Raw genomic sequence first — 230,686 nt, 5'->3', positions numbered from 1 at the left:
TAAGCTTCGTGGCTAAAAGTAAGGAAACCATCTTCCCTCCATCCAACGGCCAAATGGGAAGAAGATTAAACAGCAGCACCATCATATTCAACTGAAAATAGAGCGAAAATGAGTCGGGGCTGATCACGCCGGTCTCCATAAGCCCCCAACCTAAGGCTATGAGCCATATGTGCTGCAAGGGACCCGCAGCCACCACCCAGAATTCCTCCCGCAAAGATCGGTTTCCATGCTCATCCATCTCCGCAACCCCACCAAAAGGCAATAGGGCAATTTTCTTTACTCTCCAGGAAAATGAATGGGCCATCAGTCCATGTCCCAATTCATGGATCGTAATGATGAAGAGAAGCAGAATCAGTTCAAAAAAATGAGCCGTCATAATGGCAATGGCTATGACGAGCCAAAGCAAAGGGTGCACATGAAATTTTTTCAAAAGTGAAATGAAATTAGTCAAATGACATCACCTGTATCGGGTCGATAAACGTATCACCCATTTTAATCGCGAAATAGAACTCTCCTGTCACATCGTTCTGACTGCTGGTGGAAACCTTGCCTACAAGAGCTCCCTTCTCGATCGATTCATACTGTTTCACATCAATCGATTCGAGGTGACCATACCAGGATTCTGATTTGTCTGCATGTTGAATAACGACTGTGTTCCCCAGCTCTTCTTTCTTACCTGCAAATATAATCAAGCCTCCCTTCATCGCTGCTACATCTTCCCCCAAGCCCGTTTCAAGCATGATGCCTTGTCCATTGGTTTTAAAATTTTCAACGACCTTCCCTGACGCTGGTACGGCATATTCCGCACTTTGCTCAGTAGAGGGTTCTTTCTTGGTATTACTTGTCGGTAATAACGCTAATGGTTTTCCAAACTGGTCCTCATACCACGTCGAAATGGCGGCAAACTGGAATTCTGTATCCATGGTTTTCGTGACAACGGATTTCGCCTCATTGAAAACAGGTGAAGAACTCTTAAACATAATCGCCGTCACTAATACCATGATTCCCGCTCCAAGTATCTTAAGCATAAAGGTTTCCTTTTTGAATAATGGATGCACTCCCTCAGGTGGCGGTCCACCTTCAAAGCTTGTCTGTCGTTCCAATCCATAGCGCTCCTCGTCCGATGGGAGAAAGTATGAAGAGTTCTCGCCTGAATTCGTTTTCTTTCGTTTCGCTATCCGCTTACGTATTTCATCCGCACGATTCCCCATGTACACCATTCCTTTTTATAAGGTATTGTTTCATAAACGTCTGATTCAATTCTAGGTGCATCACCCCGTTCAAGAGTGATTCTATACTAAATGATTCTGGTCATGATGAGGGACAAGGGGTGTTAGATCCATATTAAAAAGAGATCCATTCGATTACATATGATTTGCTACAATGTATGACTTGTCCTGAAAGAATATTCATGGGGAAAATAAAAAAGTCCCGGCAAAACGCTCGATGCGCTTTACCGGGACTGAATGAATCTTATGCTTTTACACCAAATAATTTTTTAATTCTTGAAAAGACTCCTGCCCGTTCTTCTTCCAGAGACTGTAACGGAACCGATTCACCCAAGATTCGTCTGGCAATATTCCGATAGGAAATGGAGGCTTTGCTTGTTGAATCAAGAGCGATGGGCTCACCTTTATTGGAAGATTTGATCACATTATCGTCGTCGGCTACAATCCCAAGAAGATCAATGGAAAGATGGGCTGTGATTTCATCTACATCCAACATTTCACCGTTTTTCATCATATGATTGCGTATGCGGTTAATGACGAGTTTCGGCGGTTCAATATTCTCTTTCTCCAGTAAACCGATGATTCGATCGGCATCCCGTACAGCTGAAATTTCAGGTGTCGTGACGACAATCGCACGATCGGCACCCGCCACAGCATTCTTATACCCCTGCTCGATCCCCGCAGGACAATCAATAATGATATAATCATAGTCTTGCTTTAAATCTACTACTAGCTTCTTCATTTGCTCAGGGTTAACAGCGGATTTATCACTTGTTTGTGCAGCTGGCAGTAAAAATAGTTTATCCTCGAAACGCTTATCTTTCACCAGAGCTTGGTGTACTTTACAGCGGCCCTCTACAACGTCTACTAAGTCATAAATGATCCTGTTTTCGAGTCCCATCACCACATCCAGGTTTCTGAGGCCGATATCTGTATCAATTAAACAAACCTTTTTGCCTTGTAGAGCTAATGCTGTACCAACATTGGCAGAAGTAGTCGTCTTTCCCACTCCACCTTTACCTGAAGTAACAACTATGGCTTCACCCACATTAGCTTCCTCCTTTAAAACTAGTAATATTTGGTCTAAGATGCTTTAAAACTTGTAATCGATCCACAACAATTTGCCCCTGATCATCGACATAAGCACATTCCATTTCGTGGTCATCGTCTTCTTCCACCCGATCAGGTGCCCGGTTCAGGGAATCCCCTATCCGGAGCTGGGATGGAACCATTTTTGATGCAACGATGACTGCCTCCATATTTCCGTTGTGGCCGGCATGGGCAATTCCTTTCAACGAACCCAATATGTAAATATTCCCTCCAGCCAGCACCTTCCCGCCGGGATTGACATCGCCGACAATAAGGATGTCTCCTGATACTTCCACGACTTGTCCCGACCGGATCACGCCGGTTAGAGTTTCTATATTTCGTTCATCTATGAGTTTCTCTGCTTCATTCTTTGTAATCACATTACTCCATACTTCATTCACTACTAAATTACGTTTTTGTCTTACGATTTCTTTCAACTCTTCCACTTGATCATCCGTCAGGTAGCGATTCCCTGTCTGGATATTGACCGTGAGCAGGGGAGTACCTTCTGTTTCCCGGTAATGGGCAGACAGCTTATCGTCCAATTCCTTCTTTAACTCATGAAAGGAGCATTGATCATTGAGATGAAGAGTCAGTCCTTCTTTTGTTCCTTTTATCATCACATTTGGCTTTTTATTCATGGCGCAATTTTTCACCTCAGTCGTCTATTAAATTCGACATAAGCAGTGCCATTTCCTCTTTTTATGAAAAAATTACTATTAGAATTTAATCATCCAGCCACTCTTTCCGTTTTCGGAGAAGATAGTTCCTGAGTGGAAATGCCACAACTAAATAAAACAATATATTAAGGACCAATGTCGGCCACAAACGCCAGTCCACGAACTGCATAAACGTCAAATCAGTCCGTTGAATAATTAAATTGATTTGATACACCAAAAACTCCAATACGGAAAGGTTCACAAGTGAAATAATTCCCAATACCAAAAGGTTATTATGTAAAATTCTCATCATCTGGTGAGATAAAAATATGACAAATGGGAAGAGCACTAAGTAAATGCCATTGATTTCTGTGTAATAAATATCAAATAGAAAGCCAAAGATGAAACCATAAAGCAATGCAGTTCGGTACTGATAAAATGCACAAATAAAGAACAGCACAATAATCAGAAAATGTGGAACAATGATTTTCTGATCAAACCACTCTTCATTTGGAAAAAGATGGACAAATAAACTTTCACTGTAAAAGAAAAGCAGGGTCATAAACGGAAGGAGGAGCCTACTGATCATTGCCATCCTCCTCAGCATCCGCTTCCTGTTCCGTCACACCCTGGATGTCACGGTCGATGACCATGACGTGCTCCAAGTGATAAAAATCAGCAGCAGGCTTTACATATGCCGTTTGAGTCAACCCGTATTGATCCGGTTTTACTTCTTTCACTTCCCCGATGACCAGCCCCTTAGGGAATACTCCTCCCAATCCCGATGTCATCACTTTAGAGCCTTTGTCAACTTTCATATCGTTGGAGATCCGCTTAACCAAAATTTCTTTTTTATCACTGTCGTACCCTTCAATCCACCCGTTGATGTCTTGTTCTTTCCCTTGTATCACACTGGAAATCCGGTTTTTTGTATTATTGGTCGAAATTAATTCGACAGTAGACGAAAATTCATTTACGCTTTTTATCTTTCCGATCAATCCAGCCGATGAAATGACGGCCATGTCTGATTTAATCCCGTTCACTTCTCCCTTATCAATCGTCAGGAGCTCTTGCCAGCGATCAGGATTCCTTGCAATGACGGTAGCTTGAATCGTGTTATAGGCACGAAGATCTTCCTTCTTTTCAAGGACCGCCCTTAATTCATTATTATCTTGTTTCAGGTCTTTCACCTTTGTTTCAAGTTTCACTAATTCATCTAAGCGTGTTTTCAATTTTTCATTTTCTGTGTATGTATTTTGAAGATCTTGAACGTTTTCAACAACTCCCGCTACATAGTTAACAGGTTTTGAAACCAATGACTGTCCGAATCCTACCATATCTTTTACAAACTGCTCAGGCCAGCTGATGCTATCTCGCTCCCGCAAAGAAAATCCGATTAATCCAACAAGGACTATGACACTGACGAGCAGAATGATCAAACGTTTATTCAGGAAGAATTGTGGCATGATGTACACCTCAACCTTTTCTCATTCTAGTAAATACTATATCAAAAATCGCTTATTTTTGATATCATTCGTCAAAATATTCATGGTTGTTCGAAAAAAGATGGGGCCGACCTTAAGGCTATCCAAGCATCCTAAGGAACCGTCCCCCATTTCATTATTTATTATTATTTCCCTCGATTTTTAAATAGGTGGATGTGGTCAAGTGCTTTCCCCGTACCGATTGCCACACAATCCAAAGGCTCCTCTGCAATGAGGACCGGCATTTTCGTCTCATCGCTGATGACTTTGTCAAGATTACGAAGAAGCGCCCCGCCACCTGTCAGGACAATTCCTCTGTCCATGATGTCAGCCGCGAGTTCTGGCGGTGTTTTCTCTAAAGTACTCTTAACGGCATCGACAATTGTGTATACGGTATCATGAAGAGCAGATGCAATTTCAATTGCCGTTACTTCGATCGTTTTCGGTAAACCAGTCAAAAGGTCACGTCCGCGAATCTCCATTGCTTCAATTCCTTCAGAATCACCGGCAGAACCCACTTCCATTTTGATCGTCTCCGCTGTACGGTCCCCGATCATCAGGTTATACGTTTTGCGGATGTAGTTGATGATGGCATCATCCATCTCATCCCCGGCTACACGGATCGACTGACTTGTCACGATTCCTCCTAAAGAGATGATTGCTACTTCCGTCGTTCCTCCACCGATATCTACGACCATACTTCCTGTCGGTTCCCATACTGGCAGGTTTGCACCAATCGCAGCGGCAAATGGTTCTTCGATCGTGTAAGCATCTCTTGCTCCCGCCTGTCTTGTTGCATCGATGACCGCTCTTTCTTCAACACCGGTAATACCTGAAGGTACACAGACCATGACGTAAGGTTTTCTTGAAAAAGCTCCTTTATTCCGTGTCGCTTGTCTTATGTAATACTTCATCATCGTGGCTGTTGTTTCGTAGTCAGCGATTACCCCATCTTTCATCGGGCGAAGAGCCACGACATTTCCCGGTGTTCTACCGATCATGTTCTTAGCATCATTTCCGACTGCAACGATATGCTTGTTATCTGTTTGAAGTGCTACAACAGAAGGTTCGCGAACGACAATCCCTTTGCCTTTCAAGTACACCAATGTGTTAGCTGTTCCTAAATCAATCCCTAAATCTTTCGTTCCAAACATGAATGGTATCTCCCTTTCTGATACAAATTGGCTGGTTTTTAACGTTTTATATGTGTTTTCACAGGAGAGTTGTCCAATCACTCTCTATCCTCGTAATTTTTGTCACAATAATTGTTCGTTCATGCATAACGAAAAGACTCATTCCCTAAAGAATGACTCTCTCTTTTCAAAGACTGCGTTATATTGAATCACCATATTGTTCATAAAAATCATAAGCTTAATTATATCGCAACCAGGAAAAAAATCATAGTGTCATAAATACCCTTTTTCCTTTAAACTGATAAACTTCTTCTCCCCTATTATAAGATGATCGAGTATATCAATACCAATGATTCGACCACATTCCACTAATCTTTTTGTCACTTCAATATCTTCTCTGCTTGGAGTCGGATCTCCCGATGGATGGTTATGGATACAAATGATCGATGCGGCGGATCGTCGGAAGGCTTCCTTGAAGACCTCCCGGGGGTGCACGATGGAAGCATTCAGACTTCCAATAAAGATGGTTTGCTTGTGGAGAACTTGATTCTTTGTATTGAGGTATAAGCATATGTACCTTACATAAATACAGATTTTTATTCTAGGTTAAATTTCATCGTACAGAATTACTTCATGCCGGATGCCACGATCTTTTAACCACGTAGATAGCTTCTTTTTACGATCCTTGGTGTGGGTAAAAAAATAGAGAATAGGCGCACCGTTGAAATTTTTACGTATAAGTGGAAGAACCTCCGCATAATTGCTCACCTTCTTTCGATTATCTGCCATGTTCAGCTTGTTATCAATCTCTATTAAATAAGCATAGCCGTTACGCGTGAAATAAGCGTCTGTGACAAGCTTTCTTTTGTTTGAAGGCTTTATCCCTTGGATAATAATATCTGTCCGTGAGAGTGGTTCTGTAACCGTTTCAAAGGTGTGTTCGATATCCCAATCATGAGGGCAACCGAAGTGGATATAGATGTCGTTCCTTAATAGGTAATGTTCTGTGTTAAGTGACATTGTAACGCTGTGTTCAGAATCGATAAGCTTCCGAGCCTTCTCGTTTAGATAGATAACCTTTTCTTTGTTCCAGTATTTTTGATGGGTGTATTCACTCAAGCCATTCACGATTTTACAGGCATTACGGTAGCTGCCTAACTTATGAATGTGTTGTAGATGCTTTATCTTCACTATCCCCAATCGGTCGATGGTCATTAACAGACTTTCTAGTCTTTCTTGTCTCATGTTCTCCCTCCATCATGTCGTAAATGATTTTATCGTCAATGTATGGTACCTGGACCGTGCGTTTCTTCTCAACCATGTATATGGCCCTTCCCGGTATAGAAGGTAAATCTTCAGCCCCAACTTCATCCAATAACACTTGGCTTGCAATACGTGACGCACATATAAAGGACATACGGGCTACAATGTTCATTTTCACTTGCATAGGGACCGCCTCTTTTGTTGGATACTGTGTCGCATAAATTAATCGCATACCCACCGCCCCACCAATACGAGCGATTTCACTCAGGGAAGCCTGACAAAACTCTGCGTACTTTTTCCCCTTCTTATCCTTCACGATATTAGGGGACAATTCAGCCCCTTCATCAACTATGATGAATGTTCGCTTCTTGATAGGAGTGTCCAGTATGTTCGTATACCCTTTGTCTCTGAACATTAATTCTCTGCGCTTTAACTCATCTGTCACGTTTATAAGAGTTTCAGCTGCTTCATATACATCACAGGCAACCTCTTTAACCTGTGGGAATGCTTTATACTTATAGAACTCTAACCCTGCCTTTAAATCGAGTATATAAAACTCTACATCGTCACCCATGTTCATCATGAGAGTGTGAAAAGTTTCTTTCATGAACACTGTTTTACCGAATCTAGTCACACCTCCTACAAGTATGTGTGGGTAGTGTTCAAAATTGTGGTAAAGGATCCCTTGATGATTCTTCCCTATAGGGACCTCCCATGTTCCTTTTTGGATCAACGACTTATCATAGCTCCATTTTTTCGGTAGCTTCCCTTTGAACACTCTCAATTTCATCACCCCTTCATATTCGTACTCCACTTCCCTGTTAAGGGCTTCTTTTAATGCCGGCAGTATAGTGTCGAAAACTTCGCTAGGCATCCCCTTTGGTAGCGTGTAGATGTATGTGGTGTGTGTCCCTCTGTCGTGAGTAGATTCCAGTTTAGGGTAGATAAGGTTATCACCTTTTTTGAAGCATATCTTACGGTTGATAAGCACCTGTTGAATGGTCCGTTTATCGTTACGTTTACGGGGGATGAGGGCGGCACCTAATATAACGGCTGGGATGGTTAGTAATTCGATCATTAGTAATGAATACCTTTCCACCCTATCACTACATCACCTTTCAATCCCTTCGTTTTACAAATGTATTTAGGGTTTTCCATCCAATGTGAACTAATATAATACAACCCAAGTTCTTCATCTTCATCAATCTCCTTCATGAACCCCTCTAGGCCTTTTTCAAGTGCTGACTTTCTCGCAGTACCCCATTCCATCTTTTTATCTAATCCATCATCACGATATTTCGATAACATAAAATCCCTCCTTTTTTTACGATGAGAAGCATCGGAAAAAGATATATGATAATATATCAAGTTGTTTTCATTGTCTACGACCGTACAAGCCCTAATATAGGCTATAGCAAGTAGAGAACACTACAATGAATAGAACACTACAAGAACAATTTACTGACCAGTGCCATGAGTTTGAGAAACGCACCGGCTTCGATAACTTTGACTACGATCACCAGTAAGTCCTCATTAATGGATACTCCACTCTTTTCCAGGGCTGTAACAACTAATAAACCCCCTCCAAATATGCTTGTTGCGACTATCCCGAATGTAAAAGGTTCGATTGGGACCATCTCCTTTCTGACTTTGTATACTTCAATGTATGCAGTTAGGAACTATGAATGTATGTCCAATTGAAATTTAATGACAATAAAGGGATTTATTTTTCAACGTGGAATAAGACAAGTGAGGTGATAGTATGATATGTAAGTTAGAGGAATACATAAAGGAAAGTGGATTAAGAAAGGATTTTATTGCGAATAAGTTAGGTGTGAGTGTTAGAATGCTTCGAAAATATGAAAAAGGAGAAAGTATGCCTCCATTAGAAAAAGCCTTTATCCTAGCCGACTTATTAGGCGTGAAAGTAGATGATCTTTACAGGAGGGATAAAGGGTGAACTTTGAAATGGAATTACATATAAGAATCGAGGACACTGGTATACTTAGATTTAATCGATTCAGATGCAGCAGAAATAAATTACCTGAACTTGCTTCTAAGTGGAAATACCAGGTGTGGAGGGAACATGGCTGCCGTGACATGTTAGTAGAAAAGATAATAGTTAATGATGAAGAGGATATAAAGGAAGAGGTGGAAACCTTTGAAAATGACCTAGGAAGAAGTGATCTCCCGTTTTAAAGAAATGGAGTTAGATCCGGATAAAGTTTATGATGCCATATGTACGATTGATGATATGGACAAAATATAAAAGAAGAAAATAAAAAATCCCCTCTCAAGTGAGAAGGGATTATCTTGTGGGCCTTTGTAGTTTGTGGTGTCACTTCAGCTTAACATTTACTACTTTGTATTCTTAAAATGGAATAAATTTTCATTGACTTAAAAGTATCCAATTCCTATAATTAACATATAATATTATGTAAGAGCAGGGAGGCAATTGGCAATCACTCTGGTGGTTAGGCATTGCCTCCTTTGTATTTTAGTATATCGTATAGCAATAGTAGCCTTCTTAATTCTGTTATCATTTTAATTTCCCCAACTTCCTTCAATTCTTCTAACTCTTTAATTAAAAATACCCTTACTTCTTCTAAGTTTAACCTCTTTAAATTAAAGGACAACGTCTCATATATTTTTGACTTTTTTGTATTTTTCAACCCTACAATCTCTTCAACAGAATTAGTGTTTTGCTTTATCACCGATGAACTAACTATAGTATCAAAATGCTCATTGAAGTTTGATACCCTTTTTATTTTTTGAATTAGCTTATCTTTTTCTGTAGGATGCAATCCACTTTTTTGTATTAATTCCCGATCTAAAATCTTATGAATTGGGAAACGTGCTGTTCCGTTTTGGTTTACCGCAAACCTCATTCTAATCTCGTTGCTAATTTCATCTTTGTCAGTTATATAATCGAGCGTATAATTAATAATGTCAGGAATCTGGAAAATGTATTTTGCATCGCCTAATGCAACAGTAATATTTTTAGTTTTAAGATTTTCTTCCAAATTATCAAGTTCATCAGGTGATAGCAAAACAGAATTTAATGCTCCTTTTTTTCCTCTGTCGATAATAAGTTCTTTAATAACATGTTGGTACTTCCTAACCTCCGATGGTGCTATTCCTTGATTAATTGAACTAATTGTTTTATAAATTTTTTCATAATTGTCAGTTTTGATTACCTTTAATTTGCAACCCAAATCTTTGTCATTTATTACTTCCTCAATAAATTCTTGTTCACCTTGTTTCCATTCAACCAAAACCAGTCTATCTTCTAAGATTTGAATCTCCTCCTCAGATAATGACTGAGTGAAGTCCTTTATGATTGCTCTCACATTTATATCTGTCAATGAGTAACCTAAAAAGATAATTGGAGAATGCATCATCATTGAAATTATTTTTGCACTAATTAAGACTGAGTTCTTCTCAAACCTATCATAATCTGATTCTGAGATAATTATTTCATTAGGAGTATCAATACAGCCATGAAGCTTGTAAAGTTCTGCAAACCCGAAGGTCTCTTTAAAGAAACCATTTTGGCCAATATATTTTGTGATTTTATAAGTGCTATCATTATTGTAGGAGTCTTCAATAAATTTGTCATAGTTAGTGGTTAGCATTATTTGAGTTTTTAAAAGCATTCTTTTAAAAGCTTGGTACTCATGATCCATTTCATCCTTGAATTTATAAGCTTTAAATCGTTCCGACAGAGCTTTTTTAAAGGGAGATACCTTCATTTTAAATGCATCTTTTGGAGTGAAGTTAGGGATGTGAACTTGTCCTGCGTTAAATGTAGCATTGTATTTTCTTTCAATTAGAGATCCCATAGATATATTCGAAAAGTGCTCTAGTTCTTTTTCAGAAAGTGAAGGTTTTGTTTTCCTCAATTGATCTATCAAATTATTAAACTCACCGTAAAAATTACTTAACCCCATCCCCGTCCAATATTCCTCCAATAAACTGGTCCAGTCAGGGAAGTTTTCTAGATATCTTTTTGAAATACCTGCACCAATAAAAACAACTGGGAATTCATTATTTTCTATCAATCTATCCAAAATTGTCCCCAAATTCTCACCATCCATTTTTTTTGTGATACTACCTTGGTATACTTCATTATATACAAATTACCATAAAAAAGAAAAATCCCCTCTCGATTGAGAAGGGCTTTTGACATGGGAAGGAAATTATTCTAGCTGAGTATTAGTATTATCCAATCCGTATTCCATTATTCTACTCGGATATATTTTTCATTGGCTGTTACATAAAACGTTTTGCCCTTTGAGTTCTTCACTTCAAACTGATAAGCATCGTCTACTTTCAATTTTCTTACGATTGTTGGAAATCCATAACCTTGAGTGAGATAGTCAACCACATATTCATCATTCCAAGATGGCTTAGAGTAAAATCTCAGTTTGGCCACTTTACATTCTGCCCTTTTCCCTACATGGGATAATGATCCGCATAATGTTAGTTTATCCCCAGGATGAATCACATCAGACTTTAATCCGTTCAATGATTTTAACTCACTCACTGAAAGATGATTGTCCTTAGCAATCTCCCAAAGTGTATCTCCAGACTTTACTGTATGAACGCTTGAGGAAGAAGAAGAAGAAAGATCCTTCAACAGATAATCCAATGGATCCACAGCCTGACTCTTATCAATATTCCATCTTCCTTTGTGCATCTCAAAGTGAAGATGTTGGCCAAAGGAATACCCTGTGTTCCCCATGATTCCGAGAGGTTGACCTTGTGTAACATATTCACCTTCTTTTACCTTCCTGGACCCGGTTTTCATGTGGGCATAAAGAGTTTCCCAAGTCTGCCCGTTTATCTCGTGCAAAACACGTACACACTCTCCGTAGGATGACGATAAATAAGACTTTGATACTTTGCCACTAGCAGAAGCAACTACCTCATTTACACCAATCTGAGCAATATCAATGCCATTATGCATTCTGGCCACACCATTCAGAAAGTCTTTACCGAAACGAGAAGTGATTCTACCTTTTGCTGGATAGATGAAATCCATTATAAATCCCTCTTTTCTTGAGCATATTTAATACCTGCGACGGTCCCGACACCCAACATGGCATACTTGATTCCTTCTAACATCACATCAAAGTCAAAGTCTCTATACTCGAAAAAGGCGAATCCCAGTCCTAAAAAAAGCCCCACAACAGGGATTAAGCTGTTAGGGACCTTTCCAGATTCACGAATCACATAAAGAATAAACGCAAGTGCGACATAGGCTCCAAAGTCTAAAGATAATAGTTGTTCCAAATTACATTCCTCCTATTTCTGAATAAAACCATAAAAAATAGCAATTGCTCCTCCAATGACACCAGAGCTAATTGCCGTTATGATTGCGCCAGTTATTTTCCTTTTAATCCAAGTTGTATTTTCATCAATTTTGTTAAGTGTCTTGTTGAGTGTGGTGATCTGTTCCTCATGTCGTGTGGTCGTGCTTTTCAGGTCACTGACTTCTTTTTCGAGGATTTTAATGTCACTCTTCATTTCCACAATATCTTTCTCATAATGATTCATATCATGTTGTACCTCCACCGTATTTGACATGGCCATTACCCCCTTCTCTATTTTTCATGAGTGGGATCACCTCCTTTAAAAGGGAAAATAAAAAAGAGCCGGTTTTGGCTCTTTAGTAACTACATACTTGGTTGCTTACCAGTGAAAATGTAAGTTGTGTATCTATTTTGCTCAATCACAAAAGCTATTCCTAAGGGGATCACTACTCCAACTATTGTGAAAATTATATAATTATTAATTTCTAATATCGAAGCACATATTGGAATGTGTAAAAACATAATGTACATTGATTTTTTCCCTATATAAGAGAACAAATTGTTCAGTTTCGATTTTAATATAAGTGAACTCAATGCTAATGTAAAAATGGTAAACAGAAGTGGGATAAAAGTATCCAAAATCAAAGCTTTATAATATGAATATTTCATATCGAGGTGATAATTTATATCGAATATTCCATTAGCAAGAATAAAACCGATACAGAGAATGAATGTAAACATTGCTATTTTATAATCTATTTTACTTACAAAGTTCTTAATTAAAAAACCAATATAGTAATACCATACCGCCATTAATACAACATCTAAATCCCAAGGTAAAACCAAAGTCTTAGAAGTATTAAAATAATTATTTAAATCTGGAATTAAATAAATTGAAATTAAGTGAGCTGCCCCATAACAAATAAACATTATGACCCAAATTTGTTTTTCAAAAACCTTGTATAAGCTATCAAACATCACTTTAGTCATGAAAAAAACAGGGATATACCAAAACACTCCACCTATTACTTTGCCATTATAAAGATGCCGCTCTAATAACATTGTTACATCGTTTATCCCCTCAAAATTTGGATTCGTAATACATCGTATGAAGACATTTAATATGATGTAAACCAAAAAGGGGATAAATAAGGATGTAAACAACTTGATTAATTTCAAAGTTTTTTCTTTATACAATAAACCGCTTATTATAAAGAATGCAGGCATGTGGAACCAATAAATAATATCCGTAAATTCAAATGTAGAGTGACCAAGTACTACCAAGATAATTAGTAACCCTTTTGCAATATCTAAACTTTCTAATCTTTTATTAATCATGTAAATCCCCCTCCAAATAGTAATTATACGACATTAAGAGGTGGAATTCCGTTCCTTTACCAAATTTGTCCTCCTTGAAGTTTTTGCTCCGGGAAGGTTGCAGAAAATGTAACATTACCATTTTTGTATATTGTGGCTGCTTGAGCAGTTAATCCGTAAGTAGAATCACCAACGGCTGTATTTGTATCATCCACTCTAACTTGACTACCATTCATAGCTTGAAGACACCTGTGTTGATTGTTGAAATAATTTGATTGTATGCTACCTACCGAACCATCAAATAAAATATCTGGTTTACCAGTACCATTGTTTTTCGCCCAGGAATCAAACCGAGAACTGCCTACCGATCCATACGCGCATCGGCTAAATAAAATGTGCGCCCTTGCATTGAATGTATCTCCCGCAAAAGAATCAAAATTTTGAACAACACAGTAACCAGCACAGTCATAGAAAGAAATAGAAACAACAGAGAAGCCTGTGGCTTGAGATGGATCTGGATTAGCTTCAGGACAAGTTATAAAGATACCCGCTCCGTTAATTGATTGTATAACCACTTCTTCATTATAATCGCCAGGCTTACACTTTATATAATGATCCTTGTTAATGATTTTCGGAATCATATCTACAGCTTTTTGGATAGTTTTAAAGGGGTTTGATTCAGACCCATCACCAATTGCATCATTACCTAAATTCACATCGACATAAATATTTTTAGTTTCCGTTCTCAGTCCATTAATAACATTAATTCTAGAAGTTGCATTTTCTAATTGCTCACCAACCGGATTACCGTGTTCATCATATACATTATTGGCTTTTGTAATAGGATATAAATTGTCCCACTCAGTTCCATTTCTCTTTTTCATTTGTATATTTCTATTAGTCATGTGATTACCTCCTTATAAAACTTGAAACCAAAGTTCGGCATTAGTTGGTTCATTTGTTGAAACTGGGATTCCTGTAGTACTCTCGGATATTTTATTGTCTACTTCTTGTTTTGTGTAAACACCTGATGCTAATTTGTTTTTTAATGAGGTTGAAAAATCTTCTGTTGATAGCTGTTTCCCCAAGACCTTGTCCACTTTATTAGATAAGCTATTTGTTATATTTGTAGCAAAATCCGGATCGTTATTCAATGCAATTGATAATTCTTGCAATGTGTCAAGTGCAGCAGGTGCTGCACCAACTACTTTTTTAATTTCAGCATTTACTTCATCAAGGTTTAATTTACTTGCAAGTGATATTATTATTTCAGCCATTGTAGATTCTACTGTAGTACCATCATCCATCATTGTTATTTTTGCTTTTGTTTTTGGAAATAAACTATCCCAATCTGTGCCATTATGTTGTTTTATTTGTATGCTTTTTTCTGCCATTCTTTAGCACACTCCATTCTATAAATCTAAATTGACTGATCATTTTTTTCCTCGTACCACATATCGGCACTTAATGGTTCATACTCAGATACTACTATCTGTTCTGAGTCAAGCCTATCCTTTAAAGTGGCATATGAAATGCCTACAGCATCCACCCGAGCCTGAGCTGCTTCAACAGATGAATCACCTTCAACAGTTAATACGTTTACTTGTGCTTGGATATTATCTGATAGTTTTTTTGCATTGTCAGCAGTGTTTCCAGTGACTTCTATTGATTGAGCAATGGATTCTCTTACTTCTCTACCGTACACTGCACTCCGAATTTTACTTGCGAGTTCTTGTATAACTTGTGGAATTGCCACGAAATATCACTCCCTTTATAAAAGTTCAAATTTCCAAGAATTAATTCGTTCAGTTAGAACGCCAACTGTATTTTCCAAATCTAAAACTTTTTTTGTGGATTTATTTACATCAGATTGATATTCATTCAACGTTTTAAACTTATCCCCAATAGTTAAATTAGTGTCTTGAGGACTATTAATTTCAAGTGTTTTCCCAATTACCCTTAATCTCTCATTTATACACATGACAGGATTGATAAGGGGGAAAGTATCCCCCCTCTCAAATGACTCAAAAGCCAATCCAATTAACGATAAATCAATTGCGTTTATTTGGTACTGTACATGAGCTGTTTTTTGTTTGTTGATCCACTCAAGTCCTTTAGTTTTCAAGTTTTCACTTATTGTTACATCATCCCAGATTACCGAACCACCTTGTATACCAAACTCTTTTATTAACGCTTCGTCATCAAGATATGGTAAACCGTTATTTACTTCTTCGATTGTTACTCTTGCTTGTGAAGCATCAGTCGAGTTTTCATTTTCACTTTTTATACGAGCTCCAAGTGGGGTCAGTCTGGTTACTATTTCAGTTGTATCAACGTCCTTGGACATACTTACTAAATTCTTCTCCATTCTTATTTCTGTGTTTTTATCTTCTCCGATAGAAATTAGGTAATCCAAAAAGCGAACTCCATTTACTTTACGTATTTGAAGTTCTCCGCCTAGTTTATCTAGTAACTTTTCTTCAATTATGTCTAGAGTCCCCTGTTCAGCAGATAAATACAGGTATATATAATTTGTTGAATTTGTTACATTCATTTCACCTAAATGAAAATGCTTATAATCTTCAACTTGTGAGTTATGGTATTCTAATACTGTTTGCAACAGCTCTTTTGGTGTTCCCCTGAACTCCAAATGTCTTTGTTGAGAATCATGCAAATATCCTAATTCACCTTCACATTCAAAATAAGAATTGATCAAACCACTGCTGTCCATATTATCACTCGGTCCTAATACACGCCCCTCAAACTCATATTTCCCAGTTTTCATGTTTAATACATTTATCAAGGTTTTTAAGGGTTTAATTTTACCGTAACCAGGATTGTTCATATAAAAAGAGAAATTAAATGAATCAACTTTATTAATCTCTGTTCTTATAGATCCAGATGCTAATTTTAAATTATTTACATTTGGATTGTGTATAACTGTTTCGGTTCCATCATTCTTTATGCTGACTTTGTACATTAAATCAACTCCTTATAAAAATGGAATGATATTGTACCGTTCCCATTGATAATAAGAGAATTCTTACCTGAATAGAGTACGAAATCATTGCTGTCTAATTCCCCAGTTGGAATGTTATAAATTACATCATTCATAACGATGCTCATTGGAGCTGTAGATTTAATCTTTGGAGACACATTTGGTGTGCCATTATTTAATAAATCAACCGTTACTGATCCATTAACAATAAATTCAATTGGCTGCAGTACATCTAATTCAAAGTTAATTTCCTCCCATAGATCATGCCCTTCTTCCAACTCAGCAATCATAAATGGATAGGCTTTAAAAGTTACTGTTAATGTTCCTGTTTCCCAATCTTCTTCAAAAGAAGCTTCACTTTCGACTTCAACCAAAAAATAATAACCTGGGATTGCATCATCATACAACTTTTGTTTTCCTTTGCTATTCATCAACCAATTAATAATCACTGTCTTTTGTATGTTCATTGTCTCTTTTGTGTAGTAATTCCTATTAAATACATTAAAAGAATATTTCAGGGTCCTGGGTCCAAAAGCCTGGGAACCGTACAATTCACTAAAATCATATTCAGCATTTGAAAATGGTACTTTTACTAATATTTTTTCCTTAGATGGAAAACCAATTTCTCTTTCTGGTGGCATAGTGATACCAAAATGTTTGTAAGAATGTTTTCCGTTGAATGTAACCCCGTACATTATGCCAACCCCCTTTGGATACGCCTTATCCTATGCCCACCTTCTGTATCGATATAATCACCTGTTATACGTGCGAAAGTCTTCCCATCTATTTGTAGAATGATCGGTCTGTTATCTCTAACCTGCGACATGGTAGTGGCAATACCTCGACCAATATCTCCAAGTGTCTTCTCGTTGAGAGGAAGAGCAGCTTCAGGTCCCGCTTCTCCGCCTCCTTGTAGCTTTCCTCCATTCTGGCCGAAAATGGTCGGTTGTGTGAAAATCGCTCCCTTTGCATTCCACTTAATAGTTGGCACTCTTGGTGGAGTTAGGCTGAAGCTTCCTGTAATCTTTGGTTTTGGCAATCTAGGTAATTTGATTTCAGGTATACTCAGTTTCATTCCTGAAAAGAAACCAGTTATTATATCCACTATTCCACTAATCTTAACTTTCGCGGATTCAATGGGTGAAACTATTTTATCTTTTGCACTTTGCATAATGGAACCGGCTTTATTTTTCAAATCGTTAAACTTATTTACAGCCCCATCTTTTAATTCATTCGCTTTATTTACAAATCCCGTTTTTATCTCATTGGCTTTATTAAATACATCATTTTTAAATCCGGTAATTACGTTACCTGCTTGTGTTTTTAGCCCCACAAATTTTTTAATTCCACCAACAACTAATTCGCTGAATTTATTTATTGCACCTTGCTTCATGTCATTTATCCAACTGACAAATTTCACTGCGAGCTCGGGGACTTTTTTATATAACCAGGAAATAAATTGATCCCACTTATCTCCAAGCCATTCTGTAATAGCTCCCCAGTTTTTAATGACTAATATAATTCCTGCAATGGCAGCAGCAACGGCTAATATAATCGCAATGATAGGTAACCATGCGATGTTTAAGGCTGCCCCCGCTGCAGCTAAACCTAGTACTATTGGGATCGCGATAGCAGCTATGGCAATAACAGCTCCAAAAATGACAATGAAGGTTTGAATTGATCCCGGTAATTTCGTGAACCATTCACCCATCTTTGCCAATCCGTCAATAACTGGGGATAACGCATCTATTAAATTCTGTCCAATCGGAACAAGAGAAGATTCTAGTTCTCTTAATGAAGATTCCCATTCTTCACCTGGGCTCTTTTGTGCCATTTCATCTGCTTTTCCTGTTACATCTTCAAAAGCATCACCTACTGAGAGAACTGACACCGTTCCTCGGACACCAAGATCCTCGAATTGAGTACCTAAATTTGTTAAGGCGGCTTGCTGATCGGTAGTGTCCATCTTCTGAATATCGGCCTTTATACTCTCCATTACTTGAGCCATAGTTGCTTCGCCGTTCTGCCATTTTTCGAATAAATCACCTGTTCCTGATGAAAAGTTTTCAAGTTGGTTTTCAAATGATCCGTCACCAAATCTAATTTGCATTTCCTTAATCGCATCAGCTGCTTTGTCTGCGTTTAGTGCGCCACCGTCTAACCCATTTTTCATGACTGTAAGCATCTCACCTGCACTAAATTGAGCATCAGCGAATAATGGGGCATATTCATTAATGGTATCTGTAAAGTCACCAGACTTATTTATTCCATCTTGATACCCTGCAGAAATCAGATCCATAGCTTCTTGGCCAGATAACCCAAATTCAGACATTAATTTTTGTGCAGCGATAACATTTTCCTGTACATCAGTCCCAGTTCGTTTTGCGAGGGTTGTAATTTGATTTGTTAAGTTTTCTAAATCGGATTCATTTAAATCTTTGAAGTTCTGCTTGATTATTATGACCGCTTTCGTTGCTTCCTCGACACTGCCAACCACACCATTTTTGAAGACGTCAGTAACTACATTGTTTAATTCTTCTGCCTCTGATGTAGTTACACCTAGATTTGCTTGTAAATTCGTCTGTGACTCTCCAACTTGCAATGCTGATTCCATGCCAGCCTGCCCAATTTCAATTAGCTTGTCAGATACACCTTGTAATAGCTCTGTCGCCTCAATGATGTTATTCAGGTCCATCTTCTTACCCAACGATTCTAAACCATCACCTGCATCATCACTGCTATTCTCGACATTATCTAATGAACCGCTAAACTTATTCATGGTTATTCGGGCATTATTCAATTTTGTTTCCATTTTGATTACTTCGATTGAATTTTCACCGTAAATCTTTTTTGTAGCATCGAGCTGCTTCTCTAAGTTCTCTATGGTTCTTTCAGTAAGATCCGTTTGTTCATTTAATTGTCTTTGAGCTAATTCAAGCTTTTCTGATTCAGTTGCATTATCACCTAACTCTGCAGACTGTAATTTAAATGCGCTTGTTAATTTCTTCTGTTCCGCTTCAAGGATCCCGCTCTCTTTCTTAAGGTCTCCAAGAGTGTCTTGGGCATCCCGGGCTTCCTGGGCTTGTTCAGTTAATCCGCCATTTACTCGATCCATTGCTTTTTGAAGTGATGATTCCGCACGCTCTGCGTCAAGTAACTTACTGTACATTCGTGTGAGCTGCCCGGTGGTGGTTTTGGTATCCTTACTCATCGCTTCATATTGAGCACGAAGCATTTTTGTTCGCTTTTGACCTGCTTCCATCTGGATCTCAAGCTTCTTCTTTTCAGCTCTAAGTTTGTCAGTTACTTTTGCATCATTACCCATAGCTGCAATATGGTTTTTGTATTCTTTTGCAGCAGTATTCATGACTGTATTAATATCCTTGAGTGTCTCAGCGTATTGGACCTGACCGTCCATCTTAAAATTCAAGACGACGTTTTTTGCTTTATCTGCCATTATCTCACCTCACCTATATAAAGGGTGTCTGGTCTAATGAATAAACCTGTCTTGAGCCCTCTGGTACCAATGTATCTGGATTGTGATATTCCACATGCTTGATGTATTGCTTAAGCAAATGATTAGGGGTTATATCAAAAAAATCATTCATGCTCAAACCAAGTAATGTATTCCCGACATAAAAATAAAAGTCCCAATCTAATTCAGACTGGGACTTACCTTGGTTTTGACTAATTATGTTCTTTTTTTTTCTGTCTTTATTCTATCCATATCTGACTTCTGGAAATTTTGATTGTTAAAGAGATCCAGGGCCACCTGAAAGATACCTGATAGATCATTTAAGGGGATGGCATTTTCAATTTCACTTATCGTGCAATCTGTTCCTCCACTACGAACCATTGCATAAATTAACGCATTCATAAGTCTTATTTCGTTCTTGCCTAGCGTGATTTGTCCTTTACTAAGCATTTGGTTCATATCCTTTTCGAAAGCTCCATATGACTTACCATAGGCTTCTTCAACGTATGGAAAAGATTTAAACGTAAAGATTACCGGAATATCAACCCCTTGTATCTGGATTGTATTCCGATTTATATTTATGTTGACTAAATCACTTAATCTTGCCATCTATGTTCCTCCTAAACTATTAAGGTGTTGTCGGGAATAATGTTTCTATTTGAGATTCGTCCGCTACTACTTGGGCCATGAATTCTTCAGCCGTTATCCCTGTTGCGCTGTCACGTACTTCTGAGAAATCTACTTCCGTTGCATTATTAAAAAGTAACGGTGTGGCACTCATAGTTAGTGATTGATCCTTCACTTCCGATTCTTCAGTAACAGTTGTATATGTTTCATCAGACGGTGTTTTCTGTACTCTCGGGTACCAACGAGCAATTTTAGAGCCGTCACTCAACGGAGCAATAAAGCCTAAAGCAAACATAGGGTATTCTTTAACATCCGCTTTATTAAATACAATCCCTTTATTTGCAGTGACTCCGTTAATTTTATCTTTAACCTCTTGGGGCAATGCAACGTGAGTTAAAGATAGAGTGAAATTTGAATTCTTAGAAGCATTTACGAACATTTTATTTGAAGCCCATTTCACCACATTAGAGAGGTTTCCAGCTATTCCTATCTCAACAATATTATCCATTCTATAGATTTGAGTATCGTAAGTAGGAATGGCATCACGTGTATCTTTACCCCCGGTCATAAAGGTAATAAATAAGGACTCAATACCAACCGGGTACAATAATTCTTGTGCTTTTGTCATTACATTCATCCTTCCATTTTATCTAGTATCTTGCCTACCATAATGTCCGCGATCTTTTCACCGTCAGCATCAAATGTGTTCTGAACAAAGTGGCGTCCTTTAATTTTCCCACGACCATTTGCTTTTTTATGGCCATGTTCTACTAAGTGCCAATAGTAAGCCCAATCTTCAAATTCCACACTTACATGATCGTCATGAACTACCACTTTTAGAGCATCACGTAAATGCTTTCCACTTTGACTGGACTTAGGAATCTTCGGTTTTAATTTCTTCACAAAGTATTCAGCTGCTTCTTCCAAGACATCAAGCTCCACTCTTTTATTCACCTTGATTAATGTATTAATTTCTTTAAGTGCATCAGCAAATCCATTGTTATCAGCAGCCATTAATTAACGCACCTCACCATCGTGATAAACTGCGTTACGGTGGCATCGTTCTCGTCATAAGGAAACCCTTCAAATTGGCTGTAAGAAACTCCATAGGAATTAAACACATCTTTTAAAGGTTCATAGTCTGTTTCTGTCCCAGTTGTGACCACTGCTATTTGATAAAGGGGCATGGACTTAAGAACTTTTGACGAAGCGCGTTTATGTGTTTCATTTACATACTCATATTCGATATAGGGATAGCTTGCCGATGTCGGAGCACTGTCACGGTATACAGGGATCCCGGACTCTTTCATGATTGTCCTTAACTGCTGGAAGTTAATCTGCATAAGATAAACTCAACTCCATTATGCGTTCATCTTCACGCACATAAATTCTTTCGATATCGTAGATCCGGTCATTGATTTTTACCCGGTACTCTTTTTGATTGTTCTCAACTTCCCGGTCAAGACGAGTCTCGATTTTCTTCATGATCTCCTGAGCATCTTTGAATGTGAATTTATCCGATGCCGTTACTCCTATATTGTTGTATTTTAAGTCCCGCTCTTTCGGATATCCCATCACGACACGATCGGTTTCAGGGTCCAAAGTTTCACCAAGTTTCAGTAACTCTGCATTCCACTTTAATTTATTAAGTTGTCGTTTCGACATCTGAGTAACCCTCCTGAACAAAGAAAGGAGTCATGGCATTTAATGCTTCACCCAGTTCTTTTTCAGCCACACGATATTCATAAAAGATGCCAGCGCACATGATCACTAAATAATCAACTTCTTTACCAGTGGCATTTTGAACATATTTTTTTCCCTGGGTAATATAAAAAGGGAGCATGGTGTCATCCATGCCCTCTTCCCAGTGAATATGACTTTTTAACTTTAGAAGGTATTCTTCTTCAGTCATAAATCATTCCTCCTATTAAACAGGCTCTACAGTTCCTACTTCATAACGATATACAGCCGGCTCGAATGGAGAGTATACCAGTTGACCATCTAGGATGTTATAAATTTGGAATCCCACCTTATTAGTACCAGAGAATTTCTCAACAAGCTTCTGCAGCTCCATTGCACCGATGACATCTTGAATGTGGAAAGCTTTGAAGTCACCGAAATAGAAAACTGGTTTAGTAGGATCCGCTCCATCGGCTGCATCCGTGAAATCAATCTTGTGGCCAAGTAATTTGTACCCTACACCGTCAGCCGCTTGGTGAAGTAATGGACGGCCAGTTGTGTCTGTCATGTCTTCAAGGATAGTTAGGGCTGCACGATTGACAATCCACATAGATTTCTTAAGCACTTCAGTGACCGGCTGACCTTTAAGCTTAACCAGTTGGGAGTATAGCTTCTGAGAGTACCCAGCTGCAGCGATATCAACTGGAGTAGATTCATAGTACGCAACTGCTTTCTTAGCCAAGGCACCTGGGTTTTCGTTGCCCACATCGTCACCTTTGAACATGTAGCTTGTTTCTTTGCGAACATAAGCTTTCTTCAATTCTTCAATAACAATCTGCTCAATCGGAGCACCAGACATCTTAAGCAACTTTTTCGTAACAGTTGCCAATGCATCGAACTCAGCTGGATCGAGTAGAATTTCATCGAATTCGATATCTGTTTCTGGAATATCAGTGGTACGCTCAGTCTTATTAACATTGGCATCCGCTTTCTTAACTAGGACAGGGTACTTTACATCACCTTTTGTTTTGTGACGAGATCCATATTTACGCAGCAAGTTCTCTTCTTGAGCATAAGTAATGATTTCAGAAGCAATGACTTCAGGGATTGTAACTGAACCGTTACCGACTTCCACACCAAGTGAACGAGCTTCAGACTCAGTGATCTTACCAACAACAAAGTTAGCGAATGCAGAACGGAGCTCTTTTTCTTTGGTTTTTGTGGACTTATGGCCACGAGTTGAAAGGCTTGCACCGATCTTCTTCATGATCCCGTCACGTTGTTCCGTAGGAATCCCGGAACGTTGCTCTTCTTCACCTTCACCTTGACCGCGTTCTTCATCATCTTCACCAGAGTCAGTGGCACCTTCGTCTCCTGAGCCTTCTCCCTCTCCGTCAGTACCATCACGATCTTCACCGTCACCTGTTCCAGAATCTTCTCCATCTCCACCATCCATGTTTGCTAAAGCATCAGCAATTGCTTGAGCTTCATCAGCAAGCTCTTGTACCTCTGTCTGAACAGTTTCAAGATCTTCAGCACGTACTTCATTCTTTTCAAGACGGCCACGCAGTTCAGTTAAACGTGCCTTATTACGTTTTTGCATTGCAAGCAATTGTTTTTTATTCATTCTCCAAAACTCCCTTTATTTGATTTAAGATTTTAATTCTTTTCTCTACCTGTTCATCTATTTCTTTACTTCTTAAAGACACCTCAGTGTCCTCGTATGCGGGTATTGACACCACCGATATCTCATAAAGTTCAATCTCATTCAAGGTCCGAACGGCCGGCTCCACAGCATAGTCCCAAGTGTCGTTGGTTGCAAAGAAACCAAATGAGCACTGGTTAATGTCACCGCGCCTTAATGATTCGGCCAGGTCCCGGGCAAGCGAGGTGTTCGGCAACTCAACTTCAAACTTAAGACCCCGGTTGTCTTCCTCTACCTTCAAGGTCCCGTTTCTAGTCCGGCCAAGCACATGATCCCAGTTATGATTGAATAAGGCCCGTATATCTCCATTCTCAGAAATGGTCCGAGCAAAGGCGCCAGGAGCAATCACTTCTTCAAAAAAGTCTCCAATCGATGTCTTCGAATTAAATACGGCAGCATACCCACTAATGACCACAGGTTCATTACCGGTGCCGTCCCGGGTCTGAAGGTTGGTGATGTCAACTATCCGCGTTTCCTTCTTCTTTGTCACTTTCATCACCTCCCTTCAAAGAATCATCAGTGGCTTTCTTCTCACCGATCTTAGTTAAGTCATTTGATATATAGATAGCCTGAGTCACTGGAGTATTTTGTTTAGGAAATCCAAGCATGTCAGCAACGTTATCCGGTGATGTGATTCCTGTCCTCACGATGTTATAACCGATATTTGTCTTGGTGCTATAAGTCACAAAGTCGAGGATATTCACCTTGAACTTGATTCTCATTCCTGAATCTCGGCCAAAAAAAAGAAGACTCATATGGTCCTCGAAGTTCTTCATTATCGGCTTAGCCGCTTTATTATGCAGGTACATCATAGCCTTTTCTAAATCAGATTTAATCAATTCCTGGTATGTCTCCACATTGATATTTAAGAACTTGCCTAAATCCTTTTTGTAAACATTCAGAAAGGCAAGGATCTTCTCATCCTCGATGGGGCTTTTGAGTGAATCGATGGTGTACCCTTTACCCATAGGAATGAGTTTTACTGATCGTGAATCATCAATTGACTCTAACTGGTCCAGGATAGCTTTGATCAGCTTCGACTGTGCTCCATTCTGGGGGTTGATATGTGCATCTAGTTTAAGAAGAAATGCAAGTAAGCCACCCTTCTTGTACTTATCAGTGAGCACCTTCTCAGCATTCATGACACCTTCCAAAGTATTGCGGCCAAGTTCCAGCAACCCAATACCTTTCAAATGGTTTGTTCCAATATTCTTGATGTGTCTGATCATAAATGGCGGGATGGTCTCTCCTCCAATTTTAAAATGCTCTATCAACCTATCATCGAGCTCAGTATAAACGTTCGTTGCAAGGTGCATCCTATCTCCATCAAGGACAGGGAACACTTCTCCCTGGATTAAGTAAGTGTTAACCATTAGCTTAATAAATTCGGAACCGGTTAAATAGTTGTTCGGGTTCTTCAATATTTTAAATACTGAATGATTCTTGATTTCATTTCCATCCTCATCTTCAACTATGATATCCGCCAACATTAATTGATTGCTGATATCTTGAAGAAGCTCATACACATCACTTGATTCGAGGATATTGTCATCATTTGCGTACCTTCCTCCATACCGGATGCCATTAGAGTAAATGTCATCTAATATGCCGCGCTTTTCTAATTGATTATAAAGATAATTCGAGAATCGATCTCTTAATCCCAATTTCTCACCGCCTTTTAATATACATAATTTTACTGAAATCTCATTTCTTTCTGTTAAAATAAAAGAAGGAGGTGAAAATCATGTCAAATGATGTTACATTAGATACTTTTCCTAGCAGTAGAACTGAGGCTTTAACAATGTTATATCTTCAGAATAAAAACCTACAAGGTATATCACCATCAGAATTAACTGAGTTATACTTTGATGCTTATGCTGAAATTAAACAAGCCACCATAGAAGCCAGAAAACAGAGAAGATAAAGTCTTAGAACCTATCTATTTATTTAGATAGGTTCTTCTTATCTATAAATCTCACTAATCAAGTCATCCATTCCATCTTGATCAATGTCATCCATGAGCATCATCGTCTCTTTATGAGCAACTAAAAAAGCCACGAATCCATCAATTTTCTTTTTGGACTGTCGCTTTGAGGGACCCTTCATTCCATTTATGTTTGTCACTACTACCAGATTAAGAGCACAGTAGATAAACAATGGATTGTCGGTCATTATTCTCTTTTCATAAATCAATCTTTCAGCATCATCTATCATGGCATTCATGACATTTGGATATTGATTGACCACAATACATTCAAGTCCCAAGTTCTCGCACTTCTCAATAAGTTTCTGAGACATGGCCGGGTCATAATTCAACTGCTGTATATCGTACAGATCCATGCATTCCGAGATATAATCCATCACTTGGTCCTGATCTATCATCTTCCCATCACAGAATTGAACAAACCCTCGCTCCACCAAGTCGGTATATGGTACATTGTCTTCCTTCTCCCTAGATTCGATGTCTGCATTAGGGATGAAGTACATTTGTTTGACCTTAAGGATGGATCGTCCTTCCTCATCATGTGTAGGGAAATTTAGATTCACGCAGGTTAAGTCAGTGGTCTTTGATAAGTCCAGTCCGAGATAACACGTTTCCCCCTGCAGGTCCCCGAGGTCATCCACAAGGATATGTTCTACCTGGTCCTGCTCGAAGAAATTGTCTGCACCATTGACGAAAACATTTAAGTGTTTTGAAAGGAACTCCGCTTTTTTGTGAGCTGATCGGTTAGCCGTGATAAATTCCGTTTCCAGTGCGCTCATTGTTACTGAGACACCGATATTAGGGTTGACCATTGCCCATACTTTCCGGTTTGTCCAGTCATATCCCTTATTTGGCTCATAGATCATGACAAAGTTTGAATCGTTATCATCATTCTTCAGGACTTCCTTAGCTTCACGATAGACACGCATACCCACACTAGAGGAACCCTTACCTGCTGTACTGATATTGAACATGATTGGCTCATCTCGGGCAACCTGAGCAGACTTGAAGTTATCGTATTGTTCCATGTTCTCCTGCTTATGCAGCTCATCATTCAGTACAAAGTGTGGGTTTGAACCCTCAATGGAGTCAATATTTTTACTCATCACGATGAACTGGTTAGAGTACGCCAAGTCATTATGAATGTAGTCGTAGGTAACAGAGGAAACGGTACCTTTTGGGCCCTTGTATATGTGGGAAGCATTCATCAATGCATCGTGATTCAAGATTGTAGCAGCAAATGGCTTTGCAGCATATTGAGCCTGGTTAAAATCACTTGCACAACAGTAGCAATCAGCACTAAGAACACCTTCACCGAACATCGAATAGCCCAGGGCACCCACCGCAATCAACGTTTTACCGTTTTTCTTTGGCACCTGGATATAACATTCCCGGGTCACCCGGACTACTTTCCCTTTTTCGTTTTTATGGACCCACCCATATATCCATGAGTAAGCGAATTTTTCCCATTCCTCCAAGATGAATGGCTGGCCGGCTAGATCACCCTTTGTATGACGGACGAACGTTTCAACCCAGTCCATCATTTCATTAGCACGATCCACATCAAACCAAAGGTCTTTCCGCTTCTTCCACCGGAAATAACGGTCCACCATCTGCTTGATTGTGTCTGGATATTTCTTAGGGCTCTTTCTTACTTTCCTTGCAAATATTTCTGCATAATTTATCCCGCGTTCAATCATTTTGAATTCCGCCACTTTTTCCTATGAGCCGACAGTTCATCCTCCACTGGCTCCGGCTTTTTCATTTCTTCATCTTTTCTGACTGATGATCCACCGGTTACAATCTTACCTGGCTTCGACTTGTTGGTTAGCCCAAGTAAATCCAGTGCTTTCGTCTTCTTGTCGGCCCATGTTTCGACCTGCTGCGCGAGAGGATGTTTGGAGTTATTGGTGGCCCCGGCTTTGTTGGTGTGACGTTGAGTGGCCGGGAATCCCTTCTCCTTCCACTGGATGTACATGGTCATATACACCTCAAAGATATCCAAGTAAGATTCAATCAATGGATCGAGTGTAAGGGTGTAAATTTCAGCGTCTCTCATGATCTTCAGAATCCTTTGTTTCTCCGACTCCGTTTTTTCAGCAACCATTTTTTCACGCTGTTTTCTTGTAGACATTTTACACCCCCCCTTTATATTTTCAAAATATTGTCTAGCGATAGAAAAGACTCCCTTGCTACCTATCTTCCCTAAAGGCGAAAAATCGAGATTGGGTAGGGGGGGTTATCCAAAATAACTCGGAAATATTTTTCCTTTGTCATCCTTGTTCTCTTCATCCGTGTGACACTTCGGACATAATAATTTTAGATTGTTTTCATCAAGCTTTAATGTTGGATCATCTTTGATTGGTATCTCATGATGCACATGTGCCTGCCTGCCGAAGATGAACCGTCCACACTTCTGACAACAGCCTCGCTCTCTTTGATAAACGAGTGACCTCATGTTTTTCCAAGGCTTCGAATTATAGAACTGCTTGTTGTCATGGTGGTAGATGTCCTTCTTCTTACGCTTCCTCAGGACCGATTTCCTTGACCTTTTGTGGTCCTCACAGTAATAACCGCGGTCTATTTTATTTCCGCAGCCATTGAAGTCACAGTACTTCATTACTCATCATCTGCAGTTAATAATTCGAGGATGTGAGCACGAATGGTCTCCTCTTTCTTCATGTTGCCTGGTACTTCGATGTCATTCTGCTTGGCAAAACCTTTGAGCTGATCAGCATTCATTGAATCCAGGTCAATCTCAGTTTCATTATCTTCCTGCTTTGCTTCTTTATCAGGAAGCATACTCTTAGGCTCCTTTGTCACCTCAAAGCCCCGCTCCTTGCCTGCAGGTACAAAACGAATCTTCTTTTCTTTAGTGTCCCAATACTCAGTGCCCTGTGCCGTCTTTCTAATTTCAACATTCATTTCGTTCAACTCCTTTAAAATAATAAAAAGCACCTCATAATTTACGAGATGCTTTAAAGCCTACCTAATTCTTTTTTTCTTTCGATGGAATCCATCTTCTTAATGATTTCATTTGCAGAGAAAGCTGTAAGAAAGTTATCCCCTTTTGATAATATGATCAAGTGTTTCTTTAGAAATTCCCAGTCGGATAGTCCAGCTTCGTTCTTTAATACTTCCCCTTCACAGTCATCACAAAGTTGTAAGTCCCAGTCTTCCATGACTCCTATATCGGATTCTCCAAATTCAATATTACAGTTTAAACAGTTCAATAAACCACCTCCTTGCATAGTACTTTCTACACAAGGAAGTTAATTCCTTTATTGATTATAAAAAGCACCATCGAAAGGATGCTTTTTATATCAATTTTTAACTTTTCAATTGTTTAAGTATCCGTACCATCACTTAGTATTATGGTCGATTAGCTTCTTTAAGAAGTTCCTTAAAATACATATCAATATTTTTACTGGAATACCATCTACTCATTGTTATCAACACAAGTAAAATGGATGTCACACCAAGATAAATCCAAGACCATATTGACCACCAATCTCTAACCAAGCCCTTTAATAATATTATTCCTAGAATTACAAGTGTAGCAATAAATAGGCTAACCATTAAACCGCCAAGCTCGTGTTTTCGGGAAAGTAAGTATCTATATCTTTCCTGTTTCATTTTAGAGATTTCTATCTTTTCTGATGTAGTGGCATTATAAAAATGTTTATCGAGTTGTATCTCTTTTTTAAAATAATCATACCAACCATCTTGTCTTTTAATTTCAGATGAAAACTTAAATAATCTAACAACCCAAAATAGTGAGTGATGTATTTGATTTAACATATATCCGAGAGGAACTCCCAATACTGTTAAGAAAGCACCCAATGCTAGAGCGTTAACGGCCTTCAAGATTTCTAAAACATCTTCACGAAATTGAAAGAATGTAAATGGACCAAGTATCATAATTAAGATCCATCCAGGAATACCCCATCTTACTAAGTACTTTGTATCAAAATTCATGTATACATCCCCTTCCTCATACAATTATGAGTCAATAGGAGTATATACACCACATCCAATCATTCGTCAATTTACGACATAATCCCTTTACCTCCTCCTGATCGCCCCTCCCTTCCTCCGGTACGTATCCCTATTCATCCCCATTATGTCTTTCCAATCCACAAGCTCATAATGTTCTTTTTTAGTCACAGGATCCTTACTCCTTTTAACTTTTAATTCTTTCAGCTGCTTTTCACTAAGATGATCGATTACCCTCATGACAATCACCCTCAAATTCTTCTCAGATTGGCTCAGTTTCGATTTTGCAGACCATTCAAATGTCTTAGCACCAAAAAGACTCCCTTCAATTGAAAGGAGCCCTCTTGATATATTTCGTTAATACCATATTAGCACTTCAAAAAAGTAATGCTCTGCCGGTATTCTGCCAAAATTCTGCATTTTAAAAAGGTAATGAACCCATGAATTTAATTTCGTTATAATAATAATTCTCAAAGAATGATTTCAATTCTTTATCACCAATTTCACGCTCTGTTCTTAAATCCAGGAATAGATTCTCACCACTGGTGTCAAATGATGGCTTATTAATTACCTTAATTTCAACAAACGATTTTTTCAGTAGCTTAATTAATTCCGACACGTCAAAATCGTCTTCTAAAATACTAAAGTGCAATGTTTGTGTTGTTCTAAGTTTCTTATTATCTCTTTCTCCAACCTTTCTAAAGGCATTCGATTGAATAGCTGATATTACCTTCTCTTCAAGCATTTCAAATCTATGTAAAATATATTTATCAGGCTCTTTAACATGAACATCTTTTAATACTGAATTACTCTCTATAACTCTATATATTGGATTGTCAACTTCTTTTTCTTCCATCGCCTGTGCTACTGTTGTTAGAATATTGTTTCTAAGCTCAATAACACCACTCATATCATTAACATAAAAAATTGTTCGTTCCTCTGTTATATCAAAAGGAAGTTTAGTTCCCTCTTCACAAATCTGGACTATAGGCTTTCTAACTGCATGTCTTATAGCTAACTCATACATTACATTTGGATTAAGACCAGAAAGGTTTGCGATAACTAAATCATCATTTAAGATCCTGGATATAACTTGTTTATTAATAGATCCAGTATTGTACATCCTATGTGCCACATCAACCTTAAATCCTATTTCTTCAAGAACAGGAATAATTACCGAGTCTATAACTCCATCGGCCGCCCTTCTAGTGTCTGTATTATTACCACCAATTGGAGTCACCACAAAACAACTTTTCTTTTCTTCTTTTTCTATAGTCATATAAAACACTCCCAAAAGTTACTAATTACATTTTAAGATTAACCAGGGAGTTTTTCCACAGAAAAAAATGCAGAACACTCAAATTGAATGCTCTGCATTTCCTTTTTTATAGATTTCTATTTTTAAAATAAATGCCAATTTGTAAAAAATCCTTGCCTTCAATCTATAATACCTTCTTTCACTCATCCCAATTTCATTATAGATTTCATAATCAAATACCTCTTCATCTTCCAAGTATCGTTTATAGATTATTTCCCTCTCCAACTTACTCAGTCGGTTGACACCTCTAAGGACCCAATCAATATGTCCATTCCTTGCATAGTCCAATTCAATACGATCTATTGCAACCTGTTCTGTAGATGAATGAAATTCATTCGAAAATGAAGGAGGAATGAGTGAATAAGTGGCCGTGACTTTCGGTAGCTTGTCTTCTGGAACCATAAGCAAGTAAAAGCGATATTTTTCTAAAGCGGACTCTACAGCAGCCTTTGTTTTTTCTTTGTCTATCTCAGGAAGCATAAAGGTTAATTGTTTAGCCAACATTGACCCCTCCCGTTATGGTAAAATATTCTTAGCCGAAATATTTTATAGATCGGGAGAAGTCTCGGTCTATTTTTTATTGTTTTCTTCAACTTTAGCAATCAACCACTCTATTTCTTCTACAGTAATACGGCCGTTTTTAACGCGATCCTTTATTGATTCTAATGTTATTTGATACTCTTCCATGTCCTCACTCCTTTAATAACTTGTCCGAAAACTATTAAAACATATCTAGAAATTAATTTCCTCCACTCACGTATAATGTATTACTGCTCTATTTTGATACAATCACTTTCTTTAACTCTGATAACTTTCGTTTCGTCAATTCCGCATTGAATTACATTTAGAACTTTCTCCATGCTTGCATGATTTATTGGCTCACTATCCCATTTTAATGGGGTATCAATCCAGGTATTTGACTTCAAAGCTCCAACCACTTTGTGTATAAAAAATTCATTCGGTGAATGATAACGGTGCATTTCAATTTTTACATAGTCACCAAAATCAATCCCATTAGTTCTTCCCCATCCTGAAAATTCACTCATTTTCTTCTCCACCTTTCTTAATTGAACAACACGAGTCTGTACTTCAAAACTTTTTACCATACCTTCGTTCATATTCTTCAAGGGCTCCTGGAACCCCAAGGATGCAATCCCTGAGAAGTTCCAGAAGCTTTGTTTCTATATATTGATTAATGGAGTTCTTTTTCCTCGGATGGATCTTCTTCCTTCTCTTCTTTATCAACATCATCGATACTCAACTGATCCTTTGGGACATCTACATTGCCATTCCCGTCCACTTGGTATTCAGTACCTTCAGGGCCCTCATAAAACTCCTCTATGGTCATCTGAGACGGCTGAATAGATAAGTTTACATTACGACCAGCATATTTATATAGCTCCTGGGCTTTCTTCTCTGAATCTCCTTTTATCGCAAACTTCATAGTTGTCTTTTTGGAGTCTCGTTGAATGTTCATGAACTCGGCCGATGTTTCCCCAGCTGCACATCCCTCAATTTCAAACAAGATGATGCTTCCTGCTAGTGCATATAATCCGGTAGTAGCAGTGTCACCGTCTTCCTGCCCCTTGATTTCAAATTTGAGAATCTCTTTCTTATCGTCCTTCTGCTGCATTTTGAAGAATACGTTTAATTGAGTTTTGCTCATTTTATTAGCTCCCTTATTGTTTATTTAATGTGAAGGTCATTAAGCATCCTAATCCATAACCATGCTCTTTAATTCCACTCGATTGAACCCAACCGCGATTCTTATGACTCTCAATAACTTTAGTTATAGTAGCTTCCGTCATTCCAAAAACTATTTTCTTAAGTGGTTTGTACTGCTTACTCATGCTTTCCTTTTCACATCTGCTTTGGCTTGTATGATTGCCTCAATAACCTGAGCTTTATTGATGGAAAGCCTTGACTCTCCCGTTTCCTCTATCACGAATAAGTCGAAAGCTATTTGAGCCAGGATGAACGCGTCAACCACGTTATCGCTTTTGTGTTGATACCCGTAATCATTCAATACGGCCTGCATAACGGCTTTCTTTTTCTGGGGACCGGTAAGTCTCTTCTTACTACCTTTCTCTCCGGTCCATCCAGTAACGGAAACAAATTTTTTCACTGCATTTGGTGCTACTTCGTGATAGTGCAGTTTTCTTTTGAATAGCTCATTCCGGATTCCGTGATGCAGGCCACCCGCAAACATTGCCTTTTGGGTACTAAACGGGAAACCTTCGATACAGATGAAGTCCCCCGGCTGTACATGGGCAATGATCTCGTTGATCAGTGTAATCATCCTTTTAGGATCCTGACTCCCCACTCCACTCAATTCCTTTTCCCTGACGACCATTCCACGATCATCCAGGGCAACAAATCCCGTTTTAGTCGATGGATCTATACCTACAAACCTCATATCGCTCTCCTCCTTGCTTTTTCATTTTCATAGACTTGCTCCAACTCTGTGAGAGTCAACTCATACAACTGGCTGCCATCCGGTGTTTTGAAATAGCCCATCTTAAGCAGCTCACTTTTATAAAAATCCATTTTTGCTTCAACGCCTTTTCTTAGCTGTCCGAATGGAATCTTTGTAATCATGAATGTTCCTCCTTTACATAAAGTTCATTTCTTCTTGCTTAACGAGATTGATGAACTTGCCATATTCTTTTATGAATCCGAGTTTAACCGTCCCGGTAGGTCCATTCCGATGTTTGCTGACAATTAGTTCGGTGATGCCCTTTAATTCTGAATCCTTATAGTAATATTCATCCCGATAAAGAAATCCGATGATGTCTGCATCTTGCTCTATTTGCCCTGATTCACGTAAATCGGACATCATCGGACGTTTATCCTGCCTTTGCTCTACGCCCCGGGAGAGCTGGGAAAGAGCAACCACATTTACGTCTAATTCCCTGGCCATCGCCTTTAAGGTCCTGCTTATGTCACTAATCTCTTGAAGACGATTCCCTTTGTATTTGGCATTCCCCACAATCAGCTGAAGGTAGTCCACCATTACGAGAAGCTTTTTACCTGGATTCTCCCGTTTGACTTTTCTAACTTTCGACCAAATATAATTCACGGTGACGCTTGGCTTATCGAAGATATGTAAATCTAGGTTGTTTAAGATTCCAAGTGAGTGGGAAAGCTTTTTCCAATCATGATCAGTAAAGTCTTCACTTGCATTCCTCATCTTCTGAGAGTCGATGTTCCCTGAGATTGATACCAATCGCTTAAGCAATTGTTTCTTTGGCATTTCCAAGGAGAAGATGCAAGGTATATCACCATTTTCAGCTGCATTGTATGCAATGTTTAGTGCAAAAGCTGTTTTACCCATGGAAGGCCGGGCACCGATGATGATGAGATCGCTCTCCTGCAGACCCCCAGTCATCTTGTTTAATTCATGGAAGCCAGTGGTAACACCGGTCATTTCGTCGACTTGAGTGCTAAGTTGATCGTATAGATTAAAAAGCTCCTCACTGATGCTTCCATCATCATCCGCAGTCTCTTCCTCTTCCATTTTCATAAGCTCATCGATTACATTTTGAATTGCCTCGTGAGAATCTTCTTCGAGTAATTGTTTTTTAAAATCATTGGCCAATTGAAGTGATTTTCTTTTTCGCCAGTTTTCAAGAACAAGAGCTTCATAGAATTTGAAGTTTCGAGTGGTTGGTACAGACTCGGCCACTCTCAACATGTAGGAAACTCCGCCTACTTTATCGATGTCACTTTCCACTAAATCAGCGATAGTGGTTAGATCGATCGGGACACTCTTTTCATCTAACTTTTTCATAGCCCAGAAGATTCTCTTGTTTTCTATGATGTGAAAGTGTTCCGGCTGAAGGATGCAATCTTTGATGAGATCCCCTTCCAGGAGGATGGCACCGATCACAGACTGTTCAGCCTCCACATTTACGATTTGAGGTTCATCAACTAGTAGCTCTGTCATCTGGGTTCTCCTTCTCATCTGGGATGTTTAAGATTCTTCTGATCTCAGCAAGATGCTTTTCCCTTACTTCAGGACTGGCTGCATTCTGTCGGTTCCGGGCTCTTTCCCTGAGCATTTCCTGAGTTTCTTCGGCCGTGGGTACTGCAGGTCCTGACGGAATTTCTGCCTCGGAATAATGAACTAACTCAGACAATGAAGGCACAAACTTTGATTCGAGTGAAAGCTTTTCTGCATTTTGAAGAATAACTTCTGGATCCTTGTCCTTTAATAGCCGATGCCAGGTATTTAACTTGGTTTGGTCAAAGTGAAAATTGTTATAAACTTCTTTAAACAGGCTCATCACTTCGAATACTTGTTCTTTATTCACTTAAATCGAAATCCTCCTTACTTGGTCTTTTTTTCGTACCTTTATGACCATTGTTCTTAAATGATTTTTCAAACTTCCTGGCATCATCTATGGTTTGAACTCCTGCCTCAACCCACTTTTTCAAGATGCCTTCTGTATAATCAAAGCCTTTCTTTTCTTTCTTAGCTGATAATTTCATGGCTGCTATAACCAAATCAGAGTCAAGATCTTCAATCCAGTGGTGTATCTGTTCATACACATAAGGAGATGAGGTTACTCCGATTTGTAGGTTCTGATGATAGAAATCAATCACATCTTCTTGACTACTACCACTACTACTAGAATTCTTTAAATTCTTTAAGTTCTTGTTTGTGTTATTTTGTTGTTCTTTTGATGTTATTTTGTTGTTATTTTGTTGTTCCTCATCATTATCATGAGATTGATAATTCCCCCATTTACCAACGGTTACAACAGAAAATTTGTTGTTACTATTAAGTGAGATCGAGTCTAACTTTTCGAGTAGCTTCATGTACTTCCAAACTGTAGATTCTTTCATATTCAATTCTGATGCTGATTTACTTCTCCCAAAGACGAATTGACCTGGTTTTAAATCGATGAATGTCATCCCTACCAATTGTTTATATTCGGTGTGAGATGCCTTCATAAGGCAATACATGAATACCTTTAACAACTTCTCGTTCTGGAAGATATCGCTCTGCAATAATTTACGATGTACCTTTATCCATCCACCTAATGAAATGGCATCTCACCCCTTCTCTCTATATTTCCGTACGCTGACAAATTGCAAAACCATCTTTAACCGAAACCACTCTGTAATGAGGATAGTGCTTCATGTAGTCCTTAATGAATTGCTTGGCCTCTTCCTTACTGGTTGCCTTCTCCCATATCCATTTAGGGAGAAGGACTCTGTATTGATCGTTCATTGGTTATCAGTCCAGTTGACCTTCTTGGAAGTCGAATTCCATTTCAAGGGCTTCTTCCTTCTTTGCTTCCCTAATTTTCATGTCCACCAATTTTGACAATCCGGTTACTTGGCCAAGATTCAGATCCCCAGGTTTCTTGTTGAAGTTTGATTTAACCAGGTCAGTCACAACTTTTTTAGTAAGGGAAGACGATTTCACCTTTGCATCGATCTCATCCCATGATTTTTGGATATCTGCAGTTTCATCCACCACTTCACCTTCTTGGTCGAGGTCTTCCGGAGTGATATCCTTTCGTTCCCTAGGCTGGTAAGAGTCAACGTTATCTTCCTGGGCACCTGTGGCATCATCCACATCAATACCGAACTGAAGCTTCAATGCACGTTTCAGAGCGTGCTTCTTAAACATGTCGTTGTAGTATGTCTTCCATTGGGATCCTGACTTTGTTCGTAGGTGCTCAACCTCGTCAGCCTCAATGACCACAACCTTGTCTGGATATCCTTCACGCTTGGCAATTGCATATGCTGCGGCCACCTTGCCCCGAGGGATTTTTATCGTGTGCTTTTCAATCTTCAATTCTTGTGATTCAGGATCCACACCTATTTCAAAATCATCATTTTCGTGAACCAGTTGAACCGTGACACCTTTATAATCTTCACGCTGCTGTGCCAGATACTGAATGCCTTCTACAGATACCTGGATGCTCATCTGATTTCCGTACTTGATAAAGTAAATGTGATTCTTAAATGGATTCAAGTTGTTCTGCTTACAGATTTGAATGAACAGGGCCAGCTCCTCGTTAGTGGCTCCCTTGGCGATCGAGTTAACAACGACCTCTAATTCTTTTTGAGTGAACACATTCTCAAATTCTTGTGTGTTAATAGCGGATAATTGGTTTTTACTCATTTCGCTTCCTCCTTCATTTGTTTGACCAAGCAACTGAGTTTAAAAAACAAATCTTTTCCCCGGTGCCATACCTGGTCCCCTTTGTAAATTGGCTGCTCACAGTTTGAATTGGTGCAGATATTAATTGGCTTCACGCCTGGTTCCTCCTAAACTGTCTTTATATTAAAATCTTCATCTTTTACTCTAGCGACAATTAATTGGCCTGCAGGTGCAGTAAAGTTCAAAATTGATTCCGCATTGTCCACGAAAGTTGGAGTAATAACCTCAGACTGCTTACTCAAGACTTCAATCAACTCCAAGCCTGCTTTAATCCTCTCTGCTGTGGAAAGCTTGCTGTAAGGCTTACCGTCCATCTCAATCTCAAAGGTGGCTTTTTCCTCACCATTCTTAAGAGTTTCAAAGAGTCTGACTGAAATTGTCGTGAACAAATCATCCACCTTACTGACCATCAGTTCAGATCGCTTAGACTTAAACTCTTTAATGGCATCAATAATTGCCTTTGAAGTGACCAATTCTTTACGGATCTCTTCTTTTTTCTCTTTGGCTGCACCGATGTCAGCTGCCAAGCTACCTACTTGCTCTGCCTGCTTCACTGCCATTTGAAGTTCCATAAGCTTGCCTTCAATCTCATAGAGCTCTTCACGATTGATATCTTCCGCCTCTGGCATTTCAGAAAGTGATTTCTTCAGTTCATTTACCTTCTGGACCAGAATCTTCCCGGTGGTCACCTCTTTATTGAACCTCGCCTGCCGATTTTCTTTAACTTTCAAAACAGCTTCTTCGGTCAGTGGCTGATGACATGTGCTGCATAACTCTTGGACTTCTTCATCCTTGATGGCTTGGACAATTTGTTTCTGGCGAGTGATCTGATCCGTCAAGTTATCAATCTGGCCTTCCATTCCATTCCTGGTTGTTTTGGCTCTTTGTCGAATTTCGTTTTCTTCATCAATGGCAACCCTTTGCTTATGCAAAGATTCGATTTCCTTCTGAGCAGCGTTAACATCGAATGAATTATCTTTATCCTTGCTTGCTTGTTCCTCGAGGGTAATGACACGTTCTGATGCTCTTTCATACGCAGTCTTTGCGCTCTTTGCTTTTTCACGGTGCATATCTTCAAGGTCATCAAGTTTAAATTCCTTCAAAGGTGACTCAAGACGGTCACGGTCCACTTTTGATAACTCGGCAAGAACTTCTTTATTCAATGGCTCTCTTACGTATTGAAGCAACTGGCCTCTTTGATCAAACTTATGTTGAGTGAAAAAATAATTTGGATTTAACTGTGAAAGAAATAAATTTTTATCAAGCTGACTTTCTAAGTATTCATTGAACTCTGTTGCCTTCTTTGGTACTTCATTAAGAAAATACTTGGCGGTTTTCTTTTGTTTACGTCCGAATAAGACATCCTTGCCTGCGATATTTACCAGAAGCTCTACCTGGGTTTCTGTTTCTTCCTCCGAATCGATTGACCGGGGATCTAACTTACTTCCCAAAATATCTGTTCCAAAAAGTACCCAGGATATTGCATCACCGATTGAAGACTTACCTACTCCGTTGCGGCCTTTGATATTAGTTACATCACCGAAATTAATGTCTAACTGTTTATGATTCTTGAAGTTTTTAAGTGCTAATGTTTTAAAAGCTATTTGCATTTTTCACCCTCCATTTGATTTTGGTTGGTGATTCGAGTACAATAATTTCAACCTGTATTGAATCACCTTTTTGAAAGATCCGTGTTGGCGCACGGGTCTTTTTTAGTTTTCATATGGTCCTTCAGGTGCTTTAACAATCACCACTCCTTTGGGAAATCCATTCCATAAAAAGAACTGATATTGTTCCCAAGAAATTTCTACTAGCTCTCCTCGATCGTCCAGGTACCCTTTCAGTTTTTTCACCCCTTTCAAGCGAACACTTAAACTATGCTGAGTGACTAACCCCCATCTTCACGGCTATCGAATTCTTGGCTTTAATTTCAACAGCCAACAAGAAAGTTGGGTTGTCCCTCATTTCCTTACACAAATTTCTAACTTCCCCAGCTTTCATTAAGCGACTTGCAGATAATGTGAAGTTTTTCATGTCATCCATCTCCTTTTAAAAAGTTGTAACTATATGAAACTTTGAAACTAAGTATTCCTAAAACAAATCATCAAATTTCGCATGGGTGGTAAAAAGAAGTGAGCTCTTTTAGAAGCTCGATATCACGCACTTAATTCTTCTTCCCTTTTCCTCTGCTCCTCCTCAATGATTCGAGGAACAGAGGTCTTCATAAAAAACTCAAGCATTTTCATTTTGATCTCTTCACTTGGTTGTTCTACTGGAGTCTTCATTAGCGACCCCTCCCTTATGCGGTACTCATATTCCGAAAAAACTCGGACACATTACCAAAAAAAATATTGTCTACCGGAATACCATATACACCTTCAATTTGAATAAAGAACGTTCTTGGTACGTTAGTGGAGTCCCTCTCATACTTCCAAAGAGTATCTTTGTTGATCCCGAACTTCTCTGCAGCTTCCACTAGATTTAAATTGGAGTTGACCCTTGCTGCTTTCAAGGTAATCTTTAACAAGTAATTCACCTCCTTATTTGTAATGTATTAACAGGATATCCGATTATTCTCGGACTGTCAACCGAGTTTTTCCGGAAATAAAAAACATTTATCTTATTTATTTCGATTTTTTTCGGATATTTTCTTTACTTTCCGTGTTTTTTCGGATAAAATGAGGATACTATATTAAGGAGGTAACTAAGATGATTGATCGTGACATGCCTTTGAAAAAGAAAATATCTGAGAATATAAAAAAATTTATGAAAGAGCAGGGGTTAACTCAAATTAGACTTAGTGAAAGGTCAGGAATTTCGAAAAGCACGTTGTCCGATTATATTAATTGCCGCACGCTTATTAATCCTGGAAATGTTGAAAAGTTATCTAATGCATTAAACGTAAAGAAATCTGATATAGATCCAAGCTTTGGAAGTTCAATGACTATGGAAGATCCGGGGGAATATAAAGTGAAGAGTCAGCAATTCAAACAACTTCCTATTGTTGGTGCTATCAGCTGTGGGAATGGAGTAATTGCTTATGAAGAAATTGAGGGTTACGAAGACACACCTAAGTCTTGGTTGAATGGTGGAGAATATTTTTATTTAAAAGCAAAAGGAGATAGCATGGTTAATGCACGTATACAAGACGGGGATCTTCTTTTAATCAGAGTTCAAAACGAAGTAGAAAATGGAGAAATTGCAGCTGTCTATATAGATGGTGAAGCTGTTTTAAAAAGGGTTCATATTTCTGATGGATCTCTTGTACTCCAAAGTGAAAATTCAAAATACCCACCAATTATCGTTGGTAAGAATAGTAACGTTAAAATCTTAGGTAAACTTAAACGAACAGTAATTACGTTTTAATAACTAAAGGAGAAATATGATGAAAAGTTCTAATGAGGAAATACTTAATTATGTTGGTATTTACATAAGAGTTTCAACCGAAGAACAAGCAAGAGAAGGGTTTTCAATTTCAGCACAGCGTGAAAAATTAAAAGCTTTCTGCCATATACAGGACTGGGACTCATTTAAGTTTTATGTGGATGAGGGTATATCAGGTAAAGACACTCAAAGACCTCAGCTCCAACTTATGCTTGATCATATTAAACAAGGTCATATAAATACTGTATTGGTTTATAGACTTGATCGATTAACAAGATCTGTACTCGATTTATATAAGCTATTAGACATTTTTGAAAAAAACAATTGTAATTTCAAGTCTGTAACAGAAGTTTACGATACAACTACTGCAATGGGGAGAATGTTTATCACCCTTGTCGCTGCTATGGCTCAATGGGAAAGAGAGAATCTTGGTGAACGTGTTCGAATGGGACAGATTGAAAAAGCCCGCCAAGGTAAGTATAGTGCCAAGGCTCCATTTGGATTTGATAAAGATCAGAATGATGTCTTAGTAGTTAACAAGAGCGAAAAAGAAATAATCATTGATATGATAAAGAAGCTCGAACAAGGATATTCTCTTAGACAATTAGCATTATATATGGACAATACTGGAGCTAAACCAGTAAGAGGTTATCAATGGCATATAACTTCTGTTAAAGGAATTTTGACTAATCCTGCTTTGTATGGGGCGACAAAATGGAAAGAGGAAATAATTAAAAATACACATGAGCCAATAATTTCAGAGAAAAAGTATGAACAGGTAAAAGAGTTATTGAAAGAGCGACAACTGAAAAAGAAACGAAAGGTAAACTCATTCTTCATTTACCAAATGAAATTAATATGCCCTAAATGCGGAAATCATCTAACGAGTGAAAGGTCAGTGTACAAAAGAAAGAAGGATGGAGGACTAACTGAAAATAATCATTATAGATGCCAAGCATGTGCTCTTAACAAAAGAAAGTCAATTGGCGTTAGTGAGTTGAAAATAGATAAAGCATTTGTAGATTACATGAAGAAAATATCCTTTGATAGCACTCCTGAACATGAGGAAAAAAGCAATACTGAAAAAGAATTGTACCTCAAACAACTATCTACAATTAAAAAGCAACGTGAAAAGTACCAGAAAGCCTGGGGAAAAGATTTGATGACCGATGAGGAATTTGAGGAAAGAATGAGAGAAACAAAAGAAACTTTAAGCACAATTGAGGAAGTACTTGAACAACTCGAGCCTGAACCGATAAAAGTAGATCAAGAACACATAAACCAAATTGTAACTAACTTCAATCGTAACTGGTCAAAACTTACCCCGCGTGAAAAACACCAATTCTTAAACACCTTCATTAAAAGTATCCATTTTGTAAAACATGAAAAAAACGTTGAAGTAACAGGGGTTTCTTATTATTAAAATTGACTGTATTTATGTAAAGTACATACATACAAAATGCTCCTGGGCCAAAAATCTCATGTCGTTCATGACATAATTGGCTCCGTCTTCGGGGGAACGGATGCTATATCTGTCATCAAAAGCCAAGTTGCTGATTCTTCGACCGAATTCGACGGCAGCCATGATTTGAACCGCTTTTGCAAGGCCGATTCCCTTCGTTTTCGTAATTTCTTCCAGGGAAGCATCTTTTAATAGATTCAATCCATCAAAGTGATTGAGCAGCCGATTGGACAATTGCAGAACAGACTCGGATTTTGTTCCGGTCCGGAGTAAGATAGCCAGAAGCTCCTGATTGGATAGGCTTGCTGCTCCGCTTTGAATCAGTCTTTCCCGTGGTCTTTCATCCTGAGGGAAATCCCGGATCATAAGCCTGTTTTCTTCCTGTTGAGGTATTGTTTTAACCATTGGTTCCTCCTTTTGGTACGTTAAAGGAGTCATTCTGGTTGAAGATAGCCCATTTCAAGTAAAACACGATTCACTCGTGAGATGGGTAAACCAACGACGGAGAAATAATCGCCTTTAATTTCTTTGACAAATTTCGCTCCGATTCCTTGAATACCATATGAACCGGCTTTATCAAAAGGCTCTTCAGATGCAATGTAATCGTCGATCTCTTTAGAAGTCAACTCCCAAAACGTTACATCCGTTTTTTCATAAAAGAGATTCTCTACGTCACCATGCAAAATGGCAACCCCCGTGTAAACAGAATGAGTAGAACCGGAAAGCATTGTCAGCATTTCCTTCGCTACCGCTTTGGATTCAGGTTTACCAAGAATCTGGTCATCCTTTGCTACGACGGTGTCTGAACCGATTACATAGTGGCTGGGGTATTGATTCGAGATTTCTTTCGCTTTTTTGCCGGCAAGATACATCACGACTTCATGGGGCATTAAATCAGATGAAAAAGTTTCTTCTACAGTAGAGCTGATAACGGAAAAAGAAAGTTGAATTTGTTTCAGAAGTTCTTTTCGACGAGGAGATTGTGAAGCGAGTATGAGATTGGACAAACCATACCAATCCTTTCAGAGTAGAAATTGGGAGATACATGACTATACTACCAAAATCCGCCTCTTTAAACAAGCAAAAATAGAGCCTGCATCCTCGAAGTCAGAAAGCTTAAAACTGACAAAATGAGAGAGGCTCTATTTTCGATGAAAGATTATTTCCTAGAAAATAGTCTAATTCAGTCGAAATTATAATCCACTGTAAATTTGCAGGTAGGATAATAGCTCTTCCTGAACTTTTTGGGCATCCTCCGGGGATTTCATCCCTGCCGCAAGATTCCCTGCATTGACTAAGGACTCTTTCATGGAGGCAATGGACTCTTGCCCTACCTTGATTCCTTCCAGTTCCTTCACTCCGGATTGAATGGTTTGAATTGTCGATTCGTCAGGCGTTCCACCGACCATTCCACCGCTGCTCTCCTCCGCTAAAGTGTTGTAGAGCCCATTTCCCTTTTCCAAAAAGGATTTCTCTTCCTTTGAAGCATTTATTCCTTTAGCTCCAAATACAAAATCTTTCGCAAAGACATCTACCCCTTGTTCTTTCAATTCTGCCCCGAGTGATTTGGCTGATTCAAGATCTCCCGAAACACCTAATATAAGATAGAATTGTCCATCCTTTTCCACACTTGCGCTGCTTACCCCTTTTCCTGCTAAGCTTTCCTTCATGTCATTTAGCAATTCCTCAGTAGAATATACCCCGCCTTGTACAATCGAGGTTGTGAAATCCTGTAATTCAACAGCCGATACGGACTGCTTTCCTTCCGTATTTCCTTCTTTTCCTTCTGCTGTCGTATCTTGCAAAGTTGCCGCCGGAGCAGAAGGGCCATCTGTTGTCGTAATGACTTTAAGCGTGCCAAATCCCAGCACCGCCCCAACCACAACCGCACCAATTATCGACATTAGAAGATTAACGGAGTCCTGAAATGGATTTTTGAAAGACTTACGCTTCTTTTTGTTCCCTGACACATAATTGATTTTTTTGTATTCCTTTGGAGGCTCGGCTTCCTCATCGTCGGGAAGGATCCAATCGAACCCATTGTCTTCCGCCTCTTCCCCGGCAGCTGCTTCAGACTCCCCCAGCTTCCAATCATAAACAAGAAGGTCTTCATTAAAATTTGTTTTTTCACCATTAATTTTAATAGATATCTTTTTATCTTTGTCTCTTTTATTATTCATCATCGCCACCCTCCTTCATCTATTTTTTTCCATGCTATCACATCCAACAAAAAAAAGAACAAGACTTTTGTCGTCTTGTCCTAATAGGTTTTCGTCAAATTTTTTAGTTTTCATGCAGAGCATCGTCTTTCGTTTGATCAGTCTCTGTTGCAGCGGGATCCGTATATTGAATAAAAGGATTCTTCTTCAGTGAAGGAGGTGGGCTATCAATGGATGGTATACTATCCTGCAAATCCGTCAGTTCCGGTAAATAAAAGGCTGATGCCACCAGCTGATAGGTTATGGCTAGAGGCACCTCCCCAGTAACGGCCGGACTCATTTCTTTCCTTCCTTCAAACACAAGTTGATTCACTTCCACAATTCGTTCCAGGTTTTCCAAGGTACTAATGAATTTCTCCATGGAAAAATAGTTATCTGATTCTACCGTCATGGTAATCTGCAATCTCTTAACAGAAGAAGTGTCGTTCTCTATCACTTGCTCTTTGGAGGTTTCATCTTGATTTTCCAAAGTGGTGTCTTCATTTGAAAATATGAAGTCTTCCTTCGTAAAACTCATTGATTGTATACTACTCTGAGATAGCACCTCTGCTTTTTCAAATTGAAGGAGAAGCTGCTCCGTAAGCGGATCCACAGGGATTTGCTCTTGCATGCTTGTGGTATCTCTGTATGAATGGTTTGCGATCTCCGATGTCTTTGTTTCAATCGCTGCCAAGAGCTTTTGTTCCGTTTGGAGTTCTTCTTGCTTCAGGTTCAGCCTCTCTTGTTGAGGAGAAAATATAAAGAAATAGAAGATTAGCAGAGTGAACAGGCACCCGATTGCCATTCCTATTAATAGCACTTTTTCATTTTTGTTCTTGGATAAAATCAATCTTCAACCTCCTCTTCTGGAGAGGCATCTTCTGTCTCATTTGAATCTTGAAGTTTATCTGCATTAAGTGTAAGGGAGTAATCAACAAGATATCTCGGAACCACTTCACTTTCATCTGCTTCTGCTTCTTCACCAGCACCTGTCGTAATTTCAAGAATTTCCGCTTCTTTAATCCAGTCTACTTCTTTTAAATGATACAAATAATAAGCTGCTTCCCGGGATGAATCGAATTGTACAGAGGTACTGACCCTTTGCCTATCAGTATATTCAAAGGTTTGAATGAATCCACGGGGAGGAAGTAACGAGATCAGCTTGTTAAGGACCGGAACTGTCTCGATCGGATAGTTATTCATCCACTCAACCGTTTCTTCAAGTTTTTTCGCTCCTCCAGTGGATTCAGAATCAAGTAGTTTCATTTGCTGAACCTCAATCAGCTGTTTGGTTTGAGCGATATTTCCCAGAGTTCTTTCAGTTTCCGTTTGAATGCTTCGAAGAGAGAAAAAGAAGATTAGACAACCGACAATAAATAATATAAGGATGATAGTCACACCATATAAAAAGACGGAACTCTTCTTTTCTTTTTCCGGCAATAAGTTTATATCAATGAGATTCAATATATTGCACCTCTTTTAACGCCAGACCCAGGGCAATGGCATACTGATTGGAAACTCTCTCGTCGTCCGTCGTATGGATACCACTTAAATTCTGAAATCCTACGGGGATGATAAGCCGTTCCTTTAGATACACTTCTATCTCACGTATATTCGGATGATCTCCGCTAATAAGTGCCTTTTCGACTGAGAACTCTCCTTTATGCAGTGAATACTGATAAAAATTCATCACTTTTTCTATTTCACTGAACGCATCTTCTACATTTCTCCAAGCAAGATGATCTTCTACTAATACGTTCTTATTTTCCTGTTCTACAACAATCGGTCTTGTAAAGATTGGCTTATGTTCACGAAATATAGAAATGGTTAATAATCTCTCATCAAAATGTAGAAACATTGTATGTTGTTGTGGTGAAACGATTCCCTGCTCTACTGACAATCTGTAAAGGGCTAGAGGAGAAATGTCTGCAACAACAGGCTTTAATTTTGCTACTTCCAGCACATCTTTGTAGCTATCGACCACTTCCTGGTGAGATGCGATTAATAGAACATCCCTCTCTTGCGCCACTTCATCCAATAGGGCATAGTCAAATACAGGATCTTCAAAAGGTAAATGGATGCTGGTGCCAATTTCTAAAAATAAGTAACCTTCTATTTCATCCTGTTTAAGATCAAGGGGAATCTTCACTGTTCTTAAAACAACAAACGGATCTGGAACGACAAATCGTACCGATCTTCCTCTAATCTCCCACTCCTCTACACATTCTTCCAATATAATAGATAGAGTTTGTTCATCAAGGATCCTGCCCCCTTTGATTATGCCGTCTGGAAGGCTGCGTTCCCCTAAGGCCTGAACGAGTGGAGGGGAAGTTTGCTTCAACTCTAGAAAGCGGATGGAATTGTCTGTGAAAACGATATTGGATGTTTTTTTGCTGCTAGAGAGAAACGATAAAAAACCCATAAAATGAACCCCTTCATTACATTAATAGAAAAACGATAAATAAGCAGATAGAATGGAATCGTAATACAAATAAGCGAGGATGGTCCCTAAAGCGATAAACGGCCCAAACGGAATCGGTTTCCCTTTCTCAATGACTTTTAATGCAAGTGCAATCAAACCAAAGATTGCTCCAAAGAATGTGGCGAGCATAAAGGAAAGAATCATTACCTTCAAACCTACAACGAAGCCAATGACCCCATATAGCTTGATGTCCCCTCCTCCCATGCCACCTTGACTGACAATGGCGATAAGAAGAAGGAGTCCAAACCCTACTGCAGCTCCGACAAGACTATCCCACCACGGAGTTAATGGAATAAACAGACGTTCCAACAAAAAGATCCCTGCAAAAAATAGTAGGACTTTATCCGGAATGACCATATACTTCAAGTCAGAAACGGTAATAATGATGAACAAAGAAATGAGTGTCCATGCGATAAGCAGCTCCCAATTGAATCCAAACTCAAGATATGCCAGTACAAATAGACTAGCATTCAAAGCCTCCATAAACGGATATAAAGGAGAAATGCGCCCATGACACTGACGGCATTTCCCCTTTTGAATGAGATAAGAAAAGACAGGAAGCAGCTCGATCGCAGTCAATTGATGACTACAATAAGGACAGCTTGACCTTGGCTTTATAATGGATTTCTTTAACGGCACCCTTAGGCCTACTACGTTGTAGAAAGAGCCTAGAAGGAGTGCGTACATAGTAATGATCAAACAAATCATTTTATTTTGCTGCTTCTATCAATTCTGCTTCGGTTACAGCAGTTTCATCTGTATAAGTAGATTTCACGATAACTGCAGAATCATGACCTGTCAATGTATAACTTCCATCACTATAACTAACTGAGTAGCTTTCATCTTCAACATTATCTAAGAATTCAGCTAAACCACTATTGTCCCAGGTAGTAACGGAAGAATCTGACGCATTTGCAAGTTTTGCTGCACCAATTATTTGAAGAGCTTCAGCGACTTGTGCATCTTCTTTACTATTATCGATTATATTCCCAATACTCGGAACCGCAATCGCCGCAATAATCCCCAAAATCACAATGACAGCAAGAAGTTCAACCAACGTCAAACCTCTATCATTCTTCAACATCTTTTTCATTTTCTTTAACATTTTCCTATTTCCTCCTCATAACCACATATAGTACTTTAGTACTCTTTTAATCTACCTATATTATACAACACAGAAAATAAAATATAAGTCTAAATGTGTAAAATATTATCAAAATTGCTAGAAATTTTGAACATTGTTAAATATTTCAAACATCGGAATCATGATTGCTGTGATGATAGTCCCGACAAGTCCTGCTAAAAGGACGATCATCAAAGGTTCGATGAGGGCCTTTAATTGATCTGTGGAGTTTTCCACTTCTTTTTCATAGAAATCTGCGACCTTTGAAAGCATGGCATCTAAGGACCCTGTTTCTTCTCCTATCGAAATCATTTGCGAAACTAAGGGTGGAAAGGCCCAGTGTTTTTTCATGGGTTCTGTTAGTGTTCCGCCTTTTTCCAATGACTCTCTGGACTCTCTGAGAACACCTGCCATGACTTCATTTTCTACTACCCGTTCCACTATAGCCAAGGACTGTAGAATGGGTACAGAGCTTGAGAAAAGGGAGCTCAGTGTTCTGGTCATTCTAGCCAAAACCGCTTTTTGGATCAGTTTTCCAAAGATAGGAATCCTTAAAATGAAGGAATCCAAATAGTATTTTGATTCTTTTCTTTGCCTCACCATGGCGATCCCTGTGATGAAAAGAATTACAACCAATAAAATGACATACCAGAATCGTTGGACTACTTCGCTTGCCCCTAGGACGAATCGCGTTATTAACGGTAATTCTCCCCCGAAATCATCGAACATATCCACGAATGTTGGAACAACTGCAGCAAGCAGGAAAATGACGACACCGATGGCGATGACACCGACGACGGCTGGATAGGAAAGAGCGGCGATCACTTTTTGACGTGTTCCGTGCTGCTTTTCATAGTGATCTCCAAGCCTTTCGAGAGTTTCATCAAGACTTCCCGTGGCTTCGCCGGCTTTCAGCATATTGATGAATAGAGGCTCGAACACTTTTTTATGTTTGCCGAATGCATCTGAAAGAGGATGTCCCTCTTTCAATTCTATTTCTACGTCTATGAGTATTTTCGTTAAGGCTTTACTATCTGTTTGACTGCTTAGAATGCGGGTCGCATCCACGACTGTGACTCCCGCTTTCAATAGAGTGGAGAATTGCCTAAGAAATATCACCATATGTTGAAGCTTAACAGGGTTCCCTAAAGTAATTTCTTTCGTTAAAAGAGTCTCTGGAATTTCCTCCACTGAAATAATGCGTATGCCTTGATTCTTCAGACGGAGCATTGCCTCTTTTTTTGTAGTAGCCGTGATCTTTCCTTTTTTCTTACCTTTTTTGTCTCGCCCTTCGTACTTAAATCTGCTCATCTCTAACTATTCTCCTGAAGAAATGGAGACGCCACTTCTTTCGAAATCATACCAGCGTTAAGGAATCTGTTTACATTCGATTCAAAAAGCTCCATTCCAATAGCTTTAGAGGTTTGCATGACGGTTGGGATTTGATGAATCTTTTCAGAACGAATCAGATTGGCTACAGCTGAGTTATTCAGAAGAATTTCTGAAACAGCGATTCTCCCTTTTTTGTCAACCGTGGGCAGGAGGCGCTGAGCAATGACTCCCTGCAGAACAGATGCCAGCTGAACCCGGACTTGTGATTGCTGTTCCGCTGGGAAAACATCTATAATCCGTTCAATTGTAGACACGGCACTGGACGTATGCAGCGTTCCCAGCACTAAATGACCCGTTTCAGCTGCTGTAATAGCCGTTTGAATGGTTTCCAGATCCCGCATCTCTCCAACCAGGATGACATCGGGGTCTTGTCTAAGTGCGCTCCGTAATCCGTATGCAAAGGACTTTGTATCAAACCCGACCTCTCGCTGATCGATAATCGAAGAACCGTGCTTATGTAGGTACTCGATCGGATCCTCTAATGTAATGATATGTTTCCTCATGGTCTGGTTCATATAGTGAATCATTGAAGCAAGCGTCGTCGACTTCCCGCTTCCGGTCGGACCGGTCACCAGCACCAATCCTTGATGTTTTTCTGCTATTTTCATTAAAACGGGAGGAAGCTTCAGTTCTTCAAGGGTCGGGATGTTTCTTGGGACGACACGCAAAGCTATTGAAATACAGGATCGTTGAAAATAGACGTTCACCCTGAAGCGTGAAACGCCAGGTAGAGCATACGAAAAGTCCATTTCGCCCCGTTCCTTGAATTCCGTCCATAGGTGCACGGGAACAATGGCTCTTGCCATTTGCTCTGTATCTTCAGGTTTAAGTACTTCCTGCCCGTACCTCTTTAAATCTCCATGAATGCGAAATACCGGTGCTGATCCTATCGTTAAGTGAATATCCGAAGCTTTTAATTCAATGGCTGCCCTTAATAGCTGATTGATCCGTTCTTTCAATTCATACACCTTCTTTACTCTATTGCTACTCTCAGAATTTCTTCTGTCGTCGTCATACCTTGCTTAACCTTGAACAATCCATCATCAAGCAGGAAAATGGTTTTGTTTTTGATTGCAACTTCTCTTAGTGAGGAGAGCGTTTCATTGTTCATAATGATTTTCTTCATTTCATCGTTTACCATCAGAACTTCATGAATGGCCATTCTTCCTTTATAGCCTGTCATATTACATGAAGCACACCCACTGCCCCTGATGATTTTGTCAATCGACATTCCTCTTCGGTTAAAGATATCCTTTTCCCGTAAGGTAGGAAAATCTTCCCTTGCACAATCCCTACAGACTTTCCGAACGAGTCTTTGGGCCACAATCCCGCTTACAGACGTCGCAACTAAAAATGGCTCCACTCCCATATCGATCAGACGGGTTACCGTACTTAACGAATCATTTGTGTGGATGGTACTGAGGACAAGGTGTCCAGTCAAGGAAGCACGGATCGCTACCTCCGCCGTTTCTCTATCCCTGATCTCCCCCACCATGATGATATTCGGATCTTGTCTTAAGATGGACCGGAGACCTGTGGCGAAAGTAAGCCCTACATTGGAGTTGACCTGAATTTGGTTGACCCCTTCCAATTGATACTCTACAGGGTCTTCGACGGTTATAATATTGACCTCTTCAGTATTCAGCTTGTTCAAGGCTGCATAAAGAGTGGAAGATTTTCCTGAACCGGTAGGGCCAGTAATAAGGACAATTCCTGTTGGCCGATCAATCAAATCCTGAAATCGTTTGAGATTTAAGCTGTTAAATCCAAGGTGTCCCAAGTCATTTAATGACGAACTTAGATCCAGTATACGCAGAACGATCTTTTCTCCATATACCGTCGGAAGAGTCGATACCCGTAAGTCAATGGGACGAAAATCGATATTCGTTTTGATCCTTCCATCCTGAGGAACTCTGTGCTCAGTAATATCCAATTGAGACATAATTTTGATCCGTGCCGTCAACATACTTTGCATGTGCTTAGGAAGGGTTCTATCCGTTCTTAGAATACCGTCCACCCGGTAGCGAATATGCACTTTCGTTTCATGTGGATCGATATGAATATCGCTTGCTTTTTGAGTCATTGCATTAGATAACAATTGATTCACGAGTTTCGCGATTGGAGAATCCTGATCTGTTAATGTTTCATCTTCTAACGGGGGGCGGTCATTCCCCATCCCCTTCAACTCTTCAAAGCTTTCATCCATCTCGTAGTATTTATTGATGGAGCGAAGGATATCATCTTTTGTGGCGATAGCCGTATCAATGAAAAACCCCGTGGACAATCGTAAATCCTCAATGGCATAAAAATCCATGGGATCTGCCATGGCGACGAAAAGCTTATCTCCTTCTTTTTTTAAAGGGATCATCAAATTCCGTTTTGCTGATTCTTTTGGAATCAGATGGAACAACTTAGGGTCGAACGGATAACGAAATAAACTGACATGTGGAATACCCAGCTGAAACTCCAGCACCTCAATTAACTGTTGCTCTGTTATGTACCCTTTTTGTAAGATAGCGTCTCCTAGTTTTTGATCTTTTCCCTTTTCTTTAAGAGCGGTTTGAAGCTTTCCTTCTGTCAATAATCCTGATTCAACCAATAAGTCGCCTAAACGTTTCCTCTCTCGGGACATGCTATTCCACCTAACTGTCAGTTTCTTATTTCATATTACCTAATGGAGAATCCTCTTCAGAAGGAGAGGATTCATCATTCGAATTCTTATTTGCTGAAGGATCGTCATCTCCTATTGGATCAGATGTACCATTGTTATCTGAATGACTATCATTCCCTTGAGGTTCAGGACTCTCCCGACTGTTCACTTCTTCATTAAGAGAGTCAGTCCTATTTGTCCCTGGAGAAGAAACCGGTTGTTGAGTCACATAATCTTGCATACTATGTATTTCTTCTTTGAAAATTGGAAGATAAAAGTCTTCTGATACTTTTTCTTCCTTGAGAAGTTCTCCGTTCTTTGTCTCAAAGCTTCTCCACACTTCAATCTTCATGCCATTCCTGCCTGCTTCCGTCACCTTTACTTCACCGCTATTTAAGTAAGGGCTATACTGTTTAATAACTTTCGGTTTAAAGGTTTCTTCATTTCGTCTCTCAACAATAATCTCATATGGAATTTCCACACCAGAGAGGGTAAGGAACAGAGAATCCCCCTGCCTATGAAAGCTGACAATATAGGAAGCATCATTGGGATTCATGAAACTAAAATCCTGACCTTGCTCATGATTTACGATAGCTTCAAATCCTAACTCGATATTGTCTGGGAGTTCCCTCCCCCGATGTCTTTCGATTACTTCAAAATTGGTTCGCAGCACCAACTCATATATGCTTGATGCAATTGTACTTAAATCCTGTTGGGAAGCTCCAGAGAAACCTTTATTTTCAATGAATTCTAATAAAGAAAACGGGGAAGTCCCCCCTATTTCGATTTCTGGAAAAGTATCAACAAAGCTTTGAATTCCAGGAGTCATGGTTACACCTTCCATGTTGATTTCTGAAATGGTTTCAACAGAGTTTGATTGAATGAAAAAATCATTAACTATCACTATTTCTTCAGTCATAACCAACTTTTCTGCATGGTGGGCAATTTCCTGTCTCAATGAATCTAAATCAATCAAGCTTACATCCACTTCTTTCGAAGCCAGAAAAGAGTCAAGTCCCTGTATGCTCACCAACAACGGAGAGGGATTTCCTTGAATTGTACTATTGATGGAAGAGTGAATGTCGATATCAACCAAGCTCGGGTCCATAGGTATCTGATTTTCCATGTAGGAAAGGACTAAAGACTGATTTTCTTTCCATCCCTCTACTTTCACCTTCAGCTTGTCTTCTGCTTCTTGATAAGAAAGATGGGAAACATCTATATTTCCGATTTTGGTCCCTTCTGAAAATGACTGAGTGGATGATATAAAATGGTCATATGCAAAAGCTCCAATATGTGCAAAACCAAACATATAAATACTGCATAACACAAAGAAGACAGATAACTTCGTAAATGGTAACGTTTTGCTCATCATAGATGCCCCTTTTTTGGCTTGATTCCTTAGTTCTTTGTTTCGAAGAATAAGCGATTGTATTCTTCCTCTTCTTCTGATGTTAAAGTCGAAGAAAGACCCCCTCTTCCTTTCATCAAATCCTCCTCTTTTGAAAGAGGATCCCACTCTTCTATTTGTTTCTCAAGGTCATCCCATTCTTCTGGAGGAAAGGATTCTACTTTTTCCATTTCTTTACAATCCTTCTCATCTTTAAATTCTTCAAGAACGTTTTCTGATGAATCCGGTTGAAAGAATGATTCTTCTATGTAATCGTTTCTATGAACGTCTTCTCTCACTTCTGAAGGAACATCCGTTTCGGGTTCATGCCTATCATTCATTTCTTGTTGACTTCTCACGCTGTTCTCTGTTGCGGAACGATTCTCGGGTATTTTCGAGGTATGTAGAATTAATGGTTTTAACCTCGTCTCAAGGAAGTAGGTACTTAGAAGTAGTAATAATATGAAAATAATCATTACCTGATAAAGAGAAATAACTAGGCTTGCCAGCATACACAAAATGGTAAGGAGTAGGGCTGAAGAAGAAACAAGGACTTTATGCTTAAATGCCAGTTTCATAGGAACAAGAGTAAGTACGGGTAACAATAACAGATAGGCTATGATAGCAAATACTACATCATGCAATCTCCTTCCTCCTTTTATGATTAATTCCGATGAAATTTAACAAAATTCGACTACTACTATTTTAGTATATACAGTGGCAAATGAGAAGCTACTATCTGTTATTAATTAGCAAAAAATAGAATAATAGTCATAGATTCATTCCATCAACAAAAAAACACCTCCACACGCAGGAAGGTGTTTCCCGAACTCATTTCACATACTGCGCCACCCGATTCCGCCCGGCCTGCTTCGCCCCCGTATAAAGCGCCCGGTCCGCATGGCGGATGAGTGCCAGGGTATCTTCAGCATCTTCAGGTGCGGTTGAGACCCCGATGCTTGCAGTGATCCGGACCATCATCTGTTTGTTGGATTCATCCAGACTATCATGGATGGTGAAGGGTTTGTTGGCTATCGCACCCCTGACATGCTCTGCCAGGCTGAGCGCTTCATCCCGTTTCGAATCCGGAAGAAGGATGACAAATTCCTCCCCTCCATACCTTGCAACGGTTCCCCTGGTATCAATAAGGGTACGAAGGCGGTCTGCAAGTTCAATCAGGATTTCGTTACCGCTCTGATGACCATAGTTATCGTTAATGACCTTAAAATGATCAAGGTCGAGCATGATAAGGGATAGACTCTCCCTTTTCCCAACATCGAGATGACTGAATTCCAGTGACAGGAGATCTTCAAAGTAGCGGTAATTATATAGTCCTGTCAGGGCACATCGCTCACTGTTTTTCTTCGTTCGTTCATGATGCCTTGCATTTTCGATCGCCACTCCGAAATAGGAGCATAAAATATCGACGATCATCAATTGATATTTTTCATAGGCTTTCTTTTTGGAAGAAGCCAATAGAAGGATCCCTCGTACCTTTTGACTTCTTACAATGGGTACGCACAGAACGCTTTCCACTCCATCAGGCATGTACCCTTCAGCGATCCCGGTCCATTCAGATCGTGAAGTATAGAGGACGGACTTCCCTGTTTCCCACACTACACCGCTGATCCCCTGGCTTTTCTTTAATGGACGCAGGTTATTAGACTTCATTTCTCCATTTTCAACCCGTCTTAACAGGACAAGTTCTTCTTCCTTACAATCAAGGATATAGGCATACTCAACCGGCAGGGTCTCAATGATTTTCTCGATGAATATATCAAGCACTTCATTTACTTTAAGGCTTTCCGTTAACTGGTGACCGATTTCACCCGCTTTTTGAAGGTATTCATTGATCTTTTCAGATGAGTTATACATCTTTAAAATGATCGATAAACTCACAAAAGGGATACCAATCAATAAAGAAGCGAAGGCTCCCAGCTCAAACGTTAAATAATAGAGTGATAAAGAAAGAGGGAACATGATCATGTTTGCCGTAAAATCCCATACAAAATCCTTGCTGTAAAAGCGGACATCACTATTTACCAGATAGTGTTGATAGAGCAGAAGCAATATCTGGTTAACCATGATCGAGACTATTTGATAACTCAGGATAGGAAAGATTAATTGACTGATATCTCTTAATCCGACTTCTCCTCCGAATAGAAAATATACCAGACCACTGACTAATGAAACGATAAAGAACATGACTGAATTCAAGGGGATTCTATGCCAATCATTTTTGGTCAATTGAAGCCGGATGAGTAATGGAATAATAGAGAACTGCATGAGGATGATTTCAACAAATAAACCATACTTTATAAACCCTACAAGAGTCACCCACTGGATGAAGAAGATGGTCGCACCATTTATCACAATGGGCATAAGCGGGATAAAAGTAGCGAAAGCCACCAATGTTAATAGCTCTAACTCATTTCCTGCAATATTCTCAGGAGGATAGTATTGATAGGCAATGTACAAACCAGCGGGTACAACGGCCAGCCAGGCCAGCAATATGTACAGCTTCTTTTTTACGGATAACGTCATATCTATCCCCCATAGGTCCACAATCAGTTTAATATAGTTTGATCATACTATACTAGTTAAATAGTCACAAGTTTAAGAATATTTTATCAAAGCAGTCCAATAAAGTCACTTGTTATTTTCCAATTGGTCCACTAGATATGGTTTTACCTCGGATAAAAAGTATAGTGAACCTGTTATTAACAGGACATCTTTTTCTTTCATGCCTTGTATTTTTTCAGTAAGGTAGTCTCTCCATTGGTGAACTTTCCTCTTATTTGGATGGGAAGATAATTCATAAAGATCTTCAACTGACGCGACTCGTGGAAAGTCAAAGGTCGTAAATCCAATTGCCTCCACAGCTTCTTCCAATTGAGTGACCATCGGTTTCAATTCTTTGTCGTGGAGTGCCGAAAAAAGAACGGTTACTCTGTTATTGATAAATCGATCCTTTATGGTTTTCACCAAGGCTTGTACCCCTTCAGGATTATGGGCACCGTCAATATAAATCCCGGGATTGTATGATAGAGCTTCCATTCTGCCTGGCCATGATGCCTTTTTTAGTCCCACTTTGATATGGGTACTTGCTATTTTATGCTTTTCACTAAGGAGCTCTATCACTTTAATTGCAATCGCTGCATTATTGATTTGATGGGCACCTAACATGGAAAGTTCATACGTTTCATTTTGGACAGGAGATGTGTAATGGAATCTCTCACCTCTTTCAAGTAAGGCTTTCCGTTCCACAGAAAAATCTTCTCCAAGTTCAAACAGGTCACTATTCATTTCCAACGCTCTCTTACTTATCACTTCAGCCGCTTCTTTCTGGTGAACCCCTGAAATGACAGGAACAGAACGTTTGATGATCCCAGCTTTCTCAAAGGCTATGTCTTCTAATCTGCTTCCCAGAAATTGCATATGATCCAGACCGATACTCGTTATGACTGAAACCATAGGTGTAATGACATTCGTCGAATCAAGCCTTCCTCCAAGCCCAACCTCATAAAGGACGAGATCGACCGGTTGCATTTTGGCAAAATAATAAAAGCTCATAGCTGTTATGACTTCAAATTCAGAAGGGGTTCCCCAATCAGAATGCTCCATGCTTTCGGCAATGGGCTTTATCTTTTCCACAAGAAGAGTTAAATCTTCATCAGTAACAGGCTCTCCATTTATGCTGATCCTCTCATTGAACCGTTCAAAATATGGTGAAGTAAAGGTGCCTACTGAATACCCTGATTCCTGTAATATATTTCGCAAATAGGTTACAGTGGATCCCTTTCCGTTTGTTCCCCCGATATGAACGGTTTTGATATTTTCATGAGGATTCCCAAGTTTCTCTAACAAGAACTGCATTCTCTCTAGACCCGGCTTGATTCCAAGTCTGAGTCTTGAGTGTATCCATCCAACGGCCTTCTCATAGGTTAACAATTTCAGTCACTCCCCTTAAGGTTTCATTAGAAAGAGGGCTCAGGTCAGGGCAGATTGCTGGAGAGAAAAACCTTCATGCATCCCCTCACCCCTAACAATCAGACCCGAATCTAAAGCCCTCTTCTTATTCTCTGTTCAAAAGATTATAGTGATTTAAGCTCTTCGATTCTTGCTTTAACAGTCGCTTGTTTCTCTAAATAATCTTTTTCTTTTGCTTTTTCCTCATCTACTACATTTTGAGGCGCCTTGCTCACAAATTTTTCGTTGTTTAATTTTCCTTGAACGCGGGAAACTTCTTTCGTCCATTTCTCCAGTTCTTTTTGAAGACGGGCAATTTCTTCTTCGATGTTGATTAACCCTTCTAATGGAAGGAATAAGTCTACACCAGTTACAACCGCCGTCATCGCTTTATCCGGTGTATCTAAATCTGTACCCATTTCCAGCTTCTCTGGATTACAGAATTTTTCAATATACGCTTTGTTCTTCTCGATGATCGTTAGCGTGTGTGCATCTTTTGCTTTCAGCATCAAGTTGATCTGCTTGCTCATCGGAGTGTTCACCTCTGCACGTACATTACGTACAGCACGAATGATGTCAACGAGCAGCTTCATCTCTTCTGCTGCCGCTTGGTCTGTAAGTTCATCTTGAACCGTCGGCCATGCAGCTACAGTAATGGATTCGCCTTGATGCGGCAAGTTCTGCCATATTTCCTCGGTAATAAATGGCATGAATGGGTGTAAAAGTCTCATTGTGTTGTCGAGTACATGGGCCAGAATCGAACGGGTTGTTTTCTTAGCCGCTTCATTTTCTCCATATAAAGGAAGTTTCGCCATTTCAATATACCAATCACAGAAATCATCCCAGATGAAGTTGTAAAGAACGCGTCCCACTTCACCAAATTCATAACGATCGGCTAATCGTGTCACAGTTTCGATTGTTTCATTTAAACGTGTAAGAATCCATTTATCCGCAACTGATTTTTCACCGGAAAGATCAATTTCGTCATACGTCATTCCGTCCATGTTCATAAGAGCGAAGCGTGATGCATTCCAGATCTTATTCGCAAAGTTCCAAACAGATTCTACTTTCTCAAAGGAGAAACGTAAATCCTGCCCTGGTGAGCTGCCTGTAGATAGGAAGTAGCGAAGTGAATCGGCACCGTACTTTTCGATGACATCCATCGGATCTACACCATTCCCTAATGACTTACTCATCTTGCGTCCATCTGCATCCCGAACCAGTCCGTGTATCAGTACGTCTTTAAATGGACGTTCTCCTGTGAACTCCAGTCCTTGGAAGATCATGCGCGATACCCAGAAACCGATAATATCGTAGCCGGTCACTAGTGTATTCGTTGGATAATAGCGTTTAAAGTCTTCTGCATCCAGATCAGGCCAGCCCATCGTTGAAAACGGCCATAGAGCTGAACTGAACCATGTATCCAGGACATCCTCTTCCTGAGTCCAGTTATCAATGTCTTCCGGTGCTTCGTTGTTTACATAGATTTCACCTGTTTCTTTATGGTACCAGGCCGGGATGCGATGTCCCCACCAAAGCTGACGGGAAATACACCAGTCACGCGTATTTTCCATCCAGCGCAGGTAAGACGTTTCAAAGCGATCAGGTACAAAGTTGACCTTGTTCTCATCCTGCTGAAGTTTCACCGCTTCTTCTGCCAGAGGATCCATCTTAACGAACCACTGAGTCGAAAGGTAAGGCTCAACCACCGCTCCACTTCTTTCTGAGTGACCGACTGAATGCATATGCTCTTCAATCTTGAATAGAACTCCTGCTTCTTGCAGGTCCTTTACAATTTCTTTGCGGCACTTAAAACGATCCATGCCTTGGTATTTATCCGCCTTGTCATTCATCGTTCCGTCTTCGTTCATGACAAGAACACGCTCTAAATTGTGACGGTTTCCGATTTCGAAATCATTCGGGTCATGGGCAGGTGTAATTTTCACTGCACCGGAACCAAATTCCATATCAACGTAATCATCCCCGACAATCGGAATTTCACGTCCAACGATAGGAAGGGTAACGGTTTTGCCGATTAGATGCTTGTAGCGATCATCTTCCGGGTGAACCGCAACGGCCGTATCTCCAAGCATCGTTTCTGGACGGGTTGTGGCAATTTCAATGTGACCACTTCCATCTGCCAACGGATATTTCATATGATAGAATGCACCTTGTACATCCTGGTGAATGACCTCTATGTCTGAAAGGGCCGTTTTTGTTGCCGGATCCCAGTTGATGATGTATTCACCACGGTAGATTAAGCCTTTGTTATAAAGGTCGACAAATACCTTTTGTACTGCTTCCGACAAGCCCTCGTCCAACGTGAAACGCTCACGGCTATAATCCAGGCCTAATCCAACCTTAGACCATTGCTGACGGATATGCTCAGCATATTCTTCTTTCCATTTCCATGTTTCTTCTACGAAATTTTCACGACCTAAGTCATAACGTGAAATGCCTTGATTGCGAAGTTTTTCATCCACTTTCGCCTGTGTCGCAATCCCGGCATGGTCCATACCCGGCAGCCATAATACATCATATCCCTGCATGCGCTTCATTCTAGTCAGGATATCTTGCAGGGTTGTGTCCCAAGCATGACCAAGATGAAGTTTTCCTGTTACGTTCGGAGGAGGAATGACAATTGTGTACGGCTCCTTCTCCTTATCGTTTTTGGCTTCGAAATATTTACCTTCCAGCCACCATTTGTATCTGCCCTGCTCAATGGCATTTGGATCATATTTTGTCGGCATAGATAATTGCTGATCTTGAGTTTCCATTTGTTTTCCTCCTATATTTGTGCGAATTACTACACTTTTCTAATAAAAATAAAAAAATCCCCCGTCCTATGAAAAGGACGAAGGATTCCATTCGCGGTACCACCTTTTTTCTCAGGAGAAATAAGCCTCCTGAACTCTCGACGATCATAACGGCTTTTAACCGGCTTCTACTACTGAAATTCATAGAAACAGCTCTTCAGGCGACCTTCCATTGTCTTAACGTAGAAAATCTCTCAGCTAACGATTTTCCTCTCTGAAAGTAAGGATCAATGTACTCTTCCTGTTCATTGCTTTTCAGGTATTATTTATTTACTCATTATAGTATAGGAAAAGATAAACTTTCGTCAATCATTATCGCCAATTTTTCATAAAAATATTCATTTCGCCTACTCAGGCACCATTCTTTTTCTCAATTCATAGAATAAAGTAGTGAATATACCCAGGAAAGTGAGTGGACGAATATGAAGAAAATCAATCAATACACCATGCAGAAATGGATGGGGAACGCCCGGTTAATATGTAAGCAATTCATCATACCCTTTACGATCTTTCAAGGGGTCCGGACCATTTTGCTTCCCACCACTTTTGATGTCCTTCTTTTAACTCTTTTTATCGGTATAGGCCTTGCCATTTATTTCGATTGGATTTAATGGACTGACGAAATGTGGACTTCGCCAGTCCTTTTTTTATTCTGCCTCGGCCGCCTGCTCCTGCTTCTTTTTTTCCATTTCATCTAAACGCATGACCACGTATTCCGTGTTTTTCAGAAGCCAGTAATGACGTTGCAGCTTCTTAAGAGATTTCCGTTCATTCCGCTTATCCTTCGCTGTATGAAAATACTTTTCCACCACAGCGATGACAGAGCTTGGATAAGCTAAATAACTCATGAACAAGAGCCGCTCTTCATTACGCACGGTAAAATGCTGAAAATACGTGGTGAGCCACTCGATACATTCCTCATAATACTTTGGATAGGTTTTCAATGTTCTGGACAAAAACGGCAACAGGTCATGGAATGGTGAGGCCATCTTTGAGTTCTCAAAGTTATGAAAATAACCCAAGCCTCTTTCGTCGAATAAAAAATGCTCCGTCGATACCTTTCCATGTGTAATGACGGTCCTGACCTTCTCAAGCTCCTTCGTTTCCTCATACCATTCATCCAGCATTTTCCTTGAAAATTTCAGTGCTTGGGAAGCGTCTTTATAGTACATACAAAAATGGAATTGAAAAGGAGACATATACGTAGTCCTTTCACATGTTTCCACATACTCATCAAGAAACTGCTGTTCTTTATCCCACCTGGAAGTCAGCTGCTCGTAATGAGATTCTCTCTCTTCCTTATCAATCTTTACTTCCTGGGAGGAAAGAGTATGAAGTCTCGCCAATTCCCTGAACATTTTCTGATGCTTTTCAAATTGATCTTCTCTTTCCAGGTTCATGAGCCAGGGCATCACATAGTATAACTGCCCATCATTCCACACCGCATAGCGCCCATCCAATGTCGGATAGATCGGAACAATCCGGTTATATCCCCTCTGAAACAACATTTGTACATTCCTGACAAAGTCAACTCCAGTTTGGGCAGGTAGCTGCTTCACTGCAAGCGTCCCTTTATTGGAGAATACTTTGGAAATCTTCCCGAAATTCTCAACAAAATGGGGTTCGACACCATAAGGTTGTAAGACAGGCTTTAATCCCTCCAGCGTTTGTACCATACCTCTCACCTTCTAAGATTACTTTTCTAAAAAAAACGGACTAACTCCAATGAATTTGGTGTCAGCCCCGTAGTTCCTCCTATATTGCAATTGCGCTCTTCTCAGATGGGAGCGACTTTGCTATATTCCTTTAACCCTTGAAGACATATTCGCTTTTCGGGATATATAGAACCTGCCCTACATATACGTCTTGATTGGCTTCAAGTTGATTGACCCTCAATAGCTGAGGAATGGTTAGATCATACTTTTCTGCGATATAATCCAGGGTCTCCCCCTCTTGAACAATGCATACCCTTAATGTTGCACCCTTTTCCTCCTCTTTTCTCGCAAAGAAATCGGTAAGGGAAATGGTCTCATATTTCTTTTTACCTTTATTCTTTTTCTTTTCATCCTTCTCTTCTCCGCTATCTTCCATCTCTGCTTCTACTGCGGATGATGAAGAGGACTCTTCTTCTTCCTCCTGCTGCTTGTATTTAGGAGGTGGTGTATAGGCAGCCTTTGGTTCAGCCGGCTGTTCTTCAGATGACTCGCTCAGTTCATGTTGTGGCATTTCAAACACGTTTTCTTTTCGGAAATAATTTTCCTCATGGGTATGAGCAGGCTGAGCATCGTATTGGATTTGTACGGGTATCTCATCGTCCTCTTCAGCTGGCGGAGTCCGTCCTTCCAGATTAAACGGCTGGTACTCGTCGTCTTCAGAATCCTCTTCAGAATCGCCTTCAGAATCCTTTTCAGAATCCAGGTCTCCAGCATTCACCGTTAATTCTTCGACGTCGTAGTTCTCATACTCGTATACTTCTTCTCTTTCTTCTTGCACTTCTTCTGTTTCTACTTCTTCCTCCGCTGTATCCTCTTCAGCTTCGGCAACTGCACTCGAACGGTAAAGCGGCTCGTAATCTTCCTCTCTGCTAAATTCAGCCTCAAGGGGAGTATGCGCCTGCTGTTCTCCATAAATCCCTGTAATCGTTAAATCGGCATTCAATTTTAGACAGGCATTCTCGGGAACCATGTAGTCGAATGACTCAACGAACACATCGATATCGCCCAAGTTGGCAATTCTATTTTTTGGAATCGTCACATCGACCGGGAAACGGTGGACAAATTCATACTCACCTTTTTCCCTCTTTTCTACTATTTGAACAAACTTACCACCCGCTTCAAACTCTTCCTCTTCTTCCTCCCTCGGTGAGGTTGGTAAATATTCACCGGAAAGATCAAGGCTTCCCCTGATGAGTACGTACTGCTCTTGCTCTTGTATCGTTATATGAGGATCTAAGGAGATAGATAGTAATTCTTCAACTTCCTGTCCTTTTTTAAACCAAATTGATTCTTCCAAGGAAAATCGCAAACACGATTGTTGTTCTTGTGACAAAAGAAATTCCTCCTTTCAGGTTCCAAACAAAGAAATAGTAAACAATGCCATTATCACTTTATGAACCGAAAAGGGGGATTATGATAGGAAAACGAAAAGTGTGGTGATTTTGATTTAGAAACCGGGGTGTGTACCGGATTGATGTTGGTCGTTTGGATATATCAATCGTTATCTTGATTTATCGACATTGAAATGGATTTATCAACCGTCCTTTCATTATATCGACCGATCTACAATATTCGACACATTCCTCCCAGCCCCGCACCCCATAAAAAATAGCCGATCCCTCAAAGGATCGGCTACCTCATTACTTCTTACTAATCTTCTCAAACGCTTTTTCCGCTGCTTCAAGGGTTTTTTCAATATCTTCATCTGTGTGAGCTGTCGATAAGAATAGTCCTTCGAATTGGGAAGGTGGTAAGAATACACCTTCATTGGCCATTTCACGGTAGTAATCGGCAAACATCTCTAGATCTGATGATTTCGCACCTTCGTAGTTGGTTACTTCTTCATTCGTGAAGAAGATCCCGATCATGGAGCCTGCACGATTGATTCTGTGAGGGATGTTATGCTTTTCTGCTGCTTTCTTTAAGCCTTCTTCCAACAGGTCTGCTTTGCGTGCGAACTCTGTGTATGTTTCAGGAGTCAGCTGGCTCAGGGTTTCGTATCCTGCCGTCATGGCCAATGGATTCCCTGAAAGGGTTCCGGCTTGATAAATCGGACCGCTTGGAGCGATTCTTTCCATGATTTCAGCTTTACCGCCGTATGCACCTACAGGCAGACCTCCACCAATGACTTTTCCTAAACAAGTTAAGTCCGGAGTTACATTGTAATAGCCTTGGGCACATCCGTATCCAACACGGAATCCAGTCATGACTTCATCAAATATCAGCAGAGAACCATGATTATCCGTTATTTCACGAAGGCCTTCCAGGAAGCCCGGCTGAGGTGGAACGACACCCATATTACCTGCAACAGGTTCTACGATCACACCAGCGATGTCGTCGCCAAATTGTTCAAAGGCATAACGTATGCTTTCCAAGTCATTATAAGGCACCGTAATCGTATTCTTTGCTACGCCTTCAGGTACACCAGGGCTGTCGGGCAATCCGAGAGTTGCAACACCTGATCCTGCCTTGATTAATAATGAATCTCCATGACCGTGGTAGCAGCCTTCGAACTTGAGGATTTTATTGCGTCCAGTGTATCCACGCGCAAGACGCAGGGCACTCATCGTCGCCTCCGTACCAGAAGACACCATACGGACCACTTCGATACTCGGAACTCTTTCAATGACTAATTCGGCAAGTTTGTTTTCAATCTCTGTCGGGGCACCAAAGCTTGTCCCGTTTTCCGCTACTTTTTTAATGGACTCCACCACGCGGTCATTGCTGTGGCCAAGAATGAGTGGTCCCCAGGATAGAACATAGTCAATATATTCATTTCCATCGATATCGTAAATTTTAGCTCCTTTTCCTCTTTCCATGAAAATAGGATCCATCTTTACGGACTTGAATGCCCGTACAGGACTGTTTACTCCGCCAGGCATCAGTTTTACTGCTTCTTTAAACGCTTGCTTCGATTTCTCATATGAACGCATTCCGGTTTCCTCCTTTAGTGATCTTTTCGTCATCCTTACAGGAACTTTCCACCATTTAGGATAACCAATTCGCTACATCTTTTGCGAAATACGTAATAATAAGGTCTGCACCCGCACGTTTCATGCTTGTCAGTTTTTCCATTACGATTTCCTGTTCGTTTACCCAGCCGTTTTGAGCCGCTGCTTTCACCATGCTGTACTCTCCACTTACGTTATAAGCGACAACTGGGGCATTAAAACGGTCTTTCACTTCCCGCATGATATCTAAATAGGAAAGGGCAGGTTTGACAATTAAGAAGTCTGCGCCTTCTTCTATATCCGACTGTGCTTCTCTTAACGCTTCGAGGCGATTGGCAGGATCCATCTGATACGTTCTGCGATCTCCGAATTGCGGAGTAGAGTGTGCTGCATCACGGAATGGACCATAGAAGCTTGAGGAGTACTTAACGGCATATGACATGATCGGCACATCATGATAGCCGGCTTCATCCAAACCGTGGCGGATCGCTGCAACGAACCCATCCATCATATTCGAAGGGGCAATGATATCAGCTCCCGCTTCAGCTTGGCTGACCGCCGTTTTTGCTAATAGATCAAGCGTTTGGTCATTCAGTACTTTTCCATCTTTTACGATTCCACAATGCCCGTGGCTCGTATATTGACATAGACAAGTATCGGCAATGATGACAAGCTCAGGATAATGTTCCTTCACAAATCGGGTTGCTCTTTGGACGATTCCGTGGTCATGATAAGCTTGTGTTCCTGCCTCATCTTTTTCAGCTGGAACTCCAAATAAAATGATGGATTTAATCCCTAAGGAAACCACTTCATCCATTTCTGCTTTTAAGTTATCCAGGGAAATGTGAAAAACCCCTGGCATGGAAGGAACGACATTCTTAATATTTTCCCCTTCCACTACAAACAGTGGATAAATTAAATCTTCTTTTCTCAGATGAGTTTCTCTTACTAACGCACGCATATGATCTGATGTACGCAGGCGACGATGACGGTTAAAATGCAGATCTTTCATGTGTAAACCTCCTAAGTAAATAAAGTTTTATTTTGATGATCTATTTATGATAAATTTTTCCATTTCGTTTACCATTTCATTTACAGTATAAATGCTGGGACAGATTTTTACATGTAATCCGTACTTTTCAGCCGTATTTTTTGTAATGGGACCAATGCATGCAATGGGTATATCCCGGATTTTATCATGAAGGCTGTACTGATCGACCACCTTCATAAAATGATGAACCGTTGATGAGCTGGTAAACGTAATGATATCAGGTTTTTCTTCTTCAATGATGTCCTTCAACTGTCCGATGCTCCCTTCTGGAAGGACGGTTTCATAGACAATCCATTCCTGACAGGACACCCCTGCAGAGACAAGCTTCGAAGCAATGACGTTTCTTGCCAGGTTCCCTTTAGGAATCAGGACGTCCCCTGAAGGCTTCACTTTCGAAATGAATTCTTCTGCAAAGTCATCCCCTGTAAAATGCTCAGGCACGAAGGAAACAGGAATTCCATATTTCCTGCAATAGCGTTCCGTTATACTTCCGACTGCAGCAAATTTCCCGGAAAAAGAGGATAAATCGAGCTGTAATCGTTTCAATGCATGAAGAAAGAATCTTACTCCATTTTTGCTGGTGAAAATAATCCATTCGTACGTATGTATGGTTGTTTGAAGATTCGTTTCCCACTCATCTTCATTAGGTTGAAAATGAAGGAGCGGCACCACAATCGGAACCCCTCCCACGTCTTCTATGAGGGAAGCCGTTTCACTGGATCCCTCACTTCCGCGAGTAATCAAAACCTTTATGTTTTCTAAAGGCCCTTTACCCTTCATTATTGATCTAGCTCCTCTTTCACCTGATCGATTAAAGCCTTAGCTCCCAGGTCTGTTAAGCTTTTTGCGACGTTTTCCCCTACTTGCTGAGGATTTTGACCCACCATGTATTCTTTATAGATTGTTTTCCCATCAGGTGAAGCCACAAGCCCCATTAAAGCTACGTCCCCATTGTCTTTCAGCTCAGCAAATCCTGCAATTGGCACCTGACATCCGCCTTCCATTTTATGAAGGAAAGCTCTTTCAGCCGTAACGGTCTCAGTCGTCTCAACACAAGCAAACTTCTGAAGAAGCTCAAGCAACTCAGAATCATCTTCCCTGCATTCAATGGATAACGCACCTTGTCCTACTGCAGGAAGGCAAAGGTCAGGGTCAAGGAATTCCGTTACAACATCTGATGTCCAGCCCATACGAGATAACCCTGCCGCTGCAAGGATAATCGCGTCGTAATCCTCATTCTTAAGCTTAGTTAAGCGCGTATCGATATTACCTCGGATCCATTTGATTTCAAGATCTGGACGAACGGATAAAATCTGTGCTCCTCTGCGCAGACTGCTCGTTCCTACGATTGCACCACCCGGTAAATCTTTAAGCGCTACATGATTTTTACTGATGAACGCATCACGGTGATCCTCACGTTCCGGTATACATCCGATGGTCAGTCCTTCAGGTAAAACCGCTGGCATGTCTTTCATACTGTGAACGGCCATATCGATTTCTTTATCCAGCATCGCTTGTTCAATTTCTTTTACAAACAAGCCTTTTCCACCGACTTTTGACAGGGTGACATCAAGGATCTGGTCACCTTTTGTAACAATTTCCTTCACTTCGAATTCGTAAGAGGGGTCCAGTGTTTTCAACTGATTGATCACCCAGTTTGTTTGTGTCAGTGCTAATTTACTTCGTCTCGATCCAACAATGATTTTTCTCATAATGACCTCCTGAAAACTTATGAATACCAGAAATGAAATGAAGACAACCGACTGCCCAAGAAAAAGTTAATTAAAATGATCAAGAAGGCTGCAACATTAAGTAAAGCTAATGACTTACCAAATACATTCTTTTTAATGCGAAGATATAAATAACTACTATATAAAATTAATAGAATGAATGAGCCAACTATTTTCGGATCATACCAAATGAAATCCGGAAGCTTGATATATGCCCATTGCAGTCCCAGTATCAAGCTCAATAGAAGCATGGCTACACCAATGGAGTTCGATATATATGAGATCTTCTCAAGTTTGGACAAATCGCTGATCCGCCATAACCTTTGTCCCCACTTCTTCTCCTTCAAAAGTTTAAATTGCAGGAGGTAAAGCAAGGAAAACACAAAGGATAACGAAAAGGCGCCATATGAAAGGATCGCCATCGTAATGTGAATCAACAATAATTCAGATACGAGCTGTTCTGCCACCGCCTGTGACTCTACCTGTACCGGTGCAAACGTATGGATCGCCATGATGATGAATCCGAGTACATTTGTGAAGAACACCGTAAAGTCAACTCTTAATAATCGATTGATGACAAGTGACAGGGTGATGAGTACCCAGGCATAAAAATAAAGTCCCTCAAAGATGGTGAGGACCGGAAACCTGCCTGTATTCATCATGTAGAGAAATAAAAAGATTGTTTGAAGGATCCAAACAATCGCAAGTAACCAGAAGGCAAACACATTCGCCTTCCGGTTTTTGTTTAAGAAATCTATAAAGTAAAAGAGAATACTAATAGCATACAGAACAATCATAAGTTCATGCAGCCTAGTCATCGTTTGTTCAAACATAGACAATAACCTCACTTATGCTTGAAAAGAAGGCTGTGGTACAAGCTTAAGTTCGCTCTCAGTCTTTTCATTGGCTGCTTTCACTTGTTTCTGCTCTTGCACTTGTTGTTCAATATTAAAGATATTGATGAATAAATCCAGTTTATCTTCAGCATCAGGAAGTCCTGCTAATTCCTTCGCTTGAAGGATCGGATCCTTCAACAACTGATTAATGATACTCTTCGTATGCTTATTTAACACTTTTCGCTCCCGATCAGTTAAGTCAGGCATTTTCCGTTCGATGCTCTCCATCGTTTCGGCTTGTATGGAGAGTGCTTTTTGTCGCAGTGCTGAAATAACCGGAACAACTCCAAGCATATTCAACCACTCTTTAAAAGCTACAATTTCAGCTTCAATCATGATTTCGATTTCCTCAGCGGCTTTCTTTCGCTCAGCCAGGTTCGCCTGAACGATGCCTTCTAAATCGTCGATATCATAAAGGAAAACACTTTCTAATTCTCCTATGGAAGGATCCAGGTCACGAGGTACCGCAATGTCCACCATGAAAAGAGGACGACCTTTTCTCATTCTTTCGACATGTGACATCATCTCTTTTGTGATAACAAAATCCTTTGCACCGGTGGAACTGATCATAATGTCCGCCTCTACAAGGGCACATTGAAGCTCCTTTAGTGTTTTGGCATTACCGCTGAAACGGTCTGCCAAGGTTTGAGCCTTTTCATACGTACGATTAATGACCGTCACTTTAGTGGCTCCGCTGCCATGAAGGTTCTGGATCGCCAGTTCTCCCATTTTACCGGCACCAAGAATAAGAACATGCTTTTTCTCCAGGCTGCCGAATACTTTTTTAGCTAATTCAACGGCTGCATAGCTGACAGACACAGCATTGGAACCAATATCTGTTTCTGAGTGACCCTTTTTGGCTACCGTCACTGCCTGCTTGAACAGATGATTAAATACTGTACCACTCGCTCCTGACTCCTGTGCATTCAGGAAGCTTGAACGAATCTGTCCGAGGATCTGGGTTTCCCCCAACACCATTGAATTCAATCCGCACGCAACCTTAAAAAGGTGTTCGACTGCTCCTTCTTGTTCATAAATGAACAGATAAGGCGTGAACTCCTCTTTATCTATATCGAACCATTGAGATAAGAAATCTTTAATATAATAACGACCTGTATGAAGCTGATCCACTACTGCATAGACTTCCGTTCTATTACATGTAGAAACAATCACATTTTCCAGAATGCTCTTCTTTTCCTTTAAAGCCTTCATAGCGAAAGGAAGATCAGTTTCATTGAATGATAAACGCTCACGAATCTCAACAGGGGCCGTTTTGTAATTCAAACCAACGACTATTGTATACATGCTATGCACTACACCCCCAACTAAAATCATTACTCTTATTATAACATGTCCTAAAAAGCTCCCGACACCAAAATGTGAACAGAAATTGAAACCTAAGTATGATACATTTATAAAGGTAAGAAGGCATGCTTCTTCCGGTACTTGCAAATCATTCATTTCATCATATACATTTAAGATTAATAAAGAATGAGCATGAAAGCATTTTCAATTCTAAAAAAATCTTTCATATTTCGACATTCCCTACTAATGTAGGGTACCAAAACAAGCCTAAAGAATCAAGTAATGGAAAGGTTTTTCACCTATTTGCCGAGACATCTGGGCTTATATTTATTATTATGTATTATTTTCCCTGAAAAAACAGTATTTAAAACATTTAGTATAAAAAGATACGGGAGGAAGAGTATGAAACAACAACAAAGAATTTTCCCAGGAATGATCTTAATCGGCTTCGGAGCATACTTTTACTTACAGCAAGCGAACATAGTCCTGTTTCAGGAGTTTTTCACATGGCCGACATTATTGATAATTGTTGGACTGGCTTTTCTCGGACAGGGATATGCCGGAAGAGATCATGAAGCGATATTACCAGGTACGATCCTCGTTGGATTCGGTCTCCATTTTCATGTTGTCAATAAACTCGAAATCTGGCCGGATCACATAGGGACTTTCATTCTGATCATTGCATTGGGTTTTCTGCTCAGGTACCAGAAAACGAGAGCAGGGCTATTTCAAGGGGTGCTCTTTTTAACCCTGTCTATCATTCTATTATTCTATGACAAAGTGGTTGGATGGTTTGGCTTCATAGGAGGTAATGTGGAGACTGCTTGGGAATTCTGGCCGATTATCATTATTGGAATCGGTGTCTACTTATTGTTTATAAAGAGAAAATAATTCCATATAATCCATAATAAAAGCCCGGAAATTACATCCGGGCTTTTTGTACGAACTATTATAGAACTGAATCCAGAAATTCTCTTGTACGCTGCTCTTTTGGAGCATTGAATAATTCCTGTGGATGCCCCACTTCCACGATCCTGCCATCGTGCATATACACGACCCAATCGGCTACCTCGCGGGCAAACCCCATTTCATGGGTCACGACGACCATCGTCATCCCCTCTAAAGCAAGCTCCTTCATGGTTGCCAAAACCTCTCCGACCAATTCAGGGTCCAGTGCAGAGGTGGGTTCATCGAAGAGCATGATCTCAGGCTTCATGGCAAGAGCCCTCGCAATGGCCACACGCTGTTTCTGTCCACCGGATAGCTTGGATGGATAGACATTTTCCTTATCTCCCAGGCCGACTTTCTTTAATAGCTCTTTCGCATCCTTCTTTGCTTCTGCTTTCGAAACCCCTTTGACATAAACAGGTGCTTCCATCACATTTTCCAGGACCGTTTTGTGAGGGAAAAGGTAGAAATGTTGAAACACCATTCCTACTTTTTGACGGATTTTATTTAAATCATGTGTATCCTGGTTGACTTCATCGCCTTCGATGACAACCTTTCCATTGTCTTTCAGTTCCAGGAAGTTTAAGCAGCGGAGCAATGTACTCTTCCCTGATCCACTGGCTCCAATGAGGCAAACCACATCACTTTCCTTTACGCTGATATCAATGTCCTTCAATACATGTAAATCACCAAAGGATTTATTTAATTTTTCAACTTTAATCATTTCCTGACTCACACTCATCCCTCCCGCATCTTTATTAATCACTAACCGACATCCGTTTTTCTATGATATTGACAATCGTTGAGAACACCAGTACCAGAACCAGATAATAGATCGCTACAACGAGCAGGTAGGTCATGTAATCGAAGTTGTTGGAACCAAGCGTCGTTGCCACACTGAACAATTCGAACATCCCTATGAATGATGCAAGAGATGAATCCTTTAATGCAATGATGAACTGATTACCCAGTGGAGGCAGGGCACGTCTGAATGCCTGGGGTAAAATGATTCTTCTCATGGACAATCCAAGAGACATCCCGAGAGACCGTCCCGCTTCCATTTGTCCTTTATCAATGGATTGAATGGCTCCACGGAATATCTCGGCGATATAGGCACCATTATGGAAGGCAAGTCCCATCACGACAGACCAGAAGCCTGAGATATTTAATGAGGTTAATCCGAAGTAGAAAATAAAGATTTGAACAATCAATGGTGTTCCACGTACAACGAAAATATATAAATCCGCTAAAAGTTCCAATGGCTTAATTCCGGAAATCTTGAGAAAAGCGAAAAACAAACCAATCACAATCGCAATCAGAACAGATACAAAGGTTAATTGGAATGTTAGTAACATTCCTTTAAGAAATACATCATATGTACTTGTTAAGGTTTCAAAAAAATGCATGAACTTCCCTCCAGTCTATTCAATACGTGTAACCTCCCGAAAACGGACAAAAAGCGAATGCGCATAGAAGCACATTCGCTCTGTGTCATGCTGCCTTTACTCTTCTTCAGGATCTGATGTGATATCTGTATTAAAGTACTTTTCACTGATTTTCTTTAGCGTACCGTCTTCTCTCAATGTTTCAAGAGCTTTATTAATTTCATCCAGTAACGCTTCATTTTCTTTGCTTACGGCGATGGCTTGCTCACTGCGGCCGATCAGCTCACGGGCTTCGATATTCAAATCTGCAGCGATCGCTTCTTTCCCTGTAATGAAGTCGGTAATTACGGCATCATGCTTGCCCTTATTTAAAGCTTCTAATGCGACTACGTCACTATCATATTGTTGAATATTATCCGTTATCCCCTGGGCAGTCTCTGCATAAGTAGATCCCTTAGAAACGGCAATCTCCATACCTTCCAGATCATCAAGCGTTTCTACAGAACTGTCCGGACGAACAAAAATCTGAGGGCCGGAATAATAATAAGGAGTTGAGAAGTCTACTTCCTTCAAGCGTTCATCCGTGATCGTATGGCTGGCAACTGCTGCATCAAAACGACCCGATTTCACTCCTTCTACAATTCCTGCGAACTTAAATTTCTTTTGTTCGGGTTCAAGACCCATTTCTTTCGCAACAGCTTCTGCCACTTCAATATCGAAACCTGACATGGTTCCATCATTATTCGTTACACTGAATGGCTTAAATTCACCTGAAGCTGCATAAATAAATTTGCCTTCCTCTACTAACTTCGCACCATTCTCCGTTGTGGCTTTGTCGCCGCAGGCTGATAGAAGTAGCACAGAAATGACTAACAAGACTAGGCTTTTCCAATTCTTCACTGGCTAGAGTCCCCCTTATGTAGCTTGTAATATTTTTAATCTTTCATAATTTTATCAACAAAAGAGAAAATTCTCAAAATTCAAATATAGCTTCCACAGCTTATAATTTTCCATTTTAGTGGATGAAGCGGATTCAGCTCAGTTACAGGTAAATATGCGCCTCTATCCTTTTATTTCCTTTCATATACTTTGGCGTTATAGGACAATAAACCTTATACGGACTTCAGTAGACCCTCTTTTATACTACTTTTAAGCTAGATTGGTGTTGTCATTATTTAGTAATGAAAAACCTGTTACTCAAGTAATTATTTATAACATAAGATCTGCAAAAGCTCTGTCAGTCAGTGAGTGCTGGATGGTGAGAAAGCAACAAAGTTTACAAAAAGCGCTAGTAATAAAAAAGAACTGATCTCCACTTATGCGGAAATCAGTTCTTTTTAAGGCTTATTTATAGTACGACTTGATAGCGTCCCAGGCTTTGTCTTTTCCAAGGCCCGTTTCGGAAGAGAACATGATGAGATCGTCTTCTTTGTCCATATTTAGCGTTTCTCTTGTAACTTTCAGGTGCTTCTGCCATTTGCCTTTTGGGATCTTATCCGCTTTGGTGGCGATGACGATGCACGGAAGCTCGTGGTGCTTGAGGAAATCGTACATCATCACATCATCATTGGTGGGCGCATGGCGCAGGTCCACGATCAGGACAACCGCCCTTAGCTGCTCACGGGAAGTGATGTATGTTTCAATCATCTTCCCCCATGCTTCCCGTTCTGTTTTGGATACTTTGGCAAAACCATATCCGGGTACGTCCACATAATAGAGGGTTTCTTCTATTTTATAGAAGTTCAGTGTCTGGGTTTTACCCGGCTTGGATGAAATCCTTGCCATGCTCTTACGACCGATCATTTTATTGATGAATGAGGATTTCCCTACGTTCGAGCGCCCCGCTAAGGCAAACTCCGGAAGAAAATCGCCAGGATATTGTTCAGGCCTGACTGCACTGATGACTAGCTCAACTTGATTTACTTTCACTTCTTTTCACCTACTAATGCTTTCTCTAAGACTTCATCAATATGGGATACGAGGATGAACGTTAATTCTCCCCTCACACTTTCAGGAATGTCATCTATATCCTTTTCATTATCTTTAGGAAGGATAATCGTTTTAATTCCAGCACGATGAGCGCTTAATGTTTTTTCTTTCACTCCTCCGATTGGAAGGACTCTTCCTCTAAGAGTCATTTCACCTGTCATTCCTACTTCACGATTGACGTATTTACCTGTCAGTGCTGATACGAGTGCCGTTGTAATGGTAATCCCTGCTGAAGGACCATCTTTTGGAACTGCCCCTTCAGGAACGTGGATGTGAATATCATGTTTTTCGTGGAATGACTCGTCGATCCCAAGGTCTTTCGCTTTCGAACGAACGTAACTAAATGCGGTCTGAGCGGATTCCTTCATGACATCTCCCAATTTTCCTGTCAGCACAAGCTTACCTTTACCAGGTGCTAAGGATACCTCGATCTGCAAAGTATCTCCGCCAACGGTCGTGTAAGCAAGGCCTGTTGAAACTCCGATTTGGTTTTCTACTTCTGCTTGACCATATCGGAACTTTTTCTTCCCCAGGAACTCTTCAATATTACTGGACGTGATCACAACTCGCTTCTTCTCACCAGAAACAATGATTTTCGCCGTTTTTCTACAAAGGGCTGCCAGGTGGCGTTCTAAACTCCTCACCCCGGCTTCTCTTGTGTAATAGCGAACAATATCAACAATCGCTTCATCCCTGACTTGAAGCTTCGATTTGTTTAAGCCATGATCTTTGATCTGCTTTTCTAATAAATGATGCTTCGCGATATTTAATTTTTCAAGCTCTGTATAACCTGCAATCGTGATGATCTCCATTCTGTCTCGGAGTGGACCAGGAATGGTCGATAAATCATTCGCCGTTGCGATGAACATGACGTTGGATAAATCATACGTTTCTTCAATATAGTGATCACTGAAGTTCGAATTTTGCTCTGGATCAAGCACTTCAAGCATCGCAGAAGAAGGATCACCTCTGAAATCACTTGACATTTTGTCAATCTCATCAAGGAGGAAGACAGGGTTGATGGTACCTGCTTTTTTCATGCCCCGAATGATTCTGCCTGGCATCGCACCCACATACGTACGCCTGTGACCTCTGATCTCTGACTCATCCCTAACGCCTCCAAGGGAAATCCGGACAAAGTTTCGACCAAGTGATTCAGCCACTGAGCGGGCTAAGCTGGTTTTCCCGACACCCGGAGGTCCGGCAAGACACAGGATAGGTCCTTTTAGAGATCGTGTTAACTGTTGAACTGCCAGGTATTCAAGCACTCTTTCTTTTACCTTTTCAAGACCGTAATGATCTCGGTTCAAGATTTGCTCAGAACGATTTATATCCAATTGATCTTCAGTTTCAGTAGACCATGGAAGGGATACAAGCCATTCGATATAATTACGTATGACAGAGCTTTCAGCAGAGCTGGATGGCACTTTTTCATAGCGGGCCAGCTCTTTCAATACAGTTCTTTCAACATCCTCCGGCATATCCGCTTGTTCAATCTTAGACGTTAAATCTTCAATTTCACCGGTTTTTCCTTCTTTGTCGCCTAATTCTTTTTGAATGGCTTTCATTTGTTCCCGTAAGTAGTATTCTTTTTGGGTTCTTTCCATGGAACGCTTCACTCGCTGCCCGATTTTTTTCTCAAGGCTAAGCACTTCTTTTTCATTGTTAATGGTCTCGATCACCATTTGAAGCCGCTTTTTAATATCCAGTGTTTCAAGAACATTTTGCTTTTCTTTCATTTTCAACGGAAGATGGGAGGCAACGATATCCGCAAGTCTTCCCGGCTCTTCAATATCTGAAACAGTGGAATACGTTTCTGCTGAAACTTTTTTTGATAGCTTTATGTATTGTTCGAAATAATTCAATAACGTCCTCATTAAAGCGTCTGTTTCCGATTCTTTCACATCGGAATCTCTGAATTCCTTAATTTCCACTTCATAAAAGTCTTTTTGCTCAGTAAATGTTTCAATAGACGCCCTGTTTAAACCTTCAACCAGAACCCTGATCGTTCCATTCGGTAATTTAAGCATCTGCTTTACCTTTGTAAGAGTTCCCATTTCGTAAAAATCTTCTTGTGTTGGCTCATCTATATTCATATCTCTTTGAGTGGTTAAGAAAATTAAATGATCATCCATCATTGCTTTTTCTAAAGCTTGTACGGAGCGCTCACGTCCAACGTCTAAATGCAAGACCATTGTTGGATACACAAGTAAGCCTCTTAATGGAAGGAGGGGAACCGTTAAATTATTTTGATTTGCCACATATAACACCTCCGAATTTTTGCTCTAAGTCTTTGTACAATTCTAACTTATTTACTAGGTAGTGTCTATTAAATAGGTATTTACAACTTTATTCAAAACCGTTTATCGTTTATTCCATTTTCTCTTTCATTCAAAAACAAACCGATTCGGATAGACCCGAATCGGTCAACAGTCTATACACTTTTCTTATTTTGTTCTGTTATAAGATCAGTTTGCAGTGGCGTTTCCTTCATAAGAGCAAGATCCAATACTTCTTTGAGCTGTTTCACCGGGATCACTTCAATTCCCTCAATTTCACTTAACATTGCTTGCTGGTTATCATAAGGGATGATTGCTATAGTGGCACCTGCCAATTTTGCGCCCTTCACTTTCGCGGTCACGCCCCCGACTGGTTTCACGAGACCGTGGATACTGATTTCACCGGTAACGGCAATGGTATGTTTCACTGGGATACGGTAAATGGCAGAGTAGATCCCAAGTGCCATAGCGATTCCGGCAGAAGGTCCGTCTACAGGGACTCCACCAGGAAAGTTCACATGAATATCATATTGATCAGCAGGTACTCCCATGGAACGAAGCACCGTAATTACATTTTCAATGGAGCCTTTCGCCATGCTTTTTCTTCGGACTGATTTACTACGATCACCAATGCTTTCTTCTTCCACAATTCCCGTCACATTGATCAGTCCTTTATCCGAGGCCGGGATCACCGTTACTTCAATCTCGAGTAATGAACCCGTATTAGGGCCGGTTACGGCTAACCCATTTACTAGACCAATCGTTGCTTGTTCATTGATTTTTTTCTGATAGCGCGGGGAAAGCTGACTGGATTGGATGATCCACTCTAATTCATGATCAAAGATTTCTTTCCTGTTTTCTGTAATGGCCACTCCAGCCGCAATCTGGACCATATTCACCGCTTCACGTCCATTACGGGCGTAGGAGGCAAGCGTTTCAAGACCCTTGTCACTAATTGTCATCTCTACTTTTTCAACGGCTCTGGCAGCTACTTTTTTCACTTCATCATGCTCAAGCTCTCTAAAGAAAACTTCCATACATCTCGAGCGAATGGCCGGCGGAATTTCACTTGGCGTACGGGTGGTCGCACCGATTAAACGAAAATCAGCCGGAAGGCCATTTTTGAAAATATCATGTATGTGGGTAGGGATTTGATGATTTTCTTCATTATAGTAGGCACTTTCAAGAAACACTCTGCGATCTTCCAGTACTTTTAATAACTTATTCATTTGTATAGGATGCAATTCTCCTATTTCATCAATGAACAATACTCCTCCATGGGCATTTGTTACAGCCCCTTGCTTCGGCTGGGGAATCCCCGCTTGTCCCATAGCTCCAGCTCCTTGATATATAGGATCATGGACAGACCCAATTAATGGATCGGCAATTCCCCGTTCATCGAAACGTGCGGTTGTGGCATCCAGTTCAACAAAAACAGCGGCAGGTTTAAAAGGAGATTTTATATTCTTCTTGGCTTCTTCCAGGACCAGCCGGGCAGCTGCGGTTTTCCCAACTCCAGGCGGACCATAGATGATCACATGCTGAGGGTTCGGACTGCATAGTGCTGCTTTCAAGGCTTTAATTCCATCTTCTTGGCCAACAATATCTTCAAAGCTTGATGGTCTTACTTTTTCTGCAAGAGGTTCAGTTAATGAAATGGATCTCATCTTCCGTAACTCTTCCATTTCTTTTTTTGACTCACGATCAATGGAAACTTTTTGCGTTCGCTGATTTTTCAATAGGTTCCAGAAATACAATCCAATGATGATTCCGAAGAATAATTGGATAAACAAAGCGATGCTAGTAAAGCTCATTCGTCTCCCTCCAAGTAGATACAAGTTGTTATCGGTTAGTATCTCCTTGACCCTGTGGGAATAAACAAAAAAATTCTGGTTCTAAAATGAGTAAAATAAAGAAATATGGAGTTATTTTTAATTGCTACTAAGCATGTAATGGTTGATTTCCACTCCAGGTGCTCGCTTTCCGCGGGGCGTGAGTTGAGCCTCCTCGGGCTTTGCCCTGTGGGGTCTCAACTTTCTCGCTATTCCCGCAGGAGTCGAGCACCCTCCGTTCCAATCAACTTTCTGAGAATGTCTCTTTTAAGGAAATATTTAATAATAACAAACCTTTAGCAAACAACTTTAAAAGGTGAGTGAGGTTGATATTTTTAAGGAAGCAGAATTTTTTTCCGGTAGTTAGTTTTTCTTTCACAACTTTAGGCTCTTTCACTAAAACCCACTCACCATCCAGCACACACTAATTGACAGAGCCTTGGCAGAGATTATGTTAATAACAACAAGCTTTGCGAATCGAGCATTGTTTTTTAATCTTAAACCTAAAAAAAAGCCAAGAATGAAAAATCATTCTTGGCTTTACTTTAAGCTATTAAGCTGATGTCTTTTCTTCGTTAGGATCAATCATCGTCCCGTCTTCGAGCATTAGATGCGGAACTGCATCTTCAAGGATTGTTTCTTTTGTAATGATACATTTTTTAATATCATCACGGGATGGAAGATCGAACATCACATCCAGCATCATGGTTTCGATGATAGAACGTAGTCCGCGGGCACCTGTTTTACGCTCAATTGCTTTTTTAGAGATTTCAAGCAGAGCATCTTCAGTGAACTCAAGCTCCACATCATCTAATTCAAGCATTTTTTGATATTGTTTTACTAATGCATTTTTTGGTTTTGTCAGGATTTCAACAAGCGCTTCTTCATCAAGAGGCTCAAGGCTTGAAATCACAGGTAGACGACCGATGAATTCTGGAATTAATCCAAACTTCAATAGATCTTCAGGCACAACTTTGGAAAGAAGGGATTTGTCTTCTTTTACTTCTGCGTTTTTAGGGTCAGAACCGAAACCAATCACCTTTTGACCTAAACGGCGTTTAATGATTTGTTCGATTCCATCAAATGCTCCACCACAAATGAATAGTACATTGGACGTATCGATTTGGATGAATTCCTGATGAGGATGCTTACGACCACCTTGTGGAGGAACGCTTGCTACCGTACCTTCAAGAATTTTCAGAAGTGCCTGCTGAACACCTTCACCTGAAACGTCTCTAGTGATCGATGGATTTTCAGATTTACGTGCTACTTTATCGATTTCATCGATGTAGATGATTCCTTTTTCAGCTTTTTCTACATCGTAATCAGCTGCCTGGATTAATTTCAATAGTATATTCTCTACGTCTTCCCCTACGTAACCGGCTTCAGTTAGTGAAGTGGCGTCAGCAATGGCGAAAGGAACGTTAAGAATACGAGCAAGTGTTTGAGCAAGTAATGTCTTACCGCTACCTGTCGGTCCGATCATCGCAATATTACTCTTGGACAGTTCAACGTCATCGACTTTACTACTTGAGTTGATACGCTTGTAGTGGTTGTATACGGCTACAGCCAGAGATTTCTTTGCTTGGTCCTGACCAATTACGTATTCGTCCAGGATTTCCCGAATTTCACGAGGTTTCGGAACGTCTTTAAATTCTACTTCTTCTTCCGTACCAAGCTCTTCTTCTACGATTTCTGTGCAAAGTTCGATACATTCATCACAAATATACACACCTGGTCCAGCGACTAGTTTACGAACTTGGTCTTGTGTTTTTCCGCAAAAAGAACATTTTAGTTGTCCTTTTTCATCATTAAATTTAAACAATGATTTTCACCCCTTAGTTAAAACTTCATAAAATCGTGCTCTGTTTTCAATAAACGAACGATTTCTTACATCCCATTACCTAAAGTTATGTACTGCATTTTATCATATTATATGTTCGTAAAGAAATTGATACGATTCTTAAGAATCATCTTATTATGTAACACGTATTTTAGCAAATATTTTACATTGCTAGTTAGTATCTTGTCCAATTGAAGTCAGGTAATGTAAAAAATCTAATTATGTATGTTCCTGGTGAAAAATAATGGAACCCCGTTTAATAAGCTTTTTCCAAAAATAGTGGTTCTTATTCTTGTTTGATGGATAAAGTTTCTTATTAGATAGAGTATAGTATTTTGGCTCATTTTGCCACAGAAACAAAAAACACCTGAAGCAAACTCGTTTGCTCATTCGTTTTTTGTTTCTGTGGCAACTTTTCAGCTCTGCTGAAAAGCGTGTGAAACATTCGTTTCACACGAATGAGCCAAAATACGGTGTAATATGACCGTTCATTGTACAAAACAAGGCACGAAGAAATCGCGCCTTGTTTGCTATTTTTATTATGCTACAGTTTTGCTGTTTTCAACAAGGAATTCTACCGCTTTACGTACTTTAAGGTCAGCTTTAAGTGTGTCAAGGCCGCCTAGTGCTTGTTTGATGTTGTCAGCAGACATGTTGTATTGTTCAGCCATTTTGTTTACTTCTTCTTCTGCTTCTTCGTCAGTTACTTCAAGGTTTTCAGCTGCAGCGATTGCTTCCAATGTAAGGTTTGTGCGAACGCGTTTACCAGCATCTTCTTTCATTTGACCGCGAAGATCTTCTTCTGTTTGACCAGAGAATTGGAAGTAAAGGTCAAGGTTCATACCCTGCATTTGTAGACGTTGTTCGAATTCTTGCATCATGCGGTCTACTTCAGCTGTAACCATTACTTCTGGAATTTCAACTTCAGCATTGTCAGAAGCTTTATTTACAAGAGTTTCACGAACGGCTGTTTCAGCTTCGTTCTTTTTAGACTCTTGAAGACGATTTTCGATTTTTTCTTTTAGTTCAGCAAGCGTTTCAACTTCTTCGTCAGCGTCTTTTGCGAACTCGTCATCTAATGCCGGAAGTTCTTTCGCTTTGATTTCGTGAACTTTCACTTTGAATGTAGCAGGCTTACCAGCAAGTTCAGCTGCATGATATTCTTCAGGGAAGTTAACTTCTACTTCTTTCTCTTCTCCAGATGCCACCCCGATTAATTGCTCTTCGAAACCTGGGATGAATTGACCTGAACCTAACTCAAGAGAATAGTTTTCAGCTTGGCCGCCTTCGAATGCTTCACCGTCAACGAATCCTTCGAAATCCATTGTTACAGTATCGCCATCTTCAGCTTTTCCTTCTTCTTTTACAGCTAGTTCAGCTTGTTTTTCTTGAAGTGAAGTAAGTTCAGCTTCTACATCTTCAGCTGTTACTTCTGTTTCCATTTTTTCTACTTCAAGACCTTTGTATTCTCCAAGTTTCACTTCTGGCTTCACTTGTACTTTAGCAGTGAAGATTAGCTCTTTGCCTTTTTCCATTTGCTCAACATCGATTTCCGGACGGTCGATTGGATCGATTCCTGTTTCTTCGATTGCTTTTGCATACGCTTCAGGTAAGATGAAATCTAATGCATCTTGGTAAAGTGATTCAACACCAAAACGTTTTTCGAACATTCCACGAGGCATTTTCCCTTTACGGAATCCTGGTACGTTAACTTGTTTTACAACTTTTTTGAATGCTGCGTCCAATCCTTCGTTTACTTTTGCAGCCTCAACTTCAATTGTAAGTACTCCTTGGTTTCCTTCTTGCTTTTCCCATTTTGCAGACATACTGTTCCCTCCAACAATCTATAATTGATCTTGTATTTTTACGCATAGTAGTAGATAGTCCCGTATGAATCTAGCACTATCATCGTAAATATATGAAAAACTTTTACATTACAACCATTACATTATAACATACAGCCACTGTCTTTCAACAGAGAGCATTTAAATATTAGGAGAGGAAATTTCCTCTAGTTCCGTAAGTCTTGTTAGAATCCACTGAGATTGTGTGTTTTCAACCTGGTCTTTTAACTCTTCTTCAAGGATTGCATCGGCAAACATCCCTGCCGTGTAGTAAGCATACACCGAAGCGATTGCTTTTGGTTCCTCCTCAATTGTAAATGGATAGAGAAGAAAGGTATGCCTTTTCAGTAATTCTTGAGCGTGCTGAAATAGCGTAGGATTCGTTTGTGCCAGAAGATCATCCAAAGAGTCTGTGACCATCTTAAAGAAATCAGACTCGAACACATCTTCCAAAGAGGAAGGAGACACCTGCTCCTCCACCCCAAACTTCGCTACAACTACTTCTTTATCCATTCCATGCTCCCTTAAAACATTTAAGATCATCGTTTGCAGAAATGGGTGGGCGGCTGAATTCTTTAAAACTGATTGCAACTCCCCAATGAATGGTTGAATGTTACGATGAACCAACTGTGCCACGATCAACGTCTGCTCTTCCAGGCTCTTTTCGGATAAGATAGACGAGTGATCCACTTCTGATGCTTCTTCAGGAATTGTCGCTTTTCCGTTCATTACTTTTTCACTGAATTGTAGAAGCTTCCTGAAATGTTCTTCCTTTTCAAAGGGCACTTCTTTTTCATCAAACAGGGCGTTGATCGTGTCGACCACTTCTCCGTGCTGATGAAGCTGGATAAGAATCATCAAATACATATCAACGACCTCGAAGTAGTCCCCGATCCCTTCTAGGAGCATCTCTTTACATATGTATCCTGCTTTGTCATACTGCTTGCTTTCATAAAGAGATAGCACGAGTGCAGTATTAATATCGGGATTATCAGGTTCTAATTCATAGGCTTGCGTGAGCAACTGAGAGGATTCATGAACCTCTCCTTTCTCAAGTGCCTGCACACCCTTTTCCAGCAGCCGATCCTTCAATCCTGGAAACTGTACGATTTTCCCTTTTCCTTCATGGTTTCCCTTAGTCATAAAACGTACCTGCCTATACTTTTTAGTTGCTTTTAGTTTAGCACGATATCTTTTGGATAACAAAAAAAGCCTACCCTTTTCAGGTAAGCTTTGTGTATGTAGGATATATGGCGTCCCAGGAGAGATTCGAACTCCCGACCGACGGCTTAGAAGGCCGTTGCTCTATCCTGCTGAGCTACTGGGACGTGATTTGTTTTTCAAGGACAATATTTATTATATTCACATAGCATCAATAAGTCAACAGATTTTCAAAAAAAGTTTTATTTAATTTTTTCAGGGTCGTTATTTCTAACTGTAATAGTGGAAGAGAACCCGCCGCGGCAGGCTCTCACAATGATTTACAATTGAAAGGATTGAGTCAATTCGTCCAGAACTACATGATCATGAGTTAAGAAAGTTACCTTTATTTCCTGATCATTTGCTTCCACCAATGCATAGGTTCGTTCTCTCCTGCCTCTTGGCAAAAGGATGCTTCCCGGATTCAAGAACAATGTGCCATTATTCAATTCTGCACCGAGTGTATGAGAATGGCCAAAGAAAACAAATTGTGCTCCAACTTCTTCAGCTTTATAACGCAGCTTCATCAGTGACATTTTAATCCCATAAAGATGACCGTGCGTCACCATGATTGAATTGCCCTCTACCTTTTCAACAAGGTCTTCGGGTAGCCTGGCATCCATATCACAGTTTCCCCTCACAACCAGATAGGGGGATAAAGACTGGTCATCTGCACTTAATTCGGAATCTCCGCAGTGTACCATGGCATCTACTGTAGATTGATATTTCTCTGATAGTTCCAATAGTTCTTCTTTTGATCCGTGACTATCACTTACGACCAATAGTTTCATTCCGCTCACCCTTTAAATAAAGTCTGAGATTATGTTCTTAAGTTTTTTTAATGCATTCCCACGATGGCTGATTTGACTCTTCTCGTCTTGAGTTAGTTCAGCCATGGATTTTCGAAGAGTAGGAACGTAGAAAATCGGATCGTACCCAAACCCATTCATTCCTCTTTTTTCTTGCAAAATCATGCCTTCGCATGTTCCTGTAACGGTTTTAGTTTCCCTATTTGGCCCGGCAATTGCCAAAACACAGTGAAAACGTGCGGTACGGTCGGATTCTTCAAAATATTCAAGTTCATTTAATACCTTCTCTATGTTCGCCTCGTCACTCTTCTCTTCGCCCGCATAACGTGCAGAATACACCCCCGGGCGACCTTCCAAGGCATCTATGGCCAATCCGGAATCATCCGCAATCACCAATTCTCCTAATTCCTGCGCAACCGTTTCAGCCTTTAGTATAGCATTTTCCTCAAACGTTTCACCGGTTTCTTCAACATCTTCAATGTGAGGAAGGTCTAGTAATGTTTGTACCTCATATCCGTATGGAGCAAACATATGTTGAAATTCTTTTGCTTTTCCTCTGTTTTTCGTGGCTATGATCACTCGTTTTGTCATCTACAATCTCATCCCTTTATTGAAATCTTTTTACTATTTCACCTAATGATTGCTGCTGAATTTGGAATAGCTCGTGGATTCCTTCTTGTCCAAGTTTTAACAGTTGATGCAATTGGTCCATTGTAAAGGTTGCTTCTTCCCCTGTTCCCTGCAGCTCTACAAATTCACCTTCACCCGTCATGATGATGTTCATATCCACTAATGCGCTGCTATCTTCAATATAATTCAAATCAAGAACCGCCCCGTGCTCTTCAACAATCCCCACACTTGTGGCTGCCAAGAAACTTTTCAGTGGAAAAGAAGAGATTTTTTTATTGTCTTGGAGCTTAGCCACTGCGATTGCCGTGGCAACGAAAGCTCCAGTGATCGAAGCCGTTCTTGTCCCGCCGTCTGCTTGAATGACATCACAATCAATCCAGATTGTACGTTCTCCTAATGCGTCCAAATCGACTACAGATCTTAACGCCCTTCCAATAAGACGTTGAATTTCCATTGTTCTTCCTGAAACCTTCCCTTTAGAAGATTCACGAATGTTTCTCGTTTCCGTTGCTCTTGGCAACATGGAATATTCAGCCGTGATCCACCCTTTTCCACTGTTTCTCATAAAAGGAGGCACTCGTTCTTCGATGCTGGCATTACAAATGACCTTCGTTTCTCCAACCGTTATGAGGACGGAACCTTCCGGGTGTTTCACATAATCTGTCTCGATCTCAATATTCCGCAATTGATTCTTTTCTCTACCATCTGTTCTCATATCATTACCTCCTGTATTTTCGTAAGTTATGTAAAAACGGTCTAATCAAAAATAGAAGAGGCGGCATTATGCCAACCTCTTTTCGGGTGTTTCTATAATAGTATATCAAAAAATTGTATTTTAAAAACTAATTGTATTCACATTTTCTGGTCTTGTCACTGGTTCTGTAATGGTTTCGCCGTCTTTAGACACTACCGTTGCTTCACCATTCACTAAAACAGAGACTCCTTTAATTCCTTTTTGCTCTGTCAAAGAAAGAACCAGAGAATTTAACATATGTTCAGAAACCATTTTTTCTTCAAGACTTCCATAGACCGCTTCGTTAAAGTTCAAAGTAACGGTTCCGTCTTCAAGCTTCGGATCGTCTAATAGTTTAGCTCCTGTAAAATCACTTGCAAGCGAAGAGGAATACCCTGGTCCATCAATCAATTCATTCACAACTGCCGTGACTTCATCAACAGAATTTGAGCTCACACGCTTGGTAACAGGTACGTAATAAGATTTATCATCGGTTTGAGACACATAATACACCGTTAACGGTTTTGTGCTCGTAGGATCCACCACACCGGAAGTATCCACGTTAATACCTACTTTCCTCGTTAATCCTTTTTCATCAATCGGTGTTCCGTTAACAGGCATTTCAGTCAGTGGATATCCGTTTACTCTAAGCTCTACTTTTTCAACAGAATCAAATTGAGTAAGCGTCCATGTAACCGACTGAAGAATTCTCTGCTCATCTTCAGGCTGGTAGTTATTGAACTCCGGAGAGAAATCGGCAATGGCCGTGCCTTCTTTTATATCGACCGTCACTTGCGTATCTGCCGGAAGCACGGCTCTAAACCCATTCGGCAGCACATTTTCAACCGGTCCATTTTTGACCAGATACTCAATAGCTTGTTTAGCTACACTTTCTTCACCTGGAAGCGGGAGTGATTGTGAGACAACATATCCATTTTTATCGATCAAATAAAGTTCTGTCATGACCGTTTCAGCATTAGCTTCTTCTTCCTTGTTCACCTCTTTTTCTGCTTCTTCTCCTTTAGCCGTATCCACTTTCTCCCCTTCTTTTAAGTAGGATAGGTCTTGAGGAGGATCGATTTTCTCTTTATCATCACCGAAACTAAGTAATCCACAACCTGAAAGATATACAGAAGAAGCTAAAACCGATACAGCAATTGAAACCTTTGCTTTTTTTGCCATTGGGAAACCTCCTAAAAGACAGTTTGTACTAACATATATACGAGCCCGCTCTACAAAATAGACCGAAACTTTTTGAAAATAAAAGAACCACCCGATCACAAGATACTAATCCTGTAATCGAATGGTTTCTGCTTTCACTTTTCCAACTGTCAGCCAATCGGAGGCAATGCGTGAAAAGATGGCCGAAGATCCTGTGTTGAAAAAGCGGTGTTCAGGCTTTTGTACTCCCCTGTATAGGAGGCTGTAATAATCAAGAATCGTACTTACTTCCCGTGCCGTTTCATCTCCAGAGCTTATCACACTAATTTCAGGACCCATGTAGGCTTTTATCTTAGGCTGTAAAAGCGGGTAGTGGGTGCACCCCAGAATCAACGTATCAATTTCCGTATCTTTAATAGGGCGGAGAGTCTCTTCCACTAGTTCGTCCGCCATGGAGCTATTGTATTCTCCACTCTCTACTAAAGGGACAAATTTCGGACAGGCCAGTGACGTGACGTCTAAGCTACCGTGCAGGGAGTGGAGCGCTTCTACATAGGCACCGCTATTAATCGTCCCCACTGTTCCAAGGACACCGATTCTCTTATTATGAGTATGCTTGATTGCCGCTCTGGCCCCAGGGTGAATGACGCCTATAACCGGGATATCCAAATGGGTTTGAATTTCATCCAGCACAACCGCAGTGGCGGTATTACAAGCGATGATCAGCATTTTCATATCATATTGCATTAGATATTGGGTCATTTCCCATGTGAATATTTTCACTTCTTGAGCTGTTCTGGGTCCGTAAGGACAACGGGCTGTGTCACCAAGATAGTAGATGGTCTCTTTCGGTAACTGACGCATTACTTCTCTGGCAACGGTAAGCCCCCCTACCCCAGAATCAATGATGCCAATTGGTTGAATCACGTTATTCCCTCATTCTGGTTTCATTTCTTGATGAAGTTTTGCTAAATTTCCCTTTAATAATAACACTTCTTGTTCAGAGAAATCCGTCAGGACACTCTGTAAATAATTTTGCCTCTTATTGATGACTTCTTCAATAATTCTTTCGCCCTCTTTTAGCATATGAATCCGGACGACCCTGCGATCATTTTCATCCTTCACGCGTTCCACCAACTGATTTTTTTCCATTCTATCAACGAGATCGGTTGTGGTACTGCAGGCAAGGTACATTTTATTCGAAAGATCACCAATGGTCATATCACCATATTCAAATAACCACTGCAGCGCGATGAACTGCGGCGGAGTGATGGTGTATTGACTTAATATTTCCCTTCCTTTTTGCTTAATGATCGATGATATGTAGCGCAGGTCTTTCTCTATATCTGCAACAACTTGTAATTCTCCAATGATTTCTTTAGAATTCGTCATGATTACTCTCCTTTTAAAATCAGAAACTGGACATGTACTCCTTATTGAAAACGGGAATCGATCACATAAGACCTTCCTGTTTTTAGCTTCTATTATATTATGGGACAAAAGCGACCTTTCTTTCAGCCTAGACTTCCCCTACTAGCATTTTCGCTCTTTTTTTGTAAAAATTCAAGACAAGTTCGCAAATGGTTCAGAACTAAAAGAGACTGACTCTCATTCAAACATTAATAGGTATCCGCGGAAGACCCGTTAATTGTTTGCCATTAGAATCAGTCCCTTACTTTTAAAGCTTGAGTTCCCCCATGCGAAGAAGCTCTACAACAGCTTGAGATCGCCCCTTCACTCCAAGCTTTTGCATGGCGTTGGAAATATGATTTCGAACTGTTTTCTCGCTAATAAATAGATCACTAGCAATTTCTTTAGTTGTTTTGTCTTGAACTAACAGTTCGAATACTTCTTTTTCTCTTTTGGTGAGCAACGGTTTGTGTGTAAAATCATTGTCCTTCAATTATGGTAACCCTCCTTGCCTTCGCCAGCTTTAAACCGCGGGGATGGGTATTGTTGGTCGTCAGAATATCATATGTGAAGGGAGGGTTTAGAGTGACATAGAGGATGAAGTTAAATGAAAAATAGGCAACGGTTTTAATACACACTACTATGAGCTAAGAAACCGCCCTTTTGCAGTCTAGCTTCGCCTTCATTTCTTCCGTCCAAGGGACACCTTTTCCAGTCTGTTTTGATATTTGGACCATGGTTCCTCTACCTGTAAAGCAAACCTCATCTTTTTCATTCAGACCCATATAGTGTAAATCCACTGAAGAATTCCCCACACTATTCGCCTTTACACACACCTTGAGCTGTTCGTCGAAGAATACTTGTTTGACAAAATCACATTGTAAATCTGCAACGACAGGAATCGTATCGTGTTCAGGTTTTACCCAATTTTGCATAAACCCTTTGTGTTTAAAAAATTCGATTCTAGCTTCTTCGAAATAAGTGAATGGAATTGTATTGTTCATATGTCCAAACATATCAGTCTCGGAAAACCGAACCTTTATATGGATTGAAAACGAAAATTCTTTTTGCCATGTTTCTATATCTTCAATATATGTAAAATGTTTCAAATTGGCTCCTCCTTTTGGGGAATGAATATAGGATAAGAAAATGAATCATCATTCATTATTTATTATAGTCTTTTTCTGAAAGATAAGAAACCTTAAAAGACAAAAAAAGCACTCCCCCGGAGGAAAGTGCATTTTTGACTTGTAAGATTAATCAACCATATGGTCGCTTCCGAAGAAGTTTTTAAACATTTGGAAAGTTGTCTCTCTGTTCAGTGCTGCAATCGAAGTCGTTAGAGGAATCCCCTTTGGACATGATTGAACACAGTTTTGAGAGTTCCCACAGTTTGCAAGGCCTCCGTCGCCCATGATCGATTCAAGACGCTCATCCTGGTTCATTGCACCCGTTGGATGCGCATTGAACAAACGGACCTGTGATAATGGAGCAGGACCGATGAAGTCCGATTTACTGTTTACGTTAGGACATGCTTCCAAACAAACACCACATGTCATACATTTAGATAATTCATACGCCCACTGACGTTTTTTCTCCGGCATACGTGGTCCGGGACCAAGATCGTATGTTCCATCAATCGGAATCCATGCTTTTACTTTCTTTAAGCTGTCGAACATGCGACTGCGGTCTACCTGCAGGTCACGAACAACAGGGAAAGTACGCATAGGCTCCAAGCGGATCGGTTGTTCCAATTGATCAACTAAAGCGGTACAAGACTGTCTTGGTTTCCCGTTGATCACCATTGAACAAGCTCCACACACTTCTTCCAAACAGTTCATATCCCAGTTAATCGGAGTAGTTTGTTCCCCTTTTGCATTGACCGGATTACGACGGATTTCCATCAATGCAGAAATAACGTTCATATTCGGACGGTAATCAAGCTCGAACTCTTCTTGGAAAGGGGCTGTTTCCGGGCCATCTTGACGAGTAATGATAAAACGGACTCTTTTGTTTTCACTCATCATTTATTTCCCCCTTTTTTCTTAGAATAGTCACGCTTCCGTGGTGCAATCAGTGAAGTATCTACTTCCTCGTAATGGAATTCAGGTGAATTCGTTGCAGCATTATATTTAGCCATGGTTGTTTTCAGGAATTCTTCATCATTACGTTCAGGGAAATCAGGTTTATAGTGAGCTCCACGGCTCTCGTTACGATTTAAAGCTCCGATTGTAATAACACGGGCCAGTTGTAACATGTTCCACAATTGACGTGTGAATGTTGCCCCTTGATTGCTCCATTTAGCCGTGTCATTGATATTGATGTTTTGGTAACGTTCCATTAATTCCTGGATCTTTTCATCTGTTTGTTTCAGCTTATCGTTATGACGTACAACGGTCACGTTATCCGTCATCCACTCACCAAGTTCTTTATGAATGACATAGGCATTCTCAGTACCATTCATGGACATGATATTGTTCCATTTCTCTTCTTCCTGTTTTACATAGCGGTCGAATAAAGAAGAAGGTACGGATTCAACTGTTTTCTCAAGCCCTGCAATATATTTAATAGCATTAGGACCTGCAACCATACCACCATATATAGCGGATAGTAATGAGTTCGCTCCTAAACGGTTACCTCCATGCTGTGAATAATCACACTCACCAGCAGCGAATAAACCAGGGATATTGGTCATTTGATCATAATCCACCCATAGTCCACCCATTGAATAGTGAACCGCAGGGAAGATTTTCATAGGTACTTTACGCGGGTCATCTCCCATGAACTTCTCATAGATTTCGATGATTCCGCCAAGTTTAATATCAAGCTCTTTTGAATCTTTATGAGATAAATCCAGGTAAACCATGTTTTCACCGTTAATACCAAGCTTTTGGTTTACGCACACATCAAAGATTTCACGTGTTGCGATATCACGGGGTACAAGGTTTCCGTATGCAGGATACTTCTCCTCAAGGAAGTACCACGGCTTTCCATCTTTATATGTCCAGACTCGTCCACCTTCACCACGGGCTGATTCGCTCATGAGGCGAAGCTTATCATCCCCTGGAATGGCAGTCGGGTGAATTTGAATGAACTCACCATTTGCATAGTAAGCACCTTGTTGATATACGATTGATGCGGCTGAACCTGTATTGATAACAGAGTTTGTGGATTTACCGAAGATAATTCCAGGTCCTCCTGTTGCCATGATCACAGCATCAGCTGCGAATGATTTAATTTCCATCGTTTGAAGATTTTGAGCAACGATTCCTCTTGCCACTCCTTCGTCATCCACGACAACGCCAAGGAATTCCCAACCTTCGAACTTATTCACTAGCCCTGCTACTTCATGACGACGAACCTGCTCGTCCAACGCATACAATAATTGTTGACCAGTCGTAGCACCAGCGAAAGCTGTTCTATGATGCTGCGTTCCACCGAAACGACGGAAATCCAGTAATCCTTCCGGTGTACGATTAAACATTACTCCCATACGATCGAGTAAATGAATAATCCCCGGTGCCGCTTCAGTCATTGCTTTAACAGGCGGTTGGTTCGCTAAGAAATCCCCACCATACACTGTATCATCAAAATGTTCCCAAGGAGAGTCTCCTTCTCCCTTGGTATTAACGGCTCCGTTAATACCACCTTGTGCACAAACAGAGTGAGAACGCTTAACGGGTACCAGTGAGAATAAATCTACTTGCGTTCCTTTTTCTGCTGTTTTAATTGTGGCCATCAGGCCGGCTAAACCGCCACCGACAACGATGATTTTGCCATTACTCATCGTGACTCACTCCTTTTCCTACCATACTTCAGAGCATTTATTTAATCTATTAGACTCGTATCTATATCTTCTTATACGAAGGCAAAAATTGCACGCATACCGACAACCGATAACGCTACAAAGATTCCGATCGTAACATATGTAGCAATTAATTGAGAACGAGGTGAAACTGTAATTCCCCAGCTCACGCAGAATGACCATAAACCATTCGCAAAGTGGAAGATCGTTGAAAGAACACCCAGCACATAAAATCCTAGCATAAATGGATTAGATAAGATGTTTTCCATCATTTGAAAGTTCACTTCAGCCCCAAATGCTGCTGCTACTCTTGTTTCCCATACATGCCAAGTAACAAAAATAAATGTGATTACTCCAGACACACGTTGAAGTAAAAACATCCAGTTACGGAAATAGCCAAACTTACTTGCATTGTTCTTAGAAGTGAATGCAATGTAAATTCCGTAGATTGCATGGAAATACAATGGAAGGAAGATGATAAAAATTTCAAGGATATAACGGAAAGGTAGACTTTCCATGAAGTGTGCCGCCTGGTTAAATGATTCTTCCCCGCCAGTGGCAAAATGGTTCACGACTAAATGTTGTGTTAAAAATAATCCAACTGGAATAACACCTAGCAATGAATGAAGCCTGCGATAATTAAATTCTCGATTTCCAGCCATGATTTACCCCCCTTAATGATAAAATATGAATTCGTTTTCTAATACATTTTTAAGAATGACTAGACGACGATACATATTTTATATTGTAACAATAATGTGACATGTTCATTTTACTCCCAAGGAGTGGAAGCGTCAAGAAAACGTATACATAATTTCGACAATACCGCAAAAATATTTTTAATTTATTGATAACAGAAAAGATGAGGTATCGCCCCATTAAATGTTCGAAAATTCAAATAAATATCAAATAAAAATTATATCACCAAAATATCCCAAGGTCATTTTTTCGAGGTATGGGATGATAAATCCCCTTTTCATGTATATAATAGTTTTATAGAAAGAGGGGATTTACTTGGAACAGAAAAAAGAAGAAGTACATCAACCGTCCGTTCCAATCTTCGGATATGAAATGTTACGTGACATATTGATTCCAGAAATTTTAGGAAAGCATACACCCGATATACTATATTGGGGTGGAAAACAGCTCTCTCGGAAATTTCCCCTTCAGTCATTAGAGGAACTGATATCGTTTTTCGCTGAAGCCGGCTGGGGAACTCTTACACTGCTGGAACAAAAAAAGAATGAGATGACCTTTGAAATAAGCGGACCGGTGTTGGAACGACGCATTGCCTTAAAGTCGGATGTAACATTTAAACTGGAAACGGGCTTTCTGGCCGAACAAGTACAGTTACAAAAGAGATGTGTGGCAGAAGCTGCCGACGAACTACATAAACGGAGTCATTCAGTGAAAGTGATTGTAAGATGGGACGAGAAAGATAAAGTAGAATAGTCCTTACCGACATCCTTTTCATACTCTAATAAAGGGTTGCCCTTCAATTGGTGGGGCAACCCTTTTTCTCTTGTCCCGCTCTCTGCTCCTTTAGTATTATAACGTGATTTCTTCCATCTTCACCACGTCCAGATTAAATGCAGTATGTAGGACGCCTGCTGCTTTTTGCATATTTTTCTCGTCTACGACTGCAGATACTTTGATTTCAGACGTGCTGACCATTTTCACCACGATGTCATTTTGAGCTAACACTTCGAACATTTCCGCTGCCACACCTGGATTTGAGATCATACCAGAGCCAACGATCGATACTTTTGCAAGCTCACTTTCATTCTCCACATGGGTGAAGCCTAATTGTTCTTTGTTTCGTTCCAGAACAGCAAGGGTTTCCTCCAGGTCTTGTTCTTTAATAGAGAATGATAAATTGGTCGTATTCTGATCGGTCTGACTTTGAATAATAATATCTACATTCAGATGATTTTTGGCTAAAGTGGTAAACACAGAAGAGAGTCCTGTTAATGCGTTTCCTAGTCCAAATACAGTTACACGCGTAATTTCACCTTCAAATGCTACGCCTCTCACAATCAGATTTTGCTCCATGCTTGCTTCCTCCTCAATATAGGTTCCTTCAACTTTTTCAATACTGGATCTGACTTCTAACGGAATTTGATAATTCTTGGCAAATTCCACTGCTCGTGGATGCAGGACTCCAGCCCCTAAATTAGCCAGTTCCAACATTTCATCATAAGAAATGGACGGTAACTTCCTTGCTCCATTAATATAACGCGGGTCCGTTGTGTACACCCCGTCTACATCTGTATAAATATCACATCGCTCTGCTTTCAGGGCAGCTGCAATCGCAACGGCGGTTGTATCTGATCCACCACGACCGAGAGTTGTAATTTCCCCCGCTTCTGTCATGCCCTGGAATCCCGCTACGATCACAACTCTTCCCGATTGAAGGTGACTCAACATCTTCTCAGTATGAATATTGGTGATCCTCGCATTGCTGTGAACGGATTCCGTCTCTATCCCGGCCTGCCAGCCTGTGAATGAGATGGCATCGTGTCCAGATTGAATCAGTGCCATCGTAAGGAGCGAAATGGTGACTTGCTCTCCTGTAGAAAGAAGCATATCCATTTCTCTCTTACTTGGTTGTGATGTAATTTCCCTTGCCAATCCAACGAGTGTATCCGTCGTTTTCCCCATGGCAGATACCACAACCACAACATCATTCCCTCTTTCTTTTTCTTCTGCGATTCTTGACGCAACATTTTGAATTCTTTCTACAGAACCTACTGAAGTCCCACCGAATTTTTGAACAATAATACTCACAACTTCTCCCTCTTTCTCATTGAGCGCATCGTTACGACTCATTTTTTTGATGGTGAAGAGTACAATCACAATCATCCTAAACGTTCATGGAACAGGTTCATCACCTGCGCTGGATAATAAAAAAAGCAATGAGAATAATATCTCATTGCTTTATGAACATACAGCAGAACATACTAAATAGGTTCATGGGCATTGTGAGATAGCTCTCCAAGATTAAATCATCTTGACAATCCTACATTTCTTAAACGTAGAACCAGCGGAATTAGCATGAGACCAAAACCACTTCGGCGAATCTCCCCTTTCCAGGCATCTCAACAGAGCTCATACTCCTCTTTACCTGTACTTTTGAAGTTCGCACCTCTATCACCACTTTAAAAAGTGATAATGTTATAAATTTTCGTTAATTATAGCATATAAGAATTTGTGATTCAATGCACATCTATAAAATAAAATCATATTATTATTGATTTACGTCGTAGATTTTGTTGCTAATTTGCAGGAGCGAGTAGTGGTTGATTTCCGCTCCTGGTGCTCGCTTTCCGCGGGGCGTGAGTTGAGAACCTTCCGCTACATTCAACTATCATAGTCAACAAGTTACTTCGAAACCATTATAAAAACAACACTCTTTTAAATATAAGCTCAATCAAAAGAAACCACATACTTCCTAGTTTCTACTATTACCTACTTCAATTTTTCAACTAATACCTTAGCAACAGCTTCCGGAATTCCTATCTCAATAAACTCCTCCACCGTTGCTTCTTTCATCTTCTTCATGGAGCCAAAGTGTTTTAAAAGCTGCTTCTTCCGCTTCGGTCCTATGCCGTCAATGTCGTCAAGGGTGGACTGGAATGCGCTTTTACCTCTGAGCTGTCTGTGAAACGTGATGGCAAATCGGTGGACTTCATCCTGGATCCGTTGAAGCAAGTAGAATTCCTGGCTTCTCTTTTCAAGAGGGACAATTTGTAAAGGATTCCCATACAGCAGTTCCGACGTCTGATGCTTATCGTCTTTCGCAAGGCCGCCAAGTGGGATATCCAACCCCAATTCATTCTCAATGACATCCCTCGCCGCTTCGATCTGCCCTTTTCCCCCATCGATAATAATAAGATCCGGTAAAGGAAGACCATCCTTTAAAACTCTCGTATACCGTCTGCGTACGACCTCTCGCATGGAATCATAATCATCAGGGCCTTTCACGGTTTTAATCTTATACTTACGATACTCTTTCTTCGCCGGCTTCCCGTCAAGGAATACGATCATCGCAGACACAGGGTCCGAACCCTGGATATTCGAGTTATCAAATGCTTCAATCCTGAAAGGAGTATAAATGCCCATATGCTCCCCAAGACGTTCTATCGCCTTAATCGTCCGATCTTCATCTCTTTCAATCAGAGCGAACTTTTCTTCTAGTGCCTGTTTCGCATTCTTTTCGGCAAGCTTGACCAACTCTTTCTTCTTTCCCCGTTTAGGCTTGGTGATTTTCACCTCTATCAGCTTAGCCGCCAATTCTTCATCAATCTCCTCAGGCAAGAAAAGTTCCTTTGGCTTAAAATGATTGGATTTCGAATAAAACTGACCTAAGAACGTCAGAAATTCGTCCTCGGGTTCATTGTAGAGAGGGAAGAGTGACACATCCCTTTCAATGAGCTTTCCTTGACGCACAAAGAATACTTGTACACACATCCAGCCTTTATCAACGGAATATCCGAACACATCCCGATCAGTGAAATCGGTCGTGGTCATCTTTTGCTTTTCCATTGTAGCTTCAATGTGAAGGATTTGATCACGAAATTCCTTCGCTCTCTCAAACTCAAGATTCTCTGCCGCTTCATTCATTTTCACCGTTAATTGATTCTTGATATCTTTGTATCCACCATTCAGGAACCTGGAAATTTCGTCAGTCATTTCTCTATATGTGTCTTTGCCTACTTCTTTAATACAAGGAGCCAGACATTGACCCAAATGATAATACAAGCAGGCCCGGTCAGGAAGGGTAGTGCATTTTCGTAACGGATACAAACGATCCAGAAGTTTTTTTGTTTCATTAGCTGCTCCTGCGTTGGGATATGGACCAAAATACCGGCCTTTCCCCCTTTGGACTTTGCGGGTAGTAATAAGTCTTGGGTGTCTTTCGTTCGTAAGCTTGATAAACGGATAGCTTTTATCGTCCTTTAACATAACATTATATTTAGGGTCATATTTTTTGATCAGGTTCATTTCAAGCACAAGGGCTTCCAGATCAGAAGAGGTCATGATGTATTCGAAGTCCTCAATTTCACCTACCAACCGTTGAGTCTTGGCATCATGAGAACCGGTAAAATAAGAGCGCACACGATTCTTCAATACTTTTGCTTTACCCACATAAATAATCGTACCTTGTCTGTCTTTCATCAAATAACATCCCGGTTGATCCGGTAATAGAGCTAATTTATTCGTAATGGTAGGGTTCATCGTCTCTCTCCCTTCTTGTTTGCCCAGTTATAGACGGTGTTTGTAGAATAAACAGGATCGGATTGTTCCTGTGAATTTTTTTATCACTTTGGTATCCTGAAGAAATTCATTGGGGTAAAAGGCAGTTCTTTTTTATTGTTTGTCACTTTTTTATGTTTTTCCGTTTCTCTTCATATAAATACCAACTCAGTCTGGAATTCCTTCTTAGCCTATTGTAAGGCTTTCAAAGAATGGATTCCAATCAAAAGTTGGTTTAAGGGTTTAACATTTATCTGATTTTTTATTGCCTTAAAGACTTGCGGCTTGGTCAAAGGCAAAAAGTATCAGGGCTGGTTGACCAGGATACAGCTGTCTGATAGATATTTTAATACATTAAAACACCGGAGCTCCCAAATAAGGCCCCGGTGTATATATGAGTATCTTATACGTGTTTGTTTAATAGTTCAGCAAGTGCTTCCTTAGGTTGGAAACCGATTACTTTGTCTACAACTTCGCCGTCTTTAAGGACAACTAAAGTCGGGATACTCATAACCCCGTATTTACCTGCTGTTTCCTGGTTTTCATCAACGTCAACTTTGACGATTTTTACTTTGTCGCCCATTTCTCCATCTAATTCTTCCAGAACTGGAGCGATCATTTTACAAGGTCCACACCAAGGTGCCCAGAAATCCGCTAATACCAGTCCGGAATTTGTTTCAGTTGAGAATGATTGATCAGTTGCATGTGTAATTGCCATTTATATGCGCCTCCTAAAATCTTTGAATGTAACGCTAGTATATCACCGTTTTTTTTGTGATGCTATTAATCTGCTCGTAGGTAATATTCCCTTCAGATAACGGAATATACAGGGAAGAAAAATAAGGAGCAGCCATCCGGCTGCATCCTTATTTTCACTACATACTATGCTCATACCCTTTAGACGCTACTTGAAACGTTAATTGAATTAAGAAGAAGATACTTTAAGCTTTTTAAACTCTTCAGTCAGCATCGGTACCACTTCGAACAGGTCACCCACGATTCCATAATCCGCTACGTTAAAGATGTTCGCTTCAGGATCTTTGTTGATCGCAACGATGACTTTTGAATTCGACATACCCGCTAAATGCTGGATAGCTCCAGAAATACCACATGCAATATATAGGTCAGGCGTTACAACTTTACCGGTTTGACCAATTTGCAGGGAATAGTCACAATAGTCGGCATCACATGCTCCACGTGATGCACCTACAGCTCCACCAAGAACATCCGCCAGTTCTTTAAGAGGATTGAATCCATCTTCACTTTTCACTCCGCGTCCGCCTGCGATGATGACTTTCGCTTCAGACAGGTCCACACCTTCGCTTGCTTTACGTACGACTTCTTTAATGATTGTGCGTAAGTCTTTAATATCAACGGAAAGGGAAGAAACTTCTCCTGTACGTGACTCATCTTTCGCTAACGGCTCGATGTTATTTGGACGGATCGTCGCAAAAATCACACCGCCCGTCACAATTTTCTTTTCAAATGCTTTCCCGGAATAAATCGGTCTTGTGAAAACGAGGTTCCCGCCAGCTTCTTCAAGATCGGTTGCATCAGAAATCAATCCTGTGCTTAGCTTACTGGCCACTTTAGGAGACAAGTCTTTTCCAAGTGCAGTATGTCCGAAGACGATTCCTTCAGGCTTTTCTTGGTCGATAACCGATAGTACGGCTTGTGAATAGCCATCTGACGTATACTGCTCCAGTTTATCATCTTCCACAACCACTACTTTGTCCGCACCATATTGAATCATTTCATTACCTAAAGCGCTTACACTTTTGCCGATTAAAACGGCTACTACTTCTCCGCCTTCAGATACTGTTTTACCTGCCGCAATCGCTTCAAAGGAAACATTTCGTAATGATCCGTCCCTAACTTCTCCAAGTACTAATACTTTTCTCGCCATGTTAAATACCCCCTGAATGTTAGTTATTACTATGAGTTAGCCTTATATAACTTTCGCTTCATTGCGAAGAAGTGAAACAAGCTCTGATACTTGAGCATCCAATTCGCCTTCTAACACTTTACCTGCTTCCTTCTTCGGTGGAAGGTAGATTTCAATTGTTTTTGTTTTCGCTTCTACTTCATCTTCGTCTAAATCAATATCATCCAATTCCACTTCATCTAAAGGCTTTTTCTTCGCTTTCATGATTCCTGGAAGTGATGGATATCGTGGTTCATTCAATCCTTGCTGTGCCGTTACCAGTAAAGGTAGAGATGTTTCAATTACTTCTGAATCCCCTTCTACGTCACGTGTAACCGTTACCGTTCCGCCATCAATTTCTAATTTCGTAATGGTTGTTACATAAGGGATATCAAGCTGTTCAGCCACACGTGGTCCAACTTGTCCAGATCCACCGTCAATGGCAACATTACCTGCCAGAATTAAATCTACTTCCTGTTCTTTTAAATAGTGGGCAAGGATTTTGGCTGTAGTGAATTGATCACCATGATCAAGGTCATCCTCTGTGTTGATCAGGACTGCTTTATCTGCACCCATTGCCAGGGCTGTTCTCAATTGCTTTTCACTTTCTTCTCCGCCAACTGTCACAACCGTCACTTCTCCACCATGTGCATCACGAACTTGAATAGCTTCTTCCACTGCATATTCATCGTAAGGATTTATGATAAATTCAGCTCCATCTTCAGCAATTTGACCGTTTTGGATCGAAATTTTCTCCTCGGTATCAAACGTTCTTTTCAAAAGTACATAGATGTTCATGCGTAAGTCCCTCCTAATAATGTAAACATTCTTTCCCTTAAAAAGATTTTGACAATTTAGCCCCTTTGAATGGGCAGCTTGAACATTCAAGACTGCCCCTCAATAAGAGTTTACTATATTACAAGAATGTATTCTAGCCTTTAAAGTGCGGTTCTCTCTTTTCAACAAAAGCTGAAATACCCTCTTTGGCATCAGCGGATACAAAAATTTCACCGAAAAGATCCGATTCTCGCATTACACCTTCATAGAAACGATCATCTTTAGTATAACTTAACAGCTCAATGGCTGCTTTCATCGCCCCTGGGCTCTTCTTCGCTATCTTATCGGCCATTTCCTTCGCTTTATCGAAGAGCTGATCCTCAGGATATGCTTTATTGGCAAGTCCCCACTGTACAGCTTCTGTTCCGCTGATTGGCTCACTCGTTAATAGCATTTCTGCCGCTTTTGCTCTGCCTACCAATTTCGGCAAGCGCTGAGAGCCTGCAAATCCAGGTACAAGTCCTAACTGAAGCTCCGGTAGACCGAGCTTTGCATTTTCGCTGACCAATCTGATGTGACATCCCATTGCAAGTTCCAAACCTCCGCCTAGAGCTGCGCCATGGATTGCTGCAATGATCGGCTTTGAAAAGTTCTCCATCCGTTCAAAAACGTCCTGGCCTTTTTTCGCCAATTTAGAGAATTCTTCACCCGTTTCAATCGTTGTAAATTCTTTAATGTCAGCTCCAGCAGAGAAGAATCGTCCCTCACCCTTCAGTAAGATCACCCGTACTTCAGCGTTTTCTTCAAGCTCATCCAGAACTGCATCGATTTCTTTAATAAGTCCACTGGCTAAAGCATTAGCAGGAGGTCTTTGGATTAGAACCGTTGCTACCTTTCCCTCTAATGACCATGATAAACTTTCCATCTCTCATCCCCCTAAACTAATTTAGTTCCTGCCGCCACACCCATGAAGTAATAGTTTGTGAATAGCAGGGACTTGAGCTACTAAATCATATTTCTGATCGTTCATCACCCACGTTGTCACCATTTCATCTAAAGTCCCGAAGATCATTTGACGAGCCAGCCGGACATCCAGATCACTTGAAAATTCTCCTGATTCTATTCCGCTAATCAGAATTTTATCGACTAATTGCAGATATCCTTTTAATACATCGTTGATTTTCAAACGAATTTCCTTATTGGATTGCCTGAGCTCCAGTTGTGTCACAATCGCTAGATGGTGATCATCCGACAGAATTTTACAATGATTTTCAATCATCACTAATAATTTCTCTGAAACTGTCTGTTTTCCTGCTATAACTTCCTCAATTTTTTCGACAAAGAGTACCATTTTTTCTTTAAACAACGAAATCAGGATATCTTCTTTATTTTTAAAATAGAGATAAATCGTTCCATCAGCGACTCCAGCCTGCTTCGCAATCTTGGATACTTGTGCCTGATGGTAACCATTTTCAGCTATAACGATAACAGCAGCATCGATAATTTGCTTGTATTTAGGTTTATTTCGTTTCATGAGTTCTTGACCTGCCTTAAGGGAATATGAATGACTGTTCATTCATATTTTTATAATAAAAGGTTTCTCTTTACTTGTCAAGAAGAGATGCCTTGTCCAATTTTACAACAAAAAGAAAAAGCCCAATGGTATTCATTTTAACTTGTTTTCTGTTCCTCTTCTACCTTTTGGCGCTCTTCTTCTACAAGTGCTCTGCGTAGTATTTTTCCAACAGCCGTTTTGGGAAGCTCTTTTCTAAATTCATAAATCCGGGGCACCTTGTAAGCAGCCAGGTATTTACGGGCAAATTCATTGAGTTCTTCCTCTGTCAGGACTTCTCCTTCTTTCAGGACCACATACGCCTTTACGGTTTCTCCTCTATACTCATCAGGAACGCCTGCAGCTACAACCTCTTGAATCGCAGGATGTTCATAAAGAACCTCTTCGATTTCACGAGGGTAAATATTAAAGCCTCCTGCAATGATCATATCCTTTTTGCGATCCACAACATAGAAGTAACCTCTATCATCCATATACCCCAAATCTCCGGTCAATAGCCAGCCATCCCTTAACGTTTGTTCGGTTTCCTCTGGTCGATTCCAGTAACCCTTCATCACTTGAGGACCTTTCACGACGATTTCACCCATTTCATTCGGTGGAAGCGGTTCTCCTGTTTCCAGTGAGAAGATGGCTGCATCCGTACTTGGCCAAGGAACTCCGACGCTTCCCTTTATTCTTTCTTTATCCCAAAGGAAATTGGAATGTGTGACAGGTGAAGATTCTGTCAATCCATAGCCCTCTACCAGTTTCCCGCCCGTAACGTCTTCGAATTGCTGCTGCACTTCAACAGGCAATGGGGCGCTTCCACTAAGGCATGAATCGATGGAGGATAAGTCATAATTCTTCAGTTCCGGATGATTTAGCAGACCGATATAGATGGTCGGTGCACCAGGAAATAGGGTCGGTTTTTGCTTCTGAATGGTTTTCAAGGTTGTTTCCGGGTCAAATTTAGGGAGTAAGATCATTTTATATCCCTGCATGACGGATAATATCATAACGGCTGTCATACCGTACACATGAAAGAATGGTAGAATTCCAAGGACACGCTCTTCTCCTTTTTTACATTTATAAAGCCACGCATCACACATGGAAGCATTGGCGACAAGGTTCTTATGGGTAAGCATAACCCCTTTTGGGAAACCTGTCGTCCCGCCTGTGTACTGAAGAAGAGCCACATCGTTTTCAAAATCAAATTCCTGATTGGTACTCTCTGGTTTGGCTGTTTTCATGATCTCCGTAAATAAATGATTCTGTCCTGAATGGTCCACTTTCACAACAATGCCGTATTGTTTTTTCTGGATGAATGGGTAGATGAGATTCTTAGGAAATGGAAGGTAGTCTTTGATAGCGGTTACAATAACGTGCTCAAGTCCGGTATTCTTCATCACTTTTGACACTCTTGGATATAAAATATCCAATGTCAGGATCACCTTGGCACCTGAGTCCTTCATTTGGTATTCAATTTCCCTCTCCATATATAATGGATTGGTTTGTACGACAATTCCACCTGCGAAGAGAATGCCATAGTACGCGATTACGGATTGAGGAGTATTCGGCAGCATGATCGCAACCCGATCGTCTTTCTTAATTCCAAGCGTCTTAAGGTAATGAGCGAACTTGAGTGCGGATTCATGTAATTCTGTGTAGGTCAATTCCTTGCCCATAAATTGAATGGCAACTTTACTGCTATAAAGGGTAGCTGCCTCAGATAAATAGGACTGCAGTGGCTTTGCGATTAAATCGAGCTCCGTGGGAATCTCTGCTGGATATTCAGCAAACCATGGTTTATTCATTGTAATCCCTCCTTATGAATTTTTAGAAAATTTATTCTATTCACTATTATATTATAAGGGGACTTCAGTTACAATTTGAAATCAATCCACTCGATACTTTTTTCCTATCTCTTAAGCTTGACCTTCCTAATAGATGATATTATTAAAGAAAAAAGACTGCCTATTCAACCATATGACAGTCTGCTCGTACTTTATTATTATTTTAGCATTGTTTCAATATCCAAGCTCTTTATGATAAATCTCCTCAACCATTTACGTAAAGACCAACAAATAAATTATCCCTACGAGTAAAAAACCCCCACATAGCGTGAGCAAAACCTTTGCCAATGTTTCCATATTCCCTCTCCTTACGATATTCCGGCTCCTATTACATAGGATAAACCAACTGAAATGACCAATGAAATGAAGCCCACCGCTCTGTTATCATTAGCGATTTCTTCATCAATTTTAAATTTGGGTGTGAGAAATTCATAAATGAAATAGCCGATCAGTAATAGAAAAAAGCCAAACACACCCCATCCGATTGTCGTCAGGATGGTATCGTTATGGCTGATGGAGTGGCGGAAAATATTCGCTATCCCAAATATTTTCCCTCCCGTTGCCATCGCCACGGCCAAGTTGCCTTTTTTGATTTCTTCCCAATTCTTATACTTTGTGACCAGTTCGAAGATAGCTAAGAACAGAACCAAACATAAAATGACCACGCTGTAATTCCCAGCCGTTTGAACAAATTCATTTTCCCAAAAGTTCTTCATCGTAAAGCTCCCTTTACCGCTTTATTTTAACCACTCAATTATTTTCACAATGAAACTTCGTACATATGAGCAGTCTCCAGATCTTATTTAAATTGAACGACTGTTACACCGGTTCCACCTTCGCCTGCATCCCCGAAACGAATGTTTTTGACCGATCGGTGATTTTTCAAGTATTCCTGCACTCCTTGCCTTAAAGCTCCCGTACCTTTCCCATGAATGATGGAAACGCGGGGATAACCGGCAAGCAGAGCATCGTCGATGTATTTCTCCACTCTGGATAATGCATTTTCGAAACGCTCACCGCGTAGATCCAGCTCAAGGCTGACGTGAAAATCTTTTCCTTTCACTGTGGCGAGTGGTTTAGTCTCTACCTTCTGTTGAGATTGAATGAATTCAAGATCTGATTCCTTCACCTTCATTTTCATGATGCCCATCTGAACTTGCCATTCTTTCGCAGACACTCGTTCGACCAAGTGGCCTTTTTGATCAAAGCTTAAGACTTTGACTTCGTCCCCTGGTTTTAACTCATGCTTAGCCTGATTGACTTTTTTCTTTTGCCCGGACGATTTCAATTTCGGTGTAGCATCTTCCAATTGTTTTTTCGCCTGAATCAGTTCATGTTCCTTGATTTGAGCTGATTTTTCGTGTTGCATTTTTCGTAAATCTTTGATCACTTGTTCAGCTTCTGCCTTCGCTTTTTCAACGACTTCAGTGGCTTTTTGTTGAGCTTTTTCGTAAAGTGTATCCTTTTTCTCATAATACTCCATCATTTGCTTCTGCATATCTTTATGCATTTTCTCGGCTTGTCTTAAGAGTTCATGGGCTTCCTCAAGTTCCCGTTCACCCTGACGCCTGCTGTCTTCGAGGGAGGCAATCATATTCTCCACTTCTTTACTATCCGTTCCGATATGGGACTTCGCTCTCTGAATGACTGAATCTGATAGCCCTAAACGCTTAGAAATCTCAAATGCATTACTTCTTCCCGGGACCCCGAGCAAAAGCTTATAGGTAGGACTTAATGTTTCTACATTAAATTCCACACTTGCATTCACGACCCCTTCACGATTGTACCCATATGCTTTTAATTCAGGATAGTGAGTGGTCGCCACGACTCTTGCACCAGTTCCATGTACTTCATCCAAAATGGAGATGGCCAGCGCTGCACCTTCTTGAGGATCTGTACCGGCGCCCAGTTCATCAAACAACACTAAACTCTCATGATCTACCTTTTTAAGGATATCCACGATATTGACCATATGAGAAGAGAAGGTACTTAAGCTTTGTTCAATCGATTGCTCGTCCCCGATATCAGCGTAAATGGTACGGAAGACGCCAACTTCAGAACCATCTAGAGCCGGGATCGGCAGACCGGCCTGTGCCATTAAACTCGTTAATCCCAATGTTTTCAGGGTAACGGTTTTTCCACCGGTATTTGGCCCCGTGATGACAATGGAAGAAAAGTCAGTCCCCAACTCGATGTCATTCGCCACTGCTTCATCTATCGGCAAAAGAGGATGTCGGGCTTTGTTCAGCCTCACCCGGCGTTCATTATTGATCGTCGGTTTAGATCCTTTAATGGATCGTCCGAACTTCGCTTTTGTGAACATGAAATCAACATCTGACAGGACACTGACAATCAAGAGCAGTTCTTCTCCTGATTCTTGTACACTTTCAGACAGATCCTGAAGAATCTTTTCAATTTCAGCTTGCTCTTTTAATCGGAGCTCACGGAGTTGATTATTCAGTTGAACGATGGCTTCCGGTTCAATAAATAACGTTTGCCCCGATGATGATTGATCATGAATGATCCCGCCATATTGACCCCGATACTCTTGTTTAACGGGAATCACATATCGATCGTTTCGAATGGTAATGATCGCATCGGATAACATTTTTTGAGCATTGGAAGAGCGGATCATTCGTTCAAGTTTCTCCCGGATCCGTCCTTCGTTGGCCCTTAGCTGGGTACGGATCGTACGGAGTGCTTCACTGGCTGTATCCAGGATTTCTCCGTTATCGTCGACGACTTTTCTTATATTCTGCTCTAAATGAGGGAGGGGGACGACCGTCCCCATTTTCTCCTGCAGAAGGGGAATGTCCACCTCTTCCTCCAGTAACTCCTCTACAAAAAGCGTCAGCTTCCTGCTGGCCCGGATCGTACTCGCTACCTGAACAAATTCAGAAGGGGAAAGCATCCCGCCTATTTGAGCACGCTTGACGTGTGGACGAATATCGAAAATCCCGCCTAACGGGGCATGACCCTTCAATCTGAGGATGGTCATGGCTTCATCTGTTTCTTCGTGAAGAGCTGTAATTTCTTCATACTCAACGGATGGCATGAGAGAGGATACCTTTGCATGGCCAAGTGCGGATGCAGCATATTGCTTTAATAATTCTTTGATTTTATCAAACTCTAACGTTTTTAATACTTTAGAATTCACGGAATGTATTCCACCTTTTATCAGTTTCGCTTAATAAATTTGATTAACTCTTTTTTATCCCATGTATTGATGACAGCATCTTTCTTGATCCAGCCTTTTCGAGCTGTTCCTATTCCGACTTTCATGAATTCCAGGTGATCGATACTGTGTGCATCTGTGTTGATGACGAGCTTTACATTTTGTTCCTGGGCTTTTCGGATATTTTCTGCAGACAGATCCAGCCGATTCGGATTTGCATTAAGCTCCAACGCCGTATCAGTTTCTTTCGCCAGCTGGATAAGAAGATCCATATCTACGTCATAACCTTCTCTTCGACCAATGATTCTCCCTGTTGGATGGGCAATGATATCCACATGGGCACTCTTCAGGGCCGTTGTCAGCCTCTCCATGATCTTTTCTTGGGATTGTGAAAAACTCGAATGAATCGAAGCAATCACAAGATCGACTTTTTCAAGAATGTCATCCTCATAATCCAATGTACCATCAGGAAGAATATCCATCTCGATTCCTGATAGGACTTCTATATCATCATACTTCTTGTTGATTTCTTTAATTTCATCGATTTGCTTAAGTAATCGTTCTGTAGTCAGCCCGTTTGCCACACGTAAGTACTGGGAGTGATCGGTGATGGCCATATATTGATATCCTTTGGCACGGCAAGCCTCTACCATTTCTTCAATCGAAAATGCACCATCCGACCAGGTGGAGTGCATATGAAGATCCCCTTTTATATCTTCTAATGTGATGAGGGAATAATCCTTATGGAACTCTTCCACTTCTTTCCCATCTTCCCGCAGCTCTGGTGGGATCAAGGGCATATCAAAATGGTGATAAAATTCTTCTTCTGTATTAAATGTCTTTATCTCACCGGTTTCACTATTCTCGACGCCATATTCACTGATCTTTTCTCCGCGTTCTTTCGCCAGCTGGCGCATGCGGACATTATGATCCTTTGATCCGGTAAAATGGTGAAGGGCGGTAGCAAATTCTTCAGGCTTTACGATTCGAAAATCGATGCTTACATCCCAATTATACGAAAGAGTCAGTGAAACTTTTGTATCTCCTGCAGCGATGGTTTCTACGATATTGGAGAGTTTCAACAAACCTTCCTTCACCTCTTGTGGATGCTCTGTTGCCAGAATGAAATCAAGGTCCTTGATGGTTTCTCTCATTCTCCTTAAGCTTCCCGCTCTCGAAAAGGTTTGGATGCTGTCCATGCCGATAAGAAAACCTTCAATTTCCTCAGCGATCCCATTCATAAAAGCGATCGGCAGACGGTCAGGTCTCTTGCCCACCTGTTCGATGGATGAAAGGATCTTCTCTTCCGTCTTCTTACCGAAGCCTGCTAAACCTTGTACTTTATTTGCTTTACACGCTTGCTCCAGGTCTTCTATATTTTCTACCCCAAGTTCACTATAAAGCTTGGCAATTTTCTTTCCACCTAAACCAGGTAATTGAAGAAGGGGGATCAATCCCTTTGGAACTTCTTCCTTTAATTCTTCAAGGACAGAAGATATGCCTTCGTTTATGTATTCCTCGATTACTCCCGCCGTTCCTTTGCCGATTCCGCTCAGCTTCGTAAAGTCACTGATTTCCTGTAAGCTCCGGTCATCATTCTCAAGTGCCGCCGCCGCTTTTCGGTAGGCGGAGATTTTAAATGAATTCTCGCCTTTCAATTCCATATATATCGCAATTTCTTCTAATAATTTTATAATATCTTTTTTATTCAAGAGATTCACCTACTATCTTAGAATTAACAATTAGGACCTTTAAAACTTCGTCCCTTGCAAAAGCAAAACGACCCCATCTATATAGTAGCAAAATTGATATAAAAAGAAAAAAGACTGACTTATAAGATGAACAAATTCACTAAGGCATCCCTAACGAATTTGAATTGCATACTTATAGTCAGCCCCTTCTTCAGGCTACATATTCAATCCACCAAGATTTCACCAAATCAGAGAAAACAGGCGTATGTTTAACCATCGCTTGCGCAATAAATGAGTTATTAATGAATGTTTGAACCGACTCGATCGGCAACAATACGGCAATAAATAATAGAATGAAGATCATTAAGTATGCTTCAATAAAGCCTAATATCCCTCCGCCAAGAACATTCAACTGCTTTAATAGAGGAAGATGTGCGACAAAATCGAGCATCGATCCAATGATTTGCAGAATGATCCGGACTGCGAAGAAAATCATTGCAAATGCGATCACACGATAATAAGCCTGATCTAAATTGGTCGATTCAAAAATCATATTCAATGTGGATTGCTCGTCCAATACAGGGTAAGGAATCCATAATGTTAACTTCGGTGCAAGCTGATCATAATATATGTATGCTACAATAAAAGAAACAATAAATCCGAATATGTGGACCACTTGCAAAATGAATCCACGTTTTAAACCTATTAAAAATCCTATCACCAGGATGATCAACAAAGCTAAATCCAGCATCTTTTTTCAATCCTTTAAACGTTTGATTTCTCGTTCCAGCTCCTCAAACTTTTCTTGTAGTTTGAGATAATCATTTACGGCATTCACCGCAGTCAGAACGGCGAGCCTGCTAGTGTCGAGAGATGGATTCATGGAGTTTATTTCTCTCATCTTGTCATCCACTTTAGTACAAACAAATCGGATTTGACTAGTTGATTCAGTCCCAACAATCGTATATTGTTGACCATATATGTCTATAGTGGTGCGATTTTTTTGTTGTTCAGACAACCTGAAAGCCCCCCATTCATAAGAATCCTAAACATAATCATACCACGAAATCTTTTGATTTTGGAAGGAATTTGTCATATTAGCTCACATTTTTTATTATATACAAGAATTTTGTCATAAGGAGAGAGAGACTTGGCTAATACCGTCATTCAAGTAAACAAAGAAACAATCGAGAAAATGAAAGGCCACTACAAAAACGTATTAACGGACAAACTGCCACCGGGTGCCGTTTTTGTAGCAAAGCCATCCGGCTGTACGATCACTGCCTATAAATCGGGGAAAGTATTGTTTCAAGGAACTAACGGAGAAGGAGAATCAAGTCAGTGGGGCAGCAGCGAACCTCCAAAGGTAAAATCACCTTCCAAGGGAACGACGACACTGCCTGAAAACTTCGCCGACTGGTCTGTCATCGGATCAGATGAAGTGGGCACAGGCGACTTCTTCGGACCGATCACGGTGGTAAGTGCTTACGTGAAGAGAGAGCACCTTCCACTTATGATGGAACTAGGAGTAAAGGATTCTAAAAATTTATCCGACCCTCAAATCATCAAAATAGCCAGGGATTTAATAGCCGTGATTCCGTATTCATTACTCATCCTGCATAACCCTAAATACAACGCGATGCAAGCAAAAGGAATGACGCAGGGGAAGATGAAGGCTCTCTTGCACAATCAGGCGATCCTGAATCTGTTGGAAAAAATGGCCCCGGAACTACCTGAAGGAATATTGATTGATCAGTTTGTTGAAAAGAATACATACTACAAACATGTTTCTGCACAAAAGAAAATCCAACGTGACCGCGTGTATTTCAGCACAAAAGGTGAAAGCATCCATCTAGCTGTAGCCGCTGCCTCGATTATTGCCCGTTATGCCTTCTTAAAGGAAATGGACAAATTGAGTGAAAAAGCTGGTGTCGAGATACCTAAAGGTGCCGGTAAGCACGTAGACATTGCAGCTGCGAAAATCATTAAGCGAAAAGGGATTGAAGAACTGAAGTCTATGACGAAATGGCATTTTGCGAATAGTGAAAAGGCGATAAAGTTAGCCAGGAAATAAATGATATCCCCATCGGTTATTCCGGTGGGGATTTCTCTTTGGTTGGTGGTTCTACCTTGGATTCAGCAGTTGAATTACGAACGATATTTAACTGTTGAAATTTCCGGAATATTCTCCTGTTGAATTTACTTCAATATTCACCTGTTAAAATTTCCGAAATATTCTCCTGTTAAAATTCGTTCATTTTTAACAGGCAAAACCACCTCCAAACAGCAAAAAGGTGCCAGACCATTGTCTGACACCTTCCACTTTGAGCTGTATTATCCTCTCAACTCTGCTCCGGCTTTTTCCTTCACTGTTTGCAGTACTTTATCATGTACTTTAACCACTTCTTCATCCGTTAATGTCTTAGCCGGATCGAAGTATTTTAACGAGAACGCAATGGATTTCTTGCCTGCTTCCATATGTTCCCCTTCATAAAGATCGAAGACTGAAACTTCTTTCAGAAGCTTGCCTCCTGCGTCTTTAATAATGGATTCCAACTCTCCCGCTTTCACATCTGTATCCACTACTAGGGCGATATCTCTTGTAATCGATGGATGACGAGGGATTGGCGTGTAGCTTAATGCCGGTTTTACGTAATGGAAGATTGGAGATGCCTTCAGTTCGAACACGTAGGTTTCGTTCAGGTCCAACTCTTTTTCCGCTTCCGGATGAATCGCTCCTACATAACCGATGACTTCATTGTCCAATAGAATTTCAGCCGTTCTTCCCGGGTGCATGCCATCTACCACTGCCTGGCGGTAAGAGATGGCTTCAGAAACGCCGATTTCTTCGAACAGTCCTTCCAGGATTCCTTTCGCAACATAGAAGTCAGCAGGCTTCTTCTCTCCCTGCCAAGGATGCAGATGCCAAAGGCCCGTAATAGCCCCTGCAATATGCTCCTCTTCTTTAGGCAGCTCTTCTCCTGGTTCCTGTAAGAAAATGGATCCCACTTCATAAAAGGCAAGTGAGTCATTTTGACGTGCTTTATTGTACGAAAGCACTTCAAGAAGCTGTGGAATGATGCTTAGGCGGAGATTGCTTCGCTCTTCACTCATTGGCATCAATAAACGGACAGGCTCTCTTACGTCCAGGGCATATTGTGTTGCTTTCTTATCGTTTGTTAAAGAATACGTAATCCCTTGGAGGAGTCCTGCCCCCTCTAAATAACGACGAACCGTACGGCGTTTCAACTGATGATTCGAAAGTCCACCGGGTGTTGATTCTCCCTTTGGAAGAGTCAGCGGAAGGTTATCATAACCGAAAAGACGTGCCACTTCTTCAAGTAAATCTTCAGGTATGGTAATATCCCCTCTTCTTGTAGGAGCCGTTACAACAAACGTTTCTCCATTGACTTCTACATCAAATTGAAGTCGGCGGAAGATATCTACAACTGTGTCAGCTGAAATGGATGTTCCTAGTGAAGAATTGATTTTTTCTAACGTAATCTCTACCTTCACAGGCTCAACTTCAAGTTCATTAAATAGTACCGTTCCTTCAAGCACTTTCCCCTGTGCATATTCAGCCATCAGTTGCGCAGCTCTCTCCCCTGCTTTCAGGACACGATCAGGATCGACTCCCTTTTCATATCGTGTGCTCGCTTCACTTCGCAGTCCGTGATCTTTGGAGGCTCCTCTGACAATCGCACCGGTGAAATAAGCTGCCTCAAGAAGGACAGTCGTTGTATCGTTTTTAACCTCAGAATTCGCTCCACCCATCACTCCTGCAAGAGCGACCGGCTCCGTCCCATTCGTAATGACAAGCTGGCTGCTTGATAAGGTTCTTTCTGCATCATCAAGTGTGACAAATGCCTCCCCATCAATCGCACGACGGACAAGGATCTCCTTTGAACCAAGTCGGTCGTAATCAAATGCGTGAAGAGGCTGACCATATTCCAATAAAACATAGTTCGTAATATCGACTACGTTATTATGTGGTCGGATCCCGGCTGAGATCAACACATTTTGCATCCATAATGGAGATGGACCGATTTTTACATCTTTGATGATTTTAGCTCCGTATAGAGGATTATCTTCTTTCGCTTCCACTTTTACCGATACATAATCCGACGCCTTTTCACTGCCTTCGGATAACTCCGTTTGGGGAAGCTTGACTTCACGATCCATAATTGCTGCTACTTCATACGCAACTCCCAGCATGCTTAAGCAATCAGAACGATTAGGCGTTAAGCCCAATTCCAGAATCGCATCATCAAGATTCAATAATTCCACTGCATCTCTGCCTACTTCAGCATCATCCGAGAACACATAAATTCCCTCTGCATGTTCTTTCGGTACAAGCTTTCCTTCTACTCCAAGCTCTTGCAGGGAACAAATCATCCCGTGAGATGCTTCACCACGAAGCTTGGCTTTCTTGATTTTGAAGTTACCCGGCAGGACCGCTCCAACCTTTGCGACAGCCACTTTTTGACCTATTGCCACGTTTGGTGCTCCGCAAATGATTTGAACTGGTTCTTCCTCTCCTGCATCCACTAAGCATTTATTTAATTTATCCGCATCAGGATGTGGCTCACATTGTAAAACATGACCGACTACCACATTTTTGATTTCTTCCCCGATTCGTTCAACACCTTCAACTTCAATCCCGCTTCTTGTAATCTTCTCTGCTAACTCTTCAGGTGTGACACCTGATAAGTCAACATAATTTTCTAACCATTTATATGAAACAAACATGTGTTAGTACCTCCTATCGATTTTCTTTTACTCTTCTGTTCCGAACTGAGTGACAAAGCGCGTGTCGTTTGTGTAGAAATGACGGATATCATCGATTCCGTATTTCAGCATGGCAATACGTTCAGGTCCCATTCCGAATGCGAAGCCTGTGTATTTCTGTGAATCAAACCCTGCCATTTCGAGTACGTTCGGGTGAACCATTCCTGCTCCGAGAATTTCGATCCATCCAGTTCCTTTACATACGCGACAGCCTTTTCCACCACATATTTTACATGAGATATCCATTTCGACTGAAGGCTCTGTAAACGGGAAGAAGCTTGGGCGCAAGCGGATTTCACGGTCCTCGCCAAACATCTTTTTCGCAAATACCTGAAGGGTTCCTTTCAGGTCACTCATGCGGATGTCTTCATCAATGACGAGCCCCTCAATTTGAGTGAATTGATGAGAGTGTGTTGCGTCATCTGTATCACGACGATACACTTTCCCTGGACAAATAATTTTAATTGGTCCTTTGCCTTTCGCCAGTTCCATCGTTCTTGCTTGAACAGGAGAAGTATGAGTACGCAGCAGGGTTTCTTCAGTAATATAGAAGGAATCCTGCATATCTCGGGCCGGGTGTCCCTTGGGAAGGTTCAGAGCTTCAAAATTATAATAATCCTTCTCCACTTCCGGTCCTTCAGCAACGGTATAGCCCATTCCGATAAATAAATCTTCAATTTCTTCCACAATCATCGTGAGCGGATGATGATTTCCCTTTTTAACAGGGCGCCCTGGTAACGTAACATCGATCGTTTCAGATTGAAGCTTCTTTTCAACCGCTTCTTTTTCAAGCACGGCCTGCTTCGCTTCAATGGTTTCTGTTATGGCTCCACGAACTTCATTCGCAAGGGCTCCCATTTTAGGACGTTCTTCTGCTGAAAGTTTGCCCATTCCTTTTAAGGCTTCGGTTACAGGTCCTTTTTTACCCAGGTAAGCTACACGGATAATGTTCAGTTCTTTTAAGTCCTGTGCTTCGTTCACTTTTTCGATTGCTTCTTGTTGAAGGGATCGTAATTTGTCCTCCATTTATACTTCCTCCTTTAATGTATATCGTCCGAATGATCGTACTGATGGTTTTAAAACAAATAAAAAAACCCCATCCCCAAAAGGGACGAGGTTTATATCGCGGTACCACCCTTATAAGTATATCCATAGGCAGACATACTCACTTCATTCGGATAACGGCTTTGCCGGAGCATCTTTACATTCATCAAATGAATGGTCCCGATGCCAACTCGAGAGGTGAAATCTTCACATCATGCGTTCCTAAGAATGCTTTCAGTCCAGGGCATTCTCTCCCTTAAAGAAGGTCATGTGCTACTTTCCTCTTTCAACGTTTTTTAAGTTATATGTGCATTATTATAGTGAATTTCCAGGCAAATTTCAAACCTTTTCAAGAAATTCACTGCCCATTTTTAAAATAGTATAATAAAACTCCCGCAGCAATCGCTACATTTAACGATTCGCTTTTCCCATAAACGGGAATATAGAGATTCTGATCGGTTTCAGTTAAGAGGTCTTTCGACATACCATTCCCTTCGTTACCTACTATAAGAGCATATGAAGATTGAGGATTGACCGTTGTATACTCAACACCATTTTCAAGAGCTGTCCCGTATACAGGGATGTCCCGTTCTTTCAATTTCGAAATGGTTTCATTGAGATCCCTTCTGATAATCGGAATATGAAAGTGACCTCCTTGTGCAGACCGCAATACCTTAGGGTTATAGGGGTCAACAGTACCCTTGCCTAACACGACCATATCAATACCCGCTGCATCAGCTGTACGAATGATCGTCCCGATATTCCCGGGATCCTGAAGGCCATCTAATAGCATGAATGTTGCCGCTTTTTCAATGTTATGTTCATCTTCTCTCTGCTTACAAACAGCGAAAACTCCTTGTGGTGTCTCGGTATCCGTCAAGGCTTTACCGACCTCTTCTGATACCATCGTCATGGTAACGGAGGCTACGGTCCATTTTTGCGGGAGATCGGTTCCTTCCACGACTATAAGTTCAAGGACCGAATCCTCTTGCTTTAAGGCTTCTTCCACCAGGTGAAAGCCTTCAACTATGTATGTACGAGTGAGATCCCGTTCTTTTTTGGTCAATAACTTCTTCCACTGCTTCACAACAGGATTTTTCGAGGATTGAATATACTTCAATCGTATCCGCTCCTTTTAATTACTATTCAGGGTCTCATTATACCTTAACTTTCCTACATAATAAATTCAATTTGAGACAAGATAACAATGAATTCCTCAACTATCAAAAAGGAGAAATGTGTGATGAATCTTAACTTACGAAAAGCAATCATACACAACGTATCTGGTAACAACCAGGACGAACTGAGAGACACCATCGTCGATGCAATCCAAGGCGGAGAAGAAAAAACCCTTCCTGGACTGGGGGTACTTCTTGAAGTCTTCTGGCAAAACGCAGATCCCCAGGAACAAAAAATGGTCCTCGAAACATTAGAAGAATCATTACAGCAGCAACAAACACAGTAATAACATGGGTAACCCTTAACATGGGTTGCCCTTATTTTATGATTTGATATGCAGCCACCACATTAATAGTTTTCCCCATTTTGTTTTAATCCATCTCTTTCAGTGGTAATTAAAATATACAAACGTAAAGGAAGGGGAAACGAATGTATGAGTCACAAGAAAAGCGCATTATTGATCATCGACATGATTAATACTTTTGATTTTCAAGGTGGAGAGAATTTATACGAAAACACTTTGAAGATTGTAGATAATATTCGCGACTTGAAGAAGATAGCGAAGGAATCCGACATTCCGGTCATTTATGTGAATGATAACTACGGTCTATGGCAGGACAATATGAATGACATTATCGAGCATTGCAACAAGAAAAAAGGAGAAACCGTAATCGAAAAACTTCACCCGGATACAGATGACTATTTTATCATCAAACCGAAGCATTCGTGCTTTTTCGGGACACAACTTGATATCCTGCTTCATCAATTGGATGTAAAACACTTGATCCTAACAGGAATCGCAGGAGATATCTGTGTACTCTACACCGCCAATGATGCCTATATGAGAGAGTATGAAATCTCGATACCGAAAGATTGCATAGCTTCTGAGTCAGACGAGGACAATGAGAGCGCCATTCGCATTATTAAAAAAACGATCGGTGCTGACATGACCTTAGCTGATCAAATGACTTTTTAATGCCAGCTCCTCTATCTCATGAAAAAGAGACCCTTATCCGATAGGGTCTCTCTTTCATTACAATCAATCAAATGTAATCTTCGCCACTGTATCTTGATCTAACTTCTTGATCACTTCTGTAATCAGTTTAACCGCATTCTCATAATCATCACGATGCAACATTGCTGCATGGGAATGGATATAGCGGGTTGCAATGGTAATGGATAAAGCAGGGACTCCATTTGCCGTTAAATGAATCGCACCGGAATCCGTTCCACCACCGGCAATGGAATCAAATTGATACGGAATGTTATGTTCATCCGCTGTATCTGTCACAAAGTCACGAAGCCCTTTGTGAGAAATCATGGATGCATCATACAGGATGATTTGCGGGCCTTCACCCATTTTACTTGATGCTTCCTTGTCAGAAACGCCAGGTGTATCTCCTGCAATTCCAACATCTACACCAAAGGCAATGTCAGGCTGGATCTTAGCTGCTGACGTTCTCGCTCCACGCAGTCCAACTTCTTCCTGCACTGTACCTACACCATATACCACGTTTGGATGATCTTGATCTTTCAGGTTTTTCAGTACATCGATGGCAATCGCGCATCCGATACGGTTATCCCATGCTTTTGCAAGAAGCATCTTTTCGTTGTTCATCACCGTGAATTCGAAATACGGAACAACCATATCTCCCGGCTTTACTCCCCACTCCTGTACTTCTTCACGGCTTGAAGCTCCGATATCGATAAACATATCTTTAATATCAACCGGCTTTTTACGGGCTTCCGGAGGCAGGATATGCGGTGGTTTTGAACCGATCACTCCTGTTACTTCTCCTTTACTCGTCACAATTGTCACTCGCTGGGCAAGCATGACTTGTGACCACCAGCCTCCTACTGTTTGAAAACGCAGGAACCCTTTGCTGTCGATTTGAGTGATCATGAAGCCGACTTCATCAAGATGTCCGGCCACCATAATCTTAGGTCCGTTCTCATCGCCGACTTTTTTAGCAATTAAGCTTCCCAGATTATCTGTTGTGATTTCATCTGCAAATGGTTCTATGTATCGCTTCATTACGTTTCGTACTTCTCTTTCATTCCCCGGTACACCTTTTGCATCGGTTAAATCCTTTAGCATTGTCAATGTTTCATCTAATTTTGCCACTGTTTCGACCCCCTAAATATTCATACACTCTCATTATACTAAAATCTGTCCGATTCATCAAAATTTCCTGAATCTTCTTAAACTACCGCTGGTGAAACGGATATTAATACCCTTCTTTTTGACGATTATAATTCACTTCATTCTTCTTAACATAAGCGTCAAATACCTCTTCATGGGAGAATCCTAACAGCTCACCCAAATAGACATAATGCCTGAACAATTGTTGAAAATGCCCAACAGAACGCTCTTCAGAAAAGTGATTGGCCGATTTGAATACTTCCAGGAATTGTTTCGAGACATCTTCATTTGCGTAATTGGTTTCACCTAAATCAAATTGCTGGATGCCGATTTCAAGTCCCAGTGAGAGAATAAAATGAATTCCATCTACAAATTCTTCAAGGATCACTTCCTTCGATGAAGATGATTTCTTACTCCAAAACTTAAAGCTTCTTGTTTCATTGGCCAGTTCTCCCACTTCAACAAGCAGGGCAAGGATCTTCTTTTCAATTAAATCTGCGTTTTGCAAACCGTGTTCTTCTTCAATATGCTGATCCAGCTTCTCTTGCATGTCCAATAACTTTTCAATATTCATGACGTTATCTCCCCTTATGATGCCTATTTTTCTGTTGTCCTCTCTTAGTATGACAAATTTTCAAAGAAATTTTAAATAAAATGAAACCTTTTTCTGTTTTTATCGTAAATAATAGGAGAAGACTTATGCCTAGGGAGGTAATGGTAATGCTTTGGATTATTCGGTTAGTGATTTTTTTCCTTATTCTTTACCTTTTATACCGCAGTGTGAAATATATTATAGACCCAAAGCGAAAACTGGAACTTGCCCAGGAGCAAAAACGTTTTTACTTTCTCGATAATCAGGAAAATGTCCGTAAGAATTTTCACGTAACGTATAAAGGAGTTCTTTTCGAAGGAGAAAAATATTTAGGAGCAACAGAAAAATCCTTTGAAGTGGTTTCCATCTTTGTTTGGTCAAAAAACATCTCTTCTTTAAAGGGACTGACTCAAGAAGATTTTCAATACCTCCAGAATGAAATTAAAGAAAGATACCCGAATGCAAAGCTGGATTGGAAAAGCCCGATCCATGAATTCCTTCAAAAAAAGCAATAAAAAATGGCTAGCCCTGCTAGCCGTTTTTTATTTACCCGGAAAGAACTCTCTCCATTCAATCACTCTTACTTTTTCTCTTAGAAGGTAAAATAGGACGATGAGTGCCAGCAAAATCATGACTAGAATAGGTGGGGAAAATTGTTTGATGTATTGACCGAAAACCGTGTAAAAAAACGCCAGGGGAATATTAGAAATAACAGAGGCCCGGATGAAAGGTTTAAGCTTTTTCTTTCGTTCAAGTAGACAAAGGTTCAGCAGCTGGTAATGGACAAAAGGAATTAACCGCAGTATTGCAACTTGACCAGTTGTGAGAGTAGCATTTCTTCCAAACCATTTTTCTTTCAGTCTCAGGAGCTTTTCATAGAAAGATGTAAAGCTCTTTATGACAAAATAAAAAGTAACAGATAAGAGCGTTAATCCGATTAATGAATACAGAGTGCCGAATATACTTCCAAACAGCACTCCTCCCGCCATACATACAAGGGCTACCGGGATGAACAGAAATTGCCTAAGGATATGAAACAGAATAAACAGAACAGGAGCCAAATACCCACTAGCTTCCATGAGGGCGAATGCAGCAACTAACCGTTCGTCCATGGCTAAGGTGAACCTCCTTCTGCTTTTCTAAGCTGTTATAGACACTCTCTATATAGTATGTAGAGGAGACGGGTTAAAGAATGAAAACTTCAATTTCTACAACTTAGTATTCAGCCAGATAAAAAGCAGGCTATGGAGCATGACAAGAAGAGGAAAACCAAAAGCGAATACTTTATGTTTCGTTTTATGCCTATATACTTTCATTCCCATATATGCGCCGATGCTGCCTCCCAGAATCGCCACCTGCCACAAAGTACTCTCCTTGATGCGATATTCATTTCGCTGCGCCTTTCTTTTATCCTTACCCATGATGATAAAGCCGATGATATTGATGACAATGGCATAAAGATATAAGATACCTGTTAACGTACCCATGATTTCTACCTGCTTTCTGAATTGATTGATATTAGAAGGTTCTTCTCGTAAAGTTTGTTACTTTCTTAAAGAAGAAAGTAGTAGTTGATTTCCGCTACAGGATGCTCGCTTTCCGCGGGGCTGGCGGTGAGCCTCCTCGGCACGCCTCCGGGGTCTCACCTGTCCAGCTATTCCCGCAGGAGTCGAGCACCTTCCGCTCCAATCAACTTTCTAAACATGTATCTTTAATAGAAATAAATAAAATCAAAAGCTTTTAGCAAACAATTTGTTTGGAGGTGAGTAGAAGTAATTTCCTACTGAAGAAGAATTCTGCCCTTCAAATTAGTTTGTTTTTTAACACCTTGTAGCTCTGTCACGAAAAAACTTTTAAATATGGTGAGGGGAACTGCGTAGACTCCTGCGGAAGTACGGGCGTGCCGAGACCCCGGAAGCGAAGCTGAGGAGGCTCGGCCGAACGTCCGCGGAAAGCGGAGCAGTTCCCCTCAGCATTCAGCACAGACTAATGGACAGAGCCTATGCAGACCCTATGATAAATAATAACAAGCTTTGCGAATAAAGCCTATAAGAAAGGACCGGCCAGAGGCCAGTCCTTTTTGTCTGCTAACTTAGTCAGCAGTTAATTATTTGTTAAGTTGAGCTTTAGCAGCATCTGCTAATTGGTTGAATGCTTTTTCGTCAGCAATCGCAAGCTCAGCAAGCATTTTACGGTTTACTTCGATACCAGCAAGCTTTAAACCGTGCATTAAACGGCTGTAAGAAAGACCGTTCATACGAGCAGCCGCATTGATACGTGTGATCCATAATTTACGGAAATCACGTTTCTTTTGGCGACGGTCACGATAAGCATACATGTATGATTTCATGACTTGTTGGTTTGCTACTTTATATAAAGTATGTTTTGAACCGAAATAACCTTTGGCTAATTTAAGAACTTTTTTACGACGTCTGCGTGTTACTGTTCCGCCTTTTACGCGTGGCATAATAATTCCCTCCTGTTTCTATTACTTCTTATTTTAGGTTGTCAAGCATATGACGAATGCGTTTGAAATCTCCTTTAGAGACAACAGCCGCTTTACGTAGCTTACGCTTTGCTTTAGTAGATTTGTTTGCGAATAAGTGGCTTGTGTAAGCGTGTGAACGTTTAAGTTTACCAGAACCTGTTTTCTTGAAACGCTTAGCTGAGCCGCGGTGAGTTTTCATTTTTGGCATGTGCTTTTCCTCCTCGGGTCCTTTATTTTTCGTTAACTGGTGCAAGCACCAAGAACATACTGCGACCATCCATTTTCGGTTTTGATTCAACGGTTGCTACATCTTTACACTCATCAGAGAAGCGATCCAGAACACGTTGACCAATTTCTTTGTGCGTAATTGCACGACCTTTAAATCGGATTGACGCTTTAACTTTGTCTCCTTTTTCAAGGAACTTACGAGCGTTACGAAGCTTGGTATTGAAATCATGCTCATCAATCGTCGGGCTTAAACGAACCTCTTTAAGATTGATGATTTTCTGATTCTTACGTGCTTCTTTTTCTTTCTTCTGTTGTTCAAACTTAAACTTACCGTAGTCCATGATACGAGCAACGGGTGGTTTAGCATTTGGAGCAACAAGAACAAGATCAAGATTTACACGTTCAGCAATTTCAAGAGCTTCATTCTTGGATTTAATCCCAAGTTGCTCACCGTTTTGATCGATAAGACGTACTTCACGGGCACGAATCGTTTCGTTTAAGATCATGTCTTTGCTAATAATTAGCCACCTCCAAGGTTTATTAAAAGAATACACGGCTTTGGCCGACGCACTCGCATCTTTTTTTGCGTGCAACACACAAAAAAAGATGCGAGTGTCGAAACACCCGCACCTGATTATTAAGCATATATAAATGGCTTTAATAGTCAATCACATACCTGTAAACAGCTAAAAAGCGTTATTCAGGTGAGAAGCGGGTAGCTTCTTCTTGTACCAAACTGTATTCAATTCACCTTAGATAATATATCACATGACAATACCGCTGTCAAATAATCATTTAATATCACAACGTATTTCATAATATCAGACATCTAAGGAGAGTGCAATAGTTTTTTTGAAATTTATACGGGAGGGACGGACCTTGGTGCAAGGTCCGTCCCTCTTTCTCATTTTATCGTTTCGCTTCTTTTGTGATGTGGCCGATGAACTCGTCAAGGGAAATTGTTTCTGATTTTTGCTCTCCGTATTTACGGACGTTTACAGCCGTTTCCTTGATTTCATTGTCTCCCACCACAAGCATGTAAGGGACTTTACTCATCTGTGCTTCACGGATTTTGTAACCGATCTTTTCATTACGGTCATCGATGTCCACTCGAAGCCCTTCAGCCTGAAGCTTTTCTTTCACTTCTTTCGCATAGTCGAAGTGAACATCCGGGGAAACCGGGATCACCTGGACCTGCGTTGGAGCGAGCCATGTCGGGAATGCTCCTTTGTATTCTTCGATCAGGAATGCCACGAAGCGTTCCATCGTGGATACGACACCACGGTGAATGACAACCGGACGATGCTGCTTCCCGTCTTCCCCTACATATGTTAAGTCAAAGCGCTCTGGAAGTAGGAAATCCAGTTGAACCGTTGATAGAGTTTCTTCCTTACCAAGGGCCGTTTTCACTTGAACGTCCAGTTTAGGGCCGTAGAATGCCGCTTCCCCTTCTGCTTCAAAGTACTCAACATCCAGTTCATCCATGGCTTCCTTGATCATTCCTTGTGCACGGTTCCACATCTCATCATCATCAAAGTACTTCTCCGTATCCTCAGGGTCACGATAAGACAGACGGAAGGAATAGTCATTCAGATCAAAGTCTTTGTACACTTCCTGAACCAGGCGTACTACACGCTTGAATTCTTCCTTGATTTGATCAGGACGGACGAAGATATGCGCATCATTCAGAGTCATCCCGCGTACACGTTGAAGTCCTGATAGTGCTCCTGATAATTCGTAACGGTGCATCAAACCAAGCTCGGCGATGCGGATCGGAAGCTCACGATAGCTGTGAATGCCGTTTTTGTAAATCATCATATGATGAGGGCAGTTCATCGGGCGAAGGACAAGATCTTCATTATCCATCTCCATGACCGGGAACATATTCTCCTGATAATGGTCCCAGTGACCGCTTGTCTTGTATAGCTCGACGCTTCCCATGACAGGTGTGTACACGTGATCATAGCCTAAGCGCTCTTCTTTATCAACGATATAACGCTCGATGATACGACGGATCGCGGCACCTTTAGGCAGCCACATCGGCAGGCCTTGTCCCACTTTTTGCGAGTTCATGAATAGATTCAATTCTTTACCGATTTTACGGTGATCACGCTCTTTTGCTTCTTCTAAAAGACGCAGATGCTCTTCCAGGTCTTCTTTCTTGAAGAAGGCTGTACCGTAGATTCGTTGAAGCATTTTATTATCACTATTCCCGCGCCAGTATGCCCCAGCGATGCTTAATAGCTTGAATTCTTTAATTTTATTAGTGGACGGAATATGGATTCCACGACATAAATCGAAGAATTCTCCTTGCTCGTAAATGGAGACTTGTTCTCCTTCAGGAATCGCCTCAAGTAATTCAAGCTTATACTCGTCACCGATTTCTTCATACATTTTCTGAGCTTCGTCGCGGCTGACTTCTTTACGAACCACCTCTAAATTTTCTCCAGTGATTTTCTTCATTTCTTTCTCAATCAATGGAAGATCTTCCGGAGTGAACGTGTGCTCGGAATCAATATCATAATAGAATCCGCCTTCAATGACCGGCCCGATTCCAAGCTTTGTTTCAGGATATAAGCGTTTAATGGCCTGTGCCATCAAATGAGCCGTACTGTGACGAAGAATTTCCAGTGCATCTTCTCCTGGAGGTGTAACGATTTCAATCGCCCCATCTTCCTGAATCCCTGTACGTAAGTCAATTAATACATTATTTATTTTACCAGCTAGCGCCTTCTTCTTTAGTCCGGGACTGATGGACGCAGCAATCTCTTCTGTTGTCGTTCCTTTAGGAAACTCCTTGACATTCCCATCAGGAAACTGCATTCTCACTACTTCTGACATGTGATTTCACTCCTTAAGTAATCTCTATAAAACATAAAAAACCCCGCCCCTTCACGTTTGAAGGGACGAGGTTAATAAGTAAACTCGTGGTTCCACCCAACTTCTCATTGTGCCAAAAAAAACAGACAATGACTTCATTGAAAACGAATAACGACATTTAGCCGTCAATCATTACTGTGAATCCGTCAAGATTCAGTTCATAATTGAAGTTCCGAGGTGGTAAATATCACTACCGAATTAGGAAGTTTGCAGCCAAGAGACTTCCCTCTCTGTGAATGGAATAGGAATATTATTGTCCTCATCATAACCTTTATTTATTGACTTATTATGTAGGTATTATAATCGGTTATGTTTTGAAAAGCAAGAGCATTCCATAAAATAAGCAGCCTATTCATTCGCGATATCCCATGAAGGGTAAAGAAGTGTATCAGGGAAGTAACTAATCGGCAAAAGATCGATCCGTTCTTCAAAAATATTCTGTAGTGTTCTGATCAATTGATGGTCACCATTCCCGTACACGAGTATCTTCTCCGGTGCAAGGGATAATAACGGAGCGATGGTGTACGAATCAACGTATAACGGGTGATTCGTCAGAAGGCGTTTATCAATTGCCTTCGTCAATTCCTGCCTTGTCACCTCTTTCATGTCTTCATCAAAGAAACGATAGCCGTAACCCGTCGAGTACAGATGGATGGTTCGTATTTTCTGCTCCCTTGATGCCAGATACTCCCGCAGCATATGGACAAACATTTGATATTCCTGCTCCATCTTATATTCATCTATAGCAAGATCCAGCATGAGGAGCAGTCTCTCCTGAAGCTTCTTCAGCCTGAATTTGCTGAAAGAGTCGAATGATATGGGGGCCTTCCCTTCCAACAAAAGCTCCAGGCTGTTGTGGACGTATTCGGCCTCGTCCCATTCACCGATCAGCTCCATCAATTCAGGTCGCTCACCCATCCTCATCTCTGATACGACCTCTAATATTTGATTGATTTCATCAACATCTTCATAAAAATAATTTTCTTTCAAGGCTGATTCGGACCAGTCCATGCATTTATCATTTAAGACAAAGTGGGAAACCCCGTTGAACAGCTTTTCTTTTTCCTTGAAGAAGGGGGAAACCTCTATCGTCAGATTATAGTGAGTTGTATGTTGAAAGAGCGTTTCATGGAACCATGATTGTATGAACTCTTTATTGAGGTGTTCTTGAAGCTTTAATGCATCATTTTTTTGCTTGAAGATAAATTCAATCAAACTTTCTCGCCTCCTTAAACCCAAATCCCTGATTTATATATATGGGAGGCTTGTATAATTTAGAAGTTGATGAGGAGATTTAATTATTACTTTTTGAATCTTTTGATTGTTAAAAGAAGCGAGTAATGGTTGATTTCCGCTCCAGGAGGCTCGCTTTCCGCGGGGCGTGAGTTGAGCCTCCTCGGGCTTTGCCCTGTGGGGTCTCAACTTTCCCGCTATTCCCGCAGGAGTCGAGCCCCCTTCCGCTCCAATCAACATTGTGATCTTTTTATCTTCATGATGTTTACTTCTTCAAAACCAGGCAACATTATGGTAGAATTCATTATGCACGTATCTCCAATCTTTACTTGTTTCTCGACAATTCAAGTATAAAAGACTGGGCGATTACGTGCATTTTTTGTGTCTGCTAATTGTGTAAGAACCCCAACAAATATTATAGAACCATAAAAAAAGGAAGGTCAATCGCTAAGCGAGTGACCTTCCTTTTTCAATTTTAATTATTCTCTTCTATTCCTTCCATCAATCAACACAGGCTGAGACAGGTATTTAATTCGCTCCATGATTCGTGCAGCCTTTAGTTTTTCTTCTTCTCCCCGTTGACTGTACGTCAAATGGTGGGTGAGTTCGTTGAAGTTGAAGTTGGAGGTGAAGAATGTAGGCAGGTTTTCTAGCATTCTGTACTGTAGGATCGTCCCAAGGATTTCATCTCTTCCCCAGCTTGACATGGTTTCTGCGCCGATGTCATCGAGCATGAGGATCGGTGCACCTTTAACCATTTCCAGTTTTTCATTTACCGAGTTGTCTCCCAGCGATTGCTTGATTTCTCTAAAGAACTCAGGAACGTAGACAATCAGGGACGCAATTTTTTTCTGGGCGAGCTCATTGGCCATCGCCCCTAACAAATAGGACTTACCCACTCCGAACTTGCCGTAAAAATAGAGTCCTTTCATTTTTGTACCTTCTGTATAGTTCTCTACGAAATTCTTTGCTAATCGGACAGCCTCCAATCGGCTTTTAGAATCAAGATCCAGGGTCTGGAAGGATGCTTGTAAAATATCCTTCGGCACATACAGGCTTTTGATTAAACGCTGGGCGCTCGTTCTTTCATCGTGAATGACTTTTCGAGGGCAGCGATGGTAATCGATGTCGATGGTATTGCCTCTGATCACTAAATGAGGGTCATACCCTTCCATCATATTCTTACACTCCTGTAAAGAAGGACAGTATCGACATTCTTTACTTTGAGAGATGTATTCATATAACTTCATCAGACTCTCATTTACCATTTCCCCTGTTACACGGCCTTCATTCCTGCGAATAAAATCCTTCACATCATTGTTTTCAAGAATCTCTTTTTTCATTTGCTCATATCTTTGTTGAAACGAACCAGAAGCCGCCAACCTTTTCAGGGTGTTATTTATTCTCTCCACCGCTACGTTCACCTACTTCCGAAAATTTTTAAGCTCTTCTTCGAGTTTCTTCTTTTCTGCTTCGAAATCATATCCATCAAGGGAAGAATCATTTCCTTTCTCGTTTTCCCCTTCTTGGAACCATTCCGGGAGTTTTTCCGTACGAATCGGCTTTCTTCGTCTATTCGTTTTATTTTCCTTTTTCCCTTCAGCCCACTCAAGATACTGCTTGTGTTCTTTTTTGGCTAATTCCATGGCTTCACTTGCAGTCGTCACCTTTTTTCTCGACCAATGGGACGCGATTTTTTCCATATATCCTTTTGTGAGTTTCATATCCGTTTTCAGCAAAACATATTGTACCAGGACATTCATGACACCAATCGGCAGCTTCTGTGACATGAGCACCTCTTCAACAGCCTGAAGGTCTGACTTAGAAGGAGCTCCTCCATTTGATATGTCAGATAGAACATCCTTGGGCGACGTTGTTTCCAAGTATTCAATGAGCTCTTCTTCTTTCGTGAGGGGTTTATCCGATTTCACAGGCGCATTAGTCGCTATTCTCGTAGTCAAATCAGGCAGTTGATCACCTGTCTGAACCCCATACCAATCACGTGCGGTTTTGCGCAGTAGCTCTATATCGATGGTATCATCTGCATCCAGGGAGCTTAAGACGATATTTTTCATTTGAAGAGGATCAATACCGTACAGGTAGCTCAGCTTCAGAACCGTTTCCTTTACATTAGTTGTAAAGGCTTTTCGTGGAACCATGGATTCAGATAACCCTGCAAGTAATAACTGAAAATCAAAATCGATATCATCCAGTGGAAGACCATCATTCTTCCCATATTTCATATATTGTTCACCAGACTTTGTCTCGGAATCCATATTTGCGTCGTGGTGGAGAAAATTAATTTGTTCTGATGTGAAAACATCTTGAAAGGATCGTGTGATGTTAACGTGCTGCTGTTTATCGACCGATTGGTCAGTGAAGAATTTCTTTAAACGCAAATAATGGCTTCTGCCTATTTTACGGTAAAGATACACATTTAACATACCATCATGAAAGAATTCCTGAGGGGTGAGGGGAGGCTGAAGTTCATAAAGAAAGCTCCGATCCTCGTTTTCTTTTTTTTCGTATGCCTTTAACAACCCAATCCCTTCAAGCTTCATTCTCGCTTCATATACTTCCTGAAGATTGACAGACAGAACGTTCATCAGGTGATAATGAGTTGAATGTGTTGACCATAGCCTGTTTTCTTCTACTTCTCCCCATAAACTCATATAAAGACTGTAACAAACCGAACCAATTAAAGGCTGGTACAGAAACGTGATGATTTTCCGATCGTATTCCTGAAGAATCCCATTTGTGCCTACCGTGTAGTGATCGATTGGTTGTATTTCATTCCAATGCTTCTTCATCATAGTTGGATTCTACCTTTCAAAAAAATAAAGAGAAAAGAGCTAAAGAATTACATCTTCAGCTCATTCTTCTACTCTTTTTTTATTAATTCTTTCAGTTCGTCTATAAATACATTAATATCCTTGAATTGTCTATACACAGATGCAAAGCGTACGTATGCAACTTCATCTACCTTAGCAAGTTGATCCATGACCATCTCACCAATCTTAACGGATTCCACTTCAGAAGCACCTTGATTACGGAGTTCCTTTTCAATATCCGTTGTGATCTTTTCTAATCTCTCAAGAGGGACCGGGCGCTTCTCACAAGCCTTGATCAACCCTCTCAAAATCTTCTCTCGACTAAACTCTTCTCTTACCCCTTCTTTTTTCACCACAATTAAAGGAAGCTCCTCAACCTTCTCGAAGGTCGTGAAGCGGAAATTACACTCTTCACATTCTCTTCTTCTTCTGATTGAACGTCCTTCATCAGCAGGACGGGAGTCCACTACTCGTGTACCATTATGCTGGCAAGACGGGCACTTCATAATATCAGCTCCGTTATTACATACTATTACTTTCATCATATAAAAAAGCTTCGACTTACACAAGCTTATAAAGGATTTACCGTTATTTCACTTTTGTCAATTCGCTATCAAGCTTTTGATAGTAATGGTTAATCTGTGCTTTTAAGACCGTATATGTACCAAAGATTTTCCCTTTATCCGCACTGATCTTGAAATCGACTGCCGTTTCAAATGGCCTTACCGTGATGACCGTTGCGACAATAAACAATTGGGGAGTACCATTTTTACGGACCGTAATTTCACCTCTGTCCTTAGACTGGGAAATCACCTCATACTCAGAGGATGAGAATAACTCTAATACTGCATTAAATGCACCTTGATGCATGGATTTATAATAGCGTGATTTCAGGTCTTTATCTTCGTGCTGATCAGATGTCTCACATTCTGATTGAAACCGTTTAAAAAAAGTACGTATTCCACTCATTTAAAGTTCCTCCCTTTATTTACCCTTATTTTACACGAAAACCACAAGAATGAAAATTCAAAATCAAATCCTGTACAAATGCATAAAAAAAGAGATGCATCTAATACGCATCTCTTCTGAGTTATCTTCGATTAAAGGGCTTGAGCCTGAGACTTCTTCACTTGTACCGGACCCATACCACGTGGCAATTCAATTGTTTCACGTGTGTCAGCACCAAGAGCATCTGCAATATATTCAGCAGCGATGTTAGGATCTAAATCACCGCAAGTATATACATCAATACTGGCATAACCATGTTCAGGAAAACTGTGAATAGTTAGATGTGATTCTGAAATGATCACAACTCCACTAACACCTTGAGGAGCAAATTTATGGAAAGCTACCTCACGTACCTCTGCACCTGATTTAAGCGCAGCATCTACGAATGTTTTTTCAATTCCTACTACATCGTTTAATTTTTCAAAATCGCAACCCCATAATTCTGAGATTACATGACGACCCATTGTTTCCATTTTCGTGTTTCCCCCTTTGACATAATTTTTTTCGTCAAAATGAACGTGTCTTTTGGCAAAATCTTAACTACCACGGGGGAAAGTTAGTCCGAAGAGGTCCTAACCCTTTAAGTAGCTAAATCAGTATTCATTTGCTAATAAGAAGTTCACGAAAAATAGTATACTTTGTTTAAAACCCTTTTGCAATAAATTTTTTCAAACTTTTTTCAAGCGGATAATACGAATACCTTTTTCACTTTTTGATATATACAACACTGTAATAATTTCATTCTCTAAACAAGGACCGTTCATTTCCGCTCCAGGCACTTGCTTTCCGCGGGGCGGGCGGTGAGCCTCCTCGGCTACGCCTGCGGGGTCTCACCTGTCCCGCTATTCCCGCAGGAGTCAAGTGCCTTCCGCTACAATCTACTCTCTGATACTACACTTTTACTAACTATACATTTTGATAGATAAGCACAAAAAAGCTCTTTGGTAGAAAGTTGTTCCTAAAACAAACTTTCTGCCAAAGGAGTTCCTAAATACATCAACTACCTAATAGAGCTGTCCGATGTCTTCTATTTATAAAAAGTTTAATAAAAGAAAAGAACGCACCTGGAAAGGTACGTTCTAAGGATGCAGCTTATTTTTTATTTGGGTTCTTTCAAACGTTGACTTCTTGTTTTGCGTTCATTTTTGATGCAACGAATTTAGCCAGATCAACGACGCGGCATGAATAACCCCACTCATTATCGTACCAGGCCAGTACCTTCACTTTTCGATCTGCCATTACCATCGTGGATAACCCGTCGATGATCGCTGAATGAGGATTTGTATTAAAGTCAATTGAAACTAATGGTTCCGTAGTGTATTGCAGCACTCCGTGTAAGGAACTAACAGAAGCCGTAATGAAAGCTTCGTTGATTTCTTCTACTGTTACGTCTCTTTTCACATCTACAACCAGGTCCACTAGTGAAACATTTGGTGTAGGTACACGTAATGCCATTCCGTGAAGCTTGCCGTTTAATTGTGGCAGAACCAATGATAATGCTTTTGCTGCACCAGTCGTGGTCGGGATGATCGACTGGCCGCACGCTCTCGCTCTTCTCAAATCTTTATGTGGATTATCAATATTCTTTTGGTCATTTGTGTAAGCATGGACTGTCGTCATAAGTCCATTTTCAATACCAAATTGCTCATCTAATACCTTCGCAACTGGCGCTAAACAGTTCGTTGTACACGATGCATTTGAAATGACACTGTGTTCTTCAATATTTAATGCGCTTTCATTTACACCCATCACAATTGTTACGTCTTCATTTTTACCAGGGGCAGTCAGGATGACCTTTTTCGCTCCCGCTTCTAAATGAAGGCTCGCTTGATCTTTCGAATTGAATTTTCCAGTAGCTTCAATCACAATGTCGATATTTAATTCGCCCCAAGGCAAAGCTTTAGGATCACGATTGCTTAATAGTAGGACACGCTTGCCATTGACGATGAGTGCATCATCTTCCGTCACCACATCTGCCTGAAATGTTCCATGATTTGTGTCATACTTAATTAAATGTGCTAATGTTTCAGCCGGGTAGCTTGCGTTAATGGCTACAACCTCTAAGTTTTCCTCTAATATTGCTTTCCTGAAAACCATTCTCCCAATACGTCCAAAACCATTGATTGCAATTTTCGCCTTCATAAATCCGGCTCCCCTCTATATTAATGTTATACTTATATGTTTATTTGCTAAAAATAGTATAACATATTTAGAGAATATGTTAATAAGTATTTTGCGGATTTTTAATGTTTTATTATTCTGACAAATAGGCTTATTGAATGTATATTTTTGTGGTGTGAATTCATACATTTTTTCAATGAAATTGATGTAAACATTGACCGTTCCTTTCCGCTCCAGGCACTTGCTTTCCGCGGGGCGGGCGGTGAGCCTCCTCGGCTGCGCCTGCGGGGTCTCACCTGTCCCGCTATTCCCGCAGGAGTCAAGTGCCTTCCGCTACAATCCACTCTGTGCTGATATATATTTAGTGCCTATACATTTTGACAGACAAACACCATAAAGATTCTATAGATACGTTTAGAGTTTGTCTTAAATACAAACGCAAACCAAAAATCAATATTTATCATCATAACTACTAATTATCTAGTGGACCAAAATAAAAATGCCGACAAGAGGTTTCCTTGTCAGCTCATAAGTCATTCTATGGTTTTAGATCCCACTCCACTAATAGTACATCAAGCTGTTCTTGGGTCTCATGTAGAGGTCCGTTGTTGTCGATGATTGCGTCGGCAAGGCTTGCTTTATCCTTTAAGGGGAATTGGGAAGCGATGCGGGATGATGCATCTTCACGATTAAAGTGGTTCCGCTCCATTAGACGGGATAGTTGGGTTTCTTCGTTCACATATACTACGACTGTGCGATCTACCATCCACGTCAAGTTGCTTTCAAATAAAAGGGGGATATCCATGAAAATCGTGTTTTTACCAGCAAGAATGGCTTCATCTTTATGTGAGAGCATCATGCTTCTGACGGCAGGATGTACGATTCCATTAAGCTTTTTACGTTTTTCTTCAGAGTTAAAGATGATCTGGCCGAGTTTTTCCCGATTGATGGTTGAATCGTGATCGTGCAGTATGTGTTCACCGAATTCTTCCACAATCGCAAGGTAAGCCGGCTGATCAACCTCAACCACCATACGGGCAGCAAGGTCTGCATCAATGATCGTATAGCCTTTTTCATTTAACATTTTTGAAACTGTGCTTTTACCACTTGCAATACCACCTGTTAATCCTATAATACTAGCCATTATCCTATTCCTTTCTAACTCATGTCAGCCATTAAAACCTCAGGATCCCTATAAGGATCAACAGAACTCCCGGTAGAAATGACACTCGGTGAATCCATCGTATATGAGAGAAGAATTCCCCCATCTTCAATCCTGAGAATAAGAACGTAAAGCTCATCACCAGGATGGCTAAAGTAAGTATGAATGGCGAGAAATTTAATAACGCAGCGCCAATTCCGGCACCGAACGCATCCAATGACAGTGCGATTCCAAGCATAAATGCTTCAATACCAGTAATTGTACCCGATCTATCAAAGTCTGCCGTTAACGGTCTTCTTAAAATTTGAACCACTAATCCTATGGATTTAATCTCAAAGTTAATTAACGTTTTTTCTTGGGATAATACCGTTTCTCTTTCCGGTCTAAAGAACTGGTACAGTACAGCTGCTCCAATCACAACCAGGATCAGTCCGCCGATCCTTCCAGCCCAAAGTGGTGTGATGATGGATCCAATGGTCTGACCAAGCAACATGGCCAACAATAAGGAGCTCGCCGAACAAATAGATATGATGCTGATTGATTTTGTAGGGATTTTCACTTTTCGTAATCCGTAAGTTAAACCTGTGCTAAAACTATCAAGACTTACAGCAAACGCCAGCAGTAATAAGGAGATTGTTTCACTCATCTAATAGCCCTCCCAAAAATCATTACAATACTATATGGTAAGGGCTTATCAGATGTTAATGGTTCTTTCTAACGTTGGCAACCGGGACAATAGTGCGTCCCTCTCCCTGCTGAAACTTTCTTCTCAATGGGAGTACCACACTTTCGACAAGGTTCTTCTTTCCGGCTATACACGAAGAGGTTCTGTTGGAACATACCCATTTGTCCCTGTGAATTCACATAGGAGCGAATCGTACTTCCCCCCATTTCAACGGCTTCGGTCAGCGTATGAATAATTTCTTTGTGCAAACGTTCAATTTCTTCCGTTGAAAGAGATTTTGATTTTCGGTCAGGGTGTATACCTGCACGGAATAACGCTTCATCCACATAAATATTCCCCAACCCAACGAGGACCGTCTGATCTAATAATGTGGCTTTCACGATTCTTTCTGTCTTGTCCAGCTTTTCTGCCAAGTAGGCAGCTGTAAATTCGGATTGGAATGGCTCCGGTCCCAACTGCAGGAGGGGAAGATGAAGCAATTCCTCCCCTTTCCTGAATAGATGCATCGTTCCGAACTTCCGGACATCACGGTATCTGAGTTCCGTGTTATCCGTAAAGTGAAAAATGACGTGGGTGTGCTTTTCAATGGGGTCCCGGCTATCAGACAAGTTGTACTTCCCTTCCATTCTCAAATGAGAAACAAGGGCCACGTCGTTTAAATAAAAGATCAGGAATTTCCCTCTTCTTCTCATTTCAAGTATTTCCTGCCCTTTCAGGCTATGAACAAATTCATCGGGTTCGTCGGGACTTTTTATCATCTTAGGCCAAAAAACCGAGACGTCTTTGATTTTCTTTCCAATAACAAGAAGCTCCAACGTCTTTCTGACCGTTTCTACTTCAGGCAGCTCCGGCATTCTGCCACCTCCTTATCAAACTCTACTTCGCGTCGTACCATGTTTGACCGTATGAGTAATCGACCTTTAATGGAACTTCTAACTCCATCGCATTCTCCATTACTTCAGGAACAATCTTCTTTAGCACTTCGATTTCTTCTTCAGGTGCTTCAAATATCAATTCATCATGCACCTGCAGCAATAATCGTGATTGAAGATTTTCTTCTTTTAATCTTGCAGCCATATCAATCATGGCCTTCTTGATGATGTCGGCTGCACTTCCTTGAATCGGCGTGTTCATCGCTGTACGTTCAGCGAAACTTCTTAAGTTAAAATTACGGCTCGTGATTTCCGGCAGGTAACGTCGGCGATTAAGGAGAGTAGTCACATAGCCCTTCTGTTTTGCATCCTGGACTATATCATCCATATATTCTTTTACACCAGGGAAGCTTTCCAGGTACTTCTTAATGAATTCCCCTGCTTCTTTTCGGGTAATATCAAGGCTTTGAGAAAGACCGTAGTCACTGATGCCGTACACGATTCCGAAGTTAACGGCTTTCGCATGCCTTCTCATATTTGATGTGACCTCTTCTTTCGCCACCCCAAAGACGTCCATCGCTGTTTTCGTATGAATGTCCATATCATTTCTGAAAGCTTCAACTAATTTCTCATCCTTGGCGATATGAGCCAGTACACGGAGCTCAATTTGAGAGTAGTCTGCAGCAAACATTACCCAGCCCTTTTCAGAAGGAATGAACGCCTGACGGATCTTCCTACCTTCTTCAAGACGAATCGGAATATTTTGCAGGTTAGGGTCCGTCGAGCTTAATCGGCCCGTTTGAGTCAGGGCCTGGTTGAATCGTGTATGAATTTTACTCGAATCTTTATGGACAACCTTCAATAATCCCTCTAAATAGGTGGATTGTAACTTACCAAGCTGACGGTAATGCAGGATATGATCAATGATTTCATGCTTGGACTGCAGTTTTTCCAATACGTCAGCAGAAGTGGAATAACCGGTTTTGGTTTTCTTCACGACAGGTAAACCCAGCTTTTCAAAAAGAATCACGCCGAGCTGCTTCGGAGAATTAATATTAAAGCTCTCTCCGGCTTGCTCATGTATGTTCTTTTCTAATTCTTCCAGGCGGTGTGAAAGCTCTTCTTTCATGGTGAGCAAACGCTCTTGATCCACTTTCACACCGGTGAATTCCATTTCGGCTAAAATAAGGGCAAGGGGTAATTCTAACTCTGCAAATAATTCATATAAATCATTTTCTTTTAACTCTTCCATACATGTGTTCTTCAATTCATGAAGAATGAATGCTTTTCGTGCAAGATGCTCTGATAGAATCTCAGTGGAAGGGACCTTCTGCTTGGCACCTTTTCCATATACCGATTCATCCGATTCAATAGAAGGCTGACCGTGTCCTTTTGAAATAGTAGCGAAGTCTTCACTGGATTCAGAAGGATTGATAATATAGGATGCTAACAGCAGATCGAACTCGATCCCTTTTATGTCAACCCCCTGTCTCTTTAGCGCCACGACGGTTTCCTTCGAGTTGTACACATATTTTGCTGCGCTTTCGTTTTCAGCCCATTTCTTAAATGCTTCAGAATTCAATGCCGTTTCAAGCGTAAAGAAAATCGTGCCTTTCTCATTGTGCAGACTCATCCCGATTACTTCTCCGAGATGATAGTTCTCTTCCAGCATTTCAATGTATAAAGAACTTTCGTTTGAAAGATGTTCTTCTTTGATGGTTTCAACTACCTCAAAGGAGATATCATCAAGCTCCTGGGGCTCCTCTTGCGTAGACTCACCCATCTTCTCAAGCAATGAGTTGAAGCCGAGATCCCGGTATACTTCCTTTAGTTTCCCTTCATCCATTCCATCATAATTCAGCTCTTCCACACCAATCTCGATTGGAGCTTCTCTTAGGATGGTGGCGAGTTCCTTACTCATGATCGCTTGTTCTTTATTTTCTTCGAGCTTTTCTTTTAATTTCTTCCCACTGACCTGGTCAATGGAGTCTAGCAGCTTTTCAAGGGAATCAAATTCTTTTAGCAGCTTGATCGCCGTTTTCTCACCTACACCCGGCACGCCTGGAATATTATCAGAGCTATCTCCCATCAGGCCTTTCATATCGATGATGCGATCAGGTGTGATTTCCCACTTTTCTTTTATATGCTCCGGGGTGTATACTTCGATGTCCGTTATGCCCTTTCTTGTAATACAAACCGTCGTAGTCTTCGAGCTTAACTGTGTTAAATCCTTATCCCCGGAATACACTTTTACCTCGTACCCGTCAGATTCCGCCTGTAGAGAGAGCGTTCCGATAATATCATCCGCTTCATAGTTTTCTTTTTCATAGCGCTTAATTCCGTATGCATCCAAAAGCTCGCGGATATATGGAAATTGCTCGGACAATTCCGGTGGAGTCTTTTGTCTGCCGCCTTTGTATTCTTTAAATGTCTTATGTCTGAAAGTCGTTTTCCCTGCATCAAAGGCGACTAAAATATGAGATGGTTTTTCGTCTTCGAGTATTTTTTGCAGCATAGTGGTAAAACCGTATACTGCGTTTGTATGTACACCTTTGTCGTTATTTAATAAAGGCAGTGCGAAGAATGCACGGTAAGCAATACTATTGCCGTCGATCAATACTAATTTTTTGGACATGTAAGTACCTCCTGTAAAGGCTTCTGAATCTATATGTTTATTCTATCATGTTGGGGAATGAAAGGAAAAATGGGGGCCTTATTAAGTCCACTAAGTAGATTTTGATTTCATTTTGAATAGAGTCGCCTCTATGGAGCTTCGTGGTTTTTCGAAAAACGGAACATAAAATTGAAAAAACTGTTGAAGAATGAGATTACTCAATCTTCAACAGTTTCTTCTTTTATTCTGTATACCCCATCAACAGCCTTGCATACGGGGAGTCAGATGGTAAGATAATAACCGTTTTATCATCCACTGTTTTCTTATATGTTTCCAGCGTTTTATATAGGTCATAGAAATCAGGATCTTTGGAGAACGATTTGTTGTAGATTTGTGCCGCTTCAGATTCTCCTTCTGCCCTGATGACATTTGCATCTGCCCCTGCTTTTGCCAGCAGTTCCTTCACTTCACGATCTGTTTCAGCGGTGATTCGTTGTTTCTCGGCATCTCCCATTGAGAGGTATTCCTGGGCCTTTGATTCACGTTCTGAAATCATTCGCGTATAGACAGAGTTTTCATTAGCTTCCGGTAAATCCGTACGCTTCATGCGGACATCCTGCACGACAATTCCGTATCCATCCCGTTCAAGAAGCTCGTTCACTTTGTCCGTTACCCGATCGTTCAAGCTTCCCCGGGAAGACTTTTCATCATTGATGATTTCATCATATTCTAATTGTCCAAGCTCCGACCTGACGACTGAGTAGATAAATTCTTCCATTTTTGTCTCTGCGTTAATGACCGTTCTTGCATTCTTGATCATTTTAAGTGGGTCTTCGATACGCCACACAGCATAGTTGTCGATGAGCATCCGCTTTTTATCTTTTGTATTGATTTCAGCTTCCGTTACATCATACGTCATTTGATGCTTAGGCAGGGTAGTAACAGACTGAATGAACGGGATCTTATATTTCAAACCGGGTTCTTTGTCTATTCTCACTACTTCCCCGAATTGACGGACGACTTTATACTCTCCTTCTTTGACAATAAAGAGACTGGTAAACAGCAGAAGAATGATTGCAGCGAGAATGACAAGGAAGATTCCTAATTTTGTATAACGCTTCCACTCGACAGGTTCTTTCTTCTTTTGATTGATGTCAAAGACGTTTTGATCACTCATTCTCTTCACTCCCTTCCTGCTTCACCGGGCCGTTTTGATTTTCAAGTTGTCGAATCGGGAAGTATTTCAATGTTTCTCCACTGTCCTTCATAATGTAGATTTCCGCATTCGGAAGAACATTTTCCAAGGTTTCTAACACGAGTCGTTTTCTCGTAATCTCAGGATTCGATTTGTATTCGTTATATAGCTTATCAAATACGGCTACATCTCCACGGGCCTGCTCCACACGTGCAATTTTATCCCCTTTTGCCCTAGACATGATCGCATCCTTTTCACCTTGTGCTTCATTTGATCGTTGGTTCCGATATTTCTTTGCTTCATTGATTTTCGTGTTCATGGTTTCCCTTGCATCCGTTACGGCTGTAAAAGCTGATCGAACCTCTGCATTCGGCAGCTCGACATCCTGCAATTTCACTGCAAGAATGGAAATACCAATATCGTAATCATCAATCAGGGTGGTTAATAAATCTCTTACTTCCGCCTCGATTTCAGCTTTTCCTGACGTTAACGCATCATCTATCAAAGAGCTCCCTATAATGCTTCTTAAAGAAGAAGAAGTAGCATCATAAAGGATTTCTTTCGGGTTGTCAGAGTTAAATAAGTAGGTTTCAGGATCCGTGATTTTCCATTGAACCACAAGATCAGCGAGAACGATGTACTCATCTCCCGTGATCATTTTCGTTTCTTTCGGAAAGTCCTTTATCTTCCCGTCTTTTTCTTCATATCCAAATTGCAGACTGAAGGTTTCTTTAGACAGGATTTCTACTGATTGCATCGGCCAAGGCATCTTGAAATGCAGCCCAGGCTCAACGACCGGCTCTCCCGCTTCTCCAAATGTCAATACAAGCGCTTGTTCTGATTCATCAACGGTATACCAGGAAGTCAATAACACAACAATTAAAATAATGGCTGCCACAACCATCCCTGTCACCATGTAAATTCGTTTTAAACTCATATGCGCCCTCCCTTTTCTATCTCTATATCTTATTAATCTCCTACTAAGATATACGGACTTACTACAAAAAGGTTTCAAGAATATTAAGAGAAGATGACAATAAGAGGGAGTTTCATTTAGTGGACTTAAGGAGACTGGATCCCTAACTGAATAACACCCGTCAGCTGGCAAGTAAAGTTTTACCACACCCGCATTCATTCTGGAGTAAACGCTTTCAAAATAAAAAAGCGAAAAGACGAGAACGGGGTTAGTTCTCGCCTTTTCTTAACACCTTGGATGAAGGGGTTTCACTTAGTATCGTAACACCCTTTTATTAACAGGATTTAAACCTATTGTAAATACAATGTAAAATAATTGTAAACTTACTAAGATTTGCTCGTCCCATCACCCAACGAATAGCTTGAAGACTGTTTGTATAAGGAGACAGTAAACGTCGTACCTTCATTCACTTCACTGTCTACTTCAATTTTTCCTTCATGAGCTTCGATAATATGCTTCACAATAGCTAAACCTAAGCCCGTTCCGCCAGAATTACGGCTTCTTGCTTTGTCCACGCGATAAAATCGTTCAAAAATGCGGGGAAGTTCTTCTTTACTGATTCCCATCCCGTTATCCTTGACGCTCACATGAACCATTTCTTTATCTTCCGTCACTGAAATCAAGACATTCCCGCCCTTTGGAGTGTACACGATCGCATTACTGACCAGATTAATGAAAACCTGCTTTAGTCGGTAGGAGTCGACTTCCGCATGGCCCCTTGACTCAAAGAATGTTTGGAGGGAAATGTCTTTTGATTTCGCTTTTTCTTTCAAAATCGGAATCACGTCTTCAATTAAACCGGCAATCTCAACTTCTTGCAGGGAAAGCTCGAACCCCTGCTTTTCAATCTTGGACAATTCCAATAAATCTTGTATAAGGGATTGGAGGCGGTCGCTTTCCATCAGAATGATATCCAGGAAAGACTTTAACGTATCGGGATCATTCATCGCCCCATCCAATAGTGTCTCCGAGAAACCTTTAATGGATGTGATCGGTGTCTTCAACTCATGAGAGACATTCGCTACGAAGTCTTTTCTCATTTGCTCGAGCTTTTTGAGCTCCGTGATGTCATGGAATACCACGACAATCCCTTTCCACTCATCGTTATGACCGATGATAGGAGCCCCATATACTTCGTAATGCTTTCTTTCTATTTTATGAGGAAGAAGGATCTGCTTTCTTAAACGTTCTTCTGTCATGAAGATTTCTTCCACAAGCTTATTCACTTCCTGATAGTGAATGACCTCATGGTATCTGACTTTTTTCAGCTGGCTTTCTTTCAGATTAAAGAAGTCCCTGAACGTCCGGTTCGTCAATACAACAAAACCTCGATGATCAATTAAGAGTAGGGCACTCCCCATGTTTTCAATCAGCGTCGTTAAGCGATCCTGCTGCATTTCCTGGGAATTCACCATTTCCTGCAGATTACGGGCGAGAATGTTAATGGAGGTACTTAACATAGTCGTTTCATCCAGGCGGTCTTCATATGTCCTCGCCCGATAATTCCCCTTGGCGAGCTCCATTGCCACATTCGTTGCCGATTCAATGGGTTTTGTATACCTCACCGTGATTCTCGATCCCAAAATGATAATGAGAATTAAGGCAAGACCTAAGGAAATGGATAGCACAAACCAAATTTGCTGTATTCCTTTCTCGAAGGCTTCTACCTCGGTACTCATGATAAGCAGTCCATTTAACTGGTTATTCCCGCCCTTTAGCGGGTACCAATAATATCTGTACTCCACACCTGAAGTCACCAGTTTTCTATGCTTTTGCTTTACATCCCAGTTCTCCTGGATTTCATTTATTATCCTCTTTTGCTGAGGACCAACCAGTGATTCCGAGGTTTCCGAATCATGGACTACACTTCCTGAGTTATCAAGAATCGTAATCCTGACATCCAATATGTCACTCAATTCTTTGATCATCTCCGGATCGATTTCTTTCGGTGTCCCGTTTTCTTCAATGGAATTAGCCAGTAACCTTGCCTCTTTTTGAATCCGGGAATTAAATGTATCCAGATAGAAATTCTTAAAAATCTGACCTAGAAGCAAACCAAGCCCTATCAATACAGCGATGATCAGGGTGATTAGAGCAAAAAGAAGTTTTGTTCTAAACTTGGTCATCGATTTTTAGGCTCCTCCAATTTATACCCAAGCCCACGGATGGTTTTTATATAAGTTGGTTTTTTCGTGTTGGATTCTATTTTTTCCCGTAAATGACTGATATGAACATCCACTATTCTGGTGTCCCCGGCAAAATCATAATTCCATACAGCACTTAATAGCTGATCTCTCGTTAAGACCCTTCCCTTATTGTCTGTTAGATATAAAAGAAGTTCGAATTCCTTAGGTGTCAATTCAAGTAAATCACCTTGGAAATAAGCCTCATACTGTTCTGGATAAACCTTTAATTCACCCACTACCTTGTAATCTGTCGGTTCAATGGAAGATGGTTCCGCCGCTTCCTGAATGGCTTGACTGCGTCTTAGAATAGCCTTGACCCTCGCAACCACTTCACGTGGACTGAACGGCTTTGTCATATAGTCGTCTGCCCCAAGCTCCAGTCCAAGAACTTTATCAAATTCGTCATCCTTAGCCGTTAACATAAGAATGGGGATATTAATCTTCCTTTGTCTCAGTTCTTTACACACTTCGATTCCATCCATGGAAGGAAGCATCAGGTCAAGAATAATTAAGTCCGGGGATTGCTCAATCGCTTTATCCCTTCCTTCTTCACCATCATGTGCCGTTGTAACGGAATAACCTGATTGCTCAAGATTGTACTTTAAGAGTGTTGCAATAGACTGTTCATCATCGACTACCAAGATTTTTTTGCTCATTTGTTGTGCCTCCATACAAAAGAAAATTAACCCCAACATCCAACGTAATTATGTAATTGTACTTTCATTATAATATAAATCTGGAGGGTTACCATCATTTAGAGAGATTTAATACTTTTTAGTTTTCTTGCCGTACGTTACTAAACCGACCAAACCTTGTTCTATTCTTTAATATGATGCACTTCTCCCGCTTTCATTATCATTTTTTTGCATAATAAAAAGAGCTATGGCAAAACTAAAATACCACGATTTAAAGACGAACAATAGAAGTGTGGGTTCTTAATACCGCTAATGATTTCCGTGCAAGACTACGCTTTCCGCGGGTAGCCCGTGAGCCTCCTCGGCAAGCCTGCGGGGTCTCACACAAGCTACTTTTCCCGCAGGAGTCTTCGTCTTGCACTCCAATCAACCGCTGGAAACAGCTTAAATCAAATGGATCGAAAATAAATAATAAACCCGAACCAATCTGCCTACTAGGAAGCATATTGGTTCGGGTTTTACTTAGGCTAAAACACTTTTGTCTCAGCCTCCTTCAGGTGTTTAGAAGTTTTCTAATGCATGGCTATTCATTTTCTCTAATCGGTGAGGCGGACATACTTTGATGGTACCGTTGATGACCTTCTCATCTTCTTCATTCGTAGCTGTTACATCGATGGTTACCAAATGAGTGTTAGGATCCACTTCCGTCACTTCAAACAGGAATTGTACTGTTGCGTAATGATAGACCGGTTTAGGGAATTCAATGTTTTGCTCTACTATATGGGAACCCGGACCCGGTAGATATTTAGAAACGGCAGATGTGATGATCCCCGTTAACATGATTGAAGGAACAATCGGTTTTTTGAATGGCGTTTGAGAAGCATAGTCATGCTGGATGTATAATGGATTGGCATCATTTGTGAGCCCTAAATATAGAAGCAGTTCGTTATCTTCTATTTTTTCTGTAAGGGTCAGCTTTTCACCAATCGTCATTTCTTCAATTCTTCTTCCCAGTTTTCTCTTTTTCCCTAATAACATAAGAAGCACCTCCGAGTATGTAAACGATTACAATTTTAAATAATAAAAATTGTTTTTATTATCTGTCTATTAATATTTTATCATTTATAGGGTTTCCATACAAAGAGTTTTTACGCGTTAGGTTTATTTTAATTTAACATCATATCTCAAAGTCTAGTTGATTAAACTTCCTCGATAAGTATGTAGTGGTTGATTTCCGCTCCAGGTGCTCGCTTTCCGCGGGGCGTGAGTTGAGCCTCCTCGGGCTTTGCCCTGTGGGGTCTCAACTTTCCCGCTATTCCCGCAGGAGTCGAGCACCTTCCGCTACAATCAACTTACTGAGTATGTTCTTTTTTTAAAATAATAACTTAAACTTTTAGGAATATTATTTCAAAAATTCTCTGTCATATTAATAAGAACCAAGTAAATAAATTCGAATCACAATGATAAATGCTATAAAAAGGATAGTCATTTCCGAAAAAGTTAAGATAGCTTGTTTCGGGTATTCTGAATACTTCCACTCGAAGTATCCTCTAACCGCATAGTCTAATAGATGAAAAAAGACTACTGCAATTAAAAATAGGTAGGTTAAATCTTCATAATAAAACAATAAAACATAAAGTAGAGTGATGAGAGTGATTACAGAAATATGTTTTATCCATTTATCGACTTTACTATGTAATTGGTTTATATGATTATAGGAAAACAATTCTCTTTTTGCTTTCTCAATATTAAGAAACTTCCTCAAAAGGAAATTAATCATTGAAATAAAAACAAAAACAATGATTGCAATCAAACCATACTTTATCCAGAGCACATAACTCCTCCCATTCCATATTCTGTTTAAGTACGCCATAACGAAAAAAGAAAACGCTTGAGATTTCAGCTATCCGATTTTCAGTAACCCCTATTCACCTACAAAAAAACTGACCTCCAATAAGGAAGCCAGTTTTGGATTGAACGTGTATTAAGCCAAAGAAGACATCACGTTTTTAACAGCGTCTGCGGAGTTAGAGAGTGCAGCTTTCTCTTCTTCGGTTAGTTCGAGTTCAATGATTTTTTCCAGTCCATTACCACCAAGGATGGTCGGAACACCCAGGTAGATACCTTCGAAACCGTATTCACCTTCCAGGTATGCAATGGCAGGGATGACACGGCGTTGATCCTTAAGGATGGCTTCTACCATTTGAACAAGTGAAGCAGCAGGAGCATAATAAGCACTTCCGTTGCCCAGAAGGCCTACAATTTCCCCTCCGCCTTTACGGGTACGCTCGACGATCGCGTCTAAACGGTCTTTAGGAATTAATGTTTCCAGAGGGATGCCTCCAGCGTACGAGTAACGAATAAGAGGAACCATGTCATCCCCATGGCCGCCAAGAACGAACCCTGTAATATCTTTCACAGAAAGGTTTAATTCTTGAGCGACAAATGTGCGGAAACGGGCTGTATCCAGAACGCCGGATTGTCCGATTACGCGCTCTTTAGGGAACCCGGACTCTTTGAATACTGTATATGTCATAGCATCCACCGGGTTTGTCAGAACGATGATGTAGCAATTTGGCGAATACTTAACGATTTGCTGCGTGACTGATTTCATGACCTTTTGATTGGTTTGAACCAGATCATCACGGCTCATTCCTGGTTTACGGGCAATCCCTGCAGTGATGACAACGATATCCGAATCCTTTGTATCTTCATAATTGGAAGTACCGATGATGTTTGAATCAAATCCTTGTACCGGGCTCGCTTCAAGCATATCCAGCGCTTTCCCTTTCGTCGGGTCTTCATTTTGAGGAATATCTACCAGTACAACATCTCCAAGCTCTTTCTGAGCAAGCATCAGTGCTGTAGTCGCCCCTGTAAAACCTCCACCGATAACAGATACTTTTCTACGTTTAATAGCCATCATAATTCCTCCTATTCGTGTCATTATGTAAAGGAAGGAGTGCTCCAGTTCGAAGCACCCCGTCCCTATTTTAAATTAAAATTATCCCATGTTTTCGATTAAAGCAGAACCGAACTCAGAACATTTCACTTCTGTTGCTCCATCCATTAGACGGGCGAAGTCATATGTTACGACTTTAGAAGCGATAGTTTTCTCCATGGATTTTGTGATTAAGTTAGCAGCTTCTGTCCAACCAAGGTGCTCAAGCATAAGCACACCGGAAAGGATGACAGATGAAGGATTCACTTTATCCATACCTGCATATTTAGGAGCTGTTCCGTGAGTCGCCTCAAAGATTGCATGTCCTGTTTCGTAGTTGATGTTTGCTCCAGGCGCAATACCGATTCCACCAACTTGAGCGGCTAATGCATCAGAGATATAATCTCCGTTTAGGTTCATTGTTGCCACTACATCAAACTCAGCCGGACGAGTAAGGATTTGCTGTAGGAAGATATCAGCGATTGAATCCTTCACGATGATCTTACCAGCTGCTTCAGCTTCGGATTGTGCTTTGTTTGCAGCTTCCAATCCGTCAGCATCTTTGATCTTGTCATATTGAGCCCAAGTGAATACTTTATCGCCGAATTCTTTTTCGGCAAGCTCGTAACCCCAGTTTTTGAAAGCTCCTTCAGTGAACTTCATGATGTTCCCTTTGTGAACCAACGTTACTGATTTACGGCCTTCTGTGATAGCGTAGTTGATCGCTGCACGAACAAGACGGCTTGTACCTTCTTCAGATACAGGCTTGATACCGATACCAGAAGTTTCAGGGAAACGGATTTTGTTAACACCCATTTCATCTTGAAGGAAGCTGATTAATTTTTTCACATCATCAGAACCTTTTGCATATTCGATACCTGCATAGATGTCTTCAGTGTTTTCACGGAAGATGACCATGTCAGTGTCTTCAGGACGCTTAACCGGTGATGGAACACCTTCGAAATAGCGTACAGGACGCAGGCAAGTGAACAGGTCTAATTCCTGGCGTAGCGCAACGTTCAATGAACGGATTCCGCCCCCAACAGGAGTTGTAAGTGGACCCTTGATTGCGATGAAGTATTCACGGATCGCATCAAGAGTTTCTGATGGAAGCCATTCACCTGTTTTGTTGAATGCTTTCTCTCCTGCATATACTTCTTTCCAAGAGATTTTGCGTTCACCTTTATATGCTTTTTCAACAGAAGCATCTAAAACGCGTTGAGCTGCTGCCCAAATATCCGGGCCCGTTCCGTCACCTTCAATGAATGGGACAATTGGATTGTTTGGCACATTAAGCTGGCCGTTCTGGTTTGTAATTTTTTCACCTTGTGTCATTATGTAACCTCCATTTATTCATTATCAAAGGGGATGACCCATAAGTGCCTTATGCATTTAGAGTCAGTCCCCTTCCCTTATTCATTACACCAATATTTTCACCTTTTGTAAATATTGATGTTTAACCTCTTTGTTCTACAGGCACATATTCTTGCTTGCCGGGCCCTACATAATCAGCACGAGGACGGATTAAGCGGTTGTTTGAATACTGCTCCAGAATATGAGCTAACCAACCGGATACACGGCTTACAGCGAAGATCGGAGTGAATAGATCATGATCGATGCCTAAGCTGTGGTAAACGGATGCTGAATAGAAATCAACATTAGGCGGTAAGCCTTTGTTAGATGTAAATACATCTTCCACCTTAACGGACATTTCGTAATATTTACTTTGTCCAGTTAATTCAGTTAATTTTTTAGACATTTCTTTAAGGTGCTTGGCACGCGGGTCTCCTTGACGGTATACACGGTGACCGAAGCCCATTATTTTTTCTTTCTTCTCTAGTTTGTCCAGGATATATGATTCTGCTTTATCAACCGAACCAATTTCAGTAAGCATCTTCATTACTTGCTCATTTGCTCCACCGTGCAACGGTCCTTTTAAAGCACCAATCGCAGCAGTGACGCCTGAATACACATCAGAAAGAGTTGCGACACATACACGTGCAGTGAATGTAGAAGCATTTAACTCGTGATCCGCATGAAGAACAAGCGCTTTATTGAATGCCTCAATTTCAACCGGCTCGGGATCTTTCCCGGTTAACATATATAGGAAATTAGCAGCGAATCCTAAATCTTTGCGAGGGGCAATCGGCTCTAGTCCATTGCGAATTCGGGAAAAGCTCGTTACGATTGTAGGAATTTTCGCTTGAAGTCGAACGGCTTTTAAATAGTTTTCCTTTTCGTCCATAACATCTGCTTTATCATCATATAATCCAAGTAAAGACACGGCAGAACGTAAAGCTGCCATAGGATGGACTTCCTTGATGTTGTACATTTTGAAGTGTTCGATGACCTCTTTAGGCAATTCAGCGTTATCTGCTAATAGCTCTGTAAATTCCTGAAGTTCTGATGAAGTAGGTAATTTCAGATGCCATAATAAGTAGATAACCTCTTCAAAACTGGCATTATTTGCTAAATCATCAATGTTGTAGCCAACATATGTAAGAGTATCATCAATGATCGAACTAATGGATGATGTTGTTGCTACAACCCCTTCTAACCCGCGAGTTGCTGTCATAATAACCTCTCCTTTTGTTAAGTATTTCTCTTTACCCATTTTCATATGAGCATAAAACCCTACATGACTATCAAAAAATCAGTAGGCTTGTTTAAAAAGAACATAAATAAAGGTTGAGCGATTGCTCAATTCCTATACAAAAAATGATTCCCGGCTCTTCCTATGATGTCACGAGAGCTTGGGATGCGCTTACATTTCCTATTATAAACAATTATCTGACTTTTGTGAATGAAAACGCATCAATTTCTATAAAAATTATTTTTCTAGAAAAATAAACCATGCCATTGAGGCTTACAAACGGAGTGGTTACAGGGGTTTCTCCTCCTGTTATAAAAGCACTAAATATGTCGAAGATGTATAATCAGAGTTAAACTCTCATCAGAGATGTGGAGGATAAATTCTTCAACCGGCACGAACTCCAGTGGTATTCTATAAGAACAACTCATATAATTTCATCGCGAGGTAAGCAATACCTGCTCCTATCAGCGGTCCGACAGCTACTGCTTTAAAGAATGCCACAGCTAAGACGGTGCCGAGAACAAGAGCTGTCGTAATATGAGGGTCCTCTTCCAGCAGCGTTAACCCGCTCTTCGCAATTAAGGCCACCGCCATTCCAGAAGCGAGGGCAATCCACGCATAAGGGGACTTTAATGAGTCATACAGGTCTTTAAATCCGATCTCACCTGTAGCGATTGGTGCCAATACAGCAATCGTGATGATTGTAACACCCCAGTTAATTCCTTTGGACTGAATGGCCGCAAACACTTTTTCATCGATACCTGCCAGCTTAAAAATGATTAGAAATGTTACGGCTATAATAATGGACTGGTTTTTTGCAGCGAATCCAATTCCCAATAGGAGCAGCAAAAACATGAATGCCTGTGACATAAGTAACCTCTTCCTTTCGTAATCATTATCCTACCATATCAACTTTTATCATTTGTTGTAAAATTGAGCAACCTCGTTAAATTAAACTTCCTTTCATTTCCTGTCTCCTTTAAAATAGAAGTAGAAGATCGGGTAGGAGGGAAGCCCTTGAATGTAGAATATGTTTATCGAACGATCCGGTTCCTGATCGTTTTAGCCATTGTCATGCTCTCTTTGATTTCACTCTATTACATATGGAAGCTTGCTTATCCGTTTATCATTGCCATTGCCATCGCGTTACTCATCAATCCTCTAGTGAATTGGCTTGAAAGATGGCTGCCGAGGATATGGGCAGTTGCTTTATCTCTCATATTGATCGTTGCGATCTTTGCAGGTCTTATCACCCTACTGATTGCTGAAATTGTTTCCGGTGCGAATTATTTAGCAGAAGAGCTTCCTAAGCATGTGCAGACCTTGGTCAAATTTGCTGAGGATTTCGTCGTAGGGCATGTGATTCCACTATACAACCAGCTATCAGGATTATTCAAGAACCTTGAAGCCGGACAGCAGGATACCATATTAGAAAATGTCCAGACCGCCGGAACAAAAATCGCCACTTCTGCAGGGGATTTCCTGCAAAACTTTTTCACCAAATTGCCTCAGTTGATTTCATGGATTCCCAACGCGGCATCCGTCCTGATTTTTGCCGCTTTAGCCACGTTTTTCATTAGTAAGGACTGGTATACATTATCTGCCAAAGCAGAGAAAATCATTCCTGGAAAGGCGATGAGCAGCGGGAGAAAAGTATTCATCGATCTGAAAAGGGCCCTGTTCGGATTTATTAGAGCACAGTTCACCCTCATATCCATCACGGCTATCATCGTGTTAATCGGATTGATCATACTGAGAGTGGACTATGCGATCACCATTGCACTCGTAACGGGTCTCGTTGATATTTTACCGTATCTTGGTACAGGAGCGGTTTTCGTACCTTGGATCATTTATGAGTTTATTACAGGGAACGTCGGATTAGGTATCGGTTTATCCGTTCTCTATTTAGTTGTCGTGGTACAGCGTCAAATTATGGAGCCAAAAGTATTGTCCTCAAGCATCGGACTCGATCCACTCGCCACCCTGATTGCTCTCTTTGTCGGCTTTAAGCTCATCGGGTTTCTTGGATTGATCGTTGGCCCGGTTGTACTAGTCATTCTATCCACTCTCAAAAGAGCGGGTGTTTTTGAAGATACGTGGAAGTTTATTATGGGTGTAAAATAGGAAAAAGCACTGCTCCCCGTGAGCAGTGCTTTTTGTATTATCTGTATATGATCACATTCCCATTATTGATCCACCGCTTGAATAGCTTATAAATGAACGGTTTGAACATTTTACGTGTAGGTGGAAGTAATAGCAGGAATCCGATGGCATCGGTGATAAAACCAGGCGTCAACAGAACGACTCCTCCGACCAGAATGCACAATCCATCAATGATGGCATCTCCAGGCAACTGACCGTACTGCATATCCTGCTGCGCTTTTCTGAGTGTCTCCATTCCTTGTTTTTTCGCCAAATAAGCTCCTAAAATCCCTGTAGTGATAATCAATAGAACCGTTGGAACGAGACCAATGGCTTGTCCGGAAAGAACCAATAACCCAATTTCAAAAGCGGGTACGATAATCAATAATAACAACATATATCTCATGATGGATTCCTCCATTTTAGTTTAATACTTGCTTCCTTTAATTATAACATATTTGAGATTTTGCGTATTATGTGGGGGTTTGCTTAATTTGAATGTGTTTTTGGCGAGTTATGACTATTATCATCGCAGGCGGTTTTATAGTACGTGTTCACCTTTTGAGGTGAATTACTTACAATGCTGGTTGCGGCACTTTTAAACGATTGTTGCGGTACTTTCAATCTAACTTGTGCCACTTCTAGCTAAACTTGTGCCACTTTCAATCTTACTTGCGCCACTTTCAGCTAAACTCGTGCCAAATTGTGAACACCGGTAACTCCTACCGCATGAACAGTCTTATTTACGCACAAAAAGCCAGAGTCCATTTCCAGACTCTGGCTTTTTCACATTTCAACTTATAATACGCTTGCGTGACCGTTATAGATAACACCGCGAGTAGCGTCTACTGTAATTTCCTGACCATTTGTGAATAGAGAAGTGGCATTGTCCACACCAACGACTACAGGAATCCCTAGATTGATTCCAACTACCGCTGCATGACTTGTCAAACCGCCTTCTTCAACAATAAGAGCCGAGCATTTTTCCAGGGCCGGCATCATTTCTTTGTCTGTTCCGATGGTAATAAGAACAGAACCCGGTGTAGTATTTTTCACTGCTTCATCTGCAGACATCGCTACAACGGCTTTACCATAAGCAGATTTACGGCCGATTCCTTGACCTTTTGCAACGACGTCGCCTACCACATGGATTTTCATCAGGTTGGTTGTTCCTGATTCACCGATTGGAACACCAGCTGTGATGATAATGCGATCTCCATGCTTCGTCATACCTGAATTGACGCTTTCCTCTACTGCCATATCAAGCATTTCGTCAGTAGTCGTCACTTTACGTCCAACTGTAGGGTAAACACCCCAGACAAGTGCCAATCGACGTGATACGGAATCTGTTCCCGTTACTGCTACGATTGGAGCTTTTGGACGGTACTTAGAAATCATGCGTGCTGTGTGCCCGCTTTCCGTTGGGGCCACAATCGCATTGACATCAAGGTTAAGAGCCGTATGCGCTACAGATTGACCGATGGCATCCGTCATATTATGCTCACTGTCTTTGCTGCGTGCCGCCAGGATATCATTGAAATCAAGGGCTGTTTCCGCTCTTGAAGCAATGTTATGCATCGTTTGGACCGCTTCAACAGGATACGTACCTGCAGCTGTTTCACCAGATAGCATGATCGCATCTGTACCATCGAAGATCGCATTGGCTACGTCACTTGCTTCTGCTCTTGTCGGTCTAGGGTTGCGCTGCATGGAATCAAGCATTTGAGTTGCCGTGATGACAGGCTTACCCAGTGAGTTACATTTTTTGATCAACATCTTCTGAACCAATGGTACTTCTTCAGCAGGGATTTCCACACCAAGATCTCCACGAGCCACCATTAATCCGTCTGACACTTCAAGGATTTCATTAATATTGTCTACACCCTCTTGATTCTCGATCTTAGGGATGATTTGAATGTGGGAAGCGTCATGCTCTTCCAATAATTGACGAATTTCCAGTACATCAGAGGCACGGCGAACGAATGATGCTGCAATAAAGTCGACTCCCTGCCCAATACCGAATACGATATCCTGTGCATCTTTATCCGTAATCCCTGGAAGGTTTACGGATACACCTGGTACGTTTACACCTTTTTTATTCTTTAAAGTGCCGCTGTTGGCAACGTACGTATGAATCTCTCCGTTCGCTTTATCGATTTCCGTTACTTCCAATCCAATTAGACCATCGTCAAGAAGAATTTTCGAACCAACATGAACATCATCGATTAATCCTTCGTATGTAACGGAGAATTTCTCAGTTGTCCCGAGTACTTCCTTCATGGAAACGATGACGTTTGAACCTTGAGTTAATTCGATTGCTCCATCTTCCATATTATTCGTACGGATTTCCGGACCTTTTGTATCGAGAAGGATCCCGACTGTTTTCCCGGCTTTTTCGGCTGCTTCACGGATATTGACAATTCTCTGTCCATGTTCTTCATGGTCACCATGTGAAAAGTTTAAGCGGGAAACATTCATTCCGGCTTCGATCAGTTGTGATAACTTCTCTACACTCTCACTTGCAGGACCGATCGTACATACTATTTTCGTTTTTCTCATTTTCTTTACCTCCTGAAATCTTACAACAATTTAGATTGAAAGCTCTTTGGAAAGTCTGTACATGTCCAAGTCGATTTGATGTGGCTTGGCAAGTGCTTCAATAATATCGTAATCAACTAGTTGATTTTTCTCAATCCCTACTGCTCTTCCACCTTTTCCTTTAACCAACAGCTCTACTGCACGTGCACCTAAACGGCTTGCTAACACGCGATCAGATGCAGTTGGTGTTCCACCACGCTGAATATGGCCGAGGACAGAAACACGTGTATCCATTCCCGTAGCTTCGGTGAAACGATTAGCAAATTCATTTGCCGACATGACACCTTCTGCCACAATGATGACACTATGTTTTTTCCCGCGCTCCTGACCTTTTTTCAAGCGGGTCACGACATCATCAAGATCGAATTTCTCTTCAGGAATCAGGATGGTTTCAGCACCGCCTGCAAGACCGGACCACAGGGCAAGATCTCCTGCATTACGTCCCATCACTTCAATGATGAATGTTCTTTCATGTGAGGTTGCCGTATCGCGAATCTTATCAATCGCGTCGATGACCGTGTTCAAAGCTGTATCGAAACCGATTGTATATTCAGTTCCCGGAATATCGTTATCAATCGTTCCCGGTACACCCACACATGGATATCCCCATTCAGTTAAAGCTTTTGCTCCTTGGTACGATCCATCTCCACCAATGACAACAAGACCTTCAATTCCATGCTTCTCTAATTGCTCGATGCCTTTTTTCTGACCTTCTTTGGTTTTGAATTCTTCACAGCGGGCTGTGTACAGCATCGTTCCGCCACGGTGAATGATATCTCCAACAGAACCTAGTTCAAGCTTCTTGATGTTCCCGTTGATCAATCCGTTATATCCTTGATAAATACCGTACACTTCAATATCAAGAAAAATAGCTTTACGCACAACCGCACGAACGGCTGCATTCATACCTGGTGAATCTCCACCACTTGTTAATACACCAATCTTTCTCACTACGATCACCTCATTAAGAAATATGCCTTTATATGTAAATGAATTATACAACTTGTTAATGGTTTCACATATATCTAAGAAAAGGAAAAATGGAACAATCTATCCTGTTGCATTCATTACATTATTATGGACCAATAGACTATGGATTATTTCTAAAATAACACGAAGATTCAAGGTTCTCAACAAGTTACTCGAAGGAAATGCTAAAGACGAAATAATCTATTAAATGGAAGCGTTTTAATTGTTAAAACCTTCAAAATACCGTCACAAATCTTTAATTTGATGGAAAATTAATGAAAAAGACTGACAAATGGTATTTCCTATTTGTCAGTCCATAGTTCATTATGATTGTACCCCAATTAAATCATTTAAAACAGAATATTCACCCATCGCTTTAAATTTATCATAGCGATGCTGTATCAATTCATCTTTCTGCATTGGTATTAATTCTTTCAAGGATGCCTTTAATACATCATTGATATATTGTGCTTGCTCTTCGACATCTTTATGAGCACCGCCTTTGACTTCCGTGACGATTTCATCAATGATTCCAAGCTCCTTCAAATCCGGTGCTGTAATCTTCATGGATTCAGCTGCCCGTTTCGCTTGTGTGGAATCCTTCCACAGTATGGCTGCAGCCCCTTCAGGTGAAATCACGGAGTAAGTGGAGTTTTCAAGCATATGAATATGGTTTCCGACTCCCAGTGCCAGGGCACCTCCACTACCACCTTCACCAATGACCATGCATATAACGGGAACAGTCAAGCCTGCCATTTCTACCAGATTTCTTGCAATGGCTTCACTCTGACCTCTTTCCTCTGCCGCTTTACCGGGATAAGCACCCTTTGTATCAATAAAGCAGATGATCGGACGATTGAACTTGTCCGCTTGTTTCATCAAGCGTAAGGCTTTTCGGTAACCTTCCGGATGAGGCATTCCAAAGTTCCGGCGAATATTTTCTTTCGTATCTTTCCCTCTTTGGTGTCCGATGATGGTTACGGGGACATCATGAAATTTCCCTACGCCTGAAACAATGGCTTCGTCATCCCCATAAAGACGGTCTCCATGCATTTCGATGAAATCCGTAAAGAGATAGCCGATATAATCAAGCGTCGTCGGGCGATTGGGATGTCGTGCTACCTGAACCCTTTCCCAAGGCTTCATGTTTTCATAGATATCATTTTCAAGCTTCGTGAGCCTGCTCTCCAATTTCTCGATTTCATTTGATAAATCGACGTCTGAATTTTGAGTGAACTCCTTCAGCTCGGCTATTTTTTTCTTGAGCTCAAGTACAGGCTTTTCAAATTCCATCTCATTTACCATGGCAGATCACCGTCCCACTGATGTATATCAAGTACTGTCCCGATTTTCTCTTTTAACTCGAGCCTCGAGATGACTCCGTCAAGTTGACCATGTTTCAATAAAAATTCGGATGTTTGGAAGTCTTCCGGTAAGTCTTCCCTGATCGTCTGCTCAATGATCCTCCTGCCTGCGAAGCCAATAAGTGCACCAGGCTCAGCAAAATTATAATCCCCTACGGACGCGAAACTTGCGGATACCCCGCCTGTCGTTGGGTGCGTCATGATAGAGATGAAGAGTCCTCCATTTTCGCTTAATCGATTAAGGGCTACACTGGTCTTGGCCATTTGCATCAAGGAAAGGACACCTTCCTGCATTCTCGCGCCTCCTGATGCCGTAAAGATAATGAACGGGACTTTTCGATTGTCGGCTTCTTCGATGGCTCTCGTAATTTTCTCACCGACTACAGAGCCCATACTTCCCATTCTGAAGCGTGAATCCATGATGGCCGTAACCACTTCGATTCCGTTTACCTTACCTGAACCAGTTAATACTGCTTCATTCATACCTGTCTTCTTACGATCCTTTTCTACTTTCCCTTCATAATCAGGAAAGCCCAGTGGATTCCCGGAAACAAGATCATGATCAAGCTCCTTAAAGGTACCTTCATCTATAAAACTATCGACTCTCTCTGGTGAGCTCATCCCATGATGGAATCCGCAATGAATGCACACCTTTAAGTTTTTTTGAAGTTCTTTCGTGTACATGATCTTTTTGCAATCAGGACATTTGGTCATGATTCCTTCTGGAACGTCATGTTTAGCCGCTTCAGAAGGAATCGTTGCATATTTTTTCTTTTTGGATTTATTAAAAAGTTCCTTAAGCAAGGTGAAACCTCCTTAACTAATTACAGTAGCTTATACGTCTTCTGAAGGAAAAAATGAAGGTGATAAATACTTAAAATCAATTTCCCAGGGACAGCTTCCGCTTTCGTTTCTAGTAGTAAATGCACGCTATATAACTGCTTGCCTATCAGTTTAATGGAAAGTTTTAAAAAAAGATGTTGGATATTGTCGCATCCTTATCGACAATTTCCCTAACCCTTTTATACGTCTCTTGCACGGTTTCTTTATCTTGGTTTTCTATCCCTTGAAGCATTCGGGTAATCTCTTCTCTCATTTGATCGGTTATATTGATTTCTCCACAAATCAACGTTTCAAAATCATTTAAGATATTCCAAATCCGTTGAGCCAAATGATTGGCGTTCATCATCACGATGTCCCTGAACACATCATCCAGGTTTTCCGCTTCTGACACTTTCTCCAAAAGAGCATCCATCTTCTTTTTTTCTGAAAATAGATCTTTCAGCGCTTCCTTTTCAATCATCATTTTCGTATAAAGAATATCTTCCTGGGCTTTGTGGTCCTGGAGGATGAACATTCCTAATAAATCGATGAGGTGATGATCCCGAAAATCCCTTAAAAAGGTACCTTCGCCTCTTTTGGTTTCAATCAGGCCCAACAATTCCAATGCCCGTAATGCTTCCCTTACAGAAGAGCGCCCAACGTTCAAACGTTCGGACAGCTCTCTTTCAGATGGGATTTTATCGCCGGGCTTGAGGCCGTCTTTAGATATCATTTCTCGTAATTGGTGAACAATTCCAATATATACTTTAGCGTGGGAATGGAGAGAGTTCACTTCTGTCATCATTCACTCTTCCCGATTACCGCTAAATCTTCTGTCTTTTTGCGAATATCTTCCGGATCCACCTTTAAACGGGCTACTCCCGTCTCCATGGCGGCCTTTGCAACTGCAGCTGCTACAGCAGGTGCAACACGCTTATCAAATGGTGCAGGGATGACGTAATCCTCATTCAACTCGTCTTCTCCAATTAAAGCCGCAATCGCTTCAACAGCAGCTTGTTTCATCTTCTCATTAATATGAGTCGCGCGAACATCCAGTGCCCCTCGGAAAATGCCCGGGAATGCAAGGACATTATTCACCTGATTCGGAAAATCGGATCGACCGGTTCCGACCACTTTTGCTCCAGCCGCTTTTGCCAATTGAGGCATAATTTCAGGAACAGGATTGGCCATGGCGAAAATAATCGGGTCCTGCTTCATAGAAGCAACCATTTCTTCTGTTAACGCTCCTGCTACAGAAACACCGATAAATACGTCTGCGTCTTTTAGTACTTCTGTCAGTCCACCTTTGATCTGATCACGATTCGTAAACTTGGCTACTTCGTCCTTGATTCCATTCATTCCTTCGGGACGACCTTCGTAAATCGCTCCCTTGGAATCACACATAATGATGTCTCTCACACCATAACGATAAAGGAGCTTAATGATCGCCATGCCCGCAGCACCGGCTCCATTTGCCACTATTTTGATTTCTGACATCTTCTTCCCAACAATCTTGAGCGCATTCACTAGACCTGCCACGGTTACAATGGCTGTACCATGTTGATCATCATGAAACACAGGGATATTGGTTTCTTTCTTCAAGCGCTCTTCAATTTCAAAGCAATTCGGAGCTGCTATGTCTTCTAAATTCACTCCTCCAAAGGTAGGCTCAAGAAGTTTAACCGTTTCTACAATCTTGTCCACATCCGTTGTGTTCAAACAGATCGGAAACGCATCAACACCCGCAAAGCTCTTGAATAGAACGGCTTTACCTTCCATAACAGGCAAGGAAGCTTCCGGTCCGATATTTCCAAGACCTAAAACTGCCGTGCCATCTGAAACAACGGCTACCATATTCCCTTTCATTGTGTAATCGTAAACCGTTTCAGGCTTGTCATAAATGACTTTACACGGTTCTGCTACCCCTGGGGAATAAGCCAGGCTCAGGTCTTCCGCATTCCGGACCTCCACCTTGGATGTTGTTTCTAATTTCCCTTTGTTTACCCGATGCATATGCAGAGCTTCTTCACGCAATGACAATCAACTCACTCCTTCTGATTCTTTACATGCTATATGTCGATTCATGATTCGCATGAATCTTCTAAATGTACATGATATATAGTAAAAAAAAATAAAGTTCAGAGGTGGTCTGACCACCTTTTTCTATTAAACAATAATATAAATATTGGTTTTAGTAAAGTATGTTATTGTAATATGACATTTGCCTCTCCCAGAATCCGCTGCATTTCCCTAAGAGCCTCTTGAGACGGGGACACACGTAAATGGTCCGGAAGCTTGACACTCTTTTTTTCACGTTCATAATAAATGATGACAGGATTCTTCCCTTTGAATCGGTTAATCGTTTGATGAATACGCTGCGTACACGCCTCTTCATCCTGATCGATGGGAATTTTCAAATAGAGCTTTTGATCCCTTGCTTTCACTCTCGCCTGCACTTCTTCCATCGCTTCCACCTGATTCACAATGAACTGAAGCTTATCGTTACGTTCTTCAACATTTCCACCAAACACGAAGATATTCCCTTCTTTTAATTGAGTCATATTATTTCGATAGACATTCGGAAACACCACCGCTTCGATCTCTCCACTTTCATCACCGATTTCAAGAAAGGCCATCACTTCCCCTTTTTTCGTCCGTATGGATTTCACTCCGGTAATATAACCGCCAAATGTGATTTTCGATCCCTTTTGAAGATCGGCTATTTGCTGTAAGCCAAGATCATCATACAGGTGACGGTAGGATGAAACGGGATGGTCAGATAAGTAGAGACCCAGCACCTGTTTCTCGAATTGAAGCTTCGTATCGATCGTCATATCCTCTACCTCGACATGTTTAGGCTTTAACAGGAACGCCTCTTCCTCATGAAATAGATCGGGATCACCATCAGGGTTGACAAGTTCTGCATGCTGGGCCGCTACATCAAGGCTCGCAAGCAACGTGGCACGGTCCATTTCGAATTCATCGAACGCCCCGGACAATACTAAATTTTCGAGAATTTTCCGGTTAATCGTTTTGGAAGATACCCTCATACAAAAATCAAACAGGTCCTGAAATGGTTTTTCTTTTCTGGCACGGATGATTTCCTTTAAAGCAGCTGCCCCTATTCCTTTGATTGCCCCTAAGCTGTACCGGATCTTATTCTTTCCTTCCACCGTAAAGACAAATTGACTCGTATTAATGGATGGGGGCAGGATCTCAATATCATAAAGCTTTGCTTCCCGGATATACTGAGCCACTTTCGTCTCATTTCCCACTACCGAAGTCAGAAGGGATGATAAGAAAAAAGCAGGATAATGTGCTTTTAGATAGGCAAGTTGATAGGCGATCATACTATAGGCAACAGCATGAGAGCGGTTGAATCCATAATCTGCGAATCTGACAATCAAGTCATAAATGGTGTGCGCTACTTCTTCGGTATATCCTTTCTGTGTTGAACCGGAAACAAAATGCTCCCGTTCCTGATCGAGGACATCCTTTTTCTTCTTCGAAACCGCTCTTCTGAGCAAATCTGCTTCCCCAAGTGAGAAACCGGCCATTTTCGAAGCAATTTGCATGATTTGTTCCTGATATACAATGACACCGTATGTCATTTCAAGAATCGGCTTTAAGTCAGGCAAAGGATATACCACCTTTTCCACGCCGTTCTTCCGTTTAATATACGTCGGGATGTTTTCCATTGGCCCCGGACGGTACAACGCGTTAACGGCCACAATATCTTCAAATGAATTAGGCTTCAGCCTTTTTAAAACATTCCGCATACCTTCTGATTCTAGCTGAAAAATCCCATTGGTCAGCCCTTTACTCAATAATTCAAAGGTTTTAGGATCATTCATGGGTATAGACTCAATGGAGAATGATTTATTGGTTCCCATTTGAACGTTCTTCACAATTCTTTCTAATATACTTAGATTCCGGAGGCCGAGGAAATCCATTTTCAACAACCCGATTTCTTCCAGTACATCCATAGGGAATTGAGTCAAGTGGATACCGGAGGCACTGCCCTGTATGGGTACCCATTGAACCAATGGAGCTTCACTCATCACGACTCCCGCCGCATGGGTCGACGTGTGTCTAGGGAGTCCTTCCAGTTTAAGAGCCGTCTGAAATAATTTCTTATAATGATCAGAGCTCGTCACAAATTCACGGAATCCCTTAGACTTTTCATAGGCTTCCTGTAGCGTGATCCCCAACTGATTCGGAACAAGCTTGGATACTTGCTCCTGCTCCTTCATATTCAAGCCAAATACACGACCTGTATCACGCAGGGCTGCCTTCGCTGCAAAGGTCCCGAACGTAATGATCTGGGCAACGTGAAGGCTCCCATACCTCCCTTCCACATACTCGATCACTTCGTCGCGGCGATGATCGGGAAAATCGATATCAATATCCGGCATAGACACCCGCTCAGGATTTAAAAATCGTTCAAACAGCAAATGATGCTCGATCGGATCCACATCTGTAATCCTCAAAGCGTAAGATACCAAGGAACCCGCTGCCGATCCCCTTCCCGGTCCAGTCAGGATCTTTCTTTCTTTCGCATACTTCATAAAATCCCAGACAATCAGGAAATAATCGCTGAATCCCATCCTTCCTATGACGTCGAGCTCATAATCCAATCGTTCTATGTACTCATCGGAAACCGACTCTACCCTTTCACTCAGGCCTTTCTCACAAAGACGGGTTAATTCCTGAAGGGCAGATACTCCCTCAAGCAGAGGATATTTCGGGAGGAGCTGCTGATGGAAAGGGATGGTCAGGTGGCACTGATCGGCAATCTTCAACGTGTTTTCAAGCTCCGTTACATGATCAGAAAACAAATCCACCATCTGCTCTTTGAACTTGAAGTAGTACTCCTGTGAACCCAATACGTCCCGGTCATCTTCTGAGAGCTTCACTCCGTCCCTGATCGCAGCCATGCATTCATGGGCGAAATGATCTTCCTGGTTTAAATACTGAACATCATTGGTAGCCACCATATCCGTCCCCGTCTCTTCGGCCACCTGCTGTAGCAAAGGAATAAGAGTATCTTCAGACGGAATCCCATGCTTTTGGAGGCTTAAGTAAAAGGAATTCCTGCCGAAGATCTGCTGATAGGTGTTGATGCACTCCTTTGCTTTTTCACTTTCACCATTCAATAACAGACTCTCAATCTCACCTTTGATCCCCGGAGTGATCGCAATCAACCCTTCACTATAGGAAGAGAGCCACTTCAACGGGAGCCCAGTCTTAGACTTTGCTCCAATCGCACTCGAAATCTTTAATAGATTCTGATACCCCGTCTGGTTTTTCACGAGGAGAAGAAGGGGATAGGAACCTTCCTCTGATGCAATATCTGCAGTCAACCCGATAATCGGTTTTATGTTTTCTTTTAAACACGCCTTATAAAAGGGGATGGCGGCATACATCATATTTTTATCGGTTAAAGCCAGTGCTTTATACCCTGAATTCTTCGCTTTATGTACAAGTCCATTTATCGATATCGTGCTAGACAAGAGACTATAGGCACTCGCTACTTGTAAATGAACAAATGACATGTTATGCACAACCTTTTTCTCAATATACTTTTATTATAGGAAAGAAACCGCAAAAAAGAAAATATGTTCTCCCTCATATCTTGTCTACTAATCCCATATAGTTATCGTAAAGACACGTAATAGATGGAGATGATGAAATGGCAGAAGCTTTCTTTCCGGAATTGGTTAAAAGTTTTTTCATAGCCTTTGGTGTTTTACTAGGTGGATCCTTACTCGGCGGATTAGCTTCTTTTGCAATGGGACAGCCTTTATTCATTGAAATGTGGCGTTTATCTAATTTCCTTAGGATATGGGCGATTATTGCTGCCATCGGAGGTACATTCGATACAGTCTACAGCTTTGAAAAAGGATTCTTAAATGGTGAAACGAAGGAGTTATTCAAGCAGTTTCTGTTAATACTATCTGCTTTAGGCGGGGCAAACACTGGTGGGATGATCATTAATTGGCTTACACAGGAGCATATTTCATCATGAGAATCCCACCTTTTTACCGGCTTCCTTCCTGGCAGAGATTCTTTGCAGGAATGGTTGTAGGAGGAATCATCAGCTGGATGATTTTTATCTTCATGTTCGGTTCCATGCACGAAAAACAAACGCAATTAATAGAAGAACAAAAAAACGACATCAGCAAACTGAAAAACACCCTGTCTTATCTTCAAGAAGAATACAAACAACTAAACACCGAAAACGAAGACGAACTCACCATCCAGGAAGTCAAAGTGAAGATCATCAACAATACGAAAACAAAAGTCGAATTACTCAGTATACACGAAACAGAGGATCAGTTGAGCGAGGATTTGCGGAGCCTTTTGACCAAAGACTTAGAAACGGTTTACGGGAATAAGGAACTCATCAAGAAGATCATCGAAAACAAAACGGTCAAATTGAATGATAAGTCCTTTAATTTGAAAGTGCGGGAAATGTACTTTTATACGACTACTCAGATTACGTTGGAGTTGAAGTATGAGGAGTGATATTGCTGGACGAACCTGTCAGAGAGGCGTTAGTGCCCTTTGATGAGAGGTTCGTCTTTTGCTGGTAAAATGCTCTTCTTTGCTGAAAATGATTCATTTCTTTTGAAAACGGTTGGGGTATTCCTTTCCTACCTTTCGAAAGCTCTACTTAAAAGGCATTTCAAGTCTACTTATCCCACCTTTTAGATTGTGATTACGTCATTTTCAATCACAATCGCGTCTGAAATGATGCTCATTGCGTCATTTTTTTAATTATTGCGTCTGAAATCATCATAATTGCGTCGTTATTCTGAGTTATCGCGTCAATTTCCATATTATTACACAACCGTGATGACTGAGGAACATGTTGGAATTATCTATACTCTCTCATCCCACTCTCAAATGCTTCCGGATCATCATTCTCAACTCCATGGAGCGCTTCTTGCAATGCGAATGTGCTCTTATAAAATGTCATTCTTTCAAAGATTCTTTCCCCATCCGGATACATACTCAGGCACCTTTTAACGAAAGGCTGGCCGTAACTGGATAATAAACCTGCAAAGTCATATGCAGGGTCGCCTATTTCCGTTTCCCCAAAATCTATGATTCCCGTTATCTCTTCCCGTTTTGAATCCCACAAAATATTAGATGCTCCAAAATCTCCATGGATAAGAACGGTGTTGAATGATAGAAGTTCCTTATTCGATAAAAACCTTTCTAAGTTATGATCGATTTCAGACTTGGATGTTTCATTCATATACGGGAAAAGCTTATTTTTAAATTTCCCATATAAACCTACGATCGAATTCCGTACATCTTCAGCGCTCTTCTTCTCAATTCCTAAACTGTCGACAGGTTGAGAGTGCAATTCCTTCAAAAATTGAACCAATTGGGAAGCTATGCGTTCTTCGTTATGAATGTTCTTCTTCATATCGTGCCATAAGGGAGTACCTTCAATGCGTTGATAGCCGGTGAACACTTTTCCTACTTCATTGGGTTCCATCGATTTGTACTGAGGATATGGGATGGGTAAACTGAGCTTCCCCCTAATCTGTTCCAGGACTTCGGTTTCTTTTTTTAATTTTTTTATCCCTTCTACATACTTCGGGAACCTGAAGACGAAGGTATCATTAACGATTAGTACATCATTATTCTGACCAAGATCAATGACTTCACTATGATTTATGTTTAACTCTGGATACAATTCTCTTATTCTTTCTTCATGCATCGACTAAATAACCTCCTCACTGTCTTCTTTCAAAAGAATCATCATGATTTTCCTTCAAAAACAAATCATACTCATCCGCAAATCGCTCTGCCTCTTCCAGGAATGGATAATGGTTACTTTTCTCAAAGATTACTGATCTAGAGTGAGGTATACCTTCAGCCATCTCAATGGAATACGTTAAAGGACATTGGACATCATATCTGCCACACATGACTAAAGTGGGGACTGAAATATACTCCAGTTTTCTACTGACATCATAAACTTGTAATTCACGGATAAAAAAGTTCATTCGTGCAGCAGACAACCCTTTATGAATGTCGAGTGAAAAAAGCTCACCATATTTTTCAGGAGAGTATAAAGACAATTTCGTCCTTTCCACCGTTAGTTCTTTTCTTTTTTCTATTGGTAAATCCGACTGTTTTAACGTTTCTATCAGTTCCTGCATCCTGTGGAAATCCGGGTGCGCAGAATTATAAATGCACTCCTTTGAGAAGGTCATATATTCTCTCGCAGCTGCACCGACGATCACATTAACTTGGAGACTTTCCGAGAAATAGATTCCGTAAAGTATCCCTAACATTCCCCCAGTTGAATGACCGGCGAACCCCCATTGAAGAAACCCTAATGCTTCCCGAATCGCTTCCAACTCGAATATGGATTCCAGCATACTCAGCTGATAGGGTTCGTTTGCTTTCTCTGATTGACCTGCTTCCCGTAAGTTGATTAAAAAAACTTGGTTTGTCCTTGTAAATGACTCTGCAAAATAGTCACCGGTTTGGTTGAATTCTGAATAATGGTGGGTCACACAAAGCGGGGCTCCCTGTCCCTTGATAAATAGCTCAAATACTCCGCGTGTTGTATGTAGTAATTTCCTTTTCCATTTCCCCATAATCACGTCCCTTTCTGAGCTAAAATGTTTAGCAATGTTACCAAAAAGCCCTCTTTTAAGATAAAATTTTTTGTATTTTAATGATGGTGATTACACGACTTACTTAAAATAATCCTAAATAAGTAAATAAAATTATTAACACCACATACTTATAAGCATTGCTTGATGATTTTTTTTTGTTTGTTTTCCTTTTTATTTCTATGGTTAGAAATGCAAGGAAAATAATGATCAATACATATGTAATAGCTTCCCTTATTGACGACAGTCCACTCATAAGTGTTAACAGTAAAACTAAACTCACGATGAATATGAATGTTAAAGGAATATACTCAGGTTTAAATTTGATGTAGTGCAAGGGAATCACCCCCAATGGTTTCTTTCATTCAGACTGCTCTCCCATTAGAATGAAAATATAAAATAGATAAGCTTAACCTAAAACACTTTCTCTCTCAGAGCACCTTTCATCTCCTGATGTAATATCATAGTTTTGTATTAATGAACAAAAAACTGAGACATCCAAGCAATATAGTATGAGCCCGGGATAAAGATCAGTTGCGCGATCACTGTCCCGAACAATCTTGAAATGATCATCATGATGGAAAGACCTTTTAATTCTGTATATTTCCCCTTCCCATTTGCCACATCATCAGCCAACACGGAAATCTTTGGATCAATGAACAGGGTAAGTAAAATGGTTGCGATACCATTGATCAACCCCGAAGCCATGGTCGCACTGTGTCCTCTATCAGGTACGATGATAGCAGCATATAGCGCAGATAGAACACCAATCGTGTAAACCGCTGTAATCATCATATTGATGAAAAACAACCTCTTGGGAATTGCCCTAAAGTTAATTCCCTCCAAATATCTTTTACCCGGCTTGGAAATATGATTGATCCCCCTTTTATAAAGGTCATTTTTAAACCCAAGCTTGATTAATCGGGGAACAGAACCTCCCTGCTCTGAAAGATGGATAATCCCTCTGGAGAACAAAGCAACGAATGTAGGCAATAATACAATTCCCAGGATTGTCCCTAAAGTCGAGGCACCAATCAACACCCTGAATTGCCCTTCTATCACTTCTAATTCTCTGCCCTCAGGTGCAGCATCGATGAGACCGCCTGTAAAAGGCTGTTGCATCATATTCGACATCCTTGAAACAATGACCATCATATTAAACAAAGATAGACCCGAAGCAATTAGCTTCACCCTTGCCCCGGATAACCGGACAGCATAAGCAAGGGTTTCAATGCTATGTATAATCAGAATAAATAGTGCAATCGATATGACTGGTAACGAAACAAATTCCACGACGACAACTCCCTTTTTTATCCAAACATATTATAGCATTAAAAAAAGGAACATTTCGTATTTTTGAAATGTTCCTTGAATTCGATGCTAAAGCTTTTCTCTATTTTCTATACAGATCTAACCCACGGCGGGATCTCCGAAGTTTGGATCCTCAAGGAGAACATCCCTGAACCAAAGGCTTGTGAAACCAAGTTTCTCTGACAATTGTACCAGTTCTACCTGCTTTTCCATCGTCGGGGTGTCGAAACGATAATTTTCAAGGGGGATGTGAAGACCTAACGTCAACTCTCCCTCTTTGTACATGTGTACATGCGGTTATAGGCTTTGTGATGTAAGAATGGATTCATCTTTCCTTCTCCCTTTCTTCATTTGACAGGCGGCGTTTAGTGCCGCCCCTGTCAAGATAGTCATAACAATACCTTTTTCGGTGGTACAATGTTTCTTCCATTGATTCATTGATTCACTCGATCTTTCAATACTTGAACCATCCCAACGTCTACCCTTTAGGCTGACTTTCGTTCGATCCCGCGGAGCCAAGCCGTTAACAGTACAGCTCCTGCCACCATGATGGCACCGATCCATGGGGTATGGATCAAGCCGATTCCATCCAAGATCATCCCACCGACAAAGGAACCGATCGCGATCCCGATGTTAAATGCCGCGATATTCAAGGCTGACGCCACATTGACTGCTGACGGTACATACTTTTCAGCCAGGTTGACAACAAGGATCTGCAGCCCTGGCACGTTCATGAAAGCGAATAATCCCATTAGGAAGATCGCGATCAGACCTGCCACTTTAAATGGTGCTGCGAATGTTAGAACTAATAGAATGATGGCTTGCATAACAAACATCCAGAATAACGCTTTTAAAGGACTCTTGTCAGATGCTTTCCCTCCGACGACATTTCCGATGGCAACGGCAATTCCGTATACAAGAAGGATGATACTCACCCATTTCGCGCTGAATCCCGTCACGTCTTGCAGCAAAGGTGTTAAATAAGTGAACGCGACGAACGTCCCACCATACCCAAGTGCTGTGATCGCAAAGGCTAATAGTAATCGCCCATTCGTTAGAATCTTCAATTGTTCGCTGAACTTAGCTGGTGGTGCTTCTTTTAAGTTCTTCGGTACCAGGATGGAACTAGCGATGATGCCTACGACACCGAGAAGGGCTACTCCCCAGAATGTGGCTCTCCAGCCGAATGCCTGACCGATGAATGTCCCGAGTGGTACTCCTGTAACCGTTGCGACCGTCAATCCAGTGAACATAAAGGCAATCGCACTGGCCCGCTTATGGGCAGGTACTAAATCGGCGGCAATTGTCGATCCGATTGAGAAGAAAATTCCGTGTGAGAATGCCGTGATAAATCTGGCAACGAGCAATAACCCGAAACTGGTGGAAAATGCTGCAACCGAGTTCCCAACGATGAATATAAGCATCAATGACATGAGAAGGGATTTCCTGTTCATCTTACTGGTCAGTGCGGTCAACACAGGAGCCCCAATGGCCACTCCGATGGCATAGCCTGAAATCAATAGTCCTGCGAGTGTAATCGATATCGATAAATCATCGGCAATCGATGATAATAATCCAACCGGTACAAATTCTGTTGTCCCTATTCCAAAGGCACTAATGGCAAGGGCAAGTAACGCCGGTGTGCCACTTTTCGTTTTTGACTGATCTATTGTAGCTGAGGTTGAACTCATAACGTTTTATTCCTCCTTGGATAATTCGTTTATTAGAATAGGAAACGAAGGCGCCTTTCGTTTCTCTGTACACATCATAATAATGGGTACAAATAAATATTTGAAGTACACACTTTTAAGTCATGTAGGTACTTTTTTGTAACCTAGGGACTTCACAGTGCCTATACACCTTTCAAACCTCTTCTGTAAAATCCAATAGGTACGTTTGAAAAGCTAAACTGAATTATGAACGAGATGGACGCTTTTGAGAAGAACGCACTTTGAAGTGGCATAGGCACCTGGAAGTACCTATGGCCAAGATTGGTCGTGGAAGAAAGACTGTAAGGTATGATATAAGCTCATTCCTAGTCAAAAGGAAAGGAACTGGTTACACTAAAATGAATGAAGTGATAAAGGTGGAGGTACATAATGAAAGCACTCGTATTTGAAAAGTTTGGTGGACCGGATGTCCTCCATTACCAGGAAATCGCTTCTCCCGTAATGGGACCTGATGAAGTTTTAATAGAAATGAAAGCAATCGGTCTGAATTTCGCGGACGTTTACAGAAGAAAAGGAAATTATCACTTAGCAGGAGATGTGACTGAAGGTAACGGGGCGGACGTTGTATTTGAATCCGTAGGTTCAACGTTGATGGACAGTTTTGAAATCACTCGTGTCGGAGGGACGGTAGTATTTTTCGGTATGGCTGGAGGAGATCCTGTTTCTGTTGATCCCCGAATGCTGATGGACACTTCGAAAACCCTGACAGGCGGAGACCTATGGAATGTATTGACGTCTCACGAAGAACGGGTATCCCGCTCCCACGAGTTATTCGGATGGATCCAAGAAGGAAAGTTAAAGGTCTCTGAACCAACGGCCTTTCCTTTAAGCGAAGGTGCTAAAGCCCATGAATACCTGGAAAGCAGAAAAAGTACAGGAAAGATTTTATTGATTCCGTAAAAAAGGGTAGACACAACGAAATAAACCCGTCCCATGTACGGACGGGGTTTATTTTGGTGTCAACCTCTTGCCATCTATAAATCCTGAGCTAACCGAATCATATCCCTACATTGGATCCCATTTTCATAAATTTCTTCTGAATAATGCCTAATGAAAAAGTCCATATCCACACCAACCATTCTAAATCCACATTTCTGATAAAGAGCCAATTGGCCAATTCCAGAATTACCGGTGCCCACTTCAATGGTCTTGTAGCCTTTGGACCTTGCCACCTTAACAGCATCCATCACCAGCTGCTTTCCAATCCCTCTGCCATGCATCTCTTCTGCAACCGCCACATTCACTAGCTCGATGGTCTCAGGTCTTGTTGGAAGTAGTACATACACTCCAACCATTTTCTGTTCAAGTTTAGCTACAAAGCACTCTCCCCGAGTAACATATTCTTTTACGATTTCTTCTGAAGGATCGGCCAATAGCAGTAATTCCATTGGAAGATCTTCATCTGTCTTTCGTTTTCTGATGATCATTTTTTACCTCGCTTAAAAAATTGGGATTACTTTTATAAGTTATTATACTACCCGTTTGCTGAAAAGATAAAAGGCAACGATTTGCTTATAAGTGGCGGTAAGACCGATACATGACCTTCTCCTGCGAACTCAATGAATGTAACATTCAACCCCTGGCAGGACTGGAGACGGTCTGCCATTTCCTTTGCTAGATCCCCCATATTAGTATGATGCCATTGCTCGTGTTCTCCTAATCCGATCAATAAATTGGCACTGATATTTTCGCTTTCCGACTGTTGGAGAAACATTTTCTCCTTTTGATAAATGATCTCATTATTCCAATGAATGGATGGACTGCCGGCTATGTAGGTCTTAAAGGAGGCAGGACGTGTAAACAAACTGTTCAAGACATACAGCCCGCCTAATGAATGGCCAAAAATCGCTTGATTGTTCTTGTCAACAGGATAGCTATAATCCAATTCAGGCTTTAATTCTTCTTCAATAAAGGAAGCAAATACCTCTGCCCCTCCATGCTCAGGCCAGGGGCTACCATCAGGCTGTTCCGGCAAATCGATTTCAGGATTCCCCATTGTGTAATCAGTAAAGCGCCGTGATGAAAAAGGGGCTTCCGTTTCATACCCAATGCCAACAATGATGGCAGGGTATACGCCTGTTTTCTCCGGTTTCCTTGACTGAATCCGCATCGCTTCCACTACCGTTGCGAATATTGCATTACCATCCAGGAGATAGATGATCGGGAAGCCTTCAGAGGGAGGTTCCTCTTGTGGAGCGGAGATCAAAATCCGGTATGGATGACCTTGGTTCGATATCATTGTATGCTGTGTTGCCCCTGCAATTGTAAATGGTTGACGATTTTCTGCCTTCATCCTTATTCCCCTTTCTTTTACACTTTCACCTTCAATAATAGAAAAACAAAATATGGTACGCCGATGATCGCAATGACGATTCCGACTGGTATTTCTGCAGGTGCTACAACGGTTTTGGCAAGGAAGTCAGCACCAACTACCAACACCATCCCAACAAGTCCGCTTAGCGGCAGTATCCTGTTGTGCCCGTTGCCTGTGAGGGACCTGGCAATATGAGGTGCGATCAGCCCGATGAACGATATGCTCCCTGCCACCGAAACGGAAGCACTGACCAGGCCGATACAGCTCAATAGCAGAATGGCTTTTTCCTTCTTGACGGAAACCCCTAATCCGATGAGGGATACTTCCCCCAACCCAAACAAATCAAGAATATATGATTTCCGTAAGATAATCGGTAACAGGATACATAGCCATGGAAGGATCGAAAGGATGAAGAGCCAATTCGCACTGTAAATGCTGCCCGATAACCAAACCGTCGCCATTTCAAAATCCTGTGCATTCATTTTAAGAGACAGATAGATTGTGAATGCCCCAAAACCCGAACCGATGGCTATCCCCGTCAGTAAGAACTGCCTCGAATCAAGCCGCCCATTCTCCCATGATATCCAAAAAATGATAAGGGCAGCTACTAGTCCCCCAATCAATCCAAACAGAGGCATAAGCATGATCATGACCCAACTGGTTTCTGTCACCTGTTGTTGAAAGAAATACATGAACAAGACGATGGCGGCACCTGCACCACTATTGATCCCCACTATTCCCGGATCTGCCAGCCCATTCTTCGTGACACTTTGAAGAACGGCTCCGGCTACGCCAAGCCCAAGTCCGATCAGCATGGCCAGAACGATTCGTGGGAGCCTGAATGTAAACACTACCAGATCCAGATCTTCAGACGGATTCAGTCTAAAGAACGCTGAAAACACTTGTTGAATGGTAAGTTCATAGATTCCTCCAGTCAAGCTCACATAAATCAGGAATAGTAATAAAAGAACCCCTGATACCATTACGACAATAAAAGAATTACCCTTTTTCATACTGTCTGATCACTCCCCTCTTCTTTATCAAGTATAGAAAGAAAGGAACACCAATCAGAGAAGTGACGACACCGATCGGTGTTTCGAAAGGATAATTCATATACAGACTCATGGAGTCACATAACGTTAAAAAGATCCCCCCCAAGATACCCGCACACGGAATGACCCGTCGGTAGTCAACACCGATCAAGAACCGTGTTATATGAGGAATGATCAATCCTACAAAGCCGATTTTACCGACTAAGGCCACCGATATCCCTGTCATGACGATAACCGATAACATTGTTAAAGATTTCACGATACCCTTACGCTGTCCAAGCCCTGCTGACGTTTCTTCTCCCAGTGACAATATCGAAATCGACCGAGAGAGGGAAAGGGCAAGCAACATGCCGATAACGGCAAATGGAAGCGTAAAGTACAGAAGCCCGGAATCGATTTGATGAAGCCTTGCATTATACCAGAAACTCATAGTTTGAGACACTTGATAATAAGAGGCCAACGCAGCAGATACGCTGCTCAAGAACGTTCCTATGATTGTACCGATAATCGCAAGCTTGACGGGTGATAAGCCGTTCCTGACTAGGGAGGACACGCCAAAGACGATGCCTGCACCTGCTGCAGACCCGATTAATGAAAGGGTCATCAGTTGCAGGGAAGACAATCCTTGAAAGAATATGACCGATAGCGTAATCGCAAACCCCGCTCCATCGGACACTCCCATAATGGAAGGGGATGCCAAGTAGTTCCTTGTCATCCCCTGCATTAACGCACCCGACATCGCAAGTAATGCCCCGATTGCCATCGCACCTATCGCCCTAGGTATCCTGGACGTTACGATCACATTATGTTGGATATTGTCTGGATCATATGAAAATAGTACATTCATGATTTCAGCGGTGCTGATGGTCGTAGATCCGCTGCGCACGGATATGAACAGAGAAAGAAGTACTCCTACCGGTGATACTAACAATATGATTTTATACAATGTACTTCTCCTACCCATAATACCCATCACCTTTTTGTTAGTGTGCCAGTTTGTCCATGACCACTTTCAAGAACTCTGTCTTACTCAAAGCTGTTCCCCCTGCAGCAAGTGGTGGAACGGAATTATAAAATATGTCATCATTTTTTACCGCTGTGATGCTTTTGAAGATGGAATTTCCTTTTAAATCTTCTAACGCTTGTGGTGAGTCGGCATTTTCCCCTTCCTCAAATTGCACGAATAAGTAATCCGGATTCATTTCAGCCAGCTTCTCAAGCGAGATCATTTCCTGACTCTTTGAAGCCTGGATCTCTTCAGGGACAGGCAGTCCTAAATCGTTATAAAGGACAGGATTGAAATACACGTCAGGAGAATAGACAAAGAAATTCCCTCCTCTGATGCGGACCATCACAACTTCCTTGTCGCTCATAGTCTTTTTGAAGTGTTCCTTCCCTTCAGCTGCTTCCTTCTCATAATCTTCGATGATTGTTTCTGCCTCTTCTGTTTTATCACTCAGTTTTGCCAACAGCAACAGGTTTTCTTTCCAATCCGTTGATATATGGGAAATAGGAATCATAGTCGCAACTTTATTTAAACTTTCCACCACTTCCGGCTGGAACTTAGAAGTTCCCAAAATGACATCCGGATCCATCTGTAGTAATAATTCACTGTTCGGCTGCCTCTTATCGCCGATTTCTTTAGCTTCTGACATGGAATCCCCAAGGTATTCAGGGAATGCTCCTCCTGTTGCGATGGCTCCGATCGGTTTCACGCCAAGTATTGCCGCATCCTCCATCGCTTCCTGACTTGCCGTGACGATTTTGTCACTGTCGGCAGGAACCGTATATTCCTCACCAAGATATGTGATCGTTTGTTCCTTGTTTTCTTCAGATTCGGTTGTTGCCGCCACCTCAGATGTTCCTTCTTCTTTATCTGCTGTGCCTTGATTGCCGCATGCGGCTAATGTAAATAGCATGACTAACAGCAATGGCATAAGTAGTTTCTTCATAACTCTTTCTCTCCTTTTTTATCTCTTTCGATAATGATAATCATTATCATTTATGATTATACGTCAGCTTGTTTTCATTGAACATGGACATTTTCCGTAAGATCATTTGTACTCTTTCCATATAACTTTTTCAGCTCTTCACTAATCACCCTGCCGTGGGCGCTGGGCGAATACTCCCTCCAAGGATCGGATGAGAGGATATGAACTTGATTTCCCCTAACACATCGAATATCATTCCATGCAATGTTCTTCTGAAGAGAATTCCAGCTTTCTAGTGTTTTAGACTCCTGACAAATATTTAATAGAATGTGATCTGGATCGATTTCTGCAAGTTCACCCAATGTAATGATCTCCGACTTTTTGGCTGGACTAACAGCAGACAGCATCCCCGCATCATGAAAGAAGACTTCTTTCACTGTACGGCTGTAGTCTAAATATAGCTCGCCATGAAATAGCCTCAAAGGAAGGAAAGTTTCATCTTTAAAACGCTTTTTCATTTGGTTCCTTCCATATATAAGTTGCCTTTCATAATGTCTCATCCATGCTGCACATTCCTCCGTCTCTCCTAAATGATCTGCAATCATGGATAATTGCTTACGCCAATCTTCGTTCCTTGGATAATAATAGACCGGCCCAATCTCTGATAAACTCGCCCGCTCTTCCTCTGAAATGTCATCGTGAGTGATGATCATATCCGGTGGATGGAGAGCAAGCTTATGAATATTTTCCTCCCAGTCTTTATTGATCTGATAAGCGCTTAAATGGACAGGAATATCTTGACGTAGCTGATGAAAATAATAAGAAGTCCATTTCGGATGAATCGGAGCGGCGTAAGGATAAATGTTCAAGGCACATAAATGTCCGATGGTAGACATATCATAAGCAGCAATACGCCGCATCTTTCTTTTACGATAGGCAGATGGGGACATTCCCACTGTCGCCTTAAACTTTCGACTTAAATAAAATTCGTCCCGATATCCCACTTTCTGAGCGATGTCCCGTATGCGATTTTCATTTTTTGAAAGGAGCCGTTTCACTTGGTTTAACCGTAAAGTGGATATATAATCACTTGCGCTTATTCCATACTCTTTTTTGAAAAAGGCAGAGAAGTATTTCGGACTGACGTCTGCCATATATGCCATCTGTTCAATCGAGATTGATTCATGGTAATGGGTATCCAAGAATTTCCTGACTTCTTCAACCGCTATCACTGTATCCTGAATATTTCCTGTCTGTAGAGGTTCAACCAGCTCATTCAAGAGTTGTTCAAACAGGAGCCGCTTTGGAGCGTGTCCATCCAAAGCTTTGAATAAAGCGTCAGTTAAGTCCACCACCTTTGAAAGAGAGCGCGCCGTCACCTCCCCCTGCAAGGGAATTCCCCCCCTGTCTTCAAGTAAGCGATACGCCTCTTCATCCCGCTGATACCTATAAACATCAAACGTGAAGAGGACATACTCTATTGGAGCACTCTTGATCTTAGAACGGATAGCATACACTTGGGATGGATGAATAATATGCAAATTCGATGGTTGAAGGATATATGTATCTTCGGAAATCTCCAGAAACCCTCTTCCATCTTTCACGAACAGGAGTTCAAATGAGTTTGTAAGTTTCCTGGGCTCAGAGATTACTTTCACCCGTTTAATATCATTTAGTCTGCAAACAACATCGTCGATTGAACCATTTTGCAAAGGAATGATCTCCTTTCATCTTCTCTTTATTGATAAATTTCATTTATATCAATTTTTAAACATAACCACTAATGCTTAACTGGTGACCATAAAAAAAGACCCAACCGTTATGGCGAGTCAAGAGTCGTTTGCTTTTTTAAAATAGGATTTTCCTAAGGGAATTAGTTCTTGTAAACCGTCAACTTCTCTTCTGCTGATGTTCGCTGTCTCACCTGAGGTACTTTATCAAAGTATCCCATATGCAAGAATCCGACAATCTTCTCTCCAGGCTTCACGTCTAATAAGTCACGCACTTTTGGATCATAAATGTGTGGATTCGTCTTCCAAACAACTCCGAGCTTTTGTTCCCAAGCCAGCAACTGAAAGTTTTGAATTAGTGAGCTGACCGCACCAAAATTCTCTTCCCATTGCTTTTGTCTCGGATCTTCCTCCATGACCACAATAAGGAATGCAGCGGGTTGGCTGAAATAATTCCTTCTGTTCTCCTGCATCTCTGAAGAAAATGTCTTCACTAAATTTTCTACAAAGCCTTCCTTCTCTTTGGCAGACACAAAGATAAAACGCCAAGGCTCTCTTAAGCCGTGGTTCGGTGCCCAGATGGCATCGTCCAATATCTCAAGCACGGTTTCCTCTGTTACTTCTTTATCTATATATCCACTTTTAATCGAACGACGTTCACGAATGATTTTTGCTAAATTCGATTTTGTATTTTCCATTGTACAATCTCCTCACATAATAGATACCATATAAATGATAACAATTATCATTCTCATTTGTAAAGATATATTTCTGTAAATCTCTGATATATTATCCTGACTCAAAAGTAATCAAAGACCTCCCGTGAGGCACACTGGAGGTCCTATTTTTCAACTATTAAGTTTCAATATCACGTTTATTAAAGCCAATAAATCCTGCCGCTGTCAGTACAACGGCAATCATGCATAAAAGTAGAAGTGGCATGAAAGAAAAGTCTTCAATCGGTGTTTGTGGGACGTGACCAAAAGGTGAAATGTTGCCAATCCAATCCGAAAATTGGAATAATCCTCCCAGATACAAAACGATAAAAGAATAAAAAACATAAAGCCATATCATGCTCGTTAGCTTTGGCAAATACCCCATAAGTAATACAGCTATACTAATCATGACGAGCATGGCTGGATAGTAGGACAGGGCTGCGCCAAAGATCATTTCAAAGGATAATCCACCTTCCACCACTGCATTACCCGCCGACCATAGTCCGAGCGCTGCAAGGGAAATCATGACAAAACCATTGACTATAGAAATGATGAAGTAACTGCCCAATAGTTTTGTTCGTGAAACGGTTCTACTTAACAGGTGGAAAATTCGTTCCTTCTTCTCCTCCCCGCGCAATTTATTCATGGACATAACGGGAGGGACGGTTGCCAGCAATGAAATGACGGTCATCAACATTGGGATAAATTGTTCTATCAACGTTACCCCTTCCGCTGGTTGTAGCAGCTGTTTCATTGTTTCACTTTCAGAAAAAAAGGATTCGAGATCTCCTAAAACAGAGCCATAAGAGGCACCTAACACATACATACCAATGGCCCATGATATGATTCCGGTTCGTTGCAATCTTAATGCAAGACCGATTGGACTTTGCAAAAAGCGGGATGCATGTTTTTTACCGGGCTTGGATGGTAAAAAGCCACGATCCAAGTCACGAATGGCGTTCAAATAATTCGCTGCGGCATAAAGAACGATTGAAGCAGCAATCATTAAAATAATCGGCCACCAATTATTCGTATCGTAAACTTCTGCTTTTGTTACCCATGCCAAAGGTGAAATCCACGATAGCGCTTCGTTGCTTACGTCCGTGATGGCCCGAAGAAGATAGGATAGAAGAAGTACCGCTATTGAATAACCGATGGTACCACGTGAACTGTCCGACAGCTGTGCAAATATGGCTGTTACCCCGGCAAAGAATAAACCAGTCGCCCCTAATGCCGTACCATACAGTAAGGACCCTTCAAGATCTATGCTATCAATCCCAAGGGCAAAGAGGCCAAAACCATTGATCAATGCGATTCCAACACACGTAGCCGTTACGACAAGTAAGACTGCATTTAAGTAGGAAAGGCGCCCCGTCGGTAACGAACGAAGCATTTCCAAACGTCCATCCTCTTCAGCAGCTCGGGTGTGGCGAGTGACAAGGAGGATGGACATTAACCCTACCACTGCAGCGGTCATAAGTAACATCTGATGCGCGGTCATGACACCAATCGTATAGTTGCTTAAATTAGCTGGACCAGTCATGGCAGTCATCGCGGGATTGGCCATTGTTTGGGCCATTGCATCTCTTTCCTGTTGAGAGCTGTACAAATCCTTAAATGCTGTTGGCACGACTATCGTAAAAAACGTAAGGGAGATGATCCAGATTGGGATCCGGATACGATCAAGACGAAAAATGAATTTAGAAAGGTAAGCCGTTTTAGCCATTAAATTGGCTGCCATCACTGTACACCTCCCTCTCCTGTATCCTTCGCTCCTTCATAATGACTCATAAATAAATCTTCCAACGTTGGTGGGGCACTCTCTAGCTTAACAATACCAAACGGGCTAATATGCTTGATAACAGCATCTATTTGCTCAGTGTCAACCTGAAACGATATACCATGTTCGCTTGCCTCAATTTCATGGATGCCTTCCAGCTCATTTAAACCTGTAATCGGCATCTTGGTATCGACTAGCATTTGTGTTCTTGTTAAGTGACGAAGCTCGCTTAATGACCCAGACTCAATAATTTTACCTTGACGAATAATACTGACACGATCGCACAGCTTCTCTACCTCTGATAAAATATGACTGGAAAGCAGGACACTTTTTCCTTGTCTTTTTACATCCAACACACATTCCTGAAACACCTTTTCCATTAAAGGGTCTAGTCCGGAAGTGGGTTCATCCAGAATGTAGAGATCTGCATCAGATGAAAAGGCCGCGACTAAAGCTACCTTTTGTCGATTCCCTTTGGAATATGTTCTACACTTCTTGGATGGATCTAAATCAAATTTTTTTATCAATTCCTCGCGTCTTGCCCTATTCGTTGTACCATTGAGTTTCACAAATAAATCAATGACCTCTCCCCCTGTTAGGTTTGGCCATAAATTCACATCCCCAGGGACATAAGCAATGTTCTTATGAATGTCTACAGCATCCTGCCACGCGTCTTTGTTGAAAATTTTCACCTCTCCATCTGATGCCTTTAATATCCCTAATAAAACGCGGATTGTGGTTGATTTACCTGCACCATTTGGACCGATAAACCCTACAACCTCTCCCTTACTCACCTCAAGATTGACCTTGTCCAATGCAGTAAACTTGCCAAACTTCTTTGATAAATTGGTTACTTTCAATAAGCTCATTTGTTCATTCCTCCCCATCTTTATAGAAACAACGTCTTAGAATTTCGGAATAGCTGTTCCATTCATTGAATATCTCCATTCCAACATGATGAAAAGAATCTATCTTCGCCATTTGTAATTCTGCAAAACCAACCATTGTCCAATTAAGGATATGCACTGCTTTTTCCGGATCAACTCCCTCTCGGAATTTTGACCAATCTATATTTTGGTAGATCCTTTTCAAGCCATCATCCAGAATACTTCCCTTTATCCGCTCAATATCCGATTTTACTTCCGGTGCTTTCTCATCACCAGACGATTTAAGGAAATCAAATACTAACGGGTATTTTTTTTGAATGTTTAATTTGACCAAGCCCACCTGGTGAATCCTTTTGAAGAGATCCCTTTCATTCATATCGATTTCATCATAAATTTGCTCGATGATTTCCATTGAATTTTCAATTAAATACAGGTACAAATCCTTTTTATTTTTAAAATAGTTGAATAGGGATCCTTTAGATATCTGTGCTTCCTTTACTATTTCATTTGTTGATGCTTTATCAAAACCACTGTTAACAAACTCTTTCATTGCTGCATTGATAATTCGCTCTTGTTTTTCTATTTTCAAATTTTTAAATCTAGTACTAATAATTATGCTGCCTCCCTTCATAAAATGACCACTTTGGTCATTTTTAATATAACAAAAAATGACCATCATGGTCAATACTTTCAACTTTTTTGGGGAAATAGAAAAATCTTTCTCTCTTTGCGATATCAATGATGGTCTTGAGTTTAACACTCCCATCCAAATGACAGTGTAGTTCAATTTGGGCATAATAGAAAAATTCATTGTTGGACCTACTCGATTTTCAAAAAAAAATCCTGATCACAAAGAAAATACAAATAAATGCTTGTATCTTCTTCGTAATCAGGATTTATTGGTTCCTGGTAGAGACCTTCAAACCATATTATTGGAGTTATACGAATTTGAGTATTGTATTAGGGTTTTACAACGATAATAGAATTTCTCTTTATTGTCAAATAGTTTGATAGATCTGCTCACACCAAACATACCTTTAGGAATTTGCTGTGGCTGATCAATAAGATGAACCCATTTACACTAGATGTTAGGAAACACTAATTTCCAAATATAATTATAGGAATAATACATGTAAAATTTTTACTAATATGTTAGCGTTATGGAAAAGGAGGTGTTACTTGAAAGATATGGGCTTTGTGAAAGATGTCGATTGTTTATAATGAATATTTTGGAAGGAAGATAGAGATGAAGTTAAATAGTTTTAAGGTATTTATCGTTGCCATGCTTTTTTTAGGTTCTGGACTCTTTAGTACAAGTCAAGTATCCGCAGCTGCACCTTCTTTTCAAATGCCTTTTCCATGTGGGCAAGTGTGGGAAGGTCAAACTCGAACGAATCATAATCCACTGAATTCTGTTGACTTCAACCGTTCCAATGATCATGGAGATACAGTCGTCTCCTCTGCCTCAGGTTCGGTCGTTACTGTCAGGGATCTCGGAAGTTCTAGTTATGGGAAGTATATTGTGATTGATCATGGGAATGGATGGTCAACATTATATGCTCACTTGAATTCTTTCAGTGTGTCTAATGGACAAAGCGTCTCTCAAGGACAGAAGATTGGAACAGTTGGTGATACAGGGAATGTCACCGGGGCACATCTTCATTTTGAACAACGGTATAATGGTTCAGCACAAAAAATTTCATTTAATGGTTCTCAGATTACCTATTATGGTGCTAAGAACTATACGAGCAAGAATTCCTGCTCTTCTGACGGTGTAACCGGAACTGTTCATACGGATTCAGGGATTTCACTTAATGTTCGCTCAGGACCTGGCACTAATTACGGTGTTGTAGGCTCAGTTGCGGATGGACAAAAAGTAACCATCACTTGTCAGAAACGTGGAGAAACCGTTACAGGTAAATATGGAACAAGTAATCTATGGAGTTTCATAGGAGAAGGTTATATTTCCGATACTTATGTCTTTACTGGATCTGATGGACAAGTAGCCCCTACATGCAATTAAAATACTTAAAACAAAGGATATTTAGGAGAAAGAGGGATTAAAATGAGTAAACTAAAAAAGCGAGGAATCCTATCCATTGTGATAGCATCATTGTTCTTTTTTTCTAGTAATGCACTTGCAGTCCAATATTACACTCTCTCTACTAACAGTGGTACTCCACTAAATATGCGTAGTGGTCCAGGTACAAATTATCCCATTATGCTTTCCATTCCCAGTGGATCGAGGGTTCCTTACTATTGTTACTCTTATGGTACAACGGTGACAGGGAAGTATGGAACGAGTAATATTTGGGATCAAATCCAATGGAAAGATTCTCAAGGGGTGGTGAATATTGGATATATCTCTGACACATATCTCTACACGGGGTCAGACGGTCCGGTCGGTATCCAATGCGACTAGAGCAGAATATATCCTACTACCAGGCTGTTTTTAAATAATACCAACACCCTAAAATAAACTCTTTCTTACAAAGGTTTATAAAGCAAAACCAGCTAATAGTTTGTCAACATCTTTCAATAAAAACTTAAATTAACTCGTGTTATACTGAATATACGCATGCCAAATAACCTTCCACTGTCATAAGTTTGGAAGGTTTTKTCTTATTTAGCTGGAAATCTTAATTAGGCTATATCTTGGAAAGTGGTTCTGTTTTTTAATATGGCATAGATCCAATGTAAGAGCTTATTTACGCAAGCAATGACGGCGACTTTATAAAGTTTGCCTTCCTCACGCTTCTTATCGTAAAACGCTCTCAATCTCTTGTTTCTAGGGATGATTTCATCTGTTGTTTTTTGTTTGCGACAGTCACGAATACCAGAACGAACAGCCATATATAAGGCATGCCTTAATCTACTTGAACCACGTTTTGTAATTCGAATCTTATTTAGCTGGAAATCTTAATTAGGCTATATCTTGGAAAGTGGTTCTGTTTTTTAATATGGCATAGATCCAATGTAAGAGCTTATTTACGCAAGCAATGACGGCGACTTTATAAAGTTTGCCTTCCTCACGCTTCTTATCGTAAAACGCTCTCAATCTCTTGTTTCTAGGGATGATTTCATCTGTTGTTTTTTGTTTGCGACAGTCACGAATACCAGAACGAACAGCCATATATAAGGCATGCCTTAATCTACTTGAACCACGTTTTGTAATTCGAACAAGAGTAGCTTTGAACTTACCTGATTCAAACACTTCTGGATCAACCCCAGCGAATGCTACAAGCTTTTTAGGGTGATTAAACCGGTCTATCTCACCAATTTCAGAAATGATCGTGGCGGCGATCTTTTCTCCGATACCAGGGATAGATTGGATAATCTTATATTCTTCAACTTCTTTTGCGAGAGCGTCTATCTCTGACTCCAATCTTGATAGATGCTCTTTGTATTGAAGAAGCATATCAATATACATACTAAGACTCAGTAACTGACTCTGATAAAGCGTCTTTTTAAATGGATTCCGTGCTGCAGCTTGCTTAAGATCTCGTGCTTTTTCTTCTGCCCATCTCTTAGAGCGACTCTTACAGAATTCCTTGATTTTATCGGCCAACATATCTTCACTAACAGCCAGAATATCTTCTGATGCGGGAAATTCCTTTAAAACAAGCAAAGACACAACGGAATGTAAGTCCCCAAACACACCTCTGTACTCAGGGAAGATTTGATCCAACACTGCTTGGAATTGAAGCTTGGTTTGAACATATATCCCAGTAATATTCTCATGCTGTCTTGTGAGGTTACGCAGGTTCAAAAGCTGAATACCACGCCTTTTATAGGGTTCTAAATCCTCTTTGTAGTAAAGCTCACAGAGACGATAGGCATCGATGGCATCCGTTTTAACTTTTCGTAAACTAGAGCTTTTAGCTCTGTGAGAAATCAACGGGTTTACGATGATTAATAAATAGTTACGCTGCTCCAGAAACTGAACCACTGGGGCGTGATAATGCCCTGTAGACTCTAATATAACCGAAGGGTGAATACCGGTTTTGTCTTTGACGCTTTCCAAAAACTCAAGTAATCCTCCTAGCCCATTAAGATCATGCTTGATACTAAAACTTTTACCGTAAGGTTTGCCCTTATCTAAAAAGGCCTGAACCTCACTTTCGCCTTTTGAAACATCCAGACCTATGACTGGATTCATTCTCAATCTCCTCCTCAAATTCAACTTGCCAGTAGCCCCTATTTCCTCCTAGTAGTATCATAGCTTCGCTTGTTATACGAGATCTTTGTCCCAACCAGCCTCAAACATGTTTCTACCAGTAGGGGGTGAACGGTTTAACTGACGGGATCTATGTCCCACGGGCAGGGACGTTCTACCCTGGCTACTGTTATAATAAGACCATATAAAAAAAGGTCAACCAGAAAAATCTAGAATTCTGGTTAACCTTATAATACGANTCCAGACCTATGACTGGATTCATTCTCAATCTCCTCCTCAAATTCAACTTGCCAGTAGCCCCTATTTCCTCCTAGTAGTATCATAGCTTCGCTTGTTATACGAGATCTTTGTCCCAACCAGCCTCAAACATGTTTCTACCAGTAGGGGGTGAACGGTTTAACTGACGGGATCTATGTCCCACGGGCAGGGACGTTCTACCCTGGCTACTGTTATAATAAGACCATATAAAAAAAGGTCAACCAGAAAAATCTAGAATTCTGGTTAACCTTATAATACGAACGGGCAGGTTAGTTGAACAAGAGTGATAGGTAACATCATTTTATTGAGGAGTGAGATTTATGGGCTTTTGGTATTTCTTAATATTGTTTGTAGGAATATTTTTAGTTGTTAAAGGGCTACGTGGGAATAAAAAAATTAGCTTGATAATTGTAGGGCTTTTATGTACTGCGTTCTCAATATTTATGTTTTCTCCAGGGAGTGCTGAAATCATTTCGGAATTGTTTAATTTGGATTAGAGTGAACACCTAATGTGGATTTTCACTAACCGTGGCGTTTGCTGAACAAGCAGCCGCCTCTTATTAAAGTAAAGGGCAGGTTAACGGATCATTAAATATGTTAGGTCAGACTGACTTAATAGAAAAGGGGATAAGGTGTATGGGAGATAGTAGAGCAAATTTGTTAAGAATAAGTGGAGAGACATTATCTGAGACAGAAGATGAAAAAGACATTTATCTTATTGAGAACGGTAGAGAGTCAAAAGTTGGTTCTACTACTGAAAGGTTAAAGTTTGTCCTGAAAAATGGTCGAGAAGCAATTGAAAGGGAACAACATTGATTTCAGACATTCTTGGTAATAGAAAAGGTATTACAATTATAGAAAAATCAACATTTAAACCAATTTCATTCACTGATTACTTAAACGGTAATCAGAATGTAAGAGCTGAGTATGGTTATGATGATGTACATATTACAATTGGAGATGAAAGGAAAACCATTAAACTAAATGGAAACTGCTTTGACACATTCTCTGTTGAGCTTATATTACGAGTCCTTCCTTTAAAGTCTGGTTACTCTCTAAGATTAAATGGATTTAATGCAACTCTTGAATCAGACGTGGCTATCTATATTCAAGTATTAGAATTAGAGCGTGTAAATAGAGGGCTTGGAGATTTCGTTGATGCTTGGAAAGTGAAAACTAATTTTGGTGATACAGTACAATTTTATTGGGTTGATACTAGAAGGACGGAATTGCTTAAACAGTCTTCTGAGATTGGTGATGGACTTATATTGGAATTCCGAAGATGACAACTTTAATATTCAACAAATTGGCGTTTGCTGAACAAGCAGCCAAAGGTTGTGGGTGAACTCAGATAGAGTTCCTGGCAAAATTAAGGTAGCAAAGTTTATATTGAAAGGAATTTAGATATGAATAAGCTAAAATATTTTTTGATTTTTATGAGTTGTTATTTTATATTTTCATTTTTCTATAGTGTTTTTATCAGCAAAGGGGAAGTACTTCCTTTTATTCAAATATTAAGCGCATGTAATTTTGGTTTTCTAGCTTTTGTAGTGCATCAAAAAACCAAAAGTGTTTCGCCGGAAAGATGTTCTTAAAAATATCAAAAGGGCAGCATCTAGGAGGATATGGATGAGAGATATATAAAGAATCACCCTTTTTTAAAATATAGTTTTTATGTTATTTTTGGCTTTTTATCCCTTTCAATTGGATATATTCTAGGGAAGTGGGTTATTGAAAATTCATTATAATTTTTTTGCAAATACGAATAGATCAAACATAATAGGTATTGGAATCTTCCGTTAAACCAGCTAATAGTTTGTCAACATTTTTCAATAAAAACTTAAAATAACTCATGTTATACTGAAAACACGCATGCCAAATAACCTTCCACTGACATATGTTTGGAAGGTTTTGTCTTATTTAGCTGGAAATCTTAATTAGGCTATATCTTGGAAAGTGGTTCTGTTTTTTAATATGGCATAGATCCAATGTAAGAGCTTATTTACGCAAGCAATGACGGCGACTTTATAAAGTTTGCCTTCCTCACGCTTCTTATCATAAAACGCTCTTAATCTCTTGTTTCTAGGGATGATCTCATCTGTTGTTTTTTGTTTGCGACAGTCACGAATACCAGAGCGAACAGCCATATATAAGGCGTGCCTTAATCTGCTTGAACCACNATAAGAGATAATAAGGAAGTTGATTCTGTAATTAAGGAAATCGTTCATATAGCTAAAAGTTAATGATTCATTTCCATCCTAATGTTAAATTAAACCAGCTAATAGTTTGTCAACATTTTTCAATAAAAACTTAAAATAACTCATGTTATACTGAAAACACGCATGCCAAATAACCTTCCACTGACATATRTTTGGAAGGTTTTGTCTTATTTAGCTGGAAATCTTAATTAGGCTATATCTTGGAAAGTGGTTCTGTTTTTTAATATGGCATAGATCCAATGTAAGAGCTTATTTACGCAAGCAATGACGGCGACTTTATAAAGTTTGCCTTCCTCACGCTTCTTATCATAAAACGCTCTTAATCTCTTGTTTCTAGGGATGATCTCATCTGTTGTTTTTTGTTTGCGACAGTCACGAATACCAGAGCGAACAGCCATATATAAGGCGTGCCTTAATCTGCTTGAACCACGTTTTGTAATTCGAACAAGAGTAGCCTTAAATTTACCTGATTCAAACACTTCTGGATCAACCCCAGCGAATGCTACAAGCTTTTTCGGGTGATTAAACCGGTCTATCTCTCCTATTTCAGAAATGATCGTGGCGGCGATCTTTTCTCCGATACCAGGGATAGATTGGATAATCTTATATTCTTCAACTTCTTTTGCGAGAGTGTCTATCTCTGACTCCATTCTGGATAGATGCTCTTTGTATTGAAGAAGCATATCAATATACATACTAAGACTCAGTAAATGACTCTGATAAAGCGTCTTTTTAAATGGATTCCGTGCTGCAGCTTGCTTAAGATCCCGAGCTTTTTCTTCTGCCCATCTCTTAGAGCGACTCCTACAGAATTCCTTGATTTTATCGGCCAACACATYTTCACTCACAGCCAGAATATCTTCTGATGCGGGAAATTCCTTCAAAAGAAGCAAGGACACAACGGAATATAAATCTCCAAACACACCTCTATACTCAGGGAAGATTTGATCCAACACTGCTTGGAATTGAAGCTTGGTTTGAACGTATATCCCAGTAATATTTTCATGCTGTCTTGTGAGGTTACGCAGGTTCAAAAGCTGAATACCACGCCTTTTATAGGGTTCTAAATCCTCTTTGTAGTAAAGCTCACAGAGACGATAGGCATCGATGGCATCCGTTTTAACTTCTCGTAAACTAGAGCTTTTAGCTCTGTGAGAAATCAACGGGTTTACGATGATTAATAAATAGTTACGCTGCTCCAGAAACTGAACCACTGGGGCGTGATAATGCCCTGTAGACTCTAATATAACCGAAGGTTGAATACCGGTTTTGTCTTTGACGCTTTCCAAAAACTCAAGTAATCCTCCTAGTAGTATCATAGCTTTGCTTGTTATACGAGATCTTTGTCCCAACCAGCCTCAAACATGTTTCTACCAGTAGGGGGTGAACGGTTTAACTGACGGGATCTATGTCCCACGGGCAGGGACGTTCTACCCTGGCTACTGTTATAATAAGACCATATAAAAAAAGGTCAACCAGAAAAATCTAGAATTCTGGTTAACCTTATAATACGAACGGGCAGCATTCCTGTTATGAAGAAAAATGTTGATGTGGTCTTGCAGCTCTCCATCATCAGAAATAATTGATTCGTAAACAAGATTGCTTATCTAACTCCTTTACTTAATATTCTGCTGCAAAAGACTAACAACAATTGTACATATTTAAATTGGAATAGGGAAAAGTAAAAATAAGACAGAAGAGGATAATCGAAAGATAAATAGAAGGATTTTCGGAGAATCATATGTTTGCGTGAAATAGTAATTAACGAAACTAACTAAATAAATGAAAAACGCCAAGGATCCTTGATAGGGAGGGAACCTTGGCGTTTTTCGTTCTTACTTACGTTACCCAGAAAATTCCCATTAACGACAAAACAGAGGACATTCTAGCTGACTGCAAGCTAAGAATGTCCAACAATCCCCTTCTTCCATTAAAGGGCCATACAATTTAACAAGGAATATTAATTCTGAAGAGAGAATGTTACTAAGAGTAAAATGTTTTCTAGCCGAAAAGGGGTATTTATATGACAAAATGGTTAGGGTCTGCAGGAGTTTGTGTTATAGAAAAAAAAGTTCTGATGGTACTTCAGGGAACAACAAATGAACCAAAGCGTTGGTCTGTTCCTTCTGGTAGCTTAGAAGAGGGAGAGACTTTTGAAGAATGTTGTGTTAGAGAACTATGGGAAGAAACGGGTTATGATGTTGAAATAATTCGACCTATTTTTAAAAAGGAAAGTCAATACGGTGAAGCTAGATATTTTGAAGTTAAGATTACTGGTGGAAAAGCAAAAATTCAAGACCCTGATAATCTAATTTATGATATAGCTTGGAAATCAGCAGAAGAAATAGAGAGCTTGGATTTATCATTTCCAGAAGACAAAAATTTTTTAATCGATTACATTCAAAAAATATAATATTCAGTTTATGGGGGCTTTTCAGGAATAAAAGTGCAGCCTACATACAGTAAAACGATCTTCGGCAAAAGGGTACTTATCTGCAATAAGCGTCTTTATTTGCGGAAAAAGATTGAGTTGAGTATTTGCTTTTGAAATAATTGGTATTAAGCAATCGGGAGCATTTCTGAAATATACAAGCGGGCAAAGTAAGGAGTTGATTAGTACAATGAATCGCATTATGGTGATGGGTGTATCAGCAGGCGTAGGGAAGTCTACATTTGCACGTAAGTTAGGGGAAGTATTAGATATAAATGTCTATCATCTTGATTCCTTATACTGGAAACCCGATTGGGTAGAAGCTTCATTAGAAGAGTTTGCAGCCAATCAGAAGAAAATTGTGTCTCTAGATCAATGGATTATTGAGGGCAATTATAGTAATACATATGACATTCGAGTGCAGAATGCAGATACGATTATTTATCTAGAACTTCCTTTGATCTTTTGTCTGTATCGTGTTTTCAAGCGATGGATTCTAAACGTTGGGAAAACGAGACCTGACATGGGAAAAGGGTGTAGGGAAAAACTAGACTACAAATTTCTTAAGTTCATCTGTACCACTTACTATCCTCGTAAGAAAAAGATGAAAGCCAGACTCCAGGCTTTTAAAGGAATAGGTTCTCAAAAAAACATTATTACGTTGACGAATAAGAAAGAGATCCAATCTTATTTAGAAACTTTATCAATTTAATTGGTTAATTCCCTGGATATGTAATTTAAGGGAACATGGATTTTTAAGAACGATCTTCCATTAAAGGGCGCTTATTCGTAATAAGGTAAGCGTCTTTTTTGCTAAAAATAGATTGAGTTGAATGTCTTCTTTTGAAATAGTTGGTATTAAGCAATAAGGCAGTTATCTTGAATGAGGTGAAAAATGGACAATCGTTGGAATGAAATAATATATAAATTGTGGTCCCCTGTGTACGATAAATTTTTTAATTCAGGAAAATTCCTCGAAGCTCGAAAAAAGATATTTCAAGGGAACAAGTTTGTTGAAAATCAAAATATACTATTCGTTGGTGTAGGAACAGGAGCAGATTTGGAACTACTCACTCATAAGGAATTAAATATTACAGCAATAGACTACTCTAACGAAATGCTTGAGAAGGCTAAAATTAAATTCAAAGGTTCATCAATACAGTTTTTGAAAATGGACGCTCAGGATATGAGCTTTAAAGATAATCATTTCGATGTTGTGGTTGGAAGTCTTGTTTTATCAGTGGTTCCTGATGCAGATAAATGTATCAAAGAGATGGTAAGAGTTTTAAAACCAAATGGAAAGATTATCATCTTTGATAAATTTTCACCTAAAGGTAAAGAACTTTCTCCTTTTAAAAAAGCAGTTAGACCGTTAATCAAGTTATTAGGTACTGACATAGGTATGAACTTTGAGACATTGTATGAGAAAAATAAAGAGGCTTTATCTGTGAAAGAGGATACACCTTTAATGTTTAATGGTATGTACAGAAAGATAGTCATCAGCAAAACGAACACTTAAAGATATTCCGTTACAGGGCGCGTTTATGGAGGAATGGAAAAGGTCCAATTTCTCGATTTTACTAAGAAATTGGGCTTTTATATTGAGATGGGATTTCCTTAACGTTTTAAATCCGCGTTTCCTGACGCTCCTCCTGCTACTATGGACTAACATAAATGTATAGGTATGACCCTAAATACGAAAGGCACCTTTTATAGGTACCTTTCGTAAGCTGGTTGAAGGCTAAATTTTCTGCTTAAGTTCAGTCTATGTCGATTCCTTAACAAAGGTTATAGTCCATTATAAAAAAAGAGCAAGGTGTAGTTGATTTGTTCATGGATGTGGAGGCACACCTTGCTCTAGAATATTATTTTTCCCATTAGATTTAGGGATAAGTCATTTTTAAATTTATTCCAGTATAGGGCGCTTTATGGAGCAGCTTTTTCTTGTTTTATCGTAGTAAATCTTAATGTTGTTGTAGTAAATGAGGTCATATGTAGTACGAAGAAGGATAGATAAAGCAAATTTTATCTATCCTTCTTTTTTTACCTTATATAATGTGCAACATTATATTTTATACCTTTAGTATCAAGTTAATTGCCTATAAGCTTAACTTTTAATAAAACAATTAAGTACGGTGTTATGTGAGTATATAGCATTCAAATTAAACAACTATATTGTCGCCAGTCATTAATTACTTTGTCGCCTTGAGGCGGCTTTTTATTTTTCTTAAGAAATCTGTTCATTTTAAGTAGACTCTATTGGGATAATAAGGGGAGGATCCTGTAAAAGCATCCCGTATACCGTCTCTGAGTCGAGTAGGACAGACTAATCGCAGATCCATTTCTTTGCATGGAAACAATCCTTAATGTCATTTTAGTGGTTCTATTCGTAAGGATAGATACACCGAGGTTAAACTTCCCTAATTAGCCCACGTCTTTCGATTTCACGATATAATGTTGATTTTGTTCAGTCGTCTTTTTCTCGCAGATGACAATAAAATTGACAGATGCCTCCACTCCTATATGAGATCCATTTTTTTCAAATCATATGTTCACACTTAACTTGATGAGTATGGAACATAGATATCATATATATTTCATCGCAATGTTGGCGTGACTCCTTTATAAACTCATTTTATTGTTTATAACAAATTACTTTGACAGACAAAGTAATGTTTTGTATTATATACTATAAGAGGTGAATATATAATGAGTGTTATATCTACAGACCTAATCCGAGGGCATACGGACATGATCATCTTAAATGTTCTTCGTCAAGGTGATAGTTATGGATATGAAATATACAAAAGGATTATTGAGTTAAGTGACAATCAATACGAATTAAAGGAAGCCACTTTATATACAGCTTTTCGTCGATTAGAGAAAGAAAGTCACATTTCTTCCTATTGGGGAGATGAAACTCAAGGGGGAAGACGAAAATATTATCATATTACAGAATTTGGTATAAGTTTTTACGAAAATGGAAAAAAAGAGTGGAACATTGCGAAAGAGATTATAGATCGTCTAATTAAAGGAGAGATTACAGATGTTAATGAGAACTAAAAAATTAGATGAAAGAATACAGGAGTACATCGATAAACAGTTTATAGATGTAAAAGGAACACAACAACTATTTGAGATGAAGGAAGAGTTGTTTATAAATCTAAAAGAACGAATTTCAGATATGATTAAAGAGGGGGATACAGAAGAAAACGCATTAAAAAAAGGAATCATTTCAATAGGAGATTTGAATGATCTAGTGGAAGAAATGAAATCGTATGGTCAAGATGAAATGAAACAATCTATTGACACTAAAGAAGCACAGCATATTTCAACAAAAGGAATGGTTGGTGGAATATTATTATTTCTTTTTGGAATATTTGCATCCTCAATAGCTAATTATTTACTTGGATCGCAATTATTTTTGATGACCTCTTGTCTTTTCACTGTTCCAGGTATGTTGTTAATTATTTATAGTCTACTAATAAAAGAGACACGTAAGCGTTATGCAATGAATAAAGCTCGTGCTCGACGTTACATTTTAGCAATCGGAACTTTTCTGTATGGTTTGTGTATATCAATTATAGTTTACTTACTTCCACTAGAACTGGTAGCACTAGTTTTATTCATAGTATCCATTTTGATTAGTCTGGCCATCCTTTTACCTCTTCTACTGACTGGTAGAAGTCGCTTGAAAAAAAGAGGAGATATGGCATGAATGACTTCAAACGAAATTCTCTTAAACTTTCTATTGTCGGTATAGGTATTATTTTGGTATTAGGAGGACTAGGACTTTTTCTCACCAATAAAGGTTTAATATCAATTACTCAAGATAAAGTTCATAAACCAACCATTAAAAGTCCAATTAATTTTAAAGAAGTTGACGCGCTTTTGGTGACTACCCATATACCAGAGGGGCATGAAGTAATTTGGGACCAACTGCAACAGTATGAAGAACAAAAAGATTTTCGTATCAGCATGGTAAATTTAATAGACATAAGATCTCAACAAACACGAGAATTAAATACAAAAAACAACAGCCCTTTCTTTCATGTGTCAAATTATTCAGACAGTAAAGTACCTATAAAGGTCACGTTATATAAAAATCATGAAATCAAGTATGAACAAACATTGCAACCAAGTGAAATGTTTGTAAGAAACGAACAACTAGGTCAAGGTAAGTATAGTCTAAAACTAGAATGTATTGGTCAAGGTTATTGTAAAGGTAAAGGAGCTATAACTACTGGAGATATTAATTGGGAATAGGAAGAGACTAAATTACAACCATTAAGCAATAAAATCAATAACCGGTTCCTTAACTTATAAGGTACCGGTTATTTTGTGTCCAAATTGTGTCTAAACGTGCAATTTTCCCGAAATGATAGGGTGACCCCTATATATTTGATTATATTAATAAAGTTGTTAATATAAATTCCCCCTTTATTCTTATCTAAGATTATCACAAACGTTAGTTCTTATATATTAAAGAATACAATTTTTACAGACAACCAAGTTCTAAACCTGCAATTTTCCTTTTCAGTGTGGTGTCGTGGTACTAAAAGTAAAAACCATTGACTTGATTAATATGAAAAGAGTCATAGCTTCTAAAGGAGAGAAACAAGGTTTGATTATCCAATTTCTTATTTAATTTTCCATATAAATTTAATGTGTTGAAATATTCTGTAGGCTTAAAACAAAAGAGTGATTATTTTTGAATAGAGGAAAGGTAAAACAAAAATATCAATGTTTATTCGCTTCCAGTATTCCGAGAATTGCTAGGCTACACTTTTTACAAGAAATTTTTCGGTATTGTTAAAGAATATGTTTTGTCTTGCAGCCTTGATATTGGAGAGAAGTCAGGATAGGGTATTCCAGATTCAGTCTCTTTAGCATTTTTTATAGTATGAAATTTACCTAATGGGGGCTCACTTATAGTAGGAAATAACATACTAATCACCCCAAGAGTTGAATTACATTCAATACTACTAAAAAGCGATATTTAATATCTATAGAAATTTATTAGGAAAAACCAGCAACCAATGAGTATCAACAATAGTAACTCTTGGGGTGAAAAATGAAGTATTTTAATTTGAAAGAATAACGATTGTGCTCCCTTATTCCACAAGTATAGACTAATTCATTTTAGGGAATACTCTTTTAGTAATCTGTCTGATAGAAGGGGTTAAAATGAGTGGGAAATACAGAAAAACTAAAAAGCTGATAAATACCAACAAGGAAAAATATAATGTTGAGCAACCGGTTTCTTTCACGCTTGATCAAAAAATTGAAATCATACAAGATTGTATACATCACACGGATGATTTGTATATTAGAGAAATAAAATTAGCAGAAAAAGTGTTTAAAATTCTATTCATAGACTCAATAGTTGATGAAAAAGGGGTGGAAACGAACATTATTAAGCCTCTGTTAAACTCAACTTCAGAAAATGTTTTACAAGTCATCACAAGCGCGAAAATGTTGACATCCACGAACATTGAACTTGCAGCTGAAATGTTAGCTAAAGGGTATTGTTTGGTCTTAGAAGAGAGTGTGGATACATATTTTATGATTCCATTGACTAAAGAACACTCTAACAGAGTAGAACCAGGCAATGAAAGAATCATAAGAGGATCACATCAGGGGTTTGGAGAGAACATTACAGAAAATCTTCAATTTATTCGAGAGCGGATTTCAAGTGCCGATTTAACCATTAAGCGTTCTCGGTTAGGGAAAACATCTCAGTCAACTTTTGCATTAGTATATCTTTCGGACCTGGCCAACCAAGACACTGTTAAAAGAATCGAAAATCGACTTAGTTATATTGAAACTGATTCTATTCAAGCACCAGGTTATTTTGAAGAATTTTTAGAAGAAAATTCGTACTCTCCATTTCCACAATTTTTAAATACAGAACGAACTGATCGTGTTGTGGGAAATTTAATGGAAGGAAGAATAGCGCTTATAATGGATGGGTGTCCGACTGCTCTCATTTTCCCTGTGTCATTTTTCAGCTTCTTTCAAACATCTGAGGACTATAACAATCGTTCATTTATAGCTTCATTCTTTAGAATCATAAGGATATTTAGTTTTATTACAACCTTATGTTTACCAGCATTTTATATCGCATTAATCTCCTATAATTACGAAATAATTCCGGTTGAGATTGTATTTCCGATTAAAAGTTCACTAGAATTTATCCCCTTTCCTCCCTTGATAGAAGCAACTATTATGCAGCTTACACTTGAGTTGCTGAGGGAAGCCGCCATTAGACTACCTAACCCTATTGCTCAAACGATTGGGGTAGTAGGGGGATTAGTCATAGGGACGGCCGTGGTTGAAGCTAACTTAGTCTCAAACACGATGGTCATCGTTGTAGCCATTACAGCAATATCCTCCTTTGTTATTCCATCATCTGAGTTGAGTACAACTATAAGAATCCTAGGGTTTCCATTAATGCTTTGCTCTTCATTATTTGGTGTATTTGGGATAGTAATTGGCTTAATGATTATTTTAATACACATGTCTAAGCTAAAGTCATTAGGTCATCCTTATCTATATCCTTTGGCACCTCTAGACCTTGCAGCCTTAAAGGATATCTTGATTCGCGTTCCTCTTTGGCTATTACAGCTTAGACCAAAAGATTTGAAGACACAGTATAGGTGGAGGATGTCTAAGTCAAGAGGATGGGAAAAAGATGAAGAGGAATCAGACTAACCTTACAGCACTTCAGTTAACATTTTTTATCATCCAAGCGCAAATAGGGGTCGGAATCCTTGGCCTACCGTTTAACGTCTTTTCAGCTGCTAAACAAGATAGTTGGATCTCAATATTGTTTGCAGGAGTAGTCATTCAATTGATTGTTTTTTTGATGTGGGGATTAGGGAAGAGGTTTCCTGAAAATTCATTATTTGAGTATTCAAGTTTGTTAACTGGTAAATTTTTTGGGATGTTGATTAACCTTTTGTACATTATTTTTGGCCTGATGGTAGCAAGCCTTGTGTTGATGTATGCCTCAACGATTATTAAAATGTGGGTTTTACCTATAACCCCCAAATGGATAATCATTCTGCTCTTAACTATTCCTGCAGTATACTTGGGCAAAGAAAAAGTGTCAGAAATCAGTAATATCTTTGTAGTGGTTTCTGCTTTAATAGGCTTATTGATTGTTATTTCTTTTATTGTCATGTTCACTTATCCAGTTGATTGGAGATATTTATTTCCTATTGGACATGCTGGTCTGATAAATATTTTAAAAGGAACAAAGGAAGCCTATTTCTCAATGCTAGGATTCGAGTTACTGCTTATCCTATATCCATACTTTCAACAAATAGGTGAGCGAAAAGTGTTATTATCAGTGTCTTTGGCTAACTTCTGTGTAACATTAATCTACACTTTTCTTACCATCGTCTCCGTTATAACTTTTAGTCCTGAAGAATTGTTACTTATTCCTCAGCCAGTTTTATATTTTGTTAAATCTCTTTACTTACAAATTGTGGAGAGAATAGACTTAGTGTTTGTCTCACTTTGGGTCGTTAATGTTATCACTTCTCTAACGACTTATTTGTTTCTATCTACTGAAGGCTGTTCGATAAGCTTTTCGAAACACAAAAAATTCAAGCGTTATCTTTATACCCTTTTCTTTGGGGCCCTAGCTGGCGGAATTGCATTAATTCCCAATAAAGAATCAGAAATAGAAACATTTAATAAGGGAGTAGTGTATATGTCATATCTAACATTATTAGTGTTGCCAATATTATTACTTGGGCTTTCTTTCATATCTAAGGGGAGTAAAAAAAATGAGAAATAAAACATGGAAATTTCTTTTGATTGTTCCCACTCTTTTACTCCTTACAGGTTGCTGGGATCAGCGGTTATTGAAAGATAGTAGGCTAGTTTTTGCCTCTTCATTTGACTTAAAAGAGAATGAGAAAATTTTGACAACCGCCATTATTCGGGATTTTATAGATGAAATTCCTGTTAACGTAATGGTTCAAGGGGAAGGGAACACCATTCGAGAAACGAGAATAAATATGGATAATAAGATTTCTGGAATTCTCGAGCCATCTAAGAATCGGATGTTCTTGTTAGGGGAACGACTTGCACAAAAGGACATCTATCAATTTTTAGATATCTTTTATCGAGATCCAAATAGCTCAGTATCAGCAAAAATTGCCGTCACAGAAGGGAATAGTGCAGATATCTTAGCAAAAATGAAGGAAAAGAACACACTTATAGGAGAGTATTTAATTGAACTAGTAGATAGTGCAGAAGAATCCACCCTTATTCCGAAGCATAATGTTCAATCCATATGTACTTTTATGTTCGATGAGGGAAAAGATTTTGCTCTTCCAATGTTCAAATTAGACAAGGATAACGAAGTGATTTTAACCGGGACTGGACTATTTCACAAGCAGGCTTTGGTCGGCTCTCTAACTTTAGAAGAGTCCACTCTTTTTCTCATCTTGTCTAATCAAAAAGGAAAGGTGGCTCGATTTGTTTCAAAAATTGATGGAGATAGGGAAATGAGAATAAAAAACTACATTACTTACAATTTCAGTAAGGTTGATTCCGATTTGTCAATCATATCGGATGATCCGGAAAATATTGAGGTGGAGATTAAATCGAAAATAGGTGTCACCATTGTAGAATATCCAGAAGATGAGTTGGCCAATGAAAAAAAGATCAAGAAACTAAACGAATCCATCACAAAAGATCTCAATATTAAAGCAGAAAAAATGATTAAAAACCTACAAGAATCTAATTCTGACCTATTCGGTATAGGTAGGGATCTCATTGCTTTTCATCCAGAAACTTGGAAAAAAGTTGATTGGGAAGAAAAGTATTCAACAATAACCATAACACCTAAGATTGAAACAGAAATTATCGGACATGGAATCATTAACTAAAAAATTTTTGGGGTAAGAAAAGATGAATGATTTTCAAGAATCCTTAATGATCTATAAAGAAATATTAATAGGAAAGCGTTCTAGATTCCCAAATTATCATTTTCATGATGAACTAGGGCAGAAAAAGTTTGCAGCTATTACTCGTTACCTTGTTGGTGATCATTTAAATATTGCTATATGTCTCATTCCTAAAAGGGTTAGTGCTGGTGTTCTCTGGAAACACCGCTTAAGACCGCCAGCAATGTTGTTTAAATGGAATTATTTTGACGTTTTGGAGAATGCATATCCTGGTCAATTAAATCCACTAGACTTTAAACAAGTTCCTAATCGTTTTTGGCAAGGTGACGAAGGAAGACAAAGAGCAATTAAAACAGTTAAACACATAATTGAACAAAAGTGTAATATCCCCATAGAAAAAATTCCCGGAAAAATTGATGTTGCCTTTTTTAGAGAAAACGAGTTATTAGGATTATTCGCTATATTTGATTATTCACCTTATAAAGTGCTTGAGGCGGCATATCCAGGAGTGTTTAGTCCATGGGAATTAAAGAGTGTTCCTTTAAATTTTTGGACATCTCCAAAGAATATTAAGGAATTTATGGATTGGTTTTTATTTGAAAAAATTAGGTACGATAGCTATAAAGCGGCCATATTGCAAATTCAAACAAAACATTTTTTTCAAAGTGGACATACCGGTTTTTTTCAGAGGGCATTTGATGGAAAACTTTCAAACGTACAATTGTGGATTGTAAATCAAATTCAAAATCAATTTGAATAACGAAAATGAATATTGGATTCCGGAGCTGACCAAGTAGCCAGAGAAGATATCATGCTCTATGAGATTATGGTGAAAAAAGTCCAAACAAGAAAGTATTGCTTGAGGATACTTTTTTTGTTTGCTTAAAGGTCAGAGCTTATAAGAGATATGACTATACAACCTGTAATTATCCCACCGAAGGATCTGTTTTTTTAAGTTCCATTCTTGTTTTCAAAAAGTTTGGAAGCTCTTCTTTTATGTTTGAACAGTGAACATCTCCATAAATATGCCTTATCAAAATGCCGTCCTAGATAGGTGGTTTTTCTCCAGGTTTTTCATCATACGTTTTCCTTAATTTCATGAGATTTGAGTATTTTGTATTCCATTTCAAGGTCCTTTTTTCAGGGGGGGGATGACCTTCAAACCAGAATGACTTACTGGAACTGAAGGGTCCTTTGGTTATGACAAAAGTGCATAGTATATGGGCTTACTTCCAAATTGTATATGATTTATTATTTCCCACGGTCATTATTACATAATGTAAGTGTATCTATAAGCCTAGGCTAAGTGTCATGTCAGCCTTTAAAATGATAATGTCACTTAGTTCTTCGGGATTGATTTTGTTATGGACCATCCGCTTCCTAAGCGACTCCTTTTGGATGAACTACTCAGAGAGAATGTTAACAAAAGTGTGAATCTGTCAAAGTGAGCTATGCAAAATGATTTGCTTTTAAATCGAACAAAGATGTCAATAGTCATTGACTATCTACTTGAAGGGCCAGATTTAAATATCTGGGCTTCTTTTTCGTTACATAAAAAGGCTTGTAGGAAATTTACTCTATAAGTAGGTATAGAGGCCTTCAATCGAGGATTTGAATGCAGGTCTTTTTTCTTGTTTCGACAAAACTTGATATTCTTTTAAGCATACTAACTTCACCGTTGGATGTTGGATATGTATAATCGGATTCAACATTATTTATCATTACAGAATAATGTAATTTACGTAGGGAGGAGGGTGTGAGTTGAAGATCTGCAATAAAGTTTGGAATAGTAGGTAATGAAATAACAAACAGGAGGAAATGAGAATGATGAAGAAGACTTTAATATCTGGTTTATTGGTAACGACGGTATCTGCCAGCTGTATTATCCCCGTAGGTGCATCACCTACAGACCCACAACAAGAATATTTAAACTCTATGACTCAATACACGATCTCGAACAACACACTTTCCAACTCGATCCGCACGTTAGGATCTCAGACTCCACTTATTCAAGCATATGGACTAGTCATTTTACAACAGCCGGAAGTGAAGATTGAGTCGATGCCCAGCTTAACAAATCATCAGATATTCGCCAAAAACAATGTAAGGGAATGGGTTGATGAGTACAACCCTATGTTAATTGATTTGAATCAAGAAATGATGAGGTTCAGTTCAAGGTTCGGTAGTTATTACAGCAAGCTAACTGAACTATCGGAGGAAATGAATGATAATCCACAGGCGAAAGAAAGCTTTCAATATGCTTTTGGTAAACTTCAGGCTCAAGTGCAAAAGATTGAGGAAAATATGGATATGACTTCATTGGAACTAAATCGTTATCATACATTGCTCATTCAAGATAGTGAAAATTTTTCAGAACGTGCAAATGCTTCGATTCAAGCTTTGCAAGGTGTAAATGGAAACATCCCACAAATTCGAGAAGAGATCAAACGAATTCAAGATGAAATACAAGCTGAACTCACCATCATTTTAAATCGTCCTCAGGAAATAATAAACGGGTCAATCAATATCGGAAAGCAAGTGTTTACAATTACAGTCAATGGAGCTCAAACGAAAACCGTTGATTTTGTATCGATTGAAAACCTTAGCAACGACCTGATCAACCTTTCTGATAGCCAAGTATCTGCGGCAGCTTTAATCATTCAACAAAAACAACAAGAGCTGATTCCATTGATACAACAGTTGTCCGAAACACAAATTCAAGCAACCCAGATTACTCTGATTGAGGATCAAGTTGATGGATTTACAGAGATGATTAACCGACAGTTAACGATATTGGACTTTTTGAAGACAGATTGGAAAGCATTCAATAATGATATGAAAGAATTGATGAACATGACATCAACAGATGAAACAGTGGATACAGAGGCTCTACAAGAGAAATTGTCACAATTTAAACACATGAGTGATGAAATGAACAAGCAAACAAATCAATTCGAAGATTTCGTCACGAATGTAAATGTTCGATAGTTTATGAATTTCAATAAAAGGGAGAGAGGAATATGAAAAAAATACCATTTAAAATAATGACGTTAACAGCTTTACTAGCTTTATCGGCAAATAATATCGTCCCTGCCAAAGCATTGGCGGCAGAAGGCGCTACTAAATCGAGTCAACCAGTTGTGACCATAAACCATGAAGTTGAATACCCAGGTTATTCATTAGGACCTGATGGCCTTAGGGATGCGATGGAACGCACAGGTTCAAATGCATTAGTAATGGATCTTTATGCATTAACGATCATAAAACAAGCCGATGTGAATTTTAATGGTATCACGACTGTTAATGAAGCTTTGAAATCCAGCATCGTCCATCACCAATCCGTTGCCAGAACGAATGCAAATTACTGGTTGGATAACCTGAAACCCAAGCTTATTACAACAAACCAAAATATCATCAATTACAATACAAAGTTCCAAAACTATTATAATACCTTAGTTACAGCAGTGGATAACCAAAATAAAGAAACCTTGACAAAGGGACTGACAAGGTTGTCGAACAGTATTTCAGATAACAAAGCCAGTGTAGATGAGCTCATACTGGAATTAAGAACTTTCAGGGACAAAATGACCGCGGATACACAAAACTTTAAAGGGGATGCCAATCAAATCACGTCGATTTTGGCTAGTCAGGATGCTGGTATCCCTCTGATGCAAAAACAATTGACGACGTACAATCAGGCAATCGACAAATACAATGCCATTATTATTGGATCCTCTGTTGCAACGGCTTTAGGACCAGTTGCAATCATCGGCGGTGCTGTCGTTATAGCCACTGGCGCAGGAACACCACTTGGGATCGCATTGATTGCCGGAGGTACAGCAGCAGTAGGAGGGGGGACCACCGGAATCATATTAGCGAAGAAGGAAATGGACAAAGCCCAAGAAGAAATCATGAACATTACTGGTCAAATTTCTCAGTCTCAATTACAAGTAGCGGGGTTAACCAATATCAAAAATCAAACTGAATATCTAACAAATACCATTGACATTGCTATTACTGCCTTACAGAACATTTCAAACCAATGGCATACGATGGGATCCAAATACAATTCACTTCTTCAAAATGTTGACGCTATCAGTGCTGATGATTTGATTTTCATTAAAGAAGATTTAAGTATTGCAAAAGATAGCTGGAATAACATTAAAGAGTATGCAGAAAAGATTTATGCTGAGGATATTCAAATAGTAGATACAGAGACTCTATAATAAAAACAGTGGAGATCTTCTCAAAAAGAGGATCTCCTATTAAATGAGCAAGGAGAGTGTTTACTTTGAAGAAAGCCCGGATAAATAAGCTGTTCTCATTTATAATACTAATGCTATTTTTATCATATAGTCTGATACCACACCAAGCTTTTGCTACTGAAAATGGAACCTATTCTTTAGGTCCTGAAAATTTCCAGAATGCCATGGAGAGAATGGCATCCAATGTGCTGATCATGGATAGCTATTCCCTTACGTTGCTAGAACAAACTCCTGTAGATCTTACAGGTTCAAATTTCATCAGTGATAATATTAAAGACAATATCAGGGTTCATCAGGAAGATTCCCGAATGAATGCCGACCGATGGACAAATCAACTTAAACCTCAAATGGTGGATGTAAACCAGGATATTGTTGACTATCAATCTCTTTTTCAAGTACATTATCGTAATTTACTAAGTGCGATCAATATTCATGACTCGGCTACTTTCGAACAAGAGTTAGAAACGTTATATGCCACCATTTTAGAAAATAAAGAAAATGCAGATAAACTGTTAGATAATTTCATTGGCTTACGAAATGAAATAGGAGAGGACATGCGTAATTTTAATGATGATCTCAATACAATTTCCAGTATCATTACGAGTCACGAAAGTGGGATTCCACTACTCCAGCAACAAATACAACAGCACAATGATGCTATCAAAAAGAACAAGGATATGATTGTTACCGGTGGACTCCTATGTCTGTCACTAATAGGATGCATTGCCGGAGGGCCAATGATTGCTTCAGCAAAAAAAAATATCGATTTTGCCAACAACGAAATACAAAAGCTAAACAAGAGAATTTCAGATTCACAGTCAGCAATAAGTACGCTGACAACTATAAACAATCAGATTAGATACTTAAATGAAACAATAGATACCGCCATCACATCACTCCAAAATATTTCGAATCAGTGGAATACTATCGGCGCGAAATATAACAGTCTATTAAATAATATTGAAATATTAAGTCCCGATGATTATTCTTTTATCAAAGAAGACCTTAATATTGCAAGGGATAGCTGGGAGAACCTTAAAGAATATGCGGACAAATTATATGAAGGAACTCAGAAAGTAGAGGAAGATTTACATTCGGTTGCAAGTAAATGAAGTGATTATCAGAAATATCGATCGTTTGGTATACCTAAGACGTTTGGAGACGAATAAAAGCTTGCTCCCATTTTGCGAGAAGGCGAGGCTATACATGACCTAGGCAAGATTCATATCGTAGTAAGTTGACGAGCGACACAAAAGTACAGACACAAAAGAGATTGGTATTACAGTATTTTTTTAGTATTAACTAATCAGTACTTTTGTGTCATATTTTTTGACAAAAAAAATGAATACAATCTTGTAAAATGACACTAATTGTATTAGCAACATTGAAAAAGTCATAAATAACCTTTTATTCCACTAAAGGGCAGCATTCCTGTTATGAAGAAAAATGTTGATGAGGTCTTGCAGGTCTCCATCATCAGAAATAACTGATTCGTAAACAAGATTGCTCATCTAACTCCTTTACTTAATATTCTGCTGCAAAAGACTAACAACAATTGTACATATTTAAATTGGAATAGGGAAAAGTAAAAATAAGACAGAAGAGGATAATAAAAAAATAAATAGAAGGATTTTCGGAGAATGATATGTTTGCGTGAAATACAAATTAACGAAACTAACTAAATAAATGAAAAACGCCAAGGATCCTTGATAGGGAGGGAACCTTGGCGTTTTTCGTTCTTACATACGTTACCCAGAAAATTCCCATTAACGACAAAATAATGACATTCTAGCTGTCTAAAAGCTAAGCAACAAACGGGCCAGATTGTTGAATAGTGAATGTAACAAGTATATTACAATAAAGTTGATTAAAAAGCATACGTTATTTGCTAAAGAAATTGATGAAATCATTACTTGATAAGTTGCTGGCTATTATCAATCTAAAATAAGATATAATAATTATGTAACCTTTCAACGATTATTTTATTAGTTAGCTTATATAGGGAATTAGGGAGGTAAACTTAATGACTGAAACAAATAAATTTCCACTCATTTCAGGTCATCTTTCACTTGATTTAGTGAACACGGAAATAGTAAGACGTGGTCAACGTCAGGATTTATTGCTTTCGGAAGAAGATTTTATGGACTGGCTTCATGTAATAAAAGAGGAAAACTCTTATTGGGGTGATCAGCTATTCTTAAAGGTCAAAGAAAGGATTGGACAAGTATTATTATGTATTCTAGAAATGCGGACTGTTTTAAGAGGCCATTTTGAATTAATAACAGATGAACAGTCATTTCCAGATCAATTTATTGCTTATTTAGAAAAAACCGTTGAAAAAGCACCACTCACTTATAAATTATTGAATAAAAAATTGACTCCCATTCCTGTTGGTGATGCAGAAGATGCCCTTTTATCGTTGATTGCCTTTGATGTATTAACTTTAATTGAAACAAAAAAGCTGTCCTACCTCAAACGATGCTCCAATCCGGATTGTGTACTTCTATTTATTGACGAAAGTGGAAGACGCAAGTGGTGTTCAATGAAGATATGCGGAAATAGAAAAAAAGTAGCACGGTTTCAACAACGTAAATCCAATGAATGATGAGAACCAACTTATTTTAAGAGTTGGTTTTTTTGTACATAATAAAACTAACCCTTAAAATAGACTTTGACAGGTTAACAATATTTATGTAAAGTAAAATTAAGTTGAAGGAGGGGAAATAATGGAACACGCTACAACAGTAAAGCGAGAAGAAGTACAATTATTTCACGTACGTTATTTATCTAAAATGAAAGGGAAAGGGAGAAGTCCATTAAAGGTAGATGTAAAGGACATAATAACTGGGTTAATAGGTGGATTTTTAACCATTTTTGCATTAGTACTTTTAACAAACATGACAGCAGCCGTATGGTTAATGGCTCCCTTTGGTGCTAGCTGTGTGTTAGCATTTGGTGCATGGAACGCGCCTTTATCACAGCCGAGAAATATTATTGGGGGACATTTTGTTTCAACATTCGTTGGATTAGCCATATATCAGTTATTGGGTAATGAACCTTGGACGATTGGTTTAGCTGTCGGCTTAGCGATTGCTTTTATGATGGTTACAAAAACGACTCACCCACCAGCAGGGGCAGACCCACTTGTTGTTATGCTAGGCGCGTACAGTTGGAGTTACTTAATTACACCGGTATTAATCGGCTCGGTGATCATTGTTTTCTTTGCGCTGATTATTAATAATTTACGCAGTAACCGGGAATATCCTACATTTTGGATTTGATTAAGAATGTTCAGGAGGGAATAAAAGTGGAAAACTATATCTTTAAACAATTAAGATTTGTTCGGGATAATACGATTGGTCATGTGGCAGATATGAATGATGAGTCATCACTTTCCATTCCAGAAGGATTTAATAACAATATTAAATGGAATCTCGGGCATATATATGTCGTCCAAGAAAAGTTCGCCTTTCATTTTACTGGAGAAGAAATGAACTTACCTGAACAATTTACAGAATTATTCAGTCCAGGTACTAAACCAAGCAATTGGGGAGAAGAGGTACCACCAATTCATGAATTAATCTTATTGCTCGAAAATCAAGTTTGTAGGATTGAGAAAGTATTGAACTTTAGGATCAAAGAAACTGTAGAACAACCTTATACAACATCCACAGGTCTTACATTATCGACAGTAGAAGAATTTCTTAGCTTTTGCTTATACCATGAAGGCATGCACTTTGATGTGATTAAATCAATCAAACGAATTGTTCAAAGTGGGAGAAAGAGCGAAGTATTTAGAGAGAAATAAAAGTATTAGTTTCCTAAACCAATTTTTTCAAAAAATCTTGTTCAACAAACGGGCGCGAATGTAGAGGAACACAGGTAGAAAGAAAATGATCGATCTTTTTTATAAAAACCAGTCTTAAATATATGATCTTTCAGGATATGAAGGGAAAAGCAGGGGATGTAAAAGGAATGGTTTTGAAGTAGCTGGAGAAATATATGTGAGTGTTTTTTCTACATTTTATTGCGATTGTTGAGAAGGACTAATCCTTCTCTTTTTTTGCGGGATGCAATTGACTCTTTTTTATGAACCAGTTCGCCTTAAGTCGGACTTTTTTTCTTAAGAAACGATATTGAATAACTGAACCTCTTCTTTTTGCGGCAACATCCCACCAGCCGAAGACTTCCCCTCTAAAACAAAATCCAAAAGCGGAAAGCATCCCTCCGGCTGCTAGAGAGTAGGTTGCCCTTTGCCCCCAAAGCGTACGTTAGATTGTTGAACTACCGATTGCTTTGCTTCAATAAGGAGCAAAGCATTTTTCTTTTTCAGCTAACGGGACAGGAAATTCTTTAAATCAATCGAATTATCATATCATTGTAAAATTAGTACCGACATTTTTAGGCAATAGATGTCGGGCAGTAAACTGTACTTTCATCTAGAATATTTAATTGAAAGGGATGGAATAGATGGATTGGCTGGAAAGAATGAATAACGTATTGGATTATATTGAACAAAACCTTGATAGTGAAATTAACTATAAAAAGATGGCGGAAATCGCTTATACTTCAGAGTTTCATTTTTCAAGGATGTTTTCATCTATTTCTGGTATATCATTATCAGAATACATTAGACGAAGACGTTTAACAGCTGCAGCTTTTGATATTCAAAAAATGGATATACGGGTAATAGATATAGCAGCAAAATACGGATATGATTCTGTTGATTCATTTACCCGGGCATTTAAAAAGACACATGGAGTGACTCCTTCTTCTGCCCGTAAAAATGGAATGCAATTCAAAGCTTTTCCTAGGATTTCTTTTCAAATTTCTATTAAAGGAGATGAGGAAATGGAGTACAGAATTGAGAAAATCGACTTTGAACTAAGAATTGTTGGAAAGAGTAGTTCGGTAAAAACAAGCAGAGCATTCAAGACCATACCTTCAATCTGGAATTCTGCGAAAAAGGATGGATTTATGCAAAGGCTAATAGATATGTCATGGGAAAATCCAAAATGTACACTTGAAGGTCTATTGGGGGTTTGCGGAAAAGAAGCTGCTATTACAGATGAGGAATTTGAATATTTTATGGGGATCAGGTATGAGGAAGGACATCCGGATGATCTGGAAACACTTATTATCCCTCCAAGTACATGGGCAGTATTTCCATCTATACCTGATGCATGGAAAAGGTTATATTCAGAATGGGTTCCGACTTCTGGGTATGAGTTAGCTAATTTGCCTTGTATTGAATGTTATTACGGACCAAAGCATAAACCAAGGCATGAGTTATGGGTTCCCGTGAGATCCAGATAAAGGAACTAGTATGTTTTTTGAGGAAGAGCCTGTCTTATTGTGTCTTAGATTAAAGATGAATGTTAGTAACGGTGATAAAATCCCTAATAACAACGGTACCAAATTCCCCGCTAATAACGGATAATCATTCTATATAACTTTTTGACATGGAGTGTAGAGTGATGGTCCAGACAGGGGGATTTTTTATGATTAGAGAACTTTTTCAAAAAGGTTGGTCAATAAGCGCGATTTCTGACGAAACCGGATTTGATCCCTAGACAATACGGAAGTACATAAATAGTGATGAGATACCTAAACGGAAAAGCAGCCAAGCTATTTCGGAAAGCAAATTAGATCCGTATAAAGAGTATCCCAAAACGAGAATAAAAAAAGGAACGACGAACTGTTCAGTGTTGTTTGATGAGATTGAATCATTAGGGTATGAAGGTAAAATGACTATTTCCATGAATCAAGTGATGTGTATGAACTTCTTCAGGATATCAGTAATCAATTAATGTTGACGGGTATCATAGTTGAGGATGAGGATGGGAATGAAATAAAGAATTATCCAGCACTGAAAATATTGAAGAACCCCACCATCAGGAATGGATTGAACCATTTGAACATCACATACCTATCGATTATCGAGAATGGTGTTTAGTCTTTTTAAAGATTCCTAAGCATTCAACATTACAAAAAGCCATCCGGATAGGACGACTTTTTGCATCATGAATATATCAGATCCTGAATTAATAAACCCCGACAGCATCCCATGCTGCTACAATGGAATTGTAGGTAGAGCTTCCATTACCGTAAAGGTCGGCAGCCGATTGTAGAAGGGCCTCACGAGCATAACTGAAGTTACTTGTTGGTGTTAAGTAAACAGTCAAGGCACGGTAGTAAATTTTTTCTGCTTTGTCTATACCGATGCTTGTGATCGTGTTGTAAGCTGCTTTATTCGGAATACCTGAGTTTGTATGAACCCCTCCGTTATCCGAAGAAGTGTTCACATAATTATTCATATGGTCAGGTTGTCCGTATTTGGTAGGGTTTGATAGACTGCGAAGAGCGTCTCCAGATATGCCTGGCGTGTAGATATCTTCACCCATTAAGTAATCGCCTGGATCTAAGAAATAACCGAAAACATCAGAGAATGATTCGTTTAGAGCTCCGGATTGATATTGATATTCTAATCCCGCAGTATGTTCTGTCACAGCGTGTGTCAGCTCATGGGCAACGACATCCAGTGCACCTGAAAGGGAAGTGAATGTTGACCCGTCTCCATCACCATAGACCATTTGGGAACCATTCCAGAAAGCGTTATTGTAATTAGACCCATAATGGACAGTAGAGCGGATGGTAGCTCCGTTATTGTCAAAACTGTTGCGGTTATGTGTGTTCTTATAATAGTCATATACTTCTCCTGCATAAGCATGGGCATCTACTTCAGCCGCTTGGGAAGATGCAGTCCACGCATTATTGCTATCAACCGTGTAGCTTCCTGGAAGGCTATTGCCGTTTTGAGCCGTACGCGTTTCAATGACACCATTCATCGGCTTTGTCACATCATATAAGTAATAAGTGCCGTTTGAATAATAAGTATTGAGATCTTTATAGTCATTAAGTACACCATGCCCGTAACCTGTTGTAGCAGCATCCGTTACAGCGTTGTAAGCCTCTAATATAGATCCATCATTCGCATCAACAAAAATTTGCCAGTTGGCTCCATAAGGTTCAATGAATTGAAGCTGTACTTTATATGCAAGAGCGAACTTTCCATCCTTTTCATGGATGACAAGGTCATTTTTAACATTCGTGCTTTCAACATCACTGTCTTTCTTCGCATTAAGGGCATGCTCGTCATGAGTATCAGCCACTGTGTCTGCTTCAGAAACACCTATATGTTTCCATGCTAAATCTGAAGCTGATTTTTGATTGATTTTTGATTTTGTCTTGGTTACTTTTTTAGAAGCCTCTTTATAGAGTTGTCCCGTTGTAGCCGTCACTTCATTTTGTTTATTTGTATGGACAATAAAGATGGCGCCATCAACAGGGACACCGTCTACTGATTGGGTGAATTTATAATGTGACATTCCAAGATCGTCTGTTGTCTTTTCAAGCAATGTCAATTCAGAATGGGGATCGATTGCGAAAAGCTCTTTATTATCTTTCATGAATTTCTTAATATCTTTATCGTTTTTTACAATCCCTTTTGATAGTTTCCCAGATAAGAAACTTGGCCCATTTTTATTTATGTTCTTGACCTTTTGATGAATGTCCATTTTTGACGTAATAGAATCTGAAGACTGAGCAAATGCGGTAGCACCCGTAAAGGAGGCGCTGAATACAAGAGAAGTACCTAGTGCTAAACTAACTAATTTCTTTTTCGACATAATTACAAATTCCCCTTTTAATCATAGATTTTGAAATAGCTATTTCTTTTGGCCCCGGCGGCTAATTAGAAGTCTAGTAAAAAATGGGAGATTTTACAATATAAAAAAGTATAATTATCAGTAAATTTGAAATATTTAATGTAGTATATTGACGATATACTACAAATTAGAGAGAAATTTCTGGCATTATCTATCCATTTCGTGGAAGAATATTCTTCTGGGAATATTCCACTATAATTTGTGCATGGAAAAACAATGGAAGGTTGGGTTTTAAATTGGTATATAAATTGGTATAAATAATGTGAAACAATTCACATTATTTTGTATTTTTAACACGAAATGAGTGGATCATGTGGAAAAGAGAATCGACATTGTAGGGGGAGCAGGATTTATCGGCCGGTATCTTCAGAAGGAATTTGTTGAATTGGGGTATGAAGTGACCATCATTTCCAGAAGGTCTTTCCATGTTCCCGAGGTTCGTCCAGAGGACATTGTTCAATCATTAGAAGGTGCCAAAATGCTCATTACGAGTATATCCATGATCACTTAACTGGTCCAAAAGTCGTAAAATTAAATGATCGTTTGAAAACCTTTGGGCAAGATGTGGAACCATACGAACCACCTCAGTACGCAGTTCAACATGGAATTCCAAACCCACCCGAATGGAAAATGATTGAAGAAGTAATAGAAGGTAGATACTTCTTTATTACATCCAACAGTAAAGATTATACTTGTACTAAACTCATTGGAGAAACGTACAAATGTTAGGGTTAGCATCATTTAATATGCCATTAAATGGCCTCATGCCAAAGGATTTTTCATCATCAGGAGAGATTAATCTGATTGATTGTCAGTTAAACCAAGAAGTGCTGATAGACTTGAAAGGGACATTAAGGCCCTACAAATAATAATAGTGCAATCCTTAATTCCTTCTTGGAGGGATTAAACTTTGTTATTATCTAGATGGACTAATCGTATTGATGAGTTTGAGAATTGGGATGTCGATCGTATTTATCCATTTAAAGAAGAAAGATATCTATTATTGTCGTTTTTTTCCAAAGTAACGATTTGAAAAATCAAAAGCCCAAATTCCCATTTTAATAATGAGAGATTAGGCTTTTTTTGTAACTCCGCATTTTCCTATCCTAAACTGATATGAACCAATCCGTCTCCACCAGTTCTAAGAAAGGTCAATCTCTGAATCAATGGATTCAGTAGATTTTTGTTTGAAGTTTTTCCAACATTTAAGGACTGATTCAAAGTCATTCAAGTCAGAATAGACTTTACTTAATCTTATAAGTATCTCCCTTTGAAGGGGCAGAGAGAATTCATTTGATATGATAAGAGCTTTTCTGTATACGTTTATAGCATCGATTTCTTTTTTTTCTTCATAAAAAGTATCTCCTAATAGAACCAAAAATTTAGCATGAATAATATTGGATGCTGAAGGACAGAAATGCTCTATAAAATCAGAATATAAACTGTGAATGTTACTATACTTCTTTAAATGGAGGGAGCTTAAAGCCATTTCGTAATAAGAATTTAATATCCCCTTATCATCTTTAATCTCTCCATAGAGTTGGTTGGCTTTTTTTAGATGGATCAATGACTCAGTGAAATCACTCTGAAACCTTTTAAGAATCCCTAAATTGGTATATGTACCAGCTGTGTTTAATACATCATCTGAACCCTTAAAGAATAACAGTGCCTTATTATAAGAGTTGATAGCTTTCTCATAGTTTGCGATTCTTCTTTGACAAAGGCCGAGAACCATATATGCTCTGCCAGTAAGATAATACACATTAGATTTATTGCTTGTGGAAATTGCTTGCTTTAAGAATCTGATTGCCGAATAATATTCCCCAAGTTTAGCGTGAGCAATGCCTAAATTGGTTAATAGTGAAATCTTTTCAATCCCATTTATTCTGTAGAAAATTGATTCGTCGTAAGCATTATCGAGTATTTCAAATGCCTCATGAATCCTATTCTTCTCAATAAGAATATTGACAAGATGGTTTATACTTCTCAAGCGTTCATCCCTCATTTTGGTCTGTGAATATAGTTCACAACTCATTCTTAAGTAATCAATAGCACTATCTTCTTGTCCTTCTAATTTTCCTTTACAGAAGTAATAGAGTGCTTGTTCAGAGAGATTAAGTTTAGCAATACTTGGTTCAATCTCATTTAATTCTATTTTCGCTTCTTCTAAATCTTCATTAACCACTAAATACTCTAAAGAAGATAACGTTTTCTGTAAATCCAATTTATAAGATGGTGTTTCTCTTTCTTCAAAGAAATCATTTATGTCGCAGTTTAAGCGCTCACTAAACTTTTTCAATAACTTAAATGATGGTTGAACAGACCCCTTTTCAATTTGGCTAATGTAACTACGGTTCACTATACCCTTGGCCAGTTCACTTTGAGTAAGCTTCTTTTTAGTGCGAATCTGTTTTAATTTCGTCCCTAAATAGTTTATTTTTACCACCCTTTCCATAAATAGGTTGACAGTAGATGACAAACTGTTTATATTGGTTTTGTGAATGAATTATAACATTTTGAACATTAATGAAAAATGTTAATTAAAATAACATCGGAGGTGTTGTAATGAAAAAAACAAAAGTATTGATTCTATCCTTGCTTATGGGCGTACTCATTATAGGTGCTTGTAATTCGATTACATCGAGTAATCTTGCTGATGAAGAGTGGCCAAGAACCAGTTCCAATATAGATCTAAACTTATAATTTCCCATGCTAATACCACCTAGAATAACCTCGAGCATATTATCTGTATCACATAACACAATTTACTTTATGTATGTCTCCTTCTATGAATCTCTTACACAACTAAAATTAAATATCGAGTGGAATTTCTCTACAGACGATAATACCCCTTTTTCCATTTTGGGATGAGTTCAATCATCACTATGAATGAATACTTTTGAAGGTGATAATAATGATAAAAGAAATATCAAGAATGACGAGCTTTGAAGAAGCTCTCCTGGATTTCGCAAAAGCAAAATCAGACAAGTATGGAATCGTTAAATTTGGTGATGATTCAGATTACCATTATATCATTGTCATAGAAACGAAAGAGATTGACCACTATACGATTGAGTTAATAGATTTATATGGTTATCCGGTTCCAATTGCTTGGTTTGAACCAGGAAGATACAAGACATTTGAAGAGTGTGGTTTTTTTGAATGTCATTCAGTAGAACCTCAACTAAAATCACTGGCTGCAGTCGTGGATTTACACTTAGGAACAAGACATTATTTTGAGTGAGGTATGAATCATTGATCAACCAATCCTATCTAATAAAGCCTGAACTTAAAAAAATATATGATCAAGTTGAATATGGGAAGGGCGTGTATCTTTATACAAATGAAGGAAAGAAATTTTTAGATGCTTGTTCAGGAGCCATTGTAGCAAACATAGGGCACGGAGTTGAAGAAATAGCAATGGTTGCTTATGAACAGGCAAAAAAAGTTTCCTTTACGTACCGTACACAATTCACGACGGAACCTGCGGAAAAACTGGCGGAAAAACTTGTAAATAAAGCTGTCGGTATGGATTATGCTTTTTTTGTAAATAGTGGATCCGAAGCTACTGAATTGGCGTGCAGACTAGCCATCCAACATTGGCAGGAAAAAGAACAGCCTTTTAAACAGAAGATCCTTTCTCGAAAGATCAGTTATCACGGTACTACTTTTGGAGCACTATCGATCTCGGGACATTTCCCTAGAAGGTCACGATTCAATTATTTTTTAAAGGATTTCCCGTCTGTTCCGGCTCCTTATTGTCATCAGTGTCCTTTTGGATTGGATCATGAGGTCTGTGGATTGAAATGTGCGTATGAATTAGAGAATAATATCAATGAATTAGGTAGTGAAAGTATCGCGGCTTTTATCGCGGAGCCAATCATTGGAGCTTCCGGAGCAGTCATAACGCCTCCCGATGGATATTATCAAGTGATCAAAAATATATGTGAGAAATACGAGATCCTATTCATTACAGATGAGGTGATGACCGGGCTGGGAAGAACAGGTAAGTGGTTTGCCATTGACCATTGGGGAGTTTCTCCGGATATTGTAGCTCTTGGAAAAGGAATAAGTGCGGGATACTCCCCCATTGCCGGAATACTGACCACAGAGAAGGTAATGGATCCGATTATAAACGGAAGCGGTGTTAACGTATTTGGGCATACGTATAGTGGAAACCCGCTTTCAACAAGCATATCACTTGCTGTTCTGGAATATATGGAAGATCACTCACTATTAGATAACGTAAATAGGCTGGAACCGCTATTAGATGACTATCTAATAACGTTAAAAGATAAGTTTAACATAATAGCGGATGTCCGTGGAAAAGGCTTGTTAAAAGGTATTGAATTTGATGAAGAACGTTATAAAGATAGAAATATTACAAAGGAAGTAGTAGATGAAGCATATCGGCTAGGTCTATTGATTTATCCTTCTAAAGGGATTTCCACGATCCATGATGGGCAAGCCATTATTATTGCCCCGCCTTTAACCATCTCAGAAGTTGAATTAGAAGAACTGATGGTGTTATTAGAAAAATCATTGGAGTCAGTCATGGCTAACTATGAGGAGGACGTTTATGAATTTTAGTTGGAATGAAGAACAATTATTGATACGAAATAGATTTTCTTCACTGTCAACCACAATAAACAGTAATTATCAGGATTACTATGACCGCAATCAATTTGATGATGAGGCATGGGAAGTGGTTACCAATGAAGGAATATGGAAATATCCTGTACCTGAAAAATACGGAGGGTATGGAAAGTCATGGTGGGAGTTTACAGCCGCTTTAGAAGGGTTGGCATCTACCACCAAGGATCTAGGCTTCTTACTTTCCATGATTGCTCACATCGGATGTTTACGAGTCCTAATGAAACACGGAACAGAAGAGCAAAAACACTATTATTTAGACTTATTGATGAATGGAAAAGTAGGAGCCACTGCCATTACAGAAACATCAGGAGGTTCCGATGTCGCCCGTATTTCAACGAGCGCCGCTTATAAAAGTTCAAGCCCAAGCCTTCTTGAATTAAATGGACACAAGAGCCATATTACAAATGCACCGATCGCAGATGTTGTTGTCATGGTGGGCCGAATACCGGAATTAGGAAAAAAGGATATTACCCTGTTTATCCTGGAGAGGGATATGACTGGACTTACCTTTGGGGAAAGAGAAAACATGTTTGGTAATCGTACCAGTCCCACTGGAGATATCTACTTGAAGAATGTTCACATCCATAAGGGAAATATCCTGGGAGAACCAGGTGATGGACTGAATACCCTCTATAATATGATTTCCCTTGATCGATTACTATATGGTTTGATCGCCGCAGCCTTTATCGAACCACTATTAACCAAAAGTTTAGCATTCTCAAATGACAGGACAGCATTTAAAACGTCGATTTCGAACCATCAATATATTCAGAAGAAATTGACGGATATGAAGATGAACATTGAGAAATCCCGCTGGGTCTCCTATGCCGCCTTAGACCGACTCATAACCGGCCATGAAGAAGCTTCTCTTCTTTGTTCTATTGCGAAATTTACTGGAACGGAGGCTCTTGTGGAAACAGCACATGATTTAATGCTGATTCATGGGCATCAGGGGTACATGCAAGGAGAAATATCACAGATATTGCAGGATGCCATAGGAACCAGAATTGCAGGGGGAACTAGTGATATCCAAAGGGTCAATATCTTTAATCAACTACAAAAACTACATTCCGCATCCCGGGAGGTCGTTTCATGAATGTAGCAACTGGACAATCAGTTGTCATGACTCACATTGTAGAAGAAAAGGATTTGGCGACAAATTGGCGAAATGATGTGCCGGTGCTTGCCACCCCTATATTGCTATGGTTATCGGAGATTGCGTGCATGAAGGCGATCGAGCAAGAAATTTCTACTGATATGATGACAGTAGGCTATTCTCATCATTCTAGGCACCAGGCAGCCAGTTCATTAGGAGAAGAGGTCACAATTACGGCCACATTAACCCGCGTTGAAAACAAAAAGCTGTGTTTTGATGTGGTGGCGCATGATACCAACGGTGAAATCTTCAAAGGGGAACATGAGCGTTTTCTCATAGATAAAAACAAATTTTTAGAGAAATTATCCAAAAAGGAAAGAAGAAATGGATAGTTCAATAAAACTTCCGCTTTTCATAAAGGTACTGTTGGGCTCTGCATTTATGATGAATGCCGGAACATTTATGGTTATCCCTTTTTTAGTAGTCTACCTTTCTAAGACTCTACAGTTTAATCATGTAGAAGTCGCTACTATCTTATCAGCAAATTTAGTATTCGGCCGATTATTGCCTTTTATTACAGGATTACTTGGAGACAGAATCAGCCATCGAGTCACCTTGTTAATCGGGGTGTTTCTAAGGGGAATTGGATTTATTGGATTCGCTGTATTCGAGTCGTTTATTGGATTATTTGCCACGTCTGCATTAATAGGGATAGGGGGGGCCTTCTATGATCCTTCCGTCATGACCATTTTCGCAAGTCAAAATGAAAAAGAAAGAAAGAAATCCTTAACCTTTTTAAACCAGGCACTAAATGCAGGTGCAGTTTTGGGTCCGTTATTTGCAGCGGGGCTTCTTTTGTTAGATCCCACTGTTCCATTCTTAGTGAGTGGAGTCATCTTAATAGCCATCGCAATAGTGTTAGGTTATTTTTCAAAACATATTCAAACGAAGAAAAGTGAAAGTACATTATTTGTCAGTGTAAAACAAATCATGGGGAATCGAAAATATCTCTATTATTTGGTTATCATGACGTTCTATTGGATGGCATTTTCGCAACTTTCAGTATCAATACCATTATACGTATTCGATCTTACAAAGGATGAAAAGATGATTAGTATGGTATTTACTGTGAATGGAGTCACGGGATTGGTGATGATGTTCTTTTTAAGAAATGTGTTCACGAAATATACAACAATGACATTGATCCAAAAAGGAGCATTCATTAGTGGAATAAGCTTATTGCTCCTTCCCCTAATGAATAGCTTCCCTTGGCTTTTATTTATGATCTTTGTTTTCACTCTGGGTGAGACCTTGATTCTCCCCAGTTCTGACATGGCCATAGCTGAATTCAGTAATAATGAAAATACGGGCGGTTACTATGGTCTGTTTGAACTTTCCTTTGCAGGTGGGACGATCATTGGAAATTATCTAGGAACGTATATGATGGGGATTAATTCAGTTTATCCGTGGTTTATATATGGCGGTATGTGCTTGGTAACGTTTGTCCTGATAAGATTTCTGGCAAGACAATCTAAACGGATGGATGTTAATGAAATGAATAAGATGGAGGTTTAATTATGAATGAGTTATTAATGAAGGAACTGCCTTCTGAGGTGACAAACGATCAGAATGATTCAAGAAAAGTAATCATCGGAAATGTCGATGGCGAGTCTCTTGTAGGGGATATTTCAAGACACACTCCAGAAATGTTTGCTGCAGCATCGATTATCGCTAATCGATTGATCTGGTTTGTGGAGGATCATGATATCCTTCTTCTGCCCTATCCGGTGTCTTCCGATTTTATGGAGTACTTATGCGGGCTCATGGAAGTGGATACAGGCACAGTGAAGCACATTGTGCCCCCAATGAGAGACGCTCATGAAACAAAATTACTACGATATGATGTTCTATCAGACCATGAGTTGCAGCTTGAACTCCAAAACCTGACAAATGGGTATAAAGAATGGGGCATACTGGCTTATTATCATGATCGAGCTGTAGCCGAGTTGACAGATAGCATAAGAACAAAAATTCATCCGAATGTAAATGAGTTTTTACTGCAGGGCGGTTCTGAAGTATTGAATAGTAAAACGGAATTTAAAAGAATGGCGGCTTCTCATGGTGTTCCGGTCCCTCCTGGCTACAATTGCTATTCTCAAAGTGAATTGTTCAAACTGATTTCAGATTTGATTGACCAAACAGGCTCCGTCATTGTAAAGCAAGATGTGAATGCAGGCGGGGACGGGAATATTGTTGTCACCACGGACACTTCCATTAAAAACTCCAAAGGAGCGACTGAAACCCTCCATATCTCAGAAGAAAATGGCATTGAAAATATCACGGACTATTTGTGGAAGCGTTTGATAGGGTATAGAAATAATTCGTTAGTAGTTGAAGTGTATTACCAAACCCAAGCGGTGTTTTACTCCGAATATCATATCGGAAGGCAGGAGCTTAAGCCGACCCTCCTGAACTTTGGTGATATGAGGATGGAGCCAGTTTGGAATGGATTTGAAATACCTACCGTATCGATGAACGCCTATAGTTTGGGTGAGTTCATCTCGAATTCGACTGTATTAGCTGACATTGCAAGAGAAAGAGGATACGAGGGAAATATCAACATCGACGCGTTTCTTACCATGGATGGCGAGTTGCTTTTCAGTGAGATTAATGGAAGAAATGGTGGATGCAGTCATATTCACCATGTAGCACAGAAGCTTTACGGTGTGAATTATGCCGATCACTATATGATTCTTACCAGAAATAAGATCAAAGTAGGGCCTGACTTTAAAGAGCTTCTGATGGCTTTAAAAGATGAAAGCCTGCTTGTACAGGAAAAGGGTCAAGAGGGAGTCATTATCCTGACGGAGGATATCGGAAGAACCGGTACCATTGAATATATGGTGATCGGGAAAGGAAGGGAAAGGGCCCTGATACTTGAAGAGAGAGCGCTTGCTGTATTTGAAAGGAGCAGGGAATCATGCTGATTGGAATTCTCGGATGGGATCTTGAAGAATTTGAATCCGTTCAATTAGAAAAAGCCTCAAAAGAAATGGGGCATGACACCCTATTGTTTTCTTTACAAGATATTGAAATGAGCATTTCGGCGTCGCATAAGACCATTCATGTCTTCGGAAAAGATCTTAAAGAGTTTGATGTGATCATTTCAAGGGCTCAGCTTAGAAAAGAACACTATCAAGAGGACTTACAGATACTGTTTAGTTTAAACGAATATGTGGACTGCTTGATTGACCATTATCCTTCGTTTACTTTATCAGAAAGCAAACTATTAACCTATCAGAAGTTGTCGGTTCATGGTTTCACGGTTCCGGATACATTCTTATGTACAGATGTTGAGTCCATCAGACAAATTTTTGATCAATACTCCCAAATCGTCATCAAGCCATCTTTCGGATATGCCGGTCAAGATGTTGAAAGGATAGATGGAAGCTTTGAACAGAATGTAAAGTTAATAGAAACGTTACTTCATAAATATGGTTCCGTTCTTGTACAGGAATTCATTCCACATCCAGATGGAGATATTCGAGTGACGACACTTGGAAATGAGGCAATCGTATGCTTCAATCGACTTCCCAATGATCAAACATGGAAAGCAAACGTAGGAATGGGGGCCTCCATTGAGCGTATCACTCCTCCACAAGAAGTAGTAGATTTAGGAATAGAAGCAGCAAAATGTGTAGGCTTGCAAATATCCGGGGTTGATATTGTAAGAAGTAAGGGGAAATACTATATATTTGAAGTGAATAATTGTCCAGGGTGGTATCCATTGAAGGGAGATGGGGAAGAAGTAGCTCGGGAAATCATTCGTTATTGTGTAAGTAAATTAAACCAAAAGGAGCTGGTCTTATGAAGATAAAAGAGACAGATTCCCAGTCATCCTTTATTCCCAGGCTGAAAGAAGAAGAAATAATCAAGATTCAAAAAGATTTATCTAGTAGACTGGAGAAGAGCCATCTATTTCAATATGAGAAAGACATCAATGTATACAGCATTCCGATATTGATGTCTAAAGAAGAACATCAATCCCTCTCGGAAGACTGTTTAGAGATATTGGATCTTATCATGAAGATACCAGGCACTCTTTTTAAAAATGATATAGAAGCCTATTTAGACTTACTTGGCTACGATAGTGGAGAGAAGCAATTACTCATGTCCTTTCATGACTTTTCATCATCGGACTGCTGGTTTTCCAGGGCTGATATAATTAAATCCGAGGAAGGCTTTAAGCTGATCGAGTTTAATGTCGATAGCAGTGTTGGAGGAATGGAAACAGGTCAATTAAGCAGGATAGTTCAAGAATTACATGGACAGCGGTTGAAAGATTATCACTTCCTTGATCCTTATGAAGGAATGATAAAGGGTTTTGAGGAATTATTTTCTACATTAGGATGGAAAAAAGAAGAAAAGACAATCGGAATCATCGACTGGTATCCAGATATGTTGGAATATCTTCAAGACCATAAGAACTTGGCGGGCATCCTATTGGAGAATGGGTTTAATTCAGTAGTTTGCCATCAAGAGAATATGATTAAGAAGGGGAATAATCTCTATTTAGGTGATAGAAAAATAGATGTATTATACAAATTCTTTTTGCTATCTGATGCTAAAAAAGGTATTTCTCACATGACTGATCTTTTACATCCGGTGCACATAAGTGATGTTAGAATAATTAATAGTGTATATACAGATATTTACAGTAACAAAGGTAACTTGGCCTTGTTATGGGATACACGGTACTTCGAGACCTTATCAGCTGAACAACAGAACCTCGTTAAAAAGTATATTCCTTGGACGAAATTTTTTACACCGCAATCCACTATTGTCCATAGAGGAAGTCTAATTTCTTTTAAAGAGTTTGTGTTTAATAATAAGGCCTCACTTGTTTTGAAACCTATTAAGGGATATGGAGGGGATGGTGTTATTCTAGGTTGGACAGTATCATCAGAAGAGTGGAAAGAGGAAATTGAAATGATCATGAATAGGGATGAACCATATATCGTACAAGAAAGAGTGGAATCAAAACCGAAAGAGTTACCTTATGTAAAAGATGAAAAGGTTGAATGGTTAGATACTGACTTAAATTATGGTCTCCTTTTATGTAAGAATTCACCGAATGGATTATTTGTAAGAGGAGTACCTAAAAAGGCAAATTCTCTTACAAACATTAATCAAGGCGCAAGCATTGGAACAGTATTAATAAAGAATATTTAAATTTGATTTTTTATTAAAGTCTTACCCATTGTAAATATGGAAAAAAAGAGATTGAAAAAATCCTGCTGTCATTTGTCGCAGGATTTTTTTTTATTTAACTAACGGGCCATTTAATGGAACAAGAGTATTGCTCAAATATCGAATATTTGAAATAATTGGTATTAAGTGATTATATCGAAAGGATTGAGAAGGATTAATCAACTTATAAATATAAATAACAATTATATTGAAGTTTTGAATAAAGGAGATAAAGGTCCAATTGTTATTATTTTGACAGGAATGGGCTGCTCTTTTGAGGAGTGGTATGAGGTAACAGAAACTTTAAGTAGAAACTATAGAGTACTAACGTTTCATCGGCAGGGACTAGGACAAAGTGAGCTTGGGGATGGAATCCAAAACACTGCATCAACCGTGAGAGATTTATCTGAAATACTCAATTACTTTCAATTTGACGAGCCGTTTTATTTAATTGGGCATTCTTATGGTGGCCTGTGTGTTCAACACTTTGCTAAAGTCTATCCTGAAAAAGTGGCCGGAGTGATATTAGTTGACTCTACCTCAGTTGAACTAAAAGAATTAGAAAAGCTTGATTTGCCCGTTTTAAATCAAGACACAGATGAATTGTGGATCGAAAAATGCTTGGATTATTCAACAAAGGATAAACAAAAATTATTGGAAACAATTAAACCTTCACTTAATAAAAAACAACGTCAATTTCCAAAGGCAATTCAACAAAAAATCCTGGACTTTCAAGTGAATCCTTCATTATATAAAGCGATGGCATCAGAGATTAAGGAATGGACAAAAGACGCAGAAGTTATTATGAGTTTAGGCGCTTTTCCTGATCTACCATTAACCGTAATTGGACGGGATAAGGAATTTACGATTGAATCTGAATCAAATAATGGAGTACCTGAATGGGAGTTAAGAAAATTCGAAGCGAAATGGGAAGACTTAATCACCAACCAGAGAAAATTGTCTTCAAAAGGTGAATTGATTTTTGCAGGTAATTCAGGACATTCTGTGTTCCTCGATCGACCAGATGTAGTTATTGATTGTGTACATAAATTGGTACAACGGGTAGATAGTATGCCATCTTTACAATAGTAACTTCCTATGGTGCTCCATAAACGGGGCATTTAGTGAGAGGAAATAGAAGTTATTTAATAGAAATTTACAAAGTGGCGATTAATAAATTGATCCTCAAAATTTAATAACAGGGGTGATGGTGTGAGTAAAACATTAATAACACAGATTCCTTTAATAAGTAATTGTAAGGACGTTATTGAAATTAAAAAGGGATATTCATCAGATGAAAAATATTTAATACATATGCAAGATGGTAACAATAAGCTGCTACTTCGTATGTTTAATGTAGAAGAGTTGGTATTAAAGAAGTCAGAATACTCTATTTTGGGAATGATGCGGGAATATCACGTTACTTGTTCACGACCGATTTCAATTGGTGAGGTAGGAAATCGAGGATATATGATTACTTCATACATAGAGGGTAAAGATGCTGAGGATGAAATTTCAACATACTCAGACGAAGATCAATTTAATATGGGATTTGAAGCGGGTAAAGAATTAAGGAAAATGCATCAATTATCTGCACCTGAGCATATCCCTTCGTGGTATTTAAGGAAAGTTGAAAAGCATAATAGATATATTGATGCTTACTTAGAATGTGAGATAAAGATAAAGAATGACCAGAGGATAATGAAGTTTATTGACGAGAATAGTCACCTAATGAAAGATCGACCGAATTTATTTCAACATGATGACTTTCACCTTGGAAACATCATTTTGAATAATCATAAATTCGCTGGAGTTATAGATTTTAACAGGTATGATTGGGGAGACCCATATCATGAATTTTTCAAGATAGGAATTTTCAGCCGGGGAGTAAGTATCCCTTTTTCAATAGGACAAATCAGAGGGTACTTTAACAATAATGAACCGGATGAAAATTTTTGGAGGTTGTATTCACTTTACATGGCAATGTGCGTTTTCTCTACTGTTGTATGGACTTTAAAAACTATTCCAAACAATATGAATGAGATGTTAGAAAAAGTATACATGTATTTAGAAGATCATGACTATTTCAGCAGATTAAAACCTAAGTGGTATAAATAAAACCTACCTTTATGAAGGATGTACTTAAAGTAACGGGGGTATTAACTAAAGGTCAGCCATTTGATCCGGCTAATGAACATCTTCAATTAGCGGGAGTTTAGTTGAAGAAACGGCTCATAGAAGAGGAAGTGAAACAATTGCCACCAATACATATTGATGAAATTCCAATTCAGATTAAAGAGTTCTTAAATGAAATAATTTCGATAAGTTTTCCACGTCAAGGCCATACATCTAATTTAGGAATAATTGAAAGTGATCAAGGATTTTTTGCACTTAAAAGAACAAAGGGAAAATTATTTAATTCAATGTTAAAAAAAGAAGTATCTATTTTAAACAGCTTGAACAAGACAGAATTACCTGTACCAAAAGTAAAGAAATTCATAGAACAAAATAATAATATCGAATCTTGGGCTCTAATAGACTTTATAGAGGGAGAAACTATAAGGATGGCTTTGTTCAATGAAAACAACATTGAACAACGCCAAGAAATTTTATTTAGTTTTGGTAAAATCTTGTCTGAAATTCATTCAACCCCGTGTCCCGATGAACTTATAGAGAAACAACCTTGGCTTGATCAAATGTTATTTCAAGCAGATTATAATTTCAATAATTACGAGGTTGACGGAAGTAAAGAATTATTAGAAAGAATGAAAGTAAAGAAACCAGAAGAATACAAACAAACTCTTATTCACGGAGACTTTACGATTGATAATGTTATGATTTCAAACGGGATAATTACTGGCGTTATCGATTGGAGTAGTGGAGGCTATGGCGACCCTAGATATGACGTGTCCTTAGCTATTCGCCTCAAACCAAATGCCTTTGAAACTGAAATAGATAAACAAATCTTTTTTGAGGGCTATGGCGGTAAAATAATTGATGAGGATATTTTTGATTTTTATACGAATGGTTTATATGAATTTTTTTAAAATAGAGGATTTTCGGCTGTAGTCTTCTTCAACAATCGGAGCAGTTTGTTGTTCAGTTACATAACTTTCTTGGTTAAGACCATTCATATTTTTTGGGGGGGATTCACATGAACATAACAACAGAAAGATTGCTCATACGCAATTTCGAATTCAAAGATTGGGAAGGAGTGTACCAATATACAAGCAAGCAGTCAGTTATGAAGTATATGCCTGAGGGTGTTTTGTCAAAAGAAGAAACACAGGAATTTATTAAAGAGAACATTAATAAAATTGCTCAGAAATTCCCTGTAATATTAGCTGAAAACAAAATCTTAATTGGTCATATTGAGTTTTTTAAATACTTTGGTGAACATACGTACGAGATAGGATGGGTACTTAACCCCGAGTATTGTAATAAAGGTTACGCTTCAGAAGCTGCACTTGGGGTATTAAAGTATGGATTCGAAGAACTAGACTTACATAGGATTGTAGCAACTTGCCAACCTGAAAATGTTCCTTCTTATCGCGTCATGGAAAAGATCGGCATGAGAAGGGAAGGTTATTTTAAGAAATGTATTCCTCATGGAGATGACTGGTGGGATGAGTACTCATACGCAATACTAAGAGAAGATTGGGGTCCACATTCTGTCATATAGTTTCACGGTGTAATTTAATTAGTTCTCTAATAGTTATCTTGAAATCAAGTCTTCCACAAACGGGGGCGTTGATCTAAGAAGGATTAACGCTTCTTTTTTTGTAGTTTTTATTGGATTAAAGGGCAGGATAATTCAACAACCAATTTAAAGAAATTATGATATAAACTGTTAAAAGTCAAGAAAAAAGGAGAAGGAGAAATGGCTTACGAATTTATATTAACCTTTATTTTCACTTTCCTTGTAGTAGTAATAATCAGCTTTATATTAAATACATACTTATCAAAAGGTAAAGCAGGCAAGAAAAAAGGATATTCAATTTTACTCATTCAAAGTTTTATAATCTCAGTTCTTCTTACTTGGGTTATGTAGATGTTATTAAGCTAAAGGGGGCAATAAAACTAAAGACCAGTGAATTGATCCAGCTATTGCCCTTATTCAATTATCGGGCAGTTTAACGGAAGAACAAGGGTTTTCACGGTTACATAAAGAAGGCATATAAATAGCTGAATTCTGGAGGGGAATAAATATGGAGCAACATAAACCTAAAGTTATGGTGTTAGGTACATTTCATATGAGATATACACCAGATATTTATAAAGTAGAATTTGATGATTTACTAAACGAAAGAAGGCAAAAAGAAATAAGGGAAGTTGTAGAAAAGGTAAAAAGATTTAATCCAACGAAACTGGCTTTTGAAGTTGTAAAAGAAAATGAAGAAGAAATAAATGAAGAATATAGGCAGTATTTGAATAGTGACTTCGAACTGAAAATTGATGAAATGCATCAATATGGTTTTAGAATAGCTTCAGAATTGGGTCACCAAAAGGTTTATGCAGTTGATTGGATGAAAACCGTTGGAAATAGGGGAATTGGAGAGGTTTTTGAATGGGCAAAAACTGAACAGCCTGACCTTAATAAATATATAGATGAAAAGTATCGTTCAGGAAGAGATTTTAACTTAGCCGACAAAAGCATTGTGGACCTAATGAAAGAAATGAATGAAGAAAGCAGTGTGAAAAGAGAACACGAGATGTATATGGCATTAGCACGTATCGGGAGTGAAGTTGATTATGTAGGCATTGATTGGCTCAGGTGGTGGTATCAAAGAAATTTAATAATTTACTCCAACTTGGCAAGGGTAACCAGCTCTCCTTCAGACAGAACCGTTTTAATTATCGGAGCTGCTCACATCCATTTAGTTTCCCAATTTCTAAAAGAAAGTGGAATGTTTGATGTAGAACCAGCAATAGCATACCTTTGATATTCAACAAACAGCCGCCCCGCCTTGGTTTCTCAGAGCATCTTCGGCTAACTAGGCAGTATTGTTGAAGAACGGATTTTATAAAAATGTCTTGATTAAAAAATTAATAAAGGGGTGATAAGATGAAAAAGGTTGGATTTATACTAGGGAGTGTAATAGTTATTATTGGTGTGTACATATTTGTAAATAAACTATACTATCCCTCTCTTCCAATAGAAAATTTATCAGCCAAAGAAGTAATTGATAAACTAAAAGAATCGGATAGTAAAATAGCTGAGATTGCAGTAGATGGGGATTTTATTTGGTATATCACAAGTAGTGCGAATAAGGGTATATCGATTGCTGATGAAAATATTAAACAAATGGTTGTCTCAAATGGATGGGAATTTAAAGATAAAAATGGTGCTGGTCTATTCTTTGAAAAAGACGATAAAAGTTTAATTGCGACCACACAAATGTGGACTAAAAATTATGTTCTCGTTAAAATTACGAGTAATTTTAAATAATCTTGCGTTTGCTGAACAAGCAGCCGCCCTCTGTTCAAGTAAAGGGTAGCATTCCTGTTATGAAGAAAAATGAGATTTAAACAAAAAAGAACCTCTTGGTATGATATGAGTGTCCTGAGCCGGCAAGCAAAACGGACAAAATCATATATACCAGGAGGCCTTCAACATGAATTATAACCAAAATGAAAAGATTGCTCAAATTACTTCTCAAACACTAATTATAGGAGTAGACATTGCGAAATTCAAGCATGTCGCGTGCTCAAGACTTTAGGGGATTGTAGTTTGGAACCCCATGTCACTTTGAAAATACACAAGCCCATTTCGAGTGGTTTCTCAACTGGATCAAGCAGTTAATACATCTAAACAAAATGGAAAAAGTGATTATCGGAATGGAACCGACTGGCCAATATTGGCTCAATCTCGCACATTTTCTAAAAGAAAAAGAGATAAAATTTGTGGTCGTGAATCCCATGCATGTAAAGAAGTCCAAAGAGTTGGACAATTCACCAACTAAAAATGATGTCAAAGGTGCCAAAGTGATTGCCCAGTTAGTCAAAGACGGAAGATACGCTGAATCACAAATTCCGTAAGGAGTTTATGCAGAACTTCGTGTGGCCAGAAAAATACGCGACCTTTTGTCTGTTGATTTACAGATGCTTCAAGGGCAGATTCACAACTGGCTAGATAGCTATTTCCCTGAGTTTCTCACCGTTATTAAGGATTGGGAAGGGAAAGCAGTACTACAGTTATTGAAGATAAATGTATTGCCAAGTGAGTTGGAACTTTTATCGGATCAAGACATTTTGACGCACCTTAGAAAGACTGTAAAACGTGCGGTTGGACTCCGTAAAATTCAAGAGCTGTAACGCGCTGCCAAAGACTCAATTGGCATTCGGGAAGGCTCAAAGATGGCTAAATTAGAGCTCCTCACTTTACTGGAAAAGTATGAGTTGGTAGTCGAAAGGTTCGAAGAATTAGATTCAGATATAGAAGAACTTCTTGAACAGATACCTGGTGTTCCACAAATGTTGGCGATCACGGGAATTGGTAAGGAAACAGTGGCTGGGTTCTACGCGGAAGTAGGAGACCTAAGAAACTATGCTCATCCTCGCCAGGTCATCATGTTGGCGGGACTTAGCCAGAAGGAGAATACCTCCGGAAAGCATAAAGGATTAACGAAAATCACGAAACGAGGCAGGAAAGCACTTAGGGCTCTCCTCTTCCGAGTAGCTATGCCGTTGGTCGCCAAGAATGCCGCTTTTAAAGCTTTACATCAGTATTATACTACTCGACAGAGTAACCCTTTGAAGAAGATGCAGTCCATGATAGTCATCTGTAACAAGCTTATACGTATCTTATTTGCAATTGGCACAAAGCAATGTGAGTTTAGTGAAGAAAATGTTGAAAGACATTCCCCATCTGGCTCAATTACGGGACGCAGTTTAATGTATCACTGGCGTTATTTAAAAGTTTCTTAGAGGTTATTACCATAGACATTTGAAGCACGGATTAGTCAGTAAAACCATTAAAGTACGGACATAAACCCTGTAGGGCAGCATGACTGACATCCAGCTCATGGAAAGGTTGGACGAAGGAATTTTAGAGCATAGACTCTGTGAGAATTGGGAGGGTTGACCTCCATGAGAAATGTGGAGATCCACCAGTGCGACCATACTTTTACTAGTTAACCACTTTTTGGATTGAGTGGCTGGGTAGGTTAACTTCCTTTTCTCTTCATGCCCCAAATTACCCTTACTTTCAACACCTTTCCATACTTTAAATGTCTTAGCTATATAAATCTCATAGAAATTTTAAGAATAAGCGAGAAAACAAGAGTTATCTCTTTCTTTATAGAGGGAGTTTAGTGCAGGAACAATGTTGTAATAAATGTGGGTAAATTTGGTTATTTTTCGAGGGGGGGTGGAGAGATGGCTATATGGAAAATATATTTAATTACTATTATTGAAATTATTCTATTTTTAGTTGTTGGTTTTTTATTAACTGATAATGTTCTTAAAAATGTTTATGAAAGTTCTGGAATTAGATTTATAGGAAACGTTTGGGTAGTATGGTTTGGTTTATCATTTATGCTTTTTGGATTATATACAATCGTACTCTCCTTTTTTGTTTCAATAGAAAGTCGGTTACTGAAGGAAAGATTAACCTCAAAAACATTTTGGGTAATTGTTATTGCTTCTACTGTCGGAGTTTTTGTTCCATTTTTTATAGGGGAAATTCCTTTTTAACTCTTAACAAACGGGGTGTTGATCTAAGAAGGATTAACGCTTTTTTGTTGAAGATATTGGATTAACGGGGCAGGTTAATGGGATAAGGTCATTGAAATTATTAATGAATTTAGTTAGGTTAGCGTAGAATGGAGTTGGTATGTATGTATTTGTTTCTATCAATAATTTTAAGTACAGTATTAGGCCTCATTTTATGGACCATGGGTCCTGTTTTTGGTGGTCTTGTTGCATTCGGAATTGTTGTAGGAAGCATATTTCGGGGATTATATTTACTAAATGAAATTCATAAAGGAATTTTAGGCTCATTATCTGAAGAGAAAAAACAGAAGTAAAGAACCGGCAAAATCATATGAAAAATGCAAGAGTATATAAAAGATACTTAGAAGAAAGGGCAGTTAAATAATTCAAGTAAAGGTCGAGTTTGTTTAAAGGAGTTACATGCTAATATAGTGTTAGTGGGGGTGTTTAAGATTAGTGTAATCATAAGTTTTTTACTTTATTTAATTATTCTTTTTGGTATAGCTACTTTATTATTTTTATCGTTAGTTTCAATATGGACTACATCTGAACCTGCTATTGCTTACTTATTGTCGTTAATTATTACTCACTTGATATTAAACACATATGGGCAAGTTGGTAAAAAATCTTAGTGATTTGGCTATTAAGCTAAAAGGGGAAGTCTTTCCATTAAAGGTAGCGATTGCAGCATAGCGGGTCACTCCTTTCTTAAGAATTGGATAGTATTTTTGAAAACTAGAGGTGGAGATTCATTTGCAAATACGACTAAAAAATGAACACTTGCTTGAGGTTAGAAATTATAGAGAAGAAGACTTTATACATATAAATAAGCTAAATGCAGACGAAAAGTGGAGTAACCTTGTTGGAAACAAAGGAAGTACAAAGGGAGCTTGGGATAATTCAAATATTGCTTATGTAGCAGAACTAAATGGACAGGTAATTGGATATGTTAGGGGACTTACAGACAAATCTATCACATTGTTCATTTGCGAAGTATTAATAAGTCAGAATTACCGTGGGTTAGGCATTGGAGAAGCATTGCTTAATTATGTTCAGAGTTTATACCCAACGACTAGAATGGAAATGCTAGCAAACAGTACATCTCGTACTTTTTATGAGCAAAAAGGATTTAGAACGTTTTATGGTTTTAGAAAGACAAATAAAGAGTAATTGAAAGTTAATTGGTTCAACAATCGGTCACTTATCTGTCAAAAGGTAAGTGTCTTTTTAATCAATGATTACATGATTGAGTTTATTAATCTGTTTTGAAATAATTGGTATTAAGTAATCGGGCAGGATTGTAGAGGCATTTTAACAAGTTCAAATGAGACTGGAAATGAATATTTTAATTTCTGAGTTGTGGAGGGTTTGGATGTTAAGGAAGATATTTGGTGTTACCTGTATAGCAATTGCAATTTCTATTTTACTACTATCGATTATTTCAGATGTTATTAGATGGGACGAAAAATTCTCTAACGGGTTGCTAAATTATGCTGTAGACACATTAAATACATTTTGGGGATATGCGTTGGTTTTAGGTATTATTTTAATTTGGGACGATTTAATATCGTATATGTTGCGTAAAGGTAAATAACGAGCTATTCAAGAATGGGGGGCAATAACTGAAGACAGTTAATTGATCTCCGGCTATTGTCCTTCTTCAATTATTGGGGCATGTTAACGGAATAAGAAGTATACACTCACTTAATGCAAAATGTTACAATTTGGTAGAGGTGAAATGAGTGAATATATTTCTTGTTGTTATCATTCACATATTTATAGGATTAGCAATAATTTATTTTTATGGAAAATTACCAAAAGGACTTACTGTATTTGGATCTGTGTTTTTAACTATGAGTTTTCTCTATTGGGGAACAATTTTTATAAATTCGTTGTTAAACTAACGAGGGCTATAACCGAAGATCAGCTAATTGATCCGACAAGTGCCTTTCTTCAATTATTGTGTAGGTAAGCTGAAGAGATTACTAAAGGTAGCAGCAGTCCTTAATTCAATTATTAAAGAGCGGGATGATTGATGTCTCCGTAATTAAGTTAGTCGTCTTATGAAAGGACTGAAACTATGCACACCAAAAGACAAGATGAAAATCAAAGGCTAAGATTTGTACAAGGGCTTATACAGAAAGAAGAAGCATAAAAAAGAATAAAAGTTGAAGATAGCAAAATATGGTCAGTGTTTGTTGGCATTTGCGTTTTAATAATAGTTTTCTTTTTTATAACAAGTGTATTGTTCGATATTGGTGTACCATTACCAAGTTTTTTTGGAAGGTAAAAAAACAACACAAAATGTACTCAATCAAGTGTTGGAAGCTTCATAAGATGTAGAGATAATCTTTTTGATATATAGAAAATGCTGTATTAAAGAACCAGCAGTCTTCTGGAATGGTTGAACCGCCAAAAAAGGAGGTGAAAAATATGTGGCTGTTAATTGGGATTATAGTGTTTTTTGGTCTTGCAGGTTCACTAGGTCGTAGAGTTCTTAGAGGTAGTAAAGAAGAGCAACTTCAGGAACTTGAAAGAATTAAGTCTAACAGTAGTGGACCTTGGGGGGGACTTTAAGGGACGGACCGATTCCATAACGGGGGCAATAACTGAAGATCATATGATCCAGCTATTGCCCTTCTTCAATTATTGGGACAGGATACTTGAAGAAGTAAAAGAGTCAATGGGGGATTATATGTATAAAGCAAATTTGAAAAAGTATTTAAACAGATTTCTTTTTTTGTTAATTGGAGTCTTTGTTATTTACAGTTTTTATGTTCAGATTGAATATAGACTTTATGTTAATCAGACTGTAGATAGAAATTATGATAATTTATCAATTATTACTGTTAAAGGTAATAATCTGGCTAACAGGCTGGAGGAGTTTGTTAATTTAACTGAAGGAAACAGTGAAGTGAAAAGCGATTTGTACAACAATTGGAGAATTGTTAAAGGAGAAAGTAGAAGCATTCATTCCTACTTATTTGCTATCAATACAATACATATGGGAGACGCATCATCCGATTGGGATTTAATGCAGTATAGCTTATTTCGTGTTGATGAATTTATATCTGGTATGACAAATAAGTTCCTTGAAAATCATTCTTATGCCATAAGTAATGAAGAAAAAGAGAAAATGGAAGCCGTAATTACAGTTTTTAGAACCATCAGTGAAGAAATAGACAATGAATTAATTGACATGAAAAGTATTTTACAGTCAATAAAGGAACCAATGCTAATTATTGATGACAATTATTCAAATACACTTGAACGAATAGGTAGGTAAACCAATAAAAGACTAGATTATAAAGCTAACCGGAGCCAAATAGCAGCCAGCTTGTCTTCAGAAAGACTTAGTATCTTCAGCTATGGGCAGGTTAGTCGAATAAGCTAAGGTCGTAATGTAAGCAAACAGAAAGGTTGAATACTTTTGAAGAAATTTATTGTTTTTATGCTTTTCACAATGTCACTTTTGGTAGGATGCGTAATAAGCGATGCACAAAAAGGAGGGGTTAACGTTGTAGCTCTGAATGAATATGTAACGGAAAATAAAATTGAGAGGAGAATACAATCTTTAGAGAGTCTCAACTCTAAGCAATCATTAGATAAAGAAAACATAAGAGCTAATGCGATAGAACAATTAATCGATGACTACATATTAATGTATGAAGCTAAAACCCAAGGCTTTTCTGTATCGGATGAAGAAGTTCAAGAGGTTATAGAATTTAATATAGAGATGGCAAATGAAGCACAAAATGAAAACTTCCATAACCTTCTCAATGAAATGAATATGACAGTAGAAGAATACTACAAAGAATATGCTTATGAATCGATGAAGGGAAAGTTATTGGAAAACAAACTGTATGACGATATAACATCTAAGGGTGAAGAGTGGAATGAATTCAAGAAGAAAGTAATAAACGAATTTAGAGAAAAAAATGATACTCAAATTAAAAATCTTTTAGAAAAAGTAAATTAATGTGGGAGAGTCTATATTCCATAAAAGGGGGCGTTGATCTAAGAAGGATTAACGCTTTTTTTGTTGAAGTTATTGGATTAACGAGCAGTTTAGTTTAAGAATAAATTTATATAAAGCGGGGGATGAATATGTGGTGGTTTGTAATCTTGATTGTTGGCATCTTGTTATTTGCTTGGTTTATTGATTGTCGACGAAAAAAGAACAGAAATAATAAACATACTCAGGGTATTGACCCTGCGACCAAAGCTGGGGAGAGTAGTAATTACCAATCAGGAGAAGGACGGGATTGGTAAGCGGATTTTCTCTTCAATGAAATGGAAATAATCAAAGTTCGAACGAAGTCCTATTCCATAAAAGGGGGCAATAACTGAAGATCAGCTAATTGATCCCGCTATTGCCCCTCTTCAATTATTGGAGCAGGTTAATGGAAAAAGGGAACCCTTTAGCTTAGGGTTCTTATTTAGTTATGAATGATTTGTGACAAGTATTAATATTTACAGGAAATTCCCAATTTTTTGTAGAAAAAGTATATACTAGAATCCATTTGATGGGGTGTTAATATTAATCAACCAATCTTCTCACAAAAAAAGAATTCATATTTAGTACTATTTGGATTGGGGATATCAACCTTAGGAGATTTTATTTATCTTGTTGCCATCAATGTTTTAGTATTAAAACTAACGGGCTCTGCTGCTGCAGTAGCTGGGTTATGGATTATAGGACCTATTGCTTCGATGTTAACGAAATTTTGGTCTGGTAGTATTATTGACCGATTGAACATTCGCAGGATAATGATTGTAACAGACATTATTCGTGCAACTTTGGTAGCAATCATTCCTTTCTTCAGCTCTATCTGGCTTATATATGTTTGTCTATTCTTTCTCTCCGTTTCAAAAGCATTCTTTGAACCAGCAGCAATTACTTATATCACGAATGTTGTTCCAGAGAAAGGCCGGAAACAATTTAACTCTTTCAGGAGTTTGATTACTTCTAGTGCCTTTTTAATCGGACCTGCTATTTCTGGGGCACTCCTACTCATTACCTCTGTTAATATATCAATATGGATAAATGCCTTTTCTTTTGTTATTTCAGCAATCTTGGTGTATTTATTACCAAACGTGAATACTGAAATTGATGTCACAGTACCCAAGATTAATTTGAATATATTGAAAAGTGATTGGAAAGAAGTATTTAAATTTAGCCAAAGCAGTCTATTTATAGTAAAAGTGTACTTCTTAGCTCAATTTTTTATGATTGTAGCACTTGGAATGGATGCCCAAGAGGTTGTCTTTACACAGAAGGTATTAAATTTATCTGAGACAGAATATGGATTACTAATAAGTTTAACAGGAGTGGGTTCTATTCTAGGAGCAACTACTGTTTCGATAGTGGCTAAAAAATTATCAATCAGAGTCCTAATATCCCTTGGTTATTTTATGGTTTCAGTGGGCTATCTGGTTTATGCTTTTTCTTTTTCCTTTTGGTCAGTAGCTATTGGATTTATGATTTTAGGTTTTTTTAACTCTTTTTCCGGCACTGGGTTTATGAC

At 39.7% G+C, this 230,686-nt stretch carries 230 protein-coding genes, 1 tRNA gene, 7 pseudogenes, 2 riboswitches and 4 other annotated features (2 of these 244 only partly in view); of the genes and pseudogenes, 63 read left to right on the top strand and 175 right to left on the bottom strand.

Annotated features, from left to right (window positions below):
- From F0342_RS12950 to F0342_RS12895, 12 genes and pseudogenes are all read right to left on the bottom strand, one after another.
- Positions 1 to 451 carry the 5' portion of a M50 family metallopeptidase gene (locus F0342_RS12950; protein WP_188048529.1) on the bottom strand. It extends 416 nt beyond the left edge of the window, so only the first 451 of its 867 coding nucleotides appear in the window; its start codon is at positions 449 to 451; the stop codon falls past the left edge of the window.
- Complete coding sequence (locus tag F0342_RS12945) at positions 444 to 1,211, bottom strand: M23 family metallopeptidase (RefSeq protein ID WP_149156336.1); 768 nt, start codon at positions 1,209 to 1,211, stop codon at positions 444 to 446. The genes F0342_RS12950 and F0342_RS12945 overlap by 8 nt, the downstream gene beginning before the upstream one ends.
- 262 nt (positions 1,212 to 1,473) lie before the next feature.
- Positions 1,474 to 2,277: a septum site-determining protein MinD gene (gene minD, locus F0342_RS12940; protein ID WP_113969491.1), complete on the bottom strand. Its 804-nt coding sequence runs from the start codon at positions 2,275 to 2,277 to the stop codon at positions 1,474 to 1,476.
- 1 nt (position 2,278) lies between these two features.
- Positions 2,279 to 2,959, bottom strand: coding sequence for a septum site-determining protein MinC (gene minC, locus F0342_RS12935; protein ID WP_149156335.1), 681 nt, complete (start codon positions 2,957 to 2,959; stop codon positions 2,279 to 2,281).
- 85 nt (positions 2,960 to 3,044) lie between these two features.
- The gene (gene mreD, locus F0342_RS12930) at positions 3,045 to 3,566 is read right to left on the bottom strand and encodes a rod shape-determining protein MreD (protein ID WP_188048528.1); all 522 of its coding nucleotides are present in this window, start codon (positions 3,564 to 3,566) and stop codon (positions 3,045 to 3,047) included.
- Positions 3,556 to 4,443, bottom strand: a complete 888-nt coding sequence (gene mreC, locus F0342_RS12925; RefSeq protein ID WP_149156333.1) for a rod shape-determining protein MreC — start codon at positions 4,441 to 4,443, stop codon at positions 3,556 to 3,558. Before mreC ends, mreD begins: the two co-directional genes overlap by 11 nt.
- Positions 4,444 to 4,607: 164 nt before the next feature.
- Positions 4,608 to 5,615: a rod shape-determining protein gene (locus F0342_RS12920; protein ID WP_149156332.1), complete on the bottom strand. Its 1,008-nt coding sequence runs from the start codon at positions 5,613 to 5,615 to the stop codon at positions 4,608 to 4,610.
- 252 nt (positions 5,616 to 5,867) lie between these two features.
- Positions 5,868 to 6,170 (bottom strand): annotated as a pseudogene (gene radC / locus F0342_RS12915) (RadC family protein); the annotation flags it as partial.
- Positions 6,171 to 6,200: 30 nt separating this feature from the next.
- Positions 6,201 to 6,839 (bottom strand): hypothetical protein, encoded by a 639-nt coding sequence (locus F0342_RS12910; RefSeq protein WP_149156330.1) that lies wholly within the window; start codon positions 6,837 to 6,839, stop codon positions 6,201 to 6,203.
- Complete coding sequence (locus F0342_RS12905) at positions 6,754 to 7,935, bottom strand: FtsK/SpoIIIE domain-containing protein (protein ID WP_149156329.1); 1,182 nt, start codon at positions 7,933 to 7,935, stop codon at positions 6,754 to 6,756. Before F0342_RS12905 ends, F0342_RS12910 begins: the two co-directional genes overlap by 86 nt.
- Complete coding sequence (locus tag F0342_RS12900; RefSeq protein WP_149156328.1) at positions 7,935 to 8,165, bottom strand: hypothetical protein; 231 nt, start codon at positions 8,163 to 8,165, stop codon at positions 7,935 to 7,937. Before F0342_RS12900 ends, F0342_RS12905 begins: the two co-directional genes overlap by 1 nt.
- 137 nt (positions 8,166 to 8,302) lie before the next feature.
- A complete protein-coding gene (locus tag F0342_RS12895; RefSeq protein WP_149156327.1) occupies positions 8,303 to 8,494 on the bottom strand; it encodes a hypothetical protein in 192 nt (63 codons plus the stop codon).
- Between the two features lie 125 nt (positions 8,495 to 8,619).
- Here F0342_RS12895 and F0342_RS12890 point away from each other — a divergent pair, with 125 nt between their 5' ends.
- Complete coding sequence (locus F0342_RS12890) at positions 8,620 to 8,817, top strand: helix-turn-helix domain-containing protein (protein WP_149156326.1); 198 nt, start codon at positions 8,620 to 8,622, stop codon at positions 8,815 to 8,817.
- Entirely contained in the window at positions 8,814 to 9,056 is a 243-nt protein-coding gene (locus F0342_RS12885; protein WP_149156325.1) for a hypothetical protein, read from the top strand. Before F0342_RS12890 ends, F0342_RS12885 begins: the two co-directional genes overlap by 4 nt.
- A 275-nt stretch (positions 9,057 to 9,331) precedes the next feature.
- On the opposite strand, the gene F0342_RS12880 is transcribed toward F0342_RS12885, so the two are convergent.
- The 20 genes from F0342_RS12880 to F0342_RS12790 all read right to left on the bottom strand — a co-directional run bounded on the left by F0342_RS12880 (position 9,332) and on the right by F0342_RS12790 (position 25,638).
- Positions 9,332 to 10,954, bottom strand: a complete 1,623-nt coding sequence (locus F0342_RS12880) for an SIR2 family protein (protein WP_149156324.1) — start codon at positions 10,952 to 10,954, stop codon at positions 9,332 to 9,334.
- A 143-nt stretch (positions 10,955 to 11,097) separates the two neighbouring features.
- Positions 11,098 to 11,904, bottom strand: coding sequence for a peptidoglycan DD-metalloendopeptidase family protein (locus F0342_RS12875; protein WP_262481742.1), 807 nt, complete (start codon positions 11,902 to 11,904; stop codon positions 11,098 to 11,100).
- Positions 11,901 to 12,152 (bottom strand): hypothetical protein, encoded by a 252-nt coding sequence (locus tag F0342_RS12870; RefSeq protein WP_149156323.1) that lies wholly within the window; start codon positions 12,150 to 12,152, stop codon positions 11,901 to 11,903. The genes F0342_RS12875 and F0342_RS12870 overlap by 4 nt, the downstream gene beginning before the upstream one ends.
- A gap of 12 nt (positions 12,153 to 12,164) precedes the next feature.
- The gene (locus F0342_RS12865; protein ID WP_149156322.1) at positions 12,165 to 12,446 is read right to left on the bottom strand and encodes a hemolysin XhlA family protein; all 282 of its coding nucleotides are present in this window, start codon (positions 12,444 to 12,446) and stop codon (positions 12,165 to 12,167) included.
- 89 nt (positions 12,447 to 12,535) lie between these two features.
- Positions 12,536 to 13,510 carry an acyltransferase family protein gene (locus F0342_RS12860; RefSeq protein ID WP_149156321.1) on the bottom strand — a complete coding sequence of 325 codons (975 nt, stop codon included), beginning with the start codon at positions 13,508 to 13,510 and terminating at the stop codon, positions 12,536 to 12,538.
- A 56-nt stretch (positions 13,511 to 13,566) separates the two neighbouring features.
- Positions 13,567 to 14,394, bottom strand: coding sequence for a hypothetical protein (locus F0342_RS12855; RefSeq protein WP_149156320.1), 828 nt, complete (start codon positions 14,392 to 14,394; stop codon positions 13,567 to 13,569).
- 12 nt (positions 14,395 to 14,406) lie between these two features.
- On the bottom strand, positions 14,407 to 14,883 hold the full coding sequence (locus F0342_RS12850; protein ID WP_149156319.1) for a hypothetical protein: 477 nt from the start codon (positions 14,881 to 14,883) through the stop codon (positions 14,407 to 14,409).
- Positions 14,884 to 14,909: 26 nt separating this feature from the next.
- Complete coding sequence (locus tag F0342_RS25430; RefSeq protein ID WP_262481736.1) at positions 14,910 to 15,245, bottom strand: hypothetical protein; 336 nt, start codon at positions 15,243 to 15,245, stop codon at positions 14,910 to 14,912.
- Positions 15,246 to 15,260: 15 nt separating this feature from the next.
- Entirely contained in the window at positions 15,261 to 16,469 is a 1,209-nt protein-coding gene (locus F0342_RS12845) for a phage tail spike protein (RefSeq protein ID WP_262481735.1), read from the bottom strand.
- The gene (locus F0342_RS12840) at positions 16,469 to 17,182 is read right to left on the bottom strand and encodes a phage tail family protein (RefSeq protein ID WP_149156318.1); all 714 of its coding nucleotides are present in this window, start codon (positions 17,180 to 17,182) and stop codon (positions 16,469 to 16,471) included. The genes F0342_RS12845 and F0342_RS12840 overlap by 1 nt, the downstream gene beginning before the upstream one ends.
- Positions 17,182 to 19,944, bottom strand: coding sequence for a phage tail tape measure protein (locus tag F0342_RS12835; protein ID WP_149156317.1), 2,763 nt, complete (start codon positions 19,942 to 19,944; stop codon positions 17,182 to 17,184). Before F0342_RS12835 ends, F0342_RS12840 begins: the two co-directional genes overlap by 1 nt.
- A 234-nt stretch (positions 19,945 to 20,178) precedes the next feature.
- Positions 20,179 to 20,571 carry a hypothetical protein gene (locus F0342_RS12830; RefSeq protein ID WP_149156316.1) on the bottom strand — a complete coding sequence of 131 codons (393 nt, stop codon included), beginning with the start codon at positions 20,569 to 20,571 and terminating at the stop codon, positions 20,179 to 20,181.
- A 19-nt stretch (positions 20,572 to 20,590) separates the two neighbouring features.
- On the bottom strand, positions 20,591 to 21,217 hold the full coding sequence (locus tag F0342_RS12825) for a major tail protein (protein WP_262481734.1): 627 nt from the start codon (positions 21,215 to 21,217) through the stop codon (positions 20,591 to 20,593).
- 5 nt (positions 21,218 to 21,222) lie between these two features.
- Positions 21,223 to 21,603 (bottom strand): HK97-gp10 family putative phage morphogenesis protein, encoded by a 381-nt coding sequence (locus F0342_RS12820; RefSeq protein ID WP_149156314.1) that lies wholly within the window; start codon positions 21,601 to 21,603, stop codon positions 21,223 to 21,225.
- The gene (locus F0342_RS12815) at positions 21,603 to 21,932 is read right to left on the bottom strand and encodes a hypothetical protein (RefSeq protein ID WP_149156313.1); all 330 of its coding nucleotides are present in this window, start codon (positions 21,930 to 21,932) and stop codon (positions 21,603 to 21,605) included. The genes F0342_RS12820 and F0342_RS12815 overlap by 1 nt, the downstream gene beginning before the upstream one ends.
- Positions 21,922 to 22,254, bottom strand: a complete 333-nt coding sequence (locus F0342_RS12810) for a hypothetical protein (protein WP_149156312.1) — start codon at positions 22,252 to 22,254, stop codon at positions 21,922 to 21,924. The genes F0342_RS12815 and F0342_RS12810 overlap by 11 nt, the downstream gene beginning before the upstream one ends.
- Positions 22,235 to 22,501, bottom strand: a complete 267-nt coding sequence (locus tag F0342_RS12805) for a head-tail connector protein (protein ID WP_149156311.1) — start codon at positions 22,499 to 22,501, stop codon at positions 22,235 to 22,237. Before F0342_RS12805 ends, F0342_RS12810 begins: the two co-directional genes overlap by 20 nt.
- Positions 22,502 to 22,516: 15 nt before the next feature.
- Positions 22,517 to 23,896: a phage major capsid protein gene (locus tag F0342_RS12800; RefSeq protein WP_149156310.1), complete on the bottom strand. Its 1,380-nt coding sequence runs from the start codon at positions 23,894 to 23,896 to the stop codon at positions 22,517 to 22,519.
- On the bottom strand, positions 23,889 to 24,470 hold the full coding sequence (locus F0342_RS12795; RefSeq protein WP_149156309.1) for an HK97 family phage prohead protease: 582 nt from the start codon (positions 24,468 to 24,470) through the stop codon (positions 23,889 to 23,891). Before F0342_RS12795 ends, F0342_RS12800 begins: the two co-directional genes overlap by 8 nt.
- Positions 24,433 to 25,638, bottom strand: coding sequence for a phage portal protein (locus F0342_RS12790; protein WP_149156308.1), 1,206 nt, complete (start codon positions 25,636 to 25,638; stop codon positions 24,433 to 24,435). The genes F0342_RS12795 and F0342_RS12790 overlap by 38 nt, the downstream gene beginning before the upstream one ends.
- 80 nt (positions 25,639 to 25,718) lie before the next feature.
- Here F0342_RS12790 and F0342_RS12785 point away from each other — a divergent pair, with 80 nt between their 5' ends.
- Entirely contained in the window at positions 25,719 to 25,898 is a 180-nt protein-coding gene (locus tag F0342_RS12785; protein ID WP_149156307.1) for a hypothetical protein, read from the top strand.
- Positions 25,899 to 25,936: 38 nt separating this feature from the next.
- Here the strand turns inward: F0342_RS12785 and F0342_RS12780 are convergent, their stop codons facing one another.
- The 24 genes from F0342_RS12780 to F0342_RS12695 all read right to left on the bottom strand — a co-directional run bounded on the left by F0342_RS12780 (position 25,937) and on the right by F0342_RS12695 (position 39,986).
- Positions 25,937 to 27,658 carry a terminase large subunit gene (locus F0342_RS12780; RefSeq protein ID WP_149156306.1) on the bottom strand — a complete coding sequence of 574 codons (1,722 nt, stop codon included), beginning with the start codon at positions 27,656 to 27,658 and terminating at the stop codon, positions 25,937 to 25,939.
- Positions 27,655 to 28,092, bottom strand: coding sequence for a P27 family phage terminase small subunit (locus F0342_RS12775; protein WP_138777784.1), 438 nt, complete (start codon positions 28,090 to 28,092; stop codon positions 27,655 to 27,657). Before F0342_RS12775 ends, F0342_RS12780 begins: the two co-directional genes overlap by 4 nt.
- Positions 28,093 to 28,197: 105 nt before the next feature.
- Positions 28,198 to 28,578, bottom strand: coding sequence for an HNH endonuclease (locus F0342_RS12770; RefSeq protein WP_149156305.1), 381 nt, complete (start codon positions 28,576 to 28,578; stop codon positions 28,198 to 28,200).
- Positions 28,578 to 28,883 carry a hypothetical protein gene (locus F0342_RS12765; protein WP_149156304.1) on the bottom strand — a complete coding sequence of 102 codons (306 nt, stop codon included), beginning with the start codon at positions 28,881 to 28,883 and terminating at the stop codon, positions 28,578 to 28,580. The genes F0342_RS12770 and F0342_RS12765 overlap by 1 nt, the downstream gene beginning before the upstream one ends.
- A 53-nt stretch (positions 28,884 to 28,936) precedes the next feature.
- On the bottom strand, positions 28,937 to 29,191 hold the full coding sequence (locus F0342_RS12760; RefSeq protein ID WP_149156303.1) for a hypothetical protein: 255 nt from the start codon (positions 29,189 to 29,191) through the stop codon (positions 28,937 to 28,939).
- A gap of 139 nt (positions 29,192 to 29,330) precedes the next feature.
- Positions 29,331 to 29,936 carry a BA5345 family protein gene (locus F0342_RS12755; RefSeq protein WP_149156302.1) on the bottom strand — a complete coding sequence of 202 codons (606 nt, stop codon included), beginning with the start codon at positions 29,934 to 29,936 and terminating at the stop codon, positions 29,331 to 29,333.
- Between the two features lie 87 nt (positions 29,937 to 30,023).
- Positions 30,024 to 30,194: a hypothetical protein gene (locus tag F0342_RS24890; RefSeq protein ID WP_188048527.1), complete on the bottom strand. Its 171-nt coding sequence runs from the start codon at positions 30,192 to 30,194 to the stop codon at positions 30,024 to 30,026.
- A gap of 181 nt (positions 30,195 to 30,375) precedes the next feature.
- Positions 30,376 to 31,233, bottom strand: a complete 858-nt coding sequence (locus tag F0342_RS12750) for a hypothetical protein (RefSeq protein WP_149156301.1) — start codon at positions 31,231 to 31,233, stop codon at positions 30,376 to 30,378.
- A gap of 78 nt (positions 31,234 to 31,311) precedes the next feature.
- Positions 31,312 to 31,773 carry an ArpU family phage packaging/lysis transcriptional regulator gene (locus F0342_RS12745; RefSeq protein ID WP_262481732.1) on the bottom strand — a complete coding sequence of 154 codons (462 nt, stop codon included), beginning with the start codon at positions 31,771 to 31,773 and terminating at the stop codon, positions 31,312 to 31,314.
- A gap of 266 nt (positions 31,774 to 32,039) precedes the next feature.
- Positions 32,040 to 32,390 carry a hypothetical protein gene (locus F0342_RS12740; RefSeq protein ID WP_262481731.1) on the bottom strand — a complete coding sequence of 117 codons (351 nt, stop codon included), beginning with the start codon at positions 32,388 to 32,390 and terminating at the stop codon, positions 32,040 to 32,042.
- Positions 32,391 to 32,464: 74 nt separating this feature from the next.
- Positions 32,465 to 32,938 carry a hypothetical protein gene (locus F0342_RS12735; RefSeq protein ID WP_149156299.1) on the bottom strand — a complete coding sequence of 158 codons (474 nt, stop codon included), beginning with the start codon at positions 32,936 to 32,938 and terminating at the stop codon, positions 32,465 to 32,467.
- Between the two features lie 13 nt (positions 32,939 to 32,951).
- Positions 32,952 to 33,122: a hypothetical protein gene (locus F0342_RS24885; protein WP_188048526.1), complete on the bottom strand. Its 171-nt coding sequence runs from the start codon at positions 33,120 to 33,122 to the stop codon at positions 32,952 to 32,954.
- Complete coding sequence (locus F0342_RS12730) at positions 33,119 to 33,688, bottom strand: hypothetical protein (RefSeq protein WP_149156298.1); 570 nt, start codon at positions 33,686 to 33,688, stop codon at positions 33,119 to 33,121. Before F0342_RS12730 ends, F0342_RS24885 begins: the two co-directional genes overlap by 4 nt.
- The gene (locus F0342_RS12725; RefSeq protein WP_262481730.1) at positions 33,685 to 33,870 is read right to left on the bottom strand and encodes a Fur-regulated basic protein FbpA; all 186 of its coding nucleotides are present in this window, start codon (positions 33,868 to 33,870) and stop codon (positions 33,685 to 33,687) included. The genes F0342_RS12730 and F0342_RS12725 overlap by 4 nt, the downstream gene beginning before the upstream one ends.
- A gap of 13 nt (positions 33,871 to 33,883) precedes the next feature.
- Positions 33,884 to 35,218, bottom strand: a complete 1,335-nt coding sequence (gene dnaB, locus F0342_RS12720; RefSeq protein ID WP_149156297.1) for a replicative DNA helicase — start codon at positions 35,216 to 35,218, stop codon at positions 33,884 to 33,886.
- On the bottom strand, positions 35,199 to 35,585 hold the full coding sequence (locus F0342_RS12715; protein ID WP_149156296.1) for a replicative helicase loader/inhibitor: 387 nt from the start codon (positions 35,583 to 35,585) through the stop codon (positions 35,199 to 35,201). Before F0342_RS12715 ends, dnaB begins: the two co-directional genes overlap by 20 nt.
- The gene (locus F0342_RS12710; protein ID WP_149156295.1) at positions 35,578 to 36,240 is read right to left on the bottom strand and encodes a DnaD domain-containing protein; all 663 of its coding nucleotides are present in this window, start codon (positions 36,238 to 36,240) and stop codon (positions 35,578 to 35,580) included. The genes F0342_RS12715 and F0342_RS12710 overlap by 8 nt, the downstream gene beginning before the upstream one ends.
- Positions 36,241 to 36,343: 103 nt before the next feature.
- Complete coding sequence (locus F0342_RS24880; protein ID WP_188048524.1) at positions 36,344 to 36,508, bottom strand: hypothetical protein; 165 nt, start codon at positions 36,506 to 36,508, stop codon at positions 36,344 to 36,346.
- A 6-nt stretch (positions 36,509 to 36,514) separates the two neighbouring features.
- Positions 36,515 to 37,411: a RecT family recombinase gene (locus F0342_RS12705; RefSeq protein WP_149156294.1), complete on the bottom strand. Its 897-nt coding sequence runs from the start codon at positions 37,409 to 37,411 to the stop codon at positions 36,515 to 36,517.
- Positions 37,412 to 37,557: 146 nt separating this feature from the next.
- The gene (locus F0342_RS12700; protein ID WP_149156293.1) at positions 37,558 to 39,060 is read right to left on the bottom strand and encodes an AAA family ATPase; all 1,503 of its coding nucleotides are present in this window, start codon (positions 39,058 to 39,060) and stop codon (positions 37,558 to 37,560) included.
- Between the two features lie 102 nt (positions 39,061 to 39,162).
- A complete protein-coding gene (locus tag F0342_RS24875; protein WP_188048523.1) occupies positions 39,163 to 39,303 on the bottom strand; it encodes a hypothetical protein in 141 nt (46 codons plus the stop codon).
- 22 nt (positions 39,304 to 39,325) lie between these two features.
- The gene (locus F0342_RS24870) at positions 39,326 to 39,484 is read right to left on the bottom strand and encodes a hypothetical protein (RefSeq protein WP_188048522.1); all 159 of its coding nucleotides are present in this window, start codon (positions 39,482 to 39,484) and stop codon (positions 39,326 to 39,328) included.
- Positions 39,485 to 39,606: 122 nt separating this feature from the next.
- A complete protein-coding gene (locus F0342_RS25425; protein ID WP_262481729.1) occupies positions 39,607 to 39,735 on the bottom strand; it encodes a hypothetical protein in 129 nt (42 codons plus the stop codon).
- 14 nt (positions 39,736 to 39,749) lie between these two features.
- Entirely contained in the window at positions 39,750 to 39,986 is a 237-nt protein-coding gene (locus tag F0342_RS12695; protein ID WP_262481728.1) for a helix-turn-helix domain-containing protein, read from the bottom strand.
- Positions 39,987 to 40,159: 173 nt separating this feature from the next.
- Here F0342_RS12695 and F0342_RS12690 point away from each other — a divergent pair, with 173 nt between their 5' ends.
- Together F0342_RS12690 and F0342_RS12685 are read left to right on the top strand one after the other, a co-directional pair.
- Positions 40,160 to 40,816, top strand: coding sequence for a LexA family protein (locus tag F0342_RS12690; RefSeq protein WP_149156291.1), 657 nt, complete (start codon positions 40,160 to 40,162; stop codon positions 40,814 to 40,816).
- A 19-nt stretch (positions 40,817 to 40,835) separates the two neighbouring features.
- Complete coding sequence (locus tag F0342_RS12685) at positions 40,836 to 42,257, top strand: recombinase family protein (RefSeq protein ID WP_149156290.1); 1,422 nt, start codon at positions 40,836 to 40,838, stop codon at positions 42,255 to 42,257.
- A gap of 21 nt (positions 42,258 to 42,278) precedes the next feature.
- Here the strand turns inward: F0342_RS12685 and F0342_RS12680 are convergent.
- The 16 genes and pseudogenes from F0342_RS12680 to F0342_RS12605 all read right to left on the bottom strand — a co-directional run.
- Positions 42,279 to 42,662 (bottom strand): annotated as a pseudogene (locus F0342_RS12680) (UPF0758 domain-containing protein); the annotation flags it as partial.
- 68 nt (positions 42,663 to 42,730) lie between these two features.
- Positions 42,731 to 43,303, bottom strand: a complete 573-nt coding sequence (locus F0342_RS12675; protein ID WP_149156289.1) for a Maf family protein — start codon at positions 43,301 to 43,303, stop codon at positions 42,731 to 42,733.
- A 186-nt stretch (positions 43,304 to 43,489) separates the two neighbouring features.
- Positions 43,490 to 44,476: an SPOR domain-containing protein gene (locus tag F0342_RS12670; RefSeq protein WP_149156288.1), complete on the bottom strand. Its 987-nt coding sequence runs from the start codon at positions 44,474 to 44,476 to the stop codon at positions 43,490 to 43,492.
- A gap of 103 nt (positions 44,477 to 44,579) precedes the next feature.
- Complete coding sequence (locus tag F0342_RS12665; protein WP_149156287.1) at positions 44,580 to 45,344, bottom strand: type II secretion system protein GspM; 765 nt, start codon at positions 45,342 to 45,344, stop codon at positions 44,580 to 44,582.
- Positions 45,341 to 45,958: a hypothetical protein gene (locus tag F0342_RS12660; RefSeq protein WP_149156286.1), complete on the bottom strand. Its 618-nt coding sequence runs from the start codon at positions 45,956 to 45,958 to the stop codon at positions 45,341 to 45,343. The genes F0342_RS12665 and F0342_RS12660 overlap by 4 nt, the downstream gene beginning before the upstream one ends.
- Positions 45,945 to 46,916, bottom strand: coding sequence for a type IV pilus biogenesis protein PilM (pilM, locus tag F0342_RS12655; protein ID WP_149156285.1), 972 nt, complete (start codon positions 46,914 to 46,916; stop codon positions 45,945 to 45,947). Before pilM ends, F0342_RS12660 begins: the two co-directional genes overlap by 14 nt.
- A gap of 21 nt (positions 46,917 to 46,937) precedes the next feature.
- Positions 46,938 to 47,684: a prepilin peptidase gene (locus F0342_RS12650; protein WP_149156284.1), complete on the bottom strand. Its 747-nt coding sequence runs from the start codon at positions 47,682 to 47,684 to the stop codon at positions 46,938 to 46,940.
- A gap of 1 nt (position 47,685) precedes the next feature.
- Entirely contained in the window at positions 47,686 to 48,081 is a 396-nt protein-coding gene (locus F0342_RS12645) for a pilin (RefSeq protein ID WP_149156283.1), read from the bottom strand.
- A 117-nt stretch (positions 48,082 to 48,198) separates the two neighbouring features.
- Positions 48,199 to 49,410, bottom strand: a complete 1,212-nt coding sequence (locus tag F0342_RS12640) for a type II secretion system F family protein (RefSeq protein WP_149156282.1) — start codon at positions 49,408 to 49,410, stop codon at positions 48,199 to 48,201.
- Between the two features lie 2 nt (positions 49,411 to 49,412).
- On the bottom strand, positions 49,413 to 50,450 hold the full coding sequence (locus F0342_RS12635; RefSeq protein WP_149156281.1) for a type IV pilus twitching motility protein PilT: 1,038 nt from the start codon (positions 50,448 to 50,450) through the stop codon (positions 49,413 to 49,415).
- 14 nt (positions 50,451 to 50,464) lie between these two features.
- The gene (locus tag F0342_RS12630; RefSeq protein ID WP_149156280.1) at positions 50,465 to 52,123 is read right to left on the bottom strand and encodes a GspE/PulE family protein; all 1,659 of its coding nucleotides are present in this window, start codon (positions 52,121 to 52,123) and stop codon (positions 50,465 to 50,467) included.
- A 25-nt stretch (positions 52,124 to 52,148) separates the two neighbouring features.
- Entirely contained in the window at positions 52,149 to 53,513 is a 1,365-nt protein-coding gene (locus F0342_RS12625) for a G5 domain-containing protein (RefSeq protein ID WP_188048521.1), read from the bottom strand.
- Between the two features lie 29 nt (positions 53,514 to 53,542).
- Positions 53,543 to 54,175 carry a hypothetical protein gene (locus F0342_RS12620; RefSeq protein ID WP_149156278.1) on the bottom strand — a complete coding sequence of 211 codons (633 nt, stop codon included), beginning with the start codon at positions 54,173 to 54,175 and terminating at the stop codon, positions 53,543 to 53,545.
- 187 nt (positions 54,176 to 54,362) lie between these two features.
- Positions 54,363 to 56,075, bottom strand: a complete 1,713-nt coding sequence (locus F0342_RS12615; protein WP_149156277.1) for a diguanylate cyclase — start codon at positions 56,073 to 56,075, stop codon at positions 54,363 to 54,365.
- Positions 56,076 to 56,180: 105 nt separating this feature from the next.
- Positions 56,181 to 57,482, bottom strand: coding sequence for a bifunctional folylpolyglutamate synthase/dihydrofolate synthase (locus F0342_RS12610; protein ID WP_262481727.1), 1,302 nt, complete (start codon positions 57,480 to 57,482; stop codon positions 56,181 to 56,183).
- A gap of 143 nt (positions 57,483 to 57,625) precedes the next feature.
- A complete protein-coding gene (locus tag F0342_RS12605; protein WP_149156276.1) occupies positions 57,626 to 60,277 on the bottom strand; it encodes a valine--tRNA ligase in 2,652 nt (883 codons plus the stop codon).
- A 70-nt stretch (positions 60,278 to 60,347) separates the two neighbouring features.
- Positions 60,348 to 60,574: a binding site (T-box leader), on the bottom strand.
- Positions 60,575 to 60,738: 164 nt separating this feature from the next.
- Between F0342_RS12605 and F0342_RS12600 the strand changes: the two genes are divergently transcribed.
- Positions 60,739 to 60,927: a hypothetical protein gene (locus F0342_RS12600; RefSeq protein ID WP_044339496.1), complete on the top strand. Its 189-nt coding sequence runs from the start codon at positions 60,739 to 60,741 to the stop codon at positions 60,925 to 60,927.
- Between the two features lie 36 nt (positions 60,928 to 60,963).
- Here the strand turns inward: F0342_RS12600 and ysxE are convergent, their stop codons facing one another.
- The 8 genes from ysxE to hemA form a co-directional block, all read right to left on the bottom strand.
- The gene (gene ysxE / locus F0342_RS12595) at positions 60,964 to 61,992 is read right to left on the bottom strand and encodes a spore coat protein YsxE (RefSeq protein ID WP_149156275.1); all 1,029 of its coding nucleotides are present in this window, start codon (positions 61,990 to 61,992) and stop codon (positions 60,964 to 60,966) included.
- Positions 61,993 to 62,122: 130 nt separating this feature from the next.
- The gene (spoVID, locus tag F0342_RS12590) at positions 62,123 to 63,364 is read right to left on the bottom strand and encodes a stage VI sporulation protein D (RefSeq protein WP_149156274.1); all 1,242 of its coding nucleotides are present in this window, start codon (positions 63,362 to 63,364) and stop codon (positions 62,123 to 62,125) included.
- Positions 63,365 to 63,671: 307 nt separating this feature from the next.
- Positions 63,672 to 64,964, bottom strand: a complete 1,293-nt coding sequence (hemL, locus tag F0342_RS12585) for a glutamate-1-semialdehyde 2,1-aminomutase (protein WP_149156273.1) — start codon at positions 64,962 to 64,964, stop codon at positions 63,672 to 63,674.
- Positions 64,965 to 65,019: 55 nt separating this feature from the next.
- On the bottom strand, positions 65,020 to 65,994 hold the full coding sequence (gene hemB, locus F0342_RS12580) for a porphobilinogen synthase (RefSeq protein ID WP_149156272.1): 975 nt from the start codon (positions 65,992 to 65,994) through the stop codon (positions 65,020 to 65,022).
- A 27-nt stretch (positions 65,995 to 66,021) separates the two neighbouring features.
- Complete coding sequence (locus F0342_RS12575) at positions 66,022 to 66,813, bottom strand: uroporphyrinogen-III synthase (RefSeq protein ID WP_149156271.1); 792 nt, start codon at positions 66,811 to 66,813, stop codon at positions 66,022 to 66,024.
- Complete coding sequence (gene hemC, locus F0342_RS12570) at positions 66,813 to 67,745, bottom strand: hydroxymethylbilane synthase (RefSeq protein ID WP_149156270.1); 933 nt, start codon at positions 67,743 to 67,745, stop codon at positions 66,813 to 66,815. The genes F0342_RS12575 and hemC overlap by 1 nt, the downstream gene beginning before the upstream one ends.
- Before the next feature lie 17 nt (positions 67,746 to 67,762).
- A complete protein-coding gene (locus F0342_RS12565) occupies positions 67,763 to 68,596 on the bottom strand; it encodes a cytochrome c biogenesis protein (protein WP_149156269.1) in 834 nt (277 codons plus the stop codon).
- A gap of 15 nt (positions 68,597 to 68,611) precedes the next feature.
- Entirely contained in the window at positions 68,612 to 69,964 is a 1,353-nt protein-coding gene (gene hemA / locus F0342_RS12560) for a glutamyl-tRNA reductase (RefSeq protein ID WP_149156268.1), read from the bottom strand.
- Positions 69,965 to 70,366: 402 nt separating this feature from the next.
- On the opposite strand from hemA, the gene F0342_RS12555 reads away from it, so the two are divergent.
- Entirely contained in the window at positions 70,367 to 70,855 is a 489-nt protein-coding gene (locus tag F0342_RS12555; RefSeq protein ID WP_149156267.1) for a LiaI-LiaF-like domain-containing protein, read from the top strand.
- Positions 70,856 to 70,913: 58 nt separating this feature from the next.
- Here F0342_RS12555 and F0342_RS12550 read toward each other — a convergent pair whose 3' ends face one another.
- The 21 genes from F0342_RS12550 to F0342_RS12450 all read right to left on the bottom strand — a co-directional run bounded on the left by F0342_RS12550 (position 70,914) and on the right by F0342_RS12450 (position 92,494).
- The gene (locus tag F0342_RS12550) at positions 70,914 to 71,636 is read right to left on the bottom strand and encodes an amino acid ABC transporter ATP-binding protein (RefSeq protein WP_188048537.1); all 723 of its coding nucleotides are present in this window, start codon (positions 71,634 to 71,636) and stop codon (positions 70,914 to 70,916) included.
- Between the two features lie 34 nt (positions 71,637 to 71,670).
- Positions 71,671 to 72,318 (bottom strand): amino acid ABC transporter permease, encoded by a 648-nt coding sequence (locus F0342_RS12545; RefSeq protein WP_148969847.1) that lies wholly within the window; start codon positions 72,316 to 72,318, stop codon positions 71,671 to 71,673.
- Between the two features lie 96 nt (positions 72,319 to 72,414).
- A complete protein-coding gene (locus F0342_RS12540; RefSeq protein WP_149156266.1) occupies positions 72,415 to 73,197 on the bottom strand; it encodes a transporter substrate-binding domain-containing protein in 783 nt (260 codons plus the stop codon).
- 444 nt (positions 73,198 to 73,641) lie between these two features.
- Positions 73,642 to 74,226: a ribosome biogenesis GTP-binding protein YihA/YsxC gene (yihA, locus tag F0342_RS12535; protein ID WP_149156265.1), complete on the bottom strand. Its 585-nt coding sequence runs from the start codon at positions 74,224 to 74,226 to the stop codon at positions 73,642 to 73,644.
- Complete coding sequence (lon, locus tag F0342_RS12530; RefSeq protein WP_149156264.1) at positions 74,223 to 76,547, bottom strand: endopeptidase La; 2,325 nt, start codon at positions 76,545 to 76,547, stop codon at positions 74,223 to 74,225. The genes yihA and lon overlap by 4 nt, the downstream gene beginning before the upstream one ends.
- A gap of 173 nt (positions 76,548 to 76,720) precedes the next feature.
- Positions 76,721 to 78,379 carry an ATP-dependent protease LonB gene (lonB, locus tag F0342_RS12525; protein WP_149156263.1) on the bottom strand — a complete coding sequence of 553 codons (1,659 nt, stop codon included), beginning with the start codon at positions 78,377 to 78,379 and terminating at the stop codon, positions 76,721 to 76,723.
- A gap of 571 nt (positions 78,380 to 78,950) precedes the next feature.
- Positions 78,951 to 80,222: an ATP-dependent protease ATP-binding subunit ClpX gene (clpX, locus tag F0342_RS12520; RefSeq protein WP_149156262.1), complete on the bottom strand. Its 1,272-nt coding sequence runs from the start codon at positions 80,220 to 80,222 to the stop codon at positions 78,951 to 78,953.
- Positions 80,223 to 80,779: 557 nt separating this feature from the next.
- Positions 80,780 to 82,066: a trigger factor gene (gene tig, locus F0342_RS12515; RefSeq protein ID WP_149156261.1), complete on the bottom strand. Its 1,287-nt coding sequence runs from the start codon at positions 82,064 to 82,066 to the stop codon at positions 80,780 to 80,782.
- Between the two features lie 159 nt (positions 82,067 to 82,225).
- On the bottom strand, positions 82,226 to 83,227 hold the full coding sequence (locus tag F0342_RS12510; protein ID WP_149156260.1) for a tetratricopeptide repeat protein: 1,002 nt from the start codon (positions 83,225 to 83,227) through the stop codon (positions 82,226 to 82,228).
- A 108-nt stretch (positions 83,228 to 83,335) separates the two neighbouring features.
- Positions 83,336 to 83,412, bottom strand: a tRNA-Arg gene (locus tag F0342_RS12505).
- 153 nt (positions 83,413 to 83,565) lie between these two features.
- The gene (locus F0342_RS12500; RefSeq protein WP_149156259.1) at positions 83,566 to 84,075 is read right to left on the bottom strand and encodes a metallophosphoesterase; all 510 of its coding nucleotides are present in this window, start codon (positions 84,073 to 84,075) and stop codon (positions 83,566 to 83,568) included.
- Positions 84,076 to 84,087: 12 nt separating this feature from the next.
- A complete protein-coding gene (locus tag F0342_RS12495; RefSeq protein WP_149156258.1) occupies positions 84,088 to 84,684 on the bottom strand; it encodes an XTP/dITP diphosphatase in 597 nt (198 codons plus the stop codon).
- Between the two features lie 16 nt (positions 84,685 to 84,700).
- Positions 84,701 to 85,438: a ribonuclease PH gene (rph, locus tag F0342_RS12490; RefSeq protein ID WP_149156257.1), complete on the bottom strand. Its 738-nt coding sequence runs from the start codon at positions 85,436 to 85,438 to the stop codon at positions 84,701 to 84,703.
- 120 nt (positions 85,439 to 85,558) lie between these two features.
- Positions 85,559 to 86,638, bottom strand: coding sequence for a GerMN domain-containing protein (locus F0342_RS12485; RefSeq protein ID WP_149156256.1), 1,080 nt, complete (start codon positions 86,636 to 86,638; stop codon positions 85,559 to 85,561).
- A 105-nt stretch (positions 86,639 to 86,743) separates the two neighbouring features.
- Complete coding sequence (racE, locus tag F0342_RS12480) at positions 86,744 to 87,544, bottom strand: glutamate racemase (protein WP_149156255.1); 801 nt, start codon at positions 87,542 to 87,544, stop codon at positions 86,744 to 86,746.
- Positions 87,545 to 87,553: 9 nt separating this feature from the next.
- Positions 87,554 to 88,009 carry a MarR family winged helix-turn-helix transcriptional regulator gene (locus F0342_RS12475; RefSeq protein WP_149156254.1) on the bottom strand — a complete coding sequence of 152 codons (456 nt, stop codon included), beginning with the start codon at positions 88,007 to 88,009 and terminating at the stop codon, positions 87,554 to 87,556.
- Positions 88,010 to 88,295: 286 nt separating this feature from the next.
- Complete coding sequence (locus F0342_RS12470) at positions 88,296 to 88,520, bottom strand: helix-turn-helix domain-containing protein (RefSeq protein ID WP_032087424.1); 225 nt, start codon at positions 88,518 to 88,520, stop codon at positions 88,296 to 88,298.
- Positions 88,521 to 88,674: 154 nt separating this feature from the next.
- On the bottom strand, positions 88,675 to 89,136 hold the full coding sequence (locus tag F0342_RS12465; protein WP_149156253.1) for an acyl-CoA thioesterase: 462 nt from the start codon (positions 89,134 to 89,136) through the stop codon (positions 88,675 to 88,677).
- A gap of 147 nt (positions 89,137 to 89,283) precedes the next feature.
- Positions 89,284 to 90,051: a succinate dehydrogenase iron-sulfur subunit gene (gene sdhB / locus F0342_RS12460; RefSeq protein ID WP_149156252.1), complete on the bottom strand. Its 768-nt coding sequence runs from the start codon at positions 90,049 to 90,051 to the stop codon at positions 89,284 to 89,286.
- Positions 90,051 to 91,814, bottom strand: a complete 1,764-nt coding sequence (gene sdhA / locus F0342_RS12455) for a succinate dehydrogenase flavoprotein subunit (RefSeq protein ID WP_149156251.1) — start codon at positions 91,812 to 91,814, stop codon at positions 90,051 to 90,053. The genes sdhB and sdhA overlap by 1 nt, the downstream gene beginning before the upstream one ends.
- Before the next feature lie 71 nt (positions 91,815 to 91,885).
- The gene (locus tag F0342_RS12450; protein WP_148969863.1) at positions 91,886 to 92,494 is read right to left on the bottom strand and encodes a succinate dehydrogenase cytochrome b558 subunit; all 609 of its coding nucleotides are present in this window, start codon (positions 92,492 to 92,494) and stop codon (positions 91,886 to 91,888) included.
- A 352-nt stretch (positions 92,495 to 92,846) separates the two neighbouring features.
- Between F0342_RS12450 and F0342_RS12445 the strand changes: the two genes are divergently transcribed.
- Positions 92,847 to 93,284, top strand: a complete 438-nt coding sequence (locus F0342_RS12445) for a YslB family protein (protein WP_262481725.1) — start codon at positions 92,847 to 92,849, stop codon at positions 93,282 to 93,284.
- A 96-nt stretch (positions 93,285 to 93,380) separates the two neighbouring features.
- Here F0342_RS12445 and F0342_RS12440 read toward each other — a convergent pair whose 3' ends face one another.
- A complete protein-coding gene (locus F0342_RS12440) occupies positions 93,381 to 94,619 on the bottom strand; it encodes an aspartate kinase (protein WP_149156413.1) in 1,239 nt (412 codons plus the stop codon).
- 49 nt (positions 94,620 to 94,668) lie between these two features.
- Between F0342_RS12440 and F0342_RS25420 the strand changes: the two genes are divergently transcribed.
- Positions 94,669 to 94,800 (top strand): hypothetical protein, encoded by a 132-nt coding sequence (locus F0342_RS25420; protein WP_262481724.1) that lies wholly within the window; start codon positions 94,669 to 94,671, stop codon positions 94,798 to 94,800.
- 11 nt (positions 94,801 to 94,811) lie between these two features.
- Positions 94,812 to 94,990: riboswitch (Lysine riboswitch) on the bottom strand.
- 310 nt (positions 94,991 to 95,300) lie between these two features.
- Here the strand turns inward: F0342_RS25420 and uvrC are convergent.
- The 12 genes from uvrC to zapA all read right to left on the bottom strand — a co-directional run bounded on the left by uvrC (position 95,301) and on the right by zapA (position 109,078).
- The gene (gene uvrC / locus F0342_RS12435) at positions 95,301 to 97,070 is read right to left on the bottom strand and encodes an excinuclease ABC subunit UvrC (protein ID WP_149156250.1); all 1,770 of its coding nucleotides are present in this window, start codon (positions 97,068 to 97,070) and stop codon (positions 95,301 to 95,303) included.
- Between the two features lie 421 nt (positions 97,071 to 97,491).
- The gene (gene trxA / locus F0342_RS12430; protein ID WP_148969866.1) at positions 97,492 to 97,806 is read right to left on the bottom strand and encodes a thioredoxin; all 315 of its coding nucleotides are present in this window, start codon (positions 97,804 to 97,806) and stop codon (positions 97,492 to 97,494) included.
- 207 nt (positions 97,807 to 98,013) lie between these two features.
- Positions 98,014 to 98,994: an electron transfer flavoprotein subunit alpha/FixB family protein gene (locus F0342_RS12425; protein WP_149156249.1), complete on the bottom strand. Its 981-nt coding sequence runs from the start codon at positions 98,992 to 98,994 to the stop codon at positions 98,014 to 98,016.
- A 42-nt stretch (positions 98,995 to 99,036) separates the two neighbouring features.
- A complete protein-coding gene (locus tag F0342_RS12420; RefSeq protein ID WP_149156248.1) occupies positions 99,037 to 99,810 on the bottom strand; it encodes an electron transfer flavoprotein subunit beta/FixA family protein in 774 nt (257 codons plus the stop codon).
- Between the two features lie 133 nt (positions 99,811 to 99,943).
- A complete protein-coding gene (locus F0342_RS12415; protein WP_149156247.1) occupies positions 99,944 to 100,714 on the bottom strand; it encodes an enoyl-CoA hydratase in 771 nt (256 codons plus the stop codon).
- 21 nt (positions 100,715 to 100,735) lie between these two features.
- Complete coding sequence (locus F0342_RS12410) at positions 100,736 to 101,323, bottom strand: fatty acid metabolism transcriptional regulator FadR (protein ID WP_149156246.1); 588 nt, start codon at positions 101,321 to 101,323, stop codon at positions 100,736 to 100,738.
- Between the two features lie 137 nt (positions 101,324 to 101,460).
- Positions 101,461 to 103,155, bottom strand: coding sequence for a long-chain-fatty-acid--CoA ligase (locus F0342_RS12405; protein WP_395940684.1), 1,695 nt, complete (start codon positions 103,153 to 103,155; stop codon positions 101,461 to 101,463).
- A gap of 347 nt (positions 103,156 to 103,502) precedes the next feature.
- The gene (locus F0342_RS12395) at positions 103,503 to 103,910 is read right to left on the bottom strand and encodes a DUF350 domain-containing protein (protein WP_148969871.1); all 408 of its coding nucleotides are present in this window, start codon (positions 103,908 to 103,910) and stop codon (positions 103,503 to 103,505) included.
- Positions 103,911 to 103,993: 83 nt separating this feature from the next.
- The gene (locus F0342_RS12390; RefSeq protein ID WP_149156244.1) at positions 103,994 to 106,351 is read right to left on the bottom strand and encodes an endonuclease MutS2; all 2,358 of its coding nucleotides are present in this window, start codon (positions 106,349 to 106,351) and stop codon (positions 103,994 to 103,996) included.
- 20 nt (positions 106,352 to 106,371) lie between these two features.
- Entirely contained in the window at positions 106,372 to 108,081 is a 1,710-nt protein-coding gene (polX, locus tag F0342_RS12385) for a DNA polymerase/3'-5' exonuclease PolX (RefSeq protein WP_149156243.1), read from the bottom strand.
- A 190-nt stretch (positions 108,082 to 108,271) separates the two neighbouring features.
- A complete protein-coding gene (locus tag F0342_RS12380; protein WP_149156242.1) occupies positions 108,272 to 108,811 on the bottom strand; it encodes a CvpA family protein in 540 nt (179 codons plus the stop codon).
- 6 nt (positions 108,812 to 108,817) lie between these two features.
- Positions 108,818 to 109,078, bottom strand: a complete 261-nt coding sequence (gene zapA, locus F0342_RS12375) for a cell division protein ZapA (RefSeq protein WP_149156241.1) — start codon at positions 109,076 to 109,078, stop codon at positions 108,818 to 108,820.
- A 132-nt stretch (positions 109,079 to 109,210) separates the two neighbouring features.
- On the opposite strand from zapA, the gene rnhC reads away from it, so the two are divergent.
- Positions 109,211 to 110,134 carry a ribonuclease HIII gene (gene rnhC / locus F0342_RS12370; protein WP_149156240.1) on the top strand — a complete coding sequence of 308 codons (924 nt, stop codon included), beginning with the start codon at positions 109,211 to 109,213 and terminating at the stop codon, positions 110,132 to 110,134.
- A 260-nt stretch (positions 110,135 to 110,394) separates the two neighbouring features.
- Here the strand turns inward: rnhC and pheT are convergent, their stop codons facing one another.
- From pheT to F0342_RS12355, 3 genes are all read right to left on the bottom strand, one after another.
- Positions 110,395 to 112,809 (bottom strand): phenylalanine--tRNA ligase subunit beta, encoded by a 2,415-nt coding sequence (pheT, locus tag F0342_RS12365; protein ID WP_149156239.1) that lies wholly within the window; start codon positions 112,807 to 112,809, stop codon positions 110,395 to 110,397.
- A 27-nt stretch (positions 112,810 to 112,836) separates the two neighbouring features.
- Positions 112,837 to 113,874, bottom strand: coding sequence for a phenylalanine--tRNA ligase subunit alpha (gene pheS, locus F0342_RS12360; RefSeq protein WP_149156238.1), 1,038 nt, complete (start codon positions 113,872 to 113,874; stop codon positions 112,837 to 112,839).
- Positions 113,875 to 113,952: 78 nt separating this feature from the next.
- Positions 113,953 to 114,191 (bottom strand) — a binding site (T-box leader).
- 59 nt (positions 114,192 to 114,250) lie between these two features.
- Positions 114,251 to 115,012: a TrmH family RNA methyltransferase gene (locus F0342_RS12355; protein ID WP_149156237.1), complete on the bottom strand. Its 762-nt coding sequence runs from the start codon at positions 115,010 to 115,012 to the stop codon at positions 114,251 to 114,253.
- A gap of 123 nt (positions 115,013 to 115,135) precedes the next feature.
- Between F0342_RS12355 and sspI the strand changes: the two genes are divergently transcribed.
- Together sspI and F0342_RS12345 are read left to right on the top strand one after the other, a co-directional pair.
- Positions 115,136 to 115,357 (top strand): small acid-soluble spore protein SspI, encoded by a 222-nt coding sequence (gene sspI / locus F0342_RS12350; protein WP_113969566.1) that lies wholly within the window; start codon positions 115,136 to 115,138, stop codon positions 115,355 to 115,357.
- A 147-nt stretch (positions 115,358 to 115,504) separates the two neighbouring features.
- Positions 115,505 to 116,047: a cysteine hydrolase family protein gene (locus F0342_RS12345; protein ID WP_149156236.1), complete on the top strand. Its 543-nt coding sequence runs from the start codon at positions 115,505 to 115,507 to the stop codon at positions 116,045 to 116,047.
- Between the two features lie 63 nt (positions 116,048 to 116,110).
- Here F0342_RS12345 and F0342_RS12340 read toward each other — a convergent pair whose 3' ends face one another.
- On the bottom strand, positions 116,111 to 117,196 hold the full coding sequence (locus F0342_RS12340; RefSeq protein ID WP_149156235.1) for a M42 family metallopeptidase: 1,086 nt from the start codon (positions 117,194 to 117,196) through the stop codon (positions 116,111 to 116,113).
- 103 nt (positions 117,197 to 117,299) lie between these two features.
- Complete coding sequence (locus F0342_RS12335; protein WP_149156234.1) at positions 117,300 to 117,788, bottom strand: dUTP diphosphatase; 489 nt, start codon at positions 117,786 to 117,788, stop codon at positions 117,300 to 117,302.
- Positions 117,789 to 117,934: 146 nt separating this feature from the next.
- Between F0342_RS12335 and F0342_RS12330 the strand changes: the two genes are divergently transcribed.
- Complete coding sequence (locus F0342_RS12330; RefSeq protein WP_149156233.1) at positions 117,935 to 118,321, top strand: sigma-w pathway protein ysdB; 387 nt, start codon at positions 117,935 to 117,937, stop codon at positions 118,319 to 118,321.
- 27 nt (positions 118,322 to 118,348) lie between these two features.
- Here F0342_RS12330 and F0342_RS12325 read toward each other — a convergent pair whose 3' ends face one another.
- The 27 genes from F0342_RS12325 to F0342_RS12190 all read right to left on the bottom strand — a co-directional run bounded on the left by F0342_RS12325 (position 118,349) and on the right by F0342_RS12190 (position 147,324).
- Positions 118,349 to 118,918: a TVP38/TMEM64 family protein gene (locus F0342_RS12325; protein WP_149156232.1), complete on the bottom strand. Its 570-nt coding sequence runs from the start codon at positions 118,916 to 118,918 to the stop codon at positions 118,349 to 118,351.
- A 96-nt stretch (positions 118,919 to 119,014) separates the two neighbouring features.
- The gene (locus F0342_RS12320; RefSeq protein WP_149156231.1) at positions 119,015 to 119,293 is read right to left on the bottom strand and encodes a DUF1294 domain-containing protein; all 279 of its coding nucleotides are present in this window, start codon (positions 119,291 to 119,293) and stop codon (positions 119,015 to 119,017) included.
- 620 nt (positions 119,294 to 119,913) lie between these two features.
- Positions 119,914 to 120,273 (bottom strand): 50S ribosomal protein L20, encoded by a 360-nt coding sequence (gene rplT, locus F0342_RS12315; RefSeq protein ID WP_113969573.1) that lies wholly within the window; start codon positions 120,271 to 120,273, stop codon positions 119,914 to 119,916.
- Positions 120,274 to 120,301: 28 nt separating this feature from the next.
- Positions 120,302 to 120,502: a 50S ribosomal protein L35 gene (rpmI, locus tag F0342_RS12310; protein ID WP_032087387.1), complete on the bottom strand. Its 201-nt coding sequence runs from the start codon at positions 120,500 to 120,502 to the stop codon at positions 120,302 to 120,304.
- A 22-nt stretch (positions 120,503 to 120,524) separates the two neighbouring features.
- Complete coding sequence (gene infC / locus F0342_RS12305; protein WP_167562127.1) at positions 120,525 to 121,043, bottom strand: translation initiation factor IF-3; 519 nt, start codon at positions 121,041 to 121,043, stop codon at positions 120,525 to 120,527.
- Positions 121,044 to 121,116: 73 nt separating this feature from the next.
- Positions 121,117 to 121,256 (bottom strand) — a sequence feature (ribosomal protein L20 leader region).
- A 175-nt stretch (positions 121,257 to 121,431) separates the two neighbouring features.
- On the bottom strand, positions 121,432 to 123,363 hold the full coding sequence (gene thrS, locus F0342_RS12300; protein WP_149156230.1) for a threonine--tRNA ligase: 1,932 nt from the start codon (positions 123,361 to 123,363) through the stop codon (positions 121,432 to 121,434).
- A 58-nt stretch (positions 123,364 to 123,421) separates the two neighbouring features.
- Positions 123,422 to 123,677 (bottom strand) — a binding site (T-box leader).
- Between the two features lie 73 nt (positions 123,678 to 123,750).
- Positions 123,751 to 124,617, bottom strand: a complete 867-nt coding sequence (locus F0342_RS12295; RefSeq protein WP_149156229.1) for a putative sporulation protein YtxC — start codon at positions 124,615 to 124,617, stop codon at positions 123,751 to 123,753.
- A 497-nt stretch (positions 124,618 to 125,114) separates the two neighbouring features.
- Positions 125,115 to 126,047 carry a primosomal protein DnaI gene (gene dnaI, locus F0342_RS12290; protein ID WP_149156228.1) on the bottom strand — a complete coding sequence of 311 codons (933 nt, stop codon included), beginning with the start codon at positions 126,045 to 126,047 and terminating at the stop codon, positions 125,115 to 125,117.
- 12 nt (positions 126,048 to 126,059) lie between these two features.
- A complete protein-coding gene (locus tag F0342_RS12285; protein WP_149156411.1) occupies positions 126,060 to 127,445 on the bottom strand; it encodes a replication initiation and membrane attachment family protein in 1,386 nt (461 codons plus the stop codon).
- Positions 127,446 to 127,516: 71 nt separating this feature from the next.
- Complete coding sequence (gene nrdR, locus F0342_RS12280; RefSeq protein WP_149156410.1) at positions 127,517 to 127,972, bottom strand: transcriptional regulator NrdR; 456 nt, start codon at positions 127,970 to 127,972, stop codon at positions 127,517 to 127,519.
- Between the two features lie 82 nt (positions 127,973 to 128,054).
- Positions 128,055 to 128,435 carry a cytosolic protein gene (locus F0342_RS12275; RefSeq protein WP_149156227.1) on the bottom strand — a complete coding sequence of 127 codons (381 nt, stop codon included), beginning with the start codon at positions 128,433 to 128,435 and terminating at the stop codon, positions 128,055 to 128,057.
- A gap of 131 nt (positions 128,436 to 128,566) precedes the next feature.
- Positions 128,567 to 128,947 carry an adenosylmethionine decarboxylase gene (speD, locus tag F0342_RS12270; RefSeq protein ID WP_034756998.1) on the bottom strand — a complete coding sequence of 127 codons (381 nt, stop codon included), beginning with the start codon at positions 128,945 to 128,947 and terminating at the stop codon, positions 128,567 to 128,569.
- Between the two features lie 640 nt (positions 128,948 to 129,587).
- Positions 129,588 to 130,616 (bottom strand): glyceraldehyde-3-phosphate dehydrogenase, encoded by a 1,029-nt coding sequence (locus tag F0342_RS12265; RefSeq protein ID WP_149156226.1) that lies wholly within the window; start codon positions 130,614 to 130,616, stop codon positions 129,588 to 129,590.
- 517 nt (positions 130,617 to 131,133) lie between these two features.
- Complete coding sequence (gene coaE / locus F0342_RS12260) at positions 131,134 to 131,739, bottom strand: dephospho-CoA kinase (RefSeq protein ID WP_149156225.1); 606 nt, start codon at positions 131,737 to 131,739, stop codon at positions 131,134 to 131,136.
- A 31-nt stretch (positions 131,740 to 131,770) separates the two neighbouring features.
- Complete coding sequence (gene ytaF, locus F0342_RS12255; RefSeq protein ID WP_149156224.1) at positions 131,771 to 132,403, bottom strand: sporulation membrane protein YtaF; 633 nt, start codon at positions 132,401 to 132,403, stop codon at positions 131,771 to 131,773.
- Between the two features lie 68 nt (positions 132,404 to 132,471).
- The gene (gene mutM / locus F0342_RS12250; RefSeq protein WP_149156223.1) at positions 132,472 to 133,296 is read right to left on the bottom strand and encodes a DNA-formamidopyrimidine glycosylase; all 825 of its coding nucleotides are present in this window, start codon (positions 133,294 to 133,296) and stop codon (positions 132,472 to 132,474) included.
- A gap of 22 nt (positions 133,297 to 133,318) precedes the next feature.
- Positions 133,319 to 135,949, bottom strand: coding sequence for a DNA polymerase I (gene polA / locus F0342_RS12245; RefSeq protein ID WP_149156222.1), 2,631 nt, complete (start codon positions 135,947 to 135,949; stop codon positions 133,319 to 133,321).
- 220 nt (positions 135,950 to 136,169) lie between these two features.
- Complete coding sequence (gene hflC / locus F0342_RS12240) at positions 136,170 to 137,105, bottom strand: protease modulator HflC (protein ID WP_149156221.1); 936 nt, start codon at positions 137,103 to 137,105, stop codon at positions 136,170 to 136,172.
- Positions 137,098 to 138,060 (bottom strand): FtsH protease activity modulator HflK, encoded by a 963-nt coding sequence (gene hflK, locus F0342_RS12235; RefSeq protein WP_149156220.1) that lies wholly within the window; start codon positions 138,058 to 138,060, stop codon positions 137,098 to 137,100. The genes hflC and hflK overlap by 8 nt, the downstream gene beginning before the upstream one ends.
- A 365-nt stretch (positions 138,061 to 138,425) precedes the next feature.
- On the bottom strand, positions 138,426 to 140,225 hold the full coding sequence (gene pnpS / locus F0342_RS12230; protein WP_149156219.1) for a two-component system histidine kinase PnpS: 1,800 nt from the start codon (positions 140,223 to 140,225) through the stop codon (positions 138,426 to 138,428).
- On the bottom strand, positions 140,222 to 140,941 hold the full coding sequence (locus tag F0342_RS12225; protein WP_149156218.1) for a response regulator transcription factor: 720 nt from the start codon (positions 140,939 to 140,941) through the stop codon (positions 140,222 to 140,224). The genes pnpS and F0342_RS12225 overlap by 4 nt, the downstream gene beginning before the upstream one ends.
- Before the next feature lie 540 nt (positions 140,942 to 141,481).
- Entirely contained in the window at positions 141,482 to 141,958 is a 477-nt protein-coding gene (locus F0342_RS12215; RefSeq protein WP_149156216.1) for a MaoC family dehydratase, read from the bottom strand.
- A gap of 388 nt (positions 141,959 to 142,346) precedes the next feature.
- Positions 142,347 to 142,700 carry a DUF4181 domain-containing protein gene (locus tag F0342_RS12210; RefSeq protein ID WP_262481741.1) on the bottom strand — a complete coding sequence of 118 codons (354 nt, stop codon included), beginning with the start codon at positions 142,698 to 142,700 and terminating at the stop codon, positions 142,347 to 142,349.
- Between the two features lie 204 nt (positions 142,701 to 142,904).
- A complete protein-coding gene (mdh, locus tag F0342_RS12205; RefSeq protein ID WP_149156214.1) occupies positions 142,905 to 143,843 on the bottom strand; it encodes a malate dehydrogenase in 939 nt (312 codons plus the stop codon).
- A gap of 81 nt (positions 143,844 to 143,924) precedes the next feature.
- Positions 143,925 to 145,196: an NADP-dependent isocitrate dehydrogenase gene (gene icd, locus F0342_RS12200; RefSeq protein WP_149156213.1), complete on the bottom strand. Its 1,272-nt coding sequence runs from the start codon at positions 145,194 to 145,196 to the stop codon at positions 143,925 to 143,927.
- Positions 145,197 to 145,317: 121 nt separating this feature from the next.
- Entirely contained in the window at positions 145,318 to 146,436 is a 1,119-nt protein-coding gene (citZ, locus tag F0342_RS12195; protein WP_149156212.1) for a citrate synthase, read from the bottom strand.
- Between the two features lie 429 nt (positions 146,437 to 146,865).
- The gene (locus F0342_RS12190) at positions 146,866 to 147,324 is read right to left on the bottom strand and encodes a DUF441 domain-containing protein (protein WP_149156211.1); all 459 of its coding nucleotides are present in this window, start codon (positions 147,322 to 147,324) and stop codon (positions 146,866 to 146,868) included.
- 147 nt (positions 147,325 to 147,471) lie between these two features.
- Here F0342_RS12190 and ytvI point away from each other — a divergent pair, with 147 nt between their 5' ends.
- On the top strand, positions 147,472 to 148,578 hold the full coding sequence (gene ytvI, locus F0342_RS12185; RefSeq protein ID WP_149156210.1) for a sporulation integral membrane protein YtvI: 1,107 nt from the start codon (positions 147,472 to 147,474) through the stop codon (positions 148,576 to 148,578).
- Positions 148,579 to 148,615: 37 nt separating this feature from the next.
- Here the strand turns inward: ytvI and F0342_RS12180 are convergent, their stop codons facing one another.
- The 8 genes from F0342_RS12180 to dnaE form a co-directional block, all read right to left on the bottom strand.
- On the bottom strand, positions 148,616 to 149,002 hold the full coding sequence (locus F0342_RS12180; protein WP_149156209.1) for an FxsA family protein: 387 nt from the start codon (positions 149,000 to 149,002) through the stop codon (positions 148,616 to 148,618).
- A 392-nt stretch (positions 149,003 to 149,394) separates the two neighbouring features.
- Positions 149,395 to 151,155: a pyruvate kinase gene (gene pyk, locus F0342_RS12175; protein WP_149156208.1), complete on the bottom strand. Its 1,761-nt coding sequence runs from the start codon at positions 151,153 to 151,155 to the stop codon at positions 149,395 to 149,397.
- A gap of 30 nt (positions 151,156 to 151,185) precedes the next feature.
- A complete protein-coding gene (pfkA, locus tag F0342_RS12170; RefSeq protein WP_149156207.1) occupies positions 151,186 to 152,145 on the bottom strand; it encodes a 6-phosphofructokinase in 960 nt (319 codons plus the stop codon).
- 342 nt (positions 152,146 to 152,487) lie between these two features.
- A complete protein-coding gene (gene accA, locus F0342_RS12165; protein WP_149156206.1) occupies positions 152,488 to 153,468 on the bottom strand; it encodes an acetyl-CoA carboxylase carboxyl transferase subunit alpha in 981 nt (326 codons plus the stop codon).
- Entirely contained in the window at positions 153,462 to 154,331 is an 870-nt protein-coding gene (gene accD / locus F0342_RS12160) for an acetyl-CoA carboxylase, carboxyltransferase subunit beta (protein ID WP_149156205.1), read from the bottom strand. The genes accA and accD overlap by 7 nt, the downstream gene beginning before the upstream one ends.
- A 163-nt stretch (positions 154,332 to 154,494) precedes the next feature.
- A complete protein-coding gene (locus F0342_RS12155; RefSeq protein WP_262481723.1) occupies positions 154,495 to 155,151 on the bottom strand; it encodes a FadR/GntR family transcriptional regulator in 657 nt (218 codons plus the stop codon).
- Positions 155,151 to 156,389, bottom strand: coding sequence for an NADP-dependent malic enzyme (gene ystJ / locus F0342_RS12150; RefSeq protein WP_149156203.1), 1,239 nt, complete (start codon positions 156,387 to 156,389; stop codon positions 155,151 to 155,153). The genes F0342_RS12155 and ystJ overlap by 1 nt, the downstream gene beginning before the upstream one ends.
- A 164-nt stretch (positions 156,390 to 156,553) precedes the next feature.
- The gene (dnaE, locus tag F0342_RS12145) at positions 156,554 to 159,904 is read right to left on the bottom strand and encodes a DNA polymerase III subunit alpha (RefSeq protein ID WP_149156202.1); all 3,351 of its coding nucleotides are present in this window, start codon (positions 159,902 to 159,904) and stop codon (positions 156,554 to 156,556) included.
- Between the two features lie 137 nt (positions 159,905 to 160,041).
- On the opposite strand from dnaE, the gene ytrH reads away from it, so the two are divergent.
- Both ytrH and ytrI read left to right on the top strand, forming a co-directional pair.
- Complete coding sequence (gene ytrH / locus F0342_RS12140) at positions 160,042 to 160,377, top strand: sporulation membrane protein YtrH (RefSeq protein WP_113969604.1); 336 nt, start codon at positions 160,042 to 160,044, stop codon at positions 160,375 to 160,377.
- On the top strand, positions 160,374 to 160,877 hold the full coding sequence (gene ytrI / locus F0342_RS12135) for a sporulation membrane protein YtrI (RefSeq protein WP_149156201.1): 504 nt from the start codon (positions 160,374 to 160,376) through the stop codon (positions 160,875 to 160,877). The genes ytrH and ytrI overlap by 4 nt, the downstream gene beginning before the upstream one ends.
- Positions 160,878 to 161,229: 352 nt before the next feature.
- Here ytrI and F0342_RS12130 read toward each other — a convergent pair whose 3' ends face one another.
- From F0342_RS12130 to F0342_RS12110, 5 genes and pseudogenes are all read right to left on the bottom strand, one after another.
- Complete coding sequence (locus F0342_RS12130; RefSeq protein WP_149156200.1) at positions 161,230 to 162,084, bottom strand: phosphotransferase family protein; 855 nt, start codon at positions 162,082 to 162,084, stop codon at positions 161,230 to 161,232.
- A 16-nt stretch (positions 162,085 to 162,100) separates the two neighbouring features.
- Positions 162,101 to 162,973, bottom strand: coding sequence for an alpha/beta fold hydrolase (locus tag F0342_RS12125; RefSeq protein WP_149156199.1), 873 nt, complete (start codon positions 162,971 to 162,973; stop codon positions 162,101 to 162,103).
- Between the two features lie 492 nt (positions 162,974 to 163,465).
- A complete protein-coding gene (locus F0342_RS12120; RefSeq protein ID WP_149156198.1) occupies positions 163,466 to 164,284 on the bottom strand; it encodes a lipid II flippase Amj family protein in 819 nt (272 codons plus the stop codon).
- A gap of 120 nt (positions 164,285 to 164,404) precedes the next feature.
- Positions 164,405 to 164,631, bottom strand: a pseudogene (locus tag F0342_RS12115) (LLM class flavin-dependent oxidoreductase); the annotation flags it as partial.
- 156 nt (positions 164,632 to 164,787) lie between these two features.
- Positions 164,788 to 165,993, bottom strand: a complete 1,206-nt coding sequence (locus F0342_RS12110) for an MFS transporter (protein WP_149156197.1) — start codon at positions 165,991 to 165,993, stop codon at positions 164,788 to 164,790.
- A gap of 408 nt (positions 165,994 to 166,401) precedes the next feature.
- On the opposite strand from F0342_RS12110, the gene F0342_RS12105 reads away from it, so the two are divergent.
- Positions 166,402 to 166,932: a zinc-binding dehydrogenase gene (locus F0342_RS12105; RefSeq protein ID WP_149156196.1), complete on the top strand. Its 531-nt coding sequence runs from the start codon at positions 166,402 to 166,404 to the stop codon at positions 166,930 to 166,932.
- A 74-nt stretch (positions 166,933 to 167,006) separates the two neighbouring features.
- On the opposite strand, the gene F0342_RS12100 is transcribed toward F0342_RS12105, so the two are convergent.
- The 10 genes from F0342_RS12100 to F0342_RS12055 form a co-directional block, all read right to left on the bottom strand.
- On the bottom strand, positions 167,007 to 167,459 hold the full coding sequence (locus F0342_RS12100; protein ID WP_149156195.1) for a GNAT family N-acetyltransferase: 453 nt from the start codon (positions 167,457 to 167,459) through the stop codon (positions 167,007 to 167,009).
- Between the two features lie 47 nt (positions 167,460 to 167,506).
- A complete protein-coding gene (locus F0342_RS12095; RefSeq protein ID WP_149156194.1) occupies positions 167,507 to 168,325 on the bottom strand; it encodes an alpha/beta hydrolase in 819 nt (272 codons plus the stop codon).
- Positions 168,326 to 168,342: 17 nt separating this feature from the next.
- Positions 168,343 to 169,359 carry a FecCD family ABC transporter permease gene (locus F0342_RS12090; RefSeq protein ID WP_149156193.1) on the bottom strand — a complete coding sequence of 339 codons (1,017 nt, stop codon included), beginning with the start codon at positions 169,357 to 169,359 and terminating at the stop codon, positions 168,343 to 168,345.
- Complete coding sequence (locus F0342_RS12085; protein WP_149156192.1) at positions 169,346 to 170,362, bottom strand: FecCD family ABC transporter permease; 1,017 nt, start codon at positions 170,360 to 170,362, stop codon at positions 169,346 to 169,348. Before F0342_RS12085 ends, F0342_RS12090 begins: the two co-directional genes overlap by 14 nt.
- Before the next feature lie 19 nt (positions 170,363 to 170,381).
- Positions 170,382 to 171,350: an ABC transporter substrate-binding protein gene (locus F0342_RS12080; protein WP_149156191.1), complete on the bottom strand. Its 969-nt coding sequence runs from the start codon at positions 171,348 to 171,350 to the stop codon at positions 170,382 to 170,384.
- A 74-nt stretch (positions 171,351 to 171,424) separates the two neighbouring features.
- On the bottom strand, positions 171,425 to 173,041 hold the full coding sequence (locus F0342_RS12075) for an AraC family transcriptional regulator (RefSeq protein ID WP_149156190.1): 1,617 nt from the start codon (positions 173,039 to 173,041) through the stop codon (positions 171,425 to 171,427).
- A gap of 161 nt (positions 173,042 to 173,202) precedes the next feature.
- Entirely contained in the window at positions 173,203 to 173,757 is a 555-nt protein-coding gene (locus tag F0342_RS12070) for a nitroreductase family protein (RefSeq protein WP_149156189.1), read from the bottom strand.
- Between the two features lie 157 nt (positions 173,758 to 173,914).
- Positions 173,915 to 175,516 (bottom strand): ABC transporter permease, encoded by a 1,602-nt coding sequence (locus F0342_RS12065; RefSeq protein ID WP_149156188.1) that lies wholly within the window; start codon positions 175,514 to 175,516, stop codon positions 173,915 to 173,917.
- Positions 175,516 to 176,424 (bottom strand): ABC transporter ATP-binding protein, encoded by a 909-nt coding sequence (locus F0342_RS12060; protein WP_149156187.1) that lies wholly within the window; start codon positions 176,422 to 176,424, stop codon positions 175,516 to 175,518. The genes F0342_RS12065 and F0342_RS12060 overlap by 1 nt, the downstream gene beginning before the upstream one ends.
- 4 nt (positions 176,425 to 176,428) lie before the next feature.
- Positions 176,429 to 177,253: a TetR/AcrR family transcriptional regulator gene (locus tag F0342_RS12055; protein WP_262481721.1), complete on the bottom strand. Its 825-nt coding sequence runs from the start codon at positions 177,251 to 177,253 to the stop codon at positions 176,429 to 176,431.
- 55 nt (positions 177,254 to 177,308) lie between these two features.
- A riboswitch (purine riboswitch) is annotated at positions 177,309 to 177,408 on the bottom strand.
- Positions 177,409 to 177,688: 280 nt separating this feature from the next.
- On the opposite strand from F0342_RS12055, the gene F0342_RS12050 reads away from it, so the two are divergent.
- Both F0342_RS12050 and F0342_RS12045 read left to right on the top strand, forming a co-directional pair.
- Positions 177,689 to 178,465, top strand: coding sequence for a M23 family metallopeptidase (locus tag F0342_RS12050; RefSeq protein WP_149156186.1), 777 nt, complete (start codon positions 177,689 to 177,691; stop codon positions 178,463 to 178,465).
- Between the two features lie 42 nt (positions 178,466 to 178,507).
- Positions 178,508 to 178,864, top strand: coding sequence for an SH3 domain-containing protein (locus F0342_RS12045; RefSeq protein WP_149156185.1), 357 nt, complete (start codon positions 178,508 to 178,510; stop codon positions 178,862 to 178,864).
- A gap of 221 nt (positions 178,865 to 179,085) precedes the next feature.
- Here F0342_RS12045 and F0342_RS12040 read toward each other — a convergent pair whose 3' ends face one another.
- Positions 179,086 to 179,295 carry a hypothetical protein gene (locus F0342_RS12040; RefSeq protein WP_395940683.1) on the bottom strand — a complete coding sequence of 70 codons (210 nt, stop codon included), beginning with the start codon at positions 179,293 to 179,295 and terminating at the stop codon, positions 179,086 to 179,088.
- A 70-nt stretch (positions 179,296 to 179,365) separates the two neighbouring features.
- The gene (locus F0342_RS12035; protein ID WP_149156184.1) at positions 179,366 to 180,601 is read right to left on the bottom strand and encodes an IS110 family RNA-guided transposase; all 1,236 of its coding nucleotides are present in this window, start codon (positions 180,599 to 180,601) and stop codon (positions 179,366 to 179,368) included.
- 912 nt (positions 180,602 to 181,513) lie between these two features.
- Between F0342_RS12035 and F0342_RS12030 the strand changes: the two genes are divergently transcribed.
- Positions 181,514 to 181,693 (top strand): hypothetical protein, encoded by a 180-nt coding sequence (locus tag F0342_RS12030; protein ID WP_149156183.1) that lies wholly within the window; start codon positions 181,514 to 181,516, stop codon positions 181,691 to 181,693.
- Complete coding sequence (locus F0342_RS12025) at positions 181,690 to 182,163, top strand: DUF3108 domain-containing protein (protein ID WP_149156182.1); 474 nt, start codon at positions 181,690 to 181,692, stop codon at positions 182,161 to 182,163. Before F0342_RS12030 ends, F0342_RS12025 begins: the two co-directional genes overlap by 4 nt.
- A gap of 651 nt (positions 182,164 to 182,814) precedes the next feature.
- Here F0342_RS12025 and F0342_RS12020 read toward each other — a convergent pair.
- Positions 182,815 to 183,060 (bottom strand): annotated as a pseudogene (locus tag F0342_RS12020) (IS110 family transposase); the annotation flags it as partial.
- Positions 183,061 to 183,284: 224 nt separating this feature from the next.
- Positions 183,285 to 184,406: pseudogene (locus tag F0342_RS12015) on the bottom strand (IS110 family RNA-guided transposase); the annotation flags it as partial.
- A 713-nt stretch (positions 184,407 to 185,119) separates the two neighbouring features.
- Between F0342_RS12015 and F0342_RS12010 the strand changes: the two are divergent.
- The 18 genes and pseudogenes from F0342_RS12010 to F0342_RS11925 form a co-directional block, all read left to right on the top strand.
- A complete protein-coding gene (locus tag F0342_RS12010) occupies positions 185,120 to 185,509 on the top strand; it encodes an NUDIX hydrolase (protein WP_149156181.1) in 390 nt (129 codons plus the stop codon).
- Between the two features lie 208 nt (positions 185,510 to 185,717).
- Entirely contained in the window at positions 185,718 to 186,239 is a 522-nt protein-coding gene (locus F0342_RS12005) for a P-loop NTPase family protein (RefSeq protein ID WP_149156180.1), read from the top strand.
- A gap of 183 nt (positions 186,240 to 186,422) precedes the next feature.
- Positions 186,423 to 187,046 (top strand): class I SAM-dependent methyltransferase, encoded by a 624-nt coding sequence (locus tag F0342_RS12000; RefSeq protein ID WP_149156179.1) that lies wholly within the window; start codon positions 186,423 to 186,425, stop codon positions 187,044 to 187,046.
- Between the two features lie 1,190 nt (positions 187,047 to 188,236).
- A complete protein-coding gene (locus F0342_RS11995) occupies positions 188,237 to 188,590 on the top strand; it encodes a PadR family transcriptional regulator (protein ID WP_149156178.1) in 354 nt (117 codons plus the stop codon).
- Positions 188,574 to 189,245 (top strand): permease prefix domain 1-containing protein, encoded by a 672-nt coding sequence (locus F0342_RS11990; protein WP_149156177.1) that lies wholly within the window; start codon positions 188,574 to 188,576, stop codon positions 189,243 to 189,245. Before F0342_RS11995 ends, F0342_RS11990 begins: the two co-directional genes overlap by 17 nt.
- On the top strand, positions 189,242 to 189,793 hold the full coding sequence (locus F0342_RS11985) for a hypothetical protein (RefSeq protein WP_149156176.1): 552 nt from the start codon (positions 189,242 to 189,244) through the stop codon (positions 189,791 to 189,793). Before F0342_RS11990 ends, F0342_RS11985 begins: the two co-directional genes overlap by 4 nt.
- A 921-nt stretch (positions 189,794 to 190,714) precedes the next feature.
- Positions 190,715 to 192,241, top strand: a complete 1,527-nt coding sequence (locus F0342_RS11980) for a spore germination protein (protein WP_149156175.1) — start codon at positions 190,715 to 190,717, stop codon at positions 192,239 to 192,241.
- Positions 192,222 to 193,334, top strand: a complete 1,113-nt coding sequence (locus F0342_RS11975; protein WP_149156174.1) for a GerAB/ArcD/ProY family transporter — start codon at positions 192,222 to 192,224, stop codon at positions 193,332 to 193,334. The genes F0342_RS11980 and F0342_RS11975 overlap by 20 nt, the downstream gene beginning before the upstream one ends.
- Positions 193,324 to 194,433 (top strand): Ger(x)C family spore germination protein, encoded by a 1,110-nt coding sequence (locus tag F0342_RS11970; protein WP_149156173.1) that lies wholly within the window; start codon positions 193,324 to 193,326, stop codon positions 194,431 to 194,433. Before F0342_RS11975 ends, F0342_RS11970 begins: the two co-directional genes overlap by 11 nt.
- A gap of 22 nt (positions 194,434 to 194,455) precedes the next feature.
- A complete protein-coding gene (locus F0342_RS11965) occupies positions 194,456 to 195,211 on the top strand; it encodes a DUF4046 domain-containing protein (RefSeq protein WP_149156172.1) in 756 nt (251 codons plus the stop codon).
- Between the two features lie 1,067 nt (positions 195,212 to 196,278).
- The gene (gene nheA / locus F0342_RS11960; protein ID WP_149156408.1) at positions 196,279 to 197,439 is read left to right on the top strand and encodes a non-hemolytic enterotoxin subunit A; all 1,161 of its coding nucleotides are present in this window, start codon (positions 196,279 to 196,281) and stop codon (positions 197,437 to 197,439) included.
- 32 nt (positions 197,440 to 197,471) lie between these two features.
- Positions 197,472 to 198,677: a non-hemolytic enterotoxin subunit B gene (gene nheB, locus F0342_RS11955; RefSeq protein ID WP_149156171.1), complete on the top strand. Its 1,206-nt coding sequence runs from the start codon at positions 197,472 to 197,474 to the stop codon at positions 198,675 to 198,677.
- A 65-nt stretch (positions 198,678 to 198,742) separates the two neighbouring features.
- Entirely contained in the window at positions 198,743 to 199,828 is a 1,086-nt protein-coding gene (gene nheC / locus F0342_RS11950) for a non-hemolytic enterotoxin subunit C (RefSeq protein WP_149156170.1), read from the top strand.
- A 911-nt stretch (positions 199,829 to 200,739) separates the two neighbouring features.
- On the top strand, positions 200,740 to 201,321 hold the full coding sequence (locus tag F0342_RS11945) for a CGNR zinc finger domain-containing protein (protein ID WP_149156169.1): 582 nt from the start codon (positions 200,740 to 200,742) through the stop codon (positions 201,319 to 201,321).
- 121 nt (positions 201,322 to 201,442) lie between these two features.
- Positions 201,443 to 201,997 carry an HPP family protein gene (locus F0342_RS11940; protein WP_149156168.1) on the top strand — a complete coding sequence of 185 codons (555 nt, stop codon included), beginning with the start codon at positions 201,443 to 201,445 and terminating at the stop codon, positions 201,995 to 201,997.
- 26 nt (positions 201,998 to 202,023) lie between these two features.
- Entirely contained in the window at positions 202,024 to 202,524 is a 501-nt protein-coding gene (locus F0342_RS11935) for a DinB family protein (RefSeq protein WP_149156167.1), read from the top strand.
- A gap of 662 nt (positions 202,525 to 203,186) precedes the next feature.
- Positions 203,187 to 204,032, top strand: coding sequence for an AraC family transcriptional regulator (locus F0342_RS11930; protein ID WP_149156166.1), 846 nt, complete (start codon positions 203,187 to 203,189; stop codon positions 204,030 to 204,032).
- 445 nt (positions 204,033 to 204,477) lie between these two features.
- A pseudogene (locus F0342_RS11925) lies at positions 204,478 to 204,606 on the top strand (phage portal protein); the annotation flags it as partial.
- A gap of 154 nt (positions 204,607 to 204,760) precedes the next feature.
- On the opposite strand, the gene F0342_RS11920 reads toward F0342_RS11925, so the two are convergent.
- Positions 204,761 to 206,404, bottom strand: a complete 1,644-nt coding sequence (locus tag F0342_RS11920; protein ID WP_149156165.1) for a M4 family metallopeptidase — start codon at positions 206,402 to 206,404, stop codon at positions 204,761 to 204,763.
- 343 nt (positions 206,405 to 206,747) lie between these two features.
- On the opposite strand from F0342_RS11920, the gene F0342_RS11915 reads away from it, so the two are divergent.
- Positions 206,748 to 206,954, top strand: a complete 207-nt coding sequence (locus F0342_RS11915) for an NAD-dependent epimerase/dehydratase family protein (protein WP_149156164.1) — start codon at positions 206,748 to 206,750, stop codon at positions 206,952 to 206,954.
- A gap of 630 nt (positions 206,955 to 207,584) precedes the next feature.
- Here F0342_RS11915 and F0342_RS11910 read toward each other — a convergent pair.
- Positions 207,585 to 208,898, bottom strand: a complete 1,314-nt coding sequence (locus tag F0342_RS11910; protein ID WP_149156163.1) for a helix-turn-helix transcriptional regulator — start codon at positions 208,896 to 208,898, stop codon at positions 207,585 to 207,587.
- Positions 208,899 to 209,357: 459 nt separating this feature from the next.
- Here F0342_RS11910 and F0342_RS11905 point away from each other — a divergent pair, with 459 nt between their 5' ends.
- From F0342_RS11905 to F0342_RS11800, 23 genes and pseudogenes are all read left to right on the top strand, one after another.
- On the top strand, positions 209,358 to 209,687 hold the full coding sequence (locus F0342_RS11905; RefSeq protein ID WP_149156162.1) for a hypothetical protein: 330 nt from the start codon (positions 209,358 to 209,360) through the stop codon (positions 209,685 to 209,687).
- 14 nt (positions 209,688 to 209,701) lie between these two features.
- Entirely contained in the window at positions 209,702 to 211,033 is a 1,332-nt protein-coding gene (locus F0342_RS11900) for an aspartate aminotransferase family protein (RefSeq protein WP_149156407.1), read from the top strand.
- Positions 211,023 to 212,195, top strand: a complete 1,173-nt coding sequence (locus tag F0342_RS11895) for an acyl-CoA dehydrogenase family protein (RefSeq protein ID WP_149156161.1) — start codon at positions 211,023 to 211,025, stop codon at positions 212,193 to 212,195. The genes F0342_RS11900 and F0342_RS11895 overlap by 11 nt, the downstream gene beginning before the upstream one ends.
- A complete protein-coding gene (locus F0342_RS11890) occupies positions 212,192 to 212,587 on the top strand; it encodes a thioesterase family protein (protein ID WP_149156160.1) in 396 nt (131 codons plus the stop codon). Before F0342_RS11895 ends, F0342_RS11890 begins: the two co-directional genes overlap by 4 nt.
- Positions 212,580 to 213,770 (top strand): MFS transporter, encoded by a 1,191-nt coding sequence (locus tag F0342_RS11885; RefSeq protein ID WP_149156159.1) that lies wholly within the window; start codon positions 212,580 to 212,582, stop codon positions 213,768 to 213,770. Before F0342_RS11890 ends, F0342_RS11885 begins: the two co-directional genes overlap by 8 nt.
- A 2-nt stretch (positions 213,771 to 213,772) precedes the next feature.
- Positions 213,773 to 215,182, top strand: a complete 1,410-nt coding sequence (locus F0342_RS11880) for a preATP grasp domain-containing protein (RefSeq protein WP_149156158.1) — start codon at positions 213,773 to 213,775, stop codon at positions 215,180 to 215,182.
- Positions 215,176 to 216,066, top strand: coding sequence for an ATP-grasp domain-containing protein (locus F0342_RS11875; RefSeq protein WP_149156157.1), 891 nt, complete (start codon positions 215,176 to 215,178; stop codon positions 216,064 to 216,066). Before F0342_RS11880 ends, F0342_RS11875 begins: the two co-directional genes overlap by 7 nt.
- Positions 216,063 to 217,427 carry a glutathionylspermidine synthase family protein gene (locus F0342_RS11870; protein ID WP_149156156.1) on the top strand — a complete coding sequence of 455 codons (1,365 nt, stop codon included), beginning with the start codon at positions 216,063 to 216,065 and terminating at the stop codon, positions 217,425 to 217,427. The genes F0342_RS11875 and F0342_RS11870 overlap by 4 nt, the downstream gene beginning before the upstream one ends.
- 234 nt (positions 217,428 to 217,661) lie before the next feature.
- Positions 217,662 to 218,534: an alpha/beta hydrolase gene (locus F0342_RS11865; protein WP_262481720.1), complete on the top strand. Its 873-nt coding sequence runs from the start codon at positions 217,662 to 217,664 to the stop codon at positions 218,532 to 218,534.
- A 123-nt stretch (positions 218,535 to 218,657) separates the two neighbouring features.
- Complete coding sequence (locus F0342_RS11860) at positions 218,658 to 219,563, top strand: aminoglycoside phosphotransferase family protein (protein WP_149156155.1); 906 nt, start codon at positions 218,658 to 218,660, stop codon at positions 219,561 to 219,563.
- A 101-nt stretch (positions 219,564 to 219,664) separates the two neighbouring features.
- Positions 219,665 to 220,492, top strand: a complete 828-nt coding sequence (locus F0342_RS11855) for a phosphotransferase family protein (protein WP_262481719.1) — start codon at positions 219,665 to 219,667, stop codon at positions 220,490 to 220,492.
- Positions 220,493 to 220,599: 107 nt separating this feature from the next.
- Positions 220,600 to 221,127 carry a GNAT family N-acetyltransferase gene (locus F0342_RS11850; protein WP_149156154.1) on the top strand — a complete coding sequence of 176 codons (528 nt, stop codon included), beginning with the start codon at positions 220,600 to 220,602 and terminating at the stop codon, positions 221,125 to 221,127.
- 198 nt (positions 221,128 to 221,325) lie between these two features.
- Entirely contained in the window at positions 221,326 to 221,496 is a 171-nt protein-coding gene (locus F0342_RS24860; RefSeq protein WP_188048520.1) for a hypothetical protein, read from the top strand.
- Positions 221,497 to 221,653: 157 nt separating this feature from the next.
- The gene (locus F0342_RS11845) at positions 221,654 to 222,388 is read left to right on the top strand and encodes a DUF5694 domain-containing protein (protein WP_149156153.1); all 735 of its coding nucleotides are present in this window, start codon (positions 221,654 to 221,656) and stop codon (positions 222,386 to 222,388) included.
- 122 nt (positions 222,389 to 222,510) lie between these two features.
- Positions 222,511 to 222,894 carry a hypothetical protein gene (locus F0342_RS11840; protein ID WP_149156152.1) on the top strand — a complete coding sequence of 128 codons (384 nt, stop codon included), beginning with the start codon at positions 222,511 to 222,513 and terminating at the stop codon, positions 222,892 to 222,894.
- Positions 222,895 to 223,060: 166 nt separating this feature from the next.
- Positions 223,061 to 224,340, top strand: a pseudogene (locus F0342_RS11835) (IS110 family RNA-guided transposase).
- A gap of 482 nt (positions 224,341 to 224,822) precedes the next feature.
- Positions 224,823 to 225,140, top strand: coding sequence for a hypothetical protein (locus F0342_RS11830; protein ID WP_149156151.1), 318 nt, complete (start codon positions 224,823 to 224,825; stop codon positions 225,138 to 225,140).
- Between the two features lie 143 nt (positions 225,141 to 225,283).
- Positions 225,284 to 225,472: a hypothetical protein gene (locus F0342_RS11825; RefSeq protein WP_149156150.1), complete on the top strand. Its 189-nt coding sequence runs from the start codon at positions 225,284 to 225,286 to the stop codon at positions 225,470 to 225,472.
- Positions 225,473 to 225,911: 439 nt separating this feature from the next.
- On the top strand, positions 225,912 to 226,328 hold the full coding sequence (locus tag F0342_RS11820; RefSeq protein WP_149156149.1) for a GNAT family N-acetyltransferase: 417 nt from the start codon (positions 225,912 to 225,914) through the stop codon (positions 226,326 to 226,328).
- Positions 226,329 to 226,530: 202 nt separating this feature from the next.
- Positions 226,531 to 226,752, top strand: a complete 222-nt coding sequence (locus F0342_RS11815) for a hypothetical protein (protein WP_223145719.1) — start codon at positions 226,531 to 226,533, stop codon at positions 226,750 to 226,752.
- Positions 226,753 to 227,688: 936 nt separating this feature from the next.
- A complete protein-coding gene (locus tag F0342_RS11810; RefSeq protein WP_262481718.1) occupies positions 227,689 to 228,444 on the top strand; it encodes a hypothetical protein in 756 nt (251 codons plus the stop codon).
- A gap of 144 nt (positions 228,445 to 228,588) precedes the next feature.
- A complete protein-coding gene (locus F0342_RS11805) occupies positions 228,589 to 229,137 on the top strand; it encodes a SurA N-terminal domain-containing protein (RefSeq protein ID WP_149156147.1) in 549 nt (182 codons plus the stop codon).
- Positions 229,138 to 229,751: 614 nt separating this feature from the next.
- Positions 229,752 to 230,686, top strand: the 5' portion of a protein-coding gene (locus tag F0342_RS11800; RefSeq protein ID WP_262481717.1) for an MFS transporter. The gene runs 253 nt beyond the window's last position; the window shows 935 of its 1,188 coding nt (coding positions 1–935); it begins with the start codon at positions 229,752 to 229,754; the stop codon falls past the right edge of the window.

Origin of the sequence: Bacillus sp. CH30_1T (assembly GCF_008364765.1) — a bacterium.
Taxonomy (GTDB): Bacteria; Bacillota; Bacilli; order Bacillales; family Bacillaceae_B; genus Rossellomorea.
This window is presented reverse-complemented; position numbering and strand designations above follow the sequence as displayed.

Bases quoted from the DNA above. Each gene is read 5' to 3' on its own strand.
- F0342_RS12945 (WP_149156336.1), bottom strand. From the start codon at position 1,211: ATGGGGAATCGTGCGGATGAAATACGTAAGCGGATAGCGAAACGAAAG.
- F0342_RS12330 (WP_149156233.1), top strand. From the start codon at position 117,935: ATGCTTTGGATTATTCGGTTAGTGATTTTTTTCCTTATTCTTTACCTT.
- ysxE (WP_149156275.1), bottom strand. From the start codon at position 61,992: ATGGTACAAACGCTGGAGGGATTAAAGCCTGTCTTACAACCTTATGGT.
- hemA (WP_149156268.1), bottom strand. From the start codon at position 69,964: ATGTATACAATAGTCGTTGGTTTGAATTACAAAACGGCCCCTGTTGAG.
- dnaE (WP_149156202.1), bottom strand. From the start codon at position 159,904: ATGTCATTTGTTCATTTACAAGTAGCGAGTGCCTATAGTCTCTTGTCT.
- F0342_RS12895 (WP_149156327.1), bottom strand. From the start codon at position 8,494: ATGGTCCCAATCGAACCTTTTACATTCGGGATAGTCGCAACAAGCATA.
- F0342_RS12705 (WP_149156294.1), bottom strand. From the start codon at position 37,411: ATGAGTAAAAACCAATTATCCGCTATTAACACACAAGAATTTGAGAAT.
- accA (WP_149156206.1), bottom strand. From the start codon at position 153,468: ATGGTAAATGAGATGGAATTTGAAAAGCCTGTACTTGAGCTCAAGAAA.
- F0342_RS12630 (WP_149156280.1), bottom strand. From the start codon at position 52,123: ATGTCCCGAGAGAGGAAACGTTTAGGCGACTTATTGGTTGAATCAGGA.
- F0342_RS24880 (WP_188048524.1), bottom strand. From the start codon at position 36,508: ATGAACGATCAATACAGAGTCCTTCTCCCTAAATGGATATGGGAGAAG.
- F0342_RS12710 (WP_149156295.1), bottom strand. From the start codon at position 36,240: ATGTATTGCCTTATGAAGGCATCTCACACCGAATATAAACAATTGGTA.
- pheS (WP_149156238.1), bottom strand. From the start codon at position 113,874: ATGGAGGACAAATTACGATCCCTTCAACAAGAAGCAATCGAAAAAGTG.
- F0342_RS12210 (WP_262481741.1), bottom strand. From the start codon at position 142,700: ATGATTAATTTCCTTTTGAGGAAGTTTCTTAATATTGAGAAAGCAAAA.
- coaE (WP_149156225.1), bottom strand. From the start codon at position 131,739: ATGGCTAGTATTATAGGATTAACAGGTGGTATTGCAAGTGGTAAAAGC.
- F0342_RS12880 (WP_149156324.1), bottom strand. From the start codon at position 10,954: ATGGATGGTGAGAATTTGGGGACAATTTTGGATAGATTGATAGAAAAT.
- F0342_RS11905 (WP_149156162.1), top strand. From the start codon at position 209,358: ATGATAAAAGAAATATCAAGAATGACGAGCTTTGAAGAAGCTCTCCTG.
- F0342_RS12780 (WP_149156306.1), bottom strand. From the start codon at position 27,658: ATGATTGAACGCGGGATAAATTATGCAGAAATATTTGCAAGGAAAGTA.
- F0342_RS25425 (WP_262481729.1), bottom strand. From the start codon at position 39,735: ATGAAGACTCCAGTAGAACAACCAAGTGAAGAGATCAAAATGAAAATG.
- F0342_RS12600 (WP_044339496.1), top strand. From the start codon at position 60,739: ATGAAGAAAATCAATCAATACACCATGCAGAAATGGATGGGGAACGCC.
- mreD (WP_188048528.1), bottom strand. From the start codon at position 3,566: ATGATCAGTAGGCTCCTCCTTCCGTTTATGACCCTGCTTTTCTTTTAC.
- F0342_RS12550 (WP_188048537.1), bottom strand. From the start codon at position 71,636: ATGATTAAAGTTGAAAAATTAAATAAATCCTTTGGTGATTTACATGTA.
- F0342_RS12855 (WP_149156320.1), bottom strand. From the start codon at position 14,394: ATGACTAATAGAAATATACAAATGAAAAAGAGAAATGGAACTGAGTGG.
- F0342_RS12800 (WP_149156310.1), bottom strand. From the start codon at position 23,896: ATGAATAAAAAACAATTGCTTGCAATGCAAAAACGTAATAAGGCACGT.
- F0342_RS12030 (WP_149156183.1), top strand. From the start codon at position 181,514: ATGGGAGATAGTAGAGCAAATTTGTTAAGAATAAGTGGAGAGACATTA.
- F0342_RS12785 (WP_149156307.1), top strand. From the start codon at position 25,719: ATGTCAAATGATGTTACATTAGATACTTTTCCTAGCAGTAGAACTGAG.
- F0342_RS12055 (WP_262481721.1), bottom strand. From the start codon at position 177,253: ATGAATTTTTCTATTATGCCCAAATTGAACTACACTGTCATTTGGATG.
- pnpS (WP_149156219.1), bottom strand. From the start codon at position 140,225: ATGACCAAGTTTAGAACAAAACTTCTTTTTGCTCTAATCACCCTGATC.
- F0342_RS12845 (WP_262481735.1), bottom strand. From the start codon at position 16,469: ATGTACAAAGTCAGCATAAAGAATGATGGAACCGAAACAGTTATACAC.
- F0342_RS11995 (WP_149156178.1), top strand. From the start codon at position 188,237: ATGAGTGTTATATCTACAGACCTAATCCGAGGGCATACGGACATGATC.
- F0342_RS12325 (WP_149156232.1), bottom strand. From the start codon at position 118,918: ATGGACGAACGGTTAGTTGCTGCATTCGCCCTCATGGAAGCTAGTGGG.
- F0342_RS12865 (WP_149156322.1), bottom strand. From the start codon at position 12,446: ATGTCAAATACGGTGGAGGTACAACATGATATGAATCATTATGAGAAA.
- F0342_RS12040 (WP_395940683.1), bottom strand. From the start codon at position 179,295: ATGGCTGTTCGTTCTGGTATTCGTGACTGTCGCAAACAAAAAACAACA.
- F0342_RS24885 (WP_188048526.1), bottom strand. From the start codon at position 33,122: ATGAGTAAGCAGTACAAACCACTTAAGAAAATAGTTTTTGGAATGACG.
- citZ (WP_149156212.1), bottom strand. From the start codon at position 146,436: ATGACAGCAACTCGCGGGTTAGAAGGGGTTGTAGCAACAACATCATCC.
- F0342_RS12555 (WP_149156267.1), top strand. From the start codon at position 70,367: ATGAAACAACAACAAAGAATTTTCCCAGGAATGATCTTAATCGGCTTC.
- lonB (WP_149156263.1), bottom strand. From the start codon at position 78,379: ATGAGCTTTACTAGCATCGCTTTGTTTATCCAATTATTCTTCGGAATC.
- hflK (WP_149156220.1), bottom strand. From the start codon at position 138,060: ATGAGTTTAAAACGAATTTACATGGTGACAGGGATGGTTGTGGCAGCC.
- F0342_RS12060 (WP_149156187.1), bottom strand. From the start codon at position 176,424: ATGAGCTTATTGAAAGTAACCAATTTATCAAAGAAGTTTGGCAAGTTT.
- F0342_RS12625 (WP_188048521.1), bottom strand. From the start codon at position 53,513: ATGAGCAAAACGTTACCATTTACGAAGTTATCTGTCTTCTTTGTGTTA.
- F0342_RS11945 (WP_149156169.1), top strand. From the start codon at position 200,740: ATGACTGAAACAAATAAATTTCCACTCATTTCAGGTCATCTTTCACTT.
- F0342_RS11815 (WP_223145719.1), top strand. From the start codon at position 226,531: ATGTTAAGGAAGATATTTGGTGTTACCTGTATAGCAATTGCAATTTCT.
- F0342_RS12275 (WP_149156227.1), bottom strand. From the start codon at position 128,435: ATGAGTGGAATACGTACTTTTTTTAAACGGTTTCAATCAGAATGTGAG.
- F0342_RS25420 (WP_262481724.1), top strand. From the start codon at position 94,669: ATGGTGAAGAGTACAATCACAATCATCCTAAACGTTCATGGAACAGGT.
- F0342_RS11895 (WP_149156161.1), top strand. From the start codon at position 211,023: ATGAATTTTAGTTGGAATGAAGAACAATTATTGATACGAAATAGATTT.
- F0342_RS12110 (WP_149156197.1), bottom strand. From the start codon at position 165,993: ATGAGTTCAACCTCAGCTACAATAGATCAGTCAAAAACGAAAAGTGGC.
- F0342_RS12510 (WP_149156260.1), bottom strand. From the start codon at position 83,227: ATGACTAAGGGAAACCATGAAGGAAAAGGGAAAATCGTACAGTTTCCA.
- F0342_RS12640 (WP_149156282.1), bottom strand. From the start codon at position 49,410: ATGAGCAGATTTAAGTACGAAGGGCGAGACAAAAAAGGTAAGAAAAAA.
- F0342_RS12005 (WP_149156180.1), top strand. From the start codon at position 185,718: ATGAATCGCATTATGGTGATGGGTGTATCAGCAGGCGTAGGGAAGTCT.
- F0342_RS11880 (WP_149156158.1), top strand. From the start codon at position 213,773: ATGAATGAGTTATTAATGAAGGAACTGCCTTCTGAGGTGACAAACGAT.
- F0342_RS12065 (WP_149156188.1), bottom strand. From the start codon at position 175,516: ATGGCAGCCAATTTAATGGCTAAAACGGCTTACCTTTCTAAATTCATT.
- sspI (WP_113969566.1), top strand. From the start codon at position 115,136: ATGAATCTTAACTTACGAAAAGCAATCATACACAACGTATCTGGTAAC.
- F0342_RS12395 (WP_148969871.1), bottom strand. From the start codon at position 103,910: ATGAAGAACTTTTGGGAAAATGAATTTGTTCAAACGGCTGGGAATTAC.
- F0342_RS12095 (WP_149156194.1), bottom strand. From the start codon at position 168,325: ATGAAGGCAGAAAATCGTCAACCATTTACAATTGCAGGGGCAACACAG.
- F0342_RS12815 (WP_149156313.1), bottom strand. From the start codon at position 21,932: ATGCAGATTAACTTCCAGCAGTTAAGGACAATCATGAAAGAGTCCGGG.
- F0342_RS12265 (WP_149156226.1), bottom strand. From the start codon at position 130,616: ATGAAGGCGAAAATTGCAATCAATGGTTTTGGACGTATTGGGAGAATG.
- ytaF (WP_149156224.1), bottom strand. From the start codon at position 132,403: ATGAGTGAAACAATCTCCTTATTACTGCTGGCGTTTGCTGTAAGTCTT.
- F0342_RS11870 (WP_149156156.1), top strand. From the start codon at position 216,063: ATGAAGATAAAAGAGACAGATTCCCAGTCATCCTTTATTCCCAGGCTG.
- F0342_RS12155 (WP_262481723.1), bottom strand. From the start codon at position 155,151: ATGACAGAAGTGAACTCTCTCCATTCCCACGCTAAAGTATATATTGGA.
- F0342_RS12820 (WP_149156314.1), bottom strand. From the start codon at position 21,603: ATGGCTGCTGATAACAATGGATTTGCTGATGCACTTAAAGAAATTAAT.
- F0342_RS11840 (WP_149156152.1), top strand. From the start codon at position 222,511: ATGAAAAAGGTTGGATTTATACTAGGGAGTGTAATAGTTATTATTGGT.
- F0342_RS12825 (WP_262481734.1), bottom strand. From the start codon at position 21,217: ATGACAAAAGCACAAGAATTATTGTACCCGGTTGGTATTGAGTCCTTA.
- F0342_RS12685 (WP_149156290.1), top strand. From the start codon at position 40,836: ATGAAAAGTTCTAATGAGGAAATACTTAATTATGTTGGTATTTACATA.
- uvrC (WP_149156250.1), bottom strand. From the start codon at position 97,070: ATGAACCCTACCATTACGAATAAATTAGCTCTATTACCGGATCAACCG.
- F0342_RS11980 (WP_149156175.1), top strand. From the start codon at position 190,715: ATGAGTGGGAAATACAGAAAAACTAAAAAGCTGATAAATACCAACAAG.
- F0342_RS12225 (WP_149156218.1), bottom strand. From the start codon at position 140,941: ATGAGCAAAAAAATCTTGGTAGTCGATGATGAACAGTCTATTGCAACA.
- F0342_RS12840 (WP_149156318.1), bottom strand. From the start codon at position 17,182: ATGTACGGGGTTACATTCAACGGAAAACATTCTTACAAACATTTTGGT.
- F0342_RS12285 (WP_149156411.1), bottom strand. From the start codon at position 127,445: ATGAAGAAGCATTGGAATGAAATACAACCAATCGATCACTACACGGTA.
- F0342_RS12420 (WP_149156248.1), bottom strand. From the start codon at position 99,810: ATGAACATCTATGTACTTTTGAAAAGAACGTTTGATACCGAGGAGAAA.
- F0342_RS12835 (WP_149156317.1), bottom strand. From the start codon at position 19,944: ATGGCAGATAAAGCAAAAAACGTCGTCTTGAATTTTAAGATGGACGGT.
- F0342_RS12605 (WP_149156276.1), bottom strand. From the start codon at position 60,277: ATGGAAACTCAAGATCAGCAATTATCTATGCCGACAAAATATGATCCA.
- F0342_RS12335 (WP_149156234.1), bottom strand. From the start codon at position 117,788: ATGAATATTGAAAAGTTATTGGACATGCAAGAGAAGCTGGATCAGCAT.
- dnaB (WP_149156297.1), bottom strand. From the start codon at position 35,218: ATGACAGAGCTACTAGTTGATGAACCTCAAATCGTAAATGTGGAGGCT.
- F0342_RS12810 (WP_149156312.1), bottom strand. From the start codon at position 22,254: ATGTCGAAACGACAACTTAATAAATTAAAGTGGAATGCAGAGTTACTG.
- F0342_RS11930 (WP_149156166.1), top strand. From the start codon at position 203,187: ATGGATTGGCTGGAAAGAATGAATAACGTATTGGATTATATTGAACAA.
- F0342_RS12615 (WP_149156277.1), bottom strand. From the start codon at position 56,075: ATGACGTTATCCGTAAAAAAGAAGCTGTACATATTGCTGGCCTGGCTG.
- pheT (WP_149156239.1), bottom strand. From the start codon at position 112,809: ATGTTTGTTTCATATAAATGGTTAGAAAATTATGTTGACTTATCAGGT.
- F0342_RS12740 (WP_262481731.1), bottom strand. From the start codon at position 32,390: ATGAACGAAGGTATGGTAAAAAGTTTTGAAGTACAGACTCGTGTTGTT.
- F0342_RS12495 (WP_149156258.1), bottom strand. From the start codon at position 84,684: ATGACAAAACGAGTGATCATAGCCACGAAAAACAGAGGAAAAGCAAAA.
- F0342_RS11890 (WP_149156160.1), top strand. From the start codon at position 212,192: ATGAATGTAGCAACTGGACAATCAGTTGTCATGACTCACATTGTAGAA.
- F0342_RS12415 (WP_149156247.1), bottom strand. From the start codon at position 100,714: ATGGAAAGTTTATCATGGTCATTAGAGGGAAAGGTAGCAACGGTTCTA.
- F0342_RS12105 (WP_149156196.1), top strand. From the start codon at position 166,402: ATGAAAGCACTCGTATTTGAAAAGTTTGGTGGACCGGATGTCCTCCAT.
- F0342_RS11975 (WP_149156174.1), top strand. From the start codon at position 192,222: ATGAAGAGGAATCAGACTAACCTTACAGCACTTCAGTTAACATTTTTT.
- F0342_RS12425 (WP_149156249.1), bottom strand. From the start codon at position 98,994: ATGGCGAGAAAAGTATTAGTACTTGGAGAAGTTAGGGACGGATCATTA.
- F0342_RS12410 (WP_149156246.1), bottom strand. From the start codon at position 101,323: ATGAAACGAAATAAACCTAAATACAAGCAAATTATCGATGCTGCTGTT.
- F0342_RS12320 (WP_149156231.1), bottom strand. From the start codon at position 119,293: ATGGGTACGTTAACAGGTATCTTATATCTTTATGCCATTGTCATCAAT.
- F0342_RS11965 (WP_149156172.1), top strand. From the start codon at position 194,456: ATGAATGATTTTCAAGAATCCTTAATGATCTATAAAGAAATATTAATA.
- pyk (WP_149156208.1), bottom strand. From the start codon at position 151,155: ATGAGAAAAACGAAAATAGTATGTACGATCGGTCCTGCAAGTGAGAGT.
- ytrH (WP_113969604.1), top strand. From the start codon at position 160,042: ATGGCAGAAGCTTTCTTTCCGGAATTGGTTAAAAGTTTTTTCATAGCC.
- F0342_RS12890 (WP_149156326.1), top strand. From the start codon at position 8,620: ATGATATGTAAGTTAGAGGAATACATAAAGGAAAGTGGATTAAGAAAG.
- F0342_RS12050 (WP_149156186.1), top strand. From the start codon at position 177,689: ATGAAGTTAAATAGTTTTAAGGTATTTATCGTTGCCATGCTTTTTTTA.
- mdh (WP_149156214.1), bottom strand. From the start codon at position 143,843: ATGGCTATTAAACGTAGAAAAGTATCTGTTATCGGTGGAGGTTTTACA.
- F0342_RS12670 (WP_149156288.1), bottom strand. From the start codon at position 44,476: ATGAATAATAAAAGAGACAAAGATAAAAAGATATCTATTAAAATTAAT.
- F0342_RS12690 (WP_149156291.1), top strand. From the start codon at position 40,160: ATGATTGATCGTGACATGCCTTTGAAAAAGAAAATATCTGAGAATATA.
- F0342_RS11970 (WP_149156173.1), top strand. From the start codon at position 193,324: ATGAGAAATAAAACATGGAAATTTCTTTTGATTGTTCCCACTCTTTTA.
- hemB (WP_149156272.1), bottom strand. From the start codon at position 65,994: ATGAAAGATCTGCATTTTAACCGTCATCGTCGCCTGCGTACATCAGAT.
- F0342_RS12775 (WP_138777784.1), bottom strand. From the start codon at position 28,092: ATGTCTACAAGAAAACAGCGTGAAAAAATGGTTGCTGAAAAAACGGAG.
- F0342_RS12090 (WP_149156193.1), bottom strand. From the start codon at position 169,359: ATGAAAAAGGGTAATTCTTTTATTGTCGTAATGGTATCAGGGGTTCTT.
- F0342_RS12405 (WP_395940684.1), bottom strand. From the start codon at position 103,155: ATGAATAAACCATGGTTTGCTGAATATCCAGCAGAGATTCCCACGGAG.
- nheB (WP_149156171.1), top strand. From the start codon at position 197,472: ATGAAAAAAATACCATTTAAAATAATGACGTTAACAGCTTTACTAGCT.
- F0342_RS12215 (WP_149156216.1), bottom strand. From the start codon at position 141,958: ATGTTATTAGGGAAAAAGAGAAAACTGGGAAGAAGAATTGAAGAAATG.
- ytrI (WP_149156201.1), top strand. From the start codon at position 160,374: ATGAGAATCCCACCTTTTTACCGGCTTCCTTCCTGGCAGAGATTCTTT.
- rplT (WP_113969573.1), bottom strand. From the start codon at position 120,273: ATGCCACGCGTAAAAGGCGGAACAGTAACACGCAGACGTCGTAAAAAA.
- F0342_RS12345 (WP_149156236.1), top strand. From the start codon at position 115,505: ATGAGTCACAAGAAAAGCGCATTATTGATCATCGACATGATTAATACT.
- F0342_RS11920 (WP_149156165.1), bottom strand. From the start codon at position 206,404: ATGTCGAAAAAGAAATTAGTTAGTTTAGCACTAGGTACTTCTCTTGTA.
- F0342_RS11875 (WP_149156157.1), top strand. From the start codon at position 215,176: ATGCTGATTGGAATTCTCGGATGGGATCTTGAAGAATTTGAATCCGTT.
- F0342_RS12085 (WP_149156192.1), bottom strand. From the start codon at position 170,362: ATGGGTAGGAGAAGTACATTGTATAAAATCATATTGTTAGTATCACCG.
- hflC (WP_149156221.1), bottom strand. From the start codon at position 137,105: ATGAGTGATCAAAACGTCTTTGACATCAATCAAAAGAAGAAAGAACCT.
- F0342_RS12730 (WP_149156298.1), bottom strand. From the start codon at position 33,688: ATGAGGTTTGTAGGTATAGATCCATCGACTAAAACGGGATTTGTTGCC.
- pilM (WP_149156285.1), bottom strand. From the start codon at position 46,916: ATGGGTTTTTTATCGTTTCTCTCTAGCAGCAAAAAAACATCCAATATC.
- F0342_RS11985 (WP_149156176.1), top strand. From the start codon at position 189,242: ATGAATGACTTCAAACGAAATTCTCTTAAACTTTCTATTGTCGGTATA.
- F0342_RS11885 (WP_149156159.1), top strand. From the start codon at position 212,580: ATGGATAGTTCAATAAAACTTCCGCTTTTCATAAAGGTACTGTTGGGC.
- sdhA (WP_149156251.1), bottom strand. From the start codon at position 91,814: ATGAGTAATGGCAAAATCATCGTTGTCGGTGGCGGTTTAGCCGGCCTG.
- F0342_RS12045 (WP_149156185.1), top strand. From the start codon at position 178,508: ATGAGTAAACTAAAAAAGCGAGGAATCCTATCCATTGTGATAGCATCA.
- F0342_RS24870 (WP_188048522.1), bottom strand. From the start codon at position 39,484: ATGAAAAACTTCACATTATCTGCAAGTCGCTTAATGAAAGCTGGGGAA.
- F0342_RS12125 (WP_149156199.1), bottom strand. From the start codon at position 162,973: ATGGGGAAATGGAAAAGGAAATTACTACATACAACACGCGGAGTATTT.
- F0342_RS11910 (WP_149156163.1), bottom strand. From the start codon at position 208,898: ATGGAAAGGGTGGTAAAAATAAACTATTTAGGGACGAAATTAAAACAG.
- F0342_RS12500 (WP_149156259.1), bottom strand. From the start codon at position 84,075: ATGAAACTATTGGTCGTAAGTGATAGTCACGGATCAAAAGAAGAACTA.
- F0342_RS12180 (WP_149156209.1), bottom strand. From the start codon at position 149,002: ATGAGATATATGTTGTTATTATTGATTATCGTACCCGCTTTTGAAATT.
- F0342_RS12920 (WP_149156332.1), bottom strand. From the start codon at position 5,615: ATGTTTGGAACGAAAGATTTAGGGATTGATTTAGGAACAGCTAACACA.
- hemL (WP_149156273.1), bottom strand. From the start codon at position 64,964: ATGCGTTCATATGAGAAATCGAAGCAAGCGTTTAAAGAAGCAGTAAAA.
- F0342_RS12700 (WP_149156293.1), bottom strand. From the start codon at position 39,060: ATGCAAATAGCTTTTAAAACATTAGCACTTAAAAACTTCAAGAATCAT.
- icd (WP_149156213.1), bottom strand. From the start codon at position 145,196: ATGACACAAGGTGAAAAAATTACAAACCAGAACGGCCAGCTTAATGTG.
- F0342_RS12850 (WP_149156319.1), bottom strand. From the start codon at position 14,883: ATGGCAGAAAAAAGCATACAAATAAAACAACATAATGGCACAGATTGG.
- F0342_RS12645 (WP_149156283.1), bottom strand. From the start codon at position 48,081: ATGTTAAAGAAAATGAAAAAGATGTTGAAGAATGATAGAGGTTTGACG.
- F0342_RS12725 (WP_262481730.1), bottom strand. From the start codon at position 33,870: ATGATTACAAAGATTCCATTCGGACAGCTAAGAAAAGGCGTTGAAGCA.
- F0342_RS12575 (WP_149156271.1), bottom strand. From the start codon at position 66,813: ATGAAGGGTAAAGGGCCTTTAGAAAACATAAAGGTTTTGATTACTCGC.
- F0342_RS12900 (WP_149156328.1), bottom strand. From the start codon at position 8,165: ATGTTATCGAAATATCGTGATGATGGATTAGATAAAAAGATGGAATGG.
- F0342_RS12860 (WP_149156321.1), bottom strand. From the start codon at position 13,510: ATGATTAATAAAAGATTAGAAAGTTTAGATATTGCAAAAGGGTTACTA.
- F0342_RS12750 (WP_149156301.1), bottom strand. From the start codon at position 31,233: ATGACTATAGAAAAAGAAGAAAAGAAAAGTTGTTTTGTGGTGACTCCA.
- F0342_RS12650 (WP_149156284.1), bottom strand. From the start codon at position 47,684: ATGATTTGTTTGATCATTACTATGTACGCACTCCTTCTAGGCTCTTTC.
- F0342_RS11825 (WP_149156150.1), top strand. From the start codon at position 225,284: ATGTATTTGTTTCTATCAATAATTTTAAGTACAGTATTAGGCCTCATT.
- mutM (WP_149156223.1), bottom strand. From the start codon at position 133,296: ATGCCGGAGCTGCCTGAAGTAGAAACGGTCAGAAAGACGTTGGAGCTT.
- polA (WP_149156222.1), bottom strand. From the start codon at position 135,949: ATGTCCAAAAAATTAGTATTGATCGACGGCAATAGTATTGCTTACCGT.
- F0342_RS11830 (WP_149156151.1), top strand. From the start codon at position 224,823: ATGGCTATATGGAAAATATATTTAATTACTATTATTGAAATTATTCTA.
- F0342_RS12770 (WP_149156305.1), bottom strand. From the start codon at position 28,578: ATGAAGTACTGTGACTTCAATGGCTGCGGAAATAAAATAGACCGCGGT.
- F0342_RS12545 (WP_148969847.1), bottom strand. From the start codon at position 72,318: ATGCATTTTTTTGAAACCTTAACAAGTACATATGATGTATTTCTTAAA.
- minC (WP_149156335.1), bottom strand. From the start codon at position 2,959: ATGAATAAAAAGCCAAATGTGATGATAAAAGGAACAAAAGAAGGACTG.
- F0342_RS12795 (WP_149156309.1), bottom strand. From the start codon at position 24,470: ATGAAAGTGACAAAGAAGAAGGAAACGCGGATAGTTGACATCACCAAC.
- F0342_RS12035 (WP_149156184.1), bottom strand. From the start codon at position 180,601: ATGAATCCAGTCATAGGTCTGGATGTTTCAAAAGGCGAAAGTGAGGTT.
- F0342_RS24860 (WP_188048520.1), top strand. From the start codon at position 221,326: ATGGCTTACGAATTTATATTAACCTTTATTTTCACTTTCCTTGTAGTA.
- F0342_RS12910 (WP_149156330.1), bottom strand. From the start codon at position 6,839: ATGAGACAAGAAAGACTAGAAAGTCTGTTAATGACCATCGACCGATTG.
- trxA (WP_148969866.1), bottom strand. From the start codon at position 97,806: ATGGCAATTACACATGCAACTGATCAATCATTCTCAACTGAAACAAAT.
- F0342_RS12565 (WP_149156269.1), bottom strand. From the start codon at position 68,596: ATGTTTGAACAAACGATGACTAGGCTGCATGAACTTATGATTGTTCTG.
- F0342_RS12805 (WP_149156311.1), bottom strand. From the start codon at position 22,501: ATGACTGAAGAAGAATACCTTCTAAAGTTAAAAAGTCATATTCACTGG.
- F0342_RS12130 (WP_149156200.1), bottom strand. From the start codon at position 162,084: ATGCATGAAGAAAGAATAAGAGAATTGTATCCAGAGTTAAACATAAAT.
- sdhB (WP_149156252.1), bottom strand. From the start codon at position 90,051: ATGAGTGAAAACAAAAGAGTCCGTTTTATCATTACTCGTCAAGATGGC.
- rpmI (WP_032087387.1), bottom strand. From the start codon at position 120,502: ATGCCAAAAATGAAAACTCACCGCGGCTCAGCTAAGCGTTTCAAGAAA.
- F0342_RS12100 (WP_149156195.1), bottom strand. From the start codon at position 167,459: ATGATCATCAGAAAACGAAAGACAGATGAAGATCTTCCAATGGAATTA.
- tig (WP_149156261.1), bottom strand. From the start codon at position 82,066: ATGTCTGCAAAATGGGAAAAGCAAGAAGGAAACCAAGGAGTACTTACA.
- F0342_RS12475 (WP_149156254.1), bottom strand. From the start codon at position 88,009: ATGACGAATTCTAAAGAAATCATTGGAGAATTACAAGTTGTTGCAGAT.
- hemC (WP_149156270.1), bottom strand. From the start codon at position 67,745: ATGAGAAAAATCATTGTTGGATCGAGACGAAGTAAATTAGCACTGACA.
- F0342_RS12905 (WP_149156329.1), bottom strand. From the start codon at position 7,935: ATGATCGAATTACTAACCATCCCAGCCGTTATATTAGGTGCCGCCCTC.
- nrdR (WP_149156410.1), bottom strand. From the start codon at position 127,972: ATGAAGTGCCCGTCTTGCCAGCATAATGGTACACGAGTAGTGGACTCC.
- speD (WP_034756998.1), bottom strand. From the start codon at position 128,947: ATGGAAACAATGGGTCGTCATGTAATCTCAGAATTATGGGGTTGCGAT.
- F0342_RS24890 (WP_188048527.1), bottom strand. From the start codon at position 30,194: ATGAGGGTAATCGATCATCTTAGTGAAAAGCAGCTGAAAGAATTAAAA.
- F0342_RS11940 (WP_149156168.1), top strand. From the start codon at position 201,443: ATGGAACACGCTACAACAGTAAAGCGAGAAGAAGTACAATTATTTCAC.
- F0342_RS12765 (WP_149156304.1), bottom strand. From the start codon at position 28,883: ATGAATGTTGAAATTAGAAAGACGGCACAGGGCACTGAGTATTGGGAC.
- mreC (WP_149156333.1), bottom strand. From the start codon at position 4,443: ATGCCACAATTCTTCCTGAATAAACGTTTGATCATTCTGCTCGTCAGT.
- thrS (WP_149156230.1), bottom strand. From the start codon at position 123,363: ATGTCAGAAGTAGTGAGAATGCAGTTTCCTGATGGGAATGTCAAGGAG.
- F0342_RS12010 (WP_149156181.1), top strand. From the start codon at position 185,120: ATGACAAAATGGTTAGGGTCTGCAGGAGTTTGTGTTATAGAAAAAAAA.
- F0342_RS12830 (WP_149156316.1), bottom strand. From the start codon at position 20,571: ATGGCAAGATTAAGTGATTTAGTCAACATAAATATAAATCGGAATACA.
- nheA (WP_149156408.1), top strand. From the start codon at position 196,279: ATGAAGAAGACTTTAATATCTGGTTTATTGGTAACGACGGTATCTGCC.
- F0342_RS12000 (WP_149156179.1), top strand. From the start codon at position 186,423: ATGGACAATCGTTGGAATGAAATAATATATAAATTGTGGTCCCCTGTG.
- F0342_RS11990 (WP_149156177.1), top strand. From the start codon at position 188,574: ATGTTAATGAGAACTAAAAAATTAGATGAAAGAATACAGGAGTACATC.
- F0342_RS11850 (WP_149156154.1), top strand. From the start codon at position 220,600: ATGAACATAACAACAGAAAGATTGCTCATACGCAATTTCGAATTCAAA.
- rph (WP_149156257.1), bottom strand. From the start codon at position 85,438: ATGAGAACAGATGGTAGAGAAAAGAATCAATTGCGGAATATTGAGATC.
- F0342_RS12450 (WP_148969863.1), bottom strand. From the start codon at position 92,494: ATGGCTGGAAATCGAGAATTTAATTATCGCAGGCTTCATTCATTGCTA.
- F0342_RS12735 (WP_149156299.1), bottom strand. From the start codon at position 32,938: ATGAGCAAAACTCAATTAAACGTATTCTTCAAAATGCAGCAGAAGGAC.
- F0342_RS12080 (WP_149156191.1), bottom strand. From the start codon at position 171,350: ATGAAGAAACTACTTATGCCATTGCTGTTAGTCATGCTATTTACATTA.
- F0342_RS12380 (WP_149156242.1), bottom strand. From the start codon at position 108,811: ATGCTGGATTTAGCTTTGTTGATCATCCTGGTGATAGGATTTTTAATA.
- F0342_RS12070 (WP_149156189.1), bottom strand. From the start codon at position 173,757: ATGGAAAATACAAAATCGAATTTAGCAAAAATCATTCGTGAACGTCGT.
- F0342_RS12190 (WP_149156211.1), bottom strand. From the start codon at position 147,324: ATGTCACAGGCATTCATGTTTTTGCTGCTCCTATTGGGAATTGGATTC.
- F0342_RS12485 (WP_149156256.1), bottom strand. From the start codon at position 86,638: ATGGCAAAAAAAGCAAAGGTTTCAATTGCTGTATCGGTTTTAGCTTCT.
- F0342_RS11845 (WP_149156153.1), top strand. From the start codon at position 221,654: ATGGAGCAACATAAACCTAAAGTTATGGTGTTAGGTACATTTCATATG.
- F0342_RS12755 (WP_149156302.1), bottom strand. From the start codon at position 29,936: ATGAATTTTGATACAAAGTACTTAGTAAGATGGGGTATTCCTGGATGG.